Origin of the sequence: Serratia sp. BNK-12 (assembly GCF_047456085.1) — a bacterium.
GTDB lineage: Bacteria > Pseudomonadota > Gammaproteobacteria > Enterobacterales > Enterobacteriaceae > Serratia > Serratia liquefaciens.
In genome coordinates this window covers 865,074-1,095,759 of record NZ_CP179896.1, presented here as the reverse complement: position 1 = coordinate 1,095,759, position 230,686 = coordinate 865,074, and the positions used below count along the sequence as shown (strand labels likewise).

At 55.2% G+C, this 230,686-nt stretch carries 194 protein-coding genes, 5 tRNA genes, 3 rRNA genes, 1 other RNA gene and 4 pseudogenes (2 of these 207 only partly in view); 76 read left to right on the top strand and 131 right to left on the bottom strand.

Features of this window, described 5'->3' with window-relative positions; genetic code table 11:
* The 4 genes from iscU to trmJ all read right to left on the bottom strand — a co-directional run.
* Positions 1-308, bottom strand: partial view of a Fe-S cluster assembly scaffold IscU gene (gene iscU / locus ACMGG1_RS04915; RefSeq protein ID WP_020828164.1) — the 5' portion only. 79 nt of this gene lie to the left of the window's left edge; the window shows 308 of its 387 coding nt (coding positions 1-308); its start codon is at positions 306-308; its stop codon lies beyond the left edge, outside the window.
* A 24-nt stretch (positions 309-332) separates the two neighbouring features.
* Complete coding sequence (locus ACMGG1_RS04910; RefSeq protein WP_020828165.1) at positions 333-1,547, bottom strand: IscS subfamily cysteine desulfurase; 1,215 nt, start codon at positions 1,545-1,547, stop codon at positions 333-335.
* 55 nt (positions 1,548-1,602) lie between these two features.
* Entirely contained in the window at positions 1,603-2,097 is a 495-nt protein-coding gene (gene iscR / locus ACMGG1_RS04905) for a Fe-S cluster assembly transcriptional regulator IscR (protein WP_020828166.1), read from the bottom strand.
* Positions 2,098-2,292: 195 nt separating this feature from the next.
* A complete protein-coding gene (trmJ, locus tag ACMGG1_RS04900) occupies positions 2,293-3,027 on the bottom strand; it encodes a tRNA (cytosine(32)/uridine(32)-2'-O)-methyltransferase TrmJ (RefSeq protein ID WP_020828167.1) in 735 nt (244 codons plus the stop codon).
* A gap of 119 nt (positions 3,028-3,146) precedes the next feature.
* Between trmJ and suhB the strand changes: the two genes are divergently transcribed.
* Complete coding sequence (gene suhB / locus ACMGG1_RS04895) at positions 3,147-3,950, top strand: inositol-1-monophosphatase (protein WP_020828168.1); 804 nt, start codon at positions 3,147-3,149, stop codon at positions 3,948-3,950.
* Positions 3,951-4,125: 175 nt separating this feature from the next.
* On the opposite strand, the gene ACMGG1_RS04890 is transcribed toward suhB, so the two are convergent.
* Both ACMGG1_RS04890 and ACMGG1_RS04885 read right to left on the bottom strand, forming a co-directional pair.
* Positions 4,126-5,148: a nickel/cobalt transporter gene (locus tag ACMGG1_RS04890; RefSeq protein WP_128865089.1), complete on the bottom strand. Its 1,023-nt coding sequence runs from the start codon at positions 5,146-5,148 to the stop codon at positions 4,126-4,128.
* Positions 5,139-5,807, bottom strand: coding sequence for a DUF1007 family protein (locus ACMGG1_RS04885; protein WP_020828170.1), 669 nt, complete (start codon positions 5,805-5,807; stop codon positions 5,139-5,141). Before ACMGG1_RS04885 ends, ACMGG1_RS04890 begins: the two co-directional genes overlap by 10 nt.
* Before the next feature lie 144 nt (positions 5,808-5,951).
* On the opposite strand from ACMGG1_RS04885, the gene csiE reads away from it, so the two are divergent.
* Positions 5,952-7,217 carry a stationary phase inducible protein CsiE gene (gene csiE, locus ACMGG1_RS04880; RefSeq protein WP_142814575.1) on the top strand — a complete coding sequence of 422 codons (1,266 nt, stop codon included), beginning with the start codon at positions 5,952-5,954 and terminating at the stop codon, positions 7,215-7,217.
* Here the strand turns inward: csiE and ACMGG1_RS04875 are convergent.
* Together ACMGG1_RS04875 and glyA are read right to left on the bottom strand one after the other, a co-directional pair.
* Complete coding sequence (locus tag ACMGG1_RS04875; protein WP_020828172.1) at positions 7,214-8,365, bottom strand: 3-phenylpropionate MFS transporter; 1,152 nt, start codon at positions 8,363-8,365, stop codon at positions 7,214-7,216. The two genes, csiE and ACMGG1_RS04875, sit on opposite strands and share 4 nt — an antisense overlap.
* A 155-nt stretch (positions 8,366-8,520) precedes the next feature.
* A complete protein-coding gene (glyA, locus tag ACMGG1_RS04870) occupies positions 8,521-9,774 on the bottom strand; it encodes a serine hydroxymethyltransferase (protein ID WP_020828173.1) in 1,254 nt (417 codons plus the stop codon).
* Between the two features lie 373 nt (positions 9,775-10,147).
* Between glyA and hmpA the strand changes: the two genes are divergently transcribed.
* Positions 10,148-11,338: an NO-inducible flavohemoprotein gene (gene hmpA, locus ACMGG1_RS04865; RefSeq protein ID WP_414161189.1), complete on the top strand. Its 1,191-nt coding sequence runs from the start codon at positions 10,148-10,150 to the stop codon at positions 11,336-11,338.
* A gap of 163 nt (positions 11,339-11,501) precedes the next feature.
* On the opposite strand, the gene ACMGG1_RS04860 is transcribed toward hmpA, so the two are convergent.
* From ACMGG1_RS04860 to purL, 15 genes are all read right to left on the bottom strand, one after another.
* Positions 11,502-12,689, bottom strand: coding sequence for a c-type cytochrome (locus ACMGG1_RS04860; RefSeq protein ID WP_414161188.1), 1,188 nt, complete (start codon positions 12,687-12,689; stop codon positions 11,502-11,504).
* Complete coding sequence (locus tag ACMGG1_RS04855) at positions 12,686-14,596, bottom strand: NAD(P)-binding protein (protein ID WP_046372897.1); 1,911 nt, start codon at positions 14,594-14,596, stop codon at positions 12,686-12,688. The genes ACMGG1_RS04860 and ACMGG1_RS04855 overlap by 4 nt, the downstream gene beginning before the upstream one ends.
* Before the next feature lie 86 nt (positions 14,597-14,682).
* On the bottom strand, positions 14,683-16,107 hold the full coding sequence (gene patD, locus ACMGG1_RS04850) for an aminobutyraldehyde dehydrogenase (RefSeq protein WP_414161187.1): 1,425 nt from the start codon (positions 16,105-16,107) through the stop codon (positions 14,683-14,685).
* 172 nt (positions 16,108-16,279) lie between these two features.
* On the bottom strand, positions 16,280-17,086 hold the full coding sequence (locus ACMGG1_RS04845; RefSeq protein WP_128865093.1) for an ABC transporter permease: 807 nt from the start codon (positions 17,084-17,086) through the stop codon (positions 16,280-16,282).
* Positions 17,076-18,020 (bottom strand): ABC transporter permease, encoded by a 945-nt coding sequence (locus tag ACMGG1_RS04840; protein ID WP_046372894.1) that lies wholly within the window; start codon positions 18,018-18,020, stop codon positions 17,076-17,078. The genes ACMGG1_RS04845 and ACMGG1_RS04840 overlap by 11 nt, the downstream gene beginning before the upstream one ends.
* Before the next feature lies 1 nt (position 18,021).
* Positions 18,022-19,050 carry an ABC transporter ATP-binding protein gene (locus tag ACMGG1_RS04835; protein ID WP_044554556.1) on the bottom strand — a complete coding sequence of 343 codons (1,029 nt, stop codon included), beginning with the start codon at positions 19,048-19,050 and terminating at the stop codon, positions 18,022-18,024.
* A 194-nt stretch (positions 19,051-19,244) separates the two neighbouring features.
* Positions 19,245-20,399: a putative ABC transporter substrate-binding protein YdcS gene (gene ydcS, locus ACMGG1_RS04830; RefSeq protein WP_259218296.1), complete on the bottom strand. Its 1,155-nt coding sequence runs from the start codon at positions 20,397-20,399 to the stop codon at positions 19,245-19,247.
* Between the two features lie 247 nt (positions 20,400-20,646).
* Positions 20,647-22,110: a gamma-aminobutyraldehyde dehydrogenase gene (locus tag ACMGG1_RS04825; RefSeq protein WP_020828182.1), complete on the bottom strand. Its 1,464-nt coding sequence runs from the start codon at positions 22,108-22,110 to the stop codon at positions 20,647-20,649.
* A 116-nt stretch (positions 22,111-22,226) separates the two neighbouring features.
* Complete coding sequence (locus ACMGG1_RS04820; protein ID WP_020828183.1) at positions 22,227-23,150, bottom strand: LysR substrate-binding domain-containing protein; 924 nt, start codon at positions 23,148-23,150, stop codon at positions 22,227-22,229.
* A gap of 530 nt (positions 23,151-23,680) precedes the next feature.
* Positions 23,681-24,019 (bottom strand): nitrogen regulatory protein P-II, encoded by a 339-nt coding sequence (gene glnB / locus ACMGG1_RS04815; RefSeq protein WP_004847623.1) that lies wholly within the window; start codon positions 24,017-24,019, stop codon positions 23,681-23,683.
* A 10-nt stretch (positions 24,020-24,029) separates the two neighbouring features.
* The gene (locus ACMGG1_RS04810) at positions 24,030-25,652 is read right to left on the bottom strand and encodes an NAD+ synthase (RefSeq protein WP_115058250.1); all 1,623 of its coding nucleotides are present in this window, start codon (positions 25,650-25,652) and stop codon (positions 24,030-24,032) included.
* A 128-nt stretch (positions 25,653-25,780) separates the two neighbouring features.
* On the bottom strand, positions 25,781-27,118 hold the full coding sequence (gene glrR, locus ACMGG1_RS04805; protein WP_020828186.1) for a two-component system response regulator GlrR: 1,338 nt from the start codon (positions 27,116-27,118) through the stop codon (positions 25,781-25,783).
* Entirely contained in the window at positions 27,115-27,987 is an 873-nt protein-coding gene (gene qseG / locus ACMGG1_RS04800) for a two-component system QseEF-associated lipoprotein QseG (RefSeq protein ID WP_130016682.1), read from the bottom strand. Before qseG ends, glrR begins: the two co-directional genes overlap by 4 nt.
* A gap of 2 nt (positions 27,988-27,989) precedes the next feature.
* Complete coding sequence (locus ACMGG1_RS04795; RefSeq protein WP_046372891.1) at positions 27,990-29,426, bottom strand: sensor histidine kinase; 1,437 nt, start codon at positions 29,424-29,426, stop codon at positions 27,990-27,992.
* An 809-nt stretch (positions 29,427-30,235) separates the two neighbouring features.
* Positions 30,236-34,129 (bottom strand): phosphoribosylformylglycinamidine synthase, encoded by a 3,894-nt coding sequence (gene purL, locus ACMGG1_RS04790; protein ID WP_170868554.1) that lies wholly within the window; start codon positions 34,127-34,129, stop codon positions 30,236-30,238.
* A gap of 276 nt (positions 34,130-34,405) precedes the next feature.
* Here purL and mltF point away from each other — a divergent pair, with 276 nt between their 5' ends.
* Complete coding sequence (gene mltF / locus ACMGG1_RS04785) at positions 34,406-35,866, top strand: membrane-bound lytic murein transglycosylase MltF (RefSeq protein ID WP_128865118.1); 1,461 nt, start codon at positions 34,406-34,408, stop codon at positions 35,864-35,866.
* Here mltF and tadA read toward each other — a convergent pair whose 3' ends face one another.
* Positions 35,867-36,379 carry a tRNA adenosine(34) deaminase TadA gene (tadA, locus tag ACMGG1_RS04780; RefSeq protein WP_044554547.1) on the bottom strand — a complete coding sequence of 171 codons (513 nt, stop codon included), beginning with the start codon at positions 36,377-36,379 and terminating at the stop codon, positions 35,867-35,869. It abuts the gene before it with no gap.
* A gap of 183 nt (positions 36,380-36,562) precedes the next feature.
* Between tadA and ACMGG1_RS04775 the strand changes: the two genes are divergently transcribed.
* Positions 36,563-37,615, top strand: coding sequence for a DUF2157 domain-containing protein (locus ACMGG1_RS04775; protein ID WP_198640004.1), 1,053 nt, complete (start codon positions 36,563-36,565; stop codon positions 37,613-37,615).
* Between the two features lie 199 nt (positions 37,616-37,814).
* Positions 37,815-38,966 carry an L-threonine dehydrogenase gene (gene yiaY / locus ACMGG1_RS04770; RefSeq protein ID WP_130016685.1) on the top strand — a complete coding sequence of 384 codons (1,152 nt, stop codon included), beginning with the start codon at positions 37,815-37,817 and terminating at the stop codon, positions 38,964-38,966.
* 40 nt (positions 38,967-39,006) lie between these two features.
* On the opposite strand, the gene yfhb is transcribed toward yiaY, so the two are convergent.
* From yfhb to murQ, 3 genes are read right to left on the bottom strand one after another with little or no spacing between them, the layout of a single operon-like run.
* Positions 39,007-39,663, bottom strand: a complete 657-nt coding sequence (gene yfhb / locus ACMGG1_RS04765) for a phosphatidylglycerophosphatase C (protein WP_414161186.1) — start codon at positions 39,661-39,663, stop codon at positions 39,007-39,009.
* A 3-nt stretch (positions 39,664-39,666) separates the two neighbouring features.
* Complete coding sequence (locus ACMGG1_RS04760) at positions 39,667-41,040, bottom strand: PTS transporter subunit EIIC (RefSeq protein WP_128865100.1); 1,374 nt, start codon at positions 41,038-41,040, stop codon at positions 39,667-39,669.
* A gap of 18 nt (positions 41,041-41,058) precedes the next feature.
* Positions 41,059-41,952: an N-acetylmuramic acid 6-phosphate etherase gene (gene murQ, locus ACMGG1_RS04755; protein ID WP_122080034.1), complete on the bottom strand. Its 894-nt coding sequence runs from the start codon at positions 41,950-41,952 to the stop codon at positions 41,059-41,061.
* Between the two features lie 168 nt (positions 41,953-42,120).
* On the opposite strand from murQ, the gene ACMGG1_RS04750 reads away from it, so the two are divergent.
* The 3 genes from ACMGG1_RS04750 (at position 42,121) to ACMGG1_RS04740 (ending at position 45,031) form a co-directional block, all read left to right on the top strand.
* Positions 42,121-42,969, top strand: coding sequence for a MurR/RpiR family transcriptional regulator (locus tag ACMGG1_RS04750; RefSeq protein WP_041414843.1), 849 nt, complete (start codon positions 42,121-42,123; stop codon positions 42,967-42,969).
* 134 nt (positions 42,970-43,103) lie between these two features.
* On the top strand, positions 43,104-44,642 hold the full coding sequence (locus tag ACMGG1_RS04745; protein ID WP_414161185.1) for a phosphoethanolamine transferase: 1,539 nt from the start codon (positions 43,104-43,106) through the stop codon (positions 44,640-44,642).
* A 128-nt stretch (positions 44,643-44,770) separates the two neighbouring features.
* Positions 44,771-45,031: a YfhL family 4Fe-4S dicluster ferredoxin gene (locus ACMGG1_RS04740; RefSeq protein ID WP_044554541.1), complete on the top strand. Its 261-nt coding sequence runs from the start codon at positions 44,771-44,773 to the stop codon at positions 45,029-45,031.
* Positions 45,032-45,094: 63 nt separating this feature from the next.
* On the opposite strand, the gene acpS is transcribed toward ACMGG1_RS04740, so the two are convergent.
* From acpS to lepA, 7 genes are all read right to left on the bottom strand, one after another.
* The gene (acpS, locus tag ACMGG1_RS04735; RefSeq protein WP_020828251.1) at positions 45,095-45,475 is read right to left on the bottom strand and encodes a holo-ACP synthase; all 381 of its coding nucleotides are present in this window, start codon (positions 45,473-45,475) and stop codon (positions 45,095-45,097) included.
* Positions 45,475-46,206 (bottom strand): pyridoxine 5'-phosphate synthase, encoded by a 732-nt coding sequence (pdxJ, locus tag ACMGG1_RS04730; RefSeq protein WP_414161184.1) that lies wholly within the window; start codon positions 46,204-46,206, stop codon positions 45,475-45,477. The genes acpS and pdxJ overlap by 1 nt, the downstream gene beginning before the upstream one ends.
* A gap of 73 nt (positions 46,207-46,279) precedes the next feature.
* On the bottom strand, positions 46,280-47,011 hold the full coding sequence (recO, locus tag ACMGG1_RS04725; RefSeq protein ID WP_198640001.1) for a DNA repair protein RecO: 732 nt from the start codon (positions 47,009-47,011) through the stop codon (positions 46,280-46,282).
* An 8-nt stretch (positions 47,012-47,019) separates the two neighbouring features.
* Positions 47,020-47,928, bottom strand: a complete 909-nt coding sequence (gene era, locus ACMGG1_RS04720; protein ID WP_020828254.1) for a GTPase Era — start codon at positions 47,926-47,928, stop codon at positions 47,020-47,022.
* Positions 47,925-48,605, bottom strand: coding sequence for a ribonuclease III (gene rnc / locus ACMGG1_RS04715; protein ID WP_041414862.1), 681 nt, complete (start codon positions 48,603-48,605; stop codon positions 47,925-47,927). Before rnc ends, era begins: the two co-directional genes overlap by 4 nt.
* Before the next feature lie 182 nt (positions 48,606-48,787).
* Entirely contained in the window at positions 48,788-49,765 is a 978-nt protein-coding gene (gene lepB, locus ACMGG1_RS04710; RefSeq protein ID WP_128865102.1) for a signal peptidase I, read from the bottom strand.
* 30 nt (positions 49,766-49,795) lie between these two features.
* Positions 49,796-51,595, bottom strand: a complete 1,800-nt coding sequence (gene lepA / locus ACMGG1_RS04705; RefSeq protein ID WP_020828257.1) for a translation elongation factor 4 — start codon at positions 51,593-51,595, stop codon at positions 49,796-49,798.
* A gap of 542 nt (positions 51,596-52,137) precedes the next feature.
* On the opposite strand from lepA, the pseudogene ACMGG1_RS04700 reads away from it, so the two are divergent.
* A pseudogene (locus ACMGG1_RS04700) lies at positions 52,138-52,976 on the top strand (hypothetical protein).
* Here the strand turns inward: ACMGG1_RS04700 and rseC are convergent.
* The 4 genes from rseC to rpoE are packed head-to-tail and all read right to left on the bottom strand — an operon-like array spanning position 52,973 to position 55,664.
* Positions 52,973-53,449 carry a SoxR-reducing system protein RseC gene (gene rseC / locus ACMGG1_RS04695; RefSeq protein WP_046372820.1) on the bottom strand — a complete coding sequence of 159 codons (477 nt, stop codon included), beginning with the start codon at positions 53,447-53,449 and terminating at the stop codon, positions 52,973-52,975. The pseudogene ACMGG1_RS04700 and the gene rseC overlap by 4 nt on opposite strands.
* Positions 53,446-54,405, bottom strand: a complete 960-nt coding sequence (rseB, locus tag ACMGG1_RS04690) for a sigma-E factor regulatory protein RseB (RefSeq protein WP_020828260.1) — start codon at positions 54,403-54,405, stop codon at positions 53,446-53,448. The genes rseC and rseB overlap by 4 nt, the downstream gene beginning before the upstream one ends.
* Positions 54,405-55,058, bottom strand: coding sequence for an anti-sigma-E factor RseA (gene rseA / locus ACMGG1_RS04685; protein ID WP_128865105.1), 654 nt, complete (start codon positions 55,056-55,058; stop codon positions 54,405-54,407). Before rseA ends, rseB begins: the two co-directional genes overlap by 1 nt.
* A gap of 30 nt (positions 55,059-55,088) precedes the next feature.
* Entirely contained in the window at positions 55,089-55,664 is a 576-nt protein-coding gene (gene rpoE, locus ACMGG1_RS04680; RefSeq protein ID WP_012146382.1) for an RNA polymerase sigma factor RpoE, read from the bottom strand.
* Positions 55,665-55,877: 213 nt separating this feature from the next.
* On the opposite strand from rpoE, the gene nadB reads away from it, so the two are divergent.
* Positions 55,878-57,479: an L-aspartate oxidase gene (nadB, locus tag ACMGG1_RS04675; RefSeq protein WP_020828262.1), complete on the top strand. Its 1,602-nt coding sequence runs from the start codon at positions 55,878-55,880 to the stop codon at positions 57,477-57,479.
* A gap of 42 nt (positions 57,480-57,521) precedes the next feature.
* On the opposite strand, the gene trmN is transcribed toward nadB, so the two are convergent.
* The gene (trmN, locus tag ACMGG1_RS04670) at positions 57,522-58,304 is read right to left on the bottom strand and encodes a tRNA(1)(Val) (adenine(37)-N(6))-methyltransferase TrmN (protein WP_414161183.1); all 783 of its coding nucleotides are present in this window, start codon (positions 58,302-58,304) and stop codon (positions 57,522-57,524) included.
* A 99-nt stretch (positions 58,305-58,403) separates the two neighbouring features.
* Between trmN and srmB the strand changes: the two genes are divergently transcribed.
* Entirely contained in the window at positions 58,404-59,729 is a 1,326-nt protein-coding gene (gene srmB / locus ACMGG1_RS04665) for an ATP-dependent RNA helicase SrmB (RefSeq protein ID WP_020828264.1), read from the top strand.
* Between the two features lie 58 nt (positions 59,730-59,787).
* Here the strand turns inward: srmB and ACMGG1_RS04660 are convergent, their stop codons facing one another.
* The 3 genes from ACMGG1_RS04660 to grcA form a co-directional block, all read right to left on the bottom strand.
* A complete protein-coding gene (locus tag ACMGG1_RS04660; protein ID WP_128865107.1) occupies positions 59,788-60,543 on the bottom strand; it encodes an ankyrin repeat domain-containing protein in 756 nt (251 codons plus the stop codon).
* Positions 60,536-61,498 carry a phospholipase gene (locus ACMGG1_RS04655; RefSeq protein ID WP_414161182.1) on the bottom strand — a complete coding sequence of 321 codons (963 nt, stop codon included), beginning with the start codon at positions 61,496-61,498 and terminating at the stop codon, positions 60,536-60,538. Before ACMGG1_RS04655 ends, ACMGG1_RS04660 begins: the two co-directional genes overlap by 8 nt.
* Positions 61,499-61,684: 186 nt before the next feature.
* Positions 61,685-62,068 carry an autonomous glycyl radical cofactor GrcA gene (gene grcA, locus ACMGG1_RS04650; RefSeq protein ID WP_020828267.1) on the bottom strand — a complete coding sequence of 128 codons (384 nt, stop codon included), beginning with the start codon at positions 62,066-62,068 and terminating at the stop codon, positions 61,685-61,687.
* Between the two features lie 346 nt (positions 62,069-62,414).
* On the opposite strand from grcA, the gene ung reads away from it, so the two are divergent.
* Positions 62,415-63,098: a uracil-DNA glycosylase gene (gene ung, locus ACMGG1_RS04645; RefSeq protein ID WP_020828268.1), complete on the top strand. Its 684-nt coding sequence runs from the start codon at positions 62,415-62,417 to the stop codon at positions 63,096-63,098.
* 51 nt (positions 63,099-63,149) lie between these two features.
* On the opposite strand, the gene grpE is transcribed toward ung, so the two are convergent.
* On the bottom strand, positions 63,150-63,722 hold the full coding sequence (gene grpE, locus ACMGG1_RS04640; protein ID WP_020828269.1) for a nucleotide exchange factor GrpE: 573 nt from the start codon (positions 63,720-63,722) through the stop codon (positions 63,150-63,152).
* 124 nt (positions 63,723-63,846) lie between these two features.
* On the opposite strand from grpE, the gene nadK reads away from it, so the two are divergent.
* The 3 genes from nadK to bamE all read left to right on the top strand — a co-directional run bounded on the left by nadK (position 63,847) and on the right by bamE (position 66,925).
* Complete coding sequence (nadK, locus tag ACMGG1_RS04635) at positions 63,847-64,725, top strand: NAD(+) kinase (protein WP_020828270.1); 879 nt, start codon at positions 63,847-63,849, stop codon at positions 64,723-64,725.
* 86 nt (positions 64,726-64,811) lie between these two features.
* Positions 64,812-66,473: a DNA repair protein RecN gene (gene recN, locus ACMGG1_RS04630; RefSeq protein WP_217331774.1), complete on the top strand. Its 1,662-nt coding sequence runs from the start codon at positions 64,812-64,814 to the stop codon at positions 66,471-66,473.
* A gap of 113 nt (positions 66,474-66,586) precedes the next feature.
* Positions 66,587-66,925 carry an outer membrane protein assembly factor BamE gene (gene bamE / locus ACMGG1_RS04625; RefSeq protein WP_012146393.1) on the top strand — a complete coding sequence of 113 codons (339 nt, stop codon included), beginning with the start codon at positions 66,587-66,589 and terminating at the stop codon, positions 66,923-66,925.
* A 114-nt stretch (positions 66,926-67,039) separates the two neighbouring features.
* On the opposite strand, the gene ACMGG1_RS04620 is transcribed toward bamE, so the two are convergent.
* Together ACMGG1_RS04620 and ACMGG1_RS04615 are read right to left on the bottom strand one after the other, a co-directional pair.
* On the bottom strand, positions 67,040-67,324 hold the full coding sequence (locus tag ACMGG1_RS04620; RefSeq protein WP_020828272.1) for an RnfH family protein: 285 nt from the start codon (positions 67,322-67,324) through the stop codon (positions 67,040-67,042).
* Positions 67,317-67,751, bottom strand: coding sequence for a type II toxin-antitoxin system RatA family toxin (locus ACMGG1_RS04615; protein WP_020828273.1), 435 nt, complete (start codon positions 67,749-67,751; stop codon positions 67,317-67,319). The genes ACMGG1_RS04620 and ACMGG1_RS04615 overlap by 8 nt, the downstream gene beginning before the upstream one ends.
* Positions 67,752-67,912: 161 nt before the next feature.
* Here ACMGG1_RS04615 and smpB point away from each other — a divergent pair, with 161 nt between their 5' ends.
* The 3 genes and pseudogenes from smpB to ACMGG1_RS04600 form a co-directional block, all read left to right on the top strand.
* The gene (gene smpB / locus ACMGG1_RS04610) at positions 67,913-68,395 is read left to right on the top strand and encodes an SsrA-binding protein SmpB (protein WP_020828274.1); all 483 of its coding nucleotides are present in this window, start codon (positions 67,913-67,915) and stop codon (positions 68,393-68,395) included.
* Between the two features lie 49 nt (positions 68,396-68,444).
* Positions 68,445-68,808: a transfer-messenger RNA gene (ssrA, locus tag ACMGG1_RS04605) on the top strand.
* Between the two features lie 192 nt (positions 68,809-69,000).
* Positions 69,001-69,477 (top strand): annotated as a pseudogene (locus tag ACMGG1_RS04600) (integrase arm-type DNA-binding domain-containing protein); the annotation flags it as partial.
* 17 nt (positions 69,478-69,494) lie between these two features.
* On the opposite strand, the gene ACMGG1_RS04595 reads toward ACMGG1_RS04600, so the two are convergent.
* The 8 genes and pseudogenes from ACMGG1_RS04595 to ACMGG1_RS04560 all read right to left on the bottom strand — a co-directional run bounded on the left by ACMGG1_RS04595 (position 69,495) and on the right by ACMGG1_RS04560 (position 82,310).
* A protein-coding gene (locus ACMGG1_RS04595; RefSeq protein ID WP_414161181.1) for an IS3 family transposase occupies positions 69,495-70,606 on the bottom strand; the annotation gives its coding sequence in 2 pieces (ribosomal slippage) (positions 69,495-70,345 and positions 70,345-70,606; 1,113 coding nt in all).
* Positions 70,607-70,772: 166 nt separating this feature from the next.
* On the bottom strand, positions 70,773-72,635 hold the full coding sequence (gene drmB, locus ACMGG1_RS04590) for a DrmB family protein (protein WP_414161180.1): 1,863 nt from the start codon (positions 72,633-72,635) through the stop codon (positions 70,773-70,775).
* 3 nt (positions 72,636-72,638) lie between these two features.
* Positions 72,639-75,704: a helicase-related protein gene (locus ACMGG1_RS04585; protein ID WP_414161179.1), complete on the bottom strand. Its 3,066-nt coding sequence runs from the start codon at positions 75,702-75,704 to the stop codon at positions 72,639-72,641.
* A 1-nt stretch (position 75,705) separates the two neighbouring features.
* Positions 75,706-77,985 (bottom strand): UvrD-helicase domain-containing protein, encoded by a 2,280-nt coding sequence (locus ACMGG1_RS04580; RefSeq protein ID WP_414161178.1) that lies wholly within the window; start codon positions 77,983-77,985, stop codon positions 75,706-75,708.
* A 1,148-nt stretch (positions 77,986-79,133) separates the two neighbouring features.
* Positions 79,134-79,510, bottom strand: a pseudogene (locus tag ACMGG1_RS04575) (hypothetical protein); the annotation flags it as partial.
* A gap of 612 nt (positions 79,511-80,122) precedes the next feature.
* Positions 80,123-81,259, bottom strand: a complete 1,137-nt coding sequence (locus ACMGG1_RS04570) for an HlyD family secretion protein (protein ID WP_414161177.1) — start codon at positions 81,257-81,259, stop codon at positions 80,123-80,125.
* Positions 81,260-81,265: 6 nt separating this feature from the next.
* Positions 81,266-81,616 (bottom strand): DUF3302 domain-containing protein, encoded by a 351-nt coding sequence (locus ACMGG1_RS04565; RefSeq protein ID WP_046372809.1) that lies wholly within the window; start codon positions 81,614-81,616, stop codon positions 81,266-81,268.
* 40 nt (positions 81,617-81,656) lie between these two features.
* Positions 81,657-82,310: a DUF3313 domain-containing protein gene (locus ACMGG1_RS04560; protein ID WP_115058173.1), complete on the bottom strand. Its 654-nt coding sequence runs from the start codon at positions 82,308-82,310 to the stop codon at positions 81,657-81,659.
* Between the two features lie 136 nt (positions 82,311-82,446).
* On the opposite strand from ACMGG1_RS04560, the gene ACMGG1_RS04555 reads away from it, so the two are divergent.
* Positions 82,447-83,382 (top strand): LysR family transcriptional regulator, encoded by a 936-nt coding sequence (locus ACMGG1_RS04555; RefSeq protein WP_020828278.1) that lies wholly within the window; start codon positions 82,447-82,449, stop codon positions 83,380-83,382.
* Between the two features lie 190 nt (positions 83,383-83,572).
* Here the strand turns inward: ACMGG1_RS04555 and ACMGG1_RS04550 are convergent, their stop codons facing one another.
* The gene (locus ACMGG1_RS04550) at positions 83,573-84,358 is read right to left on the bottom strand and encodes a MipA/OmpV family protein (protein WP_187961826.1); all 786 of its coding nucleotides are present in this window, start codon (positions 84,356-84,358) and stop codon (positions 83,573-83,575) included.
* A gap of 264 nt (positions 84,359-84,622) precedes the next feature.
* Here ACMGG1_RS04550 and ACMGG1_RS04545 point away from each other — a divergent pair, with 264 nt between their 5' ends.
* A complete protein-coding gene (locus tag ACMGG1_RS04545; protein ID WP_116691896.1) occupies positions 84,623-85,294 on the top strand; it encodes a winged helix-turn-helix transcriptional regulator in 672 nt (223 codons plus the stop codon).
* Positions 85,295-85,320: 26 nt separating this feature from the next.
* Here the strand turns inward: ACMGG1_RS04545 and ACMGG1_RS04540 are convergent, their stop codons facing one another.
* Complete coding sequence (locus tag ACMGG1_RS04540; protein WP_414161176.1) at positions 85,321-85,773, bottom strand: GNAT family N-acetyltransferase; 453 nt, start codon at positions 85,771-85,773, stop codon at positions 85,321-85,323.
* 161 nt (positions 85,774-85,934) lie between these two features.
* Between ACMGG1_RS04540 and ACMGG1_RS04535 the strand changes: the two genes are divergently transcribed.
* The gene (locus tag ACMGG1_RS04535; RefSeq protein ID WP_414161175.1) at positions 85,935-86,669 is read left to right on the top strand and encodes a class I SAM-dependent methyltransferase; all 735 of its coding nucleotides are present in this window, start codon (positions 85,935-85,937) and stop codon (positions 86,667-86,669) included.
* Positions 86,670-86,773: 104 nt separating this feature from the next.
* Here ACMGG1_RS04535 and ACMGG1_RS04530 read toward each other — a convergent pair whose 3' ends face one another.
* Positions 86,774-87,280: a DUF1543 domain-containing protein gene (locus tag ACMGG1_RS04530; RefSeq protein WP_414161174.1), complete on the bottom strand. Its 507-nt coding sequence runs from the start codon at positions 87,278-87,280 to the stop codon at positions 86,774-86,776.
* A gap of 211 nt (positions 87,281-87,491) precedes the next feature.
* On the bottom strand, positions 87,492-87,770 hold the full coding sequence (locus ACMGG1_RS04525) for a GNAT family N-acetyltransferase (RefSeq protein ID WP_020828284.1): 279 nt from the start codon (positions 87,768-87,770) through the stop codon (positions 87,492-87,494).
* A 118-nt stretch (positions 87,771-87,888) separates the two neighbouring features.
* Here ACMGG1_RS04525 and ACMGG1_RS04520 point away from each other — a divergent pair, with 118 nt between their 5' ends.
* On the top strand, positions 87,889-88,302 hold the full coding sequence (locus ACMGG1_RS04520; RefSeq protein WP_020828285.1) for a DoxX family protein: 414 nt from the start codon (positions 87,889-87,891) through the stop codon (positions 88,300-88,302).
* 48 nt (positions 88,303-88,350) lie between these two features.
* On the opposite strand, the gene smrA is transcribed toward ACMGG1_RS04520, so the two are convergent.
* Positions 88,351-88,923, bottom strand: a complete 573-nt coding sequence (smrA, locus tag ACMGG1_RS04515) for a DNA endonuclease SmrA (protein ID WP_041415633.1) — start codon at positions 88,921-88,923, stop codon at positions 88,351-88,353.
* A 173-nt stretch (positions 88,924-89,096) separates the two neighbouring features.
* Here smrA and ACMGG1_RS04510 point away from each other — a divergent pair, with 173 nt between their 5' ends.
* Entirely contained in the window at positions 89,097-89,435 is a 339-nt protein-coding gene (locus ACMGG1_RS04510) for an MbeD/MobD family mobilization/exclusion protein (RefSeq protein ID WP_020828287.1), read from the top strand.
* Between the two features lie 66 nt (positions 89,436-89,501).
* Positions 89,502-89,948, top strand: a complete 447-nt coding sequence (locus ACMGG1_RS04505; protein WP_020828288.1) for a DUF1198 family protein — start codon at positions 89,502-89,504, stop codon at positions 89,946-89,948.
* A 27-nt stretch (positions 89,949-89,975) separates the two neighbouring features.
* Here ACMGG1_RS04505 and ACMGG1_RS04500 read toward each other — a convergent pair whose 3' ends face one another.
* Positions 89,976-90,314, bottom strand: a complete 339-nt coding sequence (locus ACMGG1_RS04500) for a DUF2002 family protein (protein ID WP_020828289.1) — start codon at positions 90,312-90,314, stop codon at positions 89,976-89,978.
* Between the two features lie 267 nt (positions 90,315-90,581).
* Positions 90,582-91,586, bottom strand: coding sequence for a helix-turn-helix domain-containing protein (locus tag ACMGG1_RS04495; RefSeq protein ID WP_414161446.1), 1,005 nt, complete (start codon positions 91,584-91,586; stop codon positions 90,582-90,584).
* Positions 91,587-91,724: 138 nt separating this feature from the next.
* On the opposite strand from ACMGG1_RS04495, the gene ACMGG1_RS04490 reads away from it, so the two are divergent.
* Entirely contained in the window at positions 91,725-92,765 is a 1,041-nt protein-coding gene (locus ACMGG1_RS04490; RefSeq protein ID WP_414161173.1) for an alpha/beta hydrolase family protein, read from the top strand.
* Here ACMGG1_RS04490 and ACMGG1_RS04485 read toward each other — a convergent pair.
* Entirely contained in the window at positions 92,725-93,621 is an 897-nt protein-coding gene (locus tag ACMGG1_RS04485; protein ID WP_046372802.1) for a LysR family transcriptional regulator, read from the bottom strand. The two genes, ACMGG1_RS04490 and ACMGG1_RS04485, sit on opposite strands and share 41 nt — an antisense overlap.
* 106 nt (positions 93,622-93,727) lie before the next feature.
* Between ACMGG1_RS04485 and ACMGG1_RS04480 the strand changes: the two genes are divergently transcribed.
* Entirely contained in the window at positions 93,728-95,110 is a 1,383-nt protein-coding gene (locus ACMGG1_RS04480) for an MFS transporter (protein WP_217331769.1), read from the top strand.
* Entirely contained in the window at positions 95,107-95,487 is a 381-nt protein-coding gene (locus ACMGG1_RS04475; RefSeq protein ID WP_129941734.1) for a DUF4440 domain-containing protein, read from the top strand. The genes ACMGG1_RS04480 and ACMGG1_RS04475 overlap by 4 nt, the downstream gene beginning before the upstream one ends.
* A gap of 196 nt (positions 95,488-95,683) precedes the next feature.
* Here the strand turns inward: ACMGG1_RS04475 and asr are convergent, their stop codons facing one another.
* Positions 95,684-96,160: an acid resistance repetitive basic protein Asr gene (asr, locus tag ACMGG1_RS04470; RefSeq protein WP_414161172.1), complete on the bottom strand. Its 477-nt coding sequence runs from the start codon at positions 96,158-96,160 to the stop codon at positions 95,684-95,686.
* A 231-nt stretch (positions 96,161-96,391) separates the two neighbouring features.
* On the opposite strand from asr, the gene ACMGG1_RS04465 reads away from it, so the two are divergent.
* Complete coding sequence (locus tag ACMGG1_RS04465; RefSeq protein ID WP_020828296.1) at positions 96,392-96,700, top strand: DUF883 family protein; 309 nt, start codon at positions 96,392-96,394, stop codon at positions 96,698-96,700.
* 66 nt (positions 96,701-96,766) lie between these two features.
* Here ACMGG1_RS04465 and ACMGG1_RS04460 read toward each other — a convergent pair whose 3' ends face one another.
* Entirely contained in the window at positions 96,767-98,200 is a 1,434-nt protein-coding gene (locus tag ACMGG1_RS04460) for a PLP-dependent aminotransferase family protein (RefSeq protein ID WP_259218347.1), read from the bottom strand.
* A 96-nt stretch (positions 98,201-98,296) separates the two neighbouring features.
* Between ACMGG1_RS04460 and ACMGG1_RS04455 the strand changes: the two genes are divergently transcribed.
* The 5 genes from ACMGG1_RS04455 to nrdF all read left to right on the top strand — a co-directional run bounded on the left by ACMGG1_RS04455 (position 98,297) and on the right by nrdF (position 102,766).
* Positions 98,297-98,728 (top strand): carboxymuconolactone decarboxylase family protein, encoded by a 432-nt coding sequence (locus ACMGG1_RS04455; protein WP_020828298.1) that lies wholly within the window; start codon positions 98,297-98,299, stop codon positions 98,726-98,728.
* 282 nt (positions 98,729-99,010) lie between these two features.
* Positions 99,011-99,247 carry a glutaredoxin-like protein NrdH gene (nrdH, locus tag ACMGG1_RS04450; protein WP_020828299.1) on the top strand — a complete coding sequence of 79 codons (237 nt, stop codon included), beginning with the start codon at positions 99,011-99,013 and terminating at the stop codon, positions 99,245-99,247.
* An 8-nt stretch (positions 99,248-99,255) separates the two neighbouring features.
* Positions 99,256-99,660 (top strand): class Ib ribonucleoside-diphosphate reductase assembly flavoprotein NrdI, encoded by a 405-nt coding sequence (gene nrdI / locus ACMGG1_RS04445; RefSeq protein WP_020828300.1) that lies wholly within the window; start codon positions 99,256-99,258, stop codon positions 99,658-99,660.
* Positions 99,642-101,786: a class 1b ribonucleoside-diphosphate reductase subunit alpha gene (nrdE, locus tag ACMGG1_RS04440; RefSeq protein WP_020828301.1), complete on the top strand. Its 2,145-nt coding sequence runs from the start codon at positions 99,642-99,644 to the stop codon at positions 101,784-101,786. The genes nrdI and nrdE overlap by 19 nt, the downstream gene beginning before the upstream one ends.
* An 8-nt stretch (positions 101,787-101,794) precedes the next feature.
* A complete protein-coding gene (gene nrdF, locus ACMGG1_RS04435; RefSeq protein ID WP_020828302.1) occupies positions 101,795-102,766 on the top strand; it encodes a class 1b ribonucleoside-diphosphate reductase subunit beta in 972 nt (323 codons plus the stop codon).
* 76 nt (positions 102,767-102,842) lie between these two features.
* Here nrdF and ACMGG1_RS04430 read toward each other — a convergent pair whose 3' ends face one another.
* Positions 102,843-103,055 (bottom strand): DUF1289 domain-containing protein, encoded by a 213-nt coding sequence (locus ACMGG1_RS04430; protein ID WP_020828303.1) that lies wholly within the window; start codon positions 103,053-103,055, stop codon positions 102,843-102,845.
* Between the two features lie 73 nt (positions 103,056-103,128).
* Positions 103,129-103,869, bottom strand: coding sequence for an SDR family oxidoreductase (locus ACMGG1_RS04425; RefSeq protein ID WP_142814531.1), 741 nt, complete (start codon positions 103,867-103,869; stop codon positions 103,129-103,131).
* 123 nt (positions 103,870-103,992) lie between these two features.
* Between ACMGG1_RS04425 and ACMGG1_RS04420 the strand changes: the two genes are divergently transcribed.
* Entirely contained in the window at positions 103,993-104,886 is an 894-nt protein-coding gene (locus ACMGG1_RS04420) for a LysR family transcriptional regulator (RefSeq protein ID WP_414161171.1), read from the top strand.
* A gap of 5 nt (positions 104,887-104,891) precedes the next feature.
* Here the strand turns inward: ACMGG1_RS04420 and ACMGG1_RS04415 are convergent, their stop codons facing one another.
* Positions 104,892-105,836 (bottom strand): MBL fold metallo-hydrolase, encoded by a 945-nt coding sequence (locus tag ACMGG1_RS04415; protein WP_262244871.1) that lies wholly within the window; start codon positions 105,834-105,836, stop codon positions 104,892-104,894.
* Between the two features lie 134 nt (positions 105,837-105,970).
* The gene (locus ACMGG1_RS04410; RefSeq protein ID WP_020828307.1) at positions 105,971-107,326 is read right to left on the bottom strand and encodes a 2-hydroxycarboxylate transporter family protein; all 1,356 of its coding nucleotides are present in this window, start codon (positions 107,324-107,326) and stop codon (positions 105,971-105,973) included.
* Between the two features lie 326 nt (positions 107,327-107,652).
* Between ACMGG1_RS04410 and ACMGG1_RS04405 the strand changes: the two genes are divergently transcribed.
* The 6 genes from ACMGG1_RS04405 (at position 107,653) to proX (ACMGG1_RS04380) (ending at position 114,780) form a co-directional block, all read left to right on the top strand.
* Positions 107,653-109,251, top strand: a complete 1,599-nt coding sequence (locus tag ACMGG1_RS04405) for a sensor histidine kinase (protein ID WP_020828308.1) — start codon at positions 107,653-107,655, stop codon at positions 109,249-109,251.
* Between the two features lie 11 nt (positions 109,252-109,262).
* Positions 109,263-109,949 carry a response regulator gene (locus ACMGG1_RS04400; RefSeq protein ID WP_041415640.1) on the top strand — a complete coding sequence of 229 codons (687 nt, stop codon included), beginning with the start codon at positions 109,263-109,265 and terminating at the stop codon, positions 109,947-109,949.
* 406 nt (positions 109,950-110,355) lie between these two features.
* Positions 110,356-111,558: a glycine betaine/L-proline ABC transporter ATP-binding protein ProV gene (proV, locus tag ACMGG1_RS04395; RefSeq protein ID WP_020828310.1), complete on the top strand. Its 1,203-nt coding sequence runs from the start codon at positions 110,356-110,358 to the stop codon at positions 111,556-111,558.
* Complete coding sequence (gene proW / locus ACMGG1_RS04390; protein ID WP_122080064.1) at positions 111,551-112,669, top strand: glycine betaine/L-proline ABC transporter permease ProW; 1,119 nt, start codon at positions 111,551-111,553, stop codon at positions 112,667-112,669. The genes proV and proW overlap by 8 nt, the downstream gene beginning before the upstream one ends.
* 63 nt (positions 112,670-112,732) lie before the next feature.
* The gene (gene proX, locus ACMGG1_RS04385) at positions 112,733-113,728 is read left to right on the top strand and encodes a glycine betaine/L-proline ABC transporter substrate-binding protein ProX (protein ID WP_129983350.1); all 996 of its coding nucleotides are present in this window, start codon (positions 112,733-112,735) and stop codon (positions 113,726-113,728) included.
* A 50-nt stretch (positions 113,729-113,778) separates the two neighbouring features.
* Positions 113,779-114,780 (top strand): glycine betaine/L-proline ABC transporter substrate-binding protein ProX, encoded by a 1,002-nt coding sequence (proX, locus tag ACMGG1_RS04380; RefSeq protein ID WP_020828313.1) that lies wholly within the window; start codon positions 113,779-113,781, stop codon positions 114,778-114,780.
* A gap of 29 nt (positions 114,781-114,809) precedes the next feature.
* On the opposite strand, the gene ACMGG1_RS04375 is transcribed toward proX (ACMGG1_RS04380), so the two are convergent.
* Positions 114,810-115,688, bottom strand: coding sequence for a LysR family transcriptional regulator (locus ACMGG1_RS04375; protein WP_020828314.1), 879 nt, complete (start codon positions 115,686-115,688; stop codon positions 114,810-114,812).
* Positions 115,689-115,789: 101 nt separating this feature from the next.
* On the opposite strand from ACMGG1_RS04375, the gene ACMGG1_RS04370 reads away from it, so the two are divergent.
* From ACMGG1_RS04370 to emrB, 7 genes are all read left to right on the top strand, one after another.
* Positions 115,790-116,989 (top strand): MFS transporter, encoded by a 1,200-nt coding sequence (locus ACMGG1_RS04370; RefSeq protein WP_048761032.1) that lies wholly within the window; start codon positions 115,790-115,792, stop codon positions 116,987-116,989.
* Positions 116,990-117,113: 124 nt separating this feature from the next.
* Entirely contained in the window at positions 117,114-117,860 is a 747-nt protein-coding gene (locus tag ACMGG1_RS04365; RefSeq protein WP_116691877.1) for an AzlC family ABC transporter permease, read from the top strand.
* Positions 117,850-118,203: an L-valine transporter subunit YgaH gene (gene ygaH, locus ACMGG1_RS04360; RefSeq protein WP_020828317.1), complete on the top strand. Its 354-nt coding sequence runs from the start codon at positions 117,850-117,852 to the stop codon at positions 118,201-118,203. The genes ACMGG1_RS04365 and ygaH overlap by 11 nt, the downstream gene beginning before the upstream one ends.
* Before the next feature lie 159 nt (positions 118,204-118,362).
* Entirely contained in the window at positions 118,363-118,884 is a 522-nt protein-coding gene (gene mprA, locus ACMGG1_RS04355) for a transcriptional repressor MprA (RefSeq protein WP_020828318.1), read from the top strand.
* Between the two features lie 24 nt (positions 118,885-118,908).
* Positions 118,909-120,360 carry an efflux transporter outer membrane subunit gene (locus ACMGG1_RS04350; protein WP_116691875.1) on the top strand — a complete coding sequence of 484 codons (1,452 nt, stop codon included), beginning with the start codon at positions 118,909-118,911 and terminating at the stop codon, positions 120,358-120,360.
* A gap of 25 nt (positions 120,361-120,385) precedes the next feature.
* Positions 120,386-121,558: a multidrug efflux MFS transporter periplasmic adaptor subunit EmrA gene (gene emrA / locus ACMGG1_RS04345; protein ID WP_046372788.1), complete on the top strand. Its 1,173-nt coding sequence runs from the start codon at positions 120,386-120,388 to the stop codon at positions 121,556-121,558.
* Positions 121,559-121,575: 17 nt separating this feature from the next.
* Positions 121,576-123,111, top strand: a complete 1,536-nt coding sequence (emrB, locus tag ACMGG1_RS04340) for a multidrug efflux MFS transporter permease subunit EmrB (RefSeq protein WP_048761023.1) — start codon at positions 121,576-121,578, stop codon at positions 123,109-123,111.
* A gap of 72 nt (positions 123,112-123,183) precedes the next feature.
* Here the strand turns inward: emrB and ACMGG1_RS04335 are convergent, their stop codons facing one another.
* Positions 123,184-124,284 (bottom strand): tRNA/rRNA methyltransferase, encoded by a 1,101-nt coding sequence (locus ACMGG1_RS04335; protein ID WP_020828322.1) that lies wholly within the window; start codon positions 124,282-124,284, stop codon positions 123,184-123,186.
* A gap of 208 nt (positions 124,285-124,492) precedes the next feature.
* Here ACMGG1_RS04335 and trxC point away from each other — a divergent pair, with 208 nt between their 5' ends.
* The 5 genes from trxC (at position 124,493) to ACMGG1_RS04310 (ending at position 130,626) form a co-directional block, all read left to right on the top strand.
* Positions 124,493-124,912 carry a thioredoxin TrxC gene (trxC, locus tag ACMGG1_RS04330; protein ID WP_041414882.1) on the top strand — a complete coding sequence of 140 codons (420 nt, stop codon included), beginning with the start codon at positions 124,493-124,495 and terminating at the stop codon, positions 124,910-124,912.
* 119 nt (positions 124,913-125,031) lie between these two features.
* Positions 125,032-125,727, top strand: a complete 696-nt coding sequence (locus tag ACMGG1_RS04325; RefSeq protein WP_409325753.1) for a tRNA-uridine aminocarboxypropyltransferase — start codon at positions 125,032-125,034, stop codon at positions 125,725-125,727.
* A gap of 169 nt (positions 125,728-125,896) precedes the next feature.
* A complete protein-coding gene (locus tag ACMGG1_RS04320) occupies positions 125,897-128,545 on the top strand; it encodes a bifunctional acetate--CoA ligase family protein/GNAT family N-acetyltransferase (RefSeq protein ID WP_122080066.1) in 2,649 nt (882 codons plus the stop codon).
* Positions 128,546-128,698: 153 nt separating this feature from the next.
* A complete protein-coding gene (pssA, locus tag ACMGG1_RS04315; protein WP_046372786.1) occupies positions 128,699-130,054 on the top strand; it encodes a CDP-diacylglycerol--serine O-phosphatidyltransferase in 1,356 nt (451 codons plus the stop codon).
* A gap of 239 nt (positions 130,055-130,293) precedes the next feature.
* Positions 130,294-130,626: a YfiM family lipoprotein gene (locus tag ACMGG1_RS04310; protein ID WP_020828327.1), complete on the top strand. Its 333-nt coding sequence runs from the start codon at positions 130,294-130,296 to the stop codon at positions 130,624-130,626.
* A gap of 1 nt (position 130,627) precedes the next feature.
* Here the strand turns inward: ACMGG1_RS04310 and ACMGG1_RS04305 are convergent, their stop codons facing one another.
* The 7 genes from ACMGG1_RS04305 to gmhB all read right to left on the bottom strand — a co-directional run bounded on the left by ACMGG1_RS04305 (position 130,628) and on the right by gmhB (position 138,295).
* Positions 130,628-131,938, bottom strand: coding sequence for an MFS family transporter (locus ACMGG1_RS04305; RefSeq protein ID WP_414161170.1), 1,311 nt, complete (start codon positions 131,936-131,938; stop codon positions 130,628-130,630).
* A gap of 233 nt (positions 131,939-132,171) precedes the next feature.
* Positions 132,172-132,287: ribosomal RNA gene (gene rrf / locus ACMGG1_RS04300) — 5S ribosomal RNA — on the bottom strand.
* 103 nt (positions 132,288-132,390) lie between these two features.
* Positions 132,391-135,298, bottom strand: a 23S ribosomal RNA gene (locus ACMGG1_RS04295).
* A gap of 205 nt (positions 135,299-135,503) precedes the next feature.
* A tRNA-Ala gene (locus ACMGG1_RS04290) sits at positions 135,504-135,579 on the bottom strand.
* 37 nt (positions 135,580-135,616) lie between these two features.
* Positions 135,617-135,693: transfer RNA gene (locus ACMGG1_RS04285), tRNA-Ile, on the bottom strand.
* A gap of 75 nt (positions 135,694-135,768) precedes the next feature.
* Positions 135,769-137,309: ribosomal RNA gene (locus ACMGG1_RS04280) — 16S ribosomal RNA — on the bottom strand.
* Together the 16S, 23S and 5S rRNA genes with 2 tRNA genes alongside form the textbook arrangement of a ribosomal RNA operon.
* A 422-nt stretch (positions 137,310-137,731) precedes the next feature.
* Positions 137,732-138,295: a D-glycero-beta-D-manno-heptose 1,7-bisphosphate 7-phosphatase gene (gene gmhB / locus ACMGG1_RS04275; protein WP_020828329.1), complete on the bottom strand. Its 564-nt coding sequence runs from the start codon at positions 138,293-138,295 to the stop codon at positions 137,732-137,734.
* Positions 138,296-138,482: 187 nt separating this feature from the next.
* On the opposite strand from gmhB, the gene metN reads away from it, so the two are divergent.
* The 6 genes from metN (at position 138,483) to proS (ending at position 144,256) form a co-directional block, all read left to right on the top strand.
* Positions 138,483-139,514, top strand: a complete 1,032-nt coding sequence (gene metN, locus ACMGG1_RS04270; RefSeq protein ID WP_020828330.1) for a methionine ABC transporter ATP-binding protein MetN — start codon at positions 138,483-138,485, stop codon at positions 139,512-139,514.
* Entirely contained in the window at positions 139,507-140,160 is a 654-nt protein-coding gene (locus tag ACMGG1_RS04265; protein WP_020828331.1) for a methionine ABC transporter permease MetI, read from the top strand. The genes metN and ACMGG1_RS04265 overlap by 8 nt, the downstream gene beginning before the upstream one ends.
* A gap of 60 nt (positions 140,161-140,220) precedes the next feature.
* Entirely contained in the window at positions 140,221-141,036 is an 816-nt protein-coding gene (locus ACMGG1_RS04260) for a MetQ/NlpA family lipoprotein (protein ID WP_020828332.1), read from the top strand.
* Positions 141,037-141,302: 266 nt separating this feature from the next.
* On the top strand, positions 141,303-141,707 hold the full coding sequence (rcsF, locus tag ACMGG1_RS04255) for an Rcs stress response system protein RcsF (RefSeq protein WP_020828333.1): 405 nt from the start codon (positions 141,303-141,305) through the stop codon (positions 141,705-141,707).
* Positions 141,704-142,411 (top strand): tRNA (N6-threonylcarbamoyladenosine(37)-N6)-methyltransferase TrmO, encoded by a 708-nt coding sequence (gene tsaA, locus ACMGG1_RS04250; protein WP_020828334.1) that lies wholly within the window; start codon positions 141,704-141,706, stop codon positions 142,409-142,411. Before rcsF ends, tsaA begins: the two co-directional genes overlap by 4 nt.
* Positions 142,412-142,534: 123 nt before the next feature.
* The gene (proS, locus tag ACMGG1_RS04245) at positions 142,535-144,256 is read left to right on the top strand and encodes a proline--tRNA ligase (RefSeq protein ID WP_414161169.1); all 1,722 of its coding nucleotides are present in this window, start codon (positions 142,535-142,537) and stop codon (positions 144,254-144,256) included.
* Positions 144,257-144,307: 51 nt separating this feature from the next.
* On the opposite strand, the gene nlpE is transcribed toward proS, so the two are convergent.
* Genes nlpE through ACMGG1_RS04230 form a run of 3 tightly spaced genes read right to left on the bottom strand, consistent with a single transcriptional unit; the run spans position 144,308 to position 145,986 of the window.
* A complete protein-coding gene (gene nlpE / locus ACMGG1_RS04240) occupies positions 144,308-144,991 on the bottom strand; it encodes an envelope stress response activation lipoprotein NlpE (RefSeq protein ID WP_041414885.1) in 684 nt (227 codons plus the stop codon).
* A gap of 29 nt (positions 144,992-145,020) precedes the next feature.
* Entirely contained in the window at positions 145,021-145,434 is a 414-nt protein-coding gene (arfB, locus tag ACMGG1_RS04235; protein ID WP_046372783.1) for an alternative ribosome rescue aminoacyl-tRNA hydrolase ArfB, read from the bottom strand.
* 3 nt (positions 145,435-145,437) lie between these two features.
* Positions 145,438-145,986: a YaeQ family protein gene (locus tag ACMGG1_RS04230; protein ID WP_020828338.1), complete on the bottom strand. Its 549-nt coding sequence runs from the start codon at positions 145,984-145,986 to the stop codon at positions 145,438-145,440.
* A gap of 204 nt (positions 145,987-146,190) precedes the next feature.
* On the opposite strand from ACMGG1_RS04230, the gene ACMGG1_RS04225 reads away from it, so the two are divergent.
* Together ACMGG1_RS04225 and rof are read left to right on the top strand one after the other, a co-directional pair.
* A complete protein-coding gene (locus tag ACMGG1_RS04225; protein WP_041415645.1) occupies positions 146,191-146,391 on the top strand; it encodes a YaeP family protein in 201 nt (66 codons plus the stop codon).
* A complete protein-coding gene (gene rof / locus ACMGG1_RS04220) occupies positions 146,384-146,641 on the top strand; it encodes a Rho-binding antiterminator (protein ID WP_230090436.1) in 258 nt (85 codons plus the stop codon). The genes ACMGG1_RS04225 and rof overlap by 8 nt, the downstream gene beginning before the upstream one ends.
* A 68-nt stretch (positions 146,642-146,709) precedes the next feature.
* Here rof and ACMGG1_RS04215 read toward each other — a convergent pair whose 3' ends face one another.
* The 8 genes from ACMGG1_RS04215 to ACMGG1_RS04180 form a co-directional block, all read right to left on the bottom strand.
* Entirely contained in the window at positions 146,710-147,027 is a 318-nt protein-coding gene (locus ACMGG1_RS04215; protein ID WP_162838000.1) for a c-type cytochrome, read from the bottom strand.
* A 17-nt stretch (positions 147,028-147,044) separates the two neighbouring features.
* On the bottom strand, positions 147,045-148,355 hold the full coding sequence (gene tilS / locus ACMGG1_RS04210) for a tRNA lysidine(34) synthetase TilS (RefSeq protein ID WP_414161168.1): 1,311 nt from the start codon (positions 148,353-148,355) through the stop codon (positions 147,045-147,047).
* Between the two features lie 56 nt (positions 148,356-148,411).
* Positions 148,412-149,860: a dipeptide permease DtpD gene (gene dtpD, locus ACMGG1_RS04205; RefSeq protein WP_115058151.1), complete on the bottom strand. Its 1,449-nt coding sequence runs from the start codon at positions 149,858-149,860 to the stop codon at positions 148,412-148,414.
* Positions 149,861-149,923: 63 nt separating this feature from the next.
* Positions 149,924-152,065 (bottom strand): lysine decarboxylase CadA, encoded by a 2,142-nt coding sequence (locus tag ACMGG1_RS04200; RefSeq protein ID WP_020828344.1) that lies wholly within the window; start codon positions 152,063-152,065, stop codon positions 149,924-149,926.
* Positions 152,066-152,153: 88 nt separating this feature from the next.
* Entirely contained in the window at positions 152,154-153,503 is a 1,350-nt protein-coding gene (gene cadB, locus ACMGG1_RS04195; RefSeq protein ID WP_020828345.1) for a cadaverine/lysine antiporter, read from the bottom strand.
* A 365-nt stretch (positions 153,504-153,868) separates the two neighbouring features.
* The gene (cadC, locus tag ACMGG1_RS04190; RefSeq protein WP_128865122.1) at positions 153,869-155,425 is read right to left on the bottom strand and encodes a lysine decarboxylation/transport transcriptional activator CadC; all 1,557 of its coding nucleotides are present in this window, start codon (positions 155,423-155,425) and stop codon (positions 153,869-153,871) included.
* A gap of 89 nt (positions 155,426-155,514) precedes the next feature.
* Positions 155,515-155,904, bottom strand: a complete 390-nt coding sequence (locus tag ACMGG1_RS04185) for a VOC family protein (RefSeq protein ID WP_048759156.1) — start codon at positions 155,902-155,904, stop codon at positions 155,515-155,517.
* 123 nt (positions 155,905-156,027) lie between these two features.
* The gene (locus ACMGG1_RS04180; protein WP_116691866.1) at positions 156,028-156,261 is read right to left on the bottom strand and encodes a glutaredoxin family protein; all 234 of its coding nucleotides are present in this window, start codon (positions 156,259-156,261) and stop codon (positions 156,028-156,030) included.
* A gap of 149 nt (positions 156,262-156,410) precedes the next feature.
* Between ACMGG1_RS04180 and ACMGG1_RS04175 the strand changes: the two genes are divergently transcribed.
* Complete coding sequence (locus ACMGG1_RS04175; protein ID WP_116691874.1) at positions 156,411-156,956, top strand: MarR family winged helix-turn-helix transcriptional regulator; 546 nt, start codon at positions 156,411-156,413, stop codon at positions 156,954-156,956.
* On the opposite strand, the gene ACMGG1_RS04170 is transcribed toward ACMGG1_RS04175, so the two are convergent.
* The 18 genes from ACMGG1_RS04170 to rpsB form a co-directional block, all read right to left on the bottom strand.
* The gene (locus ACMGG1_RS04170; RefSeq protein ID WP_122080072.1) at positions 156,953-159,097 is read right to left on the bottom strand and encodes a lysine decarboxylase LdcC; all 2,145 of its coding nucleotides are present in this window, start codon (positions 159,095-159,097) and stop codon (positions 156,953-156,955) included. The genes ACMGG1_RS04175 and ACMGG1_RS04170 overlap by 4 nt on opposite strands.
* 111 nt (positions 159,098-159,208) lie before the next feature.
* Entirely contained in the window at positions 159,209-160,168 is a 960-nt protein-coding gene (accA, locus tag ACMGG1_RS04165) for an acetyl-CoA carboxylase carboxyl transferase subunit alpha (protein WP_020828351.1), read from the bottom strand.
* A 12-nt stretch (positions 160,169-160,180) separates the two neighbouring features.
* Positions 160,181-163,669 carry a DNA polymerase III subunit alpha gene (gene dnaE, locus ACMGG1_RS04160; protein ID WP_020828352.1) on the bottom strand — a complete coding sequence of 1,163 codons (3,489 nt, stop codon included), beginning with the start codon at positions 163,667-163,669 and terminating at the stop codon, positions 160,181-160,183.
* Between the two features lie 86 nt (positions 163,670-163,755).
* Positions 163,756-164,349 carry a ribonuclease HII gene (rnhB, locus tag ACMGG1_RS04155; protein WP_020828353.1) on the bottom strand — a complete coding sequence of 198 codons (594 nt, stop codon included), beginning with the start codon at positions 164,347-164,349 and terminating at the stop codon, positions 163,756-163,758.
* Positions 164,346-165,494: a lipid-A-disaccharide synthase gene (gene lpxB, locus ACMGG1_RS04150; RefSeq protein ID WP_044553119.1), complete on the bottom strand. Its 1,149-nt coding sequence runs from the start codon at positions 165,492-165,494 to the stop codon at positions 164,346-164,348. The genes rnhB and lpxB overlap by 4 nt, the downstream gene beginning before the upstream one ends.
* 3 nt (positions 165,495-165,497) lie before the next feature.
* Positions 165,498-166,286: an acyl-ACP--UDP-N-acetylglucosamine O-acyltransferase gene (lpxA, locus tag ACMGG1_RS04145; protein WP_020828355.1), complete on the bottom strand. Its 789-nt coding sequence runs from the start codon at positions 166,284-166,286 to the stop codon at positions 165,498-165,500.
* A gap of 3 nt (positions 166,287-166,289) precedes the next feature.
* Positions 166,290-166,745 (bottom strand): 3-hydroxyacyl-ACP dehydratase FabZ, encoded by a 456-nt coding sequence (gene fabZ / locus ACMGG1_RS04140; RefSeq protein WP_017893789.1) that lies wholly within the window; start codon positions 166,743-166,745, stop codon positions 166,290-166,292.
* Between the two features lie 160 nt (positions 166,746-166,905).
* Positions 166,906-167,928, bottom strand: coding sequence for a UDP-3-O-(3-hydroxymyristoyl)glucosamine N-acyltransferase (lpxD, locus tag ACMGG1_RS04135; protein ID WP_020828356.1), 1,023 nt, complete (start codon positions 167,926-167,928; stop codon positions 166,906-166,908).
* A gap of 4 nt (positions 167,929-167,932) precedes the next feature.
* Positions 167,933-168,430, bottom strand: a complete 498-nt coding sequence (gene skp, locus ACMGG1_RS04130; RefSeq protein WP_020828357.1) for a molecular chaperone Skp — start codon at positions 168,428-168,430, stop codon at positions 167,933-167,935.
* A 158-nt stretch (positions 168,431-168,588) separates the two neighbouring features.
* Positions 168,589-170,991 (bottom strand): outer membrane protein assembly factor BamA, encoded by a 2,403-nt coding sequence (gene bamA / locus ACMGG1_RS04125; protein WP_122080076.1) that lies wholly within the window; start codon positions 170,989-170,991, stop codon positions 168,589-168,591.
* A 35-nt stretch (positions 170,992-171,026) separates the two neighbouring features.
* A complete protein-coding gene (gene rseP / locus ACMGG1_RS04120; RefSeq protein ID WP_116691862.1) occupies positions 171,027-172,382 on the bottom strand; it encodes a sigma E protease regulator RseP in 1,356 nt (451 codons plus the stop codon).
* Between the two features lie 28 nt (positions 172,383-172,410).
* Complete coding sequence (cdsA, locus tag ACMGG1_RS04115) at positions 172,411-173,259, bottom strand: phosphatidate cytidylyltransferase (protein ID WP_116691861.1); 849 nt, start codon at positions 173,257-173,259, stop codon at positions 172,411-172,413.
* Between the two features lie 9 nt (positions 173,260-173,268).
* Positions 173,269-174,027 (bottom strand): (2E,6E)-farnesyl-diphosphate-specific ditrans,polycis-undecaprenyl-diphosphate synthase, encoded by a 759-nt coding sequence (gene ispU / locus ACMGG1_RS04110; RefSeq protein WP_128865125.1) that lies wholly within the window; start codon positions 174,025-174,027, stop codon positions 173,269-173,271.
* Positions 174,028-174,305: 278 nt separating this feature from the next.
* Complete coding sequence (gene ispC, locus ACMGG1_RS04105; protein WP_128865126.1) at positions 174,306-175,502, bottom strand: 1-deoxy-D-xylulose-5-phosphate reductoisomerase; 1,197 nt, start codon at positions 175,500-175,502, stop codon at positions 174,306-174,308.
* Between the two features lie 157 nt (positions 175,503-175,659).
* Entirely contained in the window at positions 175,660-176,217 is a 558-nt protein-coding gene (frr, locus tag ACMGG1_RS04100; RefSeq protein ID WP_020828363.1) for a ribosome recycling factor, read from the bottom strand.
* A 123-nt stretch (positions 176,218-176,340) separates the two neighbouring features.
* Entirely contained in the window at positions 176,341-177,066 is a 726-nt protein-coding gene (gene pyrH, locus ACMGG1_RS04095; protein WP_004952223.1) for a UMP kinase, read from the bottom strand.
* 273 nt (positions 177,067-177,339) lie between these two features.
* Positions 177,340-178,191 carry a translation elongation factor Ts gene (tsf, locus tag ACMGG1_RS04090; RefSeq protein WP_020828364.1) on the bottom strand — a complete coding sequence of 284 codons (852 nt, stop codon included), beginning with the start codon at positions 178,189-178,191 and terminating at the stop codon, positions 177,340-177,342.
* Between the two features lie 128 nt (positions 178,192-178,319).
* Complete coding sequence (rpsB, locus tag ACMGG1_RS04085; RefSeq protein ID WP_020828365.1) at positions 178,320-179,045, bottom strand: 30S ribosomal protein S2; 726 nt, start codon at positions 179,043-179,045, stop codon at positions 178,320-178,322.
* Between the two features lie 361 nt (positions 179,046-179,406).
* Between rpsB and map the strand changes: the two genes are divergently transcribed.
* The 4 genes from map (at position 179,407) to ACMGG1_RS04065 (ending at position 184,340) form a co-directional block, all read left to right on the top strand.
* Positions 179,407-180,201, top strand: coding sequence for a type I methionyl aminopeptidase (gene map / locus ACMGG1_RS04080; protein WP_020828366.1), 795 nt, complete (start codon positions 179,407-179,409; stop codon positions 180,199-180,201).
* A 74-nt stretch (positions 180,202-180,275) separates the two neighbouring features.
* Entirely contained in the window at positions 180,276-182,954 is a 2,679-nt protein-coding gene (gene glnD / locus ACMGG1_RS04075; protein WP_176984336.1) for a bifunctional uridylyltransferase/uridylyl-removing protein GlnD, read from the top strand.
* Between the two features lie 43 nt (positions 182,955-182,997).
* On the top strand, positions 182,998-183,822 hold the full coding sequence (dapD, locus tag ACMGG1_RS04070) for a 2,3,4,5-tetrahydropyridine-2,6-dicarboxylate N-succinyltransferase (protein ID WP_020828368.1): 825 nt from the start codon (positions 182,998-183,000) through the stop codon (positions 183,820-183,822).
* 128 nt (positions 183,823-183,950) lie between these two features.
* Positions 183,951-184,340 (top strand): DUF3461 family protein, encoded by a 390-nt coding sequence (locus ACMGG1_RS04065; protein ID WP_006318690.1) that lies wholly within the window; start codon positions 183,951-183,953, stop codon positions 184,338-184,340.
* Positions 184,341-184,435: 95 nt separating this feature from the next.
* On the opposite strand, the gene ACMGG1_RS04060 is transcribed toward ACMGG1_RS04065, so the two are convergent.
* From ACMGG1_RS04060 to ACMGG1_RS04040, 5 genes are all read right to left on the bottom strand, one after another.
* Positions 184,436-184,885: a flavodoxin gene (locus tag ACMGG1_RS04060; RefSeq protein ID WP_020828369.1), complete on the bottom strand. Its 450-nt coding sequence runs from the start codon at positions 184,883-184,885 to the stop codon at positions 184,436-184,438.
* A 33-nt stretch (positions 184,886-184,918) separates the two neighbouring features.
* Positions 184,919-185,689 (bottom strand): tRNA pseudouridine(65) synthase TruC, encoded by a 771-nt coding sequence (truC, locus tag ACMGG1_RS04055; RefSeq protein WP_020828370.1) that lies wholly within the window; start codon positions 185,687-185,689, stop codon positions 184,919-184,921.
* Positions 185,690-185,749: 60 nt separating this feature from the next.
* The gene (pbpC, locus tag ACMGG1_RS04050; RefSeq protein WP_414161167.1) at positions 185,750-188,098 is read right to left on the bottom strand and encodes a penicillin-binding protein 1C; all 2,349 of its coding nucleotides are present in this window, start codon (positions 188,096-188,098) and stop codon (positions 185,750-185,752) included.
* 53 nt (positions 188,099-188,151) lie between these two features.
* Positions 188,152-194,133, bottom strand: coding sequence for an alpha-2-macroglobulin (locus ACMGG1_RS04045; protein WP_414161166.1), 5,982 nt, complete (start codon positions 194,131-194,133; stop codon positions 188,152-188,154).
* 152 nt (positions 194,134-194,285) lie between these two features.
* Positions 194,286-194,612: a YqcC family protein gene (locus tag ACMGG1_RS04040; RefSeq protein WP_170868555.1), complete on the bottom strand. Its 327-nt coding sequence runs from the start codon at positions 194,610-194,612 to the stop codon at positions 194,286-194,288.
* 178 nt (positions 194,613-194,790) lie between these two features.
* Here ACMGG1_RS04040 and ACMGG1_RS04035 point away from each other — a divergent pair, with 178 nt between their 5' ends.
* The gene (locus ACMGG1_RS04035) at positions 194,791-196,029 is read left to right on the top strand and encodes an MFS transporter (protein ID WP_115058140.1); all 1,239 of its coding nucleotides are present in this window, start codon (positions 194,791-194,793) and stop codon (positions 196,027-196,029) included.
* Between the two features lie 618 nt (positions 196,030-196,647).
* On the opposite strand, the gene syd is transcribed toward ACMGG1_RS04035, so the two are convergent.
* Complete coding sequence (gene syd / locus ACMGG1_RS04030; protein WP_128865130.1) at positions 196,648-197,199, bottom strand: SecY-interacting protein; 552 nt, start codon at positions 197,197-197,199, stop codon at positions 196,648-196,650.
* Positions 197,200-197,306: 107 nt separating this feature from the next.
* Here syd and queF point away from each other — a divergent pair.
* From queF to xni, 3 genes and pseudogenes are all read left to right on the top strand, one after another.
* Positions 197,307-197,417: pseudogene (queF, locus tag ACMGG1_RS04025) on the top strand (NADPH-dependent 7-cyano-7-deazaguanine reductase QueF); the annotation flags it as partial.
* 190 nt (positions 197,418-197,607) lie between these two features.
* Positions 197,608-198,972, top strand: a complete 1,365-nt coding sequence (gene ppnN, locus ACMGG1_RS04020) for a nucleotide 5'-monophosphate nucleosidase PpnN (RefSeq protein WP_122080086.1) — start codon at positions 197,608-197,610, stop codon at positions 198,970-198,972.
* Positions 198,973-199,141: 169 nt separating this feature from the next.
* On the top strand, positions 199,142-199,897 hold the full coding sequence (gene xni, locus ACMGG1_RS04015; RefSeq protein ID WP_414161165.1) for a flap endonuclease Xni: 756 nt from the start codon (positions 199,142-199,144) through the stop codon (positions 199,895-199,897).
* Between the two features lie 30 nt (positions 199,898-199,927).
* Here xni and rlmM read toward each other — a convergent pair whose 3' ends face one another.
* From rlmM to ACMGG1_RS03995, 4 genes are all read right to left on the bottom strand, one after another.
* Positions 199,928-201,031: a 23S rRNA (cytidine(2498)-2'-O)-methyltransferase RlmM gene (gene rlmM, locus ACMGG1_RS04010; RefSeq protein WP_020828379.1), complete on the bottom strand. Its 1,104-nt coding sequence runs from the start codon at positions 201,029-201,031 to the stop codon at positions 199,928-199,930.
* Complete coding sequence (locus tag ACMGG1_RS04005; RefSeq protein WP_020828380.1) at positions 201,024-201,419, bottom strand: DUF423 domain-containing protein; 396 nt, start codon at positions 201,417-201,419, stop codon at positions 201,024-201,026. The genes rlmM and ACMGG1_RS04005 overlap by 8 nt, the downstream gene beginning before the upstream one ends.
* A 52-nt stretch (positions 201,420-201,471) precedes the next feature.
* On the bottom strand, positions 201,472-202,389 hold the full coding sequence (locus ACMGG1_RS04000) for a transcriptional regulator GcvA (protein ID WP_044553150.1): 918 nt from the start codon (positions 202,387-202,389) through the stop codon (positions 201,472-201,474).
* A 383-nt stretch (positions 202,390-202,772) separates the two neighbouring features.
* Positions 202,773-202,997 carry a YgdI/YgdR family lipoprotein gene (locus ACMGG1_RS03995; protein ID WP_004952250.1) on the bottom strand — a complete coding sequence of 75 codons (225 nt, stop codon included), beginning with the start codon at positions 202,995-202,997 and terminating at the stop codon, positions 202,773-202,775.
* Between the two features lie 195 nt (positions 202,998-203,192).
* Here ACMGG1_RS03995 and csdA point away from each other — a divergent pair, with 195 nt between their 5' ends.
* Positions 203,193-204,398 (top strand): cysteine desulfurase CsdA, encoded by a 1,206-nt coding sequence (gene csdA, locus ACMGG1_RS03990; RefSeq protein WP_414161445.1) that lies wholly within the window; start codon positions 203,193-203,195, stop codon positions 204,396-204,398.
* 23 nt (positions 204,399-204,421) lie between these two features.
* Positions 204,422-204,856, top strand: coding sequence for a cysteine desulfurase sulfur acceptor subunit CsdE (csdE, locus tag ACMGG1_RS03985; protein WP_128865131.1), 435 nt, complete (start codon positions 204,422-204,424; stop codon positions 204,854-204,856).
* Here csdE and tcdA read toward each other — a convergent pair.
* Both tcdA and mltA read right to left on the bottom strand, forming a co-directional pair.
* Positions 204,847-205,653, bottom strand: coding sequence for a tRNA cyclic N6-threonylcarbamoyladenosine(37) synthase TcdA (gene tcdA, locus ACMGG1_RS03980; RefSeq protein WP_020828384.1), 807 nt, complete (start codon positions 205,651-205,653; stop codon positions 204,847-204,849). The two genes, csdE and tcdA, sit on opposite strands and share 10 nt — an antisense overlap.
* A 302-nt stretch (positions 205,654-205,955) precedes the next feature.
* A complete protein-coding gene (mltA, locus tag ACMGG1_RS03975; RefSeq protein ID WP_020828385.1) occupies positions 205,956-207,098 on the bottom strand; it encodes a murein transglycosylase A in 1,143 nt (380 codons plus the stop codon).
* 213 nt (positions 207,099-207,311) lie between these two features.
* Between mltA and ACMGG1_RS03970 the strand changes: the two genes are divergently transcribed.
* The 3 genes from ACMGG1_RS03970 to ACMGG1_RS03960 all read left to right on the top strand — a co-directional run bounded on the left by ACMGG1_RS03970 (position 207,312) and on the right by ACMGG1_RS03960 (position 207,668).
* Positions 207,312-207,388: transfer RNA gene (locus tag ACMGG1_RS03970), tRNA-Met, on the top strand.
* 62 nt (positions 207,389-207,450) lie between these two features.
* Positions 207,451-207,527: transfer RNA gene (locus tag ACMGG1_RS03965), tRNA-Met, on the top strand.
* Positions 207,528-207,591: 64 nt separating this feature from the next.
* A tRNA-Met gene (locus tag ACMGG1_RS03960) sits at positions 207,592-207,668 on the top strand.
* A gap of 127 nt (positions 207,669-207,795) precedes the next feature.
* Here the strand turns inward: ACMGG1_RS03960 and ACMGG1_RS03955 are convergent.
* Together ACMGG1_RS03955 and amiC are read right to left on the bottom strand one after the other, a co-directional pair.
* Positions 207,796-209,205: an MFS transporter gene (locus tag ACMGG1_RS03955; protein WP_414161164.1), complete on the bottom strand. Its 1,410-nt coding sequence runs from the start codon at positions 209,203-209,205 to the stop codon at positions 207,796-207,798.
* Positions 209,206-209,516: 311 nt separating this feature from the next.
* Positions 209,517-210,767, bottom strand: a complete 1,251-nt coding sequence (gene amiC, locus ACMGG1_RS03950) for an N-acetylmuramoyl-L-alanine amidase AmiC (RefSeq protein WP_046372763.1) — start codon at positions 210,765-210,767, stop codon at positions 209,517-209,519.
* 239 nt (positions 210,768-211,006) lie between these two features.
* Here amiC and argA point away from each other — a divergent pair, with 239 nt between their 5' ends.
* A complete protein-coding gene (gene argA, locus ACMGG1_RS03945; protein ID WP_041414902.1) occupies positions 211,007-212,332 on the top strand; it encodes an amino-acid N-acetyltransferase in 1,326 nt (441 codons plus the stop codon).
* A gap of 38 nt (positions 212,333-212,370) precedes the next feature.
* Here the strand turns inward: argA and recD are convergent, their stop codons facing one another.
* From recD to rppH, 12 genes are all read right to left on the bottom strand, one after another.
* Positions 212,371-214,221: an exodeoxyribonuclease V subunit alpha gene (gene recD / locus ACMGG1_RS03940; protein ID WP_413510703.1), complete on the bottom strand. Its 1,851-nt coding sequence runs from the start codon at positions 214,219-214,221 to the stop codon at positions 212,371-212,373.
* The gene (gene recB, locus ACMGG1_RS03935; protein WP_409325459.1) at positions 214,218-217,769 is read right to left on the bottom strand and encodes an exodeoxyribonuclease V subunit beta; all 3,552 of its coding nucleotides are present in this window, start codon (positions 217,767-217,769) and stop codon (positions 214,218-214,220) included. Before recB ends, recD begins: the two co-directional genes overlap by 4 nt.
* Positions 217,766-220,654 carry a pitrilysin gene (gene ptrA, locus ACMGG1_RS03930; protein WP_414161444.1) on the bottom strand — a complete coding sequence of 963 codons (2,889 nt, stop codon included), beginning with the start codon at positions 220,652-220,654 and terminating at the stop codon, positions 217,766-217,768. Before ptrA ends, recB begins: the two co-directional genes overlap by 4 nt.
* A 189-nt stretch (positions 220,655-220,843) precedes the next feature.
* Positions 220,844-224,215: an exodeoxyribonuclease V subunit gamma gene (gene recC / locus ACMGG1_RS03925; RefSeq protein WP_414161163.1), complete on the bottom strand. Its 3,372-nt coding sequence runs from the start codon at positions 224,213-224,215 to the stop codon at positions 220,844-220,846.
* Between the two features lie 33 nt (positions 224,216-224,248).
* Positions 224,249-224,623, bottom strand: coding sequence for a prepilin-type N-terminal cleavage/methylation domain-containing protein (locus ACMGG1_RS03920; RefSeq protein WP_187961848.1), 375 nt, complete (start codon positions 224,621-224,623; stop codon positions 224,249-224,251).
* Positions 224,613-225,059: a YgdB family protein gene (locus tag ACMGG1_RS03915; RefSeq protein ID WP_128865135.1), complete on the bottom strand. Its 447-nt coding sequence runs from the start codon at positions 225,057-225,059 to the stop codon at positions 224,613-224,615. Before ACMGG1_RS03915 ends, ACMGG1_RS03920 begins: the two co-directional genes overlap by 11 nt.
* Entirely contained in the window at positions 225,056-225,634 is a 579-nt protein-coding gene (locus tag ACMGG1_RS03910; RefSeq protein WP_201896050.1) for a prepilin peptidase-dependent protein, read from the bottom strand. The genes ACMGG1_RS03915 and ACMGG1_RS03910 overlap by 4 nt, the downstream gene beginning before the upstream one ends.
* Positions 225,622-226,128 (bottom strand): prepilin peptidase-dependent protein, encoded by a 507-nt coding sequence (locus ACMGG1_RS03905; protein ID WP_201896049.1) that lies wholly within the window; start codon positions 226,126-226,128, stop codon positions 225,622-225,624. Before ACMGG1_RS03905 ends, ACMGG1_RS03910 begins: the two co-directional genes overlap by 13 nt.
* 189 nt (positions 226,129-226,317) lie before the next feature.
* Positions 226,318-227,112 (bottom strand): thymidylate synthase, encoded by a 795-nt coding sequence (thyA, locus tag ACMGG1_RS03900; RefSeq protein WP_020828397.1) that lies wholly within the window; start codon positions 227,110-227,112, stop codon positions 226,318-226,320.
* Between the two features lie 7 nt (positions 227,113-227,119).
* Complete coding sequence (lgt, locus tag ACMGG1_RS03895) at positions 227,120-227,992, bottom strand: prolipoprotein diacylglyceryl transferase (RefSeq protein WP_020828398.1); 873 nt, start codon at positions 227,990-227,992, stop codon at positions 227,120-227,122.
* A gap of 190 nt (positions 227,993-228,182) precedes the next feature.
* Positions 228,183-230,429, bottom strand: a complete 2,247-nt coding sequence (gene ptsP, locus ACMGG1_RS03890; protein WP_020828399.1) for a phosphoenolpyruvate--protein phosphotransferase — start codon at positions 230,427-230,429, stop codon at positions 228,183-228,185.
* Between the two features lie 12 nt (positions 230,430-230,441).
* Positions 230,442-230,686, bottom strand: partial view of an RNA pyrophosphohydrolase gene (gene rppH, locus ACMGG1_RS03885; protein ID WP_012146527.1) — the 3' end only. The gene runs 283 nt beyond the window's last position; only the last 245 of its 528 coding nucleotides appear in the window; its start codon lies beyond the right edge, outside the window; it ends in the stop codon at positions 230,442-230,444.

Here is a 230,686-nt window from a genome sequence, read left to right as displayed (position 1 = left end):
TTTACCGGCGGTAATTCCAGTTCTTCGGCGATTTGGGTGTTTTTAATCGCTTCGGCCTGATCAAGAGATTTGCCTTTCATCCATTCGGTCACCAGCGAGCTGGAAGCGATGGCGGAGCCGCAGCCGTACGTTTTAAAACGCGCGTCTTCAATGATGCCTTCATTGTTGACCTTGATCTGCAGCTTCATGACGTCGCCACAAGCCGGTGCGCCAACCATACCGCTACCGACGCTAGGATCTTCGTTGTCGAAAGAACCCACGTTACGCGGGTTTTCATAGTGATCGATTACTTTTTCGCTGTAAGCCATGACCTTGCTCCTGAATCCTGAGAATTAATGATGTGCCCATTCGATGCTGTTGATATCCACGCCCTGCTTGAACATATCCCACAGTGGAGACAGGTCGCGCAGACGGCCAATGGATTTACGCACCAGTTGAATGGTGTAATCGATCTCTTCTTCCGTGGTGAAACGCCCCAGGGAGAAACGGATCGAGCTATGCGCCAACTCGTCGGTCATACCCAACGCGCGCAGCACGTAAGATGGCTCAAGGCTAGCGGAGGTACAGGCGGAGCCTGAAGAGACGGCAAGATCTTTCAGCGCCATGATCAGCGATTCACCTTCAACATAGTTGAAGCTGACATTCAGAATGTTAGGAACGCCGTGTTCCAGATCGCCGTTCAGATACACTTCTTCCATATCTTTCACGCCGTTCCACAGGCGGTCACGCAGCGTACGCAGGCGCGCCATTTCGGTCGGCATTTCTTCTTTGGCGATACGGTAGGCTTCACCCATACCGGCGATCTGATGCACTGGCAACGTACCTGAACGCATACCGCGCTCATGACCGCCGCCGTGGATCTGGGCTTCGATACGGATACGCGGTTTACGACGCACGTACAGCGCACCGATACCTTTCGGGCCATAAATCTTGTGGCCGGAGAAGGACATCAGATCGACTTTCAGCTTGCTCAGGTCGATAGGCAGTTTGCCCACGCTCTGGGTCGCATCAACGTGGTAGATGATACCGCGTGCGCGGCACATTTCGCCGATCGCTTCGATATCCTGCACCACGCCGATTTCGTTGTTCACGTGCATGATCGAAACCAGAATGGTGTCGTCGCGCATCGCGGCTTCGAGGGCTTGCAGGCTGATGATACCGTTGCTTTGCGGTGCCAGGTAGGTCACTTCAAAGCCTTCACGCTCGAGCTGGCGACAGGTGTCCAGCACGGCTTTGTGTTCGGTTTTGCTGGTGATGATGTGCTTGCCTTTCTTTTGATAGAAATTGGCAGCGCCTTTAATCGCCAGGTTGTCGGATTCGGTTGCTCCGGAAGTGAACACGATTTCGCGCGGGTCAGCGCCAACCAGTTCAGCAATTTGGTTACGGGCGATATCTACCGCTTCTTCCGCCTGCCACCCGAAACGGTGGGAACGGGAAGCCGGGTTACCGAAAGTCCCGTCCAGAGTCAAAAACTGCATCATTTTCTCAGCGACGCGCGGATCAACCGGCGTCGTTGCTGAGTAATCCAGATAAATCGGTAATTTCATTGCTCTTGTGCTCCGTACATCACTTCCAAAAACTAAAAAAAGTATCGCCAGCTGCTTATGCGCGCAGATTAACGTTGATAGTTTCTTGCGGACGACCGTTGGCCGTGCGACGGGTATCGTTGTTTTGACGGTCCGCCACCACCAGCACTTCCTGGTTGTTCACCAGTTCAGCCAGCGTAATGTTGTTCAGGAACCCGCTGATGCGCTCACTCAGATCGCGCCACAGGGTATGGGTCAGGCAGCGATCGCCACCCTGACAGCCTTCTTTACCCTGGCAACGGGTTGCATCTACCGATTCATCGACGGCAGTGATAACTGCACCAACGGCAATCTCACCCGCGTCTTTGCCCAGCAGATAACCACCGCCCGGTCCGCGTACGCTGGCAACCAGGCCATTTTTACGCAGACGGGAGAATAATTGTTCCAGATAAGAGAGCGAGATACCTTGGCGCTCAGAAATATCCGCCAGAGGGACTGGCCCTTCCTGGGAGTGCAATGCCACGTCAAGCATAGCGGTTACGGCATAACGGCCTTTAGATGTCAGTCTCATAGCTAAGTGGTTACCTGTTGGTCAAACATGGCCGAAAGTCTGACATTCCCGAGTAAATCAGTCAACTATTTAACCTAGTAATTTACTCAAGTATTAGCACATTTTGTACTTAGCCATGCAAAATGCATATAAAATACATGTTATAACCCTTGGATAACTAATGCTATTACCGTTAACCGTTACGCAGCCCCCAAATTAATGACCTTGCTGTTTGTCCTGTTTCTCTATCGACGTCAGCATGCCGCGCAGAATATTCAGCTCTTGAGCTTCCGGCCGTGCGCGGGTGAATAAACGGCGTAAACGACTCATCACCTGCCCCGGATGGGACGGACGAATGAAGCCGCTATTTTGCAGCGTTTGTTCCAGATGCTGATAGAAACGTTCGAGATCATCCACCAGCGGATACGGCGTCTCTTCCAACGGCGGCACGCCCGCCTGTTGACGATCGAGGTAAGCCACGCGCACTTCATAGGCCAGGATCTGCACCGCCATCGCCAGATTCAGCGAGCTGTAATCCGGGTTGGCAGGAATGGCGACGTGATAATGACACTTTTGCAGTTCGTCATTGGTCAGGCCGACACGTTCACGGCCGAAGACCAACGCCACTGGCGCATGCTCACCTTCGTGCACCGCGCGTACGCCGCATTCACGGGGTTCCAGCATCGGCCACGGCAAAGTACGTGAACGCGCGCTGGTACCCACCACCAGGCTACAGCCGGCAATGGCGTCGTCCAAAGTGTCAACAATAGTGGCGTTGCCGATCACGTCGCTGGCGCCAGCGGCCAGGGCGATCGCCTGAGAATCGGGTTTTATCAGCGGGTTAACCAGATAAAGGTTGGTTAGCCCCATGGTTTTCATGGCTCTGGCGGTCGAGCCCATGTTGCCGGTATGAGAGGTTTCTACCAGAACAATGCGGATGTTATGCAGCATACAAACTCTGAGCGTAGCGGAAAATCACAGCATCTTAACACAGCCGTAGGCATTTTACCGAACACCTGCTATACTTCGCGCCGTTTCCTGTTCTTTAACATCCTAGTTGGAAGATACCCATGCATCCGATGCTGACGATCGCCGTGCGCGCTGCGCGCAAGGCCGGTAACCTGATTGCCAAAAACTACGAAACCCCAGACGCTGTAGAAGCGAGTCAAAAAGGGACCAATGACTTTGTCACTAACGTCGATCGCGATGCAGAGCATCTGATCATCGAAGTCATTCGCAAGTCCTATCCGCAACATACTATTGTTACCGAAGAACGCGGCGAATTGGTCGGCGAAGATAAAGACGTACAATGGGTGATCGATCCACTGGATGGCACATCAAACTTCATCAAACGTTTCCCACACTTCTCAGTCTCTATCGCTGTACGCATTAAAGGCCGTACCGAAGTCGCTGTGGTTTACGATCCAATGCGTAACGAACTGTTCACCGCTACCCGCGGTCAGGGCGCACAGCTCAACGGTTACCGTCTGCGCGGCACCAACGCCAAAGACCTGGATGGCACCATCCTGGCAACCGGCTTCCCGTTCAAAGTTAAGCAGCACGCAACGCCATACATCAACGTGGTTGGCAAGCTGTTTACCCAATGTGCCGACTTCCGTCGTACCGGTTCTGCCGCACTGGATCTGGCCTACGTGGCTGCCGGTCGCGTGGACGGTTTCTTCGAAATTGGCCTGAAGCCATGGGATTTCGCCGCGGGTGAACTGCTGGTGCGCGAATCTGGCGGCCTGGTGACCGACTTCGTTGGCGGCCACAACCACTTCAGCTCCGGCAACGTGGTAGCCGGTAACCCACGCGTAGTGAAAGCCATGCTTTCTACCATGCGTGATGAACTGAGCGAAGCGCTGAAGCGTTAATTCAGGCTATTACGCTGGCCATTTTAGGCTTGGGCAGTGCTCGAACTCCTCACGTACTGCGTGTACGCTCCGGGTTCTCCGCGCTGGCCGTACCCAAACTGCCTGCGCTCATCACGCCTGAACCTGTTTTGAATAATGAAGCGCTGCAATCACTGCAGCGCTTTTTTTATGCCTGCTAGCGGGAGAAAGGCCGAATGCCGCCGCCGAATTCCGGCTGGGCACTGGCGTATAACAACAACCCGGCAAACAGCAAAATCAAACCGCCGGCCAGCGCCAGCGAACCCCAGGCCACCGCACTCCAGGCAGCGGGAGCGCGTGAACGGCTGAGTCGCACCGCCAGTCGGCGGCTGTAATGCACCAGCAAGGCCAACAACGAGATAGTCAGTGAAGTGCCGAGCGCCATCGCCAGTGCCGAAATAACTCCCCAGGCGAAAACGCCAATCACTTTGGAAAACAGCAATACCAGAATCGCCCCCGAGCAGGGCCGCATACCCATCGCCAGTACGATGGCAGTCTGTGTACGCCAATCGCTGCCGGCCTGCAGCTCTGTATCACTCGGCAAATGGCGGTGACCACAGCCACAATGCTCGCTGTGAACGTGATCCGCCGGCAGAGGTTGCAGGCTGTTGATTCGCAACGCCGGTTGCGGACGCAGGGTTTTCACCGCGTGATACAAACGCTTCAACGCGCGCCAAGTGAGCAGCACCCCGAGCAACATCACCAGAACAAAACTGCCCTTCTCCAACCAGAAACTGCTCTGATGCAACTGCCGTGATGACAGTTGCAGCACCACCAACATCAGCGTTACCAGGGCGATGGCCACTAGCCCCTGCACCAACGAGGCGGCAAAAGTCAGTTTCAGACTGCTTTTCAGCCGCGCCGGATGGGTAGCCAGATAGGTGGCAATCACTACCTTGCCGTGACCGGGGCCGAGCGCATGCAACACCCCATAGCTCAGGCTGAACAGCATCAAAGCCAATCCGGCTTGCTGCGGTGCCGCTTTGACCTGCTGCAACAGACCGGCCATCTGCAGATGCAATCCTTTTTGCCACACCACGCTTTGCAACAGCAACTGCGGCCAATAGTGCCACGCCAACCGGGCCCCCAGTGCCAGCAGCAGCGCAAACAGCAACAGCGGCCACAGGCTGAAGACCCAGTGCCGTTTACGCGTGGCGGGCTGGCTGAGATTTACTGACATTGCAGGCTGACCTTCTGCGCAAACTGTTGCCCCAGCTCCATATCTTCACCGGGTGAATCGTTCTTATCGAGGGATAACGCATAAGCCTGCAAGGAGGAGTTCGGTTTTGGCGTCATCAGCTTGAACTTGCATTGAGCGGCCATTTCCGGCGGCAAATGCAGCGCCGTTTTATCTTTATAGGTCATATCAACAAAGTAGGTGGGATCGTAGGTGGCGATTTCAAACGGCTTGCCCGCCAGCGGCTGCGGCTCGGCCAGCGGCAACACAAACTCCAGCACCGCCTGATGCCCCTGACGCGACAGGTGATATTCAGTCGGCAGGTTCAGGTACTTCACTCGTTTGCCGTCGCGATACATGTCGGTGAAATAGTGTTGGCCAAGCACGTTGGCCATCACCTGCGCCGCCAACTTCTTCCACACTTCCGAGTCGTCTTTGGCGTTTTCCGCATCGTACAGCAGATCCGCCGAGGTAATTTCATCCATAACCCAAACCATTTTCAAGCCAACCAGCTGTTGATCCTTAGCCACGAAAGTGGTGTTCATATCAATAAAGCTGTGTGGGTGAGCGACAGCACCGGCGCTGAAAAGCGTCAAAAAACCGGCCAGAATAAATCGTAACTTCATCATCAAACGATACTCATTATTGTTATAAAGTAACATCAACCAACCTTAAACCGTCGCCATTACAGCCAATAATTGTGACGAAAGTTGTAAGCCGAAGTAAAACCGGGTGCCGTCGCCGCGCCGCGCATCGCCTTTTGCTATGCTTATTCATAATTTAATCGTTACCCGCCAGAAGGTGATATGAGCCTGGACACTTCCCCCGTGCCTGAGCTCTCCGGTCAACAGCGACGCTGCCATCTGTTATTGATGCTGTACGCGCCGGTGCCCGCAGTACAACTGGAGACTATCAGCCAAATTAATGGCGTCGCCCCCCTCATCACCCGGCAAGATATAGCCGAGGTTGCCAGTGAAATCCAGCGTTTCCATCACCTGGAAATTGACGGCAATCCCGACGAAGGCTACCGGATCAGAGGCAGCGCGCTCAACCAACGCCTCTGCCTGATCCACTGGCTGCGACGAGCCCTGCGCTGTAGCCCGGAGTTTGTCGAACGTCACTTTTCCCAGTGGTTACAGCAGGCGCTGGGACGGGGTGCAGAGCTGACGCCAGAGTTGGAGCAGTGCATCGGCGAATGCGAAGCGTTGCTCAACCGCAGTTTTGATCGACGCGATCGTCAGTTTCTGCAGCACTACCTGCGCTTTTGTGTCTGGGAAAACCAGCGCCAACGACACCCTGTTTTCACCCCTGCTCAGCACGACTGGCTGCATCAGAAACCGGAATACCAGGCGGCCACTTTGCTGCATCATTCGTTAAATCAGCTCTTTACCCTGCCGCCCGTGGCCAACGAAAGTGACTTTTTGGTATTGACGTTCACCATGTTGAAAAACCACAGTTACCACAGCAACGACTCAGCGGAAGATCTGCGGCTGATGGCGGCGATAAAAAACATGGTCGATCGCTTCCAACAGATCTCCGGCATGACCTTCAGCAGTGAAGAGGATTTGATTAGCCAGTTATTTGCTCATCTGGCGCCGGCGGTGGAGCGCTGTCGCTTTGAGATTGGCATCGATAACCAACTGCTGGAAGAGGTCGAACGTAAGTATCCACGCCTGATGCGTACCGCTCAGGAGGCACTGGCGCCGCTGGAGCAGGAGTACGATATTCATTTTTCCAGTGAGGAGGCGGGCTTGGTCGCCATCAGTTTTGGCGCCTGGCTGATGCAGGGCAATGCGCTACAGGAAAAGCAGGTGCTGTTGCTGACGCTGGACAACCCGCAGTTGGAAGAGCAAGTGGAGTATCAAATCCGTGAATTAACGCTGCTGCCGTTGAACATCAAATATTTGCCGCTACGCGATTATCTGCGCTCTGGCGCGCCGCAGGGCATCACGCTGGTGATTACCCCTTATGCCGCAGAACACACCGAGTCGGAGCCACCGCTGATTTACACCGAATTACCGCTGGAACGCCAGCAGCGCAAAGCCATCCGTGCGCTGCTGGAAACCTCTTAACGGCTGCCGCTGACTGCCACCGCCGGCGGGCGAATAAACATCGCCGGCAGAGCCACCGCTGCCATCACCCAGAACACCCCGCCCTGCAGATGTTCGAACAGGAAGCCGGCAATCACCGTCATAATCGCAATGCCGCCGCCCATCGCCAGCGCCGAGTAGACCGCCTGCAACCGGATCACTTCCGGCCCCTTGCGCGCGGCGATAAAACGCATGGCCGCCAGATGGCAAACGGTGAAAGTGCCGCAATGCAGAATTTGGATCACCAGCAACCACCCCAGTTCGGTACTGGACGCCATCAGGCCCCAGCGCAGTACGCCACAGCAGGCGGAAAGCAGCAGCAGATTGCGGGCATTCCAGCGACGGAACAGGAAATTACTGCTAGCGAAAATGATCACTTCCGCTACCACACCCAACGACCACAGGTAGCCAATGGTCGAAGCCGAATACCCCGCTTCCTGCCAATAGATCGAACCGAAGCTGTAATAGCCGGCATGTGCGCCCTGCAACAAGGTGACGCACAGCAGGAAGCGCCAGACCGGCCCCTCTTTTAACATCTCCCACAATGAACGGTCGGCTTCGCTGTGGCTGCGCGCTTCTCCCTGTGGCATCACGCTCGGTTTCAGCATCATGCCCAACAGCATCGCCAAAATACTGATGATCAGGCTGTAAAGGATCGCGTTATGCCCCCAGACGGAAACCATCTGTCCGGTCAGCGCCGAACCGATGACAAACGCCAGCGAGCCCCACAGTCTGACCCGGCCGTAATCCATGGTGATCTGTTTTTGCCAGGTCGCAGCCAGTGCGTCGGTCAGCGGCACCAGCGGCGAAAAGAACAGGTTGAAACCGGCAATCACCAGCATCAGCCAGCCCCAGCCGTTACCGAAACAGAACCCGATGGCAAAAGCCAGCGTCAGCAATGCCAGCAGCCGCAAAGCCGTCACCAAATGAGAGGGATCCTTAACCCGGGGAGCAATCAGCAAACTTCCGAGGAAACGCGCAACCAACCCGGCACCGAGCAGAATACCGATGGTTTCAGGGGGTATCCCCTCGCCTTTTAACCAAACGCCCCAAAAGGGTAAGAAAATGCCGTAAGAAAAGAAGTAGGTGAAATAACTGAGAGCGAGCCAACGCGTTGATTGCAGAACCATGATCCCTCCGGTGTGAAGGCAATACTTTGACAGAGCTCACACTGGCTAGCAATGTACATTCAGGTACGAGGCCATAGACTGCTAAGCAGTTCACAGTTTGCCTGCCGCGGGCATAAAAAAACCCGCCGAAGCGGGTTTTTAAACAGAAAGCGGAATTAAGCGTAAACCGGCAGGCGGGCGCAAATATCCAACACTTTCTTCTTGGTGCGTTCGATGGTGGCCTCATCATTGATGTTGTCCAACACGTCGCAGATCCAACCGGCCAGCTCACGCACTTCCGCTTCTTTGAAGCCGCGACGCGTTACAGCCGGAGTACCGATACGCACACCTGAGGTGACGAACGGGCTCTTAGGATCGTTTGGTACGCTGTTTTTGTTCACGGTGATGTTGGCGCGGCCCAGGGCGGCGTCGGCCTCTTTACCGGTCAGGTTCTTGTCAACCAGATCCAACAGGAACAGGTGGTTATGGGTGCCACCGGAAACCACTTTGTAACCGCGCTCCAGGAACACTTCCACCATCGCTTTGGCGTTATCGGCCACTTGCTGCTGGTAGATCTTGAACTCAGGCTCCATCGCTTCTTTCAGCGCTACCGCTTTACCGGCAATCACGTGCATCAGCGGGCCGCCCTGGCCGCCCGGGAACACGGCGGAGTTCAGCTTCTTGTACAGATCTTCATCACCGCCTTTCGCCAGGATCAGGCCGCCGCGCGGACCCGCCAGGGTTTTGTGAGTGGTGGTGGTCACGATATGAGCGTGTGGAACCGGGTTCGGATAAACGCCGGCGGCGATCAGGCCCGCAACGTGCGCCATATCAACGAACAGGTAAGCGCCGATGCTGTCGGCGATTTCACGCATTTTTGCCCAGTCAACGATACCGGAGAAGGCAGAGAAGCCGCCGATGATCATTTTTGGCTTGTGAGTTTGCGCCTGCTTGGCCAGATCTTCGTAATCGATTTGACCTTTATCGTCGATGCCGTAAGGCACCACGTTATACAGTTTGCCGGACAGGTTAACCGGAGAACCGTGGGTCAGGTGGCCACCGTGCGCCAGATTCATCCCCAAAATGGTGTCGCCCGGCTGCAGCAGCGCGGTGTAAACGGCAAAGTTAGCCTGGGAGCCGGAGTGCGGCTGTACGTTGGCGTAATCGGCACCGAACAGCTCTTTGGCACGGTCGATAGCCAGTTGCTCAACGATATCCACGTATTCGCAGCCGCCGTAATAACGCTTGCCCGGATAACCTTCAGCGTATTTGTTGGTCAGTTGGGAACCCTGAGCCTGCATTACGCGCGGGCTGGTGTAGTTCTCAGACGCAATCAGCTCAATGTGCTCTTCCTGACGCACCACTTCTTGCTCCATTGCACGCCACAGTTCGGCATCGTAATCAGCAATGTTCATTTCACGCTTTAACATCCGGCTTCTCCTGACTTAAATCGGCTAACTAAAAAATCACCAAATAACTACCCGTTTGGGTTCTGGGGCACAGTGTAAACTGTTTCCCCCCACCGAGGATAGGCCTTGACAGAGGTTTTTACGCAAACGATTGGCATTAGGCGCGGCAAGGCTTTGATCCGATAAATCTCCCCATTCGGCAACGGACTTTTACTCATGCTGGGAATGCGGTTTTTTCATGTTCTGTGAGCGGGATCGCCGCTCGCCGACCCCGCAACAAAAACAGGGGTATTTACAGCCACCACAGAAACCGTTAGGATGCGCTTAAACTTAAAGATGCATTTAAAATGCATCATTACATTATTCCAATAATGATCGACCAAGGAGCGCTGCCATGCTGGATAGCCAAACCATCGCCACCGTAAAATCTACTATTCCCCTGCTGGCCGCTACCGGGCCGAAGCTGACCGCACATTTCTACGATCGTATGTTCGAGCACAATCCCGAGCTCAAAGACGTGTTCAATATGAACAATCAGCGCAATGGCGATCAGCGTCAGGCGCTGTTCGATGCGATCTGCGCCTATGCCGCGAATATCGAAAATCTGGCGGCGCTGCTGCCGGCGGTAGAACGTATTGCCCAGAAGCACACCAGCCTGAATATTCAGCCGGATCAATATCAGATTGTCGGTGGCCATTTACTGGCGACCCTGGACGAAATGTTCAGCCCGGGTCAGGAAGTGCTGGACGCCTGGGGCAAAGCCTATGGCGTACTGGCGGACGTATTTATCCAGCGTGAAGGCCAGATTTATCAGGCCAGCGAAAGCGCCGACGGTGGCTGGCGCGATCTGCGCGCTTTCCGCATCGTCAAAAAACAGCCGCAGAGCGAGGTGATTTGCAGCTTCGTGCTGGCGCCGGTTGACGGTGGCCGGGTGATCGACTTCAAACCGGGGCAATACCTGGCGGTCTATATCAAGCACGAGAGCATGGAGAATCAGGAGATTCGCCAATACTCGCTGACCACCTCACCGAACGGCGAATACTATCGCATTGCGGTGAAGCGTGAAGATCAGGGTAAGGTTTCGAATTTCCTGCATCAGCAGGCCAAAGAAGGCGACGTAATTTACCTTGCTCCGCCGCACGGGGATTTCTTCCTCGAAGCCAAGCCGGATACTCCGGTGGCGTTGATCTCCGCCGGCGTTGGCCAAACGCCTATGCTCGGCATGCTCAATACCCTGCACGATAACCAGCATCAGGCGGACGTGCACTGGCTGCACGCGGCGGAAAATGGCAGCGTTCACGCCTTTGCCGATGAAGTGGCGGACATCGCCGGGCGCATGCCAAACCTGAGCCGCCACGTGTGGTACAACCAACCGAATGCTAATGATGTGGAAGGCCGAGACTACCAGAGCCGTGGCCTGATGGATCTCAGCGCCCTGCGCGAAACGCTCAGCACCCCGCAGATGCATTACTACTTCTGCGGACCGGTGCCGTTTATGCAACACGTGGGCAAACAGTTGCTGGAGATGGGCGTCAGCGCCGATCGTATCCACTACGAATGCTTCGGCCCACACAAGGTGATGTAATTGAAAAGGGCGCAGTTCATCCACAACCGCGCCCTATACGCTAAATAATTGGAGTTGCATCGCGGCGGCAACTAAGCGCATCCCCAGAAATGTACAATAAGTACGTGACTGGGGTAAGCGCAGGCAGCCAACAAAGAGGCAGCTTCAAGTATGACGGGTATGATTATTTCTCCGCCAGCTTGCGTGTCTCCTGCACCTGCTGCGCCGTCAACGGTGCAGCCTGATTCCCCCAACTGCCTCTTAGATAGCTCATCAGATCGGCTACCTGCTGGTCGTTCAACGTCCAGGCGTAGCCCGGCATGGCGATCGCGGTGGCGTGCTGGGTGATTGGCGTGTGTGCACCTTCCAGCACCACGCGTAGCGCAGTGATCGGATTTTCCGCCGTCACCGTCGTGTTGCCCGCCAGCGCAGGAATGGTGTTGGCGCTGCCCTCGCCCTTATTGCCATGACAGGTTGAACAGTACATCGCATAGCTGCGCTGCCCCGCCTGCTGATGGTCGGCGGCCAGCGGCGTCACTTTCTGCGCCGCGGGTTGCTCCGCCGCCAGGCTGTGCAAATAGGTGGCAATAGCGTTCAGATCGCCGTCGGTAAGATACTGCGTACTGTGGCTCACCACTTCGCTCATCGGCCCGGAAACCGCGGCATGTTGGCTGCGCCCGGTTTTCAACAGGGCAACCACTTCGTCCTGCTTCATTCCGCGTAACCCGGAAGCGTACCAACCGTCCAGCTCGGCGCCGCTCAGGAAGGCCGGCTCTTTGCTGTCCAGACCTTTTTCCTGCATCGCCCAGCCACGCGGCGTATGGCAACTGCCACAGTGCCCCGCCCCCTGAACCAAATAGGCGCCGCGATTCCACTCTGCGCTCTGGTTGTGGTCAGGCTGGTAAGGCGTATCGTCATGGAACAGCTGATTCCATACCGCCAGCGGCCAACGCATCGACAACGGCCAACTGATGTCACTGGCGCGGTTGGCGGTATTCTGCGCCGGCACTTCGTTCATCAGGTAGTCATACAGCGCGCGCATATCTTCCGCATTCATTTTGGCGTAGGAGGTATACGGCATCGCCGGATAAAGCCGGTGGCCGTCTTTAGCGATCCCCTGACGCATGGCGCGGTCAAACTCATCAAAAGAATAAGCGCCGATGCCCTGCTGTTTGTCCGGCGTGATATTGGTGGCGTAGATATTGCCCAGCGGCGTCGGGAACTTCATACCGCCGGCAAACAATGCGCCGCCTGGCGAGGTATGGCAGGCGGTACAGTCACCGGCCTTGGCCACGTATTCCCCGGCCGACATCGCCTGGGCCGAACCGCCCGCCACCAGTAAGGTCAGCAAATACAGTGAACGCATTCTCATGCTCCCTCCTTCGCGGCAACCTTGCCATAGGCCAGCTCATTGACCGCACGCCATGCCTGGTCGATCGCCGAGTTGGCGTACGGGCTCCAGTCTGAATCCGAGTTGGCAATCACGATTTTGCCGATCGGCTGGCGCGCCGTCTCAATGATTTTCTTCGCTTCATCCTCGTCGTCAAACAAGCCGTTGAGGAAATAGGAGTAACCGTGCGACCAGCGGTTGACGGTAATGGCTTCAATATCACGCTGGTGATCGAATCCGGCCGACCCCAGCATGCCCTGCAATTGTTCGCGGATCATCTGCTCATGCACTTCAAACGGTGTGCCCAACAGCAGGGCACGGCCTTTACGTGACTGTTCGCGCGGGCTGAGTCCGCTGCCCGCCAACGTCGGCACGTATACCATATGCAGGCCAATGGGCTGGTTGGGATCGCGCGGGTGCTGATAGCCGCCCATACTCACTGGATAATCCAGCTTCACGCGGCAATAAGGGGCGGTTGGGGAGTAAACTTCATGTACGCCCAGTTTGATAAACGGCTGCCAGTTGCGGATCACCACTTTGCTGTACACCAGCGGTGACTTCACGTTCTGCTTCAGCGCCTCTTGCTGTTCGGCCGACATTTCCGGTACCAGGTACGGGATCATCATGTTGTACCCGGCCATCACCACCTGCCCGGCGCGCACCTTGGTCATTTTCTCACCGGTCATATAGGTCACTTCGACCTTGTCACCGACGTTAGCCGCGTGCAATCCGGTGCTGTTCAATCGCAGTTTTACCGGCGAATCGGCCCGGTCTAGCTGGCTGTAATCGAACCTGGCGAGAACGATGTCATTCATGTCTTTGCCGCCCGGTGAAACCGCCGGGATCAGATGGCGTACCATCAGACGCGTCAGGGTAGCGTTGCCGTCCGGGAAGTGGAACACGTAAGGATCGTCGAGATCCGCCTGCGACTCTTCGTCCAGCGGCGGCAGGTTCATGCCGTTCAGGCCCGGCAGGTCACAAATACGGGCGTCGCTGCATGAAGTCGCGTCAATGCCCACCGCCTGGAAGTCACTGGTAGTTTGCTGGAAATAGCGGATAGCCATTTCGCTCAGCCCCACCTTTTCACGCAGGAATTCGGTATAGCTGTGCTTGTCGAGCCATTCGCTTTTCTGCTCCTGGCTCATTTCCGGCAGGTAGTCCTTGTCCACCGTATGCAGTGCAATCAGCGCCTGACGGTCGCTTTCCGGCAGCGGGAAATCGCCGATAAAAGCTTCATAGGAACGGCCGTTGAGTCGGTCATGCGGAATATCGTCCGCCACCATACGCCCGGGATCGCCGCTCACCACTTTGTCGACGCCAAAGTTCTTACGGTCGAAATAGACACCGCGGCTCAGGTTCAGATTGGGGTAAAAAGTGGTGTCGAAAGCCTTTTCCAGGTTGTCGATGCTGACACCCAGTTTTTTCAGCAGCCCCATCGCTACCGGGCTAAAGTTGGAACGCGGCGACTGCAGCGACTCGCTGCCGCCATAGCCGAGGATGGTCCCGTTCTCACTGCTGAATTCATTGCGTTTGGCATGACCACCAAAATCATCATGGTTGTCGATCAGCAAAATACGCTGCTGCGTCCCCTTCATTTGCTGCCAGAAACAGGCCGCGGCCAGCCCGCTGATCCCGGCACCGACCACCACCAGATCAAACTCTTCCGTCGCCGGTACGGCGGCAAAATCGAAGGCTCGGCCGTCACGCCCCAATTGGTGCGCATGTTCAAAGGAACCGGGGTGGTTGCCCCGCAGTCCGGTCAGCGTCGGCGGATAGTAGAGGGTTTGATTGGCGGTTTGCGGCGATGCCCGCAGGATCTGCATCGGCGTCAGCCCGGCAGCGATGGTGATCGCCACCCCATTAAGAAAATCGCGTCTGGTGATACCCATAATTGGCTTCCTTTCAGTTTTTATTATCATCAGACCGGCGAGGCCGGTCTGAAGGCCGCGTTATTTTGCGGATAAATACTGTAAAATCAATGTTTGAACATCACATGGCGTATCGCAGTGTAGTCTTCCAGGCCATACATCGACATATCCTTGCCGTAGCCGGACAGCTTCTGGCCACCGTGCGGCATCTCGCTCACCAGCATGAAATGGGTATTCACCCAGGTGCAGCCATACTGCAGGCGAGCGCTTAGACGGTGTGCCCGACCAACATCCCGGGTCCACAACGACGACGCCAGGCCATACTGTGACTCGTTGGCCCAGGCCAATACCTGCGCCTCATCTTCGAACTCCGTGACGGTTACCACCGGCCCGAACACTTCACGCTGCACAATCTCATCTTCCTGACGCGCACCGGCCAGCAGCGTTGGCTGGAAATAGTAGCCGGGGCCGTTAACGCGCTTACCGCCGGTCACCACCTGCACGTGCGGCAGCGCCTTGGCTCGCTCGACAAAACCCACCACCCGCTCCAGATGCTGAGCGGTGATCAACGGGCCCAGTTCGCTGTCTGGATCTTCCGGCGGGCCTATCTTCAGGCTGCCGATAGCCTCACCCAAGGCCTTTACCAACTGCGGGTAAATGCCTTTCTGGGCGTAAATCCGGCAGGCGGCGGTGCAATCCTGGCCAGCGTTGTAGAAACCAAAGCTGCGAATGCCGTCCACCACCTGTTGCAGATCGGCGTCGTCGAACACCAGTACCGGCGCCTTACCGCCCAGTTCCATATGGGTACGTTTAATGCCGGGCGCAGTATGGGCAATGATGTGTTCACCGGTAGCGATTGAGCCGGTCAGCGACACCATGCGCACCTTGTCATGGCCGGTCAGCCGGTCACCGACGCTGGCGCCGCGGCCAAACAGCACGTTGAATACGCCCGCAGGGAACACATCGGCGGCCAGCTCCGCCAGCTTGAAGGTGGTCAGCGGGGTTTGTTCCGAAGGCTTAAGCACCACGCAGTTACCTGCCGCCAATGCCGGAGCCAGCTTCCACGCCGCCATCATCAGCGGGTAGTTCCAGGGAGCGATTGAAGCAACCACCCCCAACGCATCGCGGCGGATCATCGACGTGTGCCCGGCCAGGTATTCACCGGCCGCCAGCCCACTCAGGCAACGGCTGGCACCGGCGAAGAAGCGGAACACATCCGCCACCGCCGGCAGTTCATCGTTCAATACGCAGTGGTAAGGTTTGCCACAGTTAAGCGACTCCAGACGGGCAAAGGTTTCCGCATGGTGGTCGATCAGGTCCGCCAGCTTCAGCAGGTGCTCGGCACGCTCTTTCGGTGTGGTCTGGCCCCATTCGCCAAACGCGGCGTCGGCTGCCAACACCGCCTGATCGACCTGCTCCGCACTGGCTTCAGCCACTTGCACCACCACCTCTCCGGTCGCCGGGTTATACACCGGCAACAACGCCCCCTGGCCGGCAACCAGTTGGCCGTTAATCAACAATTGGCTTTGCATATAGACGAACCCCTCAGTTATTTATTTTTAGCGACATGATCCCTTTCCCCAATGGATTTCAAGTTGCAGCTAGGCGGCAAGAGCGTAAATCCCCCGGAGCTTATACAAAATAAGTGACTGGGGTTTACGCTCGCAGCCAACAACGCTGCAGCTTGAAAGACGAAGGGGAAAGCTATTTGCCGCTGCCGGCGACGCTTTCGCCACCTTTGGTCAGGTAATAGGCCCCCAAAATCGGGATCATGGTCAGCAGCATCACCGACAGCGCCACCACGTTGGTGATCGGCACGTCACGTGGGCGACCGAGCTGGTTCAGCAACCACAGCGGCAGCGTGCGCTCATGGCCGGCGGTGAAGGTGGTGACAATGATTTCATCAAACGACAACGCGAACGCCAGCATGCCCCCGGCCAGCAGCGCCGAGCCAAGGTTGGGCAATATCACGTAGCGGAAGGTTTGCCAGCCGTCGGCACCGAGATCCATAGAGGCCTCGATCAGGCTGTATGAGGTTCGGCGGAAACGGGCAATCACGTTGTTGAACACGATCACCACGCAGAAGGTGGCATGGCCAATAACGATGGTCAGCACCCCAGGTTCGATATTCAGCGCCTTAAACGCCGCCAGCAGTGCCAGACCGGTGACAATGCCCGGCAGCGCGATCGGCAACAGCAGCAGCAACGAAATGCTGTCTTTGCCGAAGAAGTCACGCCGGTAGAGAGCCGCTGCCGCCAGCGTGCCCAGCACCAGCGCCACGACGGTGGCCAGCGCGGCAATCTGTGCGGACAGCAGCATCGCATCGATAATGTCCTGGCGCCCGGCGGCAACGCTGAACCAATGCAGCGTAAACCCCTGCGGCGGGAAGCTGAAAGCCGCATCCTCGGTGTTGAAGGCGTAGATGGCGATAATCGCCAACGGGAAATGCAGGAAAATCAGTCCGCCCCAGGCGGCCAGTTTTAGCCCTAACGGCGCGCGTTCAGAGTGCATCGAAAGCCCCCAGACGTTTCACAATGGAAAGATAAATTGCGATCAGCACGATCGGCACCAGAGTAAAGGCCGCAGCCATCGGCATATTGCCGATCGCCCCTTGCTGGGCGTACACCATGCTGCCGATAAAGTAGCCCGGCGGCCCCACCAGCTGCGGCACGATAAAATCCCCCAGCGTCAGCGAGAAGGTGAAGATTGATCCGGCGGCGATCCCCGGCACCGCCAAAGGCAGGATCACGTAGCGAAAGGTCTGCGCAGGGCGTGCGCCCAGATCCGCCGAGGCATGCAGCAGCGAAGGGGGCAGGCGTTCCAGTGCCGCCTGGATCGGCAGGATCATGAACGGCAGCCAGATATAAACAAACACCAGAAAACGGCCTAACCCGGAGGTGGATAGCGTGTTACCGCCGACACCCGGTACGGTCAGGATCGCCGCCAGCAACGGCTCCAGCCCGAGATGCTGCAGGAACCATTGCGCTACGCCATCCTTCGCCAACAGCAGCGTCCAGGCGTAGGCCTTGACGATATAGCTGGCCCACATCGGCATCATCACCGCGATGTAGAAAAACGCCTTGGTGCGGCCGCTGGTGTAGCGTGCCATGTAATAGGCAATGGGAAACGCCAGCACCGCGCTGGCCAGGGACACCAGTATCGCCATCGTCAGCGTGCGCAGAATGATGTCGTAATTGGCCGGATTGAACAGCGCCCGCAGGTTATCGAAGGTCAGATCCGGCGTCACCGTCATGGTGAAGTCGTCGAAGGTGTAAAAACCCTGCCACAGCAGCGTCAGCAATGAGCCGAGGTAGACCGCGCCAAACCACAGCAGCGGCGGCACCAGTAACAGCAGCAGGTACAGCGTCGGCCGGCGATAGAGGTAGGTCGACAGGGTGCGCAAGGTACCGCGGCGCGGCGCGGGATAATCGATGCTCATCTCCATTTCACCTCGCCTCCAGCAATGGCACCATCGCCTCACGCGACCAGCAGGCGGTGACCGGTTGGCCGATCAGATGCGGCTGCCCGTCGGCGTGCCACTGAGGATTCGCCTGGCTGACCAGCAGTTTCTCACCGCTGTTCAAGGCAATTTCGTAGCGCGTCGCCGCCCCCTGGTAATGGATCTCCTGCAGCGTACCCTGCACCTGAATTTCCCCCTGCGCTGCGCCGGCCTGATCCGCGAGCCGAATATGCTCGGGACGGATCGAGAAGGTGGCGGCCTGGCCCAACAACCGCTGCGCCAAATCGCTGCGCACCACGTTAGAGGTGCCGACAAACTCGGCGACAAACGGCGTCTTCGGTCGCATGTAGAGTTCGCGCGGCGCGTCCACCTGTTCAATACGGCCATTGTTGAACACCGCCACCCGGTCGGACATCGACAATGCTTCGCTCTGATCGTGGGTGACGAAAATAAAGGTGATGCCGAGCTGGCGCTGCAGCTTTTTCAACTCCCCCTGCATCTGCTCGCGCAGCTTGAGATCCAGCGCGCCGAGCGGTTCATCCAACAGCAGCACCCGCGGCCGATTGACCAGTGCGCGAGCCAGTGCGACACGCTGCCGCTGGCCGCCGGAAAGGTGCGCCGGTTTGCGCTCGGCTACAAATCCCAACGCCACGCTGTCCAGCGCTTCCTGCGCACGGGCCAGGCGTTCACGCTTGGCGACGCCTTTAACCATCAGCCCGTAAGCGACGTTTTCCAGCACCGACATATGTGGGAACAGCGCGTAATCCTGGAAGACGGTATTCACGTCGCGCTGATACGGCGGCAAATTGGCGGCCTCCTGCCCGTGAATACGAATCGAGCCGGCAGTAAGCTGTTCGAAACCGGCGATCAACCGCAGGCAGGTGGTTTTCCCCGAGCCGGAAGGCCCGAGCATGGAGAAGAATTCCCCGTCTTGTATCTCGATTGAAACCCGATCCACGGCGCGAACCTCGCCGAAGCTTCGCGAAACATCGATAAATTGCACGGCAATGGTCATGATCTGCGCTCCAAAAAATCAAATGATTTCGGCGGGTTTGGCAACACCCCGTAACCTGGCCAAACCTATCCGCAAAATAATTCGAGTTGCATCAAGGCGGCAACCAAGCGCCTCCCCGGGAGCGTACAAAGGGTACGTGACCGGGGTAAGTGCGGGCAGCCAACGAAGAGGCAGCTTGAAGTATGAAGGGGATATTAGCGACCGCCCATGATGGCAATGTAATCCTGAGTCCAGCGGCTGTAGGGCACGAATTTTCCGCCCTGCGCCTGTGGCGTTTTCCAGAAGGCAATCTTGTCGAACTGGTTGAAACCGTTGGTCTCGCAACCTTTATCACCCAACAGCGTGCTGGCCTTGCAACCCGCCGGTGACGCCGGGACAGAACCGAACCAGGCGGCAACGTCGCCCTGCACTTTCGGTTCCAGCGACCAGTTCATCCACAGATAGGCGCAGTTCGGGTGTTTGGCATCGGCGTGCAGCATGGTGGTGTCGGCCCAACCGGTCACCCCCTCTTTCGGGAATACCGTACCGATCGGCTGGCCTTCCCCTTTCAGGGCATTGGCCTGATACGGCCAGGCGCTGGAGGCGACCACGCCTTCGTTTTTGAAATCGCTCATTTGTACCGAGGTGTCATGCCAGTAGCGGTGGATCAGTGCATGCTGGGTACGCAACAGCTTCAACGCCGCCTGATACTGCTCTTCGTTAAGCTGGTACGGATCGCTGATGCCAAGCTGCGGTTGCGTAGCCTTCAGGAACAACGCCGCATCGGCGATATAGATTGGCCCATCGTAGGCCTGAACCCGGCCCTGGTTGGTTTTGCCATCCGGCAGGTTCTGCTGCTGGAACACTACTGCCCAGCTGTCCGGCGGTGTCGGGAAGGTTTTGGTGTTATACATCAGCAGGTTCGGGCCCCACTGATAGGGCGTGCCGTAGGTTTTGCCGTCCAGGGTGTACCAGGCACCGTTTAACAGGCGCGGGTCGATGTTTTTCCAGTTAGGGATCAACGCGGTATTGATCGGCTGCACCCGCTTGCCGAAAATCAGCCGCAGCGAAGCGTCGCCGGAAGCGGTGACCAGGTCGTAGCCTCCTTTGGCCATCAGGCTGACCATTTCGTCGGAAGTGGCGGCGGTTTTCACATTCACCGCGCAGCTGGTTTGCTTCTCAAACTGGCTGACCCAGTCGTAGTTTTTATCGGACTGACCGCGTTCGATGTAACCGGGCCAGGCAATGATATCCAGTCGCCCTTCGCCCTTGCCGAGCACCTGCGGCAGATCGGCCGCCTGGGCCAAACCGCAAAGTACGGTGAAACAGAGCGCGGAAACTGTGGTGGTGACTGCGGTAGTTTTTCCCATCGTAATTACCCCTGTGTGGCCTATCTGTGTGCGGCAGGGAACGGCTGCCGCCCTAGTCTCATTTTATTTACCCTATGAATTTCAAGTTGGCCGCTCTAGCGCGTCCATGCGCTCGCGGCATTTGTACATCCCTGTACAGCACAGCCAGGCGACCAGCTCACTCATCCCCAGGCGCTTACTTGAGTAAGCCACTGGGATGAGTGCAGGTAACATCGCTGCAGCTTGAAAAGCGACGGGTATGCTGCCTTTAGAAGCTGGCTTTAAATTTCGCCATCACATGCCTGACAACGCTGTAGTCCTGCAGTGAATCGCTGGAAAGATCTTTGCCGTAGCCGGAGCGTTTCAGGCCCCCGTGCGGCATTTCACTCGCCAGGGTGAAATGGGTGTTGATCCAGGTACTGCCGTATTGCAGATGAGCGGCGATATGCAGCGCCCGATCGATATTCTGCGTCCAGACCGATGAGGCCAGGCCGTATTCGGAATCGTTTGCCCAGTTGACCGCCTGCTCCAGATGTTCGAAGCGGGTGATGCTCACCACCGGGCCAAACACCTCCCGCTGGACGATTTCATCGCTTTGCAGACAGCCGGCAAGCAGCGTGGGCTGGTAATAGAAACCCGGACCGGAATGCGCGGCGGCGCCGGTGATCAATTCAATGTGTGGCTGGCTGAGCGCACGTTCGACAAAGCTGGCGACGCGATCGCGCTGGCGACTGCTGATCAGCGGACCAATTTCGTTATCCTCATCGCGTTTGCGGGCAAAGCGCAGGCTGGCAACCGCCTCGCCCAACGCATCCACCAGCTTCGGATAGATCCCCGCCTGCGCGTAGATACGGCAGGCCGCGGTGCAGTCTTGCCCGGCGTTGTAGTAGCCATAGGTGCGAATGCTGTTGACCACCTCGTCCAAATCGGCGTCATCGCAGACAATCACCGGTGCCTTGCCCCCCAACTCCAGGTGCGTGCGTTTGACGCTTTTCGCCGCCGCCTGCAGAATTTTCTGCCCGGTAACGATATCGCCGGTGACCGACACCAGCCGCACCTGCGGGTGACCGACCAAATGGCTGCCGACCCCTTCCCCGCCGCCGTAGACGATATTCAGCACCCCCGGCGGCAGGATCTCCTGTAACGCGGGCACCAGCGCCAAAATGGTCAGAGGGGTGTGTTCGGAAGGTTTGAATACCACGGTGTTGCCCGCGGCCAGCGCTGGCGCAATTTTCCACGCCGCCATCATCAACGGGTAATTCCAGGGCGCAATAGAGGCCACCACGCCGATCGGATCACGGCGGATCATTGAAGTGTGCCCTTCGATATATTCCCCGGCCAACTGCCCCTGCTGGGTGCGCACCGCGCCGGCAAAGAAGCGAAAGACGTCGATGGCCGCCGGCAGGTCGTCATTAAGCGCCTGATGCAGCGGTTTGCCGCAGTTGAGCGCCTCCAGACCGGCCAGGCGCTCGGCCTGACGCTCGATGGCATCGGCAATACGCAACAGAATAGCCGCGCGGTAGGCGGGGGTAGTCCGCGACCAGGAAGCGAACGCCTGTTGCGCCGCTTTCACTGCGTTGCCGACCTGGACAGATGAGGCTTCGGTGATCGAGACCAGCGTCTCGCCATTCGCCGGATTAACGATGCACTCTTGCTGGCCTTCGCCTTCGACCGATTGACCGTTAATAAATTGCTGACAGGATAAACCTGAAAGGAGGTGCACATCTGCCATTGCGTATCGCCTCTGAGTGACAAAAACGTTAACTAAATGTGAAATAAGTTAGTTTTAATCAGACTAAGCGAGCATCAGGCAGCCAACAAATTCTAAATACTGAACGACGCGTTCGATTAAATCGAATGCTTCAGCCCAGCCGCGTGCATATTGCCGTTTTCACGCGCAATAGTGAGGAACGGCGTAACCAGCTCCGGCCGCGCACTGCCGCGCCGCCATGCCAAACCGATATCCAACGGTTCCAGCAGATCCGCCAGCTTGCGCGCCTCAATCATATTGCCTTCCAGAGACCAGGCACGGTAGGCCATATCCGGCAAGATAGAAACGCCCATTCCCGCCGCCACCAGGCTGCGTACCGCCTCGGTTGAAGCGGTTTTCATGGCTATTTCCGGTTTTAAACCTGCGCGTGCCCAGATACGCCGCGCATGCACGTCCATTTCGTCGGCATTAAGCTGGATCAGCGGCAGCTTCGCCACATCCGCCAGGCTGATGCTTTCATGATCCAGCAGTGGATGCAGCGGCGGTAACCACAGGCGATAAGGTGAATGCATCAGGACTTCGCTTTGCAGCGCATCGCGGTCTTCGATGTTCGACAAGATCAGCACGCCGATATCGATTTCCCCACTGACCAGCAGATGCTCAATATAGGGCCGCTCGTCTTCAATCACCTGAATGGTGACGTTGGGGTATGCCGATTTAAAGCGCTTAAGCAGCTCGACCAAAAAGTAGCCCGCTACCAGACTGGTCACACCGATGGTCAGCTTGCCGGTCAGGCTTTCGGTTCCCAGTTGCAAACTGCGCTTGGCGTTGTCCACCGTGGCAAGGATCAGATATGACTGGCGCAGAAACTGGTGACCCTGATGCGTCAGGTTCATGCCCTTGGCGTGACGCTCAAACAGACGTACGCCGATGTCGGTTTCCAACTGCTGAATAGCCAGCGTCAGCGAAGACTGGGAAACAAACACCGCCTGGGCGGCGGCAGAGATCGAGCCGGTTTCGGCCACCGCGATAAAATGGCGGATTTGGCGCAGCGTCATCATCCCCATCGCCTTTCAAGCCGCTGCGTTGTTGTCTGCGTGCGCTTACCCCAGTCACTTACTTGAGTAAGCTCCTGGGGATGCACGCCCTTGCCGCCTAGCCGCAACCTGAAATTCATTGGGGATCGCCTTAATCAAAATAGTTGAGTTGAGTGTAGACGCCGCGCGTAAAGCGATCGAGAAAAGTATCAAAAACGCGATAGCCTTCGCTTTTTTAGAATGCTAATGATGAAAACAATCAGAACAGCGGAGAGGTTGACGGAGATTTGGGGCGTAGCGAGCGCCAGCCAGATTGGGTGCGGCCTGCGCGCAGTGCCCCGGAGTGTACACGCAGTACACGAGGAGGCCGAGCACAGCCCAAACTCAAGCTGGCGGTGCTCGGTAGAGGATCACAGACTCGGGAATCAAGGGCGTAGCGAGCGCCAGCCAGATTGGGTGCGGCCTGCGCGCAGTGCCCCGGAGTGTACACGCAGTACACGAGGAGGCCGAGCACAGCTCAAGCTCAAGCTGGCGGTGCTCGGTAGACGATCACATTAAATAGCTTCTTCGTCTTGTTCGCCGGTCCTGATACGCACTACGCGCGCCACGTCGAAGACAAAGATTTTACCGTCGCCGATTTTACCGGTCTGCGCGGTCTGCATGATGGTTTCCACGCAGGTATCGACGATATCGTCGGCCACGACGATCTCAATTTTCACCTTCGGCAGAAAATCGACCATGTACTCAGCGCCACGGTACAGCTCAGTGTGCCCTTTCTGACGGCCGAAGCCTTTCACTTCGGTCACGGTCATCCCGGTAATGCCAACTTCAGCCAGCGCTTCACGGACATCATCCAGTTTGAACGGCTTGATAATAGCGTCGATCTTTTTCATCTTCTTTCCTTTACCAATTTTTGCGGCCAAAGCCGGATGTGATTGGGTAGCGGCGGTCTTTGCCGAAATTGCGGGCGGTGATGCGCGGCCCGACGGCGGCCTGACGCCGCTTGTATTCGTTAATATCCACCAGGCGTATCACCTTGCGAACGATCGCCTCGTCGAAGCCTTCGGCCACCAGATCGGCAACCGATTTATCGCGCTCGACGTAACCTTCCAGAATCGCATCCAGAATGTCGTACGGCGGCAGGCTGTCCTGATCGAGCTGATCCGGCGCCAGCTCGGCGGACGGTGGACGATCGATAACGCGCTGCGGGATCACGTAAGAGACGGTATTGCGGTATTCGGACAGCTTGAACACCAGCGTTTTAGGCACGTCCTTCAACACGTCGAAGCCACCGGCCATATCACCATACAGCGTGGCGTAACCTACGGCCATCTCGCTTTTGTTGCCGGTGGTCAACACGATGCTGCGACGCTTGTTGGACAGCGCCATCAACACCACGCCGCGACAGCGCGCCTGCAGGTTCTCTTCCGTGGTATCACGCTCGGTCCCAGCGAACATTGGCGTCAGCTGGCCCATAAAGGCGTCGAACATCGGCTCAATCGAGACGATATCGAATTCAATGCCCAGGATTTCTGCTTCTTCCCTGGCGTCGGCAATGCTGATGTCCGCGGTATAACGGAACGGCATCATCAGCGCCTGCACCTTGTCTTTGCCCAGCGCATCGACGGCAATCGCCAGCGTCAACGCCGAATCGATACCGCCGGAAAGCCCCAGCACGGCACCCTTGAAGCCGTTTTTGGTCACGTAATCGCGCACCGCCAGCACCAGGGCTTCATAGACCTGCGCCAACTGCGGCAACTCAGCGGCCGGAGCGGTCATCGGCACCACGTCCAGCTCGTTGAACTCCAGCAGGGTTACCTGCTCGGCAAACGCCGCCAGGCGATGGGTCATGTTGCCGGCCGCGTCGAAGACTTTCGAACAACCGTCAAAAATCAGTTCATCCTGTCCGCCAATCTGGTTCAGGTACACCAACGGCAAATGGGTGCGCTGGCAATGACCGGCCATCAGGGTTTTACGGATGTACGGTTTTTCGCGGTTGTAAGGCGAGGCGTTGATCGACAGAATCATTTCGGCTCCGGCGGCCTTGGCGGCATCCACCGGCTCCGGGAACCACAGATCTTCGCAAATCAGCAGGCCCAAACGGTAGCCTTTCAGCTCAACCACGCAGGTGTCGTTACCGGCCTGGAAGTAGCGCTTCTCGTCGAATACGCCGTAGTTCGGCAACTGCTGCTTGAAGTAACGCGCCAGCAATTGCCCTTCAGAAAACAGCGACAGCGCATTATAGAGTTTGTCGCCTTCGCGCCACGGGTGGCCGACCAGGATCGCCACGTCGGTGGAGGCCTGCTGCAAACGCAGAAGTTGCTCGTCACAACGTTGGTAAAAATCGTTGCGATACAGCAGGTCTTCCGGCGGATAGCCGGACAGCGCCAGTTCGGTGAACATGACCAGATCGGCTCCCGCCTTCTGCTGCTGTTGCACGGTTTGCAACATTCGTTCGGTGTTGCCTTCGATGTCACCGACCAACAGATTCAACTGGGCCAGTGCGATGGAAAGTGATCTGCTCATTGTTTAGGGTCCCGCTTAATACGTTCCATGGTGCTTTGCGTTTGGTCATGCCAGCAATTGAGAACGGAGTGTAAATCATTCCGCCGCGTTTGTTGAGAACCTGCGTGCGCAGGCCGCGGCGGAAAACATCATTCTTTAAAATCGTTGGCGTCCAGCTCATGGCGCGACAGCAATTTATAAAACTCGGTACGGTTACGGCCCGCCATGCGCGCGGCCTGGGTGACGTTGCCCTTGGTGATCTGCAACAGTTTGCGTAAGTAATGCAATTCAAACTGATTACGCGCCTCGACAAAGGTCGGCAAGGCGGTGTTTTCCCCTTCCAACGCCTGCTCTACCAGCGCTTCGCTGATAACAGGTGCGGAAGTCAGGGCCACGCACTGCTCGATCACGTTCACCAATTGGCGCACGTTGCCCGGCCAGGTGGCGGTCATCAGGCGTTTCATGGCGTCCGAAGAGAAGCTGCGGACAAACGGCTTGTGTCGCTTGGCAGATTCGCGCAGCAGATGATTGGCCAGCAGCGGAATATCCTCGGCCCGCTCGTTCAGCGCCGGGATCTTTAGGTTCACCACGTTGAGACGATAATACAAATCCTCGCGGAATTCGTTTTTCGCCATCGCCTTTTGCAGATCGCGGTGGGTGGCGGAAATAATGCGTACATCGATGTCCAGATCGCGGTTACTGCCCAGCGGACGCACCTTGCGTTCCTGCAGCACGCGCAGCAACTTCACCTGCAGCGAAAGCGGCATATCGCCAATCTCGTCGAGGAACAGCGTCCCGCCTGCCGCCGCCTGGAACAAACCTTCACGGCTGCTGACCGCGCCGGTAAACGCCCCTTTGGCATGACCGAACAGCTCGGACTCCAGCAGTTGCTCCGGCAACGCACCGCAGTTAATGGCGATAAACGCCTTCTTGCCGCGCGGGCTGGCGCCGTGGATCGCCTGTGCCAACACTTCCTTACCGGTGCCACTATGGCCGTTGATCAAGACGCTGACATCTGACTGCGCCACCATTTTTGCCTGCTCCAGCAGGCGCAGCATAATGGGGCTGCGGGTGACGATATCCTCACGCCAGCTGTCGTCACCGGCCGGTAATGATTGGGACAGCGCTTCGTCGATGGCTTTGTAGAGCGCATCGCGGTCCACCGGTTTGGTCAGGAAGCTGAACACACCCTGCTGAGTGGCCGCCACCGCGTCCGGGATCGAACCGTGGGCGGTCAGGATGATCACCGGCATGCCCGGTTGGTGTTTTTGGATCTCGGCAAACAGCGCCATGCCGTCCATTTCATCCATCCGCAGATCGCTGATCACCAGATCAATCTTCTCGCGCCCTAACAGGCGCAGCGCTTCCTGGCCACTTTCGGCGGTGGTGACATGAAACCCTTCGCTGGTCAGGCGCATGCCCAACAGCTTGAGCAGGCTGGGATCGTCGTCAACCAATAACAAATTGGCCGGTTTGCGTGCTGTCATTGCGCGTGAGACTCCTTATTAGCGGGGGGCGGCGCGTAAGTATCTTCCGGCTCGACCGGCAGGGCGGTGCCCTTTTCCGGCTCGGCGTCCGATTCTTCGGCCTTGGCCGGCGCCACTTTCTTGCCCGCTGCGTCGGTTTTTGGCTGTGTCCCGTTGTTATCCGGGATTTCACTTTGCAGCTGCTTGCGTGAAGAGAGCTGACGTTCGATATCGGTCAGGTTTTCCAGCTTGCGTGACGTATCCTGCAGCTGCGCTTGTAGGCGTATTTGATTCTGGCGTAGCAGATCTATCTGGCTGTCGGAGCTTTCCTGCAGGTGCTGATAACGTGCTTTTTCATCAAACAGGGTGACCTGCAGTACCTGCTGTTGACGCCACAGCTGCAGCAGCGGGCGCAGCGAGCTTGGGAACTCAAGGCGATAGCTGTTCAGGCGGTCAATTATCTGGCGTCGCTCGCCCGAAGTCGGTTCGGCGCTGCCCAGCAAAATGCTCTGTTTGAAAATGCCGTCCCAGCTGTTGCCGGGTAGAGTTTTCGCCAGCGCACGTGCCTGGGTTGAACCGATACGATCGGCACAGTCCATAGCGCGCAGCCAGTACAGTGAATTATTCAACGCATCTTTATCATCCAGCGCCCACAGACTGTCACAGGCCGCAATGCGGTAATCCACCACTTTGGTGTCCGGGATCGCTTCCTGCTGCGGTTGATTCAGACCACCGCTGACTGCGCGATCGACACAGCCTGCCAACAGAAACGGCATAAAAAGCACGCTACCTAAAAAAGAAAATCGACGCTTGCCGAGTGGCGTACCCAGTGCGGCACGCGGTGAACGTTCGGTCTGCGTAAGACGAAGGCGTTTAGACCATGTGTACATTATTATTCATTCTCGGCGGTTAATGGCAATTCAATACGGAAACAGACGTCTGCGCCGGCGACTTCAACCAGCTGCAGTTCACCGCGCATCCGGCGGATACAATCCTGCGCGATGCTCAGCCCCAGACCGCTTCCTTTTACCGCCCCTTTTCGCTGGTGGCTACCCTGGAAAAAAGGCTCGAAAATCATGGTTTGCTCGGCCTCGGGGATTGGCGTGCCGCTGTTGGCGACATCAATCTGCACCCGTTGTCCAACCTGACGGCTGCGGATCCAAATGTTACCGGATTCCTTGCCGTAGTGCACCGCATTGGAGTAGAGATTATCCAGCACGCGCATTAATAGAGTAGGCTCTGCCCAGCATATTTCCGCATCCAGTTGGATCTCGGTGCGGATCATTTTTGCCCGGGCCGGCAAACTGTGCGCAGCCACGACCATCTCGACCATTTCGGTCAACTCGACATTTTCATGTTCCGCCGGGCCATCGGCCAGTTTGCGGTTGTAATCCAGCAGTTGTTCAATCAGTTGCTGCAGGTGTCGGCTGCTTTGATCGAGGATGGTCACCACCTCTTTTTGATCGGAGGTCAGCGGCCCTGCCACTTCATCTGCCAGCAGTTCGGTGCCTTCACGCATGCTGGCCAGCGGCGTTTTCAGTTCATGCGAGATATGGCGCAAGAACTCATGGCGCTGCGACTCCAGCCAGGCCAGGCGCTCGCTCAACCAAATAATGCGCTGCGCCAGCGAACGTAATTCACGCGGCCCCTTAAAGGAAGCCGTACTGCCCAAGGCTCGCCCTTCCCCCAAACGGTTGATCATTCGCTCTACCGCCTTGACCGGGCCGATAATCATGCGGGTGAACAATACCACCAGCATCACGCTGACCAAAAACAGCATCAGCGCCTGCCAGCCGAAGAACTGGCCGCGCTCGGCAATCGCCTGCTGTAGCTGCTGGCCACGTGAAAACACCACGGCACGCGTCGCCTGTACCATCTCGGCATTGGAGCGTGAAAACGATTCTAACAGCGTGGAAGCCTGCGGATCCGGACCGCTGCTTTGGCATTTAATCGCTGCCAGTTGAGTCAACAGATCGCGCAAGGTTTGATAGTAGCGTTCATCCGGCAGGATTGGGGCATGGGCATCCAGCATTTGCGAATACTGTTTGCGCTGATTCTGATAGAGGCGCGCCAGTGTGGGATCCACCAGCACGCAATATTGGCGATAGCTACGCTCCATTTCCAACGCCACGCTGGTCATCGCCTCGCTGCGTCGTGCATCCACCAACGTAGTGCGGTTGATGTCCGCCGCCTGGGCGCTGAGGTGATCCAGGCTCTGGTAAGCCTGATAGGCCAACACCAGCAGCGGCAACAGCACCAGCAAGAACGCCATCAACACCAGTTGACGTAGCGAACGGGGAAATAAACGCCATCTTTTCAACGAAATCATCTCATTGTCTCTAGTCTGCTTCGATGCTAACCGAGTCGCCGATGAGAGGAAAGCCCGGCGTTCAGCGGAGCGTCAGGAAATAAGGAGAATCAGGCCATAGGTAGGGAGTACGGGTCAGAACTTATCGGTAAAGAGTGGTGAGCATGCTTTGGTATTTGACGTTGGGGCAAGACTGCCCCATCGCAAGAAAGTGTGGATGCCCTTAATTTCTCGTCCCCAGGGTGATGTAGCCCAAGGGCTGGCATCGAACAGGACGAATAGCATCCGTAAGTATCCGGAATTGATGAACACTCATCACAGTTGGATACAGGCGGTGCCTCACTCCACGTGTCGCCCGATGCTTGATAAAGCGCTTACGCGGCTATTATCGGTTTAGTTGGACGATAGGCACCATTTCTTTGGCATCATTCGGGGGGCTTATGAGGCAACTGTTCCGTCTATTTACGGGGCCGTCATAAAAAGTTGAATGAGCAACTGAGCAGAATAATGCACTTAACGTGCCAACTTTTCAATGAATTTATTAACCAACTGAATTTAAAATAAAAAAAACAAAACCCATGCCAAGGCACTCTCATTTTCAGATGTGCTGGCGAAGAAAAAAACACCGTCCTGTCGCCAAAAACCGACAACTTAAGCCAATTAATTTCTGGTCATTAAAAATCAATAAGTTACGTGTCTCTTTTTAGAGACAATGAAAATACCCTCTGTCGCAAAATGCAGACAATCGCCATCGTCTTAACCATGGCCATAAATAAATAGAAAAGGGACGCAATCTCTTGCGTCCCTTTCGGCTAGCACAGCGTTATCGCTTAGCCCAGCTGCTTACGGGCGTTGCGGAACATGCGCATCCACGGGCTGTCTTCACCCCATTCTTCCGGATGCCATGAGTTGCTGACGGTGCGGAACACACGCTCCGGATGCGGCATCATTACCGTCGCACGCCCATTGGCGCTGGTGACGGCGGTGATACCGTTCGGCGAACCGTTCGGGTTGGCCGGGTAGCTTTCCGTTACCTGACCGGCATTATCGACAAAGCGTAACGCCACCAGACCATGATGCTCCAACGCCGCCAGATGTGCCGTATCGCGCACTTCGACGTGACCTTCACCATGCGATACCGCAATCGGCATACGCGAACCCGCCATCCCCTGCATGAACAGCGACGGGCTGGCCGCCACTTCCACCAGGCTGAAACGGGCCTCGAAACGGTCTGACAGGTTACGTACGAAACGCGGCCAATGTTCGGCTCCGGGGATCAGATCGCGCAGGTTCGACATCATCTGACAGCCGTTGCACACGCCCAGTGCCAGGGTCTGCGGACGGTGGAAGAAAGATTCGAACTCGTCGCGCACGCGCTCGTTGAACAGAATCGACTTCGCCCAACCTTCGCCTGCGCCCAACACGTCACCGTAAGAGAAACCGCCGCAGGCCACCAGGGTATGGAAGTCCTGCAGGTCACGGCGCCCTTCCAGCAGATCGCTCATGTGTACGTCCACCGCATCAAAACCGGCGCGATGGAATGCCGCCGCCATCTCAACGTGGGAGTTAACGCCCTGCTCGCGCAGTACCGCCACTTTAGGGCGAGCCCCCTTGGCGATATAAGGTGCTGCAATATCTTCTTCAGGTGCGAAGCTCAGTTTGACGTTCAGGCCAGGATCGCGTTCATTCTGCTTGGCCTGGTGCTCCTGATCGGCACATTCAGGGTTATCGCGCAGGCGCTGCATCTGCCAGGTCGTTTCCGCCCACCAGGTGCGTAACGTGGCACGACTTTCTCTGTACACCGGTTTGTCGCCCTGGGTAATCACAAAGCGATCGCCGGCCTGTACGCTGCCGATGTGGTGCACATTGTCCGTCAGGCCATGCTGAGCAAACGCCTGTTGGACCGCTTCAAGCCGATCGGCCGTCACCTGGATCACCGCGCCCAACTCTTCGTTGAACAGCGCTGCCAGCGCGTCGTCGCCCAACCCTTGAATATCTACCTGTACACCGCAGTGGCCGGCAAACGCCATTTCCGCCAGCGTCACCAACAGACCGCCATCGGAGCGGTCGTGGTAGGCCAGCAGTGCGCGGTCGGCGACCAATTGTTGCATCGCGTTGAAGAAACCTGCCAGTTGCTCGACGTTACGCACATCGGCCGGTTTGTCGCCCAGTTGACGGTAAACCTGCGCCAGCGCAGTGGCGCCCAGCGCGTTATGGCCGTTACCCAGGTCGATGAGCAGCAATGCCGTGTCGCCCTTGTCGGTACGCAGTTGTGGCGTCACGGTGTGGCGAACATCTTCCACGCGGGCAAAACCAGTGATCACCAGGGACAACGGCGACGTCATTTCGCGCTGCTCGTTGCCTTCCTGCCAGCGGGTTTTCATCGACATTGAGTCTTTGCCCACCGGAATGGTGATGCCCAGCGCCGGGCAAAGCTCTTCGCCCACCGCTTTTACCGCTTCATACAGGCCGGCATCTTCACCCGGGTGACCGGCTGCCGCCATCCAGTTAGCGGAAAGTTTGACGCGCTTGAGCGAACCGATCTCGGTCGCCGCCAGGTTGGTCAGCGCTTCCCCCACCGCCAGGCGGCCGGAAGCGGCAAAGTCCAGCAGGGCAACCGGCGCGCGTTCGCCGATCGACATCGCTTCACCGTAGTAACTGTCCAGGCTGGCGGTGGTAACCGCGCAGTCGGCTACCGGGATCTGCCATGGCCCGACCATCTGATCGCGTGCCACCATGCCGGTCACGGTACGGTCGCCGATGGTGATCAAGAAGGTTTTCTCGGCAACTGCCGGCAGGTGCAGAACGCGTTTTACCGCATCGGCCAGAGTAATGTTGTCGCGCTGTACCGGCTGGCCTTTAGCCTGCAAACGAGTCACGTCGCGCGTCATCTTCGGCGTTTTGCCCAGCAGCACGTCCAACGGCATGTCGATCGGCTGGTTGTCGAAATGGCTGTCGTTCAGCGTCAAATGCTGTTCTTCGGTGGCTTCACCGATCACTGCATAAGGGGCACGCTCACGGCGGCAAATCTCGTCGAACTGCGCCATCTGCGCCGGGGCAATCGCCATCACATAGCGTTCCTGTGATTCATTGCACCAGACTTCCAGCGGGCTCATGCCCGGTTCGTCGTTAAGGATATCGCGCAGTTCGAAACGGCCGCCGCGGCCACCGTCGCTGACCAGCTCCGGCATGGCGTTAGACAAACCGCCCGCTCCCACATCGTGGATAAACAGAATCGGGTTCTGTTCGCCCAACTGCCAGCAGCGGTCGATCACTTCCTGGCAGCGGCGCTCCATTTCCGGGTTGTCGCGCTGTACCGAGGCAAAATCCAGATCGGCGTCGGACTGGCCGGAGGCCATAGAAGAGGCTGCGCCGCCGCCCAGACCGATGTTCATCGCCGGGCCACCCAGCACCACCAGTTTGGCGCCGACGGTGATTTCACCTTTTTGCACGTGATCGGCGCGGATGTTGCCGATACCGCCCGCCAGCATGATCGGTTTGTGATAACCGCGCAGCTCGACGCCGTTATGGCTGTTAACCTGTTCTTCGTAGGTACGGAAGTATCCCACCAGCGCCGGACGGCCGAATTCATTATTGAACGCCGCGCCGCCCAGTGGGCCGTCGGTCATGATATCCAGTGCGGTTACGATGCGATCCGGCTTGCCAAAATCCTGCTCCCAGGGCTGCTCGAAGCCGGGAATGCGCAGGTTGGAAACCGAGAAGCCCACCAGACCGGCTTTGGGTTTGGCACCGCGACCTGTAGCGCCTTCGTCGCGGATCTCGCCACCGGAACCGGTAGCGGCACCCGGCCACGGGGAGATCGCCGTCGGGTGGTTATGAGTTTCCACCTTCATCAGGATATGGGCCTCTTCCTGATGATAGTCATACTGACCGCTTTGCGGCGCAGCGAAGAAACGGCCAACCTGCGAACCTTCCATCACGGCGGCGTTGTCTTTATAAGCCGACAGCACATAATCCGGCGTCTGCTCGAAGGTGTTTTTGATCATTTTGAACAGCGACTTCGGCTGCTGTTCGCCGTCGATGACCCAATCGGCGTTGAAAATTTTATGACGGCAGTGCTCCGAGTTGGCCTGCGCGAACATATAGAGTTCGATATCCGTCGGGTTGCGCCCCAGCCCGGTAAAGGCATTCAGCAGATAGTCGATTTCATCTTCGGCCAGCGCCAGACCGAGCTTGAGGTTGGCCTGTTCCAGCGCGCTGCGCCCTTCCCCCAGCATATCGATCGCCTGATAAGGCGCCGGCTGATGCTGAGCAAACAGCTGTTCTGCCTGTTGCAAGCTGCTGAAGACGGTTTCCATCATCCGGTCGTGCAGCAATGCGGCAAGCTGTTGCCACTGCGCTTCAGTCAGCGTCGGTGCCTTGACGTAAAACGCCAGACCGCGCTCCAACCGCACCACCTGCTTCAAACCGCAGTTATGGGCGATATCGGTGGCTTTGGAAGACCAGGGAGAAATGGTGCCCGGACGCGGTGTCACCAACAGCAGGCGACCTTCAGGGGCATGTTCGGCGAGAGAGGGACCGTACTTGAGCAGGCGCGTGAGCTTGCCGTGTTCTTCGGCATTGAGCGGTGCGCTGACATCGGCAAAGTGGACGTACTCGGCGTAGATATCACTGACCGGAAGTTGGGCGTCCTGACAGCGGGACAACAGTTTGGTAACACGAAAAGCCGACAAAGCGGGCGAACCACGCAGTATTTCCATAATCAAAGTTCTCTCGTCTTCGAAGCAACTGACTTCAGCACTTCATTGGGCGCAACAGGGGGAAAACGCGCGCCATTATAGAGAATCTGCGCGACAGACGAAACCGTTTGCGTAGCTATTATTGATAAAAGCTGTTCGCGCCATCGAATTGTCATAACGTATCAATAAAGTTGCACGCTGGCGTTTTGTTGCGCAAAATGCCCCGGCACTGGTGATTTAACCATAAGAAAAAGCGGGATGACAATCGGCAGTGCACCTGTGCCACCACTGGATAACTATTTGAAACGCCTTAAAATAAACTACATTCTAATCGGTGTTGTCACCCTGCTTCTGGCGCTCGCCCTGTGGCCCAATATTACCTGGCGCGGCGGCCAGGGCGGGCAACTCGAAGAGATCAAATCCCGCGGCGAGTTGCGTATCAGTACGCTAAACTCGCCGTTAACCTATTTCACCACCAAGCAGGGGCCAAGTGGTCTCGACTACGAGTTGGCGAAACGTTTCGCCAACTATCTGGGGGTGAAATTGGTGGTGATCCCGCATAAGAACATCAACGACCTGTTCGACGATCTGGACGATGACGATGCCGACCTGCTGGCCGCCGGCCTGATCTACAATCAGGATCGCCTCAGCCGCGCCCGAACCGGCCCGGCTTACTATTCCGTTTCCCAGCAGTTGGTTTATCGCCTGGGCACCGCACGCCCCAAAAGCTTTGCCGATATTAAAGGCAAGCTGGCGGTCGCCTCCGGCTCGGCACACGTCAGCACGCTGAAACAGCTCAAACAAAGTAAGTTCCCGGACCTCAGTTGGGAAGCTTCCAGCGATCTCACCTCCAAAGAGCTGCTCGAGCAGGTCGCCGACGGCAAACTGGATTACACCCTCGGCGACTCCGTGACCATCGCCCTGCTGCAGCGCATCCATCCGCAGCTGGCGGTGGCTTTCGACGTCACCGATGAAGAACCTGTCACCTGGTACCTGAAGCGCGGCACCGACGACAGCCTGTATGCGGCCATGCTGGATTTTTACAGCCAGATGGTGGACGACGGCACGCTGGCGCGGCTGGAAGAAAAATACCTCGGCCACGTGGGCAGTTTCGATTACGTTGATACCAAAACCTTCCTGTCGGCGATAGATTCGGTACTGCCCACCTTCCGTTCGCTGTTTGAAAAATACGCCAGCGAGATCGACTGGAAGCTGCTGGCCGCCATTGCCTATCAGGAATCGCATTGGAACCCGCAGGCCACTTCACCCACCGGCGTTCGTGGTCTGATGATGCTGACGCGGGCCACCGCCGACGGTCTGGGGGTTAACGATCGCCTCGATCCTGAGGAGAGCATTCAGGGGGGCGCACTCTATTTACAGCGGCTGATGGCCAAGGTGCCCGACACCGTGCCGGAAGATGAGCGTATCTGGTTTGCGCTGGCGGCCTACAACATGGGCTGGGGCCATATGCTCGACGCCCGCAAGCTGACCAAAATGCAAAAAGGCAACCCGGACAGTTGGGTCGACGTCAAACAGCGCCTGCCGATGCTCAGCCAGAAGCGCTACTACCCGCAGTTGACCTACGGCTATGCGCGCGGACGCGAAGCCTATAACTACGTGGAAAACATCCGCCGCTATCAGGTCAGCCTGGTGGGGTATCTGCAAGAAAGGGAAAGAAAGGCGGCGCAGGAAGCGGCCGAACAGGCGGAGCTGGGGAAAGGCTATCCGGCAGTGGCGCCGGAGTTGGCACTTAACTTCTGATTATTCGGGATCCTTATCTGCCTGCGCGCGTTGCGCTTGCTTCAACGCCTTTTGCTGTTCACGGCGCATGCGGAAAAAGTTGCTCAAGGTAGCCGCGCATTCCTCGGCCAGCACGCCGGAGAGGATCTCCACCTGATGATTCATTCCGGGATGGCGTAAAATATCCACCAGCGATCCCGCTGCCCCGGTTTTCACATCGGCAGCACCGTAAACCAATCGACGAATGCGGCTATGCACCATCGCCCCCGCACACATCACGCACGGCTCCAGGGTCACGTACAAGGTCGCATTCAACAGGCGGTAATTCTGCAACACGGCCCCGCCCTGCCGCAGCGCCATGATTTCTGCATGCGCGGTCGGATCGTGGCGGCCAATCGGCCGGTTCCAGCCTTCGCCAATCACCTGATTGTCCAGTACCAACAGCGCCCCGACCGGCACCTCTCCCTCTTCCTGCGCACGCAGGGCCAGCCGCAATGCCTGACGCATCCAGTATTCATCGTTATATTCAGTCATTGCATTATTCCTCGTGCACTTTGCGGCGGGCATTATACACAGTAGCGGCGCTGCATGCTGCGCCCGTGTTAACCGGGGAAAATATAGCCGTCCCTTCTCAGCGGCGGAGAAATGACTCACTGCGGCTTGAAATACAACGGGTATATACTGATTGAATCACGGTGTTTTTCAGGGACAGGAAACATGAAACTCAGCAAGAAAAACGCCACCGTCGTGCGCAAAGCGCTGGACGGCTGGGTAGATGAAGGTGCGCTGACGGCGCAACAGCAGCAACAGCTGCTGCAACACGTTGAGGTACAACCCTTCGACTGGCGACGGCTGGCACGTTATGCGTTTCTCGCCGCGCTAGCTTCGCTGGTGATTGCCATCAGCAGCCTGTTCGCTGACAGCGAATTGCTTTATCGCCTGGGGGAATTATTCCGCTTTGATGCGCCAGTACGTATGGCGATCGCCGCCGTAGTGGCCGCGCTTTGCTATGTCTGGGCGCTGAGACGCCGCCGTCGGCATCCGGAGAAACGCTACGGTAATGAAGCCGCCTTGTTCGTTGCCGTGCTGTTCACCGCCTGCGCCCTGTGGCAAATGGGCGTCTGGCTGGATAACGGCAGTGGCCGGGTCTCGTTGCTGTTGACGTTCGCCGCGCTGCTGTATGGCGTGATTGGCTGGTGCAGCCGTTCCGGGCTGGTGTGGTGGTTTGCCCTGCTGTCGCTCGGCAATGCTTTTGGTGCCGAGACCGGCTATCTGTCCGGCTGGGGGGCTTATTGGCTGGGCATGAGCTTCCCGATTCGCTTTATCGCCTTTGGCGTGGTGCTGATCGCCGCAGCATTGCTGTTGCAACCACTGCTCGCTCGCCGTGGACTGGAGCGAGTTTCGCTGGCGATGGGCTTGCTGTATCTGTTCATCGCCCTATGGTTGCTGTCGATTTTCGGGAATTATGGCGATCTCGACAGCTGGTATAACGCACGTCAGATTGAACTGCTCCACTGGAGTCTGTTGTTCGGCCTCGCCGCCGTCGGGTGCATCTGGCTGGGGCTGAAACGCGACGACGCCATGCTACGTGGGTTTGGGTTGACCTTCCTCGGTATTAACCTCTATACCCGCTTCTTCGAATTTTTCTGGGACGCCATGCCCAAGGCGATTTTCTTTGTGGTGCTCGGCCTGAGCCTGTGGGCGCTGGGACATTACGCGGAAAAAGTCTGGCAATGGGGCCGTAAACCGCATGACCAAACCGATGATTAAGGCTCGCCGGTTTTAACGGTAAGAGTTACTGCTGGGTTTGACTCTGACCGGGCCAAACCCACAAAGTATAAGTGGTTAAACTAAAACTAAATCAATCACCTGACCTAATCTCTGTGATGTTGCGATAGATCATGATGACTTAATAATTAGCGGAGTAGTGTTTGGGGCAAGCAATAAAGCTTTTATCCAGGAGTGACTTATGGCTGCCTCAACTTTCTTTATCCCTTCCGTCAACATGATTGGCTCCGGCTGTCTGGACCAAGCGGCAAAAACCCTGAAACAGCAGGGATTGCGTCAGGCGTTGATCGTGACCGACAAAGTGTTGAATAACATTGGCGTAGTCGCCCAGGTTCAACAGTTGCTCGCCGCGCAGCAAATCGAAAGCTGCGTTTATGACGGCACTCACCCTAACCCCACCACGCTGAACGTGAAACAGGGCCTGGCCCTGCTGCAAGAGCATCAATGCGACTGCGTGATCTCCCTGGGGGGCGGCTCACCGCACGATTGTGCCAAAGGCATCGCGTTGCTGGCCACCAACGGCGGCGACATCAAGGACTATGAAGGCGTAGACCGCTCTGCAAAACCGCAGTTACCGATGATCGCCATTAACACTACCGCCGGCACCGCCTCTGAAATGACCCGTTTTTGCATCATCACCGATGAAGCACGCCACATAAAAATGGCGATTGTCGACAAACACGTTACGCCGCTCCTGTCGGTAAACGATCCGCATCTGATGGCCGGGATGCCGAAAGGCCTGACCGCCGCTACCGGCATGGATGCCTTAACCCACGCGATTGAGGCCTACGTTTCCAGCGCCGCCAACCCGATTACCGACGCCTGTGCGTTGAAGGCCGTCACCATGATCGCCGAATCGCTGCGCGACGCCGTTGCCGACGGCAGCAATATGCAAGCGCGCGAAAATATGGCCTATGCCCAATTCCTGGCTGGGATGGCCTTCAACAACGCTTCTCTCGGTTATGTGCATGCGATGGCGCACCAGCTCGGCGGTTTCTACGACCTGCCGCATGGGGTGTGTAATGCGGTGTTGCTGCCACACGTGCAGGAATTTAACGCCAGCGTTTGTGCGTCTCGCCTGAAGGATATCGCCGCCGCCATGGGGTTGGATGTGAGCTACCTTAACGATCAGCAGGGTGCCGCGGCCTGTATTGCCGCCATTCGATTACTGGCACAAGACGTTGGCATCCCGGCCGGGCTGCGTGATTTGCAGGTGAAAGAACAGGATCTGGATACGTTGGCCACCAACGCGCTGAAAGACGCTTGCGGCTTCACTAACCCAATACAGGCCACTCACGCGCAGATTGTCGCCATTTTCCGCGCGGCAATGTAAGTCATCAAAAACGGCAAAGGGCGGAAAATCCGCCCTTTGGTTATTCCAACTGCTGCAGCTCACCCAGTTTACTGACTCGCCAGCGGTGCTCGCAGAAATACAACAGCGGGTTATCCTGCTTGCTGTCGCTATAGCCGCTATACAGCTTGAGCGGCGTGCCTAGACGTTGTTCCAACTGCGTCACCTTCTGGACACCCAGGCAACGTAACGCCAGCACCCAACCACCGTAACGCCGCAGGATGCGGCTGCCCACCAAGTGAATCTGCGGCAGAAAGGCCGAATCCTGATACACCTGCTCCACCAGCCGCTCCGGTGAACCGGTAATCAACCATACCTGCGCATCATGCGCCTCGAGGTACTGCCGCAAACGCATTTGCACCACCGGGAAAGCGGTCACCTTATTGCGGAAATAAGTCACAAAACGCTGCTCCAGCGCCTTTAACCTGGCCTCCGAACGCCCAAAGGTGATCGACCACAGCAGTACGCTCATTGGCCAACGGGCTGCACGGCCCATCACCAGCAGCGCCAACCCGACAATCGGCAGCAGCGGCACCACCAGCAGCAGATTCAACGGCAGATGGCGCAGCAAAAAACGCAAGAAACTGCCAAACATGTCTTCCTGATGCAGCGTGCCGTCCAGATCAAAGAACACCACGCGGCGGCCTTCCCCGGCCTGCTGGCTCTGTTTCTCGCTCAAGGGCTACTCCTCAGGATCGTTGAATCCCATTATCCAGGTGAAAATAAATCCAGCGGCAATGGTAATCACCAGGCCGGTCAGATACAACATCACCTTACCCGAGACGATGGTTAACGCCAAAGGTAAACCCGAGATGCCAAAGGTGATCACCGTTGCCACTTTCCAATAGCTGATCAGCGCCCCGCCCACCGCACCGCCGAGACAGGCGGCAATAAAAGGTTTGCCCAGCGGCAGAGTGACACCAAAAATCAAGGGTTCGCCAATACCGAGAATGCCGACCGGCAACGCCCCTTTGATGACCTTTTTGAGGCGCGCATTGCGGGTTTTCATTAATACCGCCAACGCGGCCCCAACCTGCCCAACCCCGGCCATCGCCAAAATAGGCAATAGCGGGTTGGAACCATGCGCCTGAACCAGTTCGACGTGGATCGGCACCAGGCCCTGATGCAAACCGGACAGCACCAGCGGCAGAAACAGCCCGGACAGCACCGCGCCCACCAGTAAGCCACCTTTATCGATCGCCAGATTGGCGCCGTGGGCAATCACGTCTGAAATATAACCGCCCAACGGCTGCAGGATCACAATAGCCAGGGATGCGGTCACCAAGGTGGTGATCAGCGGGTTGAGGATCAGCTCAATCGACTCCGGCAGCCAGTTGCGCAGGCGTTTTTCTACCCAGCACATCAACGCCACCACCAACAGCACGGCAATCACCCCACCGCGCCCCGGCTGCAGCGCTTCGCCGAATAAAGTAATCTGCGCCAATGCCGGGCTTGAGAGAATCCCGGCCATCACACCGCCCATGGCCTGCGAACCGCCAAACACCCGTGCGGCGTTAACCCCCACCAAAATATTCATGATGGCAAACACCGCGCTGCCGAAAATGGCCAGCAGCCCGAGCACGTTGGGGTAATTCACCGCCAGTTCGCCGGCAATGTCCGGCCGCTTCAAGAGGTTGATGATGCCGGTAATCAGGCCTGAGGCGATGAAAGCCGGGATCAAAGGGATAAAGACATCGGCCAGCTTTTTCAGCGCGCCGCTCATCGGCGCGGCATATTTCTGCTTGGCCTGCGCCTTGTTGCGGGCGATGTTGTCCCCGGCAGCCGCAACTGCAACCGCAGGGGCCCCCGTAAGCAATGAGCGCATCGCGTCCACCACTTTGGCGGCGGCGCCGGGCCCGACAATGAACTGATGCTGTTCGCCCTGTTTGATGTAGCCCTTGACGCCTGGCAACTGCTTGAGCGCCGCCAGATCAAGGCGTTGCTCGTCGCTAACCTCGACGCGTACCCGTGTCATGCAGTTCTCCAGCCGGAGGATATTCCCTTCCCCACCAATGCCTGCCAGAATCTGTGTTGCCAGTGCCGTTGTTTTGTCCATCGCCCGCCCCAGGTGTCGTTAGCGCGTCAACGCCGCGCGTAAATAGCCGTCGTGCTGCTTTAAGCGCAACTGCGCCTCTTCAGCGTCGACGCCGGCCAGAATCATCAGGATTGCCGGTTTAACCTCAAAACCGGTCTGTGTCAGCGCCGCTTCGGCCTGACTGCGTTCAGCACCGGTGGCTTCCACCACGATGCGGCAGGCACGATCCACCAGTTTGACGTTGGTGGCTTTTACATCCACCATCAGGTTTTGGTAGACCTTCCCCAGTTTGACCATCGCCCCGGTCGACAACATGTTCAGCACCAGCTTCTGTGCGGTGCCCGACTTCAGCCGAGTGGACCCCGTCAGGGCCTCTGGCCCCACTACCGGCGAAATCGCCACCTGCGCTTCATGGGCGATCGGTGAGTCCGGATTGCAGGAGATTGCCGCCGTCGGGCAGCCCAGTTGTCGCGCATAGCGCAGCGCACCAATCACATAAGGCGTGCGCCCGGATGCCGCCAGCCCCACCACCATGTCGGTCGCGGTCAAATCCAGTGCGATAAGATCGGCTTCACCCAACGCCGCATCATCCTCCGCGCCTTCTACCGCTTTGAGCAACGCACCCGGACCGCCGGCAATCAACCCGATGACCATGCCGTGCGGCACGCCGAAGGTTGGTGGGCATTCAGAGGCATCCAACACGCCAAGGCGGCCGCTGGTCCCGGCACCGAGATAAATCAGCCGACCGCCGGCCTTCAATGCGGCCGCTGCCAGGTCCACTGCCTGTGCGATAGCCGGCAACACCTTTTCTATCGCCTCCGGCACCTTGCGGTCTTCCTGATTGAAGCAACTCACCATTTCCAACGTTGTCATCTCGTCGAGTCGAAGCGTGGCCGGGTTGCGGCTTTCGGATACTAATGCGCCTAAATTCATCTCTTCACCTTTGAATTTTTAATTCACAAACTGAAATCATTATTTGAATATTTTATTCAACAAAGCGAGCGCTTTTTGCTATTTTAAAGTCTCGCTCACAAAAAATTTTCACCGCGCGTTTTCGCCTCCCACGTGGCAGAATGGCCGCTGGCCTCAAGGGAAAAATGAATGAGTACCCTTCTTCGTATTCGCCAGATGTATCCAACCCTGGCTCAAAATGACCGCAAGCTGGCGGACTTTCTGCTGCATAACGCGGAGCAGGCACGCCATCTCAGTTCGCAGAAGCTGGCTCAACTGGCCGGCATCAGCCAGTCGAGCGTGGTGAAGTTTGCTCAGAAGATGGGCTACAAAGGCTTCCCGGCGCTAAAGTTGGCGCTGAGTGAAACGCTAGCCCAGCCGCAGAAAGAACCTGTGGTCACGGTGCATAACCAGATCCTCAGCAGCGACTCGTTGAAAGCCGTCGGCGAAAAACTGTTGGTGGAAAAGCAGGCTGCACTGCGCGCCACGCTAGATATCAACAGTGAAGAGCGCCTGCATCAAGCGTTGGAAATGCTGCGTCAGGCGCGGAGGGTCATTTTATTGGGGATCGGCGCTTCCGGATTGGTCGCCAAGGACTTCTCATACAAGCTGTTGAAAATCGGCGTTATTGCCGTAGCCGAGCAGGATATGCACGTTCAGCTGGCGGCGGTTCAGGCGCTGGATAAGCGGGATTTATTGCTGGCAATTTCGTTCAGCGGTGAACGGCGGGAAATCAATCTGGCGGCGGAAGAAGCCCGCATTGCCGGCGCAAAAGTGCTGGCGCTCACCAGTTTTTCACCCAACGGCCTGCAGCAACGTGCCGATCACTGTTTGTATACCATTGCCGAAGAGCCCAATACCCGCAGCGCTGCCATTTCTTCCAGTACCGCTCAATATGCCCTCACCGACCTGCTGTTTATGGCCTTAATTCAGCACGATCTCGATCGCGCCCCCGAACGCATCAAACACAGCGAACAATTAATGAAAAAACTCGTCTGAGTCGTATAATGTCCGGGCCACAAATATCCAGGTATAAAAAACCTATCTAATAATAGAGTACGTGGCTCTTATTGTTCAAATTCCGAGCAGGGTTTGAACTGGCATGGACAGCAATATATTGACAACTGAGCTTAATGAAAACACACACAGCCATTCTAAATAAACTCCACACATCCGTAACACTTTACGCACTCCGAGATTTATTACTTTTCGTTGTCACTTCGTTGATATTAATAAAATCGATGGGCTACGGCGGCGGTAAAGGGGTTGATATTATTTTTATTTCCCTTACGCTATTATTATTGTCTATTTCTCCTCTCACTCGGTATTTCCTGGTCATTCCCTACATTATACTTTGTGCTATCTATGCCCCTGTCGGCATGATATATGGCCCACCTTCCGTTGCAGTGGTCTCGGCGCTGTTTCAAACCAACAGGGTCGAGGCCGTTGAATTCCTGCATGCCATACCGACAGGCTGTTATCTGTTACCCTTCGCTACACTGATGATGCTGTTTCTTCTCGCCCGCTATTGCTGGCGTCAACCGCTCTCGGCGCGTAAGGCTATGCCGTTTTTTCTGATTTTAATTGTAGTACTGTTTGCCAGAATACTCAGTGGAAACGCCGGAAATATTAAGTTGATAGATTTCTTTTCCTCATTGATGTCCTCATACCAAAGTTATAATCGGCAAATGATAGAAATCAATGCCGGCATGCTGGCCGAGCCCCGCTGGACTATTGATAGCGTAAATAATAATCAGACTAACTATGTCATTATAGTGGGTGAGAGCATGCGCAGGGATTATATGTCCTTATTTGGGTACCCGACGTCAACGACCCCATTTTTGGATCGCGTAAACGGCACCTTTTACAGTAATTATATTTCTACCGCGCCGAACACCTTCGAATCCCTGCCGAGAACTCTGGCACTGAGCGACGGAAAAATCAGCTATATCTCAGATAATATTGTCACGTTGGCAAAAGCAGCAGGATTACATACTTATTGGTTTTCCAATCAGGGACTGCTTGGTCAATTTGATGCACCGGTATCCAAAATAGCCATGTTCAGTGATGAATATCAGTTCCTGAAAAAAGGAGATTATCAATCGCGTAACACCGATGATGATGAACTGCTGCCATTGTTACAAACCGCGTTGGCTAACAACTCACCGGGGAACCTATATGTTCTGCATATTATGGGTTCGCATTCTGACTTTTGCGAACGACTCGGTGGTGAGCCGCCGGTTTTCACCAGCAGCAATACTGAGCTCGCCTGCTACCTTTCCACCTACCGCAAGACGGATAGGTTCATCGAACATACTTACCAAATGCTGCAAGATACCCATTCACCGTTTAAATTAATCTATTTCTCTGATCACGGTCTCTCTCAGCGAACTATTGATGGCAAAGTGTATCTGCGACATAGCGGCGATACACGACAGAATTACGAAGTCCCGCTCTTGGTGCTTTCTGATACCGATCGCCAACGTATCTTTGTTGACGAGCCACACAGTGCCTTTGAGTTTATCCGTCTTTTTGCCCGGCAGGCAGGCATAGTCGTGACTCATCCAGAACTGAATACGCGAGTAGCAGGGCCTGGTAAGCGACCTACTTTCAATGGTCAGGAAATGGTTGATTTCGATCAGTTGGCCAATGACCCGCCAGAGTTATTATGACGGCCATCTCAAGGGGTGAGCGCTCTGCAGCAACGCATTAGCGGGCGCCGGTGGAAAAACGCCCAATAAAATGGGTTTTATGATAGATTGCGCGCCTGTTCGTGTGCACCGATTAAAAGATAACTGAAATGGCACTACTGATTACCAAAAAATGCATCAACTGCGATATGTGCGAACCGGAATGCCCAAATCAGGCCATTTCGATGGGCGATGATATCTACCAGATCGATACCGATCGCTGTACCGAATGCGTCGGTCATTACGATATCCCAACCTGCCAGCAGGTGTGCCCGATCGACAACACCATTATCGTCAATCCAGAGCACCGCGAAACCAACGAACAGCTGTGGGACAAGTTTGTGGTGCTGCATCATGCCGATCGGCTGTGACACAGAAATTCAGATCGACAAGGGCGCCAACAGGCGCCTTTTTTTTCATGGCCGATCGCCGGCTTACCCTTCGATAATCACCGTCGCGCAAGCATAACGGCGTTCATCTGCCAGCGAAACGTGAATGGAGGTCACCCCCATTTGCTGCGCCAGCTCGGCGGCGCGAGCATGCAAGCGGATATTCGGCTTGCCGAGACCGTCGTTGAACACTTCAAACTGATTAAACGCCAATCCGTTTCGTATCCCGGTGCCGAAGGCCTTGGCGGCAGCTTCTTTCACTGCAAAACGCTTGGCGAGAAAGCGCACCGGCTGCTGATGCTGCTGATACACTTCCCATTCGGCATCGCTCAGTACGCGACGCGCCAGGCGATCGCCGCTGCGCTCGACGACCGCTTCGATGCGCGCCATTTCAACGATATCGGTGCCCAGCCCCAGCACGGCCATTAGCGGCGCGCTTCACGCATCAGCAGTTTCATATCCGTCACCGCCGCCGGCAGGCCGCACATGACCGCCTGGCCGATAATCGCATGACCGATATTCAGCTCATGCATTTCCGGCAGGGCCGCGATCGGCTGAACGTTATGGTAAGTCAGGCCGTGGCCAGCGTTAACCTTCAGGCCTTTCTCTGCGGCGTAGGTGGCGGCAACGGCGATACGATGCAGCTCGGCTTTGACCGCCAGTTCGCCTTCAGCTTCCGCATAAGCGCCGGTATGAATTTCAATGTAAGGGGCGCCCACCGCGACCGCTGCATCAATTTGGCGATGATCGGGATCGATAAACAGCGAAACCAGAATACCGACCTGCGCCAAGCGTTCAACGGCGATGGCCATTTTGTCCTGCTGCCCGGCAACGTCCAGCCCACCTTCGGTAGTCACTTCTTCACGCTTTTCCGGTACCAGACAGCAAAAGTGCGGTTTCAGCTCAACGGCGATATCCACCATTTCATCGGTCACGGCCATTTCCAGATTCATGCGCGTCTGGATGGTCTGGCGCAAAATGCGAACATCGCGATCGGTGATATGACGACGGTCTTCGCGCAGGTGCACCGTGATCCCGTCAGCCCCTGCTTGCTCGGCAATAAATGCCGCCTGAACAGGATCCGGATATTGGGTTCCGCGCGCGTTACGTAACGTGGCGATGTGATCGATATTGACGCCCAGCAGCAAATCAGCCATGACAACCCTCTAAAAAACGATTTTCAGTAGCGGTAGTTTACACGCGGGTGCAGTAGCGCAAAAGGAGAAAAGGTCAGGCGTCGTCGACCGGCGTATCCGGCTGTTTACGGACAAACTGACGGAACAGCTCGCGGCTCTTGAGCGGCTTACCGCCCAGGTAGGGTTTTAGCGCCATGCGGGTAAAACGCTTGGCGGCACGCAAGGTTTGCACATCAGGGAACTGACGCTCCGCCAGTGCGCGTAATTCGCGGCCGGTAAAGCTGTAGTGATCCACCACCAGGCTGGCGATAAAGCCTTTTTCCTCACGGTAGCGGTAGGTCATGCCGTCATCGACCGGCAGACCGCTGCCGGCGCAGTGCAGGAAGTCCAGACCGTAACCCAGGTGATTCAGCAAGGCCAATTCGAACTGGCGCAGTGCCTGCTCCGGCGAAACGTTTTCTGCCGCCAGCGCCTGCAAACATTGCAGATAGTCGAAGAACAATACCGAGTAATTGGCTTCCTGCTCAAGCACCCGTGACAGCAGCTCATTCACGTAGAGGCCGCTGTACAGCATCATGCCGCTGAGAGGTAAACCTAGGGACACCGCTTCGGCGTTACGCAGCGTTTTGACTTCGCCACGACCGCCCCAGCGTACTAACAGAGGGGTAAAGGGCTGCAGACAACCCTTCAGATTAGAACGACGGCTGCGCGCGCCTTTTGCCAGCAAGCGCACCCGTCCATGGCCTTCCGTGAACATATCCAGCATCAGGCTGGTTTCACTGTACGGTCGTCCATGCAGGACGAAAGCGCGCTCCCAGCCGTCCATTGGAGAGGTTATTTCAGATCGTCGGTATAGCCCAGGCTACGCAACGCACGTTCGTCGTCCGCCCAGCCCGATTTCACTTTCACCCACAGTTCCAGATGCACTTTGGTTTCAAACATCTGTTCCATGTCCTGACGGGCTTCGATACCGATGGTTTTGATCTTCGCACCTTTGTTGCCGATGACCATTTTCTTCTGGCCTTCGCGCTCAACCAGGATCAGACCGTGCACGTTGTAACCACCGCGCTCGTTCGGCACAAACTGTTCGATCTCAACCGTCACCGAGTAAGGCAACTCTTCACCCAGGAAACGCATCAGCTTTTCACGGATGATTTCCGACGCCATAAAGCGCTGGGAACGGTCGGTGATGTAATCGTCCGGGAAGTGGTGTTCCGCTTCCGGCAATACCTTGCGCGCGATAGCGGCGATGGTATCGACATTCATGCCTTTCTCCGCAGAGATTGGCACCACATCGAGGAAGTTCATCTGTTGACTGAGGAACGCAATGTGCGGCAACAGCTTGGACTTGTCGGTGACGTTGTCGACCTTGTTGATCGCCAGCACAACCGGGCATTTCAGGCTGCGCAGTTTGTTGACCACCATTTCATCGTCGGCGGTCCAGTTAGTGCCTTCAACTACGAAGATCACCAGCTCGACGTCGCCGATTGAGCTGCTGGCGGCGCGGTTCATCAAACGGTTGATGGCGCGCTTTTCTTCGATGTGCAGACCCGGGGTGTCGACGTAAATGGCCTGATAGGCGCCATCGGTGTCGATACCCATAATGCGGTGACGGGTCGTCTGCGGTTTACGCGAGGTGATGGAGACTTTTTGCCCCAGCAGTTGGTTCAGCAACGTGGATTTGCCCACGTTGGGACGACCGACTATCGCAATAAAACCACAGTATTGTTTTACTTCGCTCATTCAAGCTCCAGATTTTTCAGCGCTTGTTCCGCTGCCGCCTGCTCGGCTTTACGACGGCTTGAGCCGGTACCCATCACGGGTTCGCTCAAACCACTCACCTGACAGTGGATAGTAAACTCCTGATCGTGCGCCTCACCGCGAACCTGCACCACCAGATAAGAAGGTAATGGCAGATGACGACCTTGCAAAAACTCCTGTAAACGGGTTTTGGGGTCTTTCTGCTTATCACCGGGGCTGATTTCGTCCAACCGGCTGCGATACCAGTCCAAAATCAGTCGTTCAACAGTTTGAATATCGCTATCCAGGAACACGCCGCCAATTAAAGCTTCCACCGTATCCGCCAGGATTGATTCGCGGCGGAATCCACCACTTTTCAACTCACCCGGCCCGAGGCGAAGACACTCGCCCAGATCGAACTCGCGCCCCATCTCCGCCAGCGTATTGCCACGCACCAGCGTGGCACGCATGCGGCTCATATCGCCCTCGTCTACGCGAGGAAAACGATGATAGAGCGCATTGGCGATGACAAAACTAAGAATAGAGTCACCCAGAAACTCAAGACGTTCATTGTGTTTACTGCTGGCGCTACGGTGAGTTAACGCTTGCAGTAAGAGCTCCTGCTGTTGAAAAGTGTAGCCCAGCTTCCGCTGTAGCCTATTTATTACGATGGGGTTCATGAGTTACCAATAGATCAAGAATGCGTCAAAAACTTGCAGCATACGGAACAGGCCTGCTTCGCCGAAAGCCAATCCAAAGCTGTTTCGTTTGCAGTGGCTCCCAACAGGGAGCCAACTTTTTATCGCTCGAGCCGGTATTCTACAACGAGTGGAAATATAATGCTGCGTTTATAGACGCCTGATTAATGAATTCCACCGATGCGGCTAAATCTTACGCCGGTAGGCCATTCGCCTTCCTGCTTTTCAAAACTCATCCAGATAGCCGTGGCTTTACCCACCAGATTTTTCTCCGGTACGAAGCCCCAGTAACGGCTGTCGGCGCTGTTGTCGCGGTTATCACCCATCATGAAGTAATGACCCGCCGGCACAACCCATTCCGCCAACTGTTTACCCGGCTGCTGGTAGTAAGCGCCCACCTGATCCTGCGTGCCTGGCACGGTCAGAATATGGTGAGAAACCGAGCCCAGCGTCTCCTGGCGTTCACGCAGACGGATACCGCCCTGCGGCACGTTGTCGCTCAGTGGGATCTGGTAAAAGCCATTGCTGGCTTCGCCCATACCGCTGCGGCTGAACAATTGAACAAAGTCGCTTGGCTGCGCATCGTTGTAAGTCACCGCTAACGCGGTATCGCATGACTGACCGCTATTACAGGATGGCTGAACGGTTACGCGCTTATTGACCGGATCGTAACTTACACGGTCGCCAGGCAAGCCGACTACGCGTTTGATATAATCCAGTTTCGGATCCAACGGATATTTAAATACCGCAATATCACCGCGTTTCGGATGGCCGGTTTCAATTAGCGTGGTCTGGGTAATAGGATCTTTAATGCCGTAGGCATATTTCTCCACCAGAATAAAATCGCCAATCAACAACGTCGGCATCATCGAACCGGACGGGATCTGGAAAGGTTCGTAAATAAACGAACGCACCACAAAGACCAGCAGCAATACCGGGAACACCGACGCGCCGGTTTCAATCCAACCCGGTTGTTTCGCCACTTTGGCCAGCGTTTTGTCGTCCACGGCACCCGCAGTTTGTGCATTGACCGCCGCAATTTTGGCGCGGCGGGCAGGCGCCCATTTAAAGCGCTCAAAGGCCCAAATGATCCCGGTGACCAACGTTGCCAGCGCCAGGATCAGGGCAAACATATTCGCCATGCAAACTCCCTAGTTACGCGAACTTATCGCTTACTTACTGTCTTTGCCAACGTGCAGAATGGCCAGGAACGCTTCTTGCGGCAACTCTACGTTACCGACCTGCTTCATACGTTTCTTACCGTCTTTCTGTTTCTGCAACAGCTTCTTCTTACGGCTAACGTCGCCGCCGTAGCATTTTGCCAGAACGTTTTTACGCAGCTGCTTCACCGTGGAGCGCGCGATGATATGGGTGCCGATCGCCGCCTGAATGGCGATGTCGAACTGCTGACGCGGGATCAGCTCTTTCATCTTCTCCACCAGCTCGCGGCCACGGTATTGCGCATTGTCGCGGTGGGTAATCAGCGCCAGCGCATCCACACGCTCGTTGTTGATCAGCACGTCGACACGCACCATGTCAGAGGTCTGGAAGCGCTTGAAGTTGTAATCCAGCGACGCATAACCGCGTGACGTAGACTTCAGGCGGTCGAAGAAGTCGAGTACCACTTCCGCCATCGGGATTTCGTAAGTCAGCGCAACCTGATTGCCGTGATAAACCATGTTGGTTTGCACGCCGCGTTTTTCGATACACAGCGTGATGACGTTACCCAGGAATTCCTGCGGCATCAGCATGTGACACTCGGCGATCGGCTCACGCAACTCTTCGATATTGTTCAGAGGCGGCAGCTTGGACGGGCTATCAACGTAAATCGTCTCTTTGCTGGTAGTTTCCACTTCATACACTACCGTCGGTGCGGTGGTGATCAGCTCCAGATCGTATTCACGCTCCAGACGTTCCTGGATGATCTCCATGTGCAGCAGGCCGAGGAAGCCACAACGGAAGCCGAAGCCCAGCGCGGTGGAGCTCTCTGGCTCATAGAACAGGGAGGCGTCGTTCAGGCTCAGCTTGCCCAACGCATCGCGGAAGGACTCATAGTCATCGGAGCTGATCGGGAACAGGCCTGCATAAACCTGCGGCTTCACTTTTTTGAAGCCCGGCAAGGCTTTGTCCGCCGGCTGGCGCGCCAACGTCAGGGTATCACCCACCGGCGCACCGAGGATGTCTTTGATTGCACAGACCAACCAGCCTACTTCGCCACAGTTCAACACGTCGCGATCGACACGCTTCGGCGTGAAGATACCCAGACGATCGGCGTTGTAGGTTTGGCCGGTGCTCATGACTTTAATCTTGTCGCCCTTGCGCATGGTGCCGTTTTTAACGCGCACCAGGGAAACTACGCCCAGGTAGTTATCGAACCAGGAGTCGATGATCAGGGCCTGCAGTGGCGCATCCGGATCGCCTTGCGGCCCCGGGATATCGCGCACCAGGCGTTCGAGCACTTCCGGCACGCCAACACCGGTTTTGGCGGAACAACGCACCGCGTCGGTCGCATCGATGCCAACGATATCTTCAATTTCCTGCGCGGCGCGGTCAGGATCGGCAGCCGGCAAGTCAATTTTGTTCAGTACCGGCACCACTTCCAGATCCATATCCAGCGCGGTGTAACAGTTAGCCAGAGTCTGAGCTTCTACGCCCTGCCCGGCATCGACCACCAGCAGCGCGCCCTCACAGGCGGCCAGTGAGCGCGAAACTTCGTAAGAGAAGTCAACGTGCCCTGGGGTGTCGATAAAGTTGAGCTGATAGGTTTGACCGTCCTGCGCCTTATAATCCAGCGTGACGCTCTGCGCTTTGATGGTAATACCGCGCTCGCGCTCCAGATCCATAGAATCGAGCACCTGCGCGGCCATTTCACGTTCGGTCAAGCCACCGCAAATTTGAATGATGCGGTCGGACAGCGTCGACTTACCGTGGTCAATGTGGGCAATAATGGAGAAATTTCGTATATGCTTCATTATAAAAGTTTTTCTGCCTTGGTATTTCTGAATTACTCGCCTATAGAAACCCGCATGGACCTAAAGCGACAGTGAATGGGTTCGGCCGTCTTGCGCCTGAATCGCTGCATTCTACATGTCACAACACTGAAAACCTAGCGATCGGTGCAGTGAAGGCATTCTATTATGTGCACTTTAATGTTACAGAGCGCTCCGGGTTATGAAAGCCGATGTTAACAAAACTCAGCGTGCTCACAACACCGAGTTGCAACAGCCGTTGCCCTCCGCATTTCTTTCACCGCCATCGGCGGGATCCGGCAGTAATACATAACCGCCAATAACGCAATAAACCCTCTCCGAGTTATTGATTAAATAATATCTGGATCAATATCTTAGAATTGCAGTCTACCCCTCCGGCTTTAGGAAAAACCCCATATACGCGTCCCGGTAGCTTCTATAGAAATGAAGGTGAACACCGTGACAAAACATAATTCAGGGCACTACATCGGCATGCCCACCGGGGTTCACCAGCATATCTCTACGTATTGATTGGAAGGTGCAAAATGATCGATAAAGGGCAAATGCTGAGCCGGCACGATTTTTCTAAGGTCAATTGGGGCATTCTGACGGCAGCGGCGCTGCTGTTAACCATTGGTGCGGCGCTGCTGTTGCTGCCGCTGCTGAGCAATATGGATGAAAATGCAATACTGACCCTACTGCAAACCGGCGCAGCCACTATTGTACTCGGCTGTATTCTTCTGGCGCTACGCCACTATCTGCGGCCAGCGGTGACTTACCGTCTGTACGAACATGGCGTTAGGGTGATAAACCAACATAGTCACAAAGAACGCTTTATCCCCTTTGAAAAAATTGGGGATATTTATCGTTTTCGCGGCGGGCGCCTGTTTGGCGGGCTATTCGACGTAATGGCATTTCGTGCCTCGGCTGAACACCCCTGGTACCCGGTGTTCAGCAACCTGTCTCACTCCTGGCGGCTGGCGGATACCATTATTAATCAGCAGATCCAGCAACGTGGGCCGCTGGCGCTGAATGCGTTGTATCAGGGGGAAGTGCTGTCGTTTCACTATCTCAGCTGCGGAGCTCGCTGGCTGAATCATTTATTGCCCGGAAACCGACAAGGAAAACAGGTTCAAACGCTACAGTTGAGCGCAACTGCGGTTATCACGGCACAAGGATCAATCCCGATTGAACAGATCCGTGAACTCGAGAATAATCCACGACGTGGCACCATTCGACTGCTGGATAACCAGGGGAATGCGTTGTTTACGATAGGGTATTTTTCGCTGCTCAGCGCAGACCTGTTTGTCGCACTGTTAGAGCATATGATCTACAGCCGCATCCCCGCCTACCATAACCGGCGGTGACGCGGCCGAAGTTTTAACGCAGAGGTTCGTTTTCCGTCTGCAGGCGCATGGCCCCAGGCGGTAAACCAATTTGCAAAACGACAGGTTGGTAATTGGCTTGCTCGCCGAGACGATGAGCCAGACCACGCGCCAGAATAAAAGCCAGGCCACCGCCAAGCAATGCACCGAGCGCGGCAGAAGCGTCAGTACCCAGCCAGTATTGCAACAGGCTGCCACCCAGCATCATTCCCACCAGCGGCGTCAGATAAACCAGCATCGCAGAACGCAGCAAGCTGCCTTCTGCAATGCCTACTTCGACGCGTTGACCCGGCTCGAGCGGCTGCTCAATGCGTACCTGCAGTTGGTGTTCGGTTTCCGGCACCAATTCGTTTAACGCGCGCGCACCGCATCCAGAGCGAGCAGTGCAGCTGCCGCATCCGGCTTTCGGCTCACAACGCAACAGCGCCACGCCCTGTTGCCACGAAACGACCGTGGCCCACTCTTTCATCATTGTGGTGATACCTTGAAGGAAATACTGTCTGCAATACGTTTGGCCGTTGCCGGCGGTAATTCGCCAACAATGGTAATTTCATTGCCGTTACGCACTTCGGTTTGAATCGTGCGTCGACCCTGACGATAATACTGCTGGCCCGCACCGCTGCCCGCAGGGCTGATATTGACCGAGAAGCTGAATAAACCATCGCTGTAAAGCCGTGACTCTACCGGCTCTGTCACATTCGGCAGTTTACGGCGATTACGCGCCACCTCGTCCACCCCAGCCGGTAACCAGCCCGTGCTCCAGCTCAGCTTGATTTTATCTACCGCAGGCAGCGACAGCAATGGTGGCAGGTTAGCTTTGATCAGCCCTTCCATCACGCCCTGCACTTGCGGCCCGACCACGAACGAAATCACCCGATATTGCTCCAGCGTTTCGCCGTCGCGATCGATCAGATCAACCCGCAGTGGCAGCTTGGTATCTTCGTCCATCCAGACTATATAGCTATAGCGCGAGCCATCACGCGCAACCACGCGGATCACTTCGCAGGGACGATCGGAAATACGGGTGCTGCCAACGGAGATGAAATCGTAATATTTCGCCAGGCGGCTGAAATCGGCATAAACAATCGCCGGCAACGCATCGACGATATGATCGCCGGACAGCGTAAAGGGTTCCAAACCGGGTTCGAAATAGCTGATCCCGCCGCCGCGTTGTAACACTTCACGACGTGGACCATCCATATGCAGCAATTGACCGAGCGGCAATTGATCGATCACCGCATGACGATAACGCAGCGATTCAATCCCCTGCTTGCTGATGCTGATATAGGCGAGTTCATAATTGAGCGAACGGCTGGCACTGCTCATCTGTTGCAACAACGCCCCGGACGCAGTGGGCTGCGCCGGGGCGATGCTTGAGTAGAGCAGGCTGCCCGTCAATAGACAGACGGAGAACCAAATTTGCTTCATTACTGCTGTTGCATTCCTAAAGACTGAGTTCCGGGAACCTGAACGGCAGCCTGTTGTGGTGTGCTTTGCTCAAGCTGCAGCTGATCAGAATGCAAACGACGTTGCAACTCATAATCTTGCAGCATAGCGTTAATGCGTTTGCGCTGTTCCTGCACCTGCTGCTGTTGTCCGCTGCCGGTAGAGAAACTGTCTGCCGGCACGCCGAGGCTAACCGGTGACGCCTGCCCCATGATTGGCAGGGTAGTGAACGCTGGTGATTCAGCGGCAGCCGATTGCTCAGCCGGCTGGTTGTACTGCTGAACGCCGACAATCACCGCGAGCGACACGCAGGCCGCCATGCCAATCTGTGTGATCTGGCTGGCCCAAGGACGAACTTTGTCCCAGAACGGCATTTTCTGCCAGGTGTGCGGTTGCGGCTGAGACTCCGGCACGGCAGAAGGAACCAGACGTGCGGGTTCTTTCTCAAGTGCAGCAGCAACACGATCTGCGATATCGAAATGCATGACTTGCCCGATATCACCCCGTAGTGTGTCACGTATCAGGTGATAGCTCTGCCAGCTTTGTTGAAGCGCCCTGTCTTTAGACAATGAACTCAGTAGCTCGCTGTCGAGCGATTCTCCATCCATCAGAGCGGAAAGCTTTTCTTTCTGCATGCCTAAGTACCCTTCCTGTGTCCGCCATTGCTAACGTTGAATCAGCGGTTGAACTTTATTATCGATAGCCTCCCTGGCGCGGAAAATACGCGAACGTACGGTTCCGACCGGGCAATCCATGATGGCCGCTATCTCTTCGTAGCTTAGACCATCCAGCTCCCGCAGGGTAATCGCCATGCGAAGATCCTCAGGGAGAGACTCAATGGTACGGAAAACTATCTGTCTCAGCTCTTCTGACAACATTAAGTTCTCAGGGTTCGAAATTTCTTTCAGTGCACCCGCACTTTCGTAATTTTCTGCGTCGTTGGCATCCACATCGCTGGATGGCGGACGACGGCCCTGAGCAACCAAATAATTCTTTGCCGTGTTCACGGCGATTCGATACAACCAGGTATAGAAAGCGCTATCCCCACGGAATGATTCCAGTGCGCGATAGGCTTTAATAAACGACTCCTGCACCACATCCGGCACATCGCCCTGCGGTACATACCGGGAAACCAGACTCGCAACTTTATGCTGGTAACGAATTACCAGTAAGTTAAACGATTTCTGATCGCCCTTTTGGACCCGCTCAACCAGAACTTGATCCGTTAACTGCTCGCTCATCCGAGGTAAACTCTCCCCAAATCCGTCTCCACGCGTAAAATTGTACTGCCAGCCATACATTATTTTCCTGAGCAAGCACTCGCTTGGAGTTCATACAGAACGCGAAGTTCCGTATTGCCATTGTTTTTTATGTTGATGTCACCCATCCGTGGCTTTTGCCCGGACAATTAGGCTAACATGAATTTCACTCTTCTTCTGCACACATCATACGTTATGCAACCATCATCTGAACATGTTAGCGATGTACTGATCGTCGGCAGCGGTGCTGCGGGCTTGTCACTGGCGTTGCGCCTGGCGCAGCATTGCAAGGTTACCGTACTCAGCAAAGGGCCGCTCAACGAAGGCGCCACATTCTATGCCCAAGGCGGGATCGCCGCGGTTTTCGATGAAACGGACAGTATTGCCTCACACGTTGATGACACTTTAATTGCCGGAGCCGGCCTGTGTGACAGAGACGCCGTTGAGTTTATCGCTGGCAATGCCCGCCACTGCGTGCAGTGGTTGATTGACCAAGGGGTCTTGTTCGACACCGAAGTCAACGCTCAGGGCGAAGAGCATTACCACCTGACGCGGGAGGGGGGGCACAGCCACCGCCGTATCCTGCATGCCGCTGATGCTACAGGTAAAGAAGTAGAGACCACACTGGTAGGGAAAGCAAGCGCCCACCCCAATATTTGCGTGATGGAACGCCGCAATGCGGTCGATCTGATCACCTCCAACAAAATCGGCCTGCCGGGCACCCGCAGAGTCGTCGGCGCCTACGTCTGGAACCGCGAGCTGGAGCAGGTAGAAACCTATCGTGCCAAAACGGTGGTGCTGGCAACCGGTGGTGCAGCCAAGGTGTATCAATACACCACCAACCCGGATATCTCTTCCGGAGACGGCATCGCCATGGCCTGGCGCGCAGGGTGCCGGGTCGCCAACCTCGAATTTAACCAGTTTCACCCGACCTGCCTGTTCCACCCGCAAGCACGTAACTTCCTGCTGACCGAAGCCTTGCGCGGTGAAGGGGCTTATCTGAAGCGCCCGGACGGCAGCCGCTTTATGCCCGATTTTGACCCACGAGGCGAACTGGCACCACGCGATGTCGTTGCCCGCGCCATCGACCACGAAATGAAGCGCCTGGGTGCGGACTGCATGTATCTGGATATCAGCCATAAACCGGCTGAATTCATTACTCAGCATTTCCCGATGATCCATGAAAAACTGCTGACGCTGGGTTTCGATCTGACTACGCAACCTATCCCTATCGTACCCGCCGCGCACTACACCTGCGGCGGCGTAATGGTCGATCAGCATGGCCGTACCGATCTGGATGGGCTGTATGCCATTGGCGAAGTCAGCTATACCGGCCTGCATGGCGCCAACCGCATGGCGTCCAACTCGCTGCTGGAGTGTTTGGTTTACGGCTGGTCAGCAGCAGAAGACATCAAGATGCGTCTGCCGTTTATCAAGTTGGCGAAACAGCTGCCGCAATGGGATGAGAGCCGGGTGGATGACGCGGATGAACGAGTGGTCATTCAGCACAACTGGCATGAGTTGCGGCTATTTATGTGGGACTACGTGGGTATTGTGCGCACCACCAAACGGTTGGAGCGTGCACTGCGCCGCATCAATACGCTGCAGGCGGAAATTGATGAGTACTACGCCAACTTCCGTATCTCCAACAATTTGCTGGAGCTGCGAAATCTGGTGCAGGTGGCGGAATTGATCGTACGCAGCGCCATGGCGCGTAAGGAAAGTCGTGGGTTGCACTTTACGCTGGACTACCCCGATATGCTGCCGGAAGCGCTACCGACCATACTGCAACCCTAGCAGCGACACCGCAAGGGCGCCCACTGTGGCGCCCTTTTCATTTCAATAGAACAAGTAGAAATCGGTAATCAAACGGCGGAACGCCTCGGTGTAACTGCCATCAGCCAGCTTGATCGCCAGGCTTTGCGCCGCTTTTTCTCCCGTCGGTTGACGGGTCAGGGCCAGCAGCACGCGATGTAACGGCGTATCGGCGCGATCGCTGACGTTCAGCCGTTGCGCAGTATGCCATCCACGGCGTTGTGCATTACTTTCAAAGGCCTCACCAATATCATGCGGCAGCACTACGCAAAAAGTCCCCTGTGGGGCAATCAACCGTTCCGCGCTTTCCAGCAAAGCATCGTGGGTAAGCGTTTCAGTATAACGCGCGTTGTGACGAGCCTGGTCCCGGCAGGCGACAGCTGGCTCAAAATATGGCGGGTTGCTGACGATCAGGTCGTATTGGCCGGCATGGTGCTGGGCATAATGATGAATGTCCTGCGCATGCACCTGGATACGCTCAGGCCAAGGCGATTCCTGAGCGTTGTCACGCGCCTGCGCGGCGGCAGCCTCGTCCAGCTCCACGGCGTCAATCAGCACGGACTCGGCTGAACGCTGTGCCAACATCAGCGCGATCAGTCCGCTACCGCTACCGATATCCAGCACGCGTTGGGCCTGCGCCAAGGGCGCCCATGCGCCGAGCAGCACGCCATCGGTGCCCACCTTCATTGCACAGCGATCGTGAGCAACAAAAAACTGCTTAAAGGTAAAACCACCGCGACGCGGGGTGAAATTTGCTTTCGATTGAGTACTCACAATAACCACCTGAAGACAAAACTGGCGTAGCATAAGGCAATCTGATTTTTGGGAAAAGAGATGCTTTCCGCTTAAATAGGTGAAGAACGCGGCCAACCCGTCTATAATCGGCGCCCCAAGTAGAGGTAGACCATGACAGTAACCAATTTTTCCGAACTCGAACTCGATGAACGCCTGATAAACGCCCTGCGCGATAAAGGCTACGAACGCCCAACCGCCATTCAAGCCGAGGCGATCCCGCCTGCGATGGATGGGCGCGACGTATTGGGTTCGGCGCCAACCGGCACCGGCAAGACCGCGGCATTTTTGCTGCCGGTATTGCAACATCTGCTCGACTTCCCACGTAAGAAGTCCGGCCCACCGCGCGTACTGATCCTGACTCCGACGCGCGAGCTGGCGATGCAGGTAGCCGATCAGGCTCGTGAACTGGCTGCTCATACTTCGCTGGATATCGCCACCATCACCGGCGGCGTCGCCTATATGAACCACGCGGAAGTCTTCAGTGAAAACCAGGACGTGGTGGTCGCGACCACCGGCCGCCTGCTGCAGTATATTAAAGAAGAAAACTTCGACTGCCGCGCAGTAGAGACGCTGATCCTCGATGAAGCCGACCGCATGCTCGACATGGGCTTCGCGCAGGACATCGAAACCATTTCCGCCGAGACCCGCTGGCGTAACCAGACCCTGCTGTTCTCCGCGACGCTGGAAGGCGATGCCATCCGCGAATTCGCCGAACGCATTCTGAAAGAACCGGTAGAGGTCGAAGCCGATCCGTCACGCCGCGAACGTAAAAAGATCCTGCAATGGTACTACCGCGCCGACGACGTACAGCATAAAACCGCCCTGTTGGTGCACTTGCTGCAGCAACCGGACGTGCAGAAATCCGTTATCTTCGTGCGCAAACGTGAGCGTGTGCATGAGCTGGCCGGCTGGCTGCGCGAGGCAGGCATCAACACCTGTTACCTCGAAGGCGAAATGGTGCAGGCCAAGCGCAACGAAGCGGTAAAACGTATGATGGACGGCCGTGTGAACGTGCTGGTCGCAACCGACGTTGCTGCGCGAGGTCTGGATATCCTGGATATCACCCACGTGTTCAACTTCGACATGCCGCGCACCGCAGATACCTATCTGCACCGTATCGGCCGTACCGGTCGTGCCGGGCGCAAGGGCACCGCAATTTCGTTGGTTGAAGCACACGACCACCTGCTGCTGGGCAAAGTGGGCCGTTATCTGAACGAGCCGCTGAAAGCACGCGTGATCGATGAGCTGCGTCCATCAACCAAAGTGCCAAGCGAAAAGAGCAACGGCAAGCCTTCGAAGAAGGTTCTGGCCAAACGCGCGTCAGACAAAGAAAAAAATAAAGAAAAAGCCAAGGTGAAAGTACGTCATCGCGATGCGAAAAACGTAGGCAAACGCCGCCAGCCAAAGGCCAAGCCTGAGGGCAGCGGCGCGAAGTAATACCGCCGCAGTGAATAAAAACCGCCTCCTTTTCCGCAGGCGGTTTTTTTATGCCCCGTTACTGCTGTCCGTATTGCGCCACCTGTTGATGGGCTTTCAACCAGGCGTTCAGTTGACGATAGCGATCGCGCATTTCTTCATTCTGCAATGCCGTCGGCGTCTGCGATAAGTAGAACTGGAAGGCCACGCCTTGCTGATTGCGCGCTTTGGCGTCCGCCCCCGCCTGCAACAGCATCAGCGCCAACTGCGGCGCATTGATTTTCGCCGCCAGGTGCAAAGGCGTATCCCCCAGCCGATCGCTAAGGGTGACATCGGCACCGGACACCAACAGCAGCCGTACTTGCTCCTCACGCCCCGCCAAGACTGCCGCTGCCAGCGGCGTAGCACCGGTCACCGCATTGCGCGGGTTCAGCGGCACTCCGTGTGCCAACAGCAATCGAAGATACTGCGGGTCCTGCACCGCAGCGGCGGTATGCAACGCGCTATTGCCATCCAGGCCCGGAGTGGTCGCATCGGCCCCCAACGCCAGCAGCGAGCTTAGGCTTTGCGTTTGCTGCGACAGTATGGCCCATTGCAGCAAAGTAACCTGACGGTCCCCCTGTTCATGCAGGCGCGCCTCAGTTGCCTGTTCGGCAATCCCGTTGCTATCACCACGCGCCACTGCCTGAGCCAGTGCCAGATTGCTGCGCCCGTTAAACGGAGAAATTTCCTGATTCATCTGTTGTTCCTTAGCCATCATCAGCAAACCGGCGATCGCGATTACCGCCAGCGTGGCGACCATTAACGTCTGCCATAGGCGCCGCCGTTCAGGCATTGGCCTTCGTCTCCCATGGCTTTTGCTCCGCCATCGAGCCGATCACCTTATCAATCCCATGAGCAGTCAGGCTGCGATCCAGGTGTTTGCTCGGGCGCCAGTCGTCAATGCCGCTCAGGGTGTCGTTATTGGCCAGCGTGATTTTATGCCCAATGGCATCCGGGATCAGCGAAGTGGATTCCTGCGTGCCGGTCAGCATGTCGTATTGCTCGCTGTAACGGCGGATACCACCGGCTTGTGCATCCTGCTTCGCCGCTGCCGGATCGATCCCCATACGATTCAGCGTATAATCGGAAACCCCGGCAGCGTTAAAAGTCACCGCCACCGTGCCCGTTGCCAGCGCTGCCGTAGCCGCCAGACCGCCGCCCAGCGAATGACCGGCGATCACCAGCGCATCACCAAAGGCTGCCTTGGCGCTTTTCGCAAGGGATACCGCCTGATTGTACTGCACATCGTCATAGCCGGTCGCCTGGCGCACGTTGCTCAACCAGTCGCGCATATCATTGGTGCCGGCGAAGGCCAACACATACTGCTGATTATCACTGTAGATCCCGGCCTGAAAACCCGACGCCGCATCCTGCAGACTGGCAGGATCAATGCCGACCCCCAGCAAAGCATCGGCACTCAACCGATTGAACCCCTCGATGCCCTGACTGCCGGTGCTGTAAACGTCTTTAGCCAGTAACGCCAGCGTATAGTCCCCCTTCTGTGGCTGCTGACCGCGTGTCACGCCCTGATTCGCCGCCGCCGGCGCTGCTGCCGACAAATCGCTGACCAGCGTGTTCAGCAGGTTCTGGGCATTCAGGCTATTCTGGGAAAGCGTGGCCGCGGGGGCCTTTGATGCCGAGGGTTCAGTAGGCTGGGAAGGATCCAAACGCTCTGGCAGCGAGCGCGTTGCCGGGGGCAGAATCGCCGCGGGGCTGACCGCAGAGGTAAAACTCAAAGACATACTCATGCCGACTCCTTGTCGATAGACTTATCAATGCCGCACCTCATTGGGTGCTGATGTAGCTATCGGCAGGTCGGAGTAGTTCTGTAATGAGAAGAATTATCTTTGCGAGGAATGTGATCCGGATTCACTTTCTGGCCGTTGCAGCAAGAAAAAAGGGAGCCGAAGCTCCCTTATTAAGCGTGTGTAAAATTACAGACTTTCTGTAAAAGTACGTGTAATCACGTCACGCTGCTGTTCTGGCGTCAGCGAGTTGAAACGCACTGCATAGCCGGACACGCGGATGGTCAGCTGCGGGTATTTTTCCGGATGCTTAACCGCGTCTTCCAGAGTTTCGCGACGCAACACGTTCACATTCAGGTGCTGACCACCTTCTACGCGAACGGTCGATTGCATTTCCAATGGCACTTCACGGTACTCGATCTGGCCCAGTTCGCTGACCGGTACCACCTGATCTTCCGCATAGTTGGCTTTAGCGCAAACGCAGCGGGCTTCTGATGTTTCGTCGTCCAGCAGCCAGAAAGAGTTCACCAGCGCCTGGTCGTTCGCTTTAGTGATTTGAATACCAGTAATCATTTTGTTGCCTCCGTACAAGGGCGAAAAATTCTACTTCGAAAGAAAACCCAATGTTGGTTTCGGCCATTTGGTAAAACCATTGTTGTCTTGTTGTTCTGTATACCAGTCTGGCCGGGGCAATTCTTTGATTAAAGTCAATTTTCACGGGGTACCCATAGAGCGAGAATGGGCAAGTTTATGTTTTATGTCAATTTTCCCTGTAGAGCACATCGCAATTATTTTTGTAAATTTTAAAAAATATTTATATGCAGGGGCGCGGCGGAAAAAGAAAAGCAGGTTTCGCTGCGTGGCACTAAACGGTAAGCTATGCCCAGTGAATTGTTAACGAAAACAAAGGAGAGCGTTTATGTCCACCTCCCTCACCTGGCATGATGTTATCGGCAAGGAGAAAGAGCAGCCCTATTTTCATGAAACGCTTGCCTTTGTTGCCGCTGAACGCCAGGCCGGTAAGACCATTTACCCACCGCAAAAAGACGTGTTCAACGCCTTTCGTTATACCGAGCTGGCGGACGTGAAGGTGGTAATCCTCGGCCAGGATCCCTATCACGGCCCGAATCAGGCCCACGGGCTGTCCTTTTCAGTGCTCCCTGGCGTACCCGCGCCCCCTTCGCTGGTAAACATGTACAAAGAGCTGGCGACGGATATCCCGGGCTTTGAGCGCCCCAGCCATGGCTACCTGCAAAGCTGGGCGGAACAGGGTGTGCTGTTGTTAAACACGGTATTGACCGTTGAAGGCGGCCAGGCGCACTCCCACGCAAAACTGGGCTGGGAAACCTTTACCGACAGAGTGATCGCCGCGCTGAATGAAAACCGCGAAGGCATCGTGTTCCTGCTCTGGGGATCGCACGCGCAGAAAAAAGGCAACTTTATCGATCGCAACCGCCACCACGTGTTGAAAGCGCCACATCCATCGCCGCTTTCCGCCCACCGTGGGTTCTTGGGCTGTCGCCACTTTTCGCAGACCAACCAACTGTTGGAACAGCAGGGGCTGGCGCCTATCGACTGGCTACCGCGACTGCCGCAGGCATAACCCAGACGCAAAAAAGGCACCCGCAGGTGCCTTTTCCTTATTGAATTCGGCTTAAGCCTTGGCTTTGGAAACCGCCACCATCGCCGGGCGCAGCAGGCGACCATTCAGCGTATAGCCTTTCTGCATCACCATCATGACGTGGTTCGGCTGGTGATCGGCAGATTCCATCAGGCTCATTGCCTGGTGCACATCCGGGTTGAACGGCACGTTAATATCACCAACGATTTCAATCCCGTACTTACGCACAACGTCCTGCAGGGACTTCAGCGTCAGCTCGATGCCTTCAATCATCGCCGTCAGTTCCGGATTGTTTTTATCCGCCAGTTCCAGCGCGCGCTCCAGGTTATCCAGCACCGGCAGCAGATCACCGGAGAACTTCTCCAGCGCAAATTTGTGTGCTTTTTCGATATCCAGCTCGGTGCGGCGGCGGACGTTTTCCATTTCCGCTTTGGCACGCAGCAGGCTGTCGCGTTCATGCTGCTGGGCTTCGGCCAGTTGAGCTTCCAGCTCAGCAATGCGCTCATCCCGCAGATCGACGCCCTCAGCCGCTTCCGGCAAGACTTCCTGCTGTTCCATTTCTTCCGAGACTTGCTCGTTTGGCGTCTTCTGTTCTTTACTACTCATGAATATCTCCGCGTTTTAGCATTAATCTCGCAACTTGGCTTATTATGGGGATCAAAACCGGGGTTTCAAGTCAACCGGTCACAATGTGGGGCATAAACTGGTCCCGGTGAGGAAAATCACAACAATGAATAAAAAATTCGCCTGTATTGGCATTGTTGGCCACCCGCGTCACCCTTCGGCGCTGGCAACGCATGAGATGTTGTTTCACTGGTTAGTCGCCCGAGGCTATTCAGTGATGATTGAACGCCAAATCGCTCAGGATTTGGGGTTAAAAGATGCGGTTACCGGCAGCCTGGCGGATATTGGCCAAAAGGCCGACCTGGCGGTAGTGGTCGGCGGCGACGGCAATATGCTCGGCGCAGCCCGCGTTCTGGCCCGCTACGACATCAAGGTGATCGGCGTTAACCGCGGCAATCTCGGCTTCCTGACCGATCTTGACCCCGACAACGCACTGCAGCAACTGGCCGACGTGCTGGAGGGCGAATACATCGATGAACAGCGCTTCCTGCTGGAAACCATCGTGCACAAAGAGAACCAGCAGTGCCGCATCAGTACTGCTATCAACGAAGTGGTACTGCATCCGGGTAAAGTGGCGCACATGATCGAGTTCGAAGTGTATATCGACGATCGCTTCGCCTTCTCGCAACGCTCTGACGGTCTGATTATCGCTACCCCGACCGGTTCGACTGCCTATTCGCTTTCTGCCGGCGGCCCGATCCTGACGCCATCGCTGGAAGCCATCGCGCTGGTGCCGATGTTCCCGCATACCCTCTCGGCCCGCCCGTTGGTGATCAACGGCAACAGCACCATTCGCCTGAAGTTTTCGCAGATCGGCAGCGATCTGGAAATCAGCTGCGACAGCCAGATCGCACTGCCTATCCAGGAAGGCGAGGAAGTATTGATACGCCGCAGTGATTTCCATTTGAATCTTATTCATCCAAAGGACTACAGCTATTTCAACACGTTAAGCACCAAGCTGGGCTGGTCTAAAAAATTGTTCTAAAAATATCGCCAGCCCCTTTACTGTATATAAAACCAGTTTATACTGTATGAAACTACAGTTATGTGTTTATACACAGGAAGGTTCCCATGCTGGCGCAATTGACCATCAGCAATTTTGCTATCGTTCGTGAGTTGGAAATTGATTTTCAACCGGGTATGACGGCGATTACCGGTGAAACCGGCGCCGGTAAATCTATCGCCATCGACGCGCTGGGGCTGTGCCTCGGCAACCGCGCCGACGGTAACGTCGTCAGGCTGGGAGCCGCCCGTGCCGATATCTGCGCCCGTTTTTCACTGGCAGATACCCCTTCTGCACGCCAATGGCTCGAACAGAATCACCTGGACGACAGCAATGAGTGCCTGCTGCGCCGGGTCATCAACGCAGACGGCCGCTCACGCGGCTTTATCAACGGCACTTCCGTGCCGCTTTCACAACTGCGCGAACTCGGTCAGTTGCTGATTCAAATCCACGGTCAGCATGCCCACCAGTTGCTGCTCAAGCCCGATCACCAGAAGCAACTGCTCGACGCCTATGCCGACGAACCTGCCCTGTTAGCGCAGATGCAACAGGCTTATCAGCGTTGGCACCAAAGCTGTCGCGAACTGGCCCATCATCAGCAGCAGTCCATCGAACGCGACGCACGCCAACAGCTGCTGCAATACCAATTGAAAGAGCTGAACGAGTTTGCGCCCGTGGCCGGTGAGTTCGAACAGATAGATTCGGAGTTCAAACGCCTGGCCAACAGCGGCCAATTGCTGACCATCAGCCAGCAGACCCTGCAATTGCTGGCTGACGATGAAGAAAACAACATGCTGAGCCAGCTTTACACCGCCAAACATCTGCTGGTTGAGCTGGTCGGCATGGATGACAAACTCAGCGGGCTGCTGGACATGCTGGAAGAGGCGTCGATCCAAATCAGTGAGGCCAGCGACGAACTGCGTCACTATGCCGATCGCATGGATCTGGACCCCAACCGCCTGCAAGAACTTGAACAGCGTCTGTCGCGCCAAATTAACCTGGCGCGGAAACATCACGTTGCGCCAGAGGAACTACCACAGCTGCACCAACAGATGCTGGATGAGCAGCAGTTGCTGTCGCAGCAAGAGAACGACCATGAACACCTTAACGAGGCGGTCACTCTGCATCATCAGCAAGCGCTGCTGTTAGCGGAGCAATTGCACCAGAAGCGCCAGCACTATGCCGCAGAGCTGACCACGTTGATTACCGACAGCATGCAGGCCCTCTCCATGCCGCACGGCAAATTCAATATCGACGTTCGCTTCGAGCCGCAGCATTTGAGTGCTGAAGGGGCCAGCCGCACCGAATTCTGTGTGTCCACCAACCCAGGTCAACCGCTGCAAGCGCTGGCGAAAGTGGCCTCCGGTGGCGAACTGTCCCGCATTGCGCTGGCTATCCAGGTGATTACCGCTCGCAAGATGGAAACCCCGGCGCTGATTTTCGACGAAGTGGACGTCGGCATCAGCGGCCCGACGGCCGCCATTGTTGGGCGCCTGTTGCGTCAACTTGGAGAATCTACCCAAGTTATGTGCGTCACCCACCTTCCACAGGTGGCCGGTTGTGGGCATCAGCACCTGTTTGTCAGCAAGCAGACTGACGGCACGGAAACCGAAACGCAGATGTCACCGTTGGATAAACGTGCTCGTTTGCAAGAATTGGCGCGCCTTCTTGGCGGCAGTGAAGTCACCCGAAACACACTGGCGAACGCAAAAGAACTGCTTGCTGCATAGAAAAGCTCAACTTTTTTACTTTCCTGAGGTCATATTGGGGCCCTGTAAAGGTTTCCAACTGCTGCAAGGTCTATTATCATCGGCATCCTATGCCCTAAAGGAATGTGATTACTATGCGCTGTAAAACGCTGACTGCCGCCGCTGTGGTTCTTGTGATGCTGACTGCAGGCTGTTCTACTTTTGAGAAGGTGGTTTACCGGCCTGACATCAACCAAGGGAACTACCTGACGTCAACCGACGTAGCTAAAATCCAAAAAGGTATGACCCAGCAACAGGTCGCTTATACATTGGGAACCCCAATGCTGCAGGATCCGTTCGGTACTCAGACGTGGTTCTATGTGTTCCGCCAGCAGCCGGGTCATGAAAATATCACCCAGCAAACTCTGACGCTGACCTTTAACAGCGCGGGCGTATTGACGGATATTCAGAACAAGCCTGCGCTGACCAAATAATCAGTACAGGAACTGTCGTCCGGCCCGTGAGGGACGAATCAAGTTCTTCATGACAGTCACAGGCTGCAACTCGGAAGATAAAATTCTGATAAAAAATAAGGCGCACTCAGCGCCTTATTTTTTTGCCTTCTCTGCCCGTTGACGGCGCAGCTCTTTGGGATCGGCAATCAATGGGCGATAGATTTCCACCCGGTCGCCATCATTTAGCACATCGCCCAACTTGGCCGGTCGGCTATAAATGCCCACCTTGTTACTTTGCAAATCAATGTCACTGCGCAGTTCCAGCAATCCGGAGGCCACAATCGCCTGCTCAACATTGCTGCCCTCTGCCAGTTTCACGTTGCGCAGATACTGACGCTCCGGCAAGGCATAAACCACCTCAACCCGTATCTCAGACACTGTAAACCTCTTTCGCCCGCTGGGTGAATGCCTGCACCATATTGCCAGCCAACTCTTTAAATACCTTGCCGAACGCCAACTCGATCAGTTTGTTGGTAAATTCGAAGTCCAGGTGCAGCTCAACCTTACAGGCTTCCGGACTGAGCGGCGTAAAGTGCCAGCCCCCCATCAACTTGCGGAACGGGCCGTCAACCAGTTGCATATTGATGCTCTGGTTATCCAGCAGCGTATTGCGCGTGGTAAAAGTTTTGCTGATACCGGCTTTGGCAACGTCCACCGCGGCGGTCATTTCATTGTTGGACGCGTTAATCACCCGGCTACCGGTACAACCTGGCAGAAAATCGGGATAAGAATGAACATCGTTAACCAACTGATACATCTGCTCGGCGCTGAACGGCACTAACGCAGACCGACTGATCTGGGGCATATCATTTCCTGTGAGACACAAAACATACAAATCATACCATTTATCTATCGGCAAACAAAAAATCTGCTATGCAAGACAGGAGCCAAAAATGCGAAAAATTGCGCAGGTGCTGAGCGGTAAAGGATTTCTTTCGCTGACGCATCCAGTATAATGAACGCACTATGACAAAGAAAAAAGCTCACAAACCTGGTTCAGCCACCATTGCGCAAAACAAGCGAGCACGTTTCGAATACTTCATTGAAGAAGAAATCGAGGCGGGCCTGTCCCTGCAAGGGTGGGAAGTCAAATCGTTGCGTGCCGGCAAAGCCAACCTCAGCGACAGCTACGTGACCTTCCGTGACGGTGAAGCCTATCTTTTTGGCGCCACCATCACGCCGCTCAGCGTGGCTTCATCGCATGTGGTCTGCGACCCGACACGTACCCGCAAACTGCTGTTGAACAAGCGCGAGCTGGACTCGCTGTTCGGCCGCGTTAACCGCGAAGGCTATACCGTTGTTGCCCTGTCCATGTATTGGAAAAATGCCTGGGTCAAGGTCAAAATCGGCGTAGCCAAAGGCAAGAAAGAACACGATAAGCGCGATGACATCAAAGATCGTGAGTGGCAGACGGCGAAAGCCCGTATCATGAAGCACGCCAACCGATAAGCCTCTGGCTTAACGGGTTAAACTTCTGGTATACTGCACAAAGTTACTTGGGGCTGATTCTGGATTCGACGGGATTTGCGAAGCCCTAGGAGCATGCCGAGGGGCGGTTGGCCTCGTAAAAAGCCGCAAAAAAATAGTCGCAAACGACGAAAACTACGCCCTAGCAGCTTAATACCCTGCTAAGAGCCCTCTCTCCCTAGCCTCCGCTCTTAGGACGGGGATCAAGAGAGGTCAAACCCAAAAGAGATCGCGTGGATGTCCTGCCTGGGGCTGAAGCGTTAAATCCAATCAGGCTAGTTTGTTAGTGGCGTGTCCATCCGCAGCTGACCGGCGAATGTAAAGATTGGACTAAGCATGTAGTGCCGACGGTGTAGTAATTTCGGACGGGGGTTCAAATCCCCCCAGCTCCACCAAATGATGATCCGGGTATTACCAGATAAGTCCGGAGAAGTACGGAAAGCCCGCATCCCACCTAGGTTTGCGGGCTTTTTTGTGTCTGTAGTAGTCCGAGTATATCCAGCTAAATCCGGGATTTATTGGTATACGTTTAGGTATACGTTAAAATGTATGCCATAAACGTATACCAATTATGGAAGAACCCTTGCATGGCGCGGACTACACGCCCCCTCACACATACCGAAGTACAAAAATCCAAAGCCATAGAGAAAGACCTCACCCTGCATGATGGTGACGGCCTGTTCCTGTTAGTTAAAACCACTGGCAAGAAATTGTGGCGTTTCCGCTACCTCCGCCCCGGCACCAGTTCACGGACTATGGTCAGCCTCGGTGCCTACCCTGCCCTGTCACTTGCCGACGCGCGGCAAATACGCGCCGAAAAGCTCGCGATACTGGCAAGAGGCATTGACCCACAGGCCAAAGAAGCAGAAGAAGCAGAACAAAAGCAGGTAGCCCAAGAAAGCATTTTCCTGAACGTGGCAAAGCAATGGTTCGCATTGAAACAGGCCAGCGTCAGCGCTAAACATGCTGAAGATATCTGGCGTTCTCTTGAAAAGGACATACTGCCATCTATCGAGAATGTCCCGGTTCAGGACATTAAAGCACGTTTGCTGATCCAAGTGCTGGTGTAAGCATACCCGTTTTAGTTCCACGCACTTTTTGAGACTTCCGTGTTTTCAGCCATCAGTCGGTACTCTTCCGGCGTCAGGTTGTTCAGCGATTCGTGAGGGCGTTCGCTGTTATATTCCGTCAGCCAGCGCTCTGTGATTTCCCGGGCCTCATTCAGTGTTCTGAACAGGTAAAAATCCAGGATTTCTGTCCGGTACGTCCGGTTAAACCGTTCGATGAAAGCATTCTGTGTCGGCTTGCCAGGCTTGATAAATTCCAGCAACACACCATGTTCTTCAGCCCACTGTGCCAGCGTCAGTGAGACCAGTTCTGGTCCGTTGTCCATCCGCATTTTCAGCGGGTAGCCACGGTTTGCCACGATCCGCGCCAGTACCCGGACAACACGTTGAGCCGGGATATTCAGGTCGATTTCTATCGCCAGTACTTCCCGGTTAAAATCATCCACCACATTGAAGGTCCGGAAGCGTCTACCACAGACCAGCGTATCATGCATAAAGTCTATCGACCAGCTCTGGTTAAATGCCTCAGGCGCCACCAGTGGCGACGGGTTGCGTACCGGCAGCCGCTGTTTTCCCTTACGACGAAAATTCAGTTTCAGCAGGCAGTAAATCCGGTGAACGCGTTTGTGGTTCCAGGTATTGCCCTGCCTGCGCAGCAGCTGGAACAGCTTCTTAAAACCGTAGCGCGGATAGCGTTCTGCCAGTTCAGTCAGCGCATGGATCAGCGGTTCATCACGCCGGGTATCGGGCTGATAAAAATAGACCGTCCTGCTCAGCGATAACGTCCTGCAGGCCTGACGTAAACTCATGGCAAATTGCGCTGTCAGATAGCTGACGAGTTCACGCTTTATCGCTGGTTTTAAAGCTTTTTTTCGATGACGTCTTTAAGTGCCCGGCACTCAAGGCTGAGGTCAGCAAACATCTGTTTGAGCCTCCGGTTCTCGTCTTCCAGATCTTTGATTTTTTTAATATCGGCCGCTTCCATCCCGCCATACTTTGCCTTCCAGTTGTAATAGCTGGCTTCCGAAATAGCGGCTTCACGGCACACATCCTTGACGGTACGTCCGGCTTCGACGGACTTCAATACGGCGATGATCTGGTGTTCAGTGAATCGGATCTTACGCATAGCGATCTCCTCCGGGGACATAATCAGTATGTCGGAAGATCTCTAAAAGTGAATGGTTCGGATTACAGGGATGCTTACATTCGCACCTTCCCTAAAATCCACCTCTATTTAATGTTAAATGTTAACGGCAGTAAAAAAACCACGCAATCGCGTGGTTTTTTGTTTTTCAGGCCGACAACAATAGCGCCGATAAAAAGCCTATCTCTGGTTTTTCCAGCGTGCCAATTACAAGCGCCCTGTCGAGAAAAACATTTCGCAGCTCACAGGACGTTTCGGAGATCAACGTACATGCATGGCATGCCGCGAGGTTCAAAGCCTCAGTGCCCTGCCCCTCGCTGTCGAGACACAGCGGGTCAGATGAGCACCATGCTGCCGACTGCAAAGCATTGATTAGTGTGGAGGCAAAGTTAGAAGGTTTGCCCTGACGGACTAATCCGCCTAAGGTACCATCAGAAGCCGCAGATGAAGTTGAGATCAGTACACCACAATATTCTGGTGAACAATAGATTCGCTCTTTTAGCGACGCGCTGGCATAGCCGCATTCAAGCGATAACTGGCGGATCAATAGATGCGAGAGCGTGTGTATCAGCACCAGTCTGGCATCGGGTTGATAACCCCCCTCTTGTGCACCTTCAAGCGATGAGCGCTGGTAATTTTGCATCAACAAGCCAATTCGCCGTGTAACATCGGGCTGTTGCTCCCACTCAGTCAGGGTAGCGTTGTTAAGCTCAATATAAATACCCTCTCCCCGGTTCTCTATCGCCGGCAGCCAAGATTTTCTCTCCCTAGCGATGGGTGCGCAGCGCTGTGTGAAGCGGTTTGTCGTGATACTACTCTCAAGGCGGGTAAATCCCCTGAAGGCAATCACTTCGCGCAAACGATGCACAAGAGAGACGGTATTTATAAACACGAAAAGCCCGTCACATACCGCATCTAACGCATCTCCCCCCACAATTTCGACTTCAAAATCATCGTGAGGATCGTTCTCTTCGTTCGCTGGATCGGGATAGTCAGCGATGAGCGCCTCGCGCTCTTCTCTTTTGCGTTCTTGTTCTGAACGCGAGCTGCCAACCTGATTAAACGATACGAGCGCATTTTCTATTTTTTGTGATGAAAACGCGGAAAAATCCGGGAAAGTGCTAAGATGCCCCGCTGTTTCCGACGCCATTTGTCGGCCCAAGCGGTATAAGGTCACAATTGCTGAAAAGCGCGTACTGTTCAGCAGCTGCATCAACCGGCTGGAGTTTGGCGGAATAGAAATCGTTGACGCTGTAACCGGGAAATAGACGTTAGACGCGCCGCGCAGTAACGCACGCAAATTTCGTGTGCAGGTGTCGCTCATACCCAGCCAAGGCTGATTGCCTTTGCAGGGAATATGACCCAGTGCTTTGTCACCCAGTGCGCCCTTGAGCGAATTATCGGCCCCGCAGGCACAGATAACGCTCAGACCGTCGAGACCAGTTTTATCCCCCACCGTTCTAATCCGCAATCTCGGAGCTCCACAGATCCCTATCTTGGTGTTTTTATGTGCCCAGTACACCCACGGGAAATCATCAATATGGTAATCGGAACAATGATGCCCTTCTTCGTGGCTGTAGCATACACTCAGCAAACGGGTTGGCGACCCCCATCCCTGGCAGTCGTTACTTGAACACACCGGGATCCCATCGGGTCGCTCATCGAACTGTTCTCCCACGATGCCTAAGCGGTGACATTGATTGCACTCCAGCCAGCGCGGAAAACGGCGCGCAGGCAGCGCAAGGCCAGATGTTTCCGCTGGCGGAGCCTTCAGCTCAGTGACGCCTAATAAGCGGCATAGATCGGGTTCGGCAATGATGGCGAGTTTATCCTCTCGCCACATATCCAGACCGCTAATGATCGCAGATGCCGTTCTGGTACGTCGTCCCTGCTGTGAACGAACCTCAATCAGCGCGCCAACGCCAAATGTGGTCACACTTTGGCTAAGGTTGATTGTCCCTGTCGGCAATTTCCGTTTTACCGGCGCCCGTTTATTGCGAAATCCGCTCATTGTCTACTCCTGAACCAACATGCTAACCTTAACCTGCGCTTCCACATCTCGCACTGAGCGCTGCATTTCCCATGGATCTTCCCCATTCACTTTATTTTTCAAAAGCGCATTACTGTCAGTGTGGTGGCCTGTCCAGCTGAGCTTGCTTGTCATCCGCGCTTTTTCCATCCAGTCATATAAAATATCTTCAAGATATTGGCGCGTATCGTCTGCCTCTTCTGCTTCTATCTCTTTCACCCGTGCGCAAATGACACCAATCAATGCCCTGACACGTTGCCTCAACGCCGGTTCATGTATCCTGATTGCGCTTTTATTACTCGCGAATTCAGGAATTGTTAACCGCACCATAGCGATAAGAACGGAGTGCAGCGCCCGGTCACGCGCGCGCGATGCAAACGGCGTAACACTTGATGACTCGACATGACGATAGAACGCGCTGTGGAAGGTCTGAAATTTTTCATAGTGGGAACGGTCACGGGGACGAGTCCAGTTATACAAGGTAAATACGATGCCGGCTTTGCCTGTATCGCGTCCGACGCGGCTGGATGCCTGAATATACTCGGAGGTATTTTTCGGCTGACCGTTGACTAACATCACTCCAAGACGAGAAACATCCACCCCGACCGAAATCATATTTGTAGCAAGCACTGCGTCAATCGGTTCTTTTTGACTGGTGGCACTGGCAGGCCAGCGTTCATTTAAGTCATCAAGAATCTGAGGTATTTCAGCCGAATTCAGTTTGCTGGTTAACTCAGTAAACCTGGTAATAACACGACGGTCGATGTTCTCATCCTTTCTTATTACCTCAAGGTAACGGGGAATATCATCCTGCAATAACAGCAGTGAACCACCCAACTCCCTGAGGCTGTTGAAGTACATTACCAGCGTGTAGAAATAGTCACGGGCATTTTTTTCTACATACTCCGCCGCCTGCAAACAGTTGCCCGTAAGCCTTGCCAGAGTATGTTTCGGTGAACGGCCCTGTGCATGCAACCCGACATACAGCCGTCCTGGATTTTGCTTATCACTCTGGTAGAAGAAGGAGTTATCCGCATCAAGGCATGGAGTCGGAAACTGCATGACTCTACGATTGAACAGCTTTCGGATCTGTACTTCTGCACGTCTGATTGTTGCCGTCGAGCCAATTATTTTGACCCGTTTGCCATCTACGCTGGTTATTTCATCAATGGCCGTTTCGAACAACGCAGTCACCGTACCGAGCGCATCGCTAATCAGGTGCAATTCGTCCTGGATAATAAGCTGTAACGGCGCGCTGGCAGTCCCCCGGCCAAGCAGGCGCGCCATGTCTGGCGTAAAAGGCATATTGGCAAATTTATCGACCGTCCCAATCAAAAATGTCGGCGGCGAGGCATAAAGTTGCTCATCAACAAAGATCAGCGGCAAAGGCAAATCTGGCGAACCATGAATACAGGAGGAGTCGCTGCACCAAGTCAGCAAAACCCCATCACGAATCGCCTGATGACGAGTTGAGAGCATCGCACCGCAAACGGGGCAACTCTGCACCGGCAAGGTAGTTTCTGGATCGTCGGTCTGCTCCTGAAGGAGCTTACCGGCTTTTTCCAGCGTATTTGGCGTTGCACCACCACCGACAAATAGGCCGATATCAAACGTTTTAAACGATCGGAGATCGGCTTGTTCACCTCTTATCATGTTGGCAGCACAAATCATGAGCGCGGCCCTTTCAAACTGTTGTATGGTTAATAAACGCAGTGTGTATCGCGTCATCACCACAGTACCTGCTGCCTCTTGGGGCGATGCCGCCGTCAGATAGCGGTGAAACATTAAAATAGCCGTAAGTCCAAGATAGGCTTCCGTTTTTCCCCCTCCGGTTGGGAACCAAATCAATTCCATAACTTCGCGATCGAGATGGTCACGATCAATGGACGAAGGCAACGACAGCAACAAAAACGCTAGCTGAAAGGGGCGCCAGCGCGGTTCAAAATTCATCACGCCCTGTTTTCTCAACGTGCTAAGCTCAATGCTCTTCTGGATTGTCTGGTTCGCAAGGCGGAAGGCGCGCATCAACGAAGCCGAGTTGCTTAAACAGCGAATGCCTTCCACCATTCTGTCACTCTGTTTTTGGCACTCATGCAAATTTTGCATCGCCACAGCGTGAATTTTGTCGCGCCTCTCTCCCGAGAACGCATTCACAATTGCCTCTACCCGAGTGGTCTGATCATGGATCCAGGCGCAGTATTTTTCTGGGATCAGCGCCAGATGTTCAAGTAACGTTGAATCACCGGACTCAATAATAAATTTCATATTGAGTAGCGGTGTATCACTTAAATCCTCTATTTCAGGCGAGGCTTTAAGCACTTCATGCACAGGAAGCCAGCACGAGGAGATGCGCCTAGGATGTTCCCCGGCCCAGTGAACCGCACAACCGTGGCCGGTGGCAAAATTGGCAGAAGCACGATAGAGCAGCTCGTGCTGCCAGTATTCAGGGTCGTGATTGACGATATGGTCTAATACCGGTGCCGGTAATAATGCCTCCGCAGCGATACTCATCTCGGCCTGATATAAAATACCTTCGCCATAGCGGGAGGTGATCGGCTTTTGGTTGATCAGCGTGACGGTTAACGCAATACGATCTTTAACCTTTTTTGCACGGGCTCTTACAGCGACATGATCATCGTTTAAAATAACATCATGTGTTCCGTCGGTTAACGCTTCGATATTAACGGTCAGCTCATGATAAAACGGTATTCTGCGCCACTCTTTATCGGTGATACTTTCTGTATAGAGTGCGTATTCGAGCATTAATGAAAACGAGGTAGCCGAATCACTGACAAAGAAAGTGAAACCAATTGCACTCTGCCTAGCTGCATTAACGAGATCCATAAATCCTTCGACGTTCTCGTCATCTTCCTGCTTCTCCTCCTCACACTCGTCGAGCTGAATTTTACTCCCTGCAGGCCAGATCATCCCAGTGTGATACAAATCCCATGGCGCTACCGTGATACTTTCTGACGAGTAAAAAGGGCCAATCATTTGCCGTTTCACTTCCGACAGGAAATTGTCACGCGCTTGTTGATGTATATTATTCACTCTATACCTCCCATAAGCCCTTAAATACAGGCAACGGCAATAAGCAGGTTGGTCCGACAATTTTTTCAATCCATTCTGAGTCACCAGAATAAAAAAATGTCGACATTTCAGCCATAGAAAAATTTAAGTAATACCGATTCTTACCCTGAATCCGGGCAATTTTTTCTAGCCTTGGCATCCGATAGAGACGCATCGTCGTTTGATTATCCACTTCGGAAAACAACCACACCTGCGTTTCACGACGACTGACAAAATACCGGGTTTCTCCCCTGAGCAGCTTATCTAAGTACGCTGTGCTAAGCGTTTCAGGTTCAGGAATAAGCGATTTCAAATCGATCTCGTTGAGCCCTTCCAGCAACAGGCTTTGATCGACCATGTACATTCCGCTAGGTGTGGGACGCACCGTTTTGATTGCGCTGTCTTTTAAGATACAGAAGTGCTTTTCAGCACGCGTCACAGCAACATAGAACGTGCTCATCGCGTCGCGATTACGCCCAAAATGCGTCTTATTGCTGTAAAAAAACACACACGGAAATTGCAGACCTTTGGCTTTATGCACCGTAGAGACTATAATCTGATGCGCTGCCGTCATGGGACTTCTGGCACTGTATTTTTCTGCATTCTGAACCAACCTGACAACCAGAATATTGTTATTCATCACCATACCGGCGCGACAAAGATAGTCCAGTTCCTGTTCGCCATTACAGCCTAAAATGGTCTGGCACTTCTGCTGAAAAAGCTCTACGGACATTATTTCCTGACGCCAGCCAGCAAACACGCGATAGAGCCATATTGGTAGCTCTGATTTATCGCCGCCTGCCTGCAACCTAACTGAAAATCCCCGTTGAATGAGCACCTGTGAAATTAAATAGCAGTCGATATTGCGCATACATAGGATTGCATCCCCTTCATGAATTGCATCTAGCGCAACCATCTGCGCATAGTCATGGCTGATGATTTCTGTGGTTTGCGCAGACACAAGCTGGTCAGTTAATTTTTTGACCCTCTCCTTTTGCTCGGCAGTGATAAATCGATAGCTTTCGTTGAGTCTGTATTGCAGAAGTTGTTTGGCTGCCAGACACTTAAATTGGTGCAGAAAAGCGTCATTGGTTGTATCGTTGCGGTTCTTGAGCTGGAAATTCATAATTTGCTGACAAGGATCGCCTAAAAGCGAAACTGCACCGCCCCGCGTTAAGACTAATTTCATCAGTTCAATGGTAAAATCAGCACGACACCCTACCAGATCCTGATACTCATCGACATAAATCCATTTAACAGTTTTTAGCACCTCAACGTCAGCAATCTTTTCCTGAATAATGATCGACTTCGCCCTGCGGATATTGCTGTCAAAATCGTCGTCTGGCGATGTTGCGTCACTGACCAGTAAAATGCTGTAGGCTAAGGCATCAAACGTCATCACTCGAATGAGATCTAGGCTCCCGGATTGATCACTCTGGCTCTGTTTATCCAGACGTAGCTTAAGCTCCTTGACTGCGTTTCTAGTAAAGCTCAGCACCAAGATTTTTTTAGCATCGTAGGGTTCACTCAGGGCCATAACATGATTTGCCAGCCGCTCTACGATGCTATAGGTTTTCCCGCATCCGGGTGGTGCGCTCAAAATAATACATTTATCCAGAGCCGCCTGATAAAAATCAGATTTACTGGCGCAAATTTCATTCTCTGTTTTTCTGCTCTGACCAGCGTTTATCTCCACAATATTATCTGTGGATTTTACGTCACTGAATTTATTTCGTTTCCGAGTGTTGGTTGAGTTGATTAATGCAGTAGCCGTTTTATTCTCCTCTGGCCGTACTGCCTGTGCGACAACATGACCATGAAGAAAGAATTCAATTATGCAGCGAATCGCGGCGGCATCGTTTCCGCATATACCAGCCAGATGCATTCTTAGCAGGTTCTCTTTGCGAAGATTATGAATATGCGTCGTATTAAGAACAGCGCGACGGTATGCATTTGGGATTTCACTGGTATTGAACTTGCCGGTCAGACGCTCTTTTTCGATTTGATTCAGTTCTAATTTCGGCAATTTCGCAGCAGGCGACACCAGGCTGCGACTAACGGTCTGTCTCGGCGCAACACTGGGTGGGGGCTGGTAGGAAAGATATTCATGGATCTCTTCGGTCAACTCTCTGCGTGCCAGCGATTTTTTTCGACACGAAAGCTCGTCAAGGATAGCGTGAAGTAGGTCAGTATCATACCGACTCTGGCGCGCTAACTTACCAAGATCGCTAATAAAATAATTCAAGTAACTTCTGACGGACATTCGCAAATCCATTGTTTTTGATAAACGCAACGAACAATATAAATTATAAGCAGTATCAAAGGCATTGCACAGCTTATTGTCTTCTTGGTCACATCATATAAATCGCACATGTACAGGACCTTAAGAAAAAAATGGGCTATGCCTCCAACCGGTTGAGCATCGTGTAGATGGCGGCTTTTGAGACTAAGCTGACTCATGGCTACCAAACTAACACCGACTCAGGTTGCAGTTTACCAACTTGACCCTGACGCAACTATGTCCGGCATCACACCAAGCAAAATCACCACACCATTTGGCAAGAATATCAATTCCCTTCCTGGAATACAGATCCCGTACTCTGGCCATCACACCTGACAAGCCCCAATGAGTCGGTTCGGCAGACGGTGCGCGAAGGTTGCTGAGCCTATCCTTGCGCTAGGTGATACATCAACGGTTTGATTATCGACTCCACCGGCCTCAAGGTGTTTGGTGAAGGTGAGTAGAAAGTCCGGGAATATGGATCGACCAGCGATGTTTCGCTTCAAGCACTTGATGACAGGGAGAATCAGTCTTTGTCCCTACAACGGTAAGAGTCATCAACCCCGAAGTATTCCATCAGTACTGTTTTTGTCGTCAGGATATAGTTGACGTGCATAGGCTGCACTGGAAACTAGAGGATAACCGTTCGACCTAATCAGTGCTTGTCAGAAGACTAATTTTGGAATGGAAATTTTTTTCCAAATGAGGAACTCATACAACAGAGACCATCGTCTCTAGCTATGGTTGCTTACCTTTAGAAGGTAGGAGTTGAACCGCCAGCTAGTCACTACGGGCCATTCCGGCCCAGATAAGCACTTTTCTACAGCAGTTCTGCTGTTAGGCATAGCGTTGGATATATACAAATTTTATGAATTTTAAATTTCTATTTTAAATCAATTAAATAGAATCAAAACTCAACTTCCACAGCTCCAAATAGATCATCAATTATACCCGATAGATCCAATGCCAATAACGAAAAAGCCCGCAATTCACGCTGCGGGCTTTTTTGTGTCTAGTGACCCGCCCTGAATAACGTTGACACGTTTTCGACTTAAATCCGGGGAACATGATAATGGCTGACATAAAATTCCATCGACGCTCTCTACCGTTTTAAACGTACAGGAGCACACGATATTGCCTATTTTCTCCATCAGGCTGCAGGCCACCGCCTTGGTGGCATCCCCTACCACACTGGCCACCAAATTGCCCTGGGTCGCTACGCTGTAATCCCCTTCGGCAATATACTGCACTGCACCGGCAAGCAAGGTGGACGTGTGCCCAGCACCGTGGTTTTGTCCGTGGCCTGCACCGTTGTAGTCCTGGCCACCAGTGTGCGCGTTTCTTCGTCGGCCTCGATCTCCCTGATCATGGAGCTTTCACGGATAGCCGGCTCGGTTTTCCGTTCCCAATCCCCTGCTTGGGTAACACGCTGAGAGACTTCTTCTCGCTACTGCTGTAGCTGCTCGCCTGGTTTCACATCCGGCAGCGTGTTGCCCTGGGCCAGCGTCTAACAGATATAGTCGAGCTGTACAAACCGCATACACCCAACACCGGGGAACCCCGTAGCGGTGACTACTCAGGCCTGCATTGCAGGTCTTTTCTCTGCCTGAAACCTCTCCCTGCCGCACACCCACTATGCAAACAATCACTGGTTAAGACCGGTATTTTGCATTTTTTGGCCTGACTGTTCACTGTCAGTGACCAGCCTGGGCAAACTCATCACCAACTAATCACTGTTTAATATATTGTTTTTAAAGAACTAAAAAAAATTGAACAGTGTGACCAGTTTTTCTATAAATCTTTTTTTCTGAGCGAGATGACGGGTTCGATCTATCATGGGGCAGATCCAAAAACAGACTCATTTGAGGGATAGCTGCTAATGCCGGATTCTAAAATCGCACTCTAAATCGTGTCACTTTCCTGCATTGGTATACGTTTAGGTATATCCCACAAGTCTGAAATCAAATTTTATCAATGATTACAACAAACTAATCAAGTTATTCAGATTCCCCCAGCCCCAAATAGGTCACCGGTGACCCCAGATAGATCCGGTGGCAATAACGAAAAAGCCCGCAATTCACGTTGCGGGCTTTTTTGTGTCTGTAGCGCAGACTGGTCGTTAGTGATCCAGATAGAGATAATGCAGCCAGCTGGTCATGCGCAGCAGGACTTTGCGCATGATGGAAAGATGCTCAAAGTGCTCGGTGTAGACCGCAGCCTGTGCGGTAACGCCATCGGGCAATTTGTCCAGCGCGGGAACAGGGTCTAAATCGATCATCACGTAAACACCCTCCTGCTGAGCGCCAACGTTTAGCCCTTGCATAACACCACTGGCCTGATAGCTGCCGTCGGGGACTACCGGCAGCACCCGCGTGACCGAGCCGCCATAGATTTTCCCCGGCAAGCCGTTAAATACCACCTCGGCTTTATCGCCCTGGGTTAAACGCAGGATCGAGTTTTGACGGAATACCGCCACCACCTGCCGTTTTTGCTGCGGAATAAAAATCATCACCGGCTTGAACGGCAAGCGCACTGCGGTGGTGCCAGGCCGAGCCAGCACCTGGGTAACATAACCCTCGCTGGGTGCTCGAATGGTTGTTTGTTCCAAATTGTAGGTCGCTTCCGCAATCTGTGATTTCAGGCTGGCAATGCGGGCGTCCTCACCATTGTAGTGGCCCGAAAGCCGCTCCTGCGCCTGCTGATGCTGAGCTTTGGCAGCCTGCAGCGCTGCAGATTGCGCTTGATACTGCTGCCGGGCATGACTGATGTCTTGTTCCGAGAAAGGGTTAACTGCCATTGCCGCGCCTTTGGCGTAACGCTGATAATCCTGGCGCGTGCGTTCATACTCGGCATAAACCCGCTGCACATTGGCCGAGGACTCATTTAGCGTAGCCTGTCGTGTTCTGACATCCGCCTGCGCGCTGGCAAGATCTGCCTGCAGCTTGTTCAGCCGGGCACGGTAGCGGGTATCATCCAGGCGAAACAGCACATCGCCCTTATGCAATAGCACATTGGTCTTATCCGTAACCTCGACAATCACTCCCGATACCTGGGGAACAATGGGCACCGAAACAGCGATTTTCTGCGCCCGGTAGGTATATGGATGGTTGTAATTCATCCCCAGAATCAAAGCTCCTACGATAAAAATGCCGCCCAATACTGCAGTCGGCACGGTCCATTTATTGATGGGAATACGGAACAGTTTGAAAACGCCGTAGCTCAGCGCTACGTAGGTGAGAATAATTAAGAGATCCATACCCTTTCAACACCCTTTATTGGACGACGAGCTTTCATCTGCAACGGGCATCTGCATTCGCTGTAACTCGCTTTGTAACTGATGAATTCGCGCTTGCAGCACTTCAGGGTGTTCGGCCTTCTCGCTCATGCCCCATCCCCGCTCTGGCCGATATAACGTCGCCCAAATCCACAGCAGTGGCCAGATAGCATGCAGGGTAAACAGGCTGACCCAGCCTGCAACGTGAATGGCATCCTGATGGGGATGTTGCCGTTTTTTGGCCAGCAAATAAGGAATGTCGTGAATAATTATCACGCCGTAAAATAAAATCAAAAACACGGCGATCAATACGCCTAAAGCAAAATAATCTAGAAACATGCTACACCCTGGCTGGTAACGCTAATTAACGCATCGAGGCTTATGTTGTCTTATACTCTTTGATATCTTTGGCAATGATATCAATGGCATTTTTAACATCGTCCACGGTGAGTTTTGCCTTTTCATTATTCAAATTATTTCCGGACGCTTTGCGCACCACTTTGATAACCGGCTGATTAGTCGAAGCATCGATAAACTCGCCTTCCATATACACAGAGCTCTCCATGGTGCGGTGACCGGTTACGCTCTGTGTTGCCGCCACCAGTAGCGTGATTGGCAATACCTCATACACCTGAAGCCCTTTTTTATGGGTATCGATAGCCGTTATAGCCCCTCGGAAAATAAGCGTATTTTCACGTGGCACATCCTCCAAGATAAAATGGGATGCCATGGACTGCTTAAACTGCTGGTTGGTGTAGTTCAGGATATTATCAAGTGCGCGCTGGCTTACCATCTCAGTGGGTTTCGGACGCGGGAAATAGATCATCGGCTGATAAACCAAATATTTATATTTAGAATAGTCAACGTTAGTTTGTTTCCAATATAAAACGTCCTTACCGGAGGCCGATTTCCCCTGGGTAATATCATTGTAATTATTCAGGAACGTAGAATACTTTTCTTTTTCGGTGACCTTGGATGAACAAGCGGCCAGAATGAATACCAAGGGCAAAATGGCCGCACGTTTTTTTCTCATCATAACTTCCAATATTAATTTAATAAGCAATAAATAATTAATCGAAATAGTACCCGCTAGTGACTGATAAGTCATATGACAATACAGGCAAAAATGTATATCATTTTTGATATACAAAATCAGACTGGCGCGTAGAGTGAAATCAAAAGACTTCAAGATCGACGAACTCAGGATCGTTCGCTGCATTGCCGAAACGGCCAGCGTCAGCAAGGCCGCTCAGCGGCTAGACATGCCACAGTCAAATGTGTCGCGCACCCTGACGGCGCTGGAGCGCCGGCTTGGCCTGGAGATCTTCTTACGCACCCCGCGCAGCTTGTCGCTAACCGAGTTTGGCGAACAATTTTTACGCCGAGCCACTCAGCTGTTAGATGAGCATAACGATCTGCTCGATATATCAGGTACCTATAAACGCAGTCTGAATGGCATGGTGACGCTGGGCGCACCTATTGGTATCCATTCATTCCTGACCCGTTATCTGCTGCCGCCGCTGTTACGCGAATCGCCGGAGCTGATCGTCGATTTGGTTACCCGCAATCCGGATGAACGCGAGAAGAAGTACGGTGCGGTATTCGACAGTGACTGCGATCTGTTGATCAGTTTCTTCCAGCCGCAAAATGAAAGCCTGATCGCCAGGCCCCTGACCCGTTTTCGCGTCGGGTTATTTGCCTCACCGGACTATATCGCGAACGCCCCTCTTGTCGAGCCAGAGGAGCTGACAGCGCATCGCTGCATTACCTTGCGGGTGCTGGGAGGGAGCCACAATACCTGGAGCTGTTATAGTTCTCAGGGCCAATTGATGCAGGTTGCAGTCACTGGCAGCAGCATATGCGACAATATTCTGCCGGCCATCGAGCTGGCAAAACAGGGGCTTGGCATCGTCTATGCCCCTTATTACTCCGTCGCTTCTGCGCTGGAATCGGGGTCACTGATGCCTTGCATTGAACGTGAGCGCTGTATCGATATGCAAGCCTTTCTTATTTATCGCCAGCGTGGGGTGTTACCCCACAGGGTTCAGGTGATGATGGACAGCATCATGCATAATATGAAATTGCATGAGCAGCGCCTGATTTAGCGATAACGGCCACAAACACTAAAAGCAAAACCCCGCCGAAGCGAGGTGATGCTGTTCGTCTTTCCGAACCGTCGACAGTTACTCGTTTACCGGTCTTTCCCGATCGTCACTTCGCTCGCAACCTGGTCGCGTCGCCAGAGCAGACAGGCACGCATGCCCTGAAGGCGGCACAGGATTACGAACATGTAGCTTAAAACCGGTATCCACCGCCCAGTAAAGCCTGGCTGGAGATATCTTTATCCACCATTGGGCTATCGGTGATTTCACTGCTCAGCTGCACGGCACGCACTGACGCCAAGGCATACCAATGTTCGTTAAACTGGTAGTTGGCGCTCAGCTCCACATAAGGGCTCCAGCTCTCTCCGGCCGAATACGTTGAGAAACCGCTGCTTTTTGCCTCCGCATGGCCAATGCCATAGTAGTAATCGTTCTGGTTACCGTTGTTGTAGACCGCGCCAATACCGGGAACAACGCGTAGCTTGCCCGCCTTGATTGGATACAAAAAGGCCACGTCCCCTACCACACCGTTACTGTTATCAAGGGTATCACCAGCCAGCGAGGCGCGAATAACCCCCCATTTCTCTTTATGGGTGAAGGCCATCCCGGCCATTAATGTGCCATCGCGCTTATCCAGCTTTTTCATTTGGCTGTTATTGCTATCATCCGGATCAAAACCAAGGGGGGAATAATAGGTGATGATCGAAATCTGATCCTTTGGCATATTCAGCAGATAATATCCCGCCGCCAAAGAGTGAATATAAAAGTTCCCTTTCTCATAGTTTAACGTGGGCAATCCCTGGGTTTTAGCATCGGTATCAACATAACCATAATCATTCACCATCGCAGCTGCCCCTAAGGACCAGCTCGCTGCAACTGAAAAAGGCGAATAAATAAGGTAAGCGAAAATTAGCGAAAGAGAAATACTAAACTTACTCCCCCTAATGCGAGGAGTTAGAAAATCTGAGCACGGTTTCATTATTATCATCCATAGTGGGAGCATCAAACGCCGTGCATACTACTCCACCAGGGTAATTGTCTGATAGCGGCTTAAGTGTCCAAAAATGCACACCAGGCAACAAATTGATTTTTAATCACATTCACCCTATTTTACCATTCACTGCCCGCCATCACCCACCAGACAGAGCCGCATAATTGCATAGCTAGAAGGCATAATATAGTATGCGGAAAAATTCGCCCCTGGCTTCACCGTAATAAATTTACGCCCCTGGAACATGACATTATGGAAACAGACGTTCCCTTCACTCTTGGGAAAAGAAACTCAGCCACTTTATTTAATAAAGATGATAAGCCGATAGAGCATATATTGGCGATTAAGCATGCCTTAATGCCCTATGGTAAAAAATGTTCTTTTCCAGCAGGCAAAAAAATTCGCTTATTTCACAATGGCATTCGGCATTGGTTCTTGCTCCAGTCCGGTGAAATGTCCGCATGCCGCGACAGTGATGGTTTGAAAATAGCCAACTTTAGAGAACCCTCGCTCGCCGGTATCGCGGAAACCTTCTTCCCTAAAGAGTTGATATTTTTCCTGGCCGAATCACCGGTTGAACTGGTGATGTACCAGGAAAGTGATGTGCTGGAAACGCTGGCACGGGAAAACCTTTGGCAAAACTTAGTGCATATACAAGCCTATGTCATCCAAGTTCTGAGCATCCGCGACAGGTTATTGTCAGGCAACGATGCCTACGAGGTTGTCTGCAATCACTTGCTGATGCTAATGAATGAAAAAGAAGCCTTTCGCTTATCCACCACGGTTCCGCGCTATATTCAGCAACGAACGCAGCTCTCGCGCAGTGGCATCATGAAAATATTATCTGACCTGCGCAAGGGAGATTATATTACCGTCGAAAAAGGTATTTTGCTGGCGGTTAACCGGCTGCCAAAGCGTTATTAACTGGCTATCAGAGCCAGTTAGTCCTCTTACAGATCCCGCGTATACACTCGCGAAGCCTCGCCCCAGGGATGGTAACCCAACCCATTAAAGGCAAACCCCTGTTTCTCGTAGTAGCCTTCCAGATCGGTACACAAATGCAACTGTGGGAAACCCAGCTGGCGAGCCTCATACGCTACATGGTTAATCAACAACCTGCCGTAACCGCGGTTACGGTGGGCCTCCTCCACATACAGCGCGCACAGCCATGGATAGAGTTCACCGCGGCTAATGAAATCATTGGTGATTAATCCTGCGCACCCCAGGATCTGACTGTTATCCACCAGCAAATACCACTGCGGCAATGGATTAGCCGCACCGATGCAACGAGTGATGGCATCCTCATACATCATCAGCGTTTCTTGCGAAGCCCATTGTTGTTGGAAATAACCGATCGCTTGCTGTTTAAACTCGGGGGACTGACGCACCGAAATAATCTTCATATCTTTTCCTGAGGTGATTTTTCATTCTTTTTCTGGCGTAAAATTATGCGGTAACCCGTAGAGGTTAGCACGACCTTTATCATGGAAATCAGCAGGGTGGGCAGATAATATGGCGACGCTGCCCCTTAACCGGCAGCGATTTCACCAAAACAGGAGTCATTATGACGCAAAATATTTATGACAATCAGGCCTTCTTCGACGGCTATGCCCAGCTCAGCCGCTCGGTGAACGGGCTGGACGGCGCACCGGAATGGCCGACTATCCGCAGCATACTGCCGGATTTGCACGGCAAGCGCGTAGTCGATCTCGGCTGCGGCTACGGGTGGTTCTGCCGCAGCGCTCGTGATCAAGGTGCCGTAAGCGTACTGGGGTTGGACGTCTCAGAAAAAATGCTGGGTAAAGCGCAGTCGATGACCCAGGATGCCGGCATTGAATACCGCCAGCAGGATCTGGAACAGCTTCAGTTGCCGCAGGCGTCTTTTGATATCGCCTACAGCTCACTGACGCTGCACTACATCGAAGATCTGGCGCGGTTGTTCGCCACGGTTTATCAGGCGCTGACGGCTGGCGGGCAGTTTATCTTCACCGCTGAGCACCCCATTTATACCGCACCGCAGCATCAGGGATGGTGGGTCGATCAAAACGGGCAGAAGTCATGGCCGGTTAACGGCTATCAGCAGGAAGGTCAGCGGATTTCAAATTGGTTGGCAGATGGGGTCATCAAGCAGCACCGCACGCTTGGCAGCTACGTAAACTTGCTGATCCGGCAAGGCTTCGTCATTAGCTATCTGAACGAATGGGGCCCTTCGGCTCAACAAATCGCAGAAAACCCGGCGCTGGACGAAGAAAAAGAGCGCCCAATGATATTTATTCTCGCCGCTCATAAACCTGCTTAATGCTTCTTTTCCGCAATAAATCCTGAACACATCCAATATTGGGGAGGCTGCCTCCCCCCAATGGCTTAGGGCGCGGTTGCAGGCATCGGTGCCGCTATCACGTTCTACTCGCCGATCGGCAAATAGCCCTGCCACAGCGGTTGCGCCGCTTTACCCTGCGCATTGGCCTGCAAATGTACATGGTAACCCTGCAGTGACTGCAACAGCAGGCAATCGTCCACCTCAGCCAGATCATCCTTATGCTGCTTGAAGCTGCCGGTCAGTGACGTCTGCTTGGCTTTTTCTTTGGCTTCATCCGCACTGTGCGCGACAAACAGGCCAAACTCGTGCAGCTCAGCCAACTCGTCACTGCGGTAACCGCCCACGTTAACAAAGAACAGCTTCTCCGGCCCGACGAACGGCTCAGCCCTCAGCGCCACGTCATAGCCATCCGCCCATTCAATACGCGTATAGCCATCAACATGCACCTTGTTCTTATCGCCAAACCATTTCTCGCGCAGCAAGGGATAAGCCTGTTCTGGCCGCTCCGCTGCAACGAATTGTACGTCGTGCAATTCGATATTGGCACCCGGTGCGGTGCCGCCCACATAGAACATCAATAATCCCGGCATTAGATTGCTATCCCTCTGTTTTAATAATCGTTATGTAATATATTATATAGCGATTGTTATGCAACCAGCGCTGCCACAAAGAGCGAGTTCGCTATTGGGGGAAAAGCTTATCAGCATGGATTACGCGCAAAGACCGCAGGTTCCGACCAACGCAGTAGTAACAACTTTGACATGCGCTGAGCAGCGGGACGTGGTTACGCCCCGCTAGGTTTCAGGCGCGTATATCCTGATATTCTGGCGTGGTGTCGAATTCGTGTTTGGCGAACGGGCATAACGGAATGATTTTGCGGTTTTCCGCGCGCATTTTGGCGACCACCAGCGCCACCAACTTTTTACCTACCCCCTGGCCTTTTAGCACTTCGTCAACCCAAGTGTGATCAATGATGGTTAATTTATCGCCGCTGGGCACAAAAGATATCTCGGCAATCATCTTCCCCTGCTGATCGTTTATATAGAAACGCTTTTCATCTTCCAAAAATTTAAGATCCATAGAATTTATTCCTATAAAAAAGTGCGTAACTCTCGGTTGTCGCTACAACAAAGCCAATATTAGTCTACTCTTTAATCAGTAACACAACATAATTGTGACAGTGGCTGAGGAGTTCAAAATGGGTGAAAGCTCAAAAGACGGCGTTATTCTGCTATCCCGAATATTGTTGATGATCCTGTTTATCATATTTGGCTGGATGAAGCTGGTTGGCTTTGGTGCAACCGTCACGGCAATGGAAGGGTATGGTACGCCCATGCCTTATTTAGCGGCGATTATCGCCGTGGTGGTGGAGTTCTTTTTCGGCATTGCGCTTATTCTTGGGTTATTTACCCGCCCTATCGCGGTTATTTTTGCCCTTTACGTACTCGGCACCGCGTTTATCGGCCACCCATTCTGGAAAATGACCGGCATGGAAATGATGGGCAATGAAATAAACTTCTTCAAAAACATCAGCATTATTGGCGGGCTGTTGCTGCTGGCGGTCACCGGCGCCGGACGTTATTCACTGGATTATAAATTCTTCAATAAATAACCCCACCAGCCGGTGGCCCCGCTACCGGCTGGCCTTCTGTTGCCCCGTTTATCGACTACGTTTGGCGTGACGTTCGAAGTTATCGGCTTTCGCCTGTGCAGATTTGCGCAACGTCACGTAACAGGCACCTTCACCGCCATCGCGCGGCAATGCCCGACAAAAAGCCTGCACCTGCTCAAACTGGGCCAGCCACTTGGCGACATAGCTGCGGATCACGTTGGCGTGGCTTTCATCATCTCGCCCACGGCCGTGAACGATCAGCAGCGAACGCAGACTTTGCTTTTCCGCCTGCACAATAAAGCGGAACAGAGCTTGCCGACAGGCCTCCACCGGCTGTTTCAACAGGTTCAGACTGGCCTGTGGCGGGTAGCGGCCATGGCTCAGCTTGTCGAGCACGCCCTGTTGAATGCCCTCGCCTTTATATTCCAACGGTTGCTCACAGGGGATCAGTTCGAGAAAGCCGGTACTGAGAAAGTTTTCCTGCTGCAGCGCCTGCGCTTCACGGCGCGCGCGCTTATCCATGGTTTCCTGCGGCTTCAAGTACAACGTCTCGGGGCCGCGGGATAACGGAATGACATCCGCCATCGCCTGTTCAAAAAAATCTTTGTCTTGGTTGCTCATCTCAAAGCCACTCTTGGACACTAAGCCTTTCATGCCGGAATAAGCCTGATTGTAAGACCCACAGCTCCGGTTGCAAGCCGGGAATTTTCCGCAATCGTCGTCAACGGGTGAGGTTCTGTGCAGTTTTCGTTATACTGCAAAACCATTATTGAGTGCCGCAAAGGATCGATCCCATGAAAATGCGCGAGCTGGAAACCCAGTTTCAAAATGCCATGAGTGAGTTGCAGGCCAGCTTCGAAAAGCAGCACCGTGAATGGCAGCACAGCTATCAGGCCCTGCAGCAGTTGCTGGAAGAGGCTAAACAGCGCGAAGTCGCACTGCGTATGCAGAACGAACAGTTGGTACGCAAGCTGAGCACCGCCAGTTCAGTGCCGGAGCAGCACGCATTGGTGAAGCAAATTAAAATGCTGGGCGCCCATCTGGACGCACTGGCCAAAGATGCCGCCAGCTTCAACCACCACCTGCGCAATCAGCAGCGGGCAGCCGACAATTTCAGCGGCGAACAGCGTTGACACCGGGCGCTGTCCTGCAGCGCCTCCTGCCAAATACTGGCGTTCCGAGAGTGTAATAAATCATAAATGACCTGGATCATCATCGCTGCCCTGATCGTTGTATTTATTATTGGTTACCGCATTCTGACTTCCGATACCCGCAAAGCCATTGACTCTCTGGCCCACCTGTTGAAAGTGAAACCTATGCTGATTGAATCGATGATTCAGGAGATGGGTAGCCGCAACAGCCAGACCTTTATCCGCATGCTGAACAACGGTTACACCGAAGAGATGCACCAGGCGGCCTATTTGCTGTTTATCTATCTGACCTTTATCAAACAGGCAGACGACCACCAGATTGCCCTGTGGCGGGAAACCCTGCTGCGTGCCGGTCTGTCGCCAGAGTTACATGCCGAGCACACCGAAGCCGCGCTGTTTTATTTTGCCGATCTGGATATCGATGCTTTCGAGCTGGCACAGTTCCGCCGCGCCTACAACGAGCGTTTTAACCAGGAAGCCATTGCCAATTGGTGAAGATGTCCCCCGCAGGCGGGGGATGCATTACAGAAACATGCTGTAGATATAGCGCGAAAGCGCGTCACGCGAGCTGAAACCGTGGGGAATGCCATAACGCGCACTCGGGGTATCGCTGCTTAAATCCAGGGGAAACTCAAGGTACTGATCGCTGGTGCGTATCGGCGAGGTCGGCGTGGCGAAATGCACGCTTTTCTCTTTCAGCGCCGGGTGGATCACCAACGCGGTTCTGCCCATCCGCGCTTCACGATTCACATACACGTAGTGCTCACCCTTGCGGTAACCATAGGCTTGATCGGTGACATAATCACGCTCAAACCCCGTATTCTCCAACACTCTAGCCACTTCATCCGGCCGTAAATACATCGATTTCTCCTCTCGTTCTGGACCGCTGAGCGACCTTACCGTAATCATGAGATGAAACAATAAATTTTTCGGTATGGATGTGGGTTTAGGAATATTCCTTAACCAGGTATTTTGCCGTTTTTGCAACAGCAGGCGCAGCGTCAACATCACGCCCGGAAACACCCTCAGTACCGCAAAATCAAGAGATTGACGGCACGCCCGTACGGCTCATCAACAGCATTTAGCATAGTTCCGATCCAAACCCGGCAAGGGATAACAAAGTATTATTTAAAGCCGCTGTTGTTGCCTGCGCCATTCACTTGGGTTCACACCCTGAATGCGCAAGAATTCGCGGTTAAAATTCGATTTGGTAGTGAATCCGGCCTTTTGCATAATATCAGTCACCGGCTCATCACCGGCGAGCAACCACTGCGCCGCCTGACGAATACGCAGTTGATTCACATATTGCGACACATTCATTCCCGTATGCCGATTGATAGCCTGCGAAACCCGTCGCGCCGGCAAGCCCACCTTGCGCGCCAGCCGGGCCAGGTTCAGCTCAGGCTCCAGGTAGAAGTCATCTTGTAGCAGCCGTTGTTGCACCCGCTCAAACCACTCGGCCAGTTGATCCTCATCTTCCCCCCCGCTATCCGCCGTTTCCGATATGACCTCAACCGGGCTTTCCGCAGGTCGGCTGCGCGACAGCACCAGGCATAGGCTCAACGCCACCAACAGATTATCGATCGTTGCCAGCCAACCGGCGTGCCGCCCGTCAAACAGGGAAAAGTCGAGCGCAATCACCCCTTCGGCTACCGCCACCATGATCAGCAGGCCCCCCAAACCGCGCCACAGTCGATAGCTCAGCCAACTTTCCGCCAGCGCCACCTGCGGCAAAGCGTTTTCACCGCGCCGCAACGCATACAGCAATGCGGCTCCATACCCCAGATAACCCCCGACAATCATGGCATCCAGCAAAAAGGGCGCCGTCAGGCTGGCCAACAGCGTCAGGCACAGTGGCATCAGATGCCACAGTTCGCGCCGCCGCAAACGGCCCTGGGTACTCACCAAAAACGCGACATAAGCCAGTGAAGGGATCGCCATCGCGCCGAACGGTTGCAGCCCATTGAATTGCGTTATGCCGTAGCCATAACGGATACCCACCAGCAGGCTTTGCCACGCGCACAGCAACAACAATAGCTGAAAGACCCAGCGCCGCGCCGTTGGACGACCGAGGCGATACAGCAGCCCCAGGCACAGCAGACCGAACAGAAATGTGAGAGGAATAAGCGGCATCATCAAGGTCTTGTCGTTTGCACACGGAATCAACAGTGTACTGTTAAAACAATCATTTAACGACCCGGATCGCGATCGAGGTCGCCGGATGGCACCGCCAATGCCACCCTCTCAATCTCGATACCTTGAGGAGTGAAAATGAAAACAACCTTGTTGTTATTGATGCTGTGGTGCGGTACTGCGAGCGCGTCCCCCTATCAGGTCGCCACCCACGATGAAACCTTTCAGGCCGGCTCGCGTTCGTTAGTCAGCCGAATTTACTACCCCACCACTGAAACGGCTAAACCGCAGCTCATCGGTGCAAACCGGGTCTTTACCGGCATTGAGAGTCAGCCGGACGCGCCGGCAGCAAGTGGGCATTTTCCGCTGATCGTGATCAGCCACGGCAGCGGCGGCAATAACGCCAGCCAGGCCTGGCTGGCGGCAGCGCTGGCCCAACAAGGCGCGATCGTGGTGGCGGCCAACCACCCAGGCAGCACTACCGGTAACTCGGTTCCGGCTTTATCTGCCGAGCTGTGGTTACAAACCAGCGATATTTCCGCCTTGATTAGCGGCGTTACCACCGACCCTCGCTGGAAGCCGATGCTCAACCCTCAGGCGATTGGCGTTATCGGCCACTCCAAGGGTGGTTACAGCACCATTGCAGCTATCGGCGGTAAAGTCCGGCTGAGCGATTTCATCGATGGCTGCCGACAAGCACCGCAGTCGCCCAACTGTCAGTTTTATACACAAGCCAATGTCGCACTGACGAAGCTTTCCTCCAGGGCATTTGACGCCGACTACACCGACCCGCGCATTCGCTTTGCGGTGGCTCTAGATCCCGGCATGGTGCCCTACCTGCTGCCGACCAGCCTGCGTCGGCTCAGCGCACCGTTACTGATCGTCGAGCCACAGCACTTTTTGCCCGACGGCCAGGAACCCGGGCTTGGCGGAGCCACGCTGGTGGCGGATAACGGAAAGCAACCTATTCATGCACTGAGGCTATCCAGCGGCAATCATTTCGATTTCCTGCCGGTTTGTCAGCCCAAAGGCCGGCAAATCCTGGCGAGTGAAGAAGATGATGGGGCGGTGCTTTGCGCCTCTTCCAGCGAACAACGCGAAACCGTACACCGGCAAACGCTGGCCGCCATCATGGCATTTATTCATCCGTGGCTACCCGCGCCCGCAGGAAATCGATAAACGCCCTCACCTTTTCCGGTACGTGGCGGGTGTTGGGGTATAGCGCATAAATACTCTGCGCAGGAAACTGATGGTCCGTGAGTAGCGGACACAGCTTGCCCTCGGCGAGGGCAGGCCGCACCAGCCATTCGGGCAACAGCGCCACCCCGGCACCGTGCAAAGCAAACGCCAACAGCGCTGCGGCACTGTCGCCCATCAACGTGGCGGCATCTTCCACCTTAAACAGCACCGCCTGGCGCTCAGGGGTAATGACCTGCCAACTCAGCGGCGAACTGAGGCGACTGTGAGCAATCCACTGCGCCTGTGCCAGTTGGGCCAGAGACGCAATGGGATGGCGGGCCAGGTAGGCCGGCGAGGCGACCGGCACAATAGCAAAGCTGTCGAGCAATGCCGCCCGTAGGCTGGAATCCGCCAGTTGTCCCAGCCGGATGGCCACGTCGAAACGCTCTGAAATCAAATCGGCATGATAGGAAGAGGAAACGTGCTGAATGCGCAGGCGCGGATGCAATTGGGAAAACGCCGCCAACGCCGGTACCACCACCTGAGCGCCGTATTCCGGCGTAGTGGTGATGCGCAATACGCCGCTCAATCCATGGTGATCCCGACGTACGTCATCCAAGAGGTTTTCCGCATCCTGCAACAACCGCAGACAACGTTGATAAAAACGTTCGCCGGCGTCGGTCAGTGCCAGCCGTCGGGTGCTGCGCACCAGCAGCGACACCCCCAGTTCGCCCTCCAGCTGTTTGACATTGAAGCTGACCACCGCCTTGGTTTGCCCCAACGCCACCGCAGCAGCGGTGAAACTGCCGGCGTCCACCACGGCCACGAAGATAGCCAAACGCTGCAGGTTAAGCATGTTGTCGCCCCTTATTGTCAAAATAATTTTGACAGTGTAATCGCTCGTAGCCGATTTATCCGCACTTTCCCGCCCGTTACACTGCTGGCCTTCAACCGGAGGCACCATGCCCTATCGCATCAAAGTCGCAATCGTCTACCTGCTCGGATTTTTTGTCGATCTGATCAACATGTTTATCGCCAACGTCGCTTACCCCTCAATCGGCCATGCGCTGCAGGCTTCGGTTGGTGAATTGGCCTGGGTCAGTAACGGCTACATTCTCGGCCTGACGCTGGTGATCCCGCTCAGCGCCTGGTTAGCGCAGCGCATTGGCGGACGGCGGGTGTTTTTGCTGTCGTTAACCTTGTTTATGCTGGCAACGGCGGCGGCGGGCTATGCCGATTCCATCGGCGAACTGGTTGGCTGGAGAGTGCTGCAGGGTATGGGCGGCGGGTTGCTGATCCCGATCGGCCAAACGCTGACCTACCAACTGTACCGTAGCCATGAGCGCGCGGGGCTTTCCGCCGCCATTATGCTGGTAGGCCTGCTGGCCCCGGCACTGTCACCGACATTGGGGGGGCTTATTGTCGACCGGCTCGACTGGCGCTGGGTGTTCTTTGCCAACCTGCCGCTCGCCGCGCTGGCGCTGCTGTTGGCCGCACTCTGGCTGCGTCCTCAGGAACCCGATCCGCAACGTCGACCGCTCGAGATCAAGGGGTTGCTTAGCGCCTGTACGGCCCTGACGCTGATCTTACTGGGCCTCACCCGACTGGGGGAAAACGGGGGCCTTGCGCAAGGCGCGTTACTGTTGACCGTAGGAGCGATCGCCTTGACCTATTTCCTGCGCCGTAGCCTGCGCATTACCCACCCTTTGCTGAATCTGCGCCTGGTTCAGGATCCGCTGTTGCGCACGTCGATGATGATTTATCAGTGCATCCCCGGCCTGTTTATCGGCGTCAGCCTGATCGCCATGCTGTATTTGCAAAATCAGTTGGGCATGCGTGCCGCGCAGGTCGGTAGCCTGATGCTGCCCTGGTCGCTGGCCTCGTTCCTGGCCATCACGTTGACCGGCAGGAAATTTAACCATTTTGGCCCGAAACCGCTGTTTATCTTCGGCTGTCTGCTGCAAGGGTTGGGCATTTTGGCGCTGTCACAGATTGCGCACGCTGGGGATTACGGATTGCAGGTTGCGGCCTTCGCCCTGATGGGCTTTGGCGGCAGCCTGTGCAGCAGCACCGCGCAGAGCAGCGCATTTTTGCATATTGCCGATGAGCAATTGGCCGACGCCAGTGCGCTGTGGAATATCAACCGACAGCTCAGCTTCTGCCTGGGTGTCGCCCTGCTCAGCTTGTTACTCAACCTGCTGCTGGAACATTTTACCCCCGCCGTCGCCTACAAAAGTTGTTTTTACCTGGCCGCCGCCAGCACGCTGATCCCCATGCTGCTGTGCCTGCGCATCGCAAACCGCGCCATAGTGCGCCGTCTCAATACTCAACAGGAACACCAATGAACCAATATTTTACCGAAGTGATCGACGCACACGTCGCCATTGAAAACTGGCTGGAAAAAGGGGCCGGAGATGAACAGGGGCTGTTGGCACGTTTTGATCCCGCCTTCAGCATGATCGCGCTGAACGGCAGCCGACTCGATTTTGCCGCACTGAGCGCGTTTTTCCGTGCGCATCGGGCCGCCAAACCGGGGTTGGCAATCAGCATAGAAGAGATGACGTTGGTGGCCGAATGGCCGACGGGGGCAGTGGTCAGCTATCGCGAGAAACAGAGGCTGCCTGGACAGGCGGCGACGCTGCGCAACTCCACCGTGGTGTTTGAACAAACCCAAACCGGGCTGGGCTGGCGGCACCTGCATGAAACGCCCATCGCGCAGTAATCAGAGAAAACCGTCAGCCAGAAACAGTTCCCAGGCCACGATCAGCCCACACAGGGTGACGGCACTGAAAATCACTTCGAACAGATAGCGATTGATCATCATGAGCTAGCCCTCAAAAGAAGACACCCGGCCAAGCCGGGTGTCTCAATAACGTCGGGATGATGCGGCCCCCTCAGGCACCGCATTCCTCACTCAATTAAGCGGCTGGAGTTGCTGCTTTTTTGGTGGCTTTGTGGTGTTTTTTAGCGGCCTGAGCTTTCTGCACTGGCGTTTTTTTGTGGTGTTTTTTAGCAGCCTGGGCTTTTTGAGCTGGCGCTTTTTTGCTTACTTTGTGGTGAGTTTTAGCAGCCTGAGCTTTCTGTGCTGGAGCTTTTTTGCTTACTTTTTGGTGCTTTTTAGCGGCCTGAGCTTTTTGAGCTGGGGCTTTCTTGGTCGCTTTGTGGTGCTTTTTAGCCGCCTGGGCTTTCTGAGCTGGGGCTTTCTTGGTCGCTTTGTGGTGCGCTTTCTTATGATGAGTGGCTTTAGCAGGAGCCTTCTCAGCAGCAGCTGGCGCAGCGGTAGTGGTGGTTGCAGCCGGAGCAGCCGTTGCCGGAGCTGCAGCAGTATCAGCAGCGAAAGCAACAGAAGACAGACCCATGGTGGCAGCAACGATCAGGGCTAATACTTTTTTCATCTTTAATTCCTCAGAGTGTTTTTTCAGTAAGCCCCGTTGGGCCGTTGAAGCAGATACTAGAGGAATCGATGAGCCGCTTCCGTGAGTGATTGGTTTCGCCGAGTAACCAAATGTACAACACAGACAGGCATCGCCGGTGACGTTATCCCACAAGGTATTTTACCGTGATCGCCGGCACATTTTGAGAAATGGTCTACACTTAAGAGACATGTGTCAAAAACGGAGAGTCGAATGTTTAAGAAATCAGAAAAAGTAGAACGCGACATTGATCAGGACGTCACTCTTTTGGCTGATACATTGGATGAGGTGCTACGTGCATCCGGTGACAAAACCAAAGAGGAACTGAAAGAGCTGCACAGCAAAGCCAAAGGCGTGTTACGCGACGCCCGTGCTCGCTTCAATGGTTCCAGCAATCTGACACAGCACGCCCGCGATGCCGTCGAACAAGCCGACAGTTACGTGCGCGACAAACCTTGGCAGGGCGTAGGGATCGGGGCCGCGGTTGGCATCGTCCTCGGCGTTCTGCTGGCCCGGCGTTAACACCCCTTGCAGTCATAAAGATAAAACAACAGATGTGCGTCTGGCCCGTGGGAAACCGCGGGCCGTTTAATTTGTGGCGTCAAACAACTCGGCTAGCCTGGCCACTGCCCGCTCAGCCTCGCTCTGCTGGGTAAAGTTGGCAAACCCCATCAGCAGGCCATCTCCCGCCGCACTGGCTATGTGCCAATCCGAAAGTGCCTGTATCGACAACCCGCGTTGCCAGGCCTCTTGCGCGATCCTCCGATCCAAGCCTTTTGCCGTCAATCGTGCCAGTAATTGAATGCCGCCAGCCTGCGACGATACCGTCAAATACTCCCCCAGCTGTCGTGCAAGCGCCTGCGCCAGCCATTCACGGCGCTGGCGATAGAGAGGCCGCATACGTTTCAGATGGCGATAGAAATGCCCCTGATGGATAAAATCAGCCACGCTGGCCTGCATCAGTGGCGGGCAGCCGCAACCGCGTAACCGGCTGCTGCGTCCAAAAGCGTCCACCTGTTCAAGCGGCACTACCAAATAAGCCATACGCAGTGCCGGAAACAAGGTTTTACTGAAAGTCCCGGCGTACAGCACCCTGCCCTGACGATCGAGACTTTTCAACGGCGGCAGCGGCCGACCATGATAACGAACCTCGCTGTCGTAATCGTCTTCAAGTATCCATGCCCCCTGCTGCTGTGCCCACTCCAGTAAGGCCATACGCCGCGCCAGGCTAAGCGAGACGCCCAGGGGACTCTGGTGGGTCGGCGTCAGCACCGCCATGCGTGCTCGAGGTGCAGCGGCAACACCGACGGCGATATTCATCCCCTGCTCATCAACCGGCACGGCCACCGGCTGCATGCCGGCGGCGCGAAATAGCGGTAGGGTCACCGGGTAGCCAGGGTCTTCCAGCCACACCTCGTCACCGGTCTTGAGTAAAGTGCCGATCACCAAATCCAGCAATGCCTGATAGCCGGCACAAATAAAAACCTGTTCCGGTCGACAATTGATACCACGCGAAAGCTGCAAATAATTCACGATCGCCGCGCGCAGCTCTGGCAACCCTTGAGTTGACGGATGAGCCATGGCCGCCAAAGGAGCAGTACGCAATTGGCGACCGACAATCCGCTGCCATAGTGCGCGCGGGAAAGCATCCAGCGCCGGCAACCCCAATTGAAAAGGCTGCGTTGCCCCACTCGGATGCAATGGATTCGCCGCCACCGCCGGCAACACTTCCGTCGTCAATGCTGCGCGTACCGGCAGATTCTGCAACTGCGGCGAAATATAAGTGCCAGCCTGTCCCCGGCTTTGCAGAAAACCTTCGGCGATAAGTTGGCCGTAAGCGCTTTCCACCGTGGCCCGCGCCACGCCCAGATCGCTCGCCAGCCCACGCACCGAAGGCAGCCGACTGCCCGCCAGCAGGCTTCCTTGCGCAATGGCGTCTTTAATCCGCAGATAAATCTGCCGGTACAAAGGATCTGCGAGCTGAGCATCCAGCCGCAAAGAGGAGAGAAACTGACGCATCATGGCCTGGTTAAATAATCATTTTATGGCTCTATAGCATAGTCCATATCGCCATTAAAGTAGCCTCATTATTCTGCTGTTCGCTAACTGAGGTTGACCATGATTAAGCAACGTTTGAAATATTCCGAACTCTCTCCCGCCCCTTACAAAGGCATGGTGACCGCCCTGATGGCACTGGAGAAAGGCGCGCTGGACAAGGCGACAATTGAGCTGATGTTTATGCGCGTATCGCAGATTAACGGCTGTGCCTACTGCCTGGATATGCATGGTAAAGCACTGAGAGAAAGTGGCGTTGACAACGCCAAGCTGGACCAACTTGCGGGCTGGCGCGTGAGTCATGCGTTCAGCGACCGCGAGCGCGCGGCGCTTGAGTGGGCAGACTCCGTGACCCTGATCGCCGCAACTGGCGCACCGGACAGCGCGTTTGAAGCGCTGCAGACGCACTTTAGCGAAGCGGAAATTGCCGATTTAACCTTCGCCATCAGCATCATGAACGCCTTTAACCGCCTGGCCATCAGCATGCGTCAATGACGAAACCGCACTTATCCCCCCTCTCGCCCGAGAGGGGTTTCCCGCCAACAACCGCCAAAAAAAATTTTTCCCTCTGCTTTTCCAGCCCTGATGCGGTCTCAACGTGAATCCTGCCAAAACACCATATATAGCGTGGTTGATAAATTAAATATCCACATATAGTATTTAACCCATCAACCGCAGGGAACATGTAGCGGTTGGTAACGCCGTCAGAAACGCCGTTCAATGCTCCGTTATCTGACCTGTCCGCCTTTCCTTCAGCCTAAAAGGTAAATGCGAATCATGAGCATTATTATTTACAGTAAACCGGACTGTGTCCAGTGCAACGCCACCTATCGCGCATTCGATAAACAAGGGATTGGTTATCAGGTGATCGACCTCACCCAGGATCAGCAGGCGCTGAACCATGTTAAATCCCTTGGCTATCAGCAAGTTCCGGTGATTATCGCCGGTGAAGATCACTGGTCTGGCTTCCGGCCGGACAAAATCGGCGCGCTGGCCCACGCCCTGGCGTCCTGAGGTTGCCCATGAACCCGCTGGTCTATTTCTCCAGCAGTTCGGAGAACACCCACAGGTTCGTTGAAAAACTGGGATTGCCGGCGATACGTATCCCTATCGCCGGCGCCCGCAGCAAACTGCTGATGGATAAACCCTATATTTTGATCGTGCCCAGCTATGGCGGCGGCAGCGCCGTAGGAGCCGTGCCGATCCAGGTGATCCGCTTTCTCAACGATCCACAAAATCGCGCTTTCCTGCGCGGCGTTATCGCCGCCGGGAATACCAATTTCGGCGCAGCGTACGGCATTGCCGGCGACATCATCGCCAAAAAATGTCAGGTGCCTTTTCTTTACCGCTTTGAGCTGCTCGGCACCACACAAGACGTTGCAAACGTTCGACAGGGAGTAACCGCATTTTGGCAACGACAGAACTGACCCGGCCCGCCGCAAGCGCGCTGGATTACCATTCGCTCAACGCGATGCTCAATCTTTATGATGCCGAAGGCCGTATCCAGTTCGACAAGGATCGGTTAGCAGCGCGGCACTACTTCCTGCAGCACGTGAACCAAAACACCGTGTTCTTCCATAACCTGGAGGAGAAGCTGCGCTATCTGGTGGAGGAAGGTTATTATGAACAGAGCGTGTTGGCGCAATACGAGTTCGCCTTTATCAAACAGCTTTTCCAACAGGCCTATGCGAAAAAATTCCGCTTTGAGACCTTCCTCGGCGCCTTTAAGTATTACACCAGCTATACGCTGAAAACCTTCGACGGTAAGCGCTACCTGGAACGCTACGAAGACCGGGTGTGCATGGTCGCCTTAACGCTGGCGGCAGGTGATACCGCGTTGGCACAAGATTTGGTGGAGGAGATGATCTCGGGCCGCTTCCAGCCGGCGACGCCCACTTTCCTCAACTGCGGTAAGCAGCAGCGCGGCGAACTGGTGTCCTGTTTTCTGTTACGCATCGAAGACAATATGGAGTCCATCGGTCGGGCGGTGAACTCTGCGCTGCAACTGTCAAAACGCGGCGGTGGCGTGGCGTTTTTACTGACCAACATTCGCGAGGTCGGTGCTCCGATCAAACGCATAGAGAACCAGTCTTCAGGGGTGATCCCTATCATGAAGATGCTTGAGGACGCCTTCTCTTACGCCAACCAACTGGGTGCGCGTCAGGGTGCCGGTGCGGTCTATCTCAACGCTCATCACCCGGATATTCTGCGTTTCCTCGACACCAAGCGTGAAAATGCCGACGAGAAAATCCGCATCAAGACGCTGTCGCTGGGGGTGGTGATCCCGGATATCACTTTCGAACTGGCGAAGAATAACGAAGAGATGTACCTGTTCTCGCCCTATGACGTCGAGCAGGTGTATGGCGTGCCGTTCTCGGAAATCAGCGTCAGCGAGAAGTACCGCGAAATGGTGGATGACAAGCGCATCCGCAAATCACGCATCAATGCGCGTGAATTCTTCCAGGTACTGGCGGAGATCCAGTTTGAATCCGGTTATCCGTACATGATGTTTGAAGATACGGTCAATCGTGAAAACCCGATCGCCGGGCGCATCAACATGAGCAACCTGTGCTCCGAGATTTTGCAGGTTAACCGCGCCAGCACCTATCACGATGACTTGAGCTACGACCAGGTAGGCAAGGATATTTCCTGCAACCTCGGTTCGCTCAACATCGCCAAAACCATGGATGCCCCCGACTTTGGCAAAGCGGTCGACACCGCGATCCGTGCGCTGACGGCGGTGGCGGACATGAGCGACATTCGCTCGGTGCCGTCGATTGCCGAAGGCAACCGCAGTTCGCATGCCATTGGCCTCGGCCAGATGAACCTGCACGGCTACCTGGCCCGCGAACGCATCTTCTACGGCTCAGAAGAAGGGATTGATTTCACCAACATCTATTTCTATACCGTCGCTTACCACGCCATTCGCGCCTCTAACCGGTTGGCCATCGAGCGCGGTAGCGCATTCGGCGGCTTCGAAGAGTCGACCTATGCTTCAGGTGAATACTTCAGCAAATACACCGAACGGGAATGGCAGCCGCAAACCGAACGGGTTCGCGCGCTGTTCGCCGACGCCAATATCGCCATCCCTGGCCGCGAAGAGTGGCTGGCACTGCGCCAGTCGGTGATGATGCACGGCTTGTACAACCAGAACCTGCAGGCGGTACCGCCCACCGGTTCCATCTCCTACATCAATAACTCGACCTCCAGCATCCATCCGATCGTGTCACGCATCGAGATCCGCAAAGAGGGAAAAATTGGTCGCGTCTATTATCCGGCGCCCTATATGACCAACGACAACCTGGAGTACTACCAGGATGCCTACGACATAGGGCCGGAAAAAATTATCGATACCTATGCCGCCGCCACTCAGCACGTCGATCAGGGGCTGTCGCTGACGCTGTTTTTCCGCGATACCGCCAGCACCCGCGACATCAACCGCGCGCAGATTTATGCCTGGCGTAAAGGCATCAAAACCATCTATTACATCCGCCTGCGCCAGATGGCGTTGGAAGGCACCGAGGTGCAGGGCTGCGTGTCCTGCGCACTGTGAGGCAATCTATGAATACCCCTAAACCGGCGCAGTTGGTGCGCGCGATCAACTGGAACATCATCGAAGACGACAAGGATCTGGAGGTGTGGAACCGCCTGACCTCCAACTTCTGGCTACCGGAGAAGGTGCCACTGTCGAACGACATTCCGTCGTGGGCAACGTTGACGCCAAAGGAACAGCAGTTGACCATTCGGGTGTTCACCGGCCTGACGCTGCTGGACACCATTCAAAATACCGTGGGCGCGCCGGCGCTGATCGAAGATGCGATTACGCCGCATGAGGAGGCGGTGTACTCCAACATCAGCTTTATGGAAGCGGTGCATGCTCGTTCGTACAGCTCAATTTTCTCTACGCTGTGCCAGACGCCGGACGTCGACGATGCCTACCGCTGGAGCGAGGAAAACCGCGCGCTGCAGAAAAAAGCCAGCATCATTCTGGCCCACTACCGCAGCGACGATCCGCTGATGAAGAAGGTCGCCAGCGTATTCCTGGAGTCGTTCCTGTTCTATTCGGGCTTTTATCTGCCGATGTACTGGTCGAGCCGCGCCAAGTTGACCAACACCGCCGATTTGATCCGTCTGATCATCCGCGATGAGGCGGTGCACGGTTATTACATCGGTTATAAATTCCAAAAAGGATTGGAGAAGGTCGACGCGGCGCGCCGCCAACAGGTGAAAAATTTCGCCTTCGATCTGATGCAGGATTTGTACGATAACGAGGTGCGTTACACCGAAGAGCTGTACGACGGTGTAGGCTGGACTGAGGACGTGAAAACCTTCCTGCACTATAACGCCAACAAGGCGTTGATGAATCTGGGATACGAAGCGCTGTTCCCGCCGTCGATGGCGCAGGTGAATCCGGCCATTCTGTCGGCGCTGTCGCCTAACGCCGACGAGAACCACGACTTCTTCTCCGGCTCAGGCTCGTCTTACGTGATTGGTAAAGCGGTCAACACTGAAGATGACGACTGGGATTTCTGAGTGAAATCGCCGGGGCGAATCACTTCGCTCTAAACCATAACCGCTGAACGGGCGCAGGCTACCGCGCCCCTACAGTTTAGATATTTCCGGTACGCTGTCGGATGCGCTGCCAAATGGCCCGTTTTTCCTCGTCATCAGCACTCGACCAGGCGGCGATTTCCTCCAGCGTGCGCCAACAGCCCCGGCACCACGCGTTTTCGGTGTCGATCTGGCAAACATTATTGCAGGGTGAACGCACGCCATCGTCAATCTGACTGCCGGTTTTTCTTCTTCTGCTGCGGCCTACCATAAGGCGCTTCCTCCGGTGGATTTCTCGCGACAGGATACCCGATCCTGCCGCGAGAGAAACCGCCCCGGTAAAATCAGATAATGCCGCCGTTGGCCCGCAGGGTTTGACCGTTGATCCAGGCACCGTCAGCACCGGCCAGGAATGACACCGCCGCGGCGATATCCTGCGGCTGACCCAGACGCTCCAATGGGGCCATTTTCGCCAGCCGGTCGATCAGCTCCGGCGTTTTACCGTCCAGGAACAGCCCGGTGGCGGTCGGGCCCGGCGCGATAGCGTTGACGGTAATATTGCGCCCCCGCAGCTCTTTCGCCAGCACGCTGGTCAGCGCTTCGACGGCGGCCTTGCTGGCGGCATACATGCCGTAGCTCGGCTGCAGCAGCCCGACCACGCTGGACGAAAAGTTGATGATGCGCCCGTTGTCGCACAGGCGTTTCGCCGCCTCTCGCAGCGTGTTGAAGGTCCCCTTCAGGTTAATGTCGATCAGCCGATCGACATCGGCATCGCTCATTTCTGCGACCGGAGCCAGCGCAATCACCCCGGCGTTATTCACCAGGATATCCACGCCGCCGAAAGCCTGCTCGGCACGGTCAAACAGCTGGGCAACGGCAGCGGCGTCGCTGACGTCCGCCCTGGCGCTCAGCGCCCGCCCCCCGCTTTGTTCAATTTTGCGCACCAGCTCATCGGCCAATGCCTGATTGCCTGAATAGTTGACGATCACGGTAAAACCGTCGGCAGCCAGGCGTTCGGCAATGGCCGCGCCTATACCGCGCGATGCGCCGGTGACAATAGCAACTTGCTGAGTCTTGGTGTTCATGCTCTCTATCCTCGTCGGCTATGCGCCGGCGACTTACCGGCGTGACAACATCATGCACCTTTCGCCTTGGCGAATAATCCCCTACTCTTCGTTATCACTATCCGAATTTAGCGAACAATAACCATGGACAGAATCGATGCCATGCGCTTGTTTACCCGCGTGGTGGAACAACGCAGCTTTACCCAGGCCGCACAGGATCTGAACCTGCCGCGATCGACGGTGACCGATGCCATCAAGCAACTGGAAGCTCGGCTGCAGGTGCGGTTGTTGCAACGCACCACCCGTCACGTCAGTCCAACCCTGGATGGCGAAGCTTACTATCAACGCTGCCTGACTATTCTGGCGGATATCGAAGATGCCGAGATGGCGTTTGCCGGTGCCAAACCGCGTGGGCTGCTGCGCATCGACGTGCACGGCACGTTGGCACGGCACTTTTTGCTGCCGGAACTTCCCGACTTTTTGGCGCAATATCCGGATATCGAACTTTTTATGAGCGAGGGCGATCGGCTGGTAGATCCGGTGCGGGAAGGTATCGACTGCGTGGTGCGGGTCGGCAAACTGAAAGACAGCGATATGGTGGCGCGTCGGTTAGGCGAGCTTGAAGAGGTCACCTGCGCCGCCCCGGACTACCTGCAACGTTTTGGCACGCCGCATTCCATCAGCGAACTTGAAGGCCACCGCATGGTGGGCTTCCGTTCCTCGGCCAGCGGCACCCTGATGCCGCTGGAATTTACGGTGGCTGGCCAGACGCGGCAGGTGACATTGCCTTGCACGGTGTCGGTCAGCGCGGCGGAAAGCCTGGTTGCTGCGGCGCGCATGGGGCTGGGGATCATTCAGGTGCCGCGTTATCACCTGCGCGACAGCCTGGACAACGGCAGCTTGCTGCCCCTGCTGCCGCAATTCCCCTCCACTCCGATGCCGGTCTCATTGCTCTACCCGCGCAACCGCCAACTTTCACCGCGCGTTCGGGTCTTCATCGACTGGTTCAGCAAAGTGTTCGCCGCCCGTAACCGATAAATGCCTTACATGGCGCCATATTCCAGCGGCACCCAGTCGTAACCTTCCCCCTGTTTATTCAGGTAACCCAGCCCGGGGAATGACAGATGCGGTCCGCCCACCAGCACACTGCGTTGAGCGCTATCACCAAACACCCGCAGCCGCTGGGCTACTGCCGCTTTGGCATCTTTATCAAAGCTTATCGCGACACGCGGATGGGCGAACTGCACCGCCGCCACGTGGATCAAATCCCCCAGCAGCAACAATTTTTTACCCTGGCTTTCCACCAGATAGATGCTGTGGCCTGGCGTATGACCATGGGCGGCAAACGCACTGATCCCCGGCGACAGCTCACCATCATTACTGAACGTTTTAAAATGTCCGGCGGCCTGATAAGGCTTGAGCGCGGCGATAACATTCTCGAACGAGGCTTTCTCCTTCGGCGGCGCCTGTTTCAACCGACTCTCGCTAAGCCAAAAATCCGCATCCTGCTGCCCGGCACGCACCACTGCATTTGGAAAAGCAGCTTTACCGTTTTGCGTCAAACCGCCGAGATGATCCGGGTGCATATGCGTCAGGTAAATTTCATCCACCTGCTGTGGCTGATAGCCGGCAGCCTTGAGGTTTACGACCAGTTTGCCCAACCCGTCCCCCAGCAGCGAACCCGCACCGGTATCAACCAGAATCAGCTTGCTGCCGGTATTGATCAGGTAGGCATTAACAGAGGTGACGACCGGCAGGCCCTGATGGTGCTCAGCCAGAGCGGTCTCTATCTGCTTTGGCGAACTGTTCAGCAGCAGTCTGTCAACCGGCAAGCGGAGTACGCCATCAGACAAGGCTGTGACTTCATAGCTGCCCAGCATGATGCGATAAAAACCCGGCGCGGGGGTTTTCACCTGCGGCGCGGCGGCCAGGGTTTGCAGCGACATAACGGCCAGCGCCGCCCCCAGCAGGTAACGTTTCCAGAACATGGTGACTCCTTGTTGTCGTTTGAGCGCTAAGTATTAACCCAAAGCGGAAATGACGCCTGCCGGAGGCAAAAAATGAATAAAAAAATCCCCGCGGGGGCGGGGAAAGGCAAAGAAACACTAAGGATTTTTTTGAGTTATACGAAGAATTTGGCCAGTACCAGCAAAGAGAGCGAGACATTGATCGCGCCGCCGATACGGGTAGCTATCTGAGCAAAAGGCATCAGCGACATACGGTTGCCGGCGGTGAGGATGGCAACATCGCCAGTGCCACCCTGCCCACTCTGGCAGCAGGAGACAATCGCCACGTCGATCGGGTGCATCCCAATTTTCTTGCCGACGAAGAAGCCGGTCGCCACCAGTGCAGACACGGTGCTGACGATCACCACCAGATTTTGGAAGGTGAAGGCGTTAACCAGTTCCTGCCACGGAGTGATCGCTACGCCGACGGCGAACAAAATCGGGTAGGTGACCGCAGTACGGAAGAATTTATAGACCACCTGCGAACCTTCCTGAATGCGTGGGGACACGCCATGTGCCAGCTTCACCGCCACCGCTGCGAACAGCATGCCAACCGGTGCCGGCAGGCCAATCATGCGGTGCAGCAACATCCCTACCATGTACAGCAGGATGGCCAGCAGCGCACCGCAGGCAATGGTGCTGACATCCACCTTACCGCTGATTTTTTCCACCGCGCTCATCTCGCTTTCGCCCTGCTTGCTCGGCATCAGGCTGCCTTCGCCGGTCAGGTGCGGATAACGTTTACCCAGTTGGTTAAGCAAGCCGGCCAGAACAATGGCGGTCAGGCTGCCAAGCATGACGATAGGCAGAATGCGCCCCAAGGCTACCCCCTGCTCCATATGCAGAATCGCCGCGTACCCCATCGACAACGGGATCGCGCCTTCACCGACGCCACCGGCCATGATCGGCAAAATCAGGAAGAAGAAGATTTGGAACGGCTCCAGCCCCAGCGCCATGCCCACGGCCATTCCTACCAGCATGCCGACAATCTCACCGCACAGCATCGGCGCGAAAATGCGCAGAAAGCCCTGGATCAGCACCTGACGGTTCATGCTCATAATGCTGCCAACGATAATGCAGCAGATGTAGAGGTACAGAATATTGGTCGATTTATAGAATTTGGTGGTCGATTCCACCACCACGTCCGGCAGCAAGCCGTAATGCACCAACGCAGAAGGAATAAAGGTGGCGCAGATCGCCGCGGCCCCCATTTTGCCGATCAGCGGCAGGCGTTTGCCAAACTCGCCGCAGGCAAAACCAAAGAACGCCAATGTGGCAACCATGACCACGATATCGCTCGGTAATTTCCCTTCCAGGCAATCCAATAAAATAAGTACGCCGGCCAGAACAAAGAACGGCAACGGAATAATTCCTACTTTGTAATTGTCCAGTATATGCCACCATTTTTCCCGCAGCGGTATTTCAGCGGTTTTGTCTTTGGCGGCGAGGAAAGAATCATCTGTTGTGCTCATAATCTGGCCTCTTATTAGTTTGTTCAGCCATCATAGAGAAACGCACGGATTATCTGCTGTGATTTTGTTCAAAGTTAAAAAGGGTTTTTAATGGTGGTTATGGTTTCTATGGTGTTAATTAGGATTATGTAAAATTTGCCGTGGTTTTAATGGTGTTAACGTTATTTTTACTTTAAGAATTATCAGTTTTATTGCAGCTGCTGCATTAACCACCCCGACAAGAATAATCCCGTGGCTGCGATCACAAGTTGATCCGGCGCAATATTACATTAACGGCCACTCATGATAGGGTAAGCCTTCAGGATTTATCAGGGCGAACCCCGGTCATGCGTATAAAACTCTCATTTCAAATCAAGCTATTCCTGTGCCTGGTTGCCTTCTCCTGCCTGCTGTTGACGTTTATTGGTGCTTACACCTACTACCAGCTCGATGCGCAACTGCACCGCGACCTCGGTGCACGAGCGCAGGTGCAGGCCCGAGAGATTGCCCTGATCCCTTCCCTGATCACCGCAGTGGAAAAAAAAGACCCGGTTAAAATTGCAGCGCTAATGAAGAAAATTCGCGCCAGCAGCGATGCCAGCTATATCGTTATCGGCGATAAGCAAACCCGGCATCTTTATCACTCTGAATATGCCAACCGTATCGGCACGCCGATGGTCGGCGGCGATAATAAAGAGGTTCTCGAAGGCAAAAGCATTATTTCCATTCGCAAAGGCGGCATCGGCATATCATTGCGCAGTAAGGCGCCCATTTTGGACGAAAATAATAACGTCATCGGCATTGTTTCGGTGGGTTATCTCAAATCACATATCGACAATTTAAATTCCAGAACTCTGACGCAAATTCTTGGGTCGATAGTGCTTTTATTAATCGCGCTGTTCGTATTTTCGTGGCTGTTATCGAAGAATTTAAAACGCCAAATGTTCTGGCTGGAACCGAAAGAAATTGCCCTGTTGGTACGCCAACAGAAAGCGTTGCTGGAAGCAATCTATGAAGGGGTGATTGCCGTCGATCCTCAGTTGCGGATCATCACCATTAACCACGCGGCCCGTGAACTGCTGGATTTGCGTCAGCCCGCCGCCGCCCTGATGGGCAGAGAAATCGGTGAGGTGATCCAATCCCAGCCGGATTTCTTCGGCGCCTCACAGTTAGGGCATGACACCCATGACGAGGTCTGTCGTTTCAACCATGTCCGGGTTATCGCCAGCCGGGTACGCATCATGCAGGAAGAAGAGCTGCAGGGCTGGGTGATCAGCTTCCGCGACAAAAACGACATCAACACCCTGAGCAGCCAGCTTAGCCAGGTGAAGCGCTATGCCGACAACCTGCGCATCATGCGCCACGAACAGCTGAACTGGACCGCCACCCTCGCCGGCCTGCTGCATATGCAACGCTACGACGAGGCCATCCGCTATGTGGAGGCGCAATCGGAAGGTGCGCAGGAGATCCTCGACTTTATCTCACAGCGTTTCAGTTCGGCGGCATTATGCGGCCTGCTGCTGGGCAAATACTCCAGCGCGAAGGAAAAAGGCGTGGAGCTTCGCTTCGACCCGGCCTGCCAGCTGCGGCAGATCCCGGCGGCATTGAATGAAACCGAATTGATGTCGATCATCGGCAATTTGCTGGATAATGCGGTAGACGCTACGCTGCATTACGGCGCGCCCTATGAGGCGGTAGAACTTTATATCAGCGACAGCAGCAATGAACTGGTGATTGAAGTGGCCGATCGCGGCACCGGTATTGCCCCTGAGGTGCGCGATACGCTGTTCGAACAGGGCGTCACCACCAAAGATGACAAGGGTGACCACGGCATCGGCCTGCACCTGGTTGCCAGCCACGTGGCGCAGGCGCACGGCAGCATAGAAGTGTCGGACAACGATCCGCACGGCGCTATTTTTTCTTTGTTTATCCCTAAACAATCTTGAGCACCCGAATGATGCAACCAGAAGCACTGGACGTTTTGATCGTGGAAGATGAGCCACAGCTGGCGACGCTGCACGCGGAATTTATTGAGCAGAACTTTGCTCTGCGGGTGGTGGCTTATGCCGCCACGCTGGCCGAGGCCAGAGTCAAAGTCAATGCCCACCAGCCACGGCTGATCCTGCTGGACAATTTTTTGCCCGACGGCCAGGGCATTGAACTGATGGAAGAGGCGGCGGTGAAAAACCCCGGCTGTTCAGTGATTTTTATTACCGCCGCCAGCGACATGAATACCTGCAGCCAGGCGATCCGCAATGGCGCCTTCGATTACATCATTAAGCCGGTCTCCTACAAGCGGCTGCGCAACTCACTGGAGCGCTTTATGCAGTTTGTGCAAACCCAGCGCACCTTCAAGGTAATCGACCAAAGCAACGTCGACGCGCTGTATAACCTGCAATCCAAGCAGTTCTCCAGCGAACCCAGCGCCAAAGGCATAGAAACCAACACGCTGGAGCTGGTGCAGGCGCTGTTTATCAAGCAACCGGAAGCTGCGCATGCGGTAGAAGACGTGGTCGAACAGGTCGGGATCAGCAAAACCACGGCCCGACGTTATCTGGAATACTGCGTCGCCACCCAGTTTGTGCGCGTTGAAATGATGTACGGCAATATTGGTCATCCGCGGCGTCTGTATCGCAAGGCATAAGCTGCCATCTGGCTGTCATATTTAAGGGGTAATATAACTTCGGCGATATCCCCTCGATATCGGCACCTGTCGTTGAAAATTGATGAAATACTGATGACTTTTACCCGGCCTCTGGTCGGGTTTTTTATTGTCCGAAAACAGGCTTGGGCAGGCAAATAACAGCAATAATCCGAGCGGATTATTCTTACTTAAAACCAACCGTTTATCGGAAATATCAGCCACTGATAATTGAGCACTCACCTCATTACCATAACTAATCGAAAACTTGATGTAAATCGTCAATATCCCATTCATCGGACATTGAGGGTTGTCTCAGATATTCACTGTGTTAGGGTATAGGGGACTATTATTTTCTATTGGGAAATTTTTATCGTTTGATAATTCATCAGAGGAAACAGCAAATTGCATGGCAATTAAACTCGAAGTAAAGAACCTGTATAAGATATTTGGCGAACATCCGGATCGCGCTTTCAAACTGATTGAAAAAGGCCTGACAAAAGACCAATTGCTTGAAAAAACCGGATTATCACTGGGCGTAAAAGACGCCTCTCTGGCCATTGAAGAAGGCGAGATATTTGTCATCATGGGGCTTTCCGGATCCGGAAAATCTACCCTGGTACGCCTTCTCAATCGTCTGATAGAACCCACCCGCGGTCAGGTGCTGATTGATGGCGAGGATATATCTAAAATATCCGACAGCGCACTGCGCGCCGTACGCCGTAATAAGATCAGCATGGTGTTTCAATCATTCGCTTTAATGCCGCATATGAATGTATTGAATAACACCGCGTTCGGTATGGAATTGGCCGGCATTCCACCGCAGGAGCGCCAGGAAAAAGCCCTGGAGGCATTACGTCAGGTCGGGCTGGAGAATTATGCCTATTCTTATCCCGATGAACTTTCCGGCGGGATGCGTCAGCGCGTGGGATTAGCCCGTGCCATGGCGAATAATCCGGACATATTATTGATGGATGAAGCCTTCTCGGCGCTGGATCCATTAATCCGTACCGAGATGCAAGATGAGCTGGTCAAATTACAGGCCCAGCATCAGCGCACCATCGTCTTTATTTCCCATGATTTGGATGAGGCAATGCGTATTGGCGATCGTATTGCCATTATGCAAGGCGGAGAGGTTATTCAGGTCGGTACGCCGGAGGAAATATTAAATAATCCGGCCAACGATTATGTCCGCACCTTCTTCCGTGGCGTCGATATCAGCCACGTTTTCAGCGCCAAGGATATCGCCCAGCGTCGTCCTGTCGCCCTTATTCGCAAAACCCCCGGTTTTGGTCCGCGTTCAGCACTACAGCTGCTGCGCGATGAAGACCGCGATTATGGTTATGTTATTGAACGCGGGAAGAAATTTATCGGCGTGGTGTCGGTAGATTCACTCAAGCAGGCGCTGGCGGCCAACCAGACGTTGGATGACGCCCTGCTGGAAGCCCCTGCCCCGGTCCCGGCCGACATGCCGCTGAGCGAACTGATTTCATTGGTTGCCCTGGCGCCCTGTGCGGTCCCCGTGGTCTGCGAAGAAAATAACTATATCGGAATTATTTCCAAGGCCATGCTGTTGCAGGCCTTAGATAAAGAGGGCCCAGCGAATGAGTGACACTACACAGGATCCATGGGCGACTGCGCCTGCCGACCCCAGCGCCGCACCGGCGACTGACGCCGCAACATCGACAGCGCCCGCCGGCGATGCCTGGTCCAGCACACCGCCACCAGAAACCCATGACGCCGCCAATCAGGCCGCTCAGGGTGCCGACTGGCTTAACAGCGCACCGGTCCAACAGGAACATTTCAGCCTGCTGGATCCGTTCCACAAAACCTGGGTGCCGTTTGACTCCTGGGTGACCCACGGCATCGACTGGCTGGTGCTGCACTTTCGCCCGCTGTTTCAGGGCATTCGCGTACCGGTCGATTTTATTCTCAGCGGCTTTCAGCAGCTGCTGCTCGGCATGCCTGCCCCGATCGCCATTCTGCTGTTCTCGCTGATTGCCTGGCAGCTCTCCAGCCTTGGTATGGGGGCTGCGACGCTGGTCTCGCTGATTGCCATTGGCGCGATTGGCGCCTGGTCGCAAGCCATGGTGACCCTGGCGCTGGTCCTGACCGCCCTGTTCTTCTGTATCGTCATCGGTCTGCCGCTCGGCATTTGGCTCGCGCGCAGCAAACATGCCGGCAAGGTGATCCGGCCACTGCTCGACGCCATGCAGACCACGCCGGCCTTCGTCTATCTGGTGCCGATCGTCATGCTGTTCGGTATCGGTAACGTACCGGGGGTGGTGGTGACCATTATCTTTGCGCTGCCGCCGATCGTGCGACTGACCATTCTGGGCATTAACCAAGTGCCTGAGGATCTGATCGAAGCCGCCGAATCCTTTGGTGCCAGCCCGCGCCAACTGCTGTTTAAAGTGCAACTGCCACTGGCAATGCCGACCATTATGGCCGGCGTAAACCAAACGCTGATGTTGGCGCTGTCGATGGTGGTTATCGCCTCGATGATCGCCGTTGGCGGCCTGGGCCAGATGGTATTGCGCGGTATCGGTCGTCTGGATATGGGGCTGGCCGCCGTTGGCGGGGTCGGTATCGTGATCCTGGCGATTATTCTCGACCGCCTCACCCAATCGCTGGGGCGCGATCGCCGCAGCAAAGGCATCGGCCGTTGGTATGCTCACGGCCCGATCGGGTTAGTCACCCGGCCCTTCATCAAAAAGCCTTAATCGCCCTGCCCCCGGCCAAACGTCGGGGGCACCGACAGCATTTATAAAAACGAAGGAACCACTATGCGCTCGACAGGAATTTGGGCCCTGGCCCTGACTTCATTGCTAAGCACACAGGCGTTCGCCGTCGAATTACCCGGCAAAGGCGTCACGGTAAAACCGTTGCAAAGCACCCTCGCCGAAGAAAGCTTCCAGACCGAATTGGTCAACCGCGCCCTGGTCAAGCTGGGCTATGACGTCCAGCCTACCGACGAGGTGGAATACAATATCGCCTACACCTCTATCGCTTCCGGCGACGCCACCTACATGGCGGTGAACTGGGATCCGCTGCAAACCGACATGTACCAAAGCGCCGGCGGCGACAAGAAGTTCTATCGCCAGGGTGCCTATATTACCAATGCGGCCCAGGGTTATTTGATCGACAAGAAAACCGCCGATCAATACCACATCAGCGATATCTCCCAGTTAAAAGATCCCAAGCTGGCGAAGTTGTTCGATGCCGACGGCGACGGCAAGGCCGATCTGGCCGGCTGCGAACCGGGCTGGGTGTGCGGCAACGTCATTAACACCCATATCAAAGCCTATGGTCTGAGCAACACAGTGACTCAAAACCAGGGCAATTACTCCGCCATCATCGCCGACACCCTGACTCGCTACAAACAGGGTAAACCGGTGCTGTATTTCACCTGGACGCCGTACTGGGTGAGCGATGAGCTGGCACCGGGTCGTGATGTGGTTTGGTTAACCGTACCGTTCTCCGCCAGCCCAGGTTCGTTGAAAGATAACGATACCGCCTTGCCGAACGGCAAAAATTACGGCTTTTCCGTCAACAACGAACATATCGTCGCCAACAAGCAATGGGCCGAGGCTAACCCGGCCGCCGCCAAACTGTTCGCCATTATGAAACTGCCGCTGGCGGACGTGAACGCGCAGAACCTGCGCATGCACAAAGGCGAGAACAGCGCCGCCGATATACAACGTCACGTAGACGGCTGGATCAAAGCGCATCAGGCCACTTTTGACGGCTGGATCACTACGGCTGCAGCAGCAGCGAAATAATCCCAGGGTGCCGGAAATCCCGGCTTCATAACATAAAAAGGTATTTCACTATGCGCACTACAGGAATCTGGGCGGTTGCCCTTACCACACTGATTAGCTCACAGGCGGTTTCCGCCGCCGACTTGCCCGGTAAAGGCGTCACCGTTCAACCGGTGCAAAGCACCATTTCAGAAGAGACCTTCCAGACGCTACTGGTCAGCAAGGCGCTGGAAAAGCTGGGCTATGACGTTAAAGACACCCGCGAAGTGGACTACAACGTCGCCTACACTTCCATCGCCTCCGGCGACGCGACCTTCCTGGCGGTAAACTGGGATCCACTGCACGCCGATCAATACAAGGCCGCAGGCGGCGACGCCAAGTTTTACCGTGAAGGGGTTTACGTCAACGGGGCGGCTCAGGGGTATCTGATCGACAAGAAAACCGCCGATAAATACCACATCACCAACGTTGAACAGTTGAAAGATCCCAATATTGCCAAGCTGTTCGATACCAATGGCGACGGCAAGGCCGACCTGACCGGCTGTACGCCAGGCTGGGGCTGCGAGGCGGCCATTAACCATCACATCAAAGCCTACGGCCTGGAGAAAACCGTCGAGCACAATCAGGGCAACTACGCGGCGATGATTGCCGATACCATTACTCGCTACAAAGAAGGTAAGCCGGTGCTGTACTACACCTGGACGCCGTACTGGGTGAGTGACGTGCTGGTGCCGGGCCGCGACGTTGTTTGGTTGCAGGTGCCGTTCTCCGCCATGCCGGGCGAGCAGAAAAACCTCGATACCAAGCTGCCTAACGGCGCCAACTATGGTTTCCCGGTCAACACCATGCGCATCGCCGCCAACAAGCAGTGGGCCGAAGCCAACCCGGCGGCCGCCAAGCTGTTTGCCATCATGAAGCTGCCGATTGCCGACGTGAATGCGCAGAACCTGCGGATGCATGAAGGCCAGGCCTCCGAAGCCGATATCCAAAACCATGTAAATGGCTGGATCAAGGCGCATCAGGCCACCTTCGACGGCTGGGTGAAAACCGCCGCGGAAGCCGCGAAGAAATAATCACCCTGGGCGCGGCAGCCTGTCGCGCCCTATTCGCTGATTTCAATCCCGCTAAACTGTAAAAAACGCTCGGCGGTCCGTGGCAGCGGCTGTGGCCAAACGCAGTACACCTGACGCCGTGGACCATCTTCTATCGGAATCGACACCAGCGTGCTCAAGCGCTGCGCCGTCGAAATCGGCACAATGCCCGTCGCCAACCCACGGCGTACCAAATTCTCCAGCCATTCGATATGGTCAATCTCAAAACTGACGTGACGCTTGATGCCTGCCGCCTGAAACGCGCGGTCGGTCTGGCGCCGGGCACCGGTCCCGCTGTAAAAGTCCACCAGCGGCACTTCCGACAAGGTTTGCAAATTCACGCGTTCCCGACTGGCTAACGGGTGTTGTGGTGACACCAACGCCACCAGTGGCTCGTCGGTCAGTTGCCGATGGGACACCGGCAGCATATCGATATCCCCCGGCCAGAGGCCGACAAACGCCACATCGGTCTTTTGCTGACGAACGTCTTCCAACAACTCTTCACTCATGCCCACGTACAGCCGGATATTCACTGCGGGATAATGGCGGTGAAAGTTACCCAATTTTTCGGTCAGATCAATCGCGTTTATGGTGGAAATTGTGCCGATGGTCAGGGTACCGGAAACCGTGCCGCTGGCGGCGACAACCTCTTCCACCAGCATCTGTTTTGCCGCCAGCAGTCGCTGCGCCGGTTGAATAAATGCCTGCCCGGCGGTGGTCAACCTGACCCGGCGCGAAGTACGCTCAAACAATGCACAGCCCAGCTCCTCTTCCAATTTGGCGATCTGGTGGCTGAGCGCCGATTGCACCGTATGACAGCGCTGCGCCGCCCGGGTAAAACTCTGCTCTTCGGCAACCGCCAGCGCAAAACGGATCTGTTTCAGGTTCATTCATTTATCTCTAAATGAGATTAATCAGATGAAAATTATACATTGGTTTAACCCGCTGTCCTGCCCGATACTTGCACCACTTTTTCTTGTGATTGAAACCAATGAGCCAACAAAATTCACCTCCAGGCCTCAGCCCGGCACTGATTGTGCTGATCGCCATCGCCACCGGTTTGGCCGTCGCCAGTAACTACTACGCGCAGCCACTGCTGGAAACCATCGCCCAAAACTTTGGGCTATCGGTCAATCAGGCCGGTTTTATCGTCACCGCCGCCCAAATGGGCTACGCCGTAGGCCTGCTGCTGCTGGTGCCGCTCGGCGATATGTTTGAACGTCGTGGGCTGATCGTGTTTATGACGCTGCTGGCCGCCGGAGGCATGCTGATCACCGCCAGCTCCACCACGCTGCCGATGATGATCCTGGGGACGGCCCTCACCGGGTTGTTCTCGGTAGTGGCGCAAATTTTGGTGCCGTTGGCCGCTACGTTGGCACACCCGGAAAAACGCGGGAAAACCGTTGGCATCATTATGAGCGGCCTGCTGCTCGGCATTCTCTTGGCACGTACCGTAGCGGGTGCACTGGCTTCAATCGGCGGTTGGCGCACCATTTACTGGGTGGCCAGCGTGCTGATGATCCTGATGGCGTTGATCTTGTGGCGCGCGCTGCCACGTTACAAACAGCACTCCGGACTGAATTACCCTCAGTTGCTGAAGTCTATTTTCACCCTGTTTTGCGGTTCACCGCTGCTGCGAACCCGTGCAGTGCTCGGTGCGCTGTCCTTTGCCAACTTCAGCGTGCTCTGGACCTCAATGGCTTTCCTGTTGGCGGCCCCGCCTTTTGGTTATTCCGAAGGGGTCATCGGCCTGTTCGGGCTGGTGGGGGCCGCCGGAGCGTTGGCCGCCTCCCGTGCCGGGCATTTGGCGGATCAGGGCAAGGCGGGATTAACCACTACGGTAGGCCTGGTACTGCTGCTGCTGTCGTGGATACCTATCGCTTTCGCTAAACAATCGCTGTGGGCACTGATCGTCGGTATTCTGATCCTCGATCTGGCCGTGCAGGCCGTACACGTTACCAACCAGAGCGTGATTTATCGCATTATGCCGGAAGCGCGCAATCGCCTGACGGCCGGCTACATGACCAGCTATTTTATCGGCGGCGCTCTGGGTTCGCTGCTGTCTGCCTCAGCCTATCAGCACGCGGGGTGGACAGGGGTCGCTGCAGCAGGGGGCATTTTGTGCCTGTTTAACCTGCTCACCTGGTGGTTGGGCAAGCGTCATGATCCCCAGGGACCGGCGGCCATCTGATTAGCAAGCGAATAGTCATAGCGGAAATTTATTAGCGGCGCAGGGTATAAACATTACTTACTCTCTGGTAATGTTCTGGGGATAAACTATTGGTTCCCTATATACCCTGCGATTCAAATACATTATGCAAAGCCAAGCTGCAGAAAGTATCAATCCCCCAGCCGTCAGTTCCACCTTCACCCACGGCATTGTCGACAGTTTACCGATCGTTATCGGCTATGTGCCGGTGGCTTTTGCGTTTGGCCTTAGCGCCGTTAAGCTGGGGTTCTCCCCGCTAGAGAGCATTTTCTTCTCCTGCATCATCTATGCGGGCGCCAGCCAGTTCGTGATCACCGCCTTGCTAAGCGCCGGTATGTCACTGTGGGTTTCCGCGCTGACCGTGATGGCAATGGATATACGGCACCTGTTGTATGGTCCTGCTTTGCGCCATCGCATCGTCTCGCGCATGTCGGGCGGCAAAACTGCGCTCTGGGCCTTTGGCCTGACTGATGAAGTGTTCGCCGCCGCCACCGCTAAATTGATGCGCAATAACCGCAGTTGGAGCGAGAACTGGATGATCGGCATCTCGCTTTGCTCCTGGCTGTCTTGGGTCGCAGGCACCGCGCTGGGTGCCGTGTTCGGCAATGGGCCACTAGAGCAGTTCCCGGTGATTGAAGCCTCATTATCCTTTATGTTGCCGGCGCTGTTCCTCAGCTTCCTGCTGGCGGCATTCAAACGCCCGCAAAGCCTGACCATCGCCGCCGCGCTGGCCGGTGCGCTGCTTGGCGTAGTGCTGTTCTCTATCCCAGTGGCCATTTTGGCCGGCATCAGCGCCGGTTGTATCGCAGCCCTGTTCCAACCCTCGGCAACGGAGTCCATTGATGAACACTGATGTGCTGGTGATCGGCCTGGTGGTCGGCTGTGCTAATTATCTGTTCCGCTACTTACCCTTGCGTTTGGCGCCTGCGCGGGCACAACCGGGAATCAAACGCGGTAAAACCGCACTGTTGCTCGACAGCATCGGCATCGCCTCAATCTGCGCGTTGCTGGTGGTTTCCAGCACCCCGGTAGTGATGCGTGAACCGGACAAGCTGTGGCCCACTCTGGTCGGTTTCGCCGCGCTGGGCCTGTGTTTTTACCGAACCAAAAGCATCATTTTGTCGACGCTGATTGGCGCGGCATCCTTTGGCATTACATTAAAGTTATTTATGATTTTCAGTCAGGGTAACCTTTAATCTTAGGCAGCACGTCGCATTAACCCTTTTGCTTAAAGTGGGTTTATTGACAATCCGCTGACAAATGACACGAATTGCTAAATTAATCACCCTGCTGAACATTTACATTATTAATCACTATCGTTACTATCTCGGACGAAACTAATGAGGCCCAAAATTATGGAAAGCTCGTTTGCTCCCATTGAACAAATGCTTAATTTCCGCGCCAAGCGTCAGAAAGATTTCCCTTATCAGGAAATCCTGCTGACCCGCCTGTGCATGCACATGCAAAGCAAGCTGCTGGAAAACCGCAATAAAATGCTGAAAGCACAAGGGATTAACGAAACATTGTTTATGGCGCTGATTACCCTGGATGCGCAGGAAAGCCACAGCATTCAGCCTTCTGAGCTAAGCTCTGCCCTGGGCTCGTCACGGACCAATGCCACGCGCATTGCCGACGAACTTGAGAAACGCGGTTGGATTGAACGCCGTGAAAGCGACAACGATCGTCGCTGCCTGCACCTGCACATGACGCCGCAGGGAGAAGAGTTTCTCAATCAATTGCTGCCGCCGCAGCACAAGTGTCTGCATTTCCTGTGGTCCACGCTGAACGATGATGAACAGCAACAGCTTGAAAAGCTGACGCGTAAGCTGTTGACGCGCCTGGACCAGATGGAAGTTACAGAACAGTTATCCCAATAATTTCTGTTCAGGTACATACATACTATGCGATCCCCATTTAACTGGAGATTCACCCCACTGTTCGCCGTATTACTGCTGGCCGGGTGTGCGTCTACCGATAATATTGCCCCGCAATCCACCCTGATGGATCCGCAGGCTCTGCAGCTTGCGCAGCCGAAGGTCAGCTCGTTGAACGTCAGCCCGCAGTGGTGGCGCGCGCTTAACGACCAGCAACTTGACGCGCTGATGACCCAGACGCTGCAAAGCTCCCCTTCGCTGCGACAGGCAGCGGCACGCGTACGCGAAGCACAAAGCGTAATGGGGGAAGCCAGCGCCGCCAACGGGCCGAATCTGGATCTCAACGCCAGCAGCAATCGCCAGAAAGTGCCGCAAAACGTGAACCTGGGGCTGGGGTATCCTCATCAACCGATCTACGAAACCTCCAACTCGCTGGGGCTGAACCTGGCCTATGAATTCGACTGGTGGGGCAAATACCGCAACCAGGTCAACGCCGCCAAGGCACAGGTCGATGCGGCCCGCGCCGAGCAGGAACAGGCCGCGTTGACGCTGACCAGTTCGGTAGCCTCCGCCTATTACCAGTTGCAAAGCAATTTCGCGCTGGAAAAGCTGTTGCAGCAGGAAGTGGACAACAACCAACGCCTGGCGGACTTGCGCCAACAGCAATATAAGGCCGGCATCACCGGCGTTGATGTTCCGCAACAAACCCAGGCGCAAGCCGACGGCGCCAAGCAGCAGATCCTGCAACTGCAATCGCAGATTGAACAACTCAGACACCAACTGGCCGCATTGGCAGGCCAGGGCCCGAACGCCATGCAACACCTGCGCCCGGTGGCCCTTCCCGCCAGCAGTTTGATGGCGCCAAAAGGTGAACTGACCGCCGATCTGCTCGGTAAACGTCCGGATATCGCCGCACAGCGCCAGTTGGTGGAGTCCTATAACCAGCGCGTCAGCGCCGCCCGTAAAGAATTTTACCCCAGCCTGACCATTTCAGCCTTTGCCGGCCTGACCACCACCAACACCAGTGGGACAAGCCCGAATCTGTTTGAAGCGGCCAGCCAGGCCTGGAACGTGATGCCGGCAATTTCATTGCCGATCTTCCACGCCGGTGCGCTGCGCAGCAAGCTGGGTGAGGAGTCCGCGCTGTATGACCAAGCGGTGGAGTCCTATAACCAAACCATCCTGAATGCCGTGCAGGAAACCGCCGATGCCATCACCGTCCAACAAAGCACTGCGCAACAGCAGCTGCAGGCGGCATCTGCGTCCGAATCGATGCAACAGGTGTACCGCGTCGCTAACGCTCGATACCAGGCAGGGATTATCGGGCGCGACCAGTTGTTGACCAGCCAAACGCAGCTTTTGCAGCAGCAGCAGGCGGAACTGAATGCCAGCAGCAATTTGCTGCAGGCGAAGATAGGACTGATCCGTGCGCTGGGCGGTGGCTATCAGGCCCCGGCCGCTACGGGTTCAAAAGCATAATAAAATAGAGAGCTTGGAGAACACCATGAGCGCAAGCGCGGAGACTCAAAACCCGCAGCAACCGGCAGGTAAAAAGAAGCAGCGTAAATTTTGGCTGCTGCTGCTGACGGTTATTTTCATCGTTATTGGGGTGGCATATTTAGTCTATTGGTTCCTGGTGTTACGTCATCATCAGGAAACCGACGACGCCTATGTTTCCGGTAACCAGGTCCAGATCATGGCCCAGGTGAACGGCAGCGTTAACCGCGTCAACTTCGACAATACCGACTATGTGAAACAGGGTGACGTGTTGATTACCCTTGATCCGACCGATGCCGAACAGGCGCTGGAACGCGCCAAAACCGGCCTGGCCAATAGCGTGCGTCAGACCCACCAGCTGATCATCAACAGCAAGCAGTATCAGGCCAATATTGCCCTGCGCAAGTCTGACCTGAGCAAGGCTGAAAACGATCTGAAACGCCGCGTCGTGCTCGGCAGCGTTGATGCTATCGGCCGTGAAGAACTGCAACATGCTCGCGATGCAGTCGACAGCGCCAAGGCGGCGTTGGAAGTGGCGGTGCAGCAATACAACGCTAACCAGGCGATGGTATTGAATACCCCGCTGGAGCAGCAGCCGGCCATTCAACAGGCCGCCGCGCAAATGCGTGACGCCTGGCTGGCATTGCAACGGACCAAAATCATCAGCCCGATCACCGGTTATGTCTCACGCCGCAGCGTACAGGTTGGCGCGCAAATCGCCGCCGGTTCCCCGCTGATGGCAGTGGTGCCAGCCGATCACATCTGGGTTGATGCCAACTTCAAAGAAACCCAAATCGCCAATATGCGTATCGGCCAGTCGGCTACCGTAGTCAGTGACATTTACGGTGATGACGTGGTGTACAACGGTAAAGTGGTCGGTATCGATATGGGTACCGGCAGCGCCTTCTCACTGCTGCCTGCGCAGAACGCCACCGGTAACTGGATCAAGGTGGTTCAGCGTCTGCCGGTACGTATTGAACTGGACGCCAAGCAAATCGCCGATCATCCGCTGCGTATCGGTCTGTCGACCCTGGTTAAAGTTGACACCACCAATCTGGACGGCCGCGTGCTGTCTGACGTGGTGCGCGACAAACCGCTGTACCAAAGCGACGCCCTGGCGTTGAACCTGGCACCGGTTAACCAAATGATCGCCGACGTGATCCATGCGAATGCCGGTTAAGCGCGCGGGAGGCTACCTTGGCACAGAAACCGCTTGAAGGTGCTCAGCTCGCCTGGATGACGGTCGCGCTTGCCCTGGCGACCTTTATGCAGGTGCTGGACTCCACCATTGCCAACGTGGCGATCCCAACGATTGCGGGTAACCTCGGGTCTTCCAACTCGCAGGGAACCTGGGTGATCACCTCGTTTGGCGTGGCGAACGCCATTTCCATCCCGATCACCGGCTGGTTGGCAAAGCGCATCGGTGAAGTGCGGTTGTTCCTTTGGTCCACCGCGCTGTTCGTACTCGCCTCCTGGCTGTGCGGCATTTCCAACAGTCTGGGCATGCTGATCTTCTTCCGCGTGATCCAGGGTGTGGTCGCGGGGCCGTTGATCCCGCTGTCGCAGAGTCTGTTGCTGAACAACTATCCGCCCGCCAAGCGAGCGATGGCCCTGGCACTATGGTCGATGACAGTGATCGTTGCGCCCATTTTCGGGCCTATCCTCGGCGGTTATATCAGTGACAACTATCACTGGGGCTGGATCTTCTTCATCAACATCCCGATCGGTGCCGTGGTGATCCTGGTGGCGATGTCGACGCTGAAAGGCAGGGAAACCAAAACCGAGATCAAACCGATCGATACCGTCGGTCTGGTGCTGCTGATCGTCGGTATAGGATCTTTGCAGGTGATGCTCGATCAGGGCAAGGAGCTCGACTGGTTCAACTCGACCGAGATCATCGTTCTGACGGTGGTGGCGGTGGTGGCGCTGCTGTTCCTGATTGTCTGGGAACTGACGGACGACCACCCGGTGGTGGATTTGTCACTGTTCAAATCGCGCAACTTTACCGTCGGCTGCCTGTGTATCAGCCTGGCCTACATGCTGTACTTCGGCGCCATTGTGCTATTGCCGCAGTTGCTGCAGGAGGTTTATGGCTATACCGCCACCTGGGCAGGGCTGGCTTCGGCGCCCGTCGGGTTGATACCGGTATTGCTGTCGCCGATCATCGGCAAGTTCGGCAACCGGCTCGATATGAGACGATTGGTGACCTTCAGTTTCATTATGTATGCGGTGTGCTTCTACTGGCGCGCCTATACCTTTGAACCGGGAATGGACTTCGGCGCCTCGGCCTGGCCGCAGTTTATTCAGGGCTTCGCCATCGCCTGCTTCTTTATGCCATTGACCACCATTACGCTGTCCGGCCTGCCGCCGGAGCGCATGGCGGCGGCATCGAGCCTGTCGAACTTTACTCGAACACTGGCGGGGTCGATCGGGACATCGATCACCACGACCTTGTGGACCCAGCGAGAATCGCAGCATCACTCGCAGCTGACGGAGTTTGTGAATCCTTACAACCCACAGTCGCAAGAGATGTACCGGCAGTTGGAACAAATTGGCATGAGCAAGCAGCAGGCTTCGGCCTACATCGCCAACGAGATCACCGCGCAGGGGCTGATTATCTCCGCCAACGAGATCTTCTGGCTGTCGGCCGGGGTGTTCCTGGTCCTGCTGGTGCTGGTCTGGGTGGCGAAACCGCCGTTCAGCTCCGGCGGTGGGGGCGGCGGCGCTCACTAAACCAGAGAAAGCAAAACGGGCGCCCAGAGGCGCCCGTTTTTTATTTATACCGTTGCAGCCAGGCGACGGATATTAAGCCTGGTTTTGACGCCACCAATCGGCCAGCAAAATGCCGGTCGCGACTGATACGTTCAGGCTTTCTACCTTGCCTGTACCGCCGATAGACACGTTCATATCACCCTGCTGCCAGGCGCTGTCGCTCAGGCCATCACGCTCCTGCCCCAACACCAGCACCATTTTGGCCGGCAGCTTAGCCTGTGCCAATGGGGTGCCTTTATGGCTAGAAGTGGTCACGATGGCGTAACCGGCCTTGCGGAAAGTATCCAGCACCGACAGGAAGTCATCTGCGCTGATCGCCTTGATGTGTTCCGCGCCGCCTTCTGCGGTACGTACCGCCGCACCGGACTCCAGCAATGCCGGATCCTGCAACAGAACGCCATTCACGCCAAAGTGTGCGCAAGAACGGACGATAGCGCCCAGGTTGTGCGGGTTGCCCACCTCTTCCAATGCCAGCACGCAGTCCTTCGCCGGTGCTTCTTTCAGATAGGTTTGCGCATCCAGGCCCTGACGTTTTTTGATCAGGAAGCATACGCCGCCGTGGTGCTCGGTGCCGGACGCTTTGGCCAGTTCTTCTTCATCTACCACGTGGTAGGCTTTGCGGTTGGCTGCCATCCAGCGCAGCGCTTCACGAAAACGCGGCGTGACCGACTGCACGAACCAGGCGCGGACGATCGCGTCCGGACGGCTGGCAAACAGCGCTTGACAGGCGTTTTCACCGTACACGCGGGTTTCTTCCGCACGCTGGCGACGCAGTTGCTCTGGATCGATAAAGCTTTTGCCGCTGATGCCACCGTGATCGAACGCCGGCTCTTCTTCCGGACCACGAGACACGGTTTTCCATGGCGAATCATAACCGCCACGGTCTTCAGTACGCGCTGGACGGCGAGGACGATCGCTTTCACTGCGGCGGGAATCAGAGCCAGAGCCACGGCGATCGTTGTTACCGCGCGGCTTGTCCTGACCGGTACGGCCCGAAGAGCGAGCACCGTCTGCCGGACGGCCTTTGCCGGCCGGACGCTTATTCTTGTTACGGTCGTCGCCGTTACTGTCGTCGTCACTGCGGACGTACATCACTTTAACTTTACCGTTCTTGCCACTAAATGAATCGTTCATTTTCTTCTCCACCAACGCGCAGGGCGCGAAGATTACCTGATGTTGGGGTGCTAAGCCACCTACTTGCGCTAAAAGCTAACAACTATCGTATTCATTGAACAAACCTCTTTGTTCATTGACGCGCTTTTAACGATAATAAGCAGCATTAAAGATACATCTCCGCAACCCGAATGCGGTATGTCGTGCTTTCCCAGTATCCGAGGTCATCATGAATACAGTTTGTCCCGCTTGTAATGCCACCAACCGCGTACCTGAAGATCGTGTGGCTGACGGCGCAAAATGCGGCCGTTGCGGCCATGCGCTTTTTGACGGTGAAGTGATCAATGCCACCGCCGCGACACTGGACGCGCTGCTGCAGGATGGCCTGCCGGTGGTGGTCGACTTTTGGGCACCGTGGTGTGGCCCTTGCGTCAGCTTTGCGCCGATCTTCGAAGACGTTGCCGAAGAGCGCGCCGGTAAAGTCCGCTTCGTAAAAGTGAATACCGAGGCTGAACCGGAACTGAGCGCCCGTTTCCGCATCCGCAGCATCCCGACCATTATGCTCTTCCGCGACGGAAAAATGGTCGACATGCTCAATGGCGCCATGCCGAAAACGCCGTTTGATAACTGGCTCAATGAACTAGTTTAACGCAGAAAGTCCAGGCGGTGTTGCCCATTGTCAATGACACCGCCGCATTTCAAACCGGCCCGAACGCTCCCGTCGGGCTTTTTTCTGCGTTACAATGGCGTTTTTTCCCCGGGATCTTTATGACCGACAACGCCGTACTTCGCCTGCGCCAGTTTCGCCTGGAACGATCAACCCGCCCTTTTCTGGCGCGTGGCAACCGCATTACGCGTTGTCAGAGGTGTCTGCTGCCACAAAAAAACTGCCTGTGTGACACTATCCAGCCGCAGCCGGCCGCCAGTCGTTTTTGCCTGATCATGTTTGGCGCAGAACCGCTCAAACCAAGCAATACCGGCAGATTGATCGCCGATATTCTGCCGGACACCCAGGCGTTTCTTTGGTCACGTACCGAGGTTGACCCTGGCCTGCTGGCGGCGATTAACGATCCCGAACGTCAGCCTTACGTGGTGTTTCCCGCATCTTATGCCGCCCCTGAACGACCGGTATTCAGCGAACTGCCCGTCGGTGGCAAACCGCCGCTGTTTATTATGCTCGATGGCACCTGGACCGAGGCGAGCAAGATGTTCCGCAAAAGCCCGTACCTCAATCAGTTTCCGGTGTTTTCGCTCAATGTTACCGCTGCCTCAAATTACCAACTGCGTGAAGCCAGCCGCACCGAGCAGCACTGCACCGCGGAAGTGGCGACAGCGCTGTTGCAACAGGCCGGTGATACCGCCGCGGCCGACGGCCTGGCTGAGCATTTTCGCTACTTCCGTCAACAGTATCTGGCAGGGAAACCTACTCGCCCGGAGGCACCGGTCACAGCAAAGCCGTTGTAAAACGCCTAGAATCAAGGCGGTAATGTTGCCTATAGCCAATAGCATTCGAAAGACAGGTAGGCGGCAACTGAACGCATCCCAGGGAGCTTAGTTAACTAAGTGACCAGGGTGAGAGAGGGCAGCCAACACCCCTGTCTTTTGAAGGATAACGGATATAAAGGAGCCGTGCATGAGCCAGCGAGGGTTAGAAGCGCTTTTACGTCCTAAATCGATTGCCGTTCTCGGCGCTTCACAGCAGCCTGGCCGCGCCGGCAACCTGATGATGAGCAACCTGCTGGCCGGCGGCTTCAACGGGCCGGTCATGCCCGTCACGCCGCGTTATAAGGCGGTATGCGGAGTCATGGCCTACCCGGACGTCGCCAGCCTGCCGCTCAGCCCCGATCTGGCCATACTGTGTACCCATGCGCATCGCAATCTGGCCTTGATTGAGGATTTGGGCAAACGCGGCTGCAAAACGGCCATTGTGCTCTCCTCGCCGCCAGAACAGTTCGCCGAGCTGAAAGCCTGCGCGCAGCGTTATTCGATGCGCCTGCTGGGGCCGAACAGCCTGGGCCTGCTGGCCCCCTGGCAAGGCATCAACGCCAGTTTCTCGCCGGTACCGATCCTGAAGGGCAAGCTGGCGTTTATTTCCCAGTCCGCCGCGGTGGCCAATACCATTCTCGACTGGGCACAGCAACGCGAAGTCGGCTTTTCCTATTTTATCGCGCTGGGCGACAGCCTGGATATTGACGTCGACGACCTGCTGGATTTTCTGGCGCGCGACAGTAAAACCAGCGCCATCCTGCTGTATCTGGAAAACATCAGCGATGCGCGCCGCTTTTTATCTGCCTCGCGCAGTGCTTCGCGCAACAAACCCATTCTGGTAGTCAAAAGCGGACGCAGTCAGCAGGCCCAGCTGTTGCTAAACAGTCAGCAGGGGCTGGATGCCGCTTACGATGCCGCAATCCAACGCGCCGGTTTACTGCGCGTACAGGATACCCACGAGCTGTTCTCGGCAGTGGAAACGCTGAGCCATATGCATCCGTTGCGCGGAGAGCGGTTGATGATCGTCAGCAACGGTGCGGCACCGGCGGCAATGGCGTTGGACGAACTGCTGGGACGCAACGGCAAGCTGGCGCCGCTGGGAGACGAGATCCTGGCGCAGTTGGGTGACGCCTTGCCCGACTTTATACGCGCCGGCAACCCGATTGACCTGCGAGACGATGCAACACCGCAGCGCTATCTGGCGGCGGTCAAGACCCTGCTCGACAGCCACGACTACGACGCTTTATTGCTGATCCACGCACCTAGCGCGGCAGCCCCAGGCACCCTGACCGCCGAACGTATTATCGAGGCCGTGCGTCAGCACCCGCGTGGCAAACGCGTGACTTTGCTGACCAACTGGTGCGGCGAGTACTCTTCGCAAGAAGCCCGCCGGTTATTTACCGAAGCCGGTATTCCCACCTACCGAACGCCGGAAGGTGCAGTAACCGCGTTTATGCATATGGTGGAATATCGCCGTAATCAGAAACAGCTTAAAGAAACCCCGGCGCTTCCGGTCGGTTTGACGGCCAACACCGCCGACGCTCACCGATTGATTCAGCAGGCGCTGGCGGAAGGCGCAACGCAGCTCGATACCCACGAGGTACAGTCGATTCTAAAGGCCTATGACCTGACGACGCTGCCTACCTGGATTGCCGAAGACAGCGCCGAAGCCGTGCATATTGCCGAGCAAATTGGCTATCCGGTGGCCCTGAAGCTGCGCTCCCCCGATATTCCGCACAAGTCTGAAGTTCAGGGTGTAATGCTCTATTTGCGCACCGCTACCGAGGTACAACGCGCCGCTGAGGCAATTCTCGACCGCGTTAAACGTACCTATCCACAAGCGCGCATTCACGGCCTGCTGGTTCAGAGCATGGCCAACCGCGCCGGAGCGCAGGAGCTTCGTATCGCGGTGGAGCAAGATGCCATTTTCGGCCCGCTGATCATGCTGGGTGAAGGCGGTATCGAATGGCGCCAGGAAAATCAGGTCGCCGTAGCGCTGCCGCCGCTGAATATGGCGCTGGCACGTTATCTGGTATTGCAGGCGGTGAAAGGCGGAAAAATTCGCGGCCGCAGCGCTTTACGACCGCTGGATATCCCTGGACTGAGCCGCTTGCTGGTGCAGGTGTCCAATCTGATCCTCGACTGCCCGGAAATTACCCGTCTGGATATCCACCCGGTTCTGGCCTCTGGCAGCGAATTCACCCTGCTCGACGTTTCCATGCAGCTTGCTCCGTTCGAAGGTGATCCGCAGGCACGGCTGGCGATCCGTCCTTACCCTCATGAGCTGGAAGAAACCATCGGATTGAAAGACGGCTCGCAATGCCTGTTCAGGCCAATCCTGCCAGAAGATGAACCCGCGCTGAAACACTTTATCGATCGCGTGACCAAGGAAGATCTCTACTATCGCTACTTCAGTGAGATCAACGAGTTTACCCATGACGATTTGGCTAACATGACGCAGATCGACTACGATCGGGAGATGGCTTTTGTCGCGGTGCGGGATGACCAAATCATTGGCGTAACACGAGCCCTCTCCGACCCGGATAATACCGACGCGGAATTTGCCGTGCTGGTGCGTTCAGATCTGAAAGGGCTCGGTCTGGGGCGTCAACTGTTGGAAAAAATGATTGCCTATGCCCGCGCCCACGGGTTGGCCCGCCTGACCGGCATCACCATGCCTAATAACCGCGGAATGATAGCGCTGGCGCAACGGCTGGGCTTTGGCATCGATGTGCAGCTTGAGGACGGTATCGTCAATTTGACCCTGCCGCTGCAGGCGGAAGAAGCGCAGTGACCTGTGTCGCAATGCGCTACGAATCCACCACTTAACGCCAAAACATACGCACAATCGGGACAACTAGTGGTATTATCGCCCGATTATTCGATTTACTGTTTTCCCGTATTTGGCGTTCCGGCCATCTAATCATGAGAGAAGAAGCGCACTGTGATGTTGTCAAAATTTAAACGTAGCAAACATCAACAACACCTTGCACAACTGCCCAAACTCCCCCAGACGGTAGCTGATGTACGTACTTTGTACACACCGTCTGATTACCGTGCCACGCTGCTGGAATTGATCGCTAACGCCACCCAACGCATTTATCTGGTCGCTCTGTATCTGGAGCATGACGACGCCGGACGCGATATTCTCAACGCGCTTTATCAAGCCAAGCAGCGGTGCCCGGCGCTGGAGATTTGCATTCTGGTCGACTGGCATCGTGCCCAGCGTGGACGCATCGGCGCCGCGGCCGCCAATACCAACGCCGATTGGTATTGCTCAATGGCAGACCAGCACCCAGAGCTTTCCGTGCCAATCTACGGCGTGCCGGTGAATACCCGCGAAGCCCTGGGCGTGTTGCACCTGAAAGGTTTTGTGATCGACGATACCGTGGTTTACAGCGGTGCCAGCATCAATGACGTTTACCTGCATCAGCATGAGAAATACCGCTACGATCGTTACCAGTTGATCACCAATGGCGAATTGGCCAATACCATGATCGATTACATCAAGCAGCACCTGCTGACCGCCGGTGCCGTGCAACGTTTGGATCGTGACGATCGTCCCAAGAGCCCGGAGATCAAAAACGAAACTCGCTTATTTCGTTTCGGTCTGCGCCGAGCCGGTTATCAGTTTCGCAACCAGGCGGGCAACGATGAGCTGGCGGTAACGCCGCTGGTTGGGCTGGGTAAGCAAAGCGTGTTGAATAAAACCATTCACCATCTGATGTCCTGTGCCGATCAGAAACTGACGCTGTGCACCCCTTACTTCAACCTGCCGGCCCTGCTGGTGCGCAATATCATCTATCTGCTGCGCCAGGGCAAACAGGTGGAAATTATTGTGGGCGACAAAACCGCCAATGATTTCTATATTCCGGAAGATCAGCCGTTCAAAATTATCGGCGCCCTGCCTTATCTGTACGAAATCAACCTGCGACGCTTTCTCAGCCGCTTGCAGCGCTATGTCGATACCGGCCAACTGATTGTTCGCCTGTGGAAAGACGGCGATAACAGCTACCACCTGAAAGGCATGTGGGTCGATGACGAATGGCAGTTGATTACCGGTAATAACCTCAATCCGCGCGCCTGGCGGCTGGATCTGGAAAATGCCATTCTGATCCACGATCCCAAGCAGGAGATGCGTGAGCAACGGCATAAAGAGCTGGAGTGCATCCGCACTCACACCACCGTCGTGGGGAACTACCTGGAACTGCAAAGCATCCAGCAGTACCCGATCAAAGTGCGCAAGTTGATCCGCCGTCTGCGCCGTATCCGTATTGACCGGTTGATTAGCCGTATACTGTAATCCCGCTATAATTTAGCTATCGCAGACCCCGGCCTATGCCGGGGTCAGATTGTTGACAAAGGGGGATAAAAGCGTGGTTTTTCCCCCTTTGTGTCATCAGCCGAAAATCAATAAATTGATTTTCCTGATTTATTTTCAAAACCTTTAGCGCCTGCTGACAAACATTATATGTTTTTCAGCAGTCTCACCCCGGCCTATGCCGGGGTTTTTATGTGTCATGACAACAGGATGTTTTCATTATGCGCCCACTCCGCTGCCTGGCCGTGCTCCCCTTTCTATTGCTCACCAGCGGCTGTACCCACCTGGCAAATGACAGCTGGACCGGGAAAGACAAGGCACAACACTTTGTCGCCTCTGCGGCTTTCGCTGCCGCCGGTGCGGCTTATGGCGATCATCAAAACTGGAATGAGGCACGCAGCCGCAGCTTTGGCCTGATGTTTTCAATCGGGCTCGGCGCCGCCAAAGAACTGTATGACAGTCGCGAAGGCGGCACCGGCTGGAGTTGGAAAGATTTTGCCTGGGATGTCGCGGGAGCAGCGACCGGCTATAGCCTTTACCACGCAACCCGCTGATTCACAGCTGGATCTCTTTCCCTTTGCGGTGCAAGCGAAGAGAAACGATCAGCGCCAGCAGACACATGCCGGAAACATACCAGAAGAAGGCATTCTCGAAGCCAAACGACTTCAGCGACAGTGCAACATATTCCGCCGACCCGCCAAACATCGCATTAGCCACCGCATAAGACAGGCCAACGCCTAACGCACGCACCTCCGGCGGGAACATTTCAGCCTTCAGCAGCCCGCTGATCGAGGTATAAAAACTGACGATAAATAACGCCAGCACAATCAGACCGAAGGCCGCATAAGGGTTGCTGACATTTTTCAGCGTCAGCAAGATAGGCACGGTCAGCGAGGTCGCCAACGAGGCAAAGATCAGCATTGAACTGCGGCGACCGATCTTGTCTGACAATGCCCCGACCAAGGGCTGCAGCAGCATGTAGATAAAGAGTGCAGCGGTCATAATGCCGCTGGCCAGCTTGGCGTCCATCCCGGAAGTATTGACCAGATACTTTTGCATATAGGTCGTGAAAGTATAAAAACTCAGCGAACCACCGGCGGTAAAGCCCAACACCATCAGGAAGGCTTTACGGTTTTTCCACAGCCCCTTCAGTGAACCCGCATCTTTATGGTTACGGGTTTTGGCATCGGAGGTTTCATTCAGCGACCGACGCAGATATAACGCCACTACCGCCAATACCGCGCCAATCGCAAAGGGAATACGCCAGCCCCAAGCCTTTAGTTCCTCTGCGGAGAGGATTTGCTGCAGAGCCACCAGAACCAGCAACGCCAACAGTTGGCCACCAATCAGCGTGACATACTGGAAAGAAGCATAGAAACCACGTCGCCCTTTTATTGCCACCTCGCTCATATAGGTGGCGCTGGTACCGTACTCACCGCCGACCGACAGGCCCTGGAACAGACGCGCAACCAACAGTAGCACCGGAGCCCAACTTCCGATCGACTCATAGGTCGGTAAACAGGCGATCACCAGCGATCCTGCACACATCATGCAAACAGAGATCAGCATCGAGTTTTTGCGACCATGCTTATCGGCAATATAACCGAACAACCAGCCGCCGATCGGGCGCATGAAGAAACCGGCGGCGAACACACCGGCAGTTTGTAGCAATTGGGTGGTGCTGTTACCGGCGGGGAAAAATGAAGCGGCAAAGTAGATAGAACAGAAGGAATAGACGTAAAAATCAAACCACTCCACCAGGTTACCCGATGAAGCGCCAACAATAGCGAAAATGCGTTTCTTTTTGTCCTGCACTGCCGAATCGACGGTATTTCCATCCTCAATGGCCGAGGTTGTTTCTGTCATTTTCTATTCTCCGAGCCAGATAAAGCGTGAAGTCGGCGTCCCGCCGTTTAAATGTAACTCAATTGTTAATATTGAGTTAACAATTAAAACAAATAGCGGGCGAAGAATATAGCGTGATTTTTGTGATGCGCATTGAAGACTGGCGTGAAAATTGGGCGAAATAACAGCAAATATTTATATAGCGGACATAGCAAAAAGGCCATCCTTGCGGATGGCCTCTTGGCTTAATTGATGCCTGGCAGTGTCCTACTCTCGCATGGGGAGACCCCACACTACCATCGGCGCTACGGCGTTTCACTTCTGAGTTCGGCATGGGGTCAGGTGGGACCACCGCGCTATTGCCGCCAGGCAAATTCTGTTTCATTCCAACCGCCACTCCCGTAGCCATTGAAACCAATCTCGGAACTCGCTGAAAATCTCTACAATCTCTCTAAAAACACCTTTGGTGTTGTAAGGTTAAGCCTCACGGATCATTAGTACTGGTTAGCTCAATGCATCGCTGCACTTACACACCCAGCCTATCAACGTCTTAGTCTTAAACGTTCCTTCAGGGGCCTTAAAGGCCCAGGGAAGACTCATCTCGAGGCAAGTTTCGCGCTTAGATGCTTTCAGCGCTTATCTTTTCCGCACTTAGCTACCGGGCAGTGCCATTGGCATGACAACCCGAACACCAGTGGTGCGTTCACTCCGGTCCTCTCGTACTAGGAGCAACCCCTCTCAATCTTCCAACGCCCACGGCAGATAGGGACCGAACTGTCTCACGACGTTCTAAACCCAGCTCGCGTACCACTTTAAATGGCGAACAGCCATACCCTTGGGACCTACTTCAGCCCCAGGATGTGATGAGCCGACATCGAGGTGCCAAACACCGCCGTCGATATGAACTCTTGGGCGGTATCAGCCTGTTATCCCCGGAGTACCTTTTATCCGTTGAGCGATGGCCCTTCCATTCAGAACCACCGGATCACTAAGACCTACTTTCGTACCTGCTCGAGCCGTCACTCTCGCAGTCAAGCTAGCTTATGCCTTTGCACTAACCTCACGATGTCCGACCGTGATTAGCTAACCTTCGTGCTCCTCCGTTACTCTTTGGGAGGAGACCGCCCCAGTCAAACTACCCACCAGACACTGTCCTCACCCCGGATTACGGGGCCGAGTTAGAACATCAAACATTAAAGGGTGGTATTTCAAGGTTGGCTCCACGCAGACTGGCGTCCACGCTTCAAAGCCTCCCACCTATCCTACACATCAAGGCTCAATGTTCAGTGTCAAGCTATAGTAAAGGTTCACGGGGTCTTTCCGTCTTGCCGCGGGTACACTGCATCTTCACAGCGAGTTCAATTTCACTGAGTCTCGGGTGGAGACAGCCTGGCCATCATTACGCCATTCGTGCAGGTCGGAACTTACCCGACAAGGAATTTCGCTACCTTAGGACCGTTATAGTTACGGCCGCCGTTTACTGGGGCTTCGATCAAGAGCTTCGCCTTGCGGCTGACCCCATCAATTAACCTTCCAGCACCGGGCAGGCGTCACACCGTATACGTCCACTTTCGTGTTTGCACAGTGCTGTGTTTTTATTAAACAGTTGCAGCCAGCTGGTATCTGCGACTGGCTTCAGCTCCGAGAGCAAGTCTCTTCACCTACGCGCCAGCGTGCCTTCTCCCGAAGTTACGGCACCATTTTGCCTAGTTCCTTCACCCGAGTTCTCTCAAGCGCCTTGGTATTCTCTACCTGACCACCTGTGTCGGTTTGGGGTACGATTCTGTGTTACCTGATGCTTAGAGGCTTTTCCTGGAAGCTTGGCATCAACTACTTCTGCACCGTAGTGCATCGTCATCACGCCTCAGGGTTAACAAGTAACCGGATTTACCAGGTCACTCCCCCTACACGCTTAAACCGGGACAACCGTCGCCCGGCTAGCCTAGCCTTCTCCGTCCCCCCTTCGCAGTAACACCGAGTACAGGAATATTAACCTGTTTCCCATCGACTACGCCTTTCGGCCTCGCCTTAGGGGTCGACTCACCCTGCCCCGATTAACGTTGGACAGGAACCCTTGGTCTTCCGGCGAGCGGGCTTTTCACCCGCTTTATCGTTACTTATGTCAGCATTCGCACTTCTGATACCTCCAGCAACCCTCACAGGTCACCTTCAACGGCTTACAGAACGCTCCCCTACCCAACAACGCCTAAGCGTCGCTGCCGCAGCTTCGGTGCATGGTTTAGCCCCGTTACATCTTCCGCGCAGGCCGACTCGACCAGTGAGCTATTACGCTTTCTTTAAATGATGGCTGCTTCTAAGCCAACATCCTGGCTGTCTATGCCTTCCCACATCGTTTCCCACTTAACCATGACTTTGGGACCTTAGCTGGCGGTCTGGGTTGTTTCCCTCTTCACGACGGACGTTAGCACCCGCCGTGTGTCTCCCGTGATAACATTCTTCGGTATTCGGAGTTTGCATCGGTTTGGTAAGCCGGGATGGCCCCCTAGCCGAAACAGTGCTCTACCCCCGAAGATGAGTTCACGAGGCGCTACCTAAATAGCTTTCGGGGAGAACCAGCTATCTCCCGGTTTGATTGGCCTTTCACCCCCAGCCACAAGTCATCCGCTAATTTTTCAACATTAGTCGGTTCGGTCCTCCAGTTAGTGTTACCCAACCTTCAACCTGCCCATGGCTAGATCACCGGGTTTCGGGTCTATACCTTGCAACTATTCGCCCAGTTAAGACTCGGTTTCCCTACGGCTCCCCTATACGGTTAACCTTGCTACAAAATATAAGTCGCTGACCCATTATACAAAAGGTACGCAGTCACACCACGAAGGTGCTCCCACTGCTTGTACGTACACGGTTTCAGGTTCTATTTCACTCCCCTCGCCGGGGTTCTTTTCGCCTTTCCCTCACGGTACTGGTTCACTATCGGTCAGTCAGGAGTATTTAGCCTTGGAGGATGGTCCCCCCATATTCAGACAGGATGTCACGTGTCCCGCCCTACTCATCGAACTCACAATTAATGTATTTTAGTGTACGGGACTATCACCCTTTACTGTGCGACTTTCCAGACGCTTCCACTAACACAAGAACTGATTCAGGTTCTGGGCTCCTCCCCGTTCGCTCGCCGCTACTGGGGGAATCTCGGTTGATTTCTTTTCCTCGGGGTACTTAGATGTTTCAGTTCCCCCGGTTCGCCTCATACGACTATGTATTCATCGTATGATAGTGCAACGAATTGCACTGGGTTTCCCCATTCGGGTATCGCCGGTTATTACGGTTCATATCACCTTACCGACGCTTATCGCAGATTAGCACGCCCTTCATCGCCTCTGACTGCCTAGGCATCCACCGTGTACGCTTAGTCACTTAACCTCACAACCCGAAGGTGTTTCCACTTTCGTGCTGCTACATTTGAGAGACTCTATGACAGGTTAATCCTTACCCCAATACTTCTACGGAGGGATAAGTTTCAGCTGTCATGTTTCAATTTTCAGCTTGTTCCAGATTGTTAAAGAGCAAAATACTTCGCAGCATACTGTTGCCAGTACACTCTGAAGTATTGAAATACAGGACTATATGGTGGAGCTAAGCGGGATCGAACCGCTGACCTCCTGCGTGCAAGGCAGGCGCTCTCCCAGCTGAGCTATAGCCCCATACAGTCACGTGCAGTACCTTTTCCACTTCAAGAAGTGGTAGGCCTGAGTGGACTTGAACCACCGACCTCACCCTTATCAGGGGTGCGCTCTAACCACCTGAGCTACAAGCCTATAAAGGTATTTCTGCTCGTTACTTTTTCATCAGACAATCTGTGTGAGCACTTCACGCGAATCAATATCATTAGGTAAGGAGGTGATCCAACCGCAGGTTCCCCTACGGTTACCTTGTTACGACTTCACCCCAGTCATGAATCACAAAGTGGTAAGCGCCCTCCCGAAGGTTAAGCTACCTACTTCTTTTGCAACCCACTCCCATGGTGTGACGGGCGGTGTGTACAAGGCCCGGGAACGTATTCACCGTAGCATTCTGATCTACGATTACTAGCGATTCCGACTTCACGGAGTCGAGTTGCAGACTCCGATCCGGACTACGACGTACTTTATGAGGTCCGCTTGCTCTCGCGAGTTCGCTTCTCTTTGTATACGCCATTGTAGCACGTGTGTAGCCCTACTCGTAAGGGCCATGATGACTTGACGTCATCCCCACCTTCCTCCGGTTTATCACCGGCAGTCTCCTTTGAGTTCCCACCATTACGTGCTGGCAACAAAGGATAAGGGTTGCGCTCGTTGCGGGACTTAACCCAACATTTCACAACACGAGCTGACGACAGCCATGCAGCACCTGTCTCAGAGTTCCCGAAGGCACTAAGCTATCTCTAGCGAATTCTCTGGATGTCAAGAGTAGGTAAGGTTCTTCGCGTTGCATCGAATTAAACCACATGCTCCACCGCTTGTGCGGGCCCCCGTCAATTCATTTGAGTTTTAACCTTGCGGCCGTACTCCCCAGGCGGTCGACTTAACGCGTTAGCTCCGGAAGCCACGCCTCAAGGGCACAACCTCCAAGTCGACATCGTTTACAGCGTGGACTACCAGGGTATCTAATCCTGTTTGCTCCCCACGCTTTCGCACCTGAGCGTCAGTCTTTGTCCAGGGGGCCGCCTTCGCCACCGGTATTCCTCCAGATCTCTACGCATTTCACCGCTACACCTGGAATTCTACCCCCCTCTACAAGACTCTAGCTTGCCAGTTTCAAATGCAGTTCCCACGTTAAGCGCGGGGATTTCACATCTGACTTAACAAACCGCCTGCGTGCGCTTTACGCCCAGTAATTCCGATTAACGCTTGCACCCTCCGTATTACCGCGGCTGCTGGCACGGAGTTAGCCGGTGCTTCTTCTGCGAGTAACGTCAATGCAATGTGCTATTAACACACTACCCTTCCTCCTCGCTGAAAGTGCTTTACAACCCGAAGGCCTTCTTCACACACGCGGCATGGCTGCATCAGGCTTGCGCCCATTGTGCAATATTCCCCACTGCTGCCTCCCGTAGGAGTCTGGACCGTGTCTCAGTTCCAGTGTGGCTGGTCATCCTCTCAGACCAGCTAGGGATCGTCGCCTAGGTGAGCCATTACCCCACCTACTAGCTAATCCCATCTGGGCACATCTGATGGCATGAGGCCCGAAGGTCCCCCACTTTGGTCCGTAGACATTATGCGGTATTAGCTACCGTTTCCAGTAGTTATCCCCCTCCATCAGGCAGTTTCCCAGACATTACTCACCCGTCCGCCGCTCGTCACCCAGGAGCAAGCTCCCTGTGCTACCGCTCGACTTGCATGTGTTAGGCCTGCCGCCAGCGTTCAATCTGAGCCATGATCAAACTCTTCAATTAAAAGCTTGATTTGCTTCAACTCGTGAAGCGATGCTCGAAAATTAACTTTCGTAATATTCATCAGTTAAACACGTCAACTAAATGAATTATTGCTTGGTCACTCTTCAAGACTTGATATTTTTTTGAACCCGAAGGTTCTGGATATCGTCTTGTGGAGCGCCCACACAGATTGTCTGATAAATTGTTAAAGAGCAGTGAGTTAGCCGCCGCAGCTTGCTATCTCGAGGTGGCGTATAATACGCTTTCCTCTTTCAGAGTCAACCCCTAAATTTCAGGATTTTTTCTCTTCGAACCCCGGAGACTCTGTGAATTTGTTCACATGTTCCGTGTCGATGGAGGCGCATTATAGGGAGCCGGTTCAGAATGACAAGGATTAATATTCACTTTTTATCTGACAGCTCACTATTCATGCACAACGTCTATTAAACCCGCTTTTTGATGGCTTCTGGCAGGTCTGCCAGGCTATTTAGCACCCAATCCGCCAGTTTCTCACCTTGTTCAGTGACCGGCTTACCGGTGCGCACCAGAACTTTAGTACCGACACCTGCCGCTATTGCCGCCTGCATATCTTCCGGTTTGTCACCCACCATATAAGAAGCGGCCATATCAATGTTCAATTCTTGCTGCGCTTGCAACAGCATGCCCGGCTCAGGTTTACGGCAGTCGCATGTCTGGCGGTACTCTTCTATTACTGCTTCAGGATGATGCGGACAGAAATAGATACCGTCCAGGTCAACATCGCGATCGGCCAGCGACCAATCCATCCACTCCGTCAGGTACATAAATTGGTCTTCGCTGAACTTGCCACGCGCAATGCCAGACTGGTTGGTCACCAATACTAAAGCAAAGCCCATCTTTTTAAGTTCGCGACAGGCGTCGATCACGCCTTCTATAAAGTGGAAATTATCGATTTCATGGACGTAGCCATGGTCGACATTAATCGTGCCGTCACGATCGAGGAAAATTGCTGGAACGCTTTGTGTCACCGGTTTGCTCCTGAGGGCCTGAAAACCCGGACAGTATCGCATGTTTTACCCGGTACTGAGAACGGCAGAGAACAGCGTTGATCGTTGACTTAGACGTCTAGACGCCTTAACATCTGATTTATACCTTGGTCCACGCCAAGGTTTACTTTTATCTAGCCACGGGCAACCACGCTAAAATAAGAAGAATATGATTAAACTTTCTAACATCACCAAAGTGTTCCAGCAGGGTTCGCGCACCATTAGCGCGCTCTCTGACGTGACTCTTCACGTCCCTGCCGGGCAAATTTATGGCGTTATCGGTGCATCAGGCGCCGGTAAAAGTACGCTGATCCGCTGCGCCAACATGCTTGAGCGCCCGACTTCCGGCCAGGTGTTGGTTGACGGACAGGATCTGACCTCGCTGTCTGAAAGCGAACTGACACGCGCACGCCGCCAAATCGGCATGATCTTCCAACACTTCAACCTGCTTTCTTCCCGCACGGTATTTGGCAACGTTGCGCTGCCGCTGGAGCTGGACAACACCCCACGGGCTGAAATCAAAAAGCGCGTGACCGAATTGCTGGAACTGGTCGGGTTGTCGGACAAACACGACGCCTACCCGGCCAATCTGTCCGGCGGCCAGAAGCAACGCGTGGCGATTGCCCGTGCGCTGGCAAGCCAACCGAAAGTCCTGCTGTGTGACGAAGCCACCAGCGCATTGGATCCAGCCACTACCCGTTCCATTCTGGAACTGCTGAAAGACATTAATCGTCGTCTCGGCCTGACCATCCTGTTGATCACCCATGAAATGGACGTGGTGAAACGCATCTGCGATCAGGTTGCGGTCATCAGCCAAGGGCAGTTGATTGAAAAAGACAGCGTCAGCGAAGTGTTCTCTCATCCGAAAACGCCGCTGGCCCAGCAGTTTATTCAATCCACATTGCATCTGGATATCCCCGATGATTATGCCAAGCGCCTGGCTCCGGAACGCAGCGGTGGCCGTCAGCCGCTGTTGCGTTTGGAATTCACCGGCCAGTCCGTAGATGCGCCGCTGCTGTCAGAAGCGGCTCGCCGTTTCAACGTCAACAACAATATTATCAGCGCCCAGATGGATTACGCCGGCGGCGTTAAATTCGGCGTGATGCTGGCAGAGCTGCACGGCAGCGACGAAGACGCGCTGGCAACGATTAAGTTCCTGCAGGAAAATCAGGTAAAAGTAGAGGTTCTGGGTTATGTCTGAGGCAATGATTTGGTTAATGGCGCGCGGGGTGTGGGAAACCGTCATGATGACCTTTGTCTCCGGCTTCTTCGGTTTCGTACTTGGCTTGCCGGTTGGTGTGCTGTTGTATGTGACTCGCCCGGGGCAAATCGCCGCCAACAATACGCTATACAGGACGCTGTCCGGGTTAGTGAACGTGTTCCGTTCCATTCCGTTCATTATCCTGCTGGTGTGGATGATTCCCTTTACGCGGATGATCGTCGGTACCTCTATCGGCCTGCAGGCGGCTATCGTGCCGCTGACTGTCGGCGCAGCGCCCTTTATCGCCCGTATGGTAGAAAACGCCCTGCTGGAGATCCCTTCTGGCCTGGTGGAAGCTGCCCGCGCAATGGGCGCGACCCCGATGCAAATCATCAAAAAGGTGCTTTTACCGGAAGCCCTGCCGGGCCTGGTCAACGCTGCCACCATTACCTTGATCACGTTGGTGGGTTATTCCGCCATGGGCGGTGCGGTAGGTGCCGGCGGGCTGGGGCAGATCGGTTATCAGTACGGTTATATAGGTTATAACGCCACAGTAATGAATACCGTATTAGTATTACTGGTGGTGCTGGTCTATCTGATTCAGTTCTGCGGTGATCGGATCGTCAAAGCCGTCACCCATAAATAGTTTTTACAGCAACTGCGCTCACACAGCGTATTTCAAATGCGAGTCTAATGAGGAAGGGATATGTCGTTAAAATTTAAATCCATCGCGGCAATCGGCGCACTGATCGGTACTCTGGCTCTGGCAGGCTGCGGTCAGGAAGAAAAAGATCCGAACCATATCAAAATCGGCGTCATTGTCGGTGCTGAGCAGCAGGTTGCTGAAATCGCGCAAAAAGTGGCGAAAGAAAAATACGGTCTGGACGTCGAACTGGTGACCTTCAACGACTACGTGCTGCCGAACGAAGCACTGAGTAAAGGCGACATCGATTTGAACGCCTTCCAGCACAAACCGTATCTGGATCAGCAGATCAAAGATCGCGGCTACAAGTTGGTACCGGTTGGCAACACCTTCGTTTACCCGATTGCCGGTTACTCCAAGAAGATCAAATCTCTGGACGAACTGAAAGACGGTTCTCAGGTTGCGCTGCCAAACGATCCAACCAATCTGGGCCGCTCCCTGCTGCTGCTGCAGAAGGTTAACCTGATCAAACTGAAAGACGGTGTTGGCCTGCTGCCAACCGTGCTGGACGTGACTGAAAACCCGAAAAACCTGAAGCTGGTCGAGCTGGAAGCGCCGCAACTGCCACGCTCGCTGGACGATCAGCAAATCGCGCTGGCGGTGATCAACACCACTTACGCCAGCCAGATTGGCCTGACACCGGCAAAAGACGGCCTGTTTGTTGAAGATAAAGATTCACCTTACGTGAACCTGCTGGTTGCCCGCGAAGACAATAAAGACGCGGAAAACGTGAAGAAATTCGTTCAGGCCTATCAGTCTGACGAAGTGAACGAAGCAGCCAACAAAATCTTTAACGGTGGTGCAGTTAAAGGCTGGTAATCATTAATTACCGAATTTATTCCTATAATTGCAAGACGGGCTCCGGCCCGTCAGACACTGTTAATAAAATCCTTTGCGACTAATGCAACCATTTAGTCCTAATAAAAACAAAGGATTATATTCTCTGCATTACCCCAAACACCCGAAAACCACGTTTTTCGGGTGTTTGTCAGAAATCTAGACGGGCTCCGGCCCGTCTTGTTATTTCCACCATAGATTGCTTCAATAGCGCCACTCACATATTCCATCAAGGCAGAGGAATCTCAATGCGTGCTTTACCTCTCTGTTTGTTAGCGCTCGCGCTTGCAGGGTGTTCGTCGCAGCGTTTCGCGCCACCTTCAACAAGCAGCACCAGCAAACCGGTCTCGACCACACCCGCAAAAACCACGCCAGCAGCACGTCCGGCACCGGTTAAACTGTACAAAAGTGCAGAAGAATTAGTAGGTAAGCCATTCCGCGATCTGGGTGAAGTCTCCGGCGAATCTTGCCAGACGACAGTACAGGATTCCCCACCCAATCTGGCCACCGCCCGTAAGCGTATGCAAATTCGCGCGTCCTACATGAAGGCCAATGCCGTGCTGCTGCATGACTGCCAGATTGTCAGCGGCGTTGCCGGCTGTTACCAACAGGCCATTTGCCAGGGCTCTGCGCTTAACGTTTCGTCCAAATGACCGAGTTTGTTTTCAATCAGATCGGCACTATTCGTTCACCGTATAAAGAAAAATTCGCCGTACCCCGCCAGCCGGGGTTAGTCGAAGACGGTGGCGGCGAACTGGTGCTGCTGCCTCCTTATAACCAGCCGGAAGCAATACGCGGCCTTAGCGACTTCAGCCATCTTTGGGTAATGTTCATTTTCCATCAAACCCTGGAAGGTGGCTGGCGGCCAACCGTTCGCCCTCCTCGTCTGGGCGGTAATGCCCGGATGGGTGTCTTCGCAACCCGCTCGACCTTTCGCCCCAACCCGCTCGGCATGTCGCTGATCGAATTAAAAGGCGTGCGCATTCAAGGCGCTGAGGTAGTACTGGAATTAGGCAGCCTGGATCTGGTTGACGGCACGCCGGTGGTAGATATCAAACCCTATCTGCCGTTTGCCGAAAGCCAGCCGCAGGCACGCGCCGGATTTGCCCAAGCCGCACCAGCCGGCGATATGCCGGTGAGCTTTACTGCCGAGGCGGAACAGCAGTTGCTGCAACATCAGCAGCGTTATCCGCAGCTACGTCGGTTTATCACTCAGGTGCTGGCTCAGGATCCGCGTCCGGCTTACCGCAAGGGGCAACAGGCGGAACGGGATTATGCCGTCTGGCTGCTGGATTTCAACGTGCGCTGGCGGGTGGTGGATCAGCAAACCGAGGTGTTGTCACTCGACCTGCGTTAAAATTCCACCGTCTCTCTTTTGACAACCTGCTCGCACTGGTAAACTAAATCACTTTCGAAAATTTTGGCTGCCCTACTACTGGCAGCCGGTTGCAATTTGCAGTTCTAACGGAACCAAAACACCATGCGTACTAGCCAATATCTGCTCTCCACTCTGAAGGAGACACCTGCCGATGCCGAAGTGATCAGCCACCAGCTGATGCTGCGCGCCGGGATGATTCGCAAGCTTGCCTCCGGTCTTTATACCTGGTTGCCTACCGGCCTGCGAGTTCTGAAAAAGGTTGAAAACATCGTTCGCGAAGAAATGAACAATGCTAACGCGATCGAAGTTTGCATGCCGGTAGTACAGCCTGCCGATCTGTGGCAGGAAAGCGGCCGTTGGGAGCAGTACGGTCCTGAACTGCTGCGCTTTGTCGATCGCGGCGATCGCCCATTCGTACTGGGTCCAACGCACGAAGAAGTGATCACCGATCTGATCCGCAACGAGATCAGCTCTTACAAGCAACTTCCGCTGAACTTCTTCCAGATTCAGACCAAGTTCCGCGATGAAGTCCGCCCTCGTTTCGGCGTGATGCGTTCGCGTGAATTCCTGATGAAGGACGCGTACTCGTTCCACACCTCGCAAGAATCCCTGCAGGCGACTTACGATGCGATGTACGAAGCCTACAGCAAAATCTTCAGCCGCATGGGTCTGGACTTCCGTGCGGTGGATGCCGATACCGGCTCTATCGGCGGTAACGCCTCACACGAGTTCCAGGTACTGGCCGACAGCGGTGAAGACGATATCGTGTTTTCCACCGGTTCCGACTTTGCTGCCAATATCGAACTGGCAGAAGCGGTTGCCCCGGCTCAGCCACGTGCCGCAGCCAGCGAAGAACTGCGCATTGTAGATACGCCGAATGCCAAGACCATCGCCGAGCTGGTAGAGCAATTCCAACTGCCTATCGAGAAAACGGTCAAAACGCTGCTGGTTCGCGCTAAAGAAGAAAGCGGCCACAAGCTGGTTGCTCTGCTGGTACGTGGCGATCACGAACTGAATGAAGTGAAAGCCGAGAAGCTGCCACAGGTTGCCGTTCCACTGACCTTCGCCACCGAAGAAGAGATCCGCGCCATCATTGGTGCAGGCCCGGGTTCACTCGGCCCGGTCAATCTGCAGGTTCCGGTCGTAGCCGACCGCAGCGTCGCAGCGATGAGCGATTTTGGCGCCGGAGCCAACATTGACGGTAAACACTACTTCGGTATCAACTGGGAGCGTGATTTGCCGCTGCCACAGCAGGTTGCTGATATCCGTAACGTGGTCGATGGCGATACCAGCCCGGATGGTAAAGGGACATTGCTGATCAAACGCGGTATCGAAGTCGGCCATATCTTCCAACTCGGCACCAAGTACTCGGAAGCAATGAAGGCGACGGTTCAGGGCGAAGACGGCCGTAATCAGGTCCTGACCATGGGCTGCTACGGTATTGGGGTCACTCGCGTGGTGGCTGCAGCTATCGAACAGAATCATGACGATCGCGGCATCATCTGGCCAGATGCTATCGCCCCGTTCCAGGTCGCCATTCTGCCAATGAATATGCACAAGTCCTTCCGCGTGCAGGCGCTGGCGGAAGAGCTGTACAACACCCTGCGTTCCCATGGCATCGACGTGATCCTCGATGACCGTAAAGAACGTCCAGGCGTGATGTTCGCGGATATGGAACTGATTGGCGTGCCGCACTCTATCGTTATCGGCGACCGTAACCTCGACAGCGAAGAGATTGAGTACAAAAACCGCCGTGTCGGCGAGAAGCAAATGATCAAAACCGGCGAAATCGTTGATTTCCTGCTGGGGCAGATCAAACGCTGATCCGCAGAGACAGAAAGCAAAAACCCGCCTAGGCGGGTTTTTTTATGGTCGTTATTTGCTGTCGCAATTTTTGCTGCGGTCGAAAACGAGTTTACCGTCCGGCACCAGCGCCTTTTCAGTCTGCCCTTCTTCCATTGACGGCTGAACACTGAAGTGGCCATTCAACGTCAGGAAGACCGGTTCACCCGGCGTTTTATAGGCTTTGGCATACCCTTGTTCCAACGCAATGGTATTGTCTACCGGGAACGTCTTGCCCGTGGCGCAGTCTTTAAACACCGCCGCATCCGCCATGTAGGTGTAGCTGCCTTTCAGCGCCATCGGCGTTTTAGGCAAGGCTTTCTCTACCGGATCCAGACGATAATTCAATTTGGACTCGATAATCGCACCGCTTTGATCCAGCATTTCCAGGCTCTTGCCGGCGGGCCGGAAATAGCGTTTGTCGCCACGGCTGTCCGTCAGCACCAGCTTATCGGCGGTTCGTGCCCACTTACCGTAGTCGGCGAAAGTCTGGTCGCCGTCTTTGGTATCACGATAGGTTTCCTGCAGCACGAAAGTGCCGTCTTCATCCAGGAACAGCGAAGTATCCAGGCCGCCGCAGTCTGCACAAGGCAACACGCCCTGATAACTTTGCTGCATTGCCTGAAGAGGCTGTTCCTTTGGCTGATACTGATTATTACATCCCAATAATGAGAGTGCCCCTGCCGCTAAAAACAGGGCTATTGTTATTTTCTTCACAGCTATTCTCCTACTGTGTCCATGTATCCTTAAGTGCGGATTTTGCCGCGCAGCGCTTTCGTTGCGCCTTTACGTACTTTGCCTTCCAGCCGACGTAATTTAGCCCCTTTCGTGGGCTTGGTCGCTCTGCGCGCTTTTTCCACCACCATCGCCTGCTGAATCAGCGCCACCAATCTGGCCAACGCCGCCTCACGGTTTAATTCCTGGCTGCGATATTCCTGCGCTTTAATAATCACCACCCCATCGGCGGTAATTAAATGATTATTCAGGGCCAGCAGCCTTTCCTTATAATACTCTGGCAGGCTGGATGCCCGGATGTCAAAGCGCAAATGGATGGCCGTTGAGGCTTTGTTCACGTGCTGGCCACCCGCACCCTGCGCGCGGATCGCCGTCAATTCCAGCTCGTTATCCGGTATGGCAACGCTTCTCGACAGTTCCAGCACCGATCACACCTGCGCCTGTTGCCATTCGGCAAATTGGATTTCCAGACTATTCTGAGCGTCAGAAAGCCAGATAGTTCCCTCTTGGAGTGTGGCCTGCAACGTCATATTACGGCTGGCCAAGGCCGCCAGCTTGCTTAATTGTTCATCATCCAGGAAACGGATGCTTAGGTTTTTGTGGTTTGCCACTTTGCTCTGCATCGATTGCCACCATACGTGGCCGGCACGTTCCCCGTAGGCGTAAAGCACCACTCGCGGAGACTGATTACAGGCTTTCTTGATGCGCTTCTCATCAGGCAGACCCATTTCGATCCACATTTCCAGCCCGTTATGGTCATTACGCTGCCAGATTTCCGGTTCATCTTCAGCACTCAGGCCTTTGGTGAATACCAGGCGCTCGTCGGCGTGGCAAATCCAGGCCAGCAGGCGCAGCATCATGCGCTGTTCGGTTTCGGAAGGGTGTTGGGCCAGGGTAAGCGTGGCGTCGTGGTAGAAATGACGATCCATATCAGCGATATTGACCGTGGCTTTATAAATGGTAGCTTTCAGCGCCATGGGTGACCTCATAATTATCAGGCGACAGTGTACTTGATTTGGCCCAACCGCTGCCAGGCAAAGCGCAGTGCGAAAGCCGCGCGCAGGTGCTAATAACTCCAGAATAGCTGTGCTATAGTCGTCTAGGATAGAGTCAAGCTCCGAGAGCCTGCGCCTCATCGCTAAAGGGTTTCGATGACGCAGAGGTTCTTAAGGGAGGAAACTGTGCAACAATACTGTGAGTTAGTACGCCGTTTTTACGCCGAGATCGGCAGTGGTGATCGCGGCTACGTGCCTGATGCGTTAGCATGTGTATTAAAGGCATTGGACGAAGTTGCTGCGGATAACGCGCTACCGTCCTCCGTTAGGGAACAGGCGGCTTTTGCTGCCGCTAACTTATTGGTGAGCGACTATGTTGATGAATGATGAGTACCAATCCATCAATTGCGATGACTATGAAAGCCTGGAACTCGCCTGTCAGCATAACTACATACTGAAGCTGGAGTTACGCGACGGAGATAAACTCGAAGGCAAAGCCACCGAGCTGAAATTTACCAAGGGCGTTGAGTACCTGATTATCGATCAGGCCGGCAATGCTCTCAGCTTGCGTCTGGATCACATCCTCAGTTTCAGTCATCCGGAAATCGGTACCGTGGTCGTCAGCCTGTCTGACTGATTTTTCGGTAACGCCATCCCAACAGGGCAGCCCAACGGCTGCCCTCGTCATTTAGGGCTTCAGGCTGGTTAGGGTTTAAGGCTGGCATAGTAAGCTGCCAAATCGGCAATATCGTCATCGGACAGCGCTGAAACATAGGCTTTCATCACCTCTGCCTGGCCACCGTTACGTTCGCCTTTCTTATAAGCCTGCAGCGCATGCTCCAGGTACATGGCGTTTTGCCCAGCCAAATTAGGATACATTGGCACCGAGACCTTCCCTTCGGCGCCGTGGCATGCCATGCAACTGGCAGATTTGTCCTTGCCTGCCGCCGCATCCCCCGCCGCCATGGCCGGCAAACTGCACAAACCAACCAACACCGCTATTGCGCTCACAAATTTCATCATTGCTCCTTACGCTCTTATTATTTTTTACGCCACTGCAGCCGCAGGGGCTGCTGCCCCTCAACGGGTTGTCCGGCCTCGCTGACAAAAACGCCCAGCGCAGCGATAAGTTGGTCATCATAATAGATCAAAGGAGTACGCTCACGCTGCCACGGTGGAATACCCAACTCTTGCCACAGTTTTTTGATCGGCCGGGAATGCGTGCGCCCCAGGATGCGGAGCTTGCCCTGAGCGCTAAAGCGAACGCTCACTTTTTGCAGTGGCTGCGGAGCGCGCAGGACAGTATCGCCTTCCCCACTCACCAGCTCACCCAATCCATCCGGCAATATCAGCGGCTCTGTCAACGACCACTCCAGGCAGGTTTGACGCAGATCGGCCATCAATGGCAACAGGTATAGGCACCGACGGAAACGGCGGATCTGATATTGCCCCAGCTGTAGCTGAGGTTCGGCATCTTCACGGCTGAGCGCCACTTCGTGCCACAGACGCTGCAACTGTTCGCGTGAGGGCATGCTTGCGCCACGTGCTGCGATCCAACGGCGTAATAAAGCAAAACGTCGGGCCGGCGAGCATCCCAACAAACCGTCAATCGCCAGCGCATTTTCTTCATCGAGCAGCGAGTGCAACTGCTCTGCCAGCAGCTCATCCAACAGTTGCTCTTGCTCGGCACACAGGCTGGCGCTACGCGCCGTCGCGGCGGCAAAATGCGGCCAGCGCTGATTCAACAGTGGCAATACCTGCAGGCGCAGAAAATTGCGATCGAAGCGCGAGTCCTGGTTACTGTCGTCTTCAATCCAACTGAGCTGATGCTGCTGGGCATAGGCTTCCAACTGCTGCCGGGAACTGCCCAGCAATGGGCGTAACAAGCCGTTATTTCCCAATGAGGTTTGCGCAGCCATTGCCGACAGGCCCGCCGGGCCGCTGCCGCGCTTTAACGCCAAAAGAAAGGTTTCACATTGATCGTCAAGGTGTTGCGCGGTGAGCAAGGTTTCATCCACGGCCAGCGTGGCAGCAAATGCGGAATAGCGCGCCGCCCGGGCCGCGGCTTCGATGCCGTCCTGACGGCCGTCGACCTGCACATATTGCACCACCAATGGCAGTTGCCAGGCGGCACATTGTTGGCGACAGTGTTCTACCCACCGATCGGCAAAAGAACTCAGGCCGTGGTGCACGTGCACCGCGCGTAGCTGCAACTCCGGCAGCTGTTGACGCAACTGCACCAGTAAGTGCAGCAGTACGCTGGAATCCAGCCCGCCACTGAATGCCACCAGCAAGTGCCGGCGCGCTCCCAGCTGACGGGCAAGCTGTCCAGATAATTGATTGCTATTCATTGATTAGGCTTAATAACGTCCAGATAGCTGCACGTTACCCCCCGCAATACCATCAATCAAGCATTAACCGCACGCAGGTGGCGGCCGGCCAGCAACCACCACATGGCCAACACCGCAATCACTGCGGCAGTACAACCCAATGCCCACCAGCCGATTTGCGAGAACAGGTGCGCGTAGGCCTGTGCGGTCGCTCCGGTTGCCGGATCTTCCGCTGTTTGCCCCGCGATAATGCCCGCCAGATAATTTGCAATCGAGCCGGTGGTCAGCATATAGATGCCCGTCAGTACCCCGGTAGCGCCTGGGATATTCAACCGGGTGATTTGCGCCATGGCGACCGGGTCGATGAACAATTCGGCCAGCCCCATCACGGAAAGCCCGGCGATCATCAGGAACATCGATCCCTGACCGTAGCGGGCATTCAGCGCCATCAGGGTGAAACCGACGCCTATCAGCAGCAAGCCGAAGGCGAATTTCCCCCAAATGCGCAGCGTACGGCTACCGCTGCCGTTGCCTCGTACAAGCCAGGCCAGCATCACACCGCCAAACATCACGGCAAAGGCATTCACTGACTGGAATAAAGCCGTCGGCACCGTCCAGGAAAACCATTGGCGATCGACATAGTGATCGATAAACAGGCTGATGGAGCTACCGCCCTGCTGAGCGAAAGCCCAAAACAAAGTACCCAGCAGCATCAGCATAACGATCTGCCACAGTCCACGGCGTTGCTCTCTCGTAGCCCGGATCATAATCCGCGCCACCATTACCACCGCAGCGGCACACACCAGCATCAGTAATTGCCCCGCCAGACCGTAAATAAACAGCGAGGTAAAGAACAAGGGGGCCAACAACAGCATGGCGCTTAGCCACACCCAGTTCGGTACCTTCAGGGTGTTGGCGCACATCTGCGCACGATCCACCCCGCGTGTGTGGGTGAAATGACGGCTGCCAAACAGGAAGATGGCCAGCCCTGCCAGCATGCCGATCCCCGCCAGCGCAAAACCGACGTGCCAGCCATAGCGCTCTGCCGCCAGCCCACAAGCGATGGGTGCCAGAATCGACCCCACGTTGCCGGCGGCATACAGCAGTGAAAAGCCCCCTTCACGGCGCGAGTCTTGCGGTTGGTATAACTCGCCCAGCAGGCAGCTGATATTGGATTTGAACAGGCCGTAGCCGCAGATGATGATCGCCAGGGCCAGATAGAGTGAATGTGTCGAGACGGCGCTCAGACCGAGGACAATGTGGCCCAGCGTCATCAGTACCGCCCCGGCGATTACCGCAACGCGGTTGCCCAGCAGGCGATCGGCAAGCAGGCCGCCAAGGATCGGCGTGACGTAAACCAGAGAGGCATAGGCGCTATAAAGGCTGATAGCGCGGCTATCGGAATAACCAAGTTGATGAGTAAGATAGAGAATAAGTAATGCACGCATGCCGTAAAAGCTGAAATATTCCCAAATTTGTATGGCTACGACATAGTAGATTGCGCGCGGCTGTGAGGGTGTTTTCATGGTTTTCTCCCATCAGTCGGTGAACGACAAAAGGGAGGCGTAAACGCCTCCCCGTTATTTCAGTTATTTATCGTTTTTCAACACCTTCACGGTGTAACGTCCATCCGCCTGACGGTAAGCGCCGTGGATATCAGTTTCGAAGCCCGGATAATGTGCGCCGATTTCGCACAGCATTTGCAGGAACTCCAGTACCGGACGGCTTTCCTCGGTGAGCATTTCACCTGGCATCACCAGTGGAACACCTGGAGGATATGGCAGGATCATGTTGGCATTCACCTTGCCGACCATGTCTTCCAAATAAACCTCTTCCACTTCACCGTGCAGCTCTTTCTGGAACGCATTGAACGGGTTCATAACCAGGGTTGGCAGCACTTCAAATGCGCGGTACATCAGATCCGGCAGGTTGTGCTCAACCACCAGGTTGTGAATGTTCTGCGCCAGATCCTGAATGCGCATGTTTTCATAAAACTCAGGCGCCTCTTTGTACAGTGACGGCAGCATGTTTTTCACCCGCAGGTTCAGGTCGAACGAACGTTTGAAATCAGTCAGGCCGCGCAGCAGGCTGAGGGCTTTGGTTTTGTCGATACCGATGCTGAACAGGAACAGCAGGTTATATGGGCCGGTTTTCTCAACGATGATACCGTGCTCGTCCAGGTATTTAGCAACCAGGCTGGCCGGGATACCAAACTCCTGCATTTCACCCTCTTTACTCATCCCTGGGGTCAGGAGAGTGACTTTGATCGGGTCGAGATACATATGTTCATCGTCGATATTTTTGAAGCCGTGCCAGGCGTTGTCAGACTTCAGCGGCCAGCATTCAGCCTGATCGATGTGTTCTGGCTGCCAGACGTCAAAGAACCAACCTTCGGACTCAACGTTCAGCTGTTTGATTTCTTTACGGAACTTGATAGCACGTTCAATAGAGTCGTTAATCAAACGCTTACCGGCATTGCCTTTCATCATCGCCGCGGCAGTTTCGGTAGACGCCACGATACCGTAGTGCGGTGAAGTGGTGGTTTGCATCATGTAGGCTTCGTTGAAGGTTTCTTCGTTGATATCGCCTTTCACGTGGATCATCGAAGCCTGCGAGAACGCCGCCAGCAGTTTATGGGTGGATTGGGTTTCATAAATCACCTTCCCTTCCACACGGCCGCCGCTCATGCCGCATTTGCCTTTGTAGATCGGGTGGAAATTGGTGTAAGGCACCCAGGCGGAGTCAAAGTGAATAGATTTCACATCCAGCGCGTTCTTAATATGATCGGTGTTGTACAGCAGACCGTCATAGGTAGAGTTGGTGATTACCGCATGCACTGGCCAGGTCGCGTTTGGTGTTTCTTTAACACGTTTGGCGATGGTGTCACGGGCAAACTCACTCTGCGGGATACCACCGAGAATGCCGTAAGCATTGCGGGTTGGGCGGAAGTAGATTGGCGTAATGTCGCTCATCATCATCAGATGGGTCAGCGATTTGTGGCAGTTACGGTCAATCAATACGGTGCTGCCGGCCGGTGCGGAGTACATGCCGACAATTTTGTTGGCGGTAGAAGTGCCGTTAGTCACCATATAGCTGCGTTCAGCGTTGAATACGCGAGCAATATACTCTTCAGCTTCTTTGTGCGGACCGGTGTGGTCCAGCAGTGAGCCCAGTTCGGAAACCGAAATAGAAATGTCGGACTTCATGGCGTTGGCGCCAAAGAAATCGTAGAACAGGCTACCGACCGGGCTTTTCTGGAAGGCGGTGCCCCCCATGTGGCCTGGAGTACAGAAGGTGTATTTGCCTTCACGCACATATTTGAACAGCGCTTTGGTCAGCGGTGGCAGGATGGTATCGATGTACTCATCGGTGTTTTGTTTGATCTTGGCAGCGATATCGGTAGCCGCACCCAGCGCATATTCAAAGAAACGCACCTGCATGCGCAGATCGTTCAGGCTGACATCCAGGGTTGAATGCGTATTGGCAAATGCATACAGCGGCATATATTCATTCAACTGGCTGATTTCTTCACACAACTCGAGGTTGTATTTATCCCAGTCGAAAATCACCCCGCACAAGCGTGCATTATTCTCGATCAGCTTTAACAGGTCTTCGCGATCGTTAGGATAGACAACGCGGAAGTCCAGGCTTTCCAATGCTTTGTGCAGTTCGCGGATAGGCTCTTCTTTAAAGTAGACACCCATGTGGTTCATGATAGCTATAACGTTCATAATCATTTCTCCAGGTAAAGCGAGCCCCTTGCCATCACGAGTGACAATTACTGCAAGGGGCTAAATTAAGAAGTGGGTCAGTACGTGCTTAGTGCGCTTTGGCCGTCGTGTTGCCGTCGAGGGCTACACCGTTGGCTTTGGCGGTCTGACGGGTATTCATTTTGCGGGCGTAGAACATCAGGATGATCAGGCTGATGATGAAGGTACCGGACAGTTCGAACGAGTCGGCACCCATCAGTGCGATGAAGCAGAAGCCACAACCCAGCACCGAGGCAATCAGGCTCAGCAGGTTACGGATATTGACACCTTCGAAGCGGATCAGATCTACGCAGGAGTAGAAGTAAGGCAGCATGGTCAGCAGTACCGCGATACCGGTCAACATGCCGAACAGGTCGGAAGCTTTACCGCCGCCGGAGCTCATGGCCGTAATCAGCACCATCAGCGCAGTCATTTTGCAGCTTGCCAGCAGCAGGCCTTTTTTCGGCACGCCGTTTTTATCGACTTCACCATAAACTTTCGGGAAGTTACCGTCGTTGGCGGCACGTACCCCGGCTTGACCAACCAGCATCATCCAGGAACCAAGTGAAGTGAGGCAGGCGAAGGCGGTGAAGGCAGAAACCATTGGCGCAGCCCAGCCACCCATGATGGTAGAGGCGCTGATAGCGAACGGTGCACCGGAAGCAGCCATCTCAGACGCAGGATACATACCGCTGATAACCTGAGTTGCTGCAACATAGATGATCCCAGCCAGCGCAGTCCCCAGCATGGTTGCCAGCGGTACGGTACGTTTCGGGTTTTTCACCATGCCGGTGCTTACTGCGGCAGATTCCACGCCGATAAACGCCCACAGGCACAGCAGGATACTTTTGATTACGGCATGGAAATCAGTGGTACCGGAGGTATTCCAGTTAGCCTGATAGGTTGCCGCGTCGAACCAATGCCAGCCTGCAGTCGCAGTCACAATCACCGGGATCAGCACCAATACCAGGCCCATAGTCGTCAAACGACTGACCCATGAACCGCCCAGCAGGTTAATAAAGGTAAACACCCAAACAATAGCAATACAGGCAATACCCGCCGGTACCGGATTATTCAGTGCAGGGAAGAAGGTAGAAAGATAAGAAACCGCGGTGATGCCGATGGCCAAATTACCGATCCAGTTCGCATGGTAATAAAGCACACCAGTTTGGAAACCAAACGCCGGGGAAATTTCACCCGCGTAGGCAATGGGACCGCCCTGTTGAGGATTTTTGGTGGCCAGGCGAGCATATACATAGGCCAGCGACATCGCACCAATAATGGATATTACCCATCCCCAAATAGCGATAGATCCGAGACTTGCCAGGTTCGCGGGTAATAAGGCAATACCGCTCCCCATCATATTACCGGCAACAACACCGGTGCAGGCAATAAGCCCGATTTTCTTGGATGAAGCCATGGTCAGTTTCTCCTGATTTTGATTTCTTATAAGTCCAGGTCGTTATGCAGTTTTGCTAATGACCGGACTTGATGGTCAGGATGCTAAAGAATGGCGTCAGTAAAGTCCTAAAGATAAAGTGATATTACGGTCATGATCATACAAATGATAACTTGAGGTTTTCCATTAACAAATAAAGAGCTAAACACGGCATCAAGAAAAGATAAATATCATTAAAAAACAGCAGGGTAAGTGTGTTATTTTTCACCTACAAACGTGAACAACAGAGAATAAATCACCAACCGATGTATTTATTTAATTTAACAAAATCAGCACAATAAATAACACCGCCACTCAAGATATTGAGTCAGCGGTGTTATCGAAGGTTATTCGCCTTGAGTATAGTTATTGAGATAGGGAACAACGGCGTTAATTGAGGTGTGAAAAACGGCATTACTGATCCAATGCAGCGTATTTTCTCCAGGACGAAGATTAAAGGCGGTGATATAGGAATCTGCCGCCAGGTGGTTATTGCCCTGCATTTCATAAACCTTACCCAGCAAAACATAATTCATCCAGGACATCTGCAATTCGATGCCTCTGTTGATTGCCTGGTGGGCCTCATCGGTATTCCCCTGCCCCAGCGCCTGTATTGTATGGATTTGCTGAATAATCGGGCTCTCTTTTAACGCCGGCAGCGTATTCAGACGGGTGATTTCTGCCTGCAATTGCGCCAATTGTACGCCGTCAAAGGGTTGATAAGAGTTACGCAATAAATCGGCCAGCGCTTTTTCTGCAGAGAGATAAATAAAATTCGGCGTGATTTTTATCATATCCGCCAGCATATTACTCGCATGGGTCAGTGAGTCGTTATCACCCTGAATCAAGAGTTGGTGCGCCTGATAATACTGTTGCAAGGCCGGGCCGGAATTCGGCAAAAGCTGGGTCAGGCGCTGCTGCAACTGCGGCGGCCAGGGCTGCTTAAGAGCAGTAGACAGACTGCTGAGGAAATCTTCCTGAATTTTTAGCTGGTTGTCATCGGTCACAAAGTAACGCTTATCCAACATGATAGAACTGTCCGCGTTGTTCACCAGACGCACCGACAGGAAACACTGCTGAGCGCGATAATGGCGCTGATTGACGAACTCAATGGTCAGAGACTTACCTGAACTGCTGGGTCCGGTGTAGTTGTAGTTAGTCTGATCGTGCACCAGGAAGGTCGAGTAAGTATTCAGCGAGTCCGTCACCACTTCACTCAGGCCAACAACATAAGAGAGCTGCGGCGTCCAGTTGCTGCAACTGTTACCGCCCTGAATACGGATGTCGATATCACGTGGGTTCATCAGCACCGGCATGGTGGATTCCGGTATGCGCTGCGACAAGGTCGCGATGGCAACAAACACCACACAGGCGCTCAACGCAGCAAGAAATGCCAGCCATACCCAGAATGTTGATTGGCGATAAAAAGGGGTGGTTGAGGTGACCGACGGCGTTTTTGTCTTGGTTGGTTTGGGCGGCTCATAGGCTACCTCGTCTTCTTCGCTGCCGTCGCTGCCATCTTCCGGCTCATGCATGATCACCGCGACCTGCGGCACCGCAGGCGTTGCCACATCGTCCCCTTCACACCACATGACCGGTGCAGCCAGCTTATAGCCGCGTTTGGGTACGGTGATAATGTATTCCGGGCTATTGGTGTCGCCGTCTTTCAGGTATTTGCGCAGCTCGGAAATACTCTGGGTCACCACATGATTGGTGACGATGTTGCGTTTCCATACATTATCGATCAGCTCATCTCGGCTCAGCACCACATCCGGATGCCGGGCGAAATATTGCAGCATATCGATCAGGCGAGGCTCCAACGTCTGTTGGCGCCCGTCACGGCTTATTTTGTTGTCTGCGGGAGTAACTAACCATTCTCCAACGCGAAAAACAGGCTCTTGCATAGTGAACATAACTCAAAAGGGGCGTGCGGCAAGCGCGGGATGATAGCATATGCGGGTGCCGCCTGCGCCGCCTGGTCCCGATTAAGCATTCATAGCTCATATAATTCTAGAGGTAACCCATCCGGATCGCTGAAAAAAGTGAAACGTGACTGGGTGTAAGGATCGATACGCACCGGTTCGCAATCCACCCCAGCATTCTGCAAATGCTGGATGGCCTGCTCGATGTCGTCGACGCTGAAAGCTAAATGACGCAAGCCGCAGGCTTCCGGACGACTGACGCGGGCCGGCGGTGACGGGAAGGAAAACAGTTCGATGGTGTATTGACCGTTGAGCGCCAAATCCGCTTTCCATGAATCGCGCTCCGCACGGTAAAACTCGCCTAATAGGGTGAACCCCAGAATATCGCAGTAAAAATGCTTACTGGCTGCATAATCTGAGCCTATAACTGCGATGTGGTGTACCTGACGTAATGCCAACATTGTGATGCCTCATTGTCTGTCTGATGAGGCAAGGTATCCGGCAGCGGCGGTATCGTCAACGGCAAAAAGCCCCGCTGGATAAGACGGGGCTGTTATTGAGCTATCGGCAATGCAATAGGTCGATCAGGCTTTAAGATCCGCCAATGCCGCACCGTAGTTAATGTGCAGCACCTGCCCATCCACCACTAACGCAGGGACGCTCTGCACCCCGGCTTTTTCGGCTTCGGCGATACGCGCCGGCGTTTCGCCCAGATGAACCACGTCCACCTGCACATCCTGGCTCAACAGGCCTAACAACTGCTGCTCTGCGCTCACGCAAACCGGGCAACCGGCATGATAGAAAACGGCCTTAGTCATGATAATTCTCCTTGGTTCTGACTGTTGTGGGTGAACTGCGCACCCATTTAGTTTCGATTCGAAACCAATAGCACAATAAATCCTCCACCATGCCTTGTCAATATAGTTTTTAATCGATACTATTTTGCCAAACTAGCGAGGATCCCATGTTGACACTGTTTGATTTACTGGAACGACTAAATAGCCTGCAACGCAGCTGGCTGCGGAGTCATGAAGAGCTGGAAAGCCTGCCGCCGGTGCAGCTGAGCGCCTTGTATTACCTGGCACGCTGCAACCATTACTCCAATACGCCGATGGCGGTGGCAGAATATCTCGGCCTGACCAAGGGCACGGTGTCGCAATCGCTGAAAAAGTTGGAAAGTAATGGGATGATCGCCCGTACGGCAGACGAGAAGGACCGTCGCAGCGTCAGGTTAAAGCTGACCGACAAATCGCGCTCGTTGATGGATGCCCTATTCCCGCCGGCCTATTTACAGCAAGCGCAGGATGCCATGCAGCAGGATGGCGGACAGTTGCTGGAATTACTGACGCAGTTGCTGCGTCAGTTGCAAAAACAGGATGATAATGTGGCACTGTTCGGCGAATGTCATCAATGCCGCTATCACCAGCGGCATGACGGGCAGCCATTTTGCGGCCTGACGCAGGAACCGCTGCCGACAAGCAGCGTGAACCTGATCTGCCGTGAGTTTGCTTAAGGCTGCGGTGCTTTGAGTACTTTCACCAGATAACGCCCATCTTCGGTCAGCTTCGCGCCGTGGATATCGGTTTCAAACCCCGGATAGCGCTCGCCGATAGAACACAACATCAGCAAGAAATCGAGCACTGCTCGGCTCTCTTCGGTGATCATCTCCCCCGGCATCACCAGCGGAACCCCTGGCGGATAAGGCAGGATCATGTTCGCCGCGACTTTGCCGACCAGTTGATCCAACTCGCAGGTTTCCACGTTGCCACGCACCTGCTGCTGGAACATTTGGTGTGGCGTCAGCTTCATTTCTGGCAACACATCAAAAGCCCGCTGCATCAAACCCGGCAGATCGTGCCGACAGATCAAGCTATGGATCCCGGCGGCCAGATCCTGAATACGCATATTACGGTAGAAATCCGGATCCTCGGCATACAGGTCCGGCAGCATGTTCTTCACTCGCAGATTGAGATCGTAAGCGCGTTTAAAGTCGGTCAGGCCACGCAGCAGGCTCATCGCCTTGGTTTTATCAATGCCGATACTGAACAGGAACAGCAGATTATAAGGGCCGGTTTTCTCCACCACGATACCGCGTTCGTCCAGGTATTTCGCTACCAGCGCTGCCGGTATGCCGCTCTCTTCCAGCGCGCCAAGCTCATTCATCCCCGGCGTCAGGATGGTGACCTTGATAGGATCGAGATACATGTGATCGCGGTCGGTATTGCCAAAGCCGTGCCAGTTGTCATCCGGGTTTAGCGGCCAGCACTGCGCCTCGTCAATCTCTTCCGGCTGCCAGATATCGAAGAACCAGCTATCGCTTTCTTCCCGCAAACGCTGCACCTCACGACGGAAATGCAGCGCACGCTCCACCGAACGGTTAATCAACCGTCGCCCCGGATTACCACGCAGCATCGCCGCCGCGGTCTCCATCGACGCCACGATGCCGTAATTCGGCGAAGTGGTGGTGTGCATCATATAGGCCTCGTTAAAGGTACTTTCGTCATAGTCACCCTTAATGTGGATCATCGAGGCCTGTGAAAACGCCGCCAGCAGTTTATGAGTCGACTGAGTTTCGTAGATCACTTTACCGGGTATACGTTCACCGCTCATGCCGCTCTTGCCGTCGTAAATCGGATGGAAATTGGTATAGGGCACCCAGGCGGAATCAAAATGAATTGATGGGACGTCCAGCGTCTGCTTGATGTAGTCGGTGTTGTACAGCAGGCCATCGTAGGTCGAGTTAGTGATCACCGCATGGACTGGCCAACTGGCGTTGGCCGTGTCAGCCACCCGAGCGGCAATGCTGTCATGGGTGAATTCACGCTGTGGGATCCCGCCAAGAATCCCGTAGGCATTGCGCAGCGGGCGCAAATAAATCGGCACGATATCGCTCATCATCAGCAGATGGCACAGGGACTTATGGCAGTTGCGGTCGATCAATACCGTGCTGCCAGTCGGTGCCGAATACATGCCGACAATTTTATTGGCGGTAGAGGTGCCGTTGGTCACCAGATAACTTTGCTCGGCGTTAAAGGTGCGCGCAATATACTCTTCGGCCTCCAGGTGAGGGCCAGTGTGATCCAGCAGCGAGCCCAGCTCGGTGACCGAAATCGACACGTCGGCTTTCAGAGTATTGGCACCGAAAAAATCGTAAAACAGGCAACCGACCGGGCTCTTCTGAAAGGCGGTACCGGCCATATGGCCGGGAGTACAGAAGGTGTATTTCCCTTCATGCACGTAGTTGAACAGTGCCTTGGTCAGCGGCGGCGTAATAGTATCGATGTATTCGGCGGTATATTGCTGGATGCGCTGCGCAATATCATCTGCTGCATTCAGGCCGTACTCGAAGAAATACAGCACCATACGCATTTCATGCAGGCTAACGTCGAAGGTGGAATGCGTGTTGATAAACGCATACAGCGGCAGATACTCGTTGAGCTCGTTGATCTCGCTGCACAACTCCAGGCTGTAGTCGTCCCAGTCGAAAATCACGCCGCAAATGCGTGCGTTAGCTTCGATCAGCTTCAACAAATCGCCGCTGTTTTTGGGATACACCAGTTGGAAGTTCATCGCAGCCAGTGCGGTGTGAAGCTCGCGGATCGGCTCGTCTTTATAGTAAACGCCCGCTGGGCTCATGATCGCGATGATGTTCATCGGCTGCTCCTGTCAGTTAACCACCAAACCTCTATAACAACATGAAAATACTGCGGTGTGTAGACAAAAAAAAACCGCCCGAAGGCGGTTTCTTGCAACGCGTGACAGCACTCAGCAATAGCCGTAGTTCATCAGGCGCTGGTAGCGGCGGTTAAGCAGCTCTTCGGTGTTCAGGCCGTCGAGATCTTTCAGATCGGCCAGCAGCTGCGCTTTCAGCGCTTCCGCCATCGCCGGCACGTCGCGGTGAGCAGAGCCCAGCGGTTCCGGGATCACCGAGTCGATCAGCTTCAGCTCTTTCAGGCGCGGTGCGGTAATGCCCATGGCTTCTGCGGCAATCGGCGCTTTGTCGGCGCTCTTCCACAGAATGGAAGCACAACCTTCCGGTGAGATCACCGAATAGGTGCTGTACTGCAGCATGTTCACTTTGTCGCCCACGCCAATGGCCAATGCGCCACCGGAACCGCCTTCGCCGATCACCGTACAGATCACCGGAATTTTCAGGCGAGACATTTCACGCAGGTTATGGGCAATCGCTTCTGACTGGCCACGCTCTTCCGCGCCCACGCCCGGGTAGGCGCCTGGGGTGTCGATGAAAGTGATCAGCGGCATCTTGAAGCGAGAAGCCATTTCCATCAGGCGCAGCGCTTTGCGATAGCCTTCTGGTGCCGGCATGCCGAAGTTACGGCGGATTTTCTCTTTGGTCTCGCGGCCTTTCTGATGCCCGATGATCATCACCGGACGGCCATCCAGGCGCGCAATGCCACCGACAATCGCTTTGTCATCGGCATAGGTGCGATCACCCGCCAGCTCTTCGAAGTCGGTAAAGATGTGTTTGATATAATCCAGGGTATAAGGACGGCGCGGGTGGCGTGCCAATTGGGCAACTTGCCAGGCCCCAAGATCGGAAAAAATCTTGCGCGTCAGCTCAACGCTCTTTTCACGAAGGCGCTGAACCTCTTCGTCCAGATTAATATCTAATTTTTCGTCTTGACGGCTGACTGCAGTCAGCGAGTCAATTTTCGCTTCCAGCTCTGCAATCGGCTGTTCAAAATCAAGAAAATTCAGACTCATAGCATTCCTATTTTAGTCAAATTCCAGTTCCACCTGCTCATTACCTACCAAAGTCCGCAAATCTATCAATAAGCGGTCGGTGGGCGTCACGCGCCAGGTTGCGCCAAAACGCAGCTTGGCCCGCGCATCTTCCCGTTGATAGTAAAGATGCACTGGAATCGTCCCCGAGCGATGGGGTTCCAAAGACTGACGGAGACGGTTCAAAAGCTGGTCATCAATTTGCCTGTCCGTCAGCGAGATAGCAAGTCCGCGAGCGTATTTTTCACGGGCTTCACTGATATCCATTAGCTCGCGGGCGGTCATTTTAAGCCCGCCGCTAAAGTCATCAAAGCTGACCTGTCCACTGGCGATCAGGATACGGTCTTTTTCCAATAAATGCTGGTATTTTTCTAACGCATCGGTGAATAACATCACCTCCAGACGGCCAGAGCGGTCATCCAGAGTACAGATCCCGATGCGGTTACCGCGCTTGGTGACCATAACCCGCGAGGCGATCACCAGCCCAACGGCGGTGGTCATTTTGCCCCGATCCGTCGGGTGCATATCTTTCAAACGCTGGCCACCGGCGTAGCGTTCGATCTCCTTCAGGTACTGGGTGATTGGGTGGCCGGTGAGGTACAACCCCAACGTTTCCCGTTCACCGTCCAGCACCACCTGCTCCTGCCAGCGGGGCACGTTGGCGTAGGATTGCTCCACTTGCTCCGGCGCTTCCGCCAGTACGCCAAACATGTCCACCTGGCCGATCGCTTCGGCTTTGGCATGCTGATCTGCCGCTTTTAACGCATCGGGCAAAGAGTTCATCAATGCGGCGCGGTGTGGCCCAAGGCGGTCGAACGCCCCGGACATGATCAGCTTTTCCAGAATGCGGCGGTTGATTTTTTTGATGTCAGAGCGCGCGCACAGATCGAACAGGTCTTTAAAGTAGCCCTGTTCACCGCTGTTACGCGCCTCCAGAATGGCTTCAATCGGCCCTTCCCCGACGCCTTTGATGGCGCCGATACCGTAAACGATCTCGCCTTCATCGTTGACGTGGAAATGGTACTGGCCGCTGTTGATGTCCGGCGGCAGGATTTTCAGCCCCATACGCCAGCACTCATCCACCAGCCCCACCACCTTATCGGTGTTGTCCATATCGGCGGTCATTACCGCCGCCATAAACTCGGCCGGGTAGTGTGCCTTCAGCCACAGCGTCTGGTAGGACACCAGTGCATAGGCGGCGGAGTGCGACTTGTTGAAGCCATAACCAGCGAATTTCTCCACCAGATCGAAGATTTTTACCGACAGTTCGCCGTCGATGCCGCGTGCTTTTGCCCCATCCTCGAAACCGCCACGCTGCTTGGCCATTTCAACCGGGTTCTTTTTACCCATCGCACGGCGCAGCATGTCCGCGCCGCCCAGCGAATACCCGGCCAGTACCTGGGCAATCTGCATAACCTGTTCTTGATACAGGATAATGCCGTAGGTCGGCTCCAGCACCGGCTTGAGCGACTCATGCTGCCACTGGATATCCGGGTAGGAAATTTCTTCGCGGCCGTGCTTGCGGTCGATAAAGTTATCTACCATGCCTGACTGCAGAGGACCAGGGCGGAACAACGCCACCAATGCGATCATGTCTTCGAAACAGTCGGGCTTCAGACGTTTGATCAAATCCTTCATGCCGCGCGATTCAAGCTGGAATACCGCGGTGGTCTCCGAACGCTGCAGCATGTCGAAGCTTTTTTTGTCTTCGAGCGGGATGGCGGCGATATCAATCGGCTCCAGCCCGGTTTTGGCGCGCCGGGCGTTAATCATTTCCAACGCCCAGTCGATGATGGTCAGGGTACGCAAGCCGAGGAAGTCGAACTTCACCAGCCCGGCGTATTCAACGTCGTTCTTGTCGAACTGGGTAACAGGATGCTGCCCCTCGGCGTCACAATACAACGGCGCGAAGTCGGTGATTTTAGTCGGCGCGATCACCACGCCCCCGGCGTGCTTACCGGCGTTACGTGTGACCCCTTCCAGCTTGCGCGCCATGTCGATCAGCGCTTTGACTTCCTCATCGGCCTCGTAAATTTCCGGCAGTTGGGGTTCGGCAGCAAAGGCTTTTTCCAGCGTCATGCCCGGATCGGGCGGCACCAGTTTGGAGATGCGGTCGACGAAGCCATAGGGGTGGCCCAGCACGCGACCCACGTCGCGGATAACCGCTTTCGCCGCCATGGTGCCGAAGGTGATGATTTGCGATACCGCCTCACGGCCGTACATATCCGCCACGTGCTCAATCACCAGATCGCGTTTTTCCATGCAGAAATCGACGTCGAAGTCGGGCATCGAAACACGTTCCGGGTTAAGGAAGCGTTCAAACAGCAGGTCAAATTCCAGCGGGTCAAGATCGGTGATTTTCAGTGCATAGGCTACTAAAGAACCGGCACCGGAACCACGCCCCGGGCCAACCGGCACATTGTTATCCTTCGACCACTGGATGAACTCCATCACGATCAGGAAGTAGCCCGGGAAGCCCATCTGGTTGATCACGTTCAGTTCAATATCCAGACGTTCATCGTATTCAGGGCGGCGTTGAGCGCGCACCTCTGGGTCTGGGAACAGGAACTCCAGGCGATCTTCCAGCCCTTCCTTCGACTTGAGGATCAGGAAGTCCTCGGTGCTCATATCACCGGTCGGGAACTGCGGCAGGAAGTACTCGCCGAGACGAATAGTCACGTTACAACGCTTGGCGATCTCTACGCTGTTGAGCAACGCTTCCGGGATGTCGGCAAACAGCTCGCACATCTCGTCTTCGTTACGCATGTATTGCTGCGCCGTATAGTTACGTGGGCGCTTGGGATCGTCCAGCGTGAAGCCGTCATGAATGGCGACGCGGATTTCGTGGGCGTCAAAGTCATCCTCGACCAGAAAGCGCACGTCGTTAGTGGCCACCACTGGCAATCCGCGTTCAGTGGCCAGCGCCACTGCGGCGTGCAGATAGTTTTCTTCGTCCGGCCGACCGGTACGGATCAGTTCGAGGTAATAGCTGTCAGGGAAGTATTGCTGATAGAACTCCAGGCACTGCTCCACCTGCGGCTGGTTGCCGCGCAGCAGAAACTTGCCGACGTCCCCCTGGCGCGCGCCAGAGAGCAAAATCAGCCCTTCACGGTGCTCAATCAACCAGTCCCGATCAATAGTCGGACCGGCGGCACCGTAACCACGCTGATAAGCGCGGGAAATCAGCAACGTCAGGTTTTGGTAACCTTCATTATTGGCGGCCAGCACGGTGAGCTGCGCCAGCTCATCGCCCAGCACTTCGCTTTGCACATGAAAATCCGCGCCGATGATCGGTTTGATCCCGGCGCCGTGCGCGCTGCCATAAAACTTCACCAGACCACACAGGTTGGTAAAGTCGGTAATTGCCAAAGCAGGCATGGCTAACGCGGCGGCTCTCTTCACCAACGGCCCAATCTTGGCCAATCCATCTATCATGGAGTAGTCGCTATGAACGCGCAGGTGAATAAAACGAGGTTCGGCCATATCCAGATACCTGAATCTAGGGGCTCAGCGGACTGAACCCGGGTTAACGCTATCGCTTGTCTGGCCCGGATAACCAGGCCTGCAGATTACAGCCCCAGCGCCCTTCTTACCGGGGCAAAACTGCGGCGGTGATGCTCGGTCGCACCCAGAGCGGCCAGCCGCTCCAGATGGAAGGCGGTCGGGTAGCCCTTATGCTGCGCAAAACCGTAATCGGGGAACACAAGATCCAACTCGGCCATTTCGCGGTCACGCGTTACCTTAGCCAGAATGGATGCCGCGCTGATTTCCGCCACGCGACTGTCGCCCTTCACGACCGCCTGCGAACGCATCGGCAATTTAGGGCAGCGATTACCGTCGATCAATACCATGTCCGGCGCGATATGCAAACCGGCCACAGCACGCTGCATCGCCAGCATAGTGGCATGCAGAATGTTCAGTTGGTCGATTTCTTCTGGCTCAGCGCGGCCCAGACTCCAGGACAGCGCTTTCTCGACGATCTCGTCATACAGCGCCAGGCGGCGCTTCTCACTGAGCTTCTTCGAATCCGCCAGGCCAACGATCGGCCGAGCGGGATCGAGGATCACCGCAGCGGTAACCACTGCGCCAACCAAAGGGCCACGGCCCACTTCGTCCACGCCTGCAATTAGCGTGGCGACAGGATAGATGAAGGGTTCAATCATGCTTTTGCCAGCTCCAACACAGCCTGAGCGGCCTGTTCATCGGCACCGCAACGGATGCTTTGGTGCAAGGTCAGGAAAGTCTGTTTCAGTTCGTCAGTTTGCGGGCCGTCTTCCAGCAGCGGCATTACCGCCGCCGCCAGCTTGTCCGGCACGCAGTCATGCTGCAGCAGTTCGGTGACGATTTCACGGCCTGCCAACAGGTTAGGCAGCGAAACATATGGCGTCTTCACTAGCCGCTGCGCCAGCCAGAAGGTGAACGGTTTCATACGGTAACCCACCACCATCGGACATTTGGCCAGCATGCACTCCAGTGCGGCGGTACCTGAAGCCAGTAATGCCGCGTCGCTGGCAACCATCGCCTCACGCCCTTGGCCGTTCAGCAGATGGACCCGCAGCTCTGGCGCCACTTCAGCTTTGATCCGCTCGAACTGTTCGCGTCGTTTGGCGTTAACCAGCGGCACCACCAGCTCAAGGTCGGGATAACGGGTACGCAGCAACTGCGCCGTTTTCAGGAAATCGGCGCTCAGCATCTCAACTTCAGCGCTTCGGCTGCCCGGCAACAGGGCCAGACAACGCGCATCGGGTGCGATGCCCAACGTAGCGCGCGCAGCCAATTTGTCCGCCTGCAGCGGCATGGCATCAGCCATGGTGTGGCCGATAAACCGGCAGGGAACGTTAAAACGATCGTAAAACGCTTTTTCGAAAGGGAGAAACGCCAGCACCAGATCGGTGGCTTTGCCAATTTTGAAAACGCGCTTTTGACGCCAGGCCCAGACGGACGGGCTGACATAATGAATGGTGCGAATGCCGCGTTGTTTCAGACGACCTTCCAGAGTGATATTGAAGTCCGGCGCGTCGATACCCACAAACACGTCCGGCTTCAGATCGCTGAACCGGCGGGTAAGATCCTTACGGATCTTTAACAGGCGTGGCAGGCGCTCAAGCACCTCGACCACGCCCATTACCGCCAGCTCTTCCATTTCGTACCAGGTTTCACAGCCTTCAGCCTGCATCAGCGGGCCGGCGACGCCAACAAAACGCGCGTCGGGGACTTGCGCCTTAAGCGCACGGATCAAACCGGCGCCAAGAATATCACCGGAGGTTTCTCCGGCGACCAATCCGATAGTCAATGGGCGATTTTGCATAGGTCAGCGAATGATACCGCGGGTTGAGCGGCCAAAGAAATCCAGGAACTGCTGCACCACCGGCTGCTCTTTTGCCAGGGTTTCGATTTCTGTTTTCGCTTCATCCAGCGTTTTCTCGCTGCGATAAAGGATCTTGTAGGCGTTACGGATTGCCTGCATTTGATCTTTATCGAAACCACGACGCTTCAGGCCCACGGCGTTTACGCCGAATGGCGTGGCGTGGTTACCCTGCGCGATGACAAAAGGAGGCACGTCTTGGGCAACACCGGAACAACCGCCCACCATCACGTGGGTGCCGATGATGCAGAACTGGTGGATAGCCGTCATGCCGCCAATAATGGCATGGTCGTCAATTTCCACATGCCCGGCAAGCGTAGCATTGTTCGCCAAGATACAGGAATTACCCACCACACAGTCGTGCGCAACGTGCACGTTAACCATCAGCAGGTTGTCATTACCTACCTTGGTCAACCCTGTGCCCTGCGCTGTGCCGCGATGAATGGTCACGCTTTCGCGAATGCGATTGCGATCGCCAATCTCGACGCGCGTAGGTTCGCCCGCGTATTTCAGATCCTGATTCACTTCACCGATAGAGGCAAATTGATAGATCTGGTTGTCGCGACCGATTTTGGTCAGGCCATTCACCACAATGTGGGACTTCAGTACCGTGCCTTCGCCGATTTCCACCTGGGAGCCGACGTAACAGAAGGGACCGATGTGCGCACCAGCGCCGATAACGGCACCTTCTTCAATAATCGCGCTAGGATGGATAAAGGCGGTTTTGTCGATCACGGATTAAGCCTCCCGGCTGCGCGCACACATCATGGTTGCTTCGCAGACAATTTTGCCGTCGACGGTTGCCACGCCTTTAAAGCGCGTCAGACCACGACGTGTTTTCTCAAAGGTGACTTCCATGATCATCTGATCACCAGGCACGACCGGGCGTTTGAAGCGGGCTTCATCGATACCGGCGAAGTAATACAGCTCGCCCGGTTCCAGTTTGCCGACGCTTTTAAACGCCAAAATACCGGTGGCCTGCGCCATGGCTTCCAGAATCAATACGCCTGGAAAAATCGGCTTACCAGGGAAGTGTCCCTGGAAAAACGGCTCATTTACAGATACGTTCTTCACCGCACGCAGGAATTTGTGCTCCTCAAACTCGAGGACGCGATCAACCAGCAAGAACGGGTAACGGTGAGGAAGCAACTCTAAAATTTCTGCAATATCCAGAGTATGAGTGTCAGTAGTCAAAATACTCTTCCTGTCTCTAAAAACTGATGGCATCAACAACACGGCCTGCGCTGACCCCAAAAGGAGATCATCATGCAGGCCGCAAATTAACAACTCTTTGCGCTTTTGGTCTCATGACCAACGCGTTTCGTTTTGTACCCAGTCAGGCGGGCGGTAGTGATTAGTCTTTTCCGACTTTTCGTTCGACAGCTTTTAAGCGCTTGCTAATCTCATCGATATTCATCACCAACGCAGCGGTTTTACGCCAAACTTTGTTGGGTTGTAACGGAATGCCCGAAGAGTATACCCCAGGTTCGGTGATTGGTCGCATAACCATTCCCATTCCGGTGACAACAACCTTGTCGGCGATCTCCATGTGACCATTGATCACGCTGGCTCCACCGATCTGGCAGTAGCGGCCGATTTTCAGGCTGCCCGCCATGATAACACCGCCGGCAACGGCAGTATTGTCGCCAATCACAACGTTATGTGCAATCTGGCATTGGTTGTCGATGATAACACCATTCCCGATCTGGGTGTTATCCAACGCGCCGCGGTCAATGGTGGTGCAAGCGCCGATTTCGACGCGATCGCCGATAATCACCGTGCCCAACTGAGGAATTTTAATCCAGTTGCCGCGTTCGTTGGCATAGCCGAAACCGTCAGCACCAATCACGGTGCCCGATTGGATCAGACATTGCTGACCGATCTCGACTTCATGATAAATCGTTACGTTAGCCCACAGACGCGTTCCTGCGCCAATGCGTGCACGTTTGCCGATAAAACAGCCCGGGCCGATAACCACGTTATCGCCAAGGACTGCGCCCGACTCGATCACCGCATTTGCTCCGATAGCCACGTTCTGCCCCAAGGTGGCTTCAGGGGAAATAACCGCGCTAGGGGCGATATCCTGGGCCGGAGAGGGAGTGGTGTCCATCAGTTGCGCCATGCGCGCGTAGGTCAGGTAAGGGTTTTTAACCACCAGCGCCGCAGAACGGCAGTGTGGTAAATCCGCCTCGGTAAGCACGACTGCGCTTGCCTGGCAGGAAGCCAGCTGCTCTTGATAGCGGCTGTTTGACAAAAACGTGATTTGGCCAGCCTGTGCCGAATGCATAGAAGCAATGCCGGTGATGACGAGATCGCCATCACCGTGCAATTGTGCATCCAACTGCTGCGCTAAATCAGCCAGTCGAATAGAAGGCATGTTGTTATTTAACCTGTTTCAGCACGTCAGCAGTAATGTCTTTAGAAGAACCTGCGTAGGCAACGGCGTTAGCATCGATCACTACGTCATAGCCTTCTTTGCTGGCAACAGATTTCACAGCGTCCTGAATACGGCTCAGGATTTTGTTACGCTCTTCCATCTGGCGGCGACGGTTGTCCTGCTCAAAAGCCTGGGCTTTCTGAGAGAACTGCTCGCGCTGTGCCATCACGTCTTTTTCAAGCTTGCTGCGATCGCTGGCTTTCATGGTAGCGCCATCACGCTGCAGACGTTGCATTTTGGTCTGAAGGCTACGCTCCATGTTCTGAAGCTCACCCGCACGGCCTTTAAACTCGTTTTCCAGCTGTTTAGCTACGGTTTCACGAGCCGGCAACTGTTGGAAAATGCTGGAGACGTTAACTACAGCGATCTTATCTGCTGCCTGAACGCCAGCTGAAGCAGCCATTGCTAAACCGAGGCCTGCGGCACACAACCACTTTTTCACTATAAACTCCTTACCATCACCCATTTGTGCCATATGACACTTGAAGTACACAATCTGCCAGACTTATCCCGCAAAACAATGAGAATCATCTCTGTGTTTTGGCAGGCGCCTGGCATTTGCGATTCTTAATAACTGCTTATGCCCAGAAGCTCGACCTGTTACCAGGTCTTACCAATGTTAAATTGGAACTGTTCGGACTTGTCGCCTTCGTATTTCTTGATCGGGTTGGCATAAGAGAACACCAATGGCCCCAAAGGTGACATCCACTGCAAGGCGATACCGGCAGAAACGCGGATATTGCTCGCTTTACTGTAGTCCGGAATATCGTACATGCTGGTCTGAGAGTTCTGCCAGTTGGTATCCCATACGGTACCCGCATCCATGAACAGGGAAGTACGCACTGAGTTTGCGTATTTCTCGCTGATGAATGGCGTTGGCGTAATCAGCTCCATACTGGCAACGGCCATGGCGTTACCACCGACCGCATCGTCCGAATTACAAATCGTCGCGCCATTGCTGCAGCTATACGAGTTGGAATTGTAGTACGCCGCTTTTGGACCGATGGTGTTCGAACCGAAACCACGCACCGTGCTGGAGCCGCCGGCGTAGAAGTTCTCGTAGAACGGCATCTCTTTGCCGCCCAGACCATCCGCATAACCCAGACGACCACGACCTAACAGCACCCAGGTGCGATCGTCGTTGATTGGGACGTATTGCACGCTGTCCAGCGTCAGTTTGTAGTATTCGTTATCCGACCCTGGAATGGTCACTTTACCATTCAGGGTGGTACGGTTACCCGACGTTGGGAAATAACCACGGTCCAGGTTGTTGTAGGTCCAACCCAGGTTCAGCGTGAAGTCGTCCGCAGAGTAGCTGGCACGGTCAGTCTTGTTCGGATCCAGACCCATGGAGTCCAGATAACGCCACATGGCAACCTGCGGCTGCATGTTGGACAGGCCGTTATGTACGTAACCCAAACCGGTACGCAACGAGTTGTTTTCGTTGATCGGGAAGCCCAAGGTACCGTCTATGCCGTAACTCTTGTTGGTATAGTCGGACAGGTCCGCGTCATCCGCTTTAAAGTCGTTGTAGAAGATACGCCCACCCAAACTCACACCGTCAACGGTGAAGTATGGGTTGGTTACCGACAGCTCGGTATAGGTCTGGTAGTCGTTCTTGGTGCCGCTGATACCGACAGAATAGCCAGTACCCAGCCAGTTGTCCTGCTGGACCCCCGCCTGGAAGCTCACGCCGCTCTCGGTACCGTAGCCGACGCCGAAGTTGAAGGTACCGGTGTTACGCTCTTTCACTTTGTAAGTGACGTCTACCTGATCCGCAGTGCCAGGCACGCGCTGGGTTTCCACGTCTACCGTTTCAAAATAACCCAAACGGTTCAGACGTTCTTTACCCTGCTCGACCTGAGCGTTGCCCAGCCACGCACCTTCCATCTGACGCATTTCACGGCGCAGTACGGAGTCTTTACTGGTGTCGTTGCCTTCGAACTTGATGCGACGCACGTAGAAACGGTTACCCGCATCAATGTTTACGTGCAGCTTCACGGTTTTATCCGCGTCGTTGATTTCAGGTTGCGTAGCAACACGCGGGTAGGCATAACCATAACGGCCCAACATCGTTTTGATGTTGTCTTCCATTTTGGTCACTTTGCTGCCGTTATACAGCTCACCCGGTTCAATCTTGGTCAGTTGCGCGACTTCCGCCGAGTGACCGGCCAGATTGCCGTTAACCATCACGCCGGTGAGCTTGTACTGCTCGCCTTCAGTGATATTGATGGTGATGTAGATGCCTTTTTTGTCCGGCGTCAGGCTGACCTGAGTCGAATCGATATTAAAGCGCGCGTAGCCGCGGTCCAGATAGAAACTGCGCAGGGTTTCGAGGTCACCCGCCAGCTTTTGTTTCTGGTATTTGCGATCGCCAACCAGGTTCCACCACGGCACTTCATCACGCAACTGGAAGCGTGAAATCAGCTCATCGTTAGTGAAGGCATGGTTGCCGACAATGTTGATTTGTTGAATCTTGGCGGAAACCCCTTCCGTGAACACCAGTTTCAGGTCAACACGGTTACGCGGCAACGGCGTGACAACGGCTTTCACCGAGGCGCTGTATTTACCGACGCTGTAATAGAAGTCTTCCAGCCCTTTTTCAATGCTGGATATCGTGGTGCGGTCGAGCGCTTCGCCAACCCGAACGCCAGAGGCCTCCAGGTTTTGCTTGAGCATGTCATCCTTCACCGACTTGTTGCCGGAGAAAGTGATGCTGGCAATGGTAGGGCGTTCCTTAACCTGAACAATCAGCGTATTACCATCGCGCAGCACGCGAACGTCCTCGAAGTTGCCAGTGGCAAACAAGGCACGGATGGTATTACTGATATCATCGTCAGAGACGGTATCGCCTACGCGAACCGGCATGTTGAGTAACGCCGCACCGACGGCGACTCGCTGCAGGCCTTCGAAATGAATATCTTTCACTACGAACCCGTCTGCACCGTATACGGTGGCGCTGCCAAACAGCAGCGACGCTATGAGCAACTTTTTCATCGCCATCGTTGTTATGCGTTCTTCCTAACCTATCCCCGCCCCTAAAGGCGAGAAAAATCATTGAAAAGTGCAAGACCCATTAAAAGCACCAACACGATCGAACCTATGCGGTAACTGTAGTCCTGTACTCGCTCGGAAACCGGCCCACCCTTCAGCTTTTCTATCGCCAGGAAGAGGAGATGCCCACCATCTAACACCGGTAATGGGAACAGGTTGATGATACCCAGGTTGACACTGATCAACGCCAGGAACATCAGATAATACACTAACCCGACCCCGGCTGACGCCCCTGCTCCCTGTGCAATCGAAATCGGGCCACTCAGGTTGTTCAGCTTTACATCACCGGTTATTAATTTACCCAGCATTTTGACCGTGAGGCTCATTAGCTGCCAGGTCTTGTCCCCAGCCTGATACAGCGCTGGGAAAGGTCCATACTGGCGAATCGTTTTATACTCGTCCGGCAGCGGCAGCACTTTCGGAATGATGCCGGCGAAACCCACCGATTTGTCTTTTCCCACCGGCTTTGTATCCGGTATCAGCGTCAAAGACAAGGGGGCGCCGTTTCTTTCAATCTCTAAAACCAGCGGTTGCCCAGGGCCGTTGTGGATCCGTTTAACCAACGTTTGCCAACGACCCAATAGCTGACCGTCGACTTTAACGATCCTGTCCCCCGCTTGTAAACCCGCCTTTTGTGCCGCCGACCCCGATTGCACTTCGGCAAGGACAGATTCTATCTGTGGGCCGCGCGGAATAATACCCAACGCCACCACGGGATCCTGTTTGTCCGGCTCGAAATTCCACTGGCGCAAATCCAGGGTTTTAGTCACCACCTGAGAAGAGCCAAACGGCGCGATACCCACTTCGGTTTCCGCGTCGCCGATCTTCGCCACCAGCGCCAGACGAACTGATTCCCAATCAGGCGTTTCGATACCGTCAACGGACTTAAGTTCCATTCCAGGCGAAATTTCAGCGTGGGCAGCAATCGACTGTGGCGATATTTCACCAATCACAGGACGGAAGCTGGGAACGCCGATAATAAATACCAGCCAGTAAGCAAGAATAGCAAACAGGAAGTTGGCGATAGGGCCGGCACTGACGATAGCGGCGCGTTGCCACACGGTTTTGTTGTTAAATGCCTGATGGCGGAATTCCGGTGCAACCGAATCAACCCGCTCATCGAGCATCTTCACGTAACCGCCCAGAGGGATCAGGGCAATCACGTACTCCGTCCCCTGACGGTCAGTACGGCGCCATAAGGCGCGGCCAAAGCCGATGGAAAAGCGTTCTACACGGACGCCGCAGCGACGGGCTACCCAAAAGTGCCCGAACTCGTGCACGGTGATCAAAACACCGAGTGCAATAAGAAATGCGACTAAGTTCCAGAGCACGCTACCCATAATCCCTTCACTCCCCGTCGTTGACGGATTAAAACACTAACAGCATCAGGCAGGCAAATACAGGCACTGCTGCGGTCAGGCTGTCGATACGATCCAGTATACCGCCATGACCCGGTATCAAATGACCACTGTCTTTGATACCCGCTTCGCGTTTGAACATGCTCTCGGTAAGATCGCCCAGCACGGAAGCCAGTGCGGCAATCACCGAACAAATCAGTAAGGTGGTCGGCACGATATTCAACGGGGCGTAACGGCCAAACAACCAGGATATCAGGGCCGAGGTAATCAAACCACCAATGAGCCCTTCCCAGGTTTTCCCCGGAGAAACTTTTGGCGCCAGCTTATGCTTGCCGAACAGCTTGCCGAACATGTAGGCGCCGGAATCCGCGCCCCAAACCAGCAACATCACATACAGCAGCCACCAGGAGCCGGTGAAGTGGTTTTGTTCATAGCCGAACTGACGCAACGACAGCATGCCCCAGAAGAACGGAACTATGGTCAGCAAACCAAAAATCAGACGTATTGGACGCGAATTACGCCACAGCGCGGCAGACCCCGGATAAAACAGCACCAGCAGCAGCGCCGCCAACCACCAGACCAGTGACAGCCACAGCGGCCCGCCTACCTGAGGCAGGTGAACCGACTGGTGGTAGGCCGGAATGCTGAGCATCATCAGCGCCAGCAGGAAGCCGCACAATATCGCCAGCCAGATGCGCTGCGAACGGGAGGTAAAACCGGCCAGTTGGCCCCACTCCCAGGCTGCCAGCATGCACACAACCAGCGTTACCAGGGCAAAGCCCACCGGCGGCAGCAAGAACAACGCCGCGATAACAATCGGGATTAAAATCAGAGCCGTTATGAGGCGATACTTCAGCAAAAGTTCCCCCTAGGACGCATTGGCGCCGATAGGTGTTGTTCCCCCGAAGCGACGCTCGCGTTGTGCAAATGCATTCAGCGCACCTTCAAAGACAAGTTCATCAAAATCAGGCCAGAGTACATCAGTAAAGTAAAGTTCGGCATAAGCAATTTGCCACAGTAAGAAGTTACTGATGCGGTGTTCACCGCCCGTGCGGATCACCAGATCCACCGGTGACAGATCGCTCATGCAGACCCGCTCACCCAGTAATTCTTCGCTAATTTGCTCCGGACGCAGCGAACCGTCCTTCACCTGCTCAGCCAGTTCCCTTACTCCCTGAATAATATCCCAACGGCCGCCATAGTTGGCAGCAATGTTGAGCGTCAGGCCATCGTTATTTTCAGTCAGTTGCTCAGAGCGACGGATCCGCTCTTGCAAACGCGCGCTGAAACGGCTGATATCGCCGATCACCCGCAGTCTGACGTTATGTTTATGCAGGCTTTTTACTTCGCTGTCCAAGGCTCGGACGAAAAGCTCCATGAGGGCGGAGACTTCCTGCACCGGACGGTTCCAGTTCTCGCTGCTGAAGGCATAAAGCGTGAGCGCATCTAAATGGTTGTTGGCGGCAAAACTGACCGCGCGACGAACCGATTTCACCCCTGCTTTATGACCGAAGACACGTAACTTACCCTGACGTTTAGCCCAGCGCCCGTTACCGTCCATGATAATGGCAACATGCCGTGGCCCCAGAGTGGACGGATTAGCCTCTTGTTGATTTGCGGACGACATAACTCGTACTTATTTCCTCAATAGAAATACAACTGCCCTTCCGGAACATCAGGCCCTTACGCGCAAAAAAAGCCGTGTGCCCGACACGGCTTTTCAGTCTGCCTGGAGACAGTCGGTAATTTCCGCTGCTCCGTTGGCGTTCGAGATATCAATCGGGCCAGAATTCAACGGTATAACCGCTGACAAGTGGCGCAGACTATATCACCTCAGCCGGGCCTGAACAAACGGCCCCACTGCGGCACGCGTAATTTGCGAACAAAATAAGATAAATGCCGTTATCAGTTACGCAGTGATTTAACCAACCCAACTGCAACCTCACGTGCCTGGCGATCTATTTCTAAGACCGCATCAATGCAGGACGGTTCCTGCAGGGATAGCCGTTCGACCACTTTTTGGTTCACCGCCGCAATATCGGTAAAGCGAATCTGCTTCTGCAGGAACGCCGCCACGGCCACTTCGTTAGCCGCATTCAGTGCGGTGGTTGCCGCCTGCCCAGCGTCAAAGGCCTCGATGGCCAGATACAGGCAGGGATAACGTTCCCGTTCAGGTTCGGCAAAGGTCAGCGAGCCGATGCGACAAAAATCCAACGCTTCCACGCCAGAACTGACCCGCTGCGGGTAAGCCATAGCATGGGCGATCGGCGTGCGCATATCCGGCGTGCCCAACTGGGCCAGTACGCTGCCATCGGTGTAGCGCACCATCGAGTGGATCACCGACTGCGGATGCAGAATCACTTCCATTTGTTCAGCCGAGGCGTTAAACAGCCAGCGGGCCTCAATATATTCCAGTCCTTTGTTCATCATGGTGGCGGAATCCACCGAGATCTTGCGCCCCATCGACCAATTGGGATGGGCACAGGCCTGATCCGGCGTCATCGTGGCAAACTGTTCCAGTGGCGTGGTGCGGAACGGGCCGCCGGAACCGGTGAGCACGATGCGCGACACACCATGACTGTCTAATGAAGAGTATCCCAACTGACGCTGAATGCTCTCAGGCAAACTCTGAAAAATCGCGTTATGCTCGCTGTCCAGCGGCAGCAACTGCGTCTGACTTTTTTGCACCGCGTCCATAAACAGGCGCCCACAGGTCACCAGCGACTCTTTGTTCGCCAGCAGCACCTGCTTGCCTGCGCGAATTGCCGCCAGCGTGGGTAGCAACCCGGCAGCGCCGACGATGGCGGCGGTGACCTGATCAACGTCATCCAACGCCGCCAGTTCACAAGCGGCCTGCTCGCCCGCCATCACCTCGGTGGCAACGCCATTTTCCGCCAGCAGGATGCGCAGTTCACGCGCTGCGCCTTCGTCTGCCATCGCGGCATAGGTCGGACGAAATTCCATGCACTGCTGCGCCATAACCGCTACGTTGTGGCCGGCAACCAGCGCTTTAATCGCAAAACGGTCGGGGTTTTCCCTGACCACGGCCAGGGTACTGGTCCCCACTGAGCCGGTGGAGCCAAGAATAGTCAGTTGCTTCATGAGCTCACTCTGAATAACTGTCTGATGAGATCGGAGGTGCTCCAGTGTGTAACCTTCGCCACCGCTTGTCCATGATCAATCAGCACGATGAAACGGGATCTGCGCCACAAAAAACAAAGCGCCGCCCAGGCGACGCTTTTTTTCTGCGCGATGCTGATTAGAATTCCATCAGCTCTTTTTCTTTGTCCGCCAGCGCGGCATCGAGCAGCTTGATGTAGGCGTCGGTCATTTTCTGAATGTCGTCCTGAGAACGACGATCTTCGTCTTCGCTGATTTCTTTGTCTTTCAGCAACGCCTTCACTTTGTCGTTGGCGTCACGGCGCACGTTACGTACGGCAACACGGCCCTGCTCGGCTTCACCGCGCACCACTTTGATCAGGTCTTTACGGCGCTCTTCGGTCAACGGAGGCAGCGGAACACGGATCACGCTGCCGGCTGAGCTTGGGTTCAGGCCCAGATCAGACGCCATGATGGCCTTTTCTACCGCTGAACCCAGGGAGCGATCAAACAGGTTGATTGCCAGGGTACGGGAGTCTTCTACGGTCACGTTAGCCAACTGACGCAGCGGCGTTGCAGAACCATAGTATTCCACCATGATGCCGTCCAGGATGCTTGGAGAAGCACGGCCGGTACGGATTTTGCTGATTTGGTTTTTGAATGCTTCTACGCTTTTTTCCATGCGTGAATCAGCATCTTTTCTGATTTCATTAATCACGTTGCAAACCCTTGGAAGCTGGAGACTTGGCAGGCCATACCACAGTATAGCCCGTGAATTTTACTCAAGGAGAGCGCATAACGCACCACGTTACCCGCTCCCGCTAAATTGGGCAGAACAGCCTTATTTGCTGATCAGCGTGCCTTCGTTCTCACCCATCACCACCCGGCGCAACGCACCTGGCTTGTTCATGTTGAATACGCGAATCGGCAGACCGTGATCGCGGGCCAGCGTAAACGCCGCCAGATCCATCACTTTCAGCTCGCGCTCCAGTACATCTTGATAGGTGATATGTTCGTACAGCGTTGCATCCGGATTTTTAACCGGATCAGCGGAGTATACACCATCCACTTTAGTCGCTTTCAATACCACGTCCGCTTCGATCTCGATCCCGCGCAGACACGCAGCAGAATCGGTGGTGAAGAACGGGTTGCCGGTACCGGCGGAGAAGATCACCACGCGGTTATTACGCAGCAGGCTGATCGCCTCGGCCCAGCTGTAGTTGTCGCACACGCCGTTCAACGGAATGGCTGACATCAGGCGGGCGTTCACATAGGCACGGTGCAGTGCATCACGCATAGCCAGGCCGTTCATCACGGTAGCCAGCATTCCCATGTGGTCGCCCACTACGCGGTTCATGCCGGCCTGCGCCAGGCCCGCGCCGCGGAACAGGTTACCGCCGCCAATAACTACACCGACCTGAATTCCCAGTTCGACCAGCTCTTTAACTTCCTGAGCCATGCGATCCAAAACGCTAGCGTCGATACCAAAACCTTCTGCGCCTTGCAGGGCTTCGCCACTCAGTTTGAGCAGAATACGCTGATATACGGGTTTTGCATTGGTTGCCATGGTGTTCTGTCCTAAGAAGCAGTATTAGTATTGGGGATTTCAGCCGATGAAGTGCGCCTGTGATGAGTATATTGCCACAGGGCCTGCCACCGGTGTAATTCTGGCTGGATAAAATGGAACCGCCTGACGGCGGCTCCATTATACCCTTCATCTTTCACGTTGCCGCTGCGTTGGCTGCCTTCACTTACCCCAAGTCACCTGGTGAACCAGGCTCCTGGGAGTTCGCTCAGTTGCCGCCTTGCCGCACCGCGAAATCTATCGGGTATACAGTCATTAAGACTGCTTGCTCATTGCAGCAACTTCAGCAGCAAAGTCATTTGCCGCTTTTTCGATGCCTTCGCCCACTTCGAAGCGGATGAAGTTAACGACGTCAGCGTTGTGCTCTTTCAGCACCTGGCCAACGGTTTTGCTTGGTTCGATAACGAAAGGCTGACCGGTCAGAGAAACTTCGCCGGTGAATTTCTTCATGCGGCCTTCAACCATTTTCTCAGCGATTTCTTTCGGCTTGCCAGACTGCATGGCGATGTCCAGCTGAACCTGGTACTCTTTTTCTACCACTTCAGCAGACACATCTTCAGGCTTAACGAATTCTGGCTTGCTCGCCGCAACGTGCATGGCGATTTGCTTAACCAGCTCTTCGTCAGCGCCTTTAGCCGCGATCAGAACGCCGATACGTGCGCCGTGCAGGTAGCTGCCCAGCACTTCGCCTTCCAGGGAAGCCACGCGACGGATGTTGATGTTTTCACCGATTTTGGCAACCAGCGCTACACGTTCTTCTTCGAACTGTGCTTTCAACACTTCAACGTCAGTGATTTTGCCTGCAACAGCAGCGTCCAGCACTTTGTCAGCGAATGCCTGGAAACCGGCATCTTTAGCAACGAAGTCAGTCTGGCAGTTTACTTCCAGGATCACGCCGTAGTTGCCTTCGATCTTGGTTTTGATCACGCCGTCAGCAGCTACGTTGCCTGCTTTTTTCGCCGCTTTGATCGCGCCAGATTTACGCATGTTTTCGATTGCCAGCTCGATGTCGCCGTTAGATTCGACCAGAGCTTTTTTGCAATCCATCATGCCAGCGCCAGTACGCTCGCGCAGTTCTTTTACCAGAGCAGCGGTAATATCAGCCATTTCTTTTTCCTCGGTTATCTCACGTAGAGACAGTTCTCATTCAGATAAGCAAAGGGGGCCAATAAAGGCCCCCCTAACCAACATATTCAATACCTGGTTAATAAGGGCTCAGTGACGAGCTTGCCTTATTATTCAGCTTCTACGAAGCTTTCTTCCGCTTGAACGGCCAGATCTTGAGAACGACCTTCACGGACGGCGGCAGCAACGGCAGTCAGGTACAATTTGATTGCACGGATTGCATCGTCGTTACCAGGGATGATGAAGTCAACGCCGTCTGGATCGGAGTTGGTATCAACGATAGAGAATACCGGGATACCCAGGTTGTTGGCTTCTTTGATCGCGATGTGTTCGTGATCGGCATCAATAACGAACAGAGCGTCAGGCAGACCACCCATGTCTTTGATACCACCCAGGGAGTTTTCCAGCTTGGCCAGTTCGCGAGTACGCATCAGCGCCTCTTTCTTGGTCAGCTTGTCGAAGGTGCCATCTTGAGACTGGATTTCCAGATCTTTCAAACGTTTGATTGACTGACGAACGGTTTTCCAGTTAGTCAGCATGCCGCCCAACCAGCGATGGTTCACGAAGAACTGATCGCAGGTGTTAGCATATTCTTTTACCGCTTCGCTTGCTGCGCGCTTAGTACCAACGAACAGGATCTTACCTTTACGGGAAGAGATCTTGGTCAGTTCAGCCAGTGCTGCGTTGGCCATTGGTACAGTTTTTTCCAGGTTGATGATGTGAACCTTGTTACGTGCGCCGAAGATGAAAGGCTTCATTTTCGGGTTCCAGTAACGGGTCTGGTGACCAAAGTGTACACCAGCCTGGAGCATGTCGCGCATGGAAACAGTTGCCATGATTAAACCTCTATAGAGTGAGTTGGGGTTATGCCTCCACGTATCCCATAACGCCGACCCTGGCGGTGATAAATCACCTCAGGGCACCCCGGCGGATGTGCCGATACGTGTGTGTTATTTACACAATGTGAGTGCAGTTAAAGTATTTTCGGCCTTTCCCGTCCTTATCGCAAGGACCAAGACGCGGATCTGCCGGCGCGCTTTATACCATAAACCCACCCCGGACACCAACTTTTGTTGCCACAGTCGTCATCGTCGAGAAATCAAATTTGGCAGCCTCAGGCCGGACTGATACCATAAGAGACTGCTTCTTATTATTTCTTTCTGTTGTCGGCGAGCACGACACCTGCGGACGAATTTCATGGCAATCTCAATTAAAACACCTGATGACATCCAAAAAATGCGCGTGGCCGGCCGTCTGGCTGCCGAAGTGCTGGAAATCATCGAGCCGCACGTCAAGCCTGGCGTGACCACCGGCGAACTCGATCGTATCTGTCACGACCACATCACCAACAAGCAGCAGGCGATTTCCGCCTGTCTGGGCTACCACGGTTTCCCGAAATCCGTGTGCATCTCGGTTAATGAAGTGGTCTGCCACGGCATTCCGAGCGATGACAAGGTTCTGAAGGACGGCGACATCGTGAATATCGACGTTACCGTGATCAAAGAGGGTTTCCACGGTGACACATCCAAGATGTTCATCGTCGGCAAACCGACCATTCTGGGCGAGCGTCTGTGCCGCATCACGCAGGAAAGCCTTTATCTGTCGCTGAAAATGGTGAAGCCTGGCATCCGCCTGCGCACGCTGGGCAAAGAGATCCAGAAATTCGTTGAAGCCGAAAACTTTTCCGTGGTGCGCGAATACTGTGGCCACGGCATTGGCGAAGTGTTCCACGAAGAACCGCAGGTGCTGCACTATGATGCCGACGACGGCGGTGTGGTACTGCAACCTGGCATGGCCTTCACCATCGAGCCAATGGTCAATGCCGGTGATTACCGCATCCGCACCATGAAAGACGGCTGGACGGTAAAAACTAAGGATCGCAGCTTGTCGGCGCAGTATGAGCATACTATTGTGGTCACAGATAACGGCTGCGAGATAATGACGTTGCGCAAGGATGACACCATCCCCAACATCATTACGCACGAGATGTAAGCGCCGCGGCGTATTGCCGCGATGCATGATGTCACAGGCCGGCTTTTGCCGGCCTTTTTTATGGGCTGCGTACTATGTCTGAAAACTTTCGCCAACAAGACACCTCGGTCATTCCACGACAGGCCGTGCCGGAGCAGCCTGAATATCCCAACGCCTATGGCGATGAGGAGCTCAACTGCGTCGCGCTGAAACAGCGCCTCGAACAGTTCCAACTGTGGCTGGCAGAAGCGTTCAATGCCGGCTCCAGCGCCGAAAGCCTGGTCGCCGCCCGCAGCGACTTTATCGATCGCCTGCTGCGTCGCCTGTGGGTGTTCTACGGTTTCGAAGATATCCCGGAAACCGCTTTGGTGGCGGTCGGCGGTTATGGCCGTGGCGAATTGCACCCGCTTTCGGACATTGACGTGCTGGTGCTGAGCCAGCGCCGGCTGAATGAACAGCAATCCCAGCGCGTGGGGGAGTTTATCACCCTGCTGTGGGATCTTAAGCTGGAAGTGGGCCACAGCGTACGTACGCTCGAGGAGTGCCTGCTGGAGGGTCTGGCGGATCTGACCGTCGCCACCAACCTGATTGAATCACGCATGATCTGCGGCGATGTGGCCTTGTTCCTGCAAATGCAAAAGCACATTTTCAGCGACGGCTTCTGGCCCTCCCCCCAATTTTTCCACGCCAAGTTGGTCGAACAGCAAGAGCGCCACCAACGCTACCACGGCACCAGCTACAATCTGGAGCCGGACATCAAGAGCAGCCCCGGTGGCCTGCGGGACATTCACACCCTGCTGTGGGTAGCGCGCCGTCACTTCGGCGCCACTTCGCTGGACGAAATGGTCGGCTTTGGTTTTCTGACCCAGGCCGAACGCAACGAGCTTAACGAATGCCAAAGCTTCCTGTGGCGCATTCGCTTCGCGCTGCATCTGGTGTTGCCCCGCTACGATAACCGACTGCTGTTCGATCGCCAGCTTAACGTGGCGCAGTTGCTGCGTTATGAGGGGGAAGGCAACGAGCCGGTCGAGCGCATGATGAAAGATTTTTATCGCATGACCCGCCGCGTCGGCGAACTGAACCACATGCTGCTGCAACTGTTCGATGAGGCGATTCTGGCCCTGGACGCCACGGAAAAACCCCGGCCGTTGAACGAAGATTTTCAACTGCGTGGCGACCTGATCGACCTGCGTGACGAAACGCTGTTTATTCGTCAGCCGGAATCGATCATGCGGATGTTCTACCTGATGGTGCGCAACCGCGAAATCAAAGGCATTTACTCCACCACCGTCCGCCAGTTGCGTCATGCGCGCCGCCATCTGAAACAGCCGCTGTGCACCATTGCGGAAGCACGCGATCTGTTTATGGCCATCCTGCGTCACCCAGGTGCCGTTTCGCGGGCGCTGGTGCCGATGCACCGCCACAGCGTACTGTGGGCCTATATGCCGCAGTGGGGCAAAATTGTCGGGCAAATGCAGTTCGACCTGTTTCATGCCTACACCGTCGACGAACACACCGTTCGCGTCCTGCAAAAACTGGAAAGCTTTGCCGATGCCGAAACGCGACCACGTCACCCGCTGTGCGTTGAGCTGTATCCGCGCCTGCCGAACCCTGAACTTCTGCTGCTGGCGGCGCTGTTCCACGATATCGCCAAAGGCCGCGGCGGCGACCACTCGATCCTCGGCGCGCAGGACGCATTGGAGTTCGCCGAGCTGCACGGTTTGAATTCCCGTGAGTCTCAACTGGTGGCCTGGCTGGTTCGCTGCCATTTACTGATGTCGGTCACCGCCCAACGGCGCGACATTCAGGATCCGACGGTGATTCAGCAGTTTAGCGCCGAAGTGCAGAGTGAAACCCGCCTGCGTTATCTGGTTTGCCTGACCGTAGCGGACATCTGCGCCACCAACGAGACCCTGTGGAACAGCTGGAAACAGAGCCTGTTGCGTGAGCTCTATTTCGCTACCGAAAAACAGCTGCGCCGCGGCATGCAGAACAGCCCTGATTTGCGCGAACGCGTGCGTCACCACCGCCTGCAAGCGCTGGCGCTGCTGCGCATGGACAATATCGACGAAGAAGCGCTGCACCGTATCTGGAGCCGCTGTCGCGCCGATTACTTCCTGCGCCATTCGCCGAACCAATTGGCCTGGCACGCACGCCATCTGCTGGCCCATGACTCCACCCAGCCGCTGGTGCTGGTCAGCCGTCAGGCGACGCGCGGCGGCACCGAGATTTTCATCTGGAGTCCGGATCGCCCATACCTGTTTGCCGCCGTGGCCGGCGAGATGGATCGTCGCAACCTGAGCGTGCACGACGCACAGATCTTCACCAATCGCGACGGCATGGCGATGGATACCTTTATCGTACTGGAGCCGGATGGCAGCCCGCTGGCGCAGGACCGCCATGCGGCGATCCGCCATGCGTTGGTGCAGGCCATTACCCAGCGGGAATATCAGCCGCCGCGCGTGCGCAGGCCGTCCTCCAAGCTGCGTCATTTCAGCGTGCCGACCGAAGTCAGCTTCCTGCCAACCCATACCGACCGCCGCAGCTATCTGGAACTGACCGCGCTCGATCAGCCAGGCCTGCTGGCCCGGGTAGGCGAAGTGTTCGCCGATCTCGGTTTGTCACTGCATGGCGCGCGCATCTCCACCATCGGCGAGCGGGTTGAGGATTTATTTATTCTGGCCGACAGCGATCGACGCGCCCTTAACCCGGAAACGCGCAGAAAGTTGGAACAACGGTTGACAGAGGCCCTCAATCCAAACGATAAATTGTGATACAAGTAACCTTTTCGTAGACAACATCAGGACAGAGAACAGCATGCAGCAATTACAAAACGTTATTGAAAACGCCTTCGAGCGCCGCGCGGAAATCACCCCGGCGAACGTAGACACCGTAACGCGCGAAGCGGTAAACCAGGTGATCGGCCTGCTGGACAGCGGCGCCCTGCGCGTTGCCGAGAAGATTGACGGTCAGTGGGTAACGCATCAGTGGCTGAAAAAGGCCGTGCTGCTTTCTTTCCGCATCAATGACAACAAAGTGATGGACGGTGCAGAAACCCGTTATTACGACAAAGTGCCAATGAAATTCGCCGATTACGACGAAGCGCGCTTCCAGAAAGAAGGCTTCCGCGTAGTGCCACCGGCGACCGTTCGCCAGGGCGCATTCATCGCCCGCAACACGGTTCTGATGCCATCCTACGTGAACATCGGCGCTTACGTTGACGAAGGCAGCATGGTGGATACCTGGGCTACCGTCGGCTCTTGCGCGCAAATCGGCAAGAACGTTCACCTGTCCGGCGGCGTCGGCATCGGTGGCGTACTGGAGCCTCTGCAGGCCAACCCGACCATCATTGAAGACAACTGCTTCATCGGTGCGCGTTCAGAAGTGGTTGAAGGCGTGATCGTAGAAGAAGGTTCCGTAATTTCCATGGGCGTATACCTGGGCCAGAGCACCCGCATTTACGACCGCGAAACCGGTGAAGTACACTACGGCCGCGTGCCTGCCGGCTCGGTGGTGGTTTCCGGCAACCTGCCGTCCAAAGATGGCTCTTACAGCCTGTACTGCGCGGTTATCGTCAAAAAAGTCGATGCCAAGACGCGCGGTAAAGTCGGCATTAATGAGTTATTGCGCACCATCGACTAAATTAAGATAGCGGGTGAATCACCCGCTATTTTTTTGTCTTCATTACGTGAGCAGTCACAGTCTCTGGCGTGGTTATTTGCCATAATCCCAGACCGTGGAATAAAGTCTATTTATAAGGTGGCGCTATTATGTATGACAACCTGAAAAGCTTAGGAATCAATCAACCGGAAGATGTCGATCGCTATAGCCTGCGTCAGGAGGCCAATAACGACATTCTTAAGATTTATTTCCGCAAGGATAAAGGCGAGTTCTTTGCCAAAAGCGTGAAGTTCAAATACCCGCGCCAACGCAAGACCGTGGTTGCGGACAATGCCGGCCAGGGTTACAAAGAAATCCACGAAATTAACCCGAACCTGCGTTACGTGATTGATGAGCTGGATCAGCTGTGCCAGCGGGACCAGGTTGAAGTGGATCTGAAACGCAAAATTCTTGATGACCTGCGTCATCTGGAAGGCGTGGTTTCCCACAAGATTGCCGAGATCGAATCCGATCTGGAAAAACTGACTCGCGGTAAGTAAGGGTTCAGCGAACTGGATCTACTGGACTTCATTTTTACCCTATGAATTTCAAGTTGCAGCTAACAACACTGCAACTTGAAAGGCAACGGGTAATTCTATTTCAGCAATGTGGCCCACTGCTCGACCCACGGGCAGGAAACCACTTCCGGCTCCGGCTGTTCCATCGCATCGATTTCCAACACCTCACCTACGCGAGTTGCTCCTTGTTCCTGCAGCAATGCATCAAATGCGCGCCCTGCACCGCAGAAGTTATCGTAGCTGCTGTCACCCAACGCGATCAGTCCGTAACGCAGCTCTGGCTGGTAGCCGACCCGATCGCGAATAGCATGGAACAGCGGTGCAATGCTGTCCGGCAAATCGCCCTGACCGGTGGTGGAGGTAATTACCAACGCGTAATGCTGACGGTAAAACTGCCAGGCTTCAAGCGTGCCCTCCTCGAACAGTTTGACCTCATGCCCCTGTTCGCTGAGGATATTTTCCGCTTCTTCCGCCACCAGCAGTGAGTTGCCGTAAACCGTTCCCACGAAGATTCCAACCTGAGCCATTGCTCCTACTCCCTTAAATACCTTTAGAAATGATCAGTTATCCTGACCGCTAGCTGAAGGAAACTCAACCCTGGCAAGCTCAGGGATACTCTCCGCCCAGCCAAACTGTGACATAACGCCCTGCCAGGACTCGTCCCAGCGAGCGGAAATCTGCAGCGGCTCACCGGTCACCGGGTGATTCAGCTGCAGGTGACTGGCGTGAAGCATCAGGCGTGAACAGCCGAAATGCTCCGCCATGCCGCGGTTCTGACGCAGATCGCCGTGCTTGCTGTCACCGATGATGGGATGGCGGATATGCACCATATGGCGCCGCAGCTGGTGCTTGCGGCCATGCTCCGGTTTCAGTTCAACCAGGCTGTAGCGCGCGCTGTCGTAACGGCCAATCGCCACCGGCATCTCTGCCTGCGCCAGCGGCCGATAATGGGTGACTGCCGGCTGCGGACCTTTGTCCGCCGAGGCAAACTTGTCGGCAATTTTGTCCAGCTCTTCCGTCAACGGGTAATCGAGGGTATCGCCTTCCAGCACGTAACCGCGGACCACCGCATGGTAGGTTTTCTGCATCTGATGCTGTTCAAGCTGCTGCGACAACAGCCGCGCCACCTCGCTGGACAGCGCCATCAGCAATACCCCGGATGTAGGACGATCAAGGCGATGCACGGTAAACACGTGCTGGCCAATCTGATCGCGCACGGTCTGCATCACAAACCGGGTTTCATGGCGATCCAGCCAGCTGCGGTGCACCAGCCAACCGGACGGCTTGTTCACCGCCACCAGGTGCTCATCCTGATACAAAACCTCAATCACAATCTCTTTTCCTACGTAAAAGCCCAGATTCCGGCGCGAGTATACAGGAGTGCGTCAGGGCTAGTTAACCCATTCGATGGTCACCAGACGACTATCGGCCCGGCCGCGATCGTCCACCGCCCGAATGCGGTACTGCCCATTGTTGATCGGCCGCCAGTCGATGGCCTTTTTGCTGGCGCTGCTACCGAGATAGATATCGTCAACAAACCAGTACACCGTTTTGCTGTCGGCATCGGTCACTGCGTTGAAGGCAATTTTATCGCGTCCCTGCTGCGATTGCCGCAGGGTATAGGTGGTGTTCTTAAGCGGCGAGGTGATGCGCGGCGCATTACCCCCGACGGCAATACCGTTGTCCTTACAGCGATTTATCGGCGGCGAACGCTTAGGCAACCCGGCCTGAGCGAACACGTTGGCCAGATCGGAAGGCCAGAACTCAAACACTTCAGTGCGGGTTTGTGCCTGGTCATAGGGCGGACAGGCCACCTCACCGCTGTGAATATCCAGCACCACCGGCCGATAAACGCTGTCGACCTTGATCGGTGACTTACCGGGAATAAACCAGGTTTTGCCCTTTTGCTGGCACCAGGGGGTGGGTAAATCGCCGCTGGCCAGACAAATATCCACCCGCCGCAGCCGCTTCGGAAATGGCTTTCGGGGCTCCCGCAGCGTGGGATAGCTGGCATGCACACTGTCGATAATATTGAAGAATAACGGAGCCGCTGCATCGGCGCCCACCAGGGCATTATTGCCGCGACTGTCGAAGTTCCCCTCCCATACCACCAGTACATAGGGCCCGAAAATCCCTACGCTCCAGGCATCGCGAAACCCCCATGAAGTCCCGGTTTTCCAATAGACCGGCAGCGACGATGAGCGCTGCGCCAAGGTATCTCCCGGCCGTCGGTGTTGCCGCAGCATATCCAGCGTAATAAAACTGGCCTCTTCGCTGAGCAAGCGCACCGCCGGCGTCTCCGCATCGCTACTCAGCATGCGTAACGGGCGCAATGCGCCGCGATTCGCCAACAGAGCATAGAGCTTCGCCAGTTCCTGAGCGGTAACCTCACCGCCCCCCAATACCAGCGACAAGCCATAGTGATTCTCGCTGGCCATATTCTCAACGCCGGTCAGGCGCAGGAACTGATAGAACGTCGGCTGCCGCAGTTGCGACGCCACGTACACAGCGGGAATATTGCGGCTAAAATTCAGCGCATCGGTGGCGGTTACCGGCCCAAGAAAACGCCGGTCAAAATTCTCCGGCGCGTAGGCACCAAATGAGGAAGGTACATCTTTCAGGATGGTCATCGGATGCAGCACGCCTTGCTCCATGCCCAGGGCATAGATAAAGGGCTTCAGGGTCGAACCGGGCGAACGCTTGGCATGGGTCCCGTTCACCTGCCCTTGGATCTGGCGGTTGTAATAGTCTGCTGACCCCACCAGCGCCCTGACCCCCATATCGCGGCTGTCCACCAGCAGCACTGCAGCATTGTGGATCCCACGGCTCTGATTACGGGCGATAAAGGCATTTACCTGTCGTTCGACCAAACGTTGCAGCCCCACGTCCAGCGTGGTGTCGACGCGGCTATTATGCTGCACCAACTGCTGAGTCTGCTGACGCAGTTGCTCGATAAAGTGCGGTGCAATATAGGGCATCTGCTCGGGTTGACGCAGCGCTAGCGGGAGCCGAAACAGGGCCTGTTGACTGCTGTCGGTCGCGTAGACTTGCTGCCAGCGCTGGAACAAGCGGTCGCGCGCCTGCGTCAGGGCAACACCCAGCACGCCCGTTTTCGGTTCCAGACGGTAACTGGGTGACTGCGGCAATACGGCCAGGGTTAACGCTTCCGGCAGAGTCAGGTCTCGCGGTTGCTTGGCGAAGTAGATCAGGCTGGCGGCACCGATGCTTTCGATATTGCGACCGTAAGGAGCGTAGTTCAGGTAGGCTTCCAAAATATCGTGCTTGGAGTAGCTCAGTTCTAGCTGTATCGCACGCGCCACTTGCAGCAGTTTGCCACCCGGCGTACGGGTGTTGAGATGCCAGCGCATGCGCGCCAGTTGCATGCTGATGGTCGAACCACCCTGCATCCTGCCACCGGAAACATAGCTGCGCCAGAAGCCGCGCGCCAGGCTAACGGGGTTAAAACCGGGGTTGTAGTAAAACCACCGATCCTCATGCAGCAGCAGACCACGCACCGCCAAAGGTGAAATATCCTCCAGCGGAGTCCATAGCCGGTAACGATCGTCGTTGGCCAGCGTGATGCGCATCAGCGTACCTTGGCGATCATAGTAGGTGGAGGACAGCGGTAATTCTTGCGCCAACGGCGGGTGGGGCCATAACCGAATGGCACCCAGCACCAGCGCGAGCAGAAAGACCGCCATCAGGCTATTCTGCAGCCAGGGTGTTTTCAGGATTTTCATCGGATCTCAACGCGCTGGCGTCGGGCGGATATATGCCCGACGCCAGTCACGGCTTATTTATTTTCCGCCGGCACCACCACCAGTTTACCGTTGCTGACCGACATGGCCTGCACTTCACGGTCATACATGGCTTCGCCATAGGCCGGTGGGATAATAAAGCTGCCGGTATTGGTCGCTTTGATCTGGTAAACGAACTCCTGTACGTCGGTGCTGGCACTGCCGTAAATGATCACCCGATCTTCACGAATGTCGCTGTAATCCGGCGCCCAGCTGGATCCTGAAGCCGCCAGCGGTGACTGCCAACCGCTGCTTGGCGCTTCCGCTTCGCTGTCCTCGTCAGCAGCAGGTTCCGGCGGCGTTTGCTGCACCACTTCGAACCCGCCAGGCAATAGATCAACGATCGCCAGATTGCTCAGCCCCTCTTTAGCGTTAGCACGGATTTTCAGATGTACATTGACCTTCTGGCCCAGCGTTACCTGCGTGACCGGCTTACCCTGCTCATCGGTGTAATCGCGGGTGATTTCCAGCCCGCGTGCCAGGGCTTTCTGTGGCGCAGCAAGGTCATAACCGGCCTGCGTCACCGAGTACCAGGCCGGCGCATCACCGCTGTTGGTAAAACGGACAGCGGCGGCATCAGCGGTAAACTGCCCTTTGGCAAACAGCCCCTGCAGCTCGGCTATCCGCTGTGGTGCTGCATTGCCGCCTTTACCAATCTGCGTAATGTCCAGCGAACCCGCGTTGGCTGACTGCGCCACCTGGGCCGAATAGCTCTCCAGCGCCAGTATGCTCATCGCGGAAGAGTAGGTGGTGTAGCGCTCTTCTTTCAACGCCTTCACCATGTTCTCCAACACCTGCGGCGGAATCGATGCCACCTTTTCCGGGAAATGGCGGGTAATCAAATACAGCCGCGTCGCATCCTGCACCAGCGGATCAAAGTAATTCTGCGTCCACCAGGCGTTGTCATAGGCTTTGCTCAACTGCTGCCAGCTTGGCTGCAATAGTGCGGCAGCCTCGTCATCCATCTTCAGCAATTGATAAGACGATGCCAGATACAGCGCGCTCAGATCGGTTTTCCAACTGTCTGGATAGCGTTTTTGCAGCGTATCCTGCACCATTGCCAGCGCATTGGTGGTCACCTCGCCTTGCCGCGTCAGCAGATAGATAGCCCAGCTGCGCAAACGCAGCCGATACAGGTCATCAAAGCCGCTGGCCGCCAATTCACGCAGTGCGCCGTTGGCCTCCTCAAGCATCCCCTCCGGCAGCGCATACCCGGCTTGTTTCGCTTCCAGCAGATACTGGACCACATACGGTGTAACGAAAGGATCGGCATCCGGCGATGACCGCCAGGCGCCAATGGCCCCGCTGTCATTCTGACGAGAACGCAACACGCCGAGCAGGTTGCGTAGCTGTTTGCTAACCTCGGACTGGCTCAGGCCCCCCGCCATTTCCGGATGACGGCTCTGCAGGATCAGCGGAATGGAGCGGCTGACGATCTGCTCGGAACAGTAGTAAGGGTAGTCTGCTAGGTATTGAGCCAGTCCGTTGGTCAGCACCAGCGGTGAATGGGAAACCGCCGCCTGGCGCTGCGCATAGGCGTCAAACATCTGACGCAGGCCTTCGACGTTTTGGCTGCCGCCGCTCATCCGCCCCATTACCGTTTGGGTTCGATACGGCATAGCCGGCCGCACCGAGGTGCTGACCGTGCGACGGCTACTCTTGTCGCCATAGCTGGCGTCAAACACCAAAGGCGCATCCCCCAGCGCAGATTTGGCACGCAGGCGGAAGTTAACCACACCCTCGCGTTTTTCCGCCAGTGACAGGCTTTGCACGGCGTTGCCCACCACATCCAACTGAGGAGGCGGCGTCAAGTGCACGCTTACCGCCACCGGTTGACCGTTCAATCCTTCGAGGTTGTTACTGACGCCCACGCTGACGTCAAACTCATCGCCCGGTGCCACCATCGCCGGTACGTTTGGCGTCATGATGAAGTTGTCCCGCACCGTCGCGGCGGTTTGCGCCTTGCCGATCTTGTCCGGCGTGACCGAGATAGCCATGACCCGGATCTTACCGTTGAAGTAATCCGGCACCGGATAGACGAACGCCTTCTCGCCGTTCACCTCGGTGATACCTGACCAGTAAGCGACCGGCTTATCACGCTTGCGTTTGAACGGGTTCAGGTTGAGATCCAAACCTTCCCCCGCATCGCCGCCCGGGGCCGCCGTCAGCGCCATCAGCTTGCTGAACTCCGGCAGGATCAGGTCAAGAATTTGCGAACTGGTGACGCTCAGTTCACGTTTGCTGAAGAAGAACTCCAGCGGATCTTTTAAGCGGTAGCGAGCGACCTGCAGGATCCCTTCATCGACGGCGAACAGCGCCACCTGCTGCGGGCCATCGGTTTTCACCGTCATGGTCAGATCTTCGCCTGGCTTAATCACCGACGGTGCCGTCACTTCCAGCCCATTCTGCCGTGCGCGGGTGCTGATTTTGAATGGCATAACGCCGTAACTCAGCGGGCTCATAAAGATTTCGCTGGAGTTGACGTCGCGCACAAACTGCACGTTGATATAGCCGTTACCCTCCATGCCGGCCGGCAGGCGAATTTTCTGTACCGAGCTGGTAGTGTCACTGTGGAACCACTGCCAGGCGTAAACCCGATCTTTCTCGATGGTGATCAGACCGCTGCCGGTGTAAGGCGCGTTGATCGACACCTCTATTTCTTCGCCAGGTTGATATTCCGCCTGGTTCAGCTTCAATTTCAGTTCCGCATTGCGATCCAGCGAACGACTAAGGTTGGCATTCCCGGCCACGCTGTAGGCAACGCGGTTAAGCACCTTGCCCTGCGCGTCTTCAATCACCAGCACAAAATCCCCCGGCTTGTCGGTCGCCAGCCGCAGATCATTCCCCTGTTCACTCAGTGCCAACGGCTGCTCCGACAGCGTCACTTCCTTCATTTTCGATTGATATTTGTAAACGCCGGAATCCTGCTTGGTCAGCACGGAAATGTATTTCTGTTCGATCAGCACCAGCTTCAGATCCGCCAGGGCAATCTGTTTGAGCGACGGATCTACGGCGATCACATTCAGCTGGCGCAGCGCATCGCGGTTAATATAGCCAAGATCCCCATCCGCCTTCACGCCGACAAGATAATCATAAGGCGATACCAGAGCTCTGGCGGTAGCCGCCACCGAACGCCCACCGCCGGCGACGAAGGCTTCCGACAACAGCTGCAACTGATAAGTGGCGTCGGCATAGCCTTTGAGATCCAGCGGAATGTTAGCCGCGCCCTGCTCGTCGGTAGTGCGCTCTTCCAACTCGGTTTCGAAGCCGTCGCTGTTTTGCCGGTTTTCGTAGAAGGCGTAGTCCGGGAAACGGTCAAAGCTCGGATACATGGGGCGCAGAGTCAATCGTGAGGTGACACGACGATCTTGCGCCGGCGTGCCAAACAGGTTCTGCACGTCGATCTTGGCCTGCAATTCTGAGGGTTTCACCCAACCCTGTTGCCGGTTTGGCGTCAGCTCCAGCTTCACCTTCAATTGATCCGGCTCAAACTCTTTCACATTGACGGAGGTATGACCAAGCAGCGTTGAGGTGTCGTGATTTTTCCCCACCAGATACAGATAGACGTTCCACTCGCCGGTGGGTGAATTCTCATCGGTGGTGTAGCTCAGCTCGTTGAACCCGCTGGCGCCCAACGTCAGCGGCACCGTGGTCATCAGCTTATCGCGCGGATCGCGGATTTCAGCACGTACCGGCACGCCGGCCAGCCCCACGCTCCAATCAGCAGCACGGGTGATCAGGCCAACATTAAAGGTATCTCCCGGCCGGTAAACGCCCCGATCGGAGAACAGATAGCTACTGAGCGCACGCGGATCGGTCGGGGTCTGCTCACCGGCAATGTCGAAGCGCGAGAAATCCAACCCGCGATCGTTATAGCTGCCGGTCGGCAAGAAGGAAACATCGCCCTCCTTTTCCACCAGGAACATCACCGGCTGGCGTTCATTGGTGTAAACATCAAGCGCCGGGAAGCGCACGTGGCCGTTGGTATCGGTGATTTGACTGAGCAAGGTTACGCCGTTTTTCGCGATCACCGACACTTTCGCGCTGCCGACCGGTGCGCCGCTGTGAATCGATTGGACAAATACATCGCGCGTTTTGTCCTGGGAGCTTTTGGCGACGATGCCCAGATCGGTTACTACCACAAAACGTGAATCGCCGACCCCAGCTTGATCGCCGCTTTCTTCCTCAGACTCATCCGCTCCTGCCTCTTCCTCCGCCGGCTTCTTGTTCGGCTGCCATTCGGACAGCGTCAGCAGGAAAACGCCGCGGTGAGAATCAGGATTGGTGGACAAGTAGCGGGAAAGATCGATGCCCTGATAATTCACCACGCCCGGCTGGTCATTGTTGAGCGCGGTCTGGTATTTAAAATGCTCGGTAAAATATTCGTCATCCAGCCGGTTAAACTCGGCGGAAGAGTATTCCCTGCTTTTGAAAGAAACGATGTGCTGCAATTGGCTTGGGATCACCCGTTTGATATCCAGGCGCAGGCCCGCCACGTTGCGCGCGGCAACGCTGATCTGCTTATCGCCGTTGACCGACAGGAGCGACCCTTGCGACATGAACTGCAGGGATTTCGGGAACTCCGGCACTTCAATCACCCGGTAGGCCTTTTTCGGCATTTTGTAACCGCCGTTGGAGACCAGCTGATTGTCGATCTCAAGCAGCATGAAGCGATGTGCCGGGGCATCGAATTTGAAGCTGAACTGTGGCTGGTAGCTCTCTTCAGCTTCGTTGAGCGTCAGAGTCAGCGGCGTGGACTGCGCCAGCACATTCTTGGCGACGCTGTCGGTATCCCACTGATAAAAATCATTCGGGTCTTTAGCGGCTTCAGCATCGCTGGGATCGTGCTGTGGCAGCAACCAGGCCTTGGTCGCGCGCACCAGCTCTTTATCCTTGACGGCGTCGCTGAAAGCGACGATCAGGGCCCGCTGCCCCTTGGCACCCTCGGCGTCGACCACCTGGGCGCTGGCATCGCTCAGCGCCAGGCTGTACAGCGTCGGCACCGTGACCCGGTTGCTTTTCACCTCGTCGATGGCGTTGGCGGGCACCGTCGCTTTGATGCCCTTGCCGACGGTCAGGTGCACCACACCGCCCTGATCCAGCGCCTGCAGCGGCTCTGAGTGGATCCAGGCGTTGAGTTTTTTCTCATCGTAGACCAGCGAGAAGTTAAGCTTTTTCTCCGACTTGGCGTTGCCTTCCTTCAATCCCAGCGAGACCTGTTTTTCAAAGCTGGTGACGTCCAACGGCGCATTGAACTTCAAATTAAAGATAGCGCTGCGCTTCTTCGGATCCTGCGGGTCCTGGTAATACTCGGCCTGCCCCAGTTGGTAATTAAAAGCGGGCACGTTAAAGGTGTAACGGGTATTGGCGAGCTTGATCTGCGGGGCCAGCAACGTGGCAGGATCGAGGTTAACCTGGTATTGCGTGCCCATCGGCAGCGGTTTTTTCGGCGTAAAGACCAGGGTTGAGGCGTCGTTCCAGATCCACTGGCCCTCGGCCTGCGGCTTAAGCGTCACGCCTTTGGTCACCGCTTTACCAACGTCGGTCAAAGGCGCCGCCGAGTGACTGAACGTCAGGCTTAGCTTCTGCGGTGTCGGCTTCTGAACCGCGTAGTTTATCGCTTCAGGGCCAGCGGCCTGCACGTCGGTTTGCTGATACACCATGGGTGCCGGTTCGATCGGTTGCGGTCGGTTCAGCCACCAGTGCCAGCCGTAGACAGCGCCACCGGCGATACACAACAAAACCAGCAACGCCAGACTGATGGCTTTCGGGTATTTGTTTACGCCGCTTTCCAGCCGCAAAAACGCCCGTTTCACACCGCCGGACAGCGCAGTCCACCAGGCAGGCGCACTCCAGGCAAGATTACCGATCAGCGGCCTGAATAACCGGCCCAGTAACGCCAGGCTCAGTGCCAGCAGGCGAAATGCGCCCTTGATTAACGTAAAAGGCAGACGAAGGATAAACTTTAATAAATCCATTATTGCAGCACCTTATAATCCTTTGCAGATCCCCGGATAAACGGCCAAGGTTTATCGGGTTCGAAAGACGCCGCCAAATACCCTGTCCTGGCGTCTGCGCTAATACACCCATCTGCCGCCTGGCGAAAATCAGCGGCCACGTCGGAATATAATTACGACTCTTTATTCAGCATGTTATCCAATTTCTGCAGCACAACCAGCAGCGGCATGCAGTTGGGGTCATTATCTTTCAGCGCCTCTTCAAAATAAGGCGTGATGGCGAAACGCGTCGGCAACGGCGCATCCGCATCCAGCAGCGCGTACATACGCGGCAGAAACACCCATTGCAGCCAGGCTTCGGCCGACATGCTGTCTACGCAGAAAGGTTCAGTGCTGGCGAAGGCCTCAGGCTCAGGCGGCGCGGCCTGCCAAAGAGCCAGATCGCGCATTGACTGTTCAATCGCCTGCAAACTGTGGCGAACCTGATTATTTATACTCATCTGCATTCCCGATCTATTTTCATGATGATGATTCAGCCGCGTGGCTGAAAAGCGGCAAAGCATAGCATTTTTATAGCCCAAATTCGGCTGACTTGACTAGCACGGCCGTTTTTATCTGGTGGCGTCCAGCGCCCCACGGCACAATAGGCCCACCGACTAAACCAAACAGATTAGACACATGCCTGCAATCACAACGACAAAAAACCACGCCACGCCCGGCAAAGCCATGCTGGCTTCGGTCACCGGCTACGCCATGGACGGCTTTGACTTGCTGATCCTCGGCTTTATGCTGCCGGCCATCAGTATCGAAATGGGATTGAGTTCTTCCGCCGCCGGTTCGCTGGTCACCTGGACGCTGATCGGCGCCGTACTGGGCGGGGTGATTTTCGGTCACCTCAGCGATCGCTTTGGTCGTATCCGGGTATTGACCATCACCATCCTGATGTTCTCGGTGTTTACCGGCCTTTGTGCCCTGGCACAAGGCTACTGGGATTTGCTCGCCTACCGTACGCTGGCGGGCATCGGGCTGGGCGGGGAGTTCGGTATCGGCATGGCGCTGATCGCCGAAGCCTGGCCGGCGGAAAAACGCAATCGAGCCTCGGCCTACGTGGGCATGGGCTGGCAGCTTGGCGTATTGGCGGCGGCGTTTCTCACCCCGTTACTGCTGACGCATATCGGCTGGCGCGGCATGTTCCTGGTGGGCTTGTTGCCCGCACTGGCGTCGTTCCTGATCCGCCGCACCCTGGGAGAACCGGAAGCGTTCGTCCGCCAGCAAAGCACCGGTGAACAGCTCTCTTTCGCCCAACGTATCAGGCTGCTGTTCAAAGACCGCGCCACCAGCAAGGCCAGTATCGGTATTTTTATTTTGTGCTCGGTGCAGAACTTCGGCTATTACGGGCTGATGATTTGGATGCCGACCTACCTGGCCAAAAACTTCGGTTTCTCATTAACCAAGTCAGGCCTGTGGACAGCGGTTACGGTGATCGGCATGACGTTCGGTATCTGGCTGTTTGGCGTCTTGGCCGACCGCTTCAGCCGCTGGAAGATTTTTATCAGCTATCAGATCGGTGCGGTGGTGATGGTGGTGGTCTATGCGCAACTTAGCGACCCGACGTTAATGCTGTTTGCCGGCGCGCTGATGGGAATGTTCGTTAATGGGATGATTGGCGGCTACGGCGCGTTGATCTCCGATACTTACCCGGTACAGGCGCGCGCTACCGCACAAAACATTTTGTTCAATCTGGGGCGAGGCGTTGGCGGCCTGGGGCCATTGGTGATCGGCGCATTGGTGACGCAGGTATCCTTCGCTGCGGCAATCAGCCTGCTGGCGGCGATTTATCTGCTGGATATTTATGCCACGCTGTTCCTGCTGCCTAAAAAACAGGTCGATGGCGATACGCTGGGGGCGATTGGTTAACAACTGAGATGAATTCGAGCAGGGTTAAGCCTGTTGACGGCTTAAAGCATAAATCCGTATAAAAAGTTGAGGGCACTGCGCTAACAGTGCCCTCGGTTCGTTTTATAGCAGTCCCGCTACACAGTGTGCTCCCTGCTCAATCCTTGAAAACTTTTCCTGCGGCCATCCTGACCAAACCATCCTGGCGTTGTCCCGTAACATCGTCCTGATGCGGTTCCTCAGTCTTCATGACCCGCCAACCATCCTTTGCCGGCTCTCAATCTCCATCCTGGAGGTGTCCCTGGTTTCAATCCTGAAACATCCTGGCATCTCCTGACGCCGTCCTTCGCTCTTCACTGAGCGCATCCACTTCTTCTTCCTGAAGCTGCATCATCCTGATGCTTTCCAGCTCCGCCGTATCCCTTCCGGTGAACATAAGATCGCTTAATTATCCCGGGTTCACAAGAGCTTACCGGCAGGCTGACGGAAAATTAATGCTAAGAGTTATCCTAAAGAAAAACTAACCAATTGATCTGGATAACAATAAAATCCATCTCAGCAACAATGCGGTGAAAATTAAAAGCGATCTCTCACAGCCCGTGTGCGAGATATCTCACACGGGATATGGTTAAATTAGCGTCAAGCGTCAATCCGCGGGCGCAATGCATCGAGGAAATTGCCCAACGACGCCGCCAGTAAGGTGCGCTTATCGCTGCCAAATTGCTCCAGCACCACATTCCCACTGACGTTGCACAAAGAGACCAGGGTCATTTCTGATTCGGTGGTTGCCAGGAACAGCGTCGGGGACAGTTTCAAACGTTTTTGCGTTACCAGATGACCGATCAGGTTTTCCTGCAGGCGGATAAAATCGTCTTCGCTCCATACCTGCAGCAAGGTCAAATGATGTTCGCCGAACTGCGCACCCATATCGCCAGCATACTGCTGGGTATAAAACAGATTGATGTCCGGCTGCAGACGAAGCTCAAGCGCAGTCTCTACCTTTTCCAGCGTTGCGGCCGGGGTGAAGGGTTGCGGCAACCACAGCGCCTGGTCATCGCGGTTTTCGACCAGGCAGGGCGACGGCACGCCGTACAGCTCCTGACTTGCCGGCGCATGACCGCGCTCCTGCTGCCAAAGCTCAACATAACGCTGGGTAAATTCACGCAGGGCGTGCGGTACATCGTGGTCCATATTTTTTCTCGCATACGGTAAACTGGCGACCATTGTACCTATCTCTCACCAAGGTGACAGCAGATGTCCTCCAACCAAGCCCCTTCCCTGTCGGAACTGACGCTGGGCAAAGCCTGACAATCTACGCACGTTGCCCCCGTCGCGGCGGGCAGGACATCAATCCCTGGCGCAGCAAAACGGACTTTGTCCCGTTTCGAGGTCGTCCGACACGCCAATAGTGCGAAACATTGCTCAACAACTGAGCTAACGAGTGGTTTGTGTTGGTAAAAATCGGGGGACGGCGGTAAGGTTAAATCAGGTGCGCCGGGCATTCCGGTCGGGTTTTGCCGCCGTGCCCTGACAATAACGAGATGCTGTTCTGCTGCGTATGGATTACTACTGCCCCGTTCCGGGTGCAAAGGAGTTACCTTGATTACACACATCAGCCCGCTTGGCTCTATGGATTTGCTGTCGCAGCTGGAAGTAGACATGCTGAAGCGTACCGCCAGCAGTGATCTATACCGTTTGTTCCGCAACTGTTCGCTGGCCGTTTTGAACTCCGGCAGCCAGACCGACAACAGCAAACAGCTGCTGTCACGCTACGAAACCTTTGATATCAACGTGCTGCGCCGTGAGCGCGGTGTGAAACTCGAACTGGTTAACCCACCGGAAGACGCCTTTGTCGACGGTCGAATTATCCGCTCGCTGCAGGCCAACCTGTTCGCCGTGCTGCGCGATATTCTGTTCGTTCACGGGCAGATCGACAGCGCCGGCCGTTTCCAGCATCTGAATCTGGAAAACTCGGCCCACATTACCAACCTGGTGTTCTCTATCCTGCGTAACGCCCGTGCGTTGCACCTCGATGAGGATCCTAACCTGGTGGTGTGCTGGGGCGGCCATTCGATCAATGAAAATGAATACCTTTATGCCCGCAAGGTCGGCAGCCAACTGGGCCTGCGCGAGCTGAATATCTGTACCGGCTGCGGACCGGGTGCCATGGAAGCGCCGATGAAAGGCGCCGCCGTGGGCCACGCCCAGCAGCGCTACCGCAACAGCCGTTTTATCGGCATGACCGAACCTTCAATCATTGCCGCAGAACCGCCAAACCCGCTGGTCAATGAGCTGGTTATCATGCCGGACATCGAAAAACGCCTGGAGGCCTTCGTCCGTATTGCCCACGGTATCATCATCTTCCCGGGCGGCGTTGGCACGGCGGAAGAACTGCTGTATCTGCTGGGTATTCTGATGAACCCGGAAAACAGCGAACAGGTCTTGCCGCTGATCCTCACCGGGCCAAAAGAGAGCGCCGACTATTTCCGCGTGTTGGACGAGTTCATCATGAACACGCTGGGGGACGCAGCGCGCCGCCATTACACCATCATCATCGACGATCCGGCCGAAGTGGCGCGGCAGATGAAAAAAGCCATGCCGCTGGTGAAAGAAAACCGCCGCAATACCGGCGATGCCTACAGCTTCAACTGGTCTATTCGCATCGCGCCGGATCTGCAATTGCCGTTCGAGCCGAGCCATGAAAATATGGCGAATCTCAACCTGTATCCGGACCAGCCGGCCGAACAGTTGGCCGCTGCGCTACGCCGCGCGTTTTCCGGCATCGTCGCCGGCAACGTGAAGGAAAATGGCATTCATGCCATTGAGCAGTTCGGCCCGTACAAGCTGCACGGCGAACCGCAGATGATGAAACAGATGGACAGCCTGTTGCAGGGCTTCGTTGCTCAACACCGTATGAAGCTGCCGGGCAGCGCCTATGTACCCTGCTACGAAATAGTCGCTTAACGAACCCTCTGGGCGGCTTAATAACCGCCCTTCTTTTTACCTGACTTTTCCGCCTTTACTCTATATGGATTTCAAGTTGCAGCCAGGCGGTAAGCGTGTTCATCCCCGGAGCTTACTTGGGGGGAGTACGTGAAGTCAGCAACGCTGCAGCTTGAAAGACGACGAGTTAATGCCTATACACCTACTGATTGTCGACGCCCTCAACCTCATCCGCCGCATTCACGCCGTGCAGGGGTCTCCCTGTGTCAACGCCTGCCAGCACGCCGTGCAACAGTTGATCCAGCACAGCCGCCCAACGCACGCGGTGGCGGTATTCGACGAGGACGATCGCAGCGAAAGCTGGCGTCATCAGATCCTGCCCGACTATAAAGCCGGACGTTCGCCGATGCCGGAGAATCTGCAGCAGGAAATGCCGCAGCTTCGCCAGGCGTTCGAGGCCCTCGGCGTCGCCTGTTGGCACTCGCCAGGCAATGAAGCGGACGATCTGGCGGCAACGCTGACGGCCAAAATCGCAGGCGGCGACCATCAGGTCACTATTGTGTCCACCGACAAAGGTTACTGTCAGTTGTTGGCACCCAGCGTGCAAATCCGCGATTACTTTCAAAAGCGCTGGCTGGATATGCCGTTTGTGCAGCAGGAGTTTGGGGTATCGCCACAGCAGTTGGCGGATTACTGGGGATTGGCGGGGATCAGCAGCAGCAAGATCCCTGGCGTAGCCGGCATCGGACCGAAAACGGCGGTGTTGCTGTTGCAGCAGGCAGGTTCACTGGACGGGCTCTACCAGGCCCTGGAGCAGGTGCCGGAGAAATGGCGCGGTAAACTTCAACAACACCGCGACATGGCTTATATCAGTAAAAAGGTCGCCACCTTGCGCACCGACCTGACGTTAACCGGTAACCTGCAGCAACTGCGGTTACCGGCATAAACCAGGGCGCTGCAGAAAGCGCCCGCTCAATTAATCACGCTCGTCGCGACGACCAGCCACGGCAGACCACATACGGCGGACGTGCACGGTAACTTCTTCACGATCGTGGTACAGCTGCTTGGCATGGATTTGCGAGCTGATACCCGCCGCATCCAGCGCTTCCCTGATCGACTGCAGGTTCTGCGAAACCTCTTCGTAGCGTTTTTTCATCGGCAACTTCAGGTTGAAGATCGCCTCGCGACACCAGCCTTTCACCAGCCATTGGATCATCAAGCTGGTCACCTTCGCAGGTTTTTCCACCATGTCACACACCAGCCAGTAAATCTTGCTGCTGGAAGGTTCATATCTGAACCCGTCGGCGCGGTGATGGGTTACCTGTCCGGTATCCATCAGGCTTGGCGCCATCGGGCCATTGTCCACCGCGTGCACCATCATGCTGCGTTGCACCAGTTGGTAGGTCCAACCGCCCGGACAGGCCCCCAGATCGACCGCATGCATACCGCTGGCCAAACGCTCGTCCCACTCGTCGGCGGGGATAAACACGTGGAATGCCTCTTCCAGCTTCAGCGTAGAACGGCTTGGCGCGTCTGAAGGGAATTTAAGGCGCGGAATGCCCATATAGAACGGTGAGTTGTTGTTGCTGAAGGAGTAACCGACATAACAGCAACCCGGCGCGATAAAGAACACGTGCACCACCGGACGGGTTGCATTCTCACGGGCCATCAACACTTTCTGCTCACGCATCGCGGCGCGCAACGGCACCGTCAGTTTGCGGCAGAACTTCATCAACTCTTTGCTTTCGTTGGTGTCCGGCACTTCTACTCGCAGCTCACCACCGCGATCGACCACGCCAATCAGCATGCCAACGATCGGTGATACGCGATCTTCCGGCGGCAAATCACGCAGAAGCTCGCCCACCACCAGCATCTGGCGGGCAAAAATCAGCTCGCGGAACGGAATTTCCCGCGCCAGGCGATCGGCATCGTCCGGTTGGTAGCACTCAAAAAGCACGTAGCCGCTGTTGTCCTTCACTCTGGCGAAGCCAAACACTTCCAGCTCGGCAGCCTTGGCGGTAATTTCCGCCGCACACTCTTTTTCAAAACCCTGGCGGCAATACAACGCAATCTTATTCATGGCGCTCGGCCTTTTTCCTCAGACGCAAAGCGCCAATCAACATCAATACCCAACCGGCCAGGAAACACACGCCGCCAATCGGCGTGATATAGACCCAGACCTTCAGGTGCGACAGCGCCAGACAGTACAGGCTGCCGCTGAACAGTACGGTGCCGAGCGCCAATAACGCCCCGCTCCAGTAAAACCACAGGCTGACACGGCGTTGCATCGCCACTGCCAGTGCCAGGATCGTCAGGGTATGAAAGCCCTGATATTCCAGCCCGGTACGGATCCAGGCCATCTCGTTAGCGCCCAGCGTGCCACTTAATACGTGTGCGCCAAACGCGCCCAGAGCAACAAATACAAAACCGCTGATAGCGGCAAAAATCAGCATTGAACGACTGCTCATCGTTATTTACCTTTATTGAAAAAAACCGGCGGCGACAAAACGGCGACCGGCCTCATTGTTCGTAGCGAAAGCGGAACTTTTCTTGCTCGCTGGCTGCCCGCGCCAGGATCCACTGACGAAAGGCGGCTATTTTACCCAGTTCTGCCTGACTGTCATGACATACCAGATAAAAAGCATTTTTACTGACCAGGACGTCGTTAAACGGGCATACCAATCGCCCGGCTTCGATCTCGGTCTGTGCCATCACGTTATTGACCAGTGCAATCCCCTGCCCATGCACTGCCGCCTGAACCACCATGGCGCTGTGGCTGAAAATCGGCCCCTGCTGTACATTGATGTGCTGCAACCCCAACTGGCGCGTGTAGGCCAGCCAATCGCGGCGTGAAGTATCATGCAGTAGCGTGTGATAAGCCAGATCGCTCGTCATTTTTAACGCATGTTCGCCGGTAAGCAGGCTGGGAGAGCATACCGGCAGCAGGTATTCCGCGTATAAACGCTCGGCGCGCAACCCAGTCCAGTTGCCGCGACCATAGAAAATCGCCACGTCCACGTCATCCGCCAGCTTGTCTTCTTCACGGTCCACCGCCTGGATACGCACGTCAATTCCCGGATAAGCTGAGTTAAAGCCGGACAGGCGGGGCACCAGCCACTGAATGGCAAAACTCGGGGGCAAACTGACGGTCAGTGCACCCTTGGCGCTGCGCGCCTGTAACTTGCGCGTTGCCTCATTGATCGAGGAGAAGATTTCCTTGATATCCAGATAATAACTTTGCCCTTCTTCCGTCAGCAACAGCGAGCGGTTGCGGCGCCGAAACAGCTTCAGGCCGAGGAAGTCCTCCAGCGACTTGATCTGGTGGCTCACCGCGGCCTGGGTGACAAACAGTTCTTCAGCCGCTTTGGTAAAACTCAGATGACGAGCAGCCGCGTCAAAGACCCGCAGTGCATTCAGAGGTGGTAAGCGTTTAGACATTTATTAGCTACTTTTGTGTAACAATATTCCGAGTGATTCGGCATAAAAAATCAGGCGGCGTGGTGTGCGGTGCAAAAGGCACAGAACAACAAAGCGCTACCATTAGTTTTTTTAATCCGAGCCATTATAAATTGTCCGTTGAGCATGCGCCAGCAAATACCTATAGTGGCGGCACTTCCCGGGCCGGAACGAAAAGGGAGTGGGTGTCGAGGACGCCGATGAACTTTTGGCTTGTGGTTGTGATGTTGTGTTTGCAAATTGTCTGGCAATCCAGACGTGGTAGCTAAGCTACTGTTTTTTCACTTCCTGTACATTTACCCTGTCTGTCCATAGTGATTTTATGCAGCACCGCAAGCTTTGCGGTGCTTTTTTTTGCCTGACGTTTACTGGTTGCTTTCAACCATTTCTTTCACGTCGGAGCGGTTGATCTGCTGCTCAACACCGTTGGCATCTTTATAGCTGATCATCCCGGTGTCGTTGTCCACTTTTGGCTTGCCGTCAGCGACAATAGTGCGCCCATCATTGGTGTGCATCACGTAATTGCTGGAGCAGGCTGCCAGGGTGAACGTAAGCATCAGAGCAGAGATAACTGCGGCTGTCTTCTTCATTGTGGACTCCTTGTAGTTTTAAATGCTGTAAAAAACCCTTTCTATTATTCAACGCCATTATTTAGCGCGTACTTATTAGCATAACAAACTTTCCCAAGATTGCCAGGCGATAAGTCCTAATGGTCGTGATAGCTTGTCTCCAGCCGTAAAATAAGACAGGATCAGTGATTGACTCCAGCCAGTGATAATCAGGGTATGACGCCTTTTAATCCCATCGACTTCCGTAATCAGTTTCCTGCATTGCAGCAGGCGGGCATTTATCTCGACAGCGCCGCCACCGCATTAAAACCTCTGGCGGTGATCGCCGCTACGCAGCAGTTTTATCGTGACGATGCGGCAACGGTGCATCGTAGCCAGCATAGGGCCGCACAGGACCTGACTGCCCGTTTCGAGCAGGCGCGCCAACAGGTCGCTACACTGATCAACGCCCCTTCAGCCGATGATATTATCTGGACCCGCGGCACCACCGAAGCCATCAACCTGATAGCGCAGAGCTATGCTCGCCCACTGCTGCAACCGGGTGACGAAATTCTGGTGAGCGAGGCCGAGCATCACGCCAATCTGATCCCCTGGTTGATGGTCGCAGAGCAAACCGGAGCTCGGGTGGTAAAACTGCCCCTTGGTGCAGATCGCCTGCCGGACCTGACATTGTTGCCTGGCCTGCTCAACGCCAAAACCCGTCTGCTGGCACTGGGGCAAATGTCCAACGTCACCGGCGGCTGCCCGGATCTGGCGTATGCCATCACTTTGGCCCACCGCACCGGCGCACGCGTGATGATCGACGGCGCGCAAGGCATAGTGCACTGCCCTGCCGATGTTCAGCGGCTTGATATTGATTTCTACGCTTTCTCCGGCCACAAACTCTACGGCCCAACCGGCATAGGGGCGCTGTACGGCAAGAGCGAGTTATTGGCGCAAATGGCACCGTGGCAGGGCGGCGGCAAGATGCTGACCCAGGCATCGTTCGAGGGGTTCACGCCGCAAAAGCCTCCTCACTGCTTTGAAGCAGGCACGCCCAACATCGCCGGCGTGTTGGGGTTAGCCGCCGCACTGGAGTGGCTTTCCAATCAGGACATGTTGGCTGCCGAACGCTACAGCCGTGGCCTGGCCGATAACGCCGAACAAAGGTTGGGGGGATTACCGGGCTTTCGCAGCTTCCGTTGCTCAGGTTCCAGCCTGCTGGCATTCGATATTGCCGGCATCCACCACAGCGACATCGTCACCCTGCTGGCAGAACAAGGCATCGCCGTACGTGCCGGCCAGCACTGCGCCCAACCGCTGATGGCGGCGCTCGGGGTCAGTGGGACGCTGCGCGCCTCCTTTGCACCTTATAACACCCAGGAAGATGTCGATGCTTTGGTCGCAGCCCTGATCAACGCCATCGACCTGCTGGCCGACTAGACTGAATGAACACCGGAGACGCTATGCTTGCCCCTCATCCCTTTGGCCGTGAAATCACCGCCGGGGCGCTAATCGAAAAATTTACCGCGCTGAAACAGTGGGAAGATCGCTATCGCCAACTGATTATGTTGGCAAAGCAGCTGCCCCCGTTGCCGGAAGCATTACGTGCAGCGGAAATGGAATTGAGCGGCTGTGAAAACCGGGTCTGGCTGGGGCATCAGTTGCAGGCGGACGGGACGCTGCATTTTTATGGCGACAGCGAAGGTCGCATTGTACGAGGCCTGTTGGCGGTGCTGCTGACGGCGGTAGAAGGAAAAACGCCGCAACAAATCGCGGCGATGGACCCCTTGGGGTTGTTTGATCAGTTGGCGCTACGCGCCCAGCTCAGCGCCACCCGAGCCAGTGGACTGGAAGCGCTGGCTGCCGCAGTGAAAACGATCGGCGCCCGCTACGCCTGACGCGCGGCTTTGGCTACCATCTTTTTCAGCGCGTGGGAAACGGCGACAAAGCCAAAGGTCGCGGTAACCATGGTTGCCGCACCGAATCCCGCACTGCAATCCATTCGTTTTGGCCCTTCTGCGGTGCTGCGCGACGCGCAAACGCTGCCATCCGGCTGCGGATAAACCAGGGGTTCGCTGGAAAACACGCAGTCGATGCCCAGCTTGCCCTTGCTGTTCTTCACCACGTTGAAATCATTTTTCAGCCGCTCACGCAGCTTGGCCGCCAGCGGATCCTGTATGGTTTTCGCCAGATCGACCACCGCAATCTGGGTCGGGTCTATCTGTCCACCGGCACCGCCGGTGGTAACCACAGGTATCTTGTAGCGTCGACAATAAGCCAACAGTGCCGCCTTCGGCCGCACGCTGTCAATCGCGTCAATGACGTAGCTGAAATTGTTATCGAGCAGCTCGGCAACGTTGTCCGCCGTAATGAAATCGTCGATGCAGGTCACCCGACATTCAGGGTTGATCGCCAGAATGCGCTCCGCCATTACTTCCGTTTTTGACTGCCCGACATGTTGGCGCAGCGCATGAATTTGACGGTTGGTGTTGGTGACGCAGACATCATCCATATCAATCAGGGTGATAGCGCCGATGCCGGTACGCGCCAGCGCTTCTGCCGCCCAGGAGCCCACGCCGCCGATGCCAATCACGCAAATGTGCGCCTGGGCAAACAGCGCCAACGCCTGCTGACCGTATAAACGTGCCGTGCCGCCAAAACGCTGCAGATAGGCTTCAGAATAGGCTGTGCTCATAACGCTTTGATTACCTTAACTTTGCAAATGATAAGGGCCGGAGGATCCGGCCCTTAAGATTATTGACAAAGGGGGATAAAAGCGTGGTTTTTCCCCCTTTGTGTTATCAGCCGAAAATCAATAAATTGATTTTCCTGATTATTTTCAAAATCTTTAGCGCCTGCCACCAAACATTATATGTTTGTATGCAGTCTCGAGGGCCGGAGGATCCGGCCCTTACGAGTCAATTTCGGTATACCCGTTGCCTTTCAAGCCACAGTCAGACGACCAGCCTGAAATTTATCGGGTAAAGCCTGGTGCCGTTAACGGGTGACCAACAGCGAACCGCCAGAGGCGGAGCTGGTCTGGCTGGTAAACAGCGGCGCGTTTACGTTGGCGCCTTTGAGCACCCAAACGCGGCCATAGTGGTTGTAATAACCCGCCGAGTGACCGGCGTCAGCCCCGATGCCCTGGTACATATCGAAGTGCTGGCCTTTGATCGCCCCACCGACGTCCAGCGCCACCATTAGACGCATCTCATATTTTCCCGTGAATTTACCCTTGTTGTCCAGCAGTGGTACCTCCGCCAGCAGCGTGGTGCCCGCCGGGATCAGTGAACGGTCGGAGGCCACCGAGGCTTTGGCGATCAGCGGCACCGCACTGGCACCCCGTACCGGTGCAAAGGCCTCCGGACGGAAGAAGACAAAGGAAGGGTTTTGTTCCAGCAGCTCACGCACTTCTGCCGCGCTGTGGGTATCCGCCCACTGACGAATCGCCTGCATCGACATATCTGCCTTCGCCACTTCACCGCGATCGATCAGCACCTTGCCAATGCTGCGATAAGCATGGCCGTTCTTGCCACCGTAGCCGAAGAACACCAACGGTTGGCCGTTGCCGTAATCCACATAGCCACTGCCCTGGACTTCCATCATAAAGTTGTCCATCAGGGAGTTGGTGTACGCCACGATATAACGGTCATCCAACGCGCCTGAGTAAATGCCCGCGCGATCGGGCAGGCGGCCTTTTCCTTTTGGCGGCATGCGGTACAGCGGATAACGGAACTCACCCTGTTGGGTATAGCGCGCCTGCACCACCGGCGTGTAGTAACCGGTAAACTGAACGTTGCCGTAGTTGTCTACGCCTTCCATCTGGTAAGCGCTGAGGCCGTACTGGTTCAGGTTGCGCGTATCGGCGCCGGAGGCCATCCAGTTCTGTACTGCCTGATAGGTGGTGTTGTTGCGATTAAAAAGTGAAGGAGAAGCGTATTTAATCTCCATCAGCTGATCTGAATAATCCTTGGCATTAACCGGTACACCTTTCGCGTTGGGTTGATTCACCAACTCCAGCGACTGATCCAGACGTCCATCCTTATATTGCTGTCCCCGATCGGTCGGCTTTGACGAACAGCCTGCCAGTATCGCTACCATTAACCCGCCCAGCAGGTATTTGCCCCAACGTCCTTTCATCGCGCACACTCTCAACTGATATGATCTACCGGCGAACGATAACAAACGCCCATAGATAAAGGAATCGCCGCCTATAAAAAAAGCCCTCGGCCGGATAATGATGAAAAAGAACGCAAGTTGCGGACTTATTCGACAGAAAGGCTGTTTTAGTTCAATAAAATGCAAAAAGGGTTGCAACAAAATGCACGGAGAGTATAGTGCGCTTCCATCGGACGCGGGGTGGAGCAGCCTGGTAGCTCGTCGGGCTCATAACCCGAAGGTCGTCGGTTCAAATCCGGCCTCCGCAACCAACCGATACTGCAAGAGCAGTATCAAGTAAGTGTTGGATTCGATGAAAAAAGTATTATACGGACGCGGGGTGGAGCAGCCTGGTAGCTCGTCGGGCTCATAACCCGAAGGTCGTCGGTTCAAATCCGGCCCCCGCAACCAACCGATACTGTACCAGCGGTATCTTATGAAAGTTGGTTTACGATAATACAAGCATTAAGACGGACGCGGGGTGGAGCAGCCTGGTAGCTCGTCGGGCTCATAACCCGAAGGTCGTCGGTTCAAATCCGGCCTCCGCAACCAATCTTAATGACCACAGATAAGCACCTTAACGGGTGTTTTTTTGTATCTGAAATCCACCAATCCCGATTTCACTCCCGCGAACAACGCCCTCTCCCTGACGTCCATGAAATCAGGTTAGCACACCCGATCAATCATAATGACTTTCACGTTTTTGCAGCCACATCCCCCCAATGGCTAACGCCGATACCACCGCCGGCACCGCCGCAAGCAGCAACAGATCGGATGCCATCCAATGGCGGGCAATCAGTGCAGCCCCCAATAGAGGCCCGAGCATCGAAGCGCCCCGCCCTATACCCAGCCCCCAACCTAAACCGGTTGAACGCAAAAATGTCGGGTAACCGCCGGCAGCCAGCGCATTTACCCCCGGCATGCCGCCGACGACGAAAACGCCTGTAACAAAGACCGAGCTGAACAGTATCAGCAGATTTTTCGGCTCAAAACCTATCGCGGCTATTGAAAGGGCCGCAATTGAAAAGCCGGTGATAAGCACGCTGTAAGCCCCGAATTTATCAATCAGGCGACCCAGCGCCAGGGTGCCTAAAACCCCGCCAAACTGTAATGCTCCCGTGGCTAAATTGGCGATTTCCAGCGACAGGCCCGCGTCCTTGATCAGGGTTGGCAGCCAATTTGCCAAAAAATAGAGATCGATAAGATTCATAAAATTCACCAGCCAAAGCAGCAAGGTGAACGCAGCACGGTTATCTCGAAAGAGATCAACCACCGTGGCTTTGGCGCGCTGCATGCCAATGTGGCTGTTGGAAAGATCGACGCTCATGGCCTGCTGCTCCGGAAACACTTTTCGCAAGGTTGAACGAATTGCCGCTTCTCCCTTTCCGCATCTCAACATCCATTGTGCCGACTCCGGCAGGTAAGCCCACATAGAAATCGCCAGGATAATCGGCAAAAGCCCCCCGAGAATAAAAATAGCCTGCCAGCCAACGAGCGGGATCAGCAAAGCCGCGGTAACGCCACCCAGCCCACCGCCGATCGCAAAAAAACAGGTTATCGCAGTGATATAGGTCGCTCGCTGGCGTAAGGGGCTGTATTCGACAACCAATGCAATACAGTTGGGCATCACGCCGCCTAAGGCTATACCGGCAAGGAAACGGAACGCCATCAGTTGGTTAACATTCTGGGCGAAGGCAGAGCACAGGGTGAATACGCCAAAAATGAGTGTGGCAGAAATGATGGACGGCCTACGCCCGATGCGATCGGCAAGCCAGCCCAGAGCAAAGGCACCGATGGCAATGCCGGCCAAGCCGGCGCTAAACACCGGGCCCAGCACCGCGGTTTCCAGCGACCAGGCATCCCGAATGGCCGGTGCGGCATAACCCATAGCCTGGATATCGAAACCATCACACAGTAGACAAAGCGCGCACATAGTCAGCAACAGCACTTGGCCGCGACGCGTCCCCGTGCTGTCTACCATTTCCTGAATGCTCTGCATTCCTTCGTTTGCGGACATTGACACGGGATATCCTTTTTTATGCGAATAAAATATATTTTTTAATAGAATATATTTTTTATTCCCTGTCAATGTGCAACACGGATTTTGCGCGCCGGTGTCTCAGAGTGTGAGCGAGTCGACGAACCAGGATCTGGAGCCTTAGCAGATGAGGAATGGGGAGTCACGCTTATTGCAGCCAACCATTGGCTTGACGATTGCCGGTGAAGGGGCAACGAAATGGGTGCTGCCGATAGGATTCGCGAGCTTTTCGTCGCCAGTTTCAGGGACAATTAGAGATGGGAAGACTCGGCAAAACATTCGCCGTTGGGGCAAACTCCGGCTTGTTCAGGAATACAGTTATTGCGAAAGCGCAGCGGTCTGCAGATCCCCGCCGCCGCTCTCTAGCTGCGTGCAACCGCACCGCCGTTAGCAAAATACGCTTTGATACCTGCGAGAATAGACTCCGCCACCTGCTGCTGGAAATGGGTGGTACGCAACTTACGCTCTTCCTCTATGTTACTGATAAATGCTGTTTCAACCAGGATAGAGGGGATATCCGGCGCCTTTAACACCGCAAAACCGGCCTGATCGACGCGATTCTTATGCAAACGGTTGATTTTGCCCATTCGGTTAAGCACTTCCTTGCCGAATTTCAGGCTGTCGTTGATGGTTGCGGTTTGTAGTAAATCAAACATGGTGTGATCCAAATAGCGATCGCCGCTTTTGCTGACACCGCCGATTTGGTCCGATTCGTTCTGGGTCTGCGCCAGGAACTTGGCCGCCGAGCTGGTGGCCCCCTTGGTCGACAGCGCAAATACCGACGAACCGCGCGCGGCACGGTTGGTGAAGGCATCCGCATGGATCGACACAAACAGATCGGCGCGCTGCTTGCGTGCCTTAGCCACCCTCACCTTAAGCGGAATGAAGACGTCCTCATTGCGCGTCATAAACACCTTCATGTTCGGCTCACGCTTGATTAAGGTACTCAGGCGACGGGCAATCTGCAGTACGATATCTTTTTCACGCGTTTTGAATTTGCCAATCGCACCGGGATCCTCGCCGCCGTGGCCGGGATCCAGCATGATGACAATAGGCCGATCGCGCCCTGCTTTACCGGCCTGCGGTGCTTCCGCCGGTAAAGTGCGCTCAAGATCGCCCTTGTTGTAATCTTCCAGTAACGCCAACAGCGGATCATAGTCTTCGCCGCTGCCGCCCTTGCTCGGGTACAGATCCATCACCAGACGATTGCGGTATTCCGGCACCGGCGCCAATGTAAACATGTGGGGCGTGACGCTGCGTTTAAGCTCCAGCACCAGCCTGACGGTGTTTTGATCGAACTGGCCGACACGCGCCTGTTTCAGGTAAGGATCGTCGTCGCGTACCTGGCCGACAATGCCCTTAAGCACGCTGTTGAGCTGCACGCCCTCGATATCCACCACCACGCGATCGGGATTGGTCAACGCAAACTGTTTATATTTCAGTTCAACGTTAGATTCGAGCGTCACTCGGGTATAGGTAGACGAAGGCCAGACACGTACGGCGATGACGTGCGACGAAGCGGCGACGCCCACCCGACTCACACTCAGCAACCAGCTAGCGGCAACCCCCTGCAATAAACGACGGCGGCCCAGATTGTGATTTGAGTTTGGCATGCGACTCCGGCAGTGGTAACAGATTAAAACAGATGAAAAAAACACCAGTAAACGGGAATGCCGAAAACTTTAACCAATCATTCCGGCGCTGTCATCAGAAAATCTTTTTATGGTTTTTCAATTTATTAACGATTCAGCGCCCTTAGCAAAGAAATAGAGACAATTTCCCACTTGCCATCAGGCCAATAAAAGAATAAAAATACAAAAATACCGTATAAATATGCAAATGAGGTTTGGCCGTGAAGGAACGTAGTACAGAGCTGGTCCAAGGATTCCGTCACTCAGTTCCCTATATCAACGCCCACCGTGGCAAGACGTTTGTCGTCATGCTTGGCGGGGAAGCCATCGAACATGAGAACTTTTCCAACATCGTCAACGATATCGGGCTGCTGCATAGCCTGGGCATTCGTTTGGTGGTGGTCTATGGCGCACGGCCGCAAATCGACGTTAATTTGGCGCAGCATAATTACGAACCGATTTATCACAAACATACGCGCGTTACCGACGCCCACACCCTTGAGCTGGTTAAACAAGCAGCAGGCCTGTTGCAACTGGATATCACCGCCAGGCTGTCAATGAGCCTCAACAACACACCGCTGCAGGGTGCGCATATCAACGTGGTTAGCGGTAACTTTATCATTGCCCAACCGCTGGGTATCGATGACGGTGTGGATTACTGCCACAGCGGCCGCATCCGTCGTATTGATGAAGAAGCCATTCATCGTCAGCTCGACAGCAACGCCATTGTGCTGATCGGCCCGGTTGCCGTTTCGGTTACCGGCGAAAGCTTTAACCTGACGTCAGAGGAAGTGGCGACCCAGTTGGCCATCAAGCTGAAAGCCGAGAAGATGATCGGCTTCTGCTCGTCTCAAGGGGTCACCGATCAGGAAGGCAATATCATTTCCGAACTGTTTCCCAACGATGCGCAGAAACGCATCGAAGAACTGGAAGAGAGCGGTGATTACCATTCGGGCACCGTGCGCTTCCTGCGCGGCGCGGTAAAGGCCTGTCGCAGCGGCGTACGCCGCAGCCACCTGATCAGCTATCAGGAAGACGGTGCGTTGGTGCAGGAATTGTTCTCACGCGATGGTATCGGCACCCAAATCGTCATGGAGAGCGCGGAACAGGTGCGCCGGGCCACGATTAACGACATCGGCGGCATCCTCGAACTGATCCGTCCGCTTGAACAGCAAGGCATTTTGGTTCGCCGCTCACGTGAGCAGTTGGAAATGGAGATCGACAAGTTCACCATTATTGAACGCGATAACCTGACCATCGCCTGCGCGGCGCTGTATCCGTTCCCGGAAGAGAAAATCGGCGAGATGGCCTGCGTGGCGGTGCACCCGGATTACCGCAGCTCATCACGCGGTGAAATGTTGCTGCAGAGGGTGGAGAGTCAGGCGCGCCAGATGGGCCTGCGTAAACTGTTCGTGCTGACCACCCGCAGCATCCACTGGTTCCAGGAGCGCGGGTTCACCCCGGCGGAAGTTGACGTGCTGCCAATGCAAAAACAGGCGCTGTACAACTACCAACGCCGTTCCAAAATTCTGCTGGCCGATCTGTAACCCGCGCGGGCGCAGCATGCTGCGCCCCAAGCTCTCTCTTAACCCGTTATCTGTAACCGCTCTGCCAACCCACTGCGGCGTTGGGTCGGGGTGCGGATCGCCCGTAGTAAAACGGCTTCGGTGGCATACAGCGAAAGCTGCTTCCTCGCCCGGGTAATCGCGGTATACACCAGTTCCCGGGTCAGCACCGGCAAGAAATGATTGGGCAGTACCAGTACCGTATGATCGAACTCCGAGCCCTGCGATTTATGCACCGTCATCGCATAGGCAGTTTCATGCGCCGGTAAACGACTCGGCTGCACCGACTTAATGCTACCGTCCGGCAGTTGGAAATGAACGCGCAGCTCGCCGCTCTCATCTCGCAAAGCAATACCGATATCACCGTTGAACAACCCCAGCGCGCTGTCATTACGCCCAATCATCACCGGACGCCCCGGATACCAGCGCCCCGCAGTTCCTGGCTTACGCTGGATCAAACCGGCGCGTTGCAGTCCCGTTTCAATCCGCTCATTCAACCCGGCAATACCGAATGGCCCCTCTCGTAGCGCGCATAGCACCTGGAATTGGCCAAACGCAGCCAGTATCGTCACCGCGTCAGCACCTGTCGCCACCTGCTGCAGATAATCACGATAGCCCGCCACGCACGCATCCAAAAGTGCCTGATAGTCTTGCGTTTCCGCCAACGGGTGCCCCGTAACGTCACTGAAATTGCCGCCCAGCGCCCATGCTGCCTTCTTGCCATCCCCGGCATTTACCGCAAAGGCCAGTTGACCAATGCCCGAGTTGGCATCAAAGCGATAGCTCTTGCGCAGCAGGCACAGGCTGTCGCGCACGGCTGCCTGTGCCTCGGCACTTTGCCCCTGCAGCAGACAACCCGTCAGCCGCGAGAGCTGTTCCGCCCGTGCCACGCTATAACCTTGCTCGGCAAAGCGGCAGATATCGCCCAGCACCGCGCCAGCCTCAACCGAAGCCAGCTGATCGCGATCGCCCAGGAAAATCACCCGCGCCTGAGCAGGCAAAGCGGCAATCAGGCGCGCCATCATCGGCAGGTCAACCATCGAGGCTTCATCGACCACCAGTACATCCAGATGCAGCGGGTTGCCACGGTGATATCGCATACGCTGGCTGTTGGGCTGAGCGCCTAGCAGACGGTGAAGAGTGGAGGCTTCGGTTGGGAACAGCGCACGTTGCTCCGGCGTTAGCGCCAGTTGCCTGCCGGCGCTGCCTAAGGATTCGGTCAAGCGCGCCGCCGCTTTACCGGTGGGTGCCGCCAACTGAATGCGCAAACGTCGGCCTTCGGCAAGCTGCACCAACGCGGCCAACAGCTTGGCCACGGTGGTCGTTTTACCGGTGCCCGGTCCGCCGGAAATGACGGCGATGCGCCGCGTGGCGGCCACCGCGGCGGCAATTTTCTGCCAGTCCGGTTCGTCGGTCGCTTCGCCAAATAATTGATCGAGAATGGTGCGTAGCTCGGCTTCTTCAACCGCCTGATGGAGGCTGTCACCGCTGATAAAATCGGCAACCTCACCTTCGTTCTGCCACATGCGCTGCAGATACAAACGCTGCTGTTGCAACACCATCGGCATCGCCGTGCTGCCATCGCCAACCGCCGCACTGGCGGACAGGCGCTGCTGCCAGTCGGTCAGATCGGGCTGCCCGGCCGCCAACCACACAGCCTGCGCCAGCTCTGGCTGACGTCCGTCAAAAAGATTCTCCGGCAACAACTGTTCCAGCATCAGGCAAACATGGCCGGCACCCGCCTCGGCGCTGAGGCAAGCGGCAGCCAATAAAATATCCGGCTGGTCCGCTGTGGCCACCACGCGGGCAAACTGTAAATCCAGCGGGCGCAGCACGCCGAGTGCCTGCGCCTGTTCCAGTAAAGCTATCATGGCTCATCCTCTGCCGTAATGGCCTCGCCGCTGAACAACCTGTCCATACCCTCGACTAACGCTTGCTCTGGCCGACAGGCGAAGATGCCGTTGCCTGGATGCTGCGCATCCACCCCGCGCAGGAACAAATAAATCACCCCGCCGAAGTGCCGTTGATAGTCGTAGTCCACCAGCCGATGGCGCAGATAACGGTGCAGCGCCAGGGTATATAACTGATACTGCAGATCGTAACGGTGTTCTGCCATCGCCTGCTCCATCGCCGGCCGGGTATAGGCACTGCTGTCCTCGCCCAACCAGTTGGATTTGTAATCCAGCAGGTAGTACTTCCCCTGCCAGCAGAACACCAGGTCAATAAACCCTTTCAACATTCCCTGCACCTGTTGGAAATCCAGTGCCGGGCAGCGAGCAGAAAGCGGATCGTAGTTTTTCACCAGGGCATCCAGCTCACGGGCCTGCAACAGCCTGTCGATAGGCAGATAAAACTGCAGTTCCGCCTGCTTTTGCTGCGGCGCCAATGCCGACAGCACGACACCGGTATCATTGAGCGGAGTGTTGAGCAACACCTGCATCCACGCCAGCAGTATCGGTTGCCAATGTTCGGCAAAGCCTTGTTGTTGCAGTTGCTCCAGCAGCCACTGTTCATCGAGCGGTTGGGTAAAATCGAGCGTTTCAAACAGGCTGTGCAAGAAAGTCCCTGGCGTAGCACCGCGTGGAAAAGTGTGCGGTGTGAGCGCTGGCTCACTGTCCTGAGCTTGCTCGCCTGCGGCATCAACATCCAGCCGCGGCAATAAATCCTGCATCAGGCCTGCGCCGTGCTGTTGCAAGCCGGTATAGCTGGTCACTCGCCAAAAATCCTGCACCTGACGTGAAAAACCTTTGGCGGCCAATTCGCTCAATTCCGGCGTTTGCGGTAACCAGGGCTGTTCATCCAGCGTGTCGACCAGCGACAGCGCAACGCCCTCCCTGACAAGCTGTTGCAGGCATTGCTGCAGATAGGCTGCATCGCCGGCCTGGCCGGCTTGCACCAGATAGCCCAGCGCGCTGCGGTGTAAATCGGTATCCCCCTGCTTCTTGCGGGTGCCTTGGATCAGCGGCGCAATACCGATGCTGCAGTGATACACCGAACGGGTCAACGCCACGTACAACAGGCGTAAATCCTCCGCCAGTCGCTCCTCCTCCGCCCATTCGATACTTTCTTCATCGGCGTTGAGGTCGAGCAAAGCCTGGAAGCTCTGGCGATCGTGATACAGCACCTGCTGCTGTTGGCGGAAATTACCGACGAACGGCAGCCACACCAGATCAAACTCCAGCCCTTTGGATTTATGAATGGTGATCACCTGCACCAGATGGCGATCGCTTTCCAGACGTAGCTGTTGGTTGTCAGACTGACGATTGGGTTGGGCAATCTGCTGCGCCAGCCAACGTACCAGCGCATGCTCGCTGTCGAGCTGGGCTGAGGCTTCCTGCAACAGTTCCCCCAAATGCATCACGTCGGTCAATCGACGCTCGCCCCCCTGCGTAGCCAACAGGTTTTCTGCCAGATGGCGCTGCTTCATCACCTCACGCAACATCGGCAATACTCCCCGACGCAGCCAGAGGGAGCGATAGCCGTCAAACTCGTCGACCAGCCTATCCCAGGCGCGCTCATCCTGATTCAAACTGTCCAGCACCAATGCGTCCAATCCCATCAGCCCGGTCGCCATAGCGCTGCGCAAGGTACGCTCCTGCTCCGGTGCCAGCACGGCCTGCAGCAACCACAGCAAATCCTTGGCCTCTGGCGTATCAAACACGCTGTCGCGGTTGGACAAATAAACCGAAGGAATGGCCAGCGCACTGAGTGCATCGCGAACTAACGCCGCCTCGTTACGGCTACGCACCAGCACGGTAATGTCTGAAGCCTGCACCGCCCGGCGTTTATCGCCATCCACCAGCCAAGCCTGCTGCTGTTGCCCGGCGCTGAGCCAGTCACGGATTTGTGTGGCACACAGGCGCGCCATCAATTGTTGGTACTCACTAACGCCAACACCTTCTCCCTGCTGCAGCCAGAATTGCATTGCCGGTTGCGGTTGGTTTTGCAGTTCAAAAGCCAAGCCCCGGTTTTTTGCGGCGGCGGCCACGTCAATAAAGGGAATTTGGCTGAACAGGAAGGGTTTTTCCACCTGAGCAAACAGATGGTTAACGCTGCCGACCATTGCCGGTGACGAGCGCCAGTTGGTCTCAAGCGTATAGTGGGCGCTTACCTCTGAGCGGGCTCGCATATAGGTAAAGATGTCGGCACCGCGGAAGGCATAAATCGCCTGTTTCGGGTCGCCTATCAGCAGCAGGCCGCATTCGGGGCGGCCAACGTAAAGCTTTTGGAAGATACGGTATTGCTGCGGATCGGTATCCTGGAATTCATCGATCATCGCCACCGGATAACGCTGACGGATCGCCTGCGCTAACCGATCGCCGCCTTCACTGTGCAGTGCGCTATCCAAACGGCTGAGCAAATCGTCAAAGCCCAACTCAGCTCGTTGACGCTTTTCTTGCTGAATAGAAAGGCGAATCTCGCTCAATGCCCGCGCCATGATCAAATCTCGCAGCGTCAGCGGTTCATCAAAAAGTTCGTCGATAGCCACAAACAGCGGATGACGTGGCGGCTCGCCTTTTTTGGTTTTATCCAACAGCACCGACTGACGGAATTTCTCCAGCTCTTTCGGCAGCTGATAGTCCTGCGTTTCCAGCACCGTCCATTCGCCCACCTTATGCAGCCAGTTGGGCAGATGTTTGGTGCTGTAGCTGCGCTTGTCTACGCCGGACTGGCTAATTAAGGCTTCCAGATCGCCCGCGGCAGACACCCACTGCGCTTTAATGGCGTCAATACGCGCCACGATTTGCTCATGGCGCATCAGCACCGTTTCGTCATCTTTCGGCGGTCGTCGTAACAGCGGCGCTTCGCCATGCAAATAACCGGAGAGATCGGCCAGCAGGGCTTCCGGGCCGCTCCATTCCTGACTTACCGCCCGGGCCACGCCCAGCGGCAACGGGTAACAATGGCGACGCCAAAAATCCGCACAGGCCTGGCGACGCAGCGGCAACTCATCCTGCACCAGAGTCTGCTCAAACAGAATGCCGGACTCGAAGGCGTTATGGGTCAGCATACGCTGACAGAAACCGTGGATGGTGTATATCGCCGCTTCGTCCATCTGCCGCTCGGCCGCCAACAGCTGCGCAGCGGCGTCGGGCAGATCTTTAATCTCCGCCATCAACGAGGTAAATAACGGATCCTTGCTACGGCCACGGACACAGGCAATACGCAACCCATGGATATTGCTGCGAATACGTCCACGCAACTCCTCGGTGGCGGCCTCGGTAAAGGTCACCACCAGGATCTCCTCTACCGTCAGCGGCCGGGGAAAAGCCGCCGCCTGGCCCAGGCCAAGCAGCAGGCGCAGATACAGCGCCCCGATGGTAAAGGTCTTGCCGGTCCCCGCCGAGGCTTCTATCAGCCGTTCGCCAAACAGCGGCAACGTTAGCGGATCAAGCCGCTGCGGGGTAGTCTCTGTCATGGTGTAGCGACCTTACGCGGCATAGTTTGCTGCAGTGCGGACGCATTAGGATAAGTCACCCACTCCGGCTGCACGGCATAATCCGCCTTCTCCTGGCCGCTGCCGCTCACCTGCGACAATACCGCCAGACCCTGCGGCTGGATCACCGCCTGATGGAAATAGTCCGCCAATTTGACCGGCGTCAGTTGCTTGATCTGTTCAATCAGCTTATGGCGGGTATCAAACGCAAAATTGCCGCGATCGAAGTCATTGGCAAAACGGCCAGCCTCTTCACTCAGGGTTTGCGGGCGCTGTTTCAACTCGTTGATCATCGCCTGCTTATACTGTTCAAAGTCGGCCGGTTTCATCTCACGCAAGCGTTTTTCGGTTTTCGGGTAGAAATCCTGATAGCGCTGGTACAGATATGCCGGCTGCTTGCTGTTGCTTTGCAACAGGAAACCAATCCCCCACTGCCGCCCCACGGACATCGGGAAAGCAAATACCGCATAGCCCAATTGCTCCTGGGTACGCAACTGGCTGTAGAACCACGGCTGAATAATCTGGCCCAACAGCGAGCTGTAGGCCATGCCGGTCACTTCGTCATAGCCGGTCGGCACATAGACCGCTGCCAGCGCCGAGTCGGTGCTGCTGCCGGCACGCTGCAGGTTGGCCAGCTGCTTTTTAGCCACTTCAACGTCTTCGCCGTGCCACCATTCAATACCGGTACACCCCAGACGGTGTTTCAACGTGGAGGCCAGCGTATCCACCTGTTGCTTGCTCATATTGCCCACCACCAGCAACTCCGGTGTCGCATCGGCCAGCAGACTGTCGCGGTAGGCCAGCACGTCTTTCAGCGTCAGGGTTTTCAACACCTCACGGCGCTCGCTGCGTTCGGAGTACGGCACGCGGGAAACCATCTGCACCGGCTGAATCGCCAGTTCGAAGGCTTTGCCCTTTTCGGCAGAATCCAGTTGCTCCAAATACCAGGATTTGGCCTGCGCCAGTTGGTCTTCCGTCGGCGTGAAGCTGGAGTACCCCTCAATCAACGACGTCAGCAACTGCGGCAGACGCTGAGTGAAGCCGTTAGCGTTGAATTGCAGACCGTTGTTCGGTGAAGTAGAGAAACTCAAGCCGCCAACCGAGGCCTGATAGCTCAGCTGATCCAGCGAAATTCCCGCCAGATAGTCGGTCAACGAGAACAGCACCTGGTTGCGCGCCGAGTCCATGGTTTTTGCATTGCGGAACGCCACTGTAACGTCGGCTTTAGGCTCGTCGGCGAAGTAGCGGCTCGGCATATACAATACGCGCAGGCCCGGTTGGTCGACCACCATCTCCGGTTTTTTGAACTCGTGCGAAGGCTTGGTCAGACTGAAATCATCAGGAATATACGGGTTCAAGGCCGGTAACGACAGGTTGATCCCCTTGCCCAGTTGCTGCCACTGCTCGAAGCGCTGCGGCGTAATCTTATCGACCTGATAAGGCGCATTAACGAAGTAAGCCGTTTTGTTGTGTGGTTCATTCGGGCTGACAAACCAGATGCGTGCGTTTTGCGGCGTCATGGCGTCCAGACGCTCGGCAATCGCTTTGGCGTCGTAGCGGTCGGCCAGGTAAGGCGCATCCAGCGTATGTTCGACCGGCACGCGCAGCATGGTATCCACCAGCCATTCGATATAGTCCATATCACGGGTGATCGAGGGATAACGGAAATCCAGGTTCAGTACATGGGAGATCTCATCAAAATAGCTTTGCTTGATGCCTTCGCTGCGTAACATCTTCAGGTAATTGAAAATTGCGGCAACCACCTCGTCACGTTTGGCCAGGCCTTTATCGGTCAGCGAAACGCTGATAGAAAACACCCCGCCGTTGCGATCGACCATAGGATCGGCCCCGGCATTGATTGCATCCGCCAACCCTTGCTTCTGCAGCCAGTCCGACAGCGTGTTTTGGCTGCGGTTGCCAATCAGGTAAGCGATATAGGTATCAGTTTTACTGCGGAACTGAGCGCTGTTGTTGTCGATGCGGAACTCGACCTTCAACTGCTTGCGCGGCTGAGCCGGCACATAGTGAATAATGATCCCCTGTTGCTCAGGCGTGACGGCCGGGACGGTTATCGGCGGTACGCTGGCATCATGGTTAGATACGCGGCCAAAGGTTTTGGCCGCCAGTTCAGCCAATGCCGGCAAGGGTTGGTTGCTGTACAACACCCCCATCATCAGATTGGCGGAATAATAGCGTTGATAGAATGCGGTCAGTTCGTCGTGCAGCTTGCTGCCGGGCTTGTCTTTCAGGGTATCGAGGTTACCGCCGGAAAAGCGCGCACTCGGGTGAGCCGGGTTTAGCGTTTCCGCCCCGACCTGCGCCATGCGCATACCGTCACGCGAACGTGCCATCGTCAGTTCGGCATTCACTGCATTACGTTCGCGATCGGCATTGCCTGGATCCAATATCGGCTCGGCAATGGCATCCGCCATGCGGTCTACCGCCGGGGCCAGCGCATCGTTTTCCACTTCCAGATAGAATGCGGTGCGGTAAGAGGCGGTGCTGGCGTTATGGCTGCCACCGTGTTTCTTCAGAAACTCGGACAGGTTTTCCGGCTGCGGATAGCGCTTGGATCCCATCAGCACCATGTGCTCCAGGTAGTGCGCCAGCCCAAGCTGGCTGTTCGGATCCTCCAGCGAGCCCACCGGCAGCGCCAGCGCCGCCAGCGATTTTGGTGCCTGAGCATCGGACACCAGCAGCACGGTCATGCCGTTCGTCAGTTTAATCGCCTGATACTGACGCGGATCGTGATCGCTTTTGTTGATCTTCTCCGCCAGCGGTTGCCATCCCTGTGCGGCCCAGCTCAACGGTGCCCAAAACATAACCAATAATACTAACCCGGTGATGCGGGCCAACTGTCTGCGCATATCCAAAATAAACCCCTATTCTGACGCCGTCGCGCCAAATCCCTGACGTTGACGGCGTACATCAAAACAACACAACACAATAATATCTATATGCTTGTACGTTATGTAAGACCGGAGCTGACCCCGATAGTTGAATATAACCCTAATTATTTTTACCACCTCCCGGCAATCAGTACCACCGGGGGATTGTTACCCAAGGTTATGTCGCGCAACCGGCAGCAGGTAACGTTCTGTTTCGGCCAGAATTTGCGCTAAACAAGGATTATCCAACTGCCGGAATACCCGCTGCACATAAGGGTCTTCGCCTTCTCCCGGAATGCGCTGATCGCCCTGCCAGGTCTGCAGCAGCTTGGCTCGAGCCTTGATTTGCACCTCTTCATCCCAGTCAATCTGCTGCGTTTCCTGCTGGTAACATTGGCTTAGCCAAGCCCAGCCGCTTTTGTTCAGCAACAGCAACGGCTGACACAGACCGCGCTGATAACCGGCCACCAATTCGGCCAGTTGCTCATGGGCATCCTCTGCGCTCAGGGCGGCAAAACGCCAGGCTGCCCCTTTGCGACCGTAAATACGGCTTTCCCCTGTGCCACCGGCGCAGCAGTACACCAGATGCTCCAGCCACAGCAATATCCCATCGACGGCCGACAGGGTGGATGGCCGCCAACGTAACAGCCCGTCTTCCTGAACCTGATGCAACCAGCCGCTAATGCGCACGCCGGCAATGTCGATATCCAGTTCAAGACTGTGCCCTTCGCTACGCTCTGCCCGCACCTGCTCAGCCAATTCAGCTATCTCTTCCTGCTGCTTCTGCCAATAAATTTCACCGAATGGGCCAAAGGGTAATCCGCCGGCGGCACGAACTCGCTGAAACAGGCGCGTGGCGTCCTCACCGTCAATCAGGGTATTCAACAGTTGGCTGTTGAACTGATAACGGCTGAGATTATCCAGGGTAAAGGGCTCTTCATCCGGCAGTTCGGTTTCTTCCAGAATGAAGCTGACCCCCAGACGGAGTTGGAAGAAGGCGCGGATAGGGTGGCGATAGAATCGCAGTAAATCATCCAGCAAAATCTGGGTCTGCGCTTCCGGCAGCAGAGGCTGATTGAACGGTGGATGAGCAGCCCCTTTTCCGTCGGCGGCCGGCAGCCATTCCGCGGCGTAGCTCTGATCTTCGGTACCGGGCAGGAAATTCTCGGCGGCAAACGGCATACGCGAGTGCCAGTTAAGCAAGTGCTCACCCACGCGTTTTGCACTGCCATCGGCGTCCAACGCCTCATCCCCCGGCAGGCAGTAGCTCTGTTCAAGGTATTCCAGCAGCTCGGTCACCAACACCGAAGGGTAACGTTCGCTGTTATCCTGAATGGAACGGCCAATAAAGCTGATATACAGCCGTTGCTGCGCCGACAGTATCGCCTCCAGGAACAGATAGCGGTCATCATCACGGCGGCTACGATCGCCACGCTTGACCTGCTGTGCCATCAGATCAAAGCCTAACGGCGGCAGCGTCCGTGGGTAAACGCCGTCGTTCATGCCCAGCAGGCAAACCACGTTGAACGGGATGGAACGCATCGGCATCAGGGTGCAGAAATTGATTTGCCCGGCCAGGAAACGCTGACTGATCCGCTCCTGATCGAGGCGTGACGCCAGTTCATCACGCAGGATGGACAGTGGCACCTCATCGGGATAACGGGCCGCCAACCCGAACTCGAACAGCTTGTTCCACTGCTGCTCAATCAGCGCCAGCACCACTTCGGTTTCACCGTCCTGCTCAAAGAAGGTCTCCAGCAGTTGGCGGCACAGCGGCTGCCATTCCTGCAGCGTACGCAGTTGCCCCAGCCGTTGCCGCCAGCGGCTCAACGCCGCCAGCAGCTCAGCTAGCTGCCCAGCCAGCTCGGCGACCAATCCGCTCGATTCGTCGTAGGGCAAGACCCCCTGCCAGTCACCGGCATTGCTGTCCATGGCGTAACCCAACAGCATACGCGTAATGCCAAATTGCCAGGTGTGCTGTCCGGTGGCGGGCAAATCCAGTTCGCGCACGTTGTCGTCATCCAGGCCCCAGCGTACGCCGGATTCCCCCACCCAATGGCGCAACAGACGCAGGCCCTCTTCCCGGATGGAGAATCGCGCCGCCAGTGCGGGAACCTCCAGTAGTGCTAGCACCTGCTCTGAGGTAAAGCGGCTCTGCGGCAGATCCAACAGCGAGATAAAAGCCTGCAGCGCCGGGTGGGCCTGGCTGGCTTTGCGGTCAGAAATGGCAAACGGCAGGTAGCGTTCTGGGGAGGCATTGCCGAATACCGCCTGGATATAAGGCGTGTAATTGTCGATGTCCGCCACCATCACAATAATGTCGCGCGGCGTCAGCTCAGGGTCATCCGCCAACATGCTCAATAACTGATCGTGCAGCACCTCAACTTCACGCTGCGGGCTGTGGCAAGCGTGCAGGCTGATGGAGCGATCGGCAGGATCCAGTCGTCGTTTGGTGGCGCTGCTTTCCAGCGTTTCCGGCGTGGTGCCGATAACCGCACTGTTCTTCAGCTCCAGCATATCGTACTGAATGCCATGCAGCAGATTGTCCGCAGGGATATCGACAAATGCGAAAACTTCCTGCGCAGATTCGATCTGCGAAAGCAAAAAGTGGTGATCGCGTCCCAACTTGCCCCATGAGGCCAACAGCGGGTTCGGCAGGTCTTGCTCACCGGCTTCATTAAACAGTGCGGCGGCATTTTCAGGATCTTTGAATAACGCATATTCGGTTTGATCCTGATAATGGCGTCGTTTGCGGCTCTGCAATTTCGCCAGAAATGATTGACTCTGAATATCTCCCCAGTAGTAGCGGCAAGGGTTAGTGAACATCAGGTGAACGTCAATGTGCCTGCCCAGCGCCTGGAGGGCCTCCAGATAGACCGGCGGCAATGCCGAAATGCCGCAGATAAAGACCCGTGGCGGCAATCCCGCTGGGGGCTGCTGTGCCTTTTCCAGCTCGTTGATAAAACGGCGATACAGGTTGGCGCGATGCCATTCCGGCTGCCCCAATTCCGCGGTGTACTCTACCAGGCGCGCCCACAGCGGGGCCTGCCATTGCTGCGCTTCCGCCAGTCCGTCAACGCGTTCGCCCTTCTGCCAGCTTTCCAGCCATTGCGGGCGATACACCAGGTATTGGTCAAACAGGTCTGCCACCCGACCGGCCAACTGGTGAATTTTACGTTTGTCGCCGTCGTCGGTGAGGTAATGCTGCAGTGGAGCAAATTCAGGCTGGGTGAGTAAATCGGGCAGCAGCCACATCAGCTTCCAGGTCATGGCGTCTTTGCTGAAGGCGCTCTCTTTCGGGATACCCGGTAACACCCGGGTAAACATGTCCCAGATGAAGGTAGCCGGCAGGGGGAAAGCAATGTTGGCGGCGATGCCGAACTGCTCCGCCAGTTGCATCTGCAGCCACTGCGCCATACCGGGGCTCTGCACCAGCACCACTTCCTGTTGGAAAGGATCGGCCAAGGGCTCTCTGGCTATCAAAATGCTGGTCAGCGTTTTTAACACGTCCAACTGATTGGAGTGATAAACCTTAAACATTGGGCGCTCCCTTAAAACAGAATATGTGCCAGCTCACTGGCGCATGCAGTACCAACGACTGAGTTCCGCCCACTGCTGTTGGGGCGTTTGTATTCTTACCACTAACCGCTGACAGGCAGGCTGTGGGCTGCTCAAGCTGCTCTCACGCCGCCAGCCGGGTGCCAGTGGCGGCAGCCCGGCATCTAGGCGACCGGTAGCGGCGAACACTTCCAGATGCTGGTGCGCCAACGACCACGCCTGTCGATACTGCCATTGACGCTGGAACGACTGCAACAGCACCTGATGATACTGTAACAACCCCAGTAGCGACACCGCGAACAGCAACGCGGCAATCAAGACCTCCGGCAAGCTGAAGCCCCGCTGGCGCCATAAGGTTGCGTCAGATGCATCAGTTGGGTTAATCCTCACAGTCCGCCTGCTTTTTTTCAGGGCAAAAATCCAGCCACCCGCCGGTTTCTGCTCTGAGCGCAATCTCTCCGGTTGCGCCCTCAGGCTTGCTCCGTTGATATAACCGCAAAGGCTCTGCGCCATTCATCGGTGCTTCACCACGCACCAGGACAATACCCGCCTGGGAGGATAATTTTGCGCAGGCGCGTAGCGCGTCGGCTTGCCGGCACCACCAGCCACTGACGCTCAATTGCCCGCGAGGCCAAGTCTGGGCCACACCCCAACTGAGCGCTGAAGCGGCCTGATTGTAAGCCCGTAAATAGCGCTTCTCGTCGGTCGCCAGCAGTAAAGCGCTGTCCAGTTGGCGATGCTGGGCATTCAACAGCATCAGCCCCATAACCAACAGCATCATCACGGCCGCCAGGGTACTGCCGCCTCGTTCGGCACTAATGTTCATGGCATTGAAGCCATATTGACCGCCCAGACCAGGCTGCGCCGTATATTGCTATCCGCTTTCGCACGGCCACTTAGCACCAGCGTAGCCCAGGTTTTTCCGTTTTCACCCAGGTTGGTCTTTACGCTAAAGGCTTCGATACGCACTTCGTCGTTATCGATCAGGCGTTCCCAGCCACCGCCCCGACAATGATTAACACCCCGCTGCCCTTCCAACATCCCCTGGCGCAGGCGATAACCGAAATAGTCGGCATCGGCGCCGAAAGCCTCCCAACGGCCGTTAAGACTGATGTCATAGGCGATAATCACGCAACTGCCCGCCGCTTCTCCGGGAAGGTGGCTAAGCAGTATTGGTTGCCCACGGCACTGACTGGCGCAAAACCCCGCACGGCGTAGATCTTTCTCAATGCCGAAGGCCAATTGCCGCAGTACCGACTCCAGCCGGTAGTGCCTGCCGACATCGACGCTGTGTTGACGTAAAACCGGATAGGTTTTGGCGGCAGCAAGCGCAATCAGGCTGCCGAACGTCAGCGCCAACATCACCTCCGGCAGCGTAAAACCCCGCTCTAAGGCTGACATAGCGCAACCCCCCTGATGCTCACCCCTTCGCTGCACAGTCGCAGTCGCCCCTTGGCAGAAAGCACCAACCTCAGGCTGCCTGCACCGTTGCTAAGCACAATATGCCCCGCCTGCGCATTATTGCGCAGGCCATAAAACCCCATCTCTTTTTGGGTATGCCCTGTCAGCCGCACATCAGGGTAATGCGGCTTGAAGATGTCATCGTCGAGTGCAGCGCAATTCGCAGGCGTTTGACCTTCACCGATACACCAGGTCGTTCCGGGTTTAATCCCCAGCAGCGCCATGCGGTTGTGCCAGTTGGCATCAGCCTGCAACCGGTTGAGAAAAGCCAGCAGTTGTTGTGCAGTGTGTTCCAACCGCAAAGCCTGCTGATAATGACGCCAGTGGCTGACACCCCAGCCCGTCAGCAGACCCGCCAGGGTAATCACCACCAGCAGTTCTATCAGCGTCATACCGCGCTGGCCATCGGGGTTAAACTTCATCTCGTCGTTCATGGCGGCCAGTGTAATCAGGCGCGCAACAGGGTAAAGGGGGGCTTTTCAGCCTTGAAGCGCACCGCGCAGGCTTTCTATGCAACTGGTGAACAAGCACAACAAAATGCGATGCAGTGCGCAGTAAGGGAACGGCAGGAAAAGATAAGGGCGCAACCTGTGCGCCCTTGGGGGTAACTTATGCGGAGAAAATCAGATAGCAACCGGTGCTTTGATTGGGGGATGCGGATCGTACCCTTCGATTTCAAAATCTTCGAAACGGTAATCGAACAGCGATGCCGGTTTGCGTTTGATCAAAAGCGTTGGCAAGGCACGCGGTTCACGGGTCAGCTGCAGCTGGGTTTGTTCCATATGGTTGCTGTACAGGTGGGTATCGCCGCCGGTCCAGACGAAATCACCCACTTCCAGATCGCATTGCTGCGCCATCATATGCACTAACAGCGCGTAGCTGGCAATGTTGAACGGCAGGCCGAGGAACACATCGCACGAGCGCTGGTACAGCTGACAGGATAATTTGCCGTCCGCCACGTAGAACTGGAAGAACGCATGGCATGGCGCCAGCGCCATCTGATCCAATTCACCCACGTTCCAGGCCGAGACTATGATGCGGCGTGAATCCGGATCCTGTTTCAGCTGGTTCAGCACCGTGGTCAACTGGTCGATCTGACGGCCGTCAGCGGCTCCCCAGGCACGCCACTGTTTACCGTACACCGGGCCAAGGTCGCCGTTCTCGTCCGCCCACTCGTCCCAGATGCTGACCTTGTTTTCCTTCAGGTAAGCCACGTTGGTGTCGCCGTTCAGGAACCACAACAGTTCATGGATGATCGAACGCAGGTGACATTTTTTGGTGGTCACCAACGGGAAGCCTTCCTGCAAATTGAAACGCATCTGGTGGCCGAAAATCGACAGCGTGCCAGTGCCGGTACGGTCGGCTTTAGGGGTGCCCTCGGCGAGCACTTTGTTCATCAAATCCAGATACTGTTTCATTTGTTCCTCACGACAGTTGTTGCTGCGGGCGACGACGATACGCCCAAATCATCATAATAATACCGGCCACCACCATAGGAACGGACAGGATCTGCCCCATGCTGATTACGCCGTCGAACAGGCCGAGCTGGGCATCCGGCTGACGGAAAGCTTCGACGATAATGCGGAATACGCCATAACCAATCAGGAACAGGCCGGAAACGGCGCCCATCGGCCGCGGTTTGCGAATAAACAGGTTCAGAATGATAAACAGCACCACGCCTTCCAGCAGCAGTTCATACAGCTGGGACGGGTGGCGCGGCAGCACGCCGTATTGATTCAGGATCGGCAGCAGTTGCGGATCGGCGGCGGCAAGCGCTACGTCTTCCGCGCGTGAACTTGGGAACAGCATCGCCCATGGGGTATCGGTGGTAACACGGCCCCAGAGTTCGCCATTGATAAAGTTGCCCAAGCGACCGGCACCCAGGCCGAAGGGGATCAGCGGGGCAATAAAATCAGAAACCTGGAAGAAGGTGCGTTTGGTACGACGAGCGAACCAGAACATCACCAGAATAACCCCCATCAGGCCGCCGTGGAACGACATACCGCCATCCCAGACTTTGAACAGATAGAGCGGGTTATCCAGGAACAGCGGCAGGTTGTAGAACAACACATAGCCAACGCGGCCACCGACGAACACGCCGAGGAAACCGGCATACAGCAGGTTCTCTACTTCATCCTTGGTCCAGCCGCTGCCCGGTTTGTTGGCACGGCGCACCGCCAGCCACATGGCAAAAACGAAGCCAACCAGGTACATCAGACCGTACCAATGCAGAGAGACCGGGCCGATAGAGAAAATCACCGGATCAAATTTAGGAAACGCCAGATAGCTATTGGTCATCTATCACCACAACATGTCTATTATTCTTCCCCATCCGGGGGCGGCAGGTGCCAAACGCGGTGAAACGCAGCAGGAGCACTTTTTCCGTTGCTTTCAACACAGTGAGGAGGCGGATAATAGCATAAGCTTAAGCGTCTCCGGACTGGACTGCTGGGAAAAGTTCTGTAAAAAAATCAGTCAGCCTGCGGCGCTACTTGCCGCCGCGGATCAACCCGCCCATGCCGCGCCGCTCCATAAACGCCGCCACCTGATGGCGCACTTCGGTGGTCATTTGGGCACTGAGTACCCGCTGCGCCAGCACTTCGGCATCGGAGAGCTCAATATGCCGCAGCAGATATTTGATCCGCGCCACGCTACGTCCGTTCATGCTCAGGTTGCGGTAGCCCATGCCCACCAGCAGCAAGGCCCCCATGGGATCGCCGGCCAGTTCACCGCACAACCCCACCGGCAGCCCGACGGCCTGGGCCTGAACGACAATCATCTTGAGCACCTGCAGCATGGAAGGATGCAGGCTGTCGTACAGCGACGCCACTCGGGTATTGTTGCGATCAACCGCCAACAGGTACTGGGTCAGGTCGTTGGTACCGACGGAAATAAACTCCACCCGCCCGGCCAGATGCGGGATCAGGAAGATCATCGACGGCACTTCAAGCATTACGCCAAGTTTGGGTTTGGGAATTTCATACCCCAGCACTTCTTCTACTTCCCGCCCAGCGCGGTCGATCAGGCGTCGGGCCTCGTCGATCTCTTCCAGACTGGTGATCATCGGCAGCAAAATGCCCAGATTGCCGGTACCGGCATTGGCACGCAGCATGGCGCGCACCTGGATCAGGAAGATTTCCGGCTGATCCAGGGTGATGCGGATACCGCGCCAACCCAGACAGGGGTTTTCTTCGCTGATAGGCATATAAGGCAGCTGCTTATCGGCGCCGATATCCAGCGTGCGCAGCGTCACCGGCTTGTTCGGATAGAGCTGCAACATACCCTGATATTGGGCGACCTGTTCCTCTTCTGAAGGGAAGCCACTCTGCAGCATAAATGGAATTTCGGTACGGTAGAGGCCGACGCCATCGACGCGCCCTCCCAGCAATTGCTCGTGTTCCGGGCTAAGACCGGCGTTGAGCATCACCTGCACTCGCTCGCCGCTTTTGAGCTGAGCCGGCTGTTCGACATCGTCTTCCGCCAATCGGCTTAATTCCAGCTCTTCGCTGATCAGCCGCTGGTATTCCTGCACCAGCACCGGCTCAGGATCAACCAGCAGCTCGCCGCGATAGCCATCGACAATCAGCAGGCGCTGGCTGAGCAATGCAGGCTGGATATCCGCCCCCATCACCGTCGGCACACCCATTGCCCGCACCAAAATAGCCGCGTGTGAGTTGGCGGCACCGTCGCGGACCACCACGCCGACCAGCCTGTCCTGTGGCATTTCGGCCAACAGGGTAGCGGTCAGTTCATCGGCCACCAGCACAAAACGCGCCGGCCACTGGGTTGCGCCCTGAGTGGTATCGTCGAGGTGGAATAAAAGGCGCTGACCGAGCGCGCGCAGATCGCTGGCGCGCTCGCGCATGTAGGTGTCTTGCAGGCTGGCGAACTGGGCGGCAAAGACTTCGATCACCTGCTTCACCGCCCATTCGGCTACGGAGCCGGCATCGATCTCGGCGAAGAGTTCGCGCTTGAGGCGGGCGTCGTTCAGCAGGTGAGAGTAAAGATCGAAAATCGCCGCGCTCTCTTTTTGCGAGCTGGCGGCAAAGCGCTTGCTGAAACGGCGGAATTCCGCCCCGGCTTCTTCCAGCGCCTGGGTCAGGCGTTCACGTTCGCTGGCGGTATCGAGCGTTGAGGCCTTGTAAACCTGATCGAGTGACGGCTGGCTGCTGTCCTGCCAACCTTCAGCCACCGCCACGCCAGGCGATGCCGCCAGCGCACGAATGCGCGTCTGGCGATACTGGCCAAAAAGAGCGTTAAGCTGCGATTGCGATAGGATACCGGCCATTTGCGTGGCCAGCGTCACCATAAAAGACTCTTCGCTTTCGTCGAACTGGCGCAGCTCACGCTGCTGAACCACCAATACGCCCAGCAGTTGGCGGCGATGAATGATCGGCACGCCGAGGAAGGATCGGAACCGATCCTCCTTCACCTGGGGAATATATTTGAAGCTGGGGTGGCTCTGCGCGTCCGCCAGGTTAATCGGCTCGGCACGGCGCCCAACCAGGCCGACGATGCCTTCATCAAAGGCCAGTGCGATAGTGCGCCCACGCGGTTTTTTTAACCCGCGTGTCGCCATCAGGTAATAACAGCGGCGGTCATTGTCTGCCAGATAGATGGAACAGACTTCCGTATCCATTGCCAGACAGGTTTCATTGACCAAAAGATCCAGCGCATCTGTCAGGCTGGCCGCCGCGGCCACCTTCTCAACAATTTCTCGCAAGCGCGTGAGCATAGTCGGCTTAACTTAACCTCTCTTCCGGCGATAAGCGGGGGTCTGCCGCTGCGCTGCCTGCTCCTGCATCGGCATCACGGTGACGGCGAATTCTTTCATCACCCGGCGGTAAACGTCGCGTTTGAACGACACCACCTGGCGCACCGGATACCAAAAGCTCACCCAGCGCCAGCCGTCAAACTCCGGCGTGCTGCTGCGTTGCATATTGATATCAGCGTCATTGCACATTAACTGCAAAAGAAACCATTTCTGCTTTT

Bases quoted from the DNA above. Each gene is read 5' to 3' on its own strand.
- ACMGG1_RS04910 (WP_020828165.1), bottom strand. From the start codon at position 1,547: ATGAAATTACCGATTTATCTGGATTACTCAGCAACGACGCCGGTTGAT.
- iscR (WP_020828166.1), bottom strand. From the start codon at position 2,097: ATGAGACTGACATCTAAAGGCCGTTATGCCGTAACCGCTATGCTTGAC.
- trmJ (WP_020828167.1), bottom strand. From the start codon at position 3,027: ATGCTGCATAACATCCGCATTGTTCTGGTAGAAACCTCTCATACCGGC.
- suhB (WP_020828168.1), top strand. From the start codon at position 3,147: ATGCATCCGATGCTGACGATCGCCGTGCGCGCTGCGCGCAAGGCCGGT.
- ACMGG1_RS04890 (WP_128865089.1), bottom strand. From the start codon at position 5,148: ATGTCAGTAAATCTCAGCCAGCCCGCCACGCGTAAACGGCACTGGGTC.
- ACMGG1_RS04885 (WP_020828170.1), bottom strand. From the start codon at position 5,807: ATGTTACTTTATAACAATAATGAGTATCGTTTGATGATGAAGTTACGA.
- csiE (WP_142814575.1), top strand. From the start codon at position 5,952: ATGAGCCTGGACACTTCCCCCGTGCCTGAGCTCTCCGGTCAACAGCGA.
- ACMGG1_RS04875 (WP_020828172.1), bottom strand. From the start codon at position 8,365: ATGGTTCTGCAATCAACGCGTTGGCTCGCTCTCAGTTATTTCACCTAC.
- glyA (WP_020828173.1), bottom strand. From the start codon at position 9,774: ATGTTAAAGCGTGAAATGAACATTGCTGATTACGATGCCGAACTGTGG.
- hmpA (WP_414161189.1), top strand. From the start codon at position 10,148: ATGCTGGATAGCCAAACCATCGCCACCGTAAAATCTACTATTCCCCTG.
- ACMGG1_RS04860 (WP_414161188.1), bottom strand. From the start codon at position 12,689: ATGAGAATGCGTTCACTGTATTTGCTGACCTTACTGGTGGCGGGCGGT.
- ACMGG1_RS04855 (WP_046372897.1), bottom strand. From the start codon at position 14,596: ATGGGTATCACCAGACGCGATTTTCTTAATGGGGTGGCGATCACCATC.
- patD (WP_414161187.1), bottom strand. From the start codon at position 16,107: ATGCAAAGCCAATTGTTGATTAACGGCCAACTGGTTGCCGGCCAGGGG.
- ACMGG1_RS04845 (WP_128865093.1), bottom strand. From the start codon at position 17,086: ATGCACTCTGAACGCGCGCCGTTAGGGCTAAAACTGGCCGCCTGGGGC.
- ACMGG1_RS04840 (WP_046372894.1), bottom strand. From the start codon at position 18,020: ATGGAGATGAGCATCGATTATCCCGCGCCGCGCCGCGGTACCTTGCGC.
- ACMGG1_RS04835 (WP_044554556.1), bottom strand. From the start codon at position 19,050: ATGACCATTGCCGTGCAATTTATCGATGTTTCGCGAAGCTTCGGCGAG.
- ydcS (WP_259218296.1), bottom strand. From the start codon at position 20,399: ATGGGAAAAACTACCGCAGTCACCACCACAGTTTCCGCGCTCTGTTTC.
- ACMGG1_RS04825 (WP_020828182.1), bottom strand. From the start codon at position 22,110: ATGGCAGATGTGCACCTCCTTTCAGGTTTATCCTGTCAGCAATTTATT.
- ACMGG1_RS04820 (WP_020828183.1), bottom strand. From the start codon at position 23,150: ATGATGACGCTGCGCCAAATCCGCCATTTTATCGCGGTGGCCGAAACC.
- glnB (WP_004847623.1), bottom strand. From the start codon at position 24,019: ATGAAAAAGATCGACGCTATTATCAAGCCGTTCAAACTGGATGATGTC.
- ACMGG1_RS04810 (WP_115058250.1), bottom strand. From the start codon at position 25,652: ATGAGCAGATCACTTTCCATCGCACTGGCCCAGTTGAATCTGTTGGTC.
- glrR (WP_020828186.1), bottom strand. From the start codon at position 27,118: ATGACAGCACGCAAACCGGCCAATTTGTTATTGGTTGACGACGATCCC.
- qseG (WP_130016682.1), bottom strand. From the start codon at position 27,987: ATGTACACATGGTCTAAACGCCTTCGTCTTACGCAGACCGAACGTTCA.
- ACMGG1_RS04795 (WP_046372891.1), bottom strand. From the start codon at position 29,426: ATGATTTCGTTGAAAAGATGGCGTTTATTTCCCCGTTCGCTACGTCAA.
- tadA (WP_044554547.1), bottom strand. From the start codon at position 36,379: ATGACTGAATATAACGATGAATACTGGATGCGTCAGGCATTGCGGCTG.
- ACMGG1_RS04775 (WP_198640004.1), top strand. From the start codon at position 36,563: ATGAAACTCAGCAAGAAAAACGCCACCGTCGTGCGCAAAGCGCTGGAC.
- yiaY (WP_130016685.1), top strand. From the start codon at position 37,815: ATGGCTGCCTCAACTTTCTTTATCCCTTCCGTCAACATGATTGGCTCC.
- ACMGG1_RS04760 (WP_128865100.1), bottom strand. From the start codon at position 41,040: ATGGACAAAACAACGGCACTGGCAACACAGATTCTGGCAGGCATTGGT.
- murQ (WP_122080034.1), bottom strand. From the start codon at position 41,952: ATGAATTTAGGCGCATTAGTATCCGAAAGCCGCAACCCGGCCACGCTT.
- ACMGG1_RS04750 (WP_041414843.1), top strand. From the start codon at position 42,121: ATGAGTACCCTTCTTCGTATTCGCCAGATGTATCCAACCCTGGCTCAA.
- ACMGG1_RS04745 (WP_414161185.1), top strand. From the start codon at position 43,104: ATGAAAACACACACAGCCATTCTAAATAAACTCCACACATCCGTAACA.
- ACMGG1_RS04740 (WP_044554541.1), top strand. From the start codon at position 44,771: ATGGCACTACTGATTACCAAAAAATGCATCAACTGCGATATGTGCGAA.
- acpS (WP_020828251.1), bottom strand. From the start codon at position 45,475: ATGGCCGTGCTGGGGCTGGGCACCGATATCGTTGAAATGGCGCGCATC.
- pdxJ (WP_414161184.1), bottom strand. From the start codon at position 46,206: ATGGCTGATTTGCTGCTGGGCGTCAATATCGATCACATCGCCACGTTA.
- recO (WP_198640001.1), bottom strand. From the start codon at position 47,011: ATGGACGGCTGGGAGCGCGCTTTCGTCCTGCATGGACGACCGTACAGT.
- era (WP_020828254.1), bottom strand. From the start codon at position 47,928: ATGAGCGAAGTAAAACAATACTGTGGTTTTATTGCGATAGTCGGTCGT.
- rnc (WP_041414862.1), bottom strand. From the start codon at position 48,605: ATGAACCCCATCGTAATAAATAGGCTACAGCGGAAGCTGGGCTACACT.
- lepB (WP_128865102.1), bottom strand. From the start codon at position 49,765: ATGGCGAATATGTTTGCCCTGATCCTGGCGCTGGCAACGTTGGTCACC.
- lepA (WP_020828257.1), bottom strand. From the start codon at position 51,595: ATGAAGCATATACGAAATTTCTCCATTATTGCCCACATTGACCACGGT.
- rseC (WP_046372820.1), bottom strand. From the start codon at position 53,449: ATGATGAAAGAGTGGGCCACGGTCGTTTCGTGGCAACAGGGCGTGGCG.
- rseB (WP_020828260.1), bottom strand. From the start codon at position 54,405: ATGAAGCAAATTTGGTTCTCCGTCTGTCTATTGACGGGCAGCCTGCTC.
- rseA (WP_128865105.1), bottom strand. From the start codon at position 55,058: ATGCAGAAAGAAAAGCTTTCCGCTCTGATGGATGGAGAATCGCTCGAC.
- rpoE (WP_012146382.1), bottom strand. From the start codon at position 55,664: ATGAGCGAGCAGTTAACGGATCAAGTTCTGGTTGAGCGGGTCCAAAAG.
- nadB (WP_020828262.1), top strand. From the start codon at position 55,878: ATGCAACCATCATCTGAACATGTTAGCGATGTACTGATCGTCGGCAGC.
- trmN (WP_414161183.1), bottom strand. From the start codon at position 58,304: ATGCTACGCCAGTTTTGTCTTCAGGTGGTTATTGTGAGTACTCAATCG.
- srmB (WP_020828264.1), top strand. From the start codon at position 58,404: ATGACAGTAACCAATTTTTCCGAACTCGAACTCGATGAACGCCTGATA.
- ACMGG1_RS04660 (WP_128865107.1), bottom strand. From the start codon at position 60,543: ATGCCTGAACGGCGGCGCCTATGGCAGACGTTAATGGTCGCCACGCTG.
- ACMGG1_RS04655 (WP_414161182.1), bottom strand. From the start codon at position 61,498: ATGAGTATGTCTTTGAGTTTTACCTCTGCGGTCAGCCCCGCGGCGATT.
- grcA (WP_020828267.1), bottom strand. From the start codon at position 62,068: ATGATTACTGGTATTCAAATCACTAAAGCGAACGACCAGGCGCTGGTG.
- ung (WP_020828268.1), top strand. From the start codon at position 62,415: ATGTCCACCTCCCTCACCTGGCATGATGTTATCGGCAAGGAGAAAGAG.
- grpE (WP_020828269.1), bottom strand. From the start codon at position 63,722: ATGAGTAGTAAAGAACAGAAGACGCCAAACGAGCAAGTCTCGGAAGAA.
- nadK (WP_020828270.1), top strand. From the start codon at position 63,847: ATGAATAAAAAATTCGCCTGTATTGGCATTGTTGGCCACCCGCGTCAC.
- recN (WP_217331774.1), top strand. From the start codon at position 64,812: ATGCTGGCGCAATTGACCATCAGCAATTTTGCTATCGTTCGTGAGTTG.
- bamE (WP_012146393.1), top strand. From the start codon at position 66,587: ATGCGCTGTAAAACGCTGACTGCCGCCGCTGTGGTTCTTGTGATGCTG.
- ACMGG1_RS04615 (WP_020828273.1), bottom strand. From the start codon at position 67,751: ATGCCCCAGATCAGTCGGTCTGCGTTAGTGCCGTTCAGCGCCGAGCAG.
- smpB (WP_020828274.1), top strand. From the start codon at position 67,913: ATGACAAAGAAAAAAGCTCACAAACCTGGTTCAGCCACCATTGCGCAA.
- drmB (WP_414161180.1), bottom strand. From the start codon at position 72,635: ATGAGCGGATTTCGCAATAAACGGGCGCCGGTAAAACGGAAATTGCCG.
- ACMGG1_RS04580 (WP_414161178.1), bottom strand. From the start codon at position 77,985: ATGTCCGTCAGAAGTTACTTGAATTATTTTATTAGCGATCTTGGTAAG.
- ACMGG1_RS04570 (WP_414161177.1), bottom strand. From the start codon at position 81,259: ATGGATCTCTTAATTATTCTCACCTACGTAGCGCTGAGCTACGGCGTT.
- ACMGG1_RS04565 (WP_046372809.1), bottom strand. From the start codon at position 81,616: ATGTTTCTAGATTATTTTGCTTTAGGCGTATTGATCGCCGTGTTTTTG.
- ACMGG1_RS04560 (WP_115058173.1), bottom strand. From the start codon at position 82,310: ATGAGAAAAAAACGTGCGGCCATTTTGCCCTTGGTATTCATTCTGGCC.
- ACMGG1_RS04550 (WP_187961826.1), bottom strand. From the start codon at position 84,358: ATGAAACCGTGCTCAGATTTTCTAACTCCTCGCATTAGGGGGAGTAAG.
- ACMGG1_RS04545 (WP_116691896.1), top strand. From the start codon at position 84,623: ATGGAAACAGACGTTCCCTTCACTCTTGGGAAAAGAAACTCAGCCACT.
- ACMGG1_RS04540 (WP_414161176.1), bottom strand. From the start codon at position 85,773: ATGAAGATTATTTCGGTGCGTCAGTCCCCCGAGTTTAAACAGCAAGCG.
- ACMGG1_RS04535 (WP_414161175.1), top strand. From the start codon at position 85,935: ATGACGCAAAATATTTATGACAATCAGGCCTTCTTCGACGGCTATGCC.
- ACMGG1_RS04530 (WP_414161174.1), bottom strand. From the start codon at position 87,280: ATGCCGGGATTATTGATGTTCTATGTGGGCGGCACCGCACCGGGTGCC.
- ACMGG1_RS04525 (WP_020828284.1), bottom strand. From the start codon at position 87,770: ATGGATCTTAAATTTTTGGAAGATGAAAAGCGTTTCTATATAAACGAT.
- ACMGG1_RS04520 (WP_020828285.1), top strand. From the start codon at position 87,889: ATGGGTGAAAGCTCAAAAGACGGCGTTATTCTGCTATCCCGAATATTG.
- smrA (WP_041415633.1), bottom strand. From the start codon at position 88,923: ATGAGCAACCAAGACAAAGATTTTTTTGAACAGGCGATGGCGGATGTC.
- ACMGG1_RS04510 (WP_020828287.1), top strand. From the start codon at position 89,097: ATGAAAATGCGCGAGCTGGAAACCCAGTTTCAAAATGCCATGAGTGAG.
- ACMGG1_RS04505 (WP_020828288.1), top strand. From the start codon at position 89,502: ATGACCTGGATCATCATCGCTGCCCTGATCGTTGTATTTATTATTGGT.
- ACMGG1_RS04500 (WP_020828289.1), bottom strand. From the start codon at position 90,314: ATGTATTTACGGCCGGATGAAGTGGCTAGAGTGTTGGAGAATACGGGG.
- ACMGG1_RS04495 (WP_414161446.1), bottom strand. From the start codon at position 91,586: ATGCCGCTTATTCCTCTCACATTTCTGTTCGGTCTGCTGTGCCTGGGG.
- ACMGG1_RS04490 (WP_414161173.1), top strand. From the start codon at position 91,725: ATGAAAACAACCTTGTTGTTATTGATGCTGTGGTGCGGTACTGCGAGC.
- ACMGG1_RS04485 (WP_046372802.1), bottom strand. From the start codon at position 93,621: ATGCTTAACCTGCAGCGTTTGGCTATCTTCGTGGCCGTGGTGGACGCC.
- ACMGG1_RS04480 (WP_217331769.1), top strand. From the start codon at position 93,728: ATGCCCTATCGCATCAAAGTCGCAATCGTCTACCTGCTCGGATTTTTT.
- ACMGG1_RS04475 (WP_129941734.1), top strand. From the start codon at position 95,107: ATGAACCAATATTTTACCGAAGTGATCGACGCACACGTCGCCATTGAA.
- asr (WP_414161172.1), bottom strand. From the start codon at position 96,160: ATGAAAAAAGTATTAGCCCTGATCGTTGCTGCCACCATGGGTCTGTCT.
- ACMGG1_RS04465 (WP_020828296.1), top strand. From the start codon at position 96,392: ATGTTTAAGAAATCAGAAAAAGTAGAACGCGACATTGATCAGGACGTC.
- ACMGG1_RS04460 (WP_259218347.1), bottom strand. From the start codon at position 98,200: ATGATGCGTCAGTTTCTCTCCTCTTTGCGGCTGGATGCTCAGCTCGCA.
- ACMGG1_RS04455 (WP_020828298.1), top strand. From the start codon at position 98,297: ATGATTAAGCAACGTTTGAAATATTCCGAACTCTCTCCCGCCCCTTAC.
- nrdH (WP_020828299.1), top strand. From the start codon at position 99,011: ATGAGCATTATTATTTACAGTAAACCGGACTGTGTCCAGTGCAACGCC.
- nrdI (WP_020828300.1), top strand. From the start codon at position 99,256: ATGAACCCGCTGGTCTATTTCTCCAGCAGTTCGGAGAACACCCACAGG.
- nrdF (WP_020828302.1), top strand. From the start codon at position 101,795: ATGAATACCCCTAAACCGGCGCAGTTGGTGCGCGCGATCAACTGGAAC.
- ACMGG1_RS04430 (WP_020828303.1), bottom strand. From the start codon at position 103,055: ATGGTAGGCCGCAGCAGAAGAAGAAAAACCGGCAGTCAGATTGACGAT.
- ACMGG1_RS04425 (WP_142814531.1), bottom strand. From the start codon at position 103,869: ATGAACACCAAGACTCAGCAAGTTGCTATTGTCACCGGCGCATCGCGC.
- ACMGG1_RS04420 (WP_414161171.1), top strand. From the start codon at position 103,993: ATGGACAGAATCGATGCCATGCGCTTGTTTACCCGCGTGGTGGAACAA.
- ACMGG1_RS04415 (WP_262244871.1), bottom strand. From the start codon at position 105,836: ATGTTCTGGAAACGTTACCTGCTGGGGGCGGCGCTGGCCGTTATGTCG.
- ACMGG1_RS04410 (WP_020828307.1), bottom strand. From the start codon at position 107,326: ATGAGCACAACAGATGATTCTTTCCTCGCCGCCAAAGACAAAACCGCT.
- ACMGG1_RS04405 (WP_020828308.1), top strand. From the start codon at position 107,653: ATGCGTATAAAACTCTCATTTCAAATCAAGCTATTCCTGTGCCTGGTT.
- ACMGG1_RS04400 (WP_041415640.1), top strand. From the start codon at position 109,263: ATGCAACCAGAAGCACTGGACGTTTTGATCGTGGAAGATGAGCCACAG.
- proV (WP_020828310.1), top strand. From the start codon at position 110,356: ATGGCAATTAAACTCGAAGTAAAGAACCTGTATAAGATATTTGGCGAA.
- proW (WP_122080064.1), top strand. From the start codon at position 111,551: ATGAGTGACACTACACAGGATCCATGGGCGACTGCGCCTGCCGACCCC.
- proX (WP_129983350.1), top strand. From the start codon at position 112,733: ATGCGCTCGACAGGAATTTGGGCCCTGGCCCTGACTTCATTGCTAAGC.
- proX (WP_020828313.1), top strand. From the start codon at position 113,779: ATGCGCACTACAGGAATCTGGGCGGTTGCCCTTACCACACTGATTAGC.
- ACMGG1_RS04375 (WP_020828314.1), bottom strand. From the start codon at position 115,688: ATGAACCTGAAACAGATCCGTTTTGCGCTGGCGGTTGCCGAAGAGCAG.
- ACMGG1_RS04370 (WP_048761032.1), top strand. From the start codon at position 115,790: ATGAGCCAACAAAATTCACCTCCAGGCCTCAGCCCGGCACTGATTGTG.
- ACMGG1_RS04365 (WP_116691877.1), top strand. From the start codon at position 117,114: ATGCAAAGCCAAGCTGCAGAAAGTATCAATCCCCCAGCCGTCAGTTCC.
- ygaH (WP_020828317.1), top strand. From the start codon at position 117,850: ATGAACACTGATGTGCTGGTGATCGGCCTGGTGGTCGGCTGTGCTAAT.
- mprA (WP_020828318.1), top strand. From the start codon at position 118,363: ATGGAAAGCTCGTTTGCTCCCATTGAACAAATGCTTAATTTCCGCGCC.
- ACMGG1_RS04350 (WP_116691875.1), top strand. From the start codon at position 118,909: ATGCGATCCCCATTTAACTGGAGATTCACCCCACTGTTCGCCGTATTA.
- emrA (WP_046372788.1), top strand. From the start codon at position 120,386: ATGAGCGCAAGCGCGGAGACTCAAAACCCGCAGCAACCGGCAGGTAAA.
- ACMGG1_RS04335 (WP_020828322.1), bottom strand. From the start codon at position 124,284: ATGAACGATTCATTTAGTGGCAAGAACGGTAAAGTTAAAGTGATGTAC.
- trxC (WP_041414882.1), top strand. From the start codon at position 124,493: ATGAATACAGTTTGTCCCGCTTGTAATGCCACCAACCGCGTACCTGAA.
- ACMGG1_RS04325 (WP_409325753.1), top strand. From the start codon at position 125,032: ATGACCGACAACGCCGTACTTCGCCTGCGCCAGTTTCGCCTGGAACGA.
- ACMGG1_RS04320 (WP_122080066.1), top strand. From the start codon at position 125,897: ATGAGCCAGCGAGGGTTAGAAGCGCTTTTACGTCCTAAATCGATTGCC.
- pssA (WP_046372786.1), top strand. From the start codon at position 128,699: ATGTTGTCAAAATTTAAACGTAGCAAACATCAACAACACCTTGCACAA.
- ACMGG1_RS04310 (WP_020828327.1), top strand. From the start codon at position 130,294: ATGCGCCCACTCCGCTGCCTGGCCGTGCTCCCCTTTCTATTGCTCACC.
- ACMGG1_RS04305 (WP_414161170.1), bottom strand. From the start codon at position 131,938: ATGACAGAAACAACCTCGGCCATTGAGGATGGAAATACCGTCGATTCG.
- metN (WP_020828330.1), top strand. From the start codon at position 138,483: ATGATTAAACTTTCTAACATCACCAAAGTGTTCCAGCAGGGTTCGCGC.
- ACMGG1_RS04265 (WP_020828331.1), top strand. From the start codon at position 139,507: ATGTCTGAGGCAATGATTTGGTTAATGGCGCGCGGGGTGTGGGAAACC.
- ACMGG1_RS04260 (WP_020828332.1), top strand. From the start codon at position 140,221: ATGTCGTTAAAATTTAAATCCATCGCGGCAATCGGCGCACTGATCGGT.
- rcsF (WP_020828333.1), top strand. From the start codon at position 141,303: ATGCGTGCTTTACCTCTCTGTTTGTTAGCGCTCGCGCTTGCAGGGTGT.
- tsaA (WP_020828334.1), top strand. From the start codon at position 141,704: ATGACCGAGTTTGTTTTCAATCAGATCGGCACTATTCGTTCACCGTAT.
- proS (WP_414161169.1), top strand. From the start codon at position 142,535: ATGCGTACTAGCCAATATCTGCTCTCCACTCTGAAGGAGACACCTGCC.
- ACMGG1_RS04230 (WP_020828338.1), bottom strand. From the start codon at position 145,986: ATGGCGCTGAAAGCTACCATTTATAAAGCCACGGTCAATATCGCTGAT.
- rof (WP_230090436.1), top strand. From the start codon at position 146,384: ATGAATGATGAGTACCAATCCATCAATTGCGATGACTATGAAAGCCTG.
- ACMGG1_RS04215 (WP_162838000.1), bottom strand. From the start codon at position 147,027: ATGATGAAATTTGTGAGCGCAATAGCGGTGTTGGTTGGTTTGTGCAGT.
- tilS (WP_414161168.1), bottom strand. From the start codon at position 148,355: ATGAATAGCAATCAATTATCTGGACAGCTTGCCCGTCAGCTGGGAGCG.
- dtpD (WP_115058151.1), bottom strand. From the start codon at position 149,860: ATGAAAACACCCTCACAGCCGCGCGCAATCTACTATGTCGTAGCCATA.
- ACMGG1_RS04200 (WP_020828344.1), bottom strand. From the start codon at position 152,065: ATGAACGTTATAGCTATCATGAACCACATGGGTGTCTACTTTAAAGAA.
- cadB (WP_020828345.1), bottom strand. From the start codon at position 153,503: ATGGCTTCATCCAAGAAAATCGGGCTTATTGCCTGCACCGGTGTTGTT.
- cadC (WP_128865122.1), bottom strand. From the start codon at position 155,425: ATGCAAGAGCCTGTTTTTCGCGTTGGAGAATGGTTAGTTACTCCCGCA.
- ACMGG1_RS04185 (WP_048759156.1), bottom strand. From the start codon at position 155,904: ATGTTGGCATTACGTCAGGTACACCACATCGCAGTTATAGGCTCAGAT.
- ACMGG1_RS04180 (WP_116691866.1), bottom strand. From the start codon at position 156,261: ATGACTAAGGCCGTTTTCTATCATGCCGGTTGCCCGGTTTGCGTGAGC.
- ACMGG1_RS04170 (WP_122080072.1), bottom strand. From the start codon at position 159,097: ATGAACATCATCGCGATCATGAGCCCAGCGGGCGTTTACTATAAAGAC.
- accA (WP_020828351.1), bottom strand. From the start codon at position 160,168: ATGAGTCTGAATTTTCTTGATTTTGAACAGCCGATTGCAGAGCTGGAA.
- dnaE (WP_020828352.1), bottom strand. From the start codon at position 163,669: ATGGCCGAACCTCGTTTTATTCACCTGCGCGTTCATAGCGACTACTCC.
- rnhB (WP_020828353.1), bottom strand. From the start codon at position 164,349: ATGATTGAACCCTTCATCTATCCTGTCGCCACGCTAATTGCAGGCGTG.
- lpxB (WP_044553119.1), bottom strand. From the start codon at position 165,494: ATGCAAAATCGCCCATTGACTATCGGATTGGTCGCCGGAGAAACCTCC.
- lpxD (WP_020828356.1), bottom strand. From the start codon at position 167,928: ATGCCTTCTATTCGACTGGCTGATTTAGCGCAGCAGTTGGATGCACAA.
- bamA (WP_122080076.1), bottom strand. From the start codon at position 170,991: ATGGCGATGAAAAAGTTGCTCATAGCGTCGCTGCTGTTTGGCAGCGCC.
- rseP (WP_116691862.1), bottom strand. From the start codon at position 172,382: ATGGGTAGCGTGCTCTGGAACTTAGTCGCATTTCTTATTGCACTCGGT.
- ispU (WP_128865125.1), bottom strand. From the start codon at position 174,027: ATGTCGTCCGCAAATCAACAAGAGGCTAATCCGTCCACTCTGGGGCCA.
- ispC (WP_128865126.1), bottom strand. From the start codon at position 175,502: ATGAAGCAACTGACTATTCTTGGCTCCACCGGCTCAGTGGGGACCAGT.
- pyrH (WP_004952223.1), bottom strand. From the start codon at position 177,066: ATGGCAACCAATGCAAAACCCGTATATCAGCGTATTCTGCTCAAACTG.
- tsf (WP_020828364.1), bottom strand. From the start codon at position 178,191: ATGGCTGATATTACCGCTGCTCTGGTAAAAGAACTGCGCGAGCGTACT.
- rpsB (WP_020828365.1), bottom strand. From the start codon at position 179,045: ATGGCAACTGTTTCCATGCGCGACATGCTCCAGGCTGGTGTACACTTT.
- map (WP_020828366.1), top strand. From the start codon at position 179,407: ATGGCAATCTCAATTAAAACACCTGATGACATCCAAAAAATGCGCGTG.
- glnD (WP_176984336.1), top strand. From the start codon at position 180,276: ATGTCTGAAAACTTTCGCCAACAAGACACCTCGGTCATTCCACGACAG.
- dapD (WP_020828368.1), top strand. From the start codon at position 182,998: ATGCAGCAATTACAAAACGTTATTGAAAACGCCTTCGAGCGCCGCGCG.
- ACMGG1_RS04065 (WP_006318690.1), top strand. From the start codon at position 183,951: ATGTATGACAACCTGAAAAGCTTAGGAATCAATCAACCGGAAGATGTC.
- ACMGG1_RS04060 (WP_020828369.1), bottom strand. From the start codon at position 184,885: ATGGCTCAGGTTGGAATCTTCGTGGGAACGGTTTACGGCAACTCACTG.
- pbpC (WP_414161167.1), bottom strand. From the start codon at position 188,098: ATGAAAATCCTGAAAACACCCTGGCTGCAGAATAGCCTGATGGCGGTC.
- ACMGG1_RS04045 (WP_414161166.1), bottom strand. From the start codon at position 194,133: ATGGATTTATTAAAGTTTATCCTTCGTCTGCCTTTTACGTTAATCAAG.
- ACMGG1_RS04040 (WP_170868555.1), bottom strand. From the start codon at position 194,612: ATGAGTATAAATAATCAGGTTCGCCACAGTTTGCAGGCGATTGAACAG.
- ACMGG1_RS04035 (WP_115058140.1), top strand. From the start codon at position 194,791: ATGCCTGCAATCACAACGACAAAAAACCACGCCACGCCCGGCAAAGCC.
- syd (WP_128865130.1), bottom strand. From the start codon at position 197,199: ATGGACCACGATGTACCGCACGCCCTGCGTGAATTTACCCAGCGTTAT.
- xni (WP_414161165.1), top strand. From the start codon at position 199,142: ATGCCTATACACCTACTGATTGTCGACGCCCTCAACCTCATCCGCCGC.
- rlmM (WP_020828379.1), bottom strand. From the start codon at position 201,031: ATGAATAAGATTGCGTTGTATTGCCGCCAGGGTTTTGAAAAAGAGTGT.
- ACMGG1_RS04005 (WP_020828380.1), bottom strand. From the start codon at position 201,419: ATGAGCAGTCGTTCAATGCTGATTTTTGCCGCTATCAGCGGTTTTGTA.
- ACMGG1_RS04000 (WP_044553150.1), bottom strand. From the start codon at position 202,389: ATGTCTAAACGCTTACCACCTCTGAATGCACTGCGGGTCTTTGACGCG.
- ACMGG1_RS03995 (WP_004952250.1), bottom strand. From the start codon at position 202,997: ATGAAGAAGACAGCCGCAGTTATCTCTGCTCTGATGCTTACGTTCACC.
- csdA (WP_414161445.1), top strand. From the start codon at position 203,193: ATGACGCCTTTTAATCCCATCGACTTCCGTAATCAGTTTCCTGCATTG.
- csdE (WP_128865131.1), top strand. From the start codon at position 204,422: ATGCTTGCCCCTCATCCCTTTGGCCGTGAAATCACCGCCGGGGCGCTA.
- tcdA (WP_020828384.1), bottom strand. From the start codon at position 205,653: ATGAGCACAGCCTATTCTGAAGCCTATCTGCAGCGTTTTGGCGGCACG.
- mltA (WP_020828385.1), bottom strand. From the start codon at position 207,098: ATGAAAGGACGTTGGGGCAAATACCTGCTGGGCGGGTTAATGGTAGCG.
- amiC (WP_046372763.1), bottom strand. From the start codon at position 210,767: ATGCCAAACTCAAATCACAATCTGGGCCGCCGTCGTTTATTGCAGGGG.
- recD (WP_413510703.1), bottom strand. From the start codon at position 214,221: ATGATAGCTTTACTGGAACAGGCGCAGGCACTCGGCGTGCTGCGCCCG.
- recB (WP_409325459.1), bottom strand. From the start codon at position 217,769: ATGACAGAGACTACCCCGCAGCGGCTTGATCCGCTAACGTTGCCGCTG.
- ptrA (WP_414161444.1), bottom strand. From the start codon at position 220,654: ATGCGCAGACAGTTGGCCCGCATCACCGGGTTAGTATTATTGGTTATG.
- recC (WP_414161163.1), bottom strand. From the start codon at position 224,215: ATGTTTAAGGTTTATCACTCCAATCAGTTGGACGTGTTAAAAACGCTG.
- ACMGG1_RS03915 (WP_128865135.1), bottom strand. From the start codon at position 225,059: ATGAACATTAGTGCCGAACGAGGCGGCAGTACCCTGGCGGCCGTGATG.
- ACMGG1_RS03910 (WP_201896050.1), bottom strand. From the start codon at position 225,634: ATGTCAGCCTTAGAGCGGGGTTTTACGCTGCCGGAGGTGATGTTGGCG.
- ACMGG1_RS03905 (WP_201896049.1), bottom strand. From the start codon at position 226,128: ATGAACGACGAGATGAAGTTTAACCCCGATGGCCAGCGCGGTATGACG.
- thyA (WP_020828397.1), bottom strand. From the start codon at position 227,112: ATGAAACAGTATCTGGATTTGATGAACAAAGTGCTCGCCGAGGGCACC.
- lgt (WP_020828398.1), bottom strand. From the start codon at position 227,992: ATGACCAATAGCTATCTGGCGTTTCCTAAATTTGATCCGGTGATTTTC.
- ptsP (WP_020828399.1), bottom strand. From the start codon at position 230,429: ATGCTCACGCGCTTGCGAGAAATTGTTGAGAAGGTGGCCGCGGCGGCC.